General features: G+C 65.2%; 142 protein-coding genes, 1 tRNA gene, 7 pseudogenes and 1 riboswitch. Of the genes and pseudogenes, 78 read left to right on the top strand and 72 right to left on the bottom strand.

The annotated features are described in order from the left end of the window. Window positions 1–54: 54 nt before the first annotated feature. The 11 genes from ABLI39_RS08470 to ABLI39_RS08420 form a co-directional block, all read right to left on the bottom strand. Window positions 55–285: a Flp family type IVb pilin gene (locus tag ABLI39_RS08470; RefSeq protein WP_349412999.1), complete on the bottom strand. Its 231-nt coding sequence runs from the start codon at window positions 283–285 to the stop codon at window positions 55–57. 59 nt (window positions 286–344) lie between these two features. Then, window positions 345–584 (bottom strand): Flp family type IVb pilin, encoded by a 240-nt coding sequence (locus tag ABLI39_RS08465; protein WP_349412998.1) that lies wholly within the window; start codon window positions 582–584, stop codon window positions 345–347. 243 nt (window positions 585–827) lie between these two features. Beyond that, the gene (locus tag ABLI39_RS08460) at window positions 828–1712 is read right to left on the bottom strand and encodes a type II secretion system F family protein (RefSeq protein ID WP_349412997.1); all 885 of its coding nucleotides are present in this window, start codon (window positions 1710–1712) and stop codon (window positions 828–830) included. A 17-nt stretch (window positions 1713–1729) separates the two neighbouring features. Next, window positions 1730–2677 (bottom strand): type II secretion system F family protein, encoded by a 948-nt coding sequence (locus ABLI39_RS08455; protein ID WP_349412996.1) that lies wholly within the window; start codon window positions 2675–2677, stop codon window positions 1730–1732. Between the two features lie 2 nt (window positions 2678–2679). Beyond that, window positions 2680–4152: a TadA family conjugal transfer-associated ATPase gene (locus tag ABLI39_RS08450; RefSeq protein ID WP_349412995.1), complete on the bottom strand. Its 1473-nt coding sequence runs from the start codon at window positions 4150–4152 to the stop codon at window positions 2680–2682. After that, window positions 4149–5351 (bottom strand): CpaE/TadZ family protein, encoded by a 1203-nt coding sequence (locus ABLI39_RS08445; protein WP_349412994.1) that lies wholly within the window; start codon window positions 5349–5351, stop codon window positions 4149–4151. The genes ABLI39_RS08450 and ABLI39_RS08445 overlap by 4 nt, the downstream gene beginning before the upstream one ends. Beyond that, window positions 5348–6145, bottom strand: coding sequence for a Flp pilus assembly protein CpaB (gene cpaB / locus ABLI39_RS08440; protein ID WP_349412993.1), 798 nt, complete (start codon window positions 6143–6145; stop codon window positions 5348–5350). Before cpaB ends, ABLI39_RS08445 begins: the two co-directional genes overlap by 4 nt. Before the next feature lie 17 nt (window positions 6146–6162). After that, window positions 6163–7179, bottom strand: coding sequence for a pilus assembly protein TadG-related protein (locus ABLI39_RS08435; RefSeq protein WP_349412992.1), 1017 nt, complete (start codon window positions 7177–7179; stop codon window positions 6163–6165). Next, the gene (locus ABLI39_RS08430; RefSeq protein WP_349412991.1) at window positions 7167–7571 is read right to left on the bottom strand and encodes a TadE/TadG family type IV pilus assembly protein; all 405 of its coding nucleotides are present in this window, start codon (window positions 7569–7571) and stop codon (window positions 7167–7169) included. The genes ABLI39_RS08435 and ABLI39_RS08430 overlap by 13 nt, the downstream gene beginning before the upstream one ends. Window positions 7572–7673: 102 nt before the next feature. Further along, the gene (locus tag ABLI39_RS08425; protein WP_349412990.1) at window positions 7674–7886 is read right to left on the bottom strand and encodes a Flp family type IVb pilin; all 213 of its coding nucleotides are present in this window, start codon (window positions 7884–7886) and stop codon (window positions 7674–7676) included. Between the two features lie 270 nt (window positions 7887–8156). Beyond that, the gene (locus ABLI39_RS08420) at window positions 8157–8822 is read right to left on the bottom strand and encodes a prepilin peptidase (RefSeq protein ID WP_349412989.1); all 666 of its coding nucleotides are present in this window, start codon (window positions 8820–8822) and stop codon (window positions 8157–8159) included. Between the two features lie 307 nt (window positions 8823–9129). Between ABLI39_RS08420 and rplM the strand changes: the two genes are divergently transcribed. The 3 genes from rplM to glmM all read left to right on the top strand — a co-directional run bounded on the left by rplM (window position 9130) and on the right by glmM (window position 11619). Beyond that, on the top strand, window positions 9130–9573 hold the full coding sequence (rplM, locus tag ABLI39_RS08415) for a 50S ribosomal protein L13 (RefSeq protein WP_015937805.1): 444 nt from the start codon (window positions 9130–9132) through the stop codon (window positions 9571–9573). Window positions 9574–9611: 38 nt separating this feature from the next. Continuing rightward, window positions 9612–10118, top strand: coding sequence for a 30S ribosomal protein S9 (gene rpsI / locus ABLI39_RS08410; protein ID WP_056737844.1), 507 nt, complete (start codon window positions 9612–9614; stop codon window positions 10116–10118). A gap of 139 nt (window positions 10119–10257) precedes the next feature. Beyond that, on the top strand, window positions 10258–11619 hold the full coding sequence (glmM, locus tag ABLI39_RS08405) for a phosphoglucosamine mutase (RefSeq protein ID WP_349412988.1): 1362 nt from the start codon (window positions 10258–10260) through the stop codon (window positions 11617–11619). 69 nt (window positions 11620–11688) lie between these two features. Here glmM and mscL read toward each other — a convergent pair whose 3' ends face one another. From mscL to coaA, 3 genes are all read right to left on the bottom strand, one after another. Next, the gene (gene mscL, locus ABLI39_RS08400; protein ID WP_349412987.1) at window positions 11689–12090 is read right to left on the bottom strand and encodes a large conductance mechanosensitive channel protein MscL; all 402 of its coding nucleotides are present in this window, start codon (window positions 12088–12090) and stop codon (window positions 11689–11691) included. Window positions 12091–12159: 69 nt separating this feature from the next. Further along, window positions 12160–13074, bottom strand: coding sequence for a M15 family metallopeptidase (locus ABLI39_RS08395; protein ID WP_349412986.1), 915 nt, complete (start codon window positions 13072–13074; stop codon window positions 12160–12162). Window positions 13075–13079: 5 nt separating this feature from the next. After that, window positions 13080–14045, bottom strand: a complete 966-nt coding sequence (gene coaA, locus ABLI39_RS08390) for a type I pantothenate kinase (protein WP_138768608.1) — start codon at window positions 14043–14045, stop codon at window positions 13080–13082. A gap of 132 nt (window positions 14046–14177) precedes the next feature. Between coaA and glmS the strand changes: the two genes are divergently transcribed. From glmS to ABLI39_RS08350, 8 genes are all read left to right on the top strand, one after another. Further along, window positions 14178–16070 (top strand): glutamine--fructose-6-phosphate transaminase (isomerizing), encoded by a 1893-nt coding sequence (glmS, locus tag ABLI39_RS08385; RefSeq protein ID WP_349412985.1) that lies wholly within the window; start codon window positions 14178–14180, stop codon window positions 16068–16070. A gap of 4 nt (window positions 16071–16074) precedes the next feature. After that, window positions 16075–16422, top strand: a complete 348-nt coding sequence (locus tag ABLI39_RS08380) for a holo-ACP synthase (protein WP_146336899.1) — start codon at window positions 16075–16077, stop codon at window positions 16420–16422. Between the two features lie 8 nt (window positions 16423–16430). Next, entirely contained in the window at window positions 16431–17954 is a 1524-nt protein-coding gene (locus ABLI39_RS08375; RefSeq protein ID WP_349412984.1) for an NAD(P)H-hydrate epimerase, read from the top strand. Between the two features lie 91 nt (window positions 17955–18045). After that, on the top strand, window positions 18046–20286 hold the full coding sequence (glgX, locus tag ABLI39_RS08370; RefSeq protein WP_349412983.1) for a glycogen debranching protein GlgX: 2241 nt from the start codon (window positions 18046–18048) through the stop codon (window positions 20284–20286). Then, window positions 20283–22607: a malto-oligosyltrehalose synthase gene (gene treY, locus ABLI39_RS08365; protein ID WP_349412982.1), complete on the top strand. Its 2325-nt coding sequence runs from the start codon at window positions 20283–20285 to the stop codon at window positions 22605–22607. Before glgX ends, treY begins: the two co-directional genes overlap by 4 nt. Before the next feature lie 37 nt (window positions 22608–22644). Beyond that, window positions 22645–24414, top strand: a complete 1770-nt coding sequence (gene treZ, locus ABLI39_RS08360) for a malto-oligosyltrehalose trehalohydrolase (RefSeq protein ID WP_349412981.1) — start codon at window positions 22645–22647, stop codon at window positions 24412–24414. Between the two features lie 15 nt (window positions 24415–24429). Continuing rightward, a complete protein-coding gene (mgrA, locus tag ABLI39_RS08355; protein ID WP_349412980.1) occupies window positions 24430–25467 on the top strand; it encodes an L-glyceraldehyde 3-phosphate reductase in 1038 nt (345 codons plus the stop codon). 217 nt (window positions 25468–25684) lie between these two features. Then, window positions 25685–26770: an inositol-3-phosphate synthase gene (locus ABLI39_RS08350; RefSeq protein WP_349412979.1), complete on the top strand. Its 1086-nt coding sequence runs from the start codon at window positions 25685–25687 to the stop codon at window positions 26768–26770. Between the two features lie 240 nt (window positions 26771–27010). On the opposite strand, the gene ABLI39_RS08345 is transcribed toward ABLI39_RS08350, so the two are convergent. The 3 genes from ABLI39_RS08345 to mshA all read right to left on the bottom strand — a co-directional run bounded on the left by ABLI39_RS08345 (window position 27011) and on the right by mshA (window position 31527). Continuing rightward, window positions 27011–27691, bottom strand: coding sequence for a putative endonuclease domain-containing protein (locus ABLI39_RS08345; RefSeq protein ID WP_349412978.1), 681 nt, complete (start codon window positions 27689–27691; stop codon window positions 27011–27013). 778 nt (window positions 27692–28469) lie between these two features. Next, entirely contained in the window at window positions 28470–30188 is a 1719-nt protein-coding gene (locus tag ABLI39_RS08340) for a formate--tetrahydrofolate ligase (RefSeq protein ID WP_349412977.1), read from the bottom strand. Window positions 30189–30261: 73 nt separating this feature from the next. After that, complete coding sequence (mshA, locus tag ABLI39_RS08335) at window positions 30262–31527, bottom strand: D-inositol-3-phosphate glycosyltransferase (protein ID WP_349412976.1); 1266 nt, start codon at window positions 31525–31527, stop codon at window positions 30262–30264. Between the two features lie 98 nt (window positions 31528–31625). On the opposite strand from mshA, the gene ABLI39_RS08330 reads away from it, so the two are divergent. Then, entirely contained in the window at window positions 31626–32162 is a 537-nt protein-coding gene (locus ABLI39_RS08330) for a GNAT family N-acetyltransferase (RefSeq protein WP_349412975.1), read from the top strand. Between the two features lie 17 nt (window positions 32163–32179). Here the strand turns inward: ABLI39_RS08330 and ABLI39_RS08325 are convergent, their stop codons facing one another. Beyond that, a complete protein-coding gene (locus tag ABLI39_RS08325; protein WP_349412974.1) occupies window positions 32180–33622 on the bottom strand; it encodes a family 4 glycosyl hydrolase in 1443 nt (480 codons plus the stop codon). An 82-nt stretch (window positions 33623–33704) separates the two neighbouring features. Here ABLI39_RS08325 and ABLI39_RS08320 point away from each other — a divergent pair, with 82 nt between their 5' ends. From ABLI39_RS08320 to tsaD, 6 genes are all read left to right on the top strand, one after another. Further along, window positions 33705–34796, top strand: coding sequence for a carbohydrate kinase family protein (locus tag ABLI39_RS08320; protein ID WP_349412973.1), 1092 nt, complete (start codon window positions 33705–33707; stop codon window positions 34794–34796). A 676-nt stretch (window positions 34797–35472) separates the two neighbouring features. Beyond that, window positions 35473–36696: an alanine racemase gene (gene alr / locus ABLI39_RS08315; RefSeq protein WP_502935208.1), complete on the top strand. Its 1224-nt coding sequence runs from the start codon at window positions 35473–35475 to the stop codon at window positions 36694–36696. Next, a complete protein-coding gene (gene tsaE, locus ABLI39_RS08310) occupies window positions 36693–37310 on the top strand; it encodes a tRNA (adenosine(37)-N6)-threonylcarbamoyltransferase complex ATPase subunit type 1 TsaE (RefSeq protein ID WP_349412972.1) in 618 nt (205 codons plus the stop codon). The genes alr and tsaE overlap by 4 nt, the downstream gene beginning before the upstream one ends. Before the next feature lie 2 nt (window positions 37311–37312). Next, window positions 37313–37984: a tRNA (adenosine(37)-N6)-threonylcarbamoyltransferase complex dimerization subunit type 1 TsaB gene (gene tsaB / locus ABLI39_RS08305; RefSeq protein WP_349412971.1), complete on the top strand. Its 672-nt coding sequence runs from the start codon at window positions 37313–37315 to the stop codon at window positions 37982–37984. A 71-nt stretch (window positions 37985–38055) separates the two neighbouring features. Then, on the top strand, window positions 38056–38508 hold the full coding sequence (gene rimI, locus ABLI39_RS08300; RefSeq protein ID WP_349412970.1) for a ribosomal protein S18-alanine N-acetyltransferase: 453 nt from the start codon (window positions 38056–38058) through the stop codon (window positions 38506–38508). Beyond that, the gene (gene tsaD, locus ABLI39_RS08295) at window positions 38505–39617 is read left to right on the top strand and encodes a tRNA (adenosine(37)-N6)-threonylcarbamoyltransferase complex transferase subunit TsaD (RefSeq protein WP_349412969.1); all 1113 of its coding nucleotides are present in this window, start codon (window positions 38505–38507) and stop codon (window positions 39615–39617) included. The genes rimI and tsaD overlap by 4 nt, the downstream gene beginning before the upstream one ends. 38 nt (window positions 39618–39655) lie before the next feature. Here the strand turns inward: tsaD and ABLI39_RS08290 are convergent, their stop codons facing one another. After that, window positions 39656–40807 (bottom strand): glutamate--cysteine ligase, encoded by a 1152-nt coding sequence (locus ABLI39_RS08290; RefSeq protein WP_349412968.1) that lies wholly within the window; start codon window positions 40805–40807, stop codon window positions 39656–39658. A 377-nt stretch (window positions 40808–41184) separates the two neighbouring features. On the opposite strand from ABLI39_RS08290, the gene ABLI39_RS08285 reads away from it, so the two are divergent. Next, window positions 41185–42618 (top strand): glycoside hydrolase family 3 protein, encoded by a 1434-nt coding sequence (locus tag ABLI39_RS08285; protein WP_349412967.1) that lies wholly within the window; start codon window positions 41185–41187, stop codon window positions 42616–42618. A 48-nt stretch (window positions 42619–42666) separates the two neighbouring features. After that, a complete protein-coding gene (locus ABLI39_RS08280) occupies window positions 42667–43467 on the top strand; it encodes a shikimate 5-dehydrogenase (RefSeq protein WP_349413025.1) in 801 nt (266 codons plus the stop codon). On the opposite strand, the gene ABLI39_RS08275 is transcribed toward ABLI39_RS08280, so the two are convergent. Further along, complete coding sequence (locus tag ABLI39_RS08275) at window positions 43451–44710, bottom strand: class I SAM-dependent methyltransferase (protein WP_349412966.1); 1260 nt, start codon at window positions 44708–44710, stop codon at window positions 43451–43453. The genes ABLI39_RS08280 and ABLI39_RS08275 overlap by 17 nt on opposite strands. Window positions 44711–44766: 56 nt before the next feature. On the opposite strand from ABLI39_RS08275, the gene ABLI39_RS08270 reads away from it, so the two are divergent. From ABLI39_RS08270 to groL, 3 genes are all read left to right on the top strand, one after another. Further along, window positions 44767–45180, top strand: coding sequence for a hypothetical protein (locus ABLI39_RS08270; RefSeq protein ID WP_349412965.1), 414 nt, complete (start codon window positions 44767–44769; stop codon window positions 45178–45180). Between the two features lie 593 nt (window positions 45181–45773). Then, window positions 45774–46070: a co-chaperone GroES gene (gene groES / locus ABLI39_RS08265; RefSeq protein ID WP_056737866.1), complete on the top strand. Its 297-nt coding sequence runs from the start codon at window positions 45774–45776 to the stop codon at window positions 46068–46070. Window positions 46071–46151: 81 nt separating this feature from the next. Continuing rightward, window positions 46152–47762: a chaperonin GroEL gene (groL, locus tag ABLI39_RS08260; RefSeq protein ID WP_349412964.1), complete on the top strand. Its 1611-nt coding sequence runs from the start codon at window positions 46152–46154 to the stop codon at window positions 47760–47762. Between the two features lie 115 nt (window positions 47763–47877). On the opposite strand, the gene ABLI39_RS08255 is transcribed toward groL, so the two are convergent. Next, window positions 47878–48846 carry a DUF389 domain-containing protein gene (locus ABLI39_RS08255; RefSeq protein WP_349412963.1) on the bottom strand — a complete coding sequence of 323 codons (969 nt, stop codon included), beginning with the start codon at window positions 48844–48846 and terminating at the stop codon, window positions 47878–47880. Between the two features lie 144 nt (window positions 48847–48990). Here ABLI39_RS08255 and ABLI39_RS08250 point away from each other — a divergent pair, with 144 nt between their 5' ends. The 3 genes from ABLI39_RS08250 to ABLI39_RS08240 all read left to right on the top strand — a co-directional run bounded on the left by ABLI39_RS08250 (window position 48991) and on the right by ABLI39_RS08240 (window position 54758). After that, complete coding sequence (locus ABLI39_RS08250) at window positions 48991–51066, top strand: acyltransferase family protein (RefSeq protein WP_502935210.1); 2076 nt, start codon at window positions 48991–48993, stop codon at window positions 51064–51066. A gap of 178 nt (window positions 51067–51244) precedes the next feature. After that, window positions 51245–52756, top strand: coding sequence for an IMP dehydrogenase (gene guaB, locus ABLI39_RS08245; protein ID WP_349412962.1), 1512 nt, complete (start codon window positions 51245–51247; stop codon window positions 52754–52756). 169 nt (window positions 52757–52925) lie between these two features. After that, on the top strand, window positions 52926–54758 hold the full coding sequence (locus tag ABLI39_RS08240) for an ABC transporter ATP-binding protein (protein ID WP_349412961.1): 1833 nt from the start codon (window positions 52926–52928) through the stop codon (window positions 54756–54758). Here the strand turns inward: ABLI39_RS08240 and ABLI39_RS08235 are convergent. Continuing rightward, entirely contained in the window at window positions 54755–55360 is a 606-nt protein-coding gene (locus tag ABLI39_RS08235; RefSeq protein ID WP_349412960.1) for a hypothetical protein, read from the bottom strand. The two genes, ABLI39_RS08240 and ABLI39_RS08235, sit on opposite strands and share 4 nt — an antisense overlap. A gap of 209 nt (window positions 55361–55569) precedes the next feature. Next, window positions 55570–57471, bottom strand: coding sequence for a S8 family peptidase (locus ABLI39_RS08230; protein ID WP_349412959.1), 1902 nt, complete (start codon window positions 57469–57471; stop codon window positions 55570–55572). A 284-nt stretch (window positions 57472–57755) separates the two neighbouring features. On the opposite strand from ABLI39_RS08230, the gene ABLI39_RS08225 reads away from it, so the two are divergent. The 7 genes from ABLI39_RS08225 to ABLI39_RS08195 all read left to right on the top strand — a co-directional run bounded on the left by ABLI39_RS08225 (window position 57756) and on the right by ABLI39_RS08195 (window position 68826). Continuing rightward, entirely contained in the window at window positions 57756–58892 is a 1137-nt protein-coding gene (locus ABLI39_RS08225; RefSeq protein ID WP_349412958.1) for a GuaB3 family IMP dehydrogenase-related protein, read from the top strand. Window positions 58893–58984: 92 nt separating this feature from the next. After that, window positions 58985–60736 (top strand): glycerol-3-phosphate dehydrogenase/oxidase, encoded by a 1752-nt coding sequence (locus tag ABLI39_RS08220; RefSeq protein WP_349412957.1) that lies wholly within the window; start codon window positions 58985–58987, stop codon window positions 60734–60736. Window positions 60737–60797: 61 nt separating this feature from the next. Further along, a complete protein-coding gene (locus ABLI39_RS08215) occupies window positions 60798–61286 on the top strand; it encodes a PTS sugar transporter subunit IIA (protein ID WP_349412956.1) in 489 nt (162 codons plus the stop codon). A gap of 120 nt (window positions 61287–61406) precedes the next feature. Then, window positions 61407–62273, top strand: a complete 867-nt coding sequence (locus tag ABLI39_RS08210; protein WP_349412955.1) for an SURF1 family protein — start codon at window positions 61407–61409, stop codon at window positions 62271–62273. Continuing rightward, window positions 62270–62782 (top strand): DUF3817 domain-containing protein, encoded by a 513-nt coding sequence (locus ABLI39_RS08205; protein WP_349412954.1) that lies wholly within the window; start codon window positions 62270–62272, stop codon window positions 62780–62782. Before ABLI39_RS08210 ends, ABLI39_RS08205 begins: the two co-directional genes overlap by 4 nt. Before the next feature lie 98 nt (window positions 62783–62880). After that, complete coding sequence (gene guaA, locus ABLI39_RS08200) at window positions 62881–64470, top strand: glutamine-hydrolyzing GMP synthase (RefSeq protein ID WP_349412953.1); 1590 nt, start codon at window positions 62881–62883, stop codon at window positions 64468–64470. Between the two features lie 207 nt (window positions 64471–64677). After that, window positions 64678–68826, top strand: a complete 4149-nt coding sequence (locus ABLI39_RS08195; RefSeq protein WP_349412952.1) for a DUF4011 domain-containing protein — start codon at window positions 64678–64680, stop codon at window positions 68824–68826. 63 nt (window positions 68827–68889) lie between these two features. On the opposite strand, the gene ABLI39_RS08190 is transcribed toward ABLI39_RS08195, so the two are convergent. The 3 genes from ABLI39_RS08190 to ABLI39_RS08180 form a co-directional block, all read right to left on the bottom strand. Continuing rightward, window positions 68890–69645 carry an RcpC/CpaB family pilus assembly protein gene (locus ABLI39_RS08190; protein WP_349412951.1) on the bottom strand — a complete coding sequence of 252 codons (756 nt, stop codon included), beginning with the start codon at window positions 69643–69645 and terminating at the stop codon, window positions 68890–68892. A gap of 155 nt (window positions 69646–69800) precedes the next feature. Further along, entirely contained in the window at window positions 69801–70049 is a 249-nt protein-coding gene (locus ABLI39_RS08185; protein ID WP_349412950.1) for an FmdB family zinc ribbon protein, read from the bottom strand. Between the two features lie 108 nt (window positions 70050–70157). Beyond that, window positions 70158–70787, bottom strand: a complete 630-nt coding sequence (locus ABLI39_RS08180; RefSeq protein WP_349412949.1) for a 5-formyltetrahydrofolate cyclo-ligase — start codon at window positions 70785–70787, stop codon at window positions 70158–70160. A gap of 109 nt (window positions 70788–70896) precedes the next feature. Between ABLI39_RS08180 and galU the strand changes: the two genes are divergently transcribed. The 5 genes from galU (at window position 70897) to ABLI39_RS08155 (ending at window position 74518) form a co-directional block, all read left to right on the top strand. Beyond that, window positions 70897–71802 (top strand): UTP--glucose-1-phosphate uridylyltransferase GalU, encoded by a 906-nt coding sequence (galU, locus tag ABLI39_RS08175; protein ID WP_349412948.1) that lies wholly within the window; start codon window positions 70897–70899, stop codon window positions 71800–71802. Between the two features lie 4 nt (window positions 71803–71806). Continuing rightward, the gene (locus tag ABLI39_RS08170; RefSeq protein ID WP_349412947.1) at window positions 71807–72427 is read left to right on the top strand and encodes a GNAT family N-acetyltransferase; all 621 of its coding nucleotides are present in this window, start codon (window positions 71807–71809) and stop codon (window positions 72425–72427) included. Window positions 72428–72571: 144 nt separating this feature from the next. Then, a complete protein-coding gene (locus ABLI39_RS08165) occupies window positions 72572–73516 on the top strand; it encodes a hypothetical protein (RefSeq protein ID WP_349412946.1) in 945 nt (314 codons plus the stop codon). Window positions 73517–73596: 80 nt separating this feature from the next. Continuing rightward, complete coding sequence (locus tag ABLI39_RS08160) at window positions 73597–74397, top strand: SDR family oxidoreductase (protein WP_349412945.1); 801 nt, start codon at window positions 73597–73599, stop codon at window positions 74395–74397. A 48-nt stretch (window positions 74398–74445) separates the two neighbouring features. Next, window positions 74446–74518 (top strand) — tRNA-Ala (locus ABLI39_RS08155). 108 nt (window positions 74519–74626) lie between these two features. On the opposite strand, the gene ABLI39_RS08150 is transcribed toward ABLI39_RS08155, so the two are convergent. From ABLI39_RS08150 to ABLI39_RS17435, 3 genes are read right to left on the bottom strand one after another with little or no spacing between them, the layout of a single operon-like run. Beyond that, entirely contained in the window at window positions 74627–75823 is a 1197-nt protein-coding gene (locus ABLI39_RS08150; protein WP_349412944.1) for a tyrosine-type recombinase/integrase, read from the bottom strand. Continuing rightward, window positions 75823–76038, bottom strand: coding sequence for a helix-turn-helix transcriptional regulator (locus ABLI39_RS08145; RefSeq protein ID WP_349412943.1), 216 nt, complete (start codon window positions 76036–76038; stop codon window positions 75823–75825). The genes ABLI39_RS08150 and ABLI39_RS08145 overlap by 1 nt, the downstream gene beginning before the upstream one ends. Continuing rightward, entirely contained in the window at window positions 76035–76343 is a 309-nt protein-coding gene (locus ABLI39_RS17435; RefSeq protein ID WP_502935209.1) for a helix-turn-helix domain-containing protein, read from the bottom strand. Before ABLI39_RS17435 ends, ABLI39_RS08145 begins: the two co-directional genes overlap by 4 nt. A gap of 110 nt (window positions 76344–76453) precedes the next feature. Here ABLI39_RS17435 and ABLI39_RS08140 point away from each other — a divergent pair, with 110 nt between their 5' ends. Next, window positions 76454–76831 carry a hypothetical protein gene (locus ABLI39_RS08140; RefSeq protein ID WP_349412942.1) on the top strand — a complete coding sequence of 126 codons (378 nt, stop codon included), beginning with the start codon at window positions 76454–76456 and terminating at the stop codon, window positions 76829–76831. Between the two features lie 42 nt (window positions 76832–76873). Next, window positions 76874–77377, top strand: coding sequence for a hypothetical protein (locus tag ABLI39_RS08135; RefSeq protein WP_349412941.1), 504 nt, complete (start codon window positions 76874–76876; stop codon window positions 77375–77377). Here the strand turns inward: ABLI39_RS08135 and ABLI39_RS17430 are convergent. Further along, the gene (locus ABLI39_RS17430) at window positions 77331–77654 is read right to left on the bottom strand and encodes an ArsR/SmtB family transcription factor (protein ID WP_502935207.1); all 324 of its coding nucleotides are present in this window, start codon (window positions 77652–77654) and stop codon (window positions 77331–77333) included. The genes ABLI39_RS08135 and ABLI39_RS17430 overlap by 47 nt on opposite strands. A gap of 138 nt (window positions 77655–77792) precedes the next feature. Between ABLI39_RS17430 and ABLI39_RS08130 the strand changes: the two genes are divergently transcribed. From ABLI39_RS08130 to ABLI39_RS08110, 5 genes are all read left to right on the top strand, one after another. Beyond that, entirely contained in the window at window positions 77793–78743 is a 951-nt protein-coding gene (locus tag ABLI39_RS08130) for an RNA polymerase sigma factor (protein WP_349412940.1), read from the top strand. Between the two features lie 422 nt (window positions 78744–79165). Next, window positions 79166–79519 carry a hypothetical protein gene (locus tag ABLI39_RS08125; RefSeq protein ID WP_349412939.1) on the top strand — a complete coding sequence of 118 codons (354 nt, stop codon included), beginning with the start codon at window positions 79166–79168 and terminating at the stop codon, window positions 79517–79519. After that, a complete protein-coding gene (locus ABLI39_RS08120; RefSeq protein WP_349412938.1) occupies window positions 79519–80235 on the top strand; it encodes a hypothetical protein in 717 nt (238 codons plus the stop codon). The genes ABLI39_RS08125 and ABLI39_RS08120 overlap by 1 nt, the downstream gene beginning before the upstream one ends. Before the next feature lie 17 nt (window positions 80236–80252). Beyond that, on the top strand, window positions 80253–80630 hold the full coding sequence (locus ABLI39_RS08115) for a C40 family peptidase (RefSeq protein ID WP_349412937.1): 378 nt from the start codon (window positions 80253–80255) through the stop codon (window positions 80628–80630). Window positions 80631–80848: 218 nt separating this feature from the next. Beyond that, window positions 80849–82963, top strand: a complete 2115-nt coding sequence (locus ABLI39_RS08110) for an AAA family ATPase (RefSeq protein WP_349412936.1) — start codon at window positions 80849–80851, stop codon at window positions 82961–82963. A gap of 453 nt (window positions 82964–83416) precedes the next feature. On the opposite strand, the gene ABLI39_RS08105 is transcribed toward ABLI39_RS08110, so the two are convergent. After that, a complete protein-coding gene (locus ABLI39_RS08105; RefSeq protein WP_349412935.1) occupies window positions 83417–83851 on the bottom strand; it encodes a hypothetical protein in 435 nt (144 codons plus the stop codon). 635 nt (window positions 83852–84486) lie between these two features. Here ABLI39_RS08105 and ABLI39_RS08100 point away from each other — a divergent pair. From ABLI39_RS08100 to ABLI39_RS08055, 10 genes are all read left to right on the top strand, one after another. Continuing rightward, window positions 84487–84774: a hypothetical protein gene (locus tag ABLI39_RS08100; protein ID WP_349412934.1), complete on the top strand. Its 288-nt coding sequence runs from the start codon at window positions 84487–84489 to the stop codon at window positions 84772–84774. A 63-nt stretch (window positions 84775–84837) separates the two neighbouring features. Beyond that, window positions 84838–86184, top strand: a complete 1347-nt coding sequence (locus tag ABLI39_RS08095; RefSeq protein WP_349412933.1) for a type IV secretion system protein — start codon at window positions 84838–84840, stop codon at window positions 86182–86184. After that, window positions 86177–87646: an SCO6880 family protein gene (locus tag ABLI39_RS08090; protein ID WP_349412932.1), complete on the top strand. Its 1470-nt coding sequence runs from the start codon at window positions 86177–86179 to the stop codon at window positions 87644–87646. The genes ABLI39_RS08095 and ABLI39_RS08090 overlap by 8 nt, the downstream gene beginning before the upstream one ends. 239 nt (window positions 87647–87885) lie before the next feature. Further along, entirely contained in the window at window positions 87886–89100 is a 1215-nt protein-coding gene (locus tag ABLI39_RS08085) for a putative type IV secretion/conjugal transfer ATPase (RefSeq protein ID WP_349412931.1), read from the top strand. An 8-nt stretch (window positions 89101–89108) separates the two neighbouring features. After that, window positions 89109–90917, top strand: coding sequence for a type IV secretory system conjugative DNA transfer family protein (locus tag ABLI39_RS08080; protein ID WP_349412930.1), 1809 nt, complete (start codon window positions 89109–89111; stop codon window positions 90915–90917). Beyond that, a complete protein-coding gene (locus ABLI39_RS08075) occupies window positions 90904–91410 on the top strand; it encodes a hypothetical protein (RefSeq protein WP_349412929.1) in 507 nt (168 codons plus the stop codon). Before ABLI39_RS08080 ends, ABLI39_RS08075 begins: the two co-directional genes overlap by 14 nt. A gap of 89 nt (window positions 91411–91499) precedes the next feature. Further along, complete coding sequence (locus ABLI39_RS08070) at window positions 91500–91988, top strand: ArdC family protein (RefSeq protein WP_349412928.1); 489 nt, start codon at window positions 91500–91502, stop codon at window positions 91986–91988. Between the two features lie 97 nt (window positions 91989–92085). Then, window positions 92086–92664 (top strand): ImmA/IrrE family metallo-endopeptidase, encoded by a 579-nt coding sequence (locus ABLI39_RS08065; protein WP_349412927.1) that lies wholly within the window; start codon window positions 92086–92088, stop codon window positions 92662–92664. 57 nt (window positions 92665–92721) lie between these two features. Further along, window positions 92722–93234, top strand: coding sequence for a single-stranded DNA-binding protein (locus tag ABLI39_RS08060; protein ID WP_349412926.1), 513 nt, complete (start codon window positions 92722–92724; stop codon window positions 93232–93234). A gap of 365 nt (window positions 93235–93599) precedes the next feature. Then, window positions 93600–93851: a helix-turn-helix domain-containing protein gene (locus ABLI39_RS08055; protein WP_349412925.1), complete on the top strand. Its 252-nt coding sequence runs from the start codon at window positions 93600–93602 to the stop codon at window positions 93849–93851. A gap of 578 nt (window positions 93852–94429) precedes the next feature. On the opposite strand, the gene ABLI39_RS08050 is transcribed toward ABLI39_RS08055, so the two are convergent. Together ABLI39_RS08050 and ABLI39_RS08045 are read right to left on the bottom strand one after the other, a co-directional pair. Next, window positions 94430–95101 carry a helicase associated domain-containing protein gene (locus ABLI39_RS08050; RefSeq protein WP_349412924.1) on the bottom strand — a complete coding sequence of 224 codons (672 nt, stop codon included), beginning with the start codon at window positions 95099–95101 and terminating at the stop codon, window positions 94430–94432. A gap of 745 nt (window positions 95102–95846) precedes the next feature. Continuing rightward, window positions 95847–99512 (bottom strand): YobI family P-loop NTPase, encoded by a 3666-nt coding sequence (locus ABLI39_RS08045; RefSeq protein ID WP_349412923.1) that lies wholly within the window; start codon window positions 99510–99512, stop codon window positions 95847–95849. Between the two features lie 343 nt (window positions 99513–99855). On the opposite strand from ABLI39_RS08045, the gene ABLI39_RS17425 reads away from it, so the two are divergent. Continuing rightward, window positions 99856–100038: a DUF8548 family protein gene (locus ABLI39_RS17425; RefSeq protein WP_502935206.1), complete on the top strand. Its 183-nt coding sequence runs from the start codon at window positions 99856–99858 to the stop codon at window positions 100036–100038. Window positions 100039–100303: 265 nt separating this feature from the next. Here the strand turns inward: ABLI39_RS17425 and ABLI39_RS08040 are convergent, their stop codons facing one another. Beyond that, on the bottom strand, window positions 100304–100561 hold the full coding sequence (locus tag ABLI39_RS08040; RefSeq protein WP_349412922.1) for a hypothetical protein: 258 nt from the start codon (window positions 100559–100561) through the stop codon (window positions 100304–100306). Window positions 100562–101207: 646 nt separating this feature from the next. Here ABLI39_RS08040 and ABLI39_RS08035 point away from each other — a divergent pair. The 5 genes from ABLI39_RS08035 (at window position 101208) to ABLI39_RS08015 (ending at window position 109398) form a co-directional block, all read left to right on the top strand. Further along, the gene (locus ABLI39_RS08035; protein WP_349412921.1) at window positions 101208–102317 is read left to right on the top strand and encodes a hypothetical protein; all 1110 of its coding nucleotides are present in this window, start codon (window positions 101208–101210) and stop codon (window positions 102315–102317) included. 95 nt (window positions 102318–102412) lie between these two features. Beyond that, window positions 102413–102859, top strand: coding sequence for a hypothetical protein (locus tag ABLI39_RS08030; protein ID WP_349412920.1), 447 nt, complete (start codon window positions 102413–102415; stop codon window positions 102857–102859). Between the two features lie 313 nt (window positions 102860–103172). Continuing rightward, window positions 103173–105110 (top strand): type I restriction-modification system subunit M, encoded by a 1938-nt coding sequence (locus ABLI39_RS08025; RefSeq protein ID WP_349412919.1) that lies wholly within the window; start codon window positions 103173–103175, stop codon window positions 105108–105110. Then, on the top strand, window positions 105110–106462 hold the full coding sequence (locus tag ABLI39_RS08020; protein ID WP_349412918.1) for a restriction endonuclease subunit S: 1353 nt from the start codon (window positions 105110–105112) through the stop codon (window positions 106460–106462). The genes ABLI39_RS08025 and ABLI39_RS08020 overlap by 1 nt, the downstream gene beginning before the upstream one ends. A gap of 2 nt (window positions 106463–106464) precedes the next feature. Next, entirely contained in the window at window positions 106465–109398 is a 2934-nt protein-coding gene (locus ABLI39_RS08015) for a type I restriction endonuclease subunit R (protein WP_349412917.1), read from the top strand. Between the two features lie 278 nt (window positions 109399–109676). Here the strand turns inward: ABLI39_RS08015 and ABLI39_RS08010 are convergent, their stop codons facing one another. Continuing rightward, entirely contained in the window at window positions 109677–110417 is a 741-nt protein-coding gene (locus ABLI39_RS08010) for a hypothetical protein (protein ID WP_349412916.1), read from the bottom strand. Between the two features lie 423 nt (window positions 110418–110840). Here ABLI39_RS08010 and ABLI39_RS08005 point away from each other — a divergent pair, with 423 nt between their 5' ends. Further along, window positions 110841–111143, top strand: a complete 303-nt coding sequence (locus ABLI39_RS08005) for a class I SAM-dependent methyltransferase (RefSeq protein ID WP_349412915.1) — start codon at window positions 110841–110843, stop codon at window positions 111141–111143. Between the two features lie 1334 nt (window positions 111144–112477). Here ABLI39_RS08005 and mobF read toward each other — a convergent pair. After that, window positions 112478–116053 carry a MobF family relaxase gene (gene mobF, locus ABLI39_RS08000; protein WP_349412914.1) on the bottom strand — a complete coding sequence of 1192 codons (3576 nt, stop codon included), beginning with the start codon at window positions 116051–116053 and terminating at the stop codon, window positions 112478–112480. 1 nt (window position 116054) lies between these two features. Then, window positions 116055–116408 (bottom strand): hypothetical protein, encoded by a 354-nt coding sequence (locus ABLI39_RS07995; RefSeq protein ID WP_349412913.1) that lies wholly within the window; start codon window positions 116406–116408, stop codon window positions 116055–116057. Between the two features lie 387 nt (window positions 116409–116795). Here ABLI39_RS07995 and ABLI39_RS07990 point away from each other — a divergent pair, with 387 nt between their 5' ends. Genes ABLI39_RS07990 through ABLI39_RS07975 form a run of 4 tightly spaced genes read left to right on the top strand, consistent with a single transcriptional unit; the run spans window position 116796 to window position 120010 of the window. Continuing rightward, window positions 116796–117362 (top strand): hypothetical protein, encoded by a 567-nt coding sequence (locus ABLI39_RS07990; RefSeq protein ID WP_349412912.1) that lies wholly within the window; start codon window positions 116796–116798, stop codon window positions 117360–117362. Next, window positions 117359–118387, top strand: coding sequence for a hypothetical protein (locus ABLI39_RS07985; RefSeq protein WP_349412911.1), 1029 nt, complete (start codon window positions 117359–117361; stop codon window positions 118385–118387). Before ABLI39_RS07990 ends, ABLI39_RS07985 begins: the two co-directional genes overlap by 4 nt. Then, complete coding sequence (locus tag ABLI39_RS07980; RefSeq protein ID WP_349412910.1) at window positions 118384–118833, top strand: hypothetical protein; 450 nt, start codon at window positions 118384–118386, stop codon at window positions 118831–118833. The genes ABLI39_RS07985 and ABLI39_RS07980 overlap by 4 nt, the downstream gene beginning before the upstream one ends. After that, entirely contained in the window at window positions 118826–120010 is a 1185-nt protein-coding gene (locus tag ABLI39_RS07975; RefSeq protein ID WP_349412909.1) for an alpha/beta hydrolase, read from the top strand. Before ABLI39_RS07980 ends, ABLI39_RS07975 begins: the two co-directional genes overlap by 8 nt. Window positions 120011–120018: 8 nt before the next feature. Here ABLI39_RS07975 and ABLI39_RS07970 read toward each other — a convergent pair whose 3' ends face one another. From ABLI39_RS07970 to ABLI39_RS17420, 3 genes and pseudogenes are all read right to left on the bottom strand, one after another. Then, window positions 120019–121047 (bottom strand): DUF4192 domain-containing protein, encoded by a 1029-nt coding sequence (locus tag ABLI39_RS07970; RefSeq protein ID WP_349412908.1) that lies wholly within the window; start codon window positions 121045–121047, stop codon window positions 120019–120021. Window positions 121048–121898: 851 nt separating this feature from the next. Next, window positions 121899–122381 (bottom strand): substrate-binding domain-containing protein, encoded by a 483-nt coding sequence (locus ABLI39_RS07965; RefSeq protein ID WP_349412907.1) that lies wholly within the window; start codon window positions 122379–122381, stop codon window positions 121899–121901. Then, window positions 122335–122520: pseudogene (locus tag ABLI39_RS17420) on the bottom strand (carbonic anhydrase); the annotation flags it as partial. The pseudogene ABLI39_RS17420 and the gene ABLI39_RS07965, both read right to left, overlap by 47 nt. Before the next feature lie 201 nt (window positions 122521–122721). Here ABLI39_RS17420 and cynS point away from each other — a divergent pair. From cynS to ABLI39_RS07950, 3 genes and pseudogenes are all read left to right on the top strand, one after another. Further along, entirely contained in the window at window positions 122722–123174 is a 453-nt protein-coding gene (gene cynS / locus ABLI39_RS07960; protein ID WP_349412906.1) for a cyanase, read from the top strand. A gap of 517 nt (window positions 123175–123691) precedes the next feature. Beyond that, the gene (locus tag ABLI39_RS07955) at window positions 123692–124222 is read left to right on the top strand and encodes a YbhB/YbcL family Raf kinase inhibitor-like protein (RefSeq protein WP_349412905.1); all 531 of its coding nucleotides are present in this window, start codon (window positions 123692–123694) and stop codon (window positions 124220–124222) included. A gap of 39 nt (window positions 124223–124261) precedes the next feature. After that, window positions 124262–124507: pseudogene (locus ABLI39_RS07950) on the top strand (hypothetical protein); the annotation flags it as partial. Window positions 124508–124727: 220 nt separating this feature from the next. On the opposite strand, the gene ABLI39_RS07945 reads toward ABLI39_RS07950, so the two are convergent. The 6 genes from ABLI39_RS07945 to ABLI39_RS07920 all read right to left on the bottom strand — a co-directional run bounded on the left by ABLI39_RS07945 (window position 124728) and on the right by ABLI39_RS07920 (window position 130456). Further along, window positions 124728–125738 (bottom strand): isopenicillin N synthase family dioxygenase, encoded by a 1011-nt coding sequence (locus tag ABLI39_RS07945; RefSeq protein ID WP_349412904.1) that lies wholly within the window; start codon window positions 125736–125738, stop codon window positions 124728–124730. A gap of 434 nt (window positions 125739–126172) precedes the next feature. Next, on the bottom strand, window positions 126173–126901 hold the full coding sequence (locus tag ABLI39_RS07940) for an alpha/beta fold hydrolase (protein ID WP_349413023.1): 729 nt from the start codon (window positions 126899–126901) through the stop codon (window positions 126173–126175). Window positions 126902–127117: 216 nt separating this feature from the next. Beyond that, window positions 127118–127642, bottom strand: a complete 525-nt coding sequence (locus ABLI39_RS07935; protein WP_349412903.1) for a peroxiredoxin-like family protein — start codon at window positions 127640–127642, stop codon at window positions 127118–127120. A 90-nt stretch (window positions 127643–127732) separates the two neighbouring features. Continuing rightward, window positions 127733–128836 carry an oxidoreductase gene (locus ABLI39_RS07930; RefSeq protein ID WP_349412902.1) on the bottom strand — a complete coding sequence of 368 codons (1104 nt, stop codon included), beginning with the start codon at window positions 128834–128836 and terminating at the stop codon, window positions 127733–127735. 454 nt (window positions 128837–129290) lie between these two features. Beyond that, on the bottom strand, window positions 129291–129971 hold the full coding sequence (locus ABLI39_RS07925) for a haloacid dehalogenase type II (protein WP_349412901.1): 681 nt from the start codon (window positions 129969–129971) through the stop codon (window positions 129291–129293). A 95-nt stretch (window positions 129972–130066) separates the two neighbouring features. Further along, window positions 130067–130456, bottom strand: coding sequence for a heavy metal-responsive transcriptional regulator (locus tag ABLI39_RS07920; RefSeq protein ID WP_349413022.1), 390 nt, complete (start codon window positions 130454–130456; stop codon window positions 130067–130069). A gap of 276 nt (window positions 130457–130732) precedes the next feature. Here ABLI39_RS07920 and merA point away from each other — a divergent pair, with 276 nt between their 5' ends. Together merA and merB are read left to right on the top strand one after the other, a co-directional pair. Further along, window positions 130733–132175, top strand: a complete 1443-nt coding sequence (gene merA / locus ABLI39_RS07915; protein WP_349412900.1) for a mercury(II) reductase — start codon at window positions 130733–130735, stop codon at window positions 132173–132175. A gap of 34 nt (window positions 132176–132209) precedes the next feature. After that, window positions 132210–132875 (top strand): organomercurial lyase MerB, encoded by a 666-nt coding sequence (gene merB / locus ABLI39_RS07910; protein ID WP_349412899.1) that lies wholly within the window; start codon window positions 132210–132212, stop codon window positions 132873–132875. 106 nt (window positions 132876–132981) lie between these two features. Here merB and ABLI39_RS07905 read toward each other — a convergent pair whose 3' ends face one another. The 5 genes from ABLI39_RS07905 to sigK all read right to left on the bottom strand — a co-directional run bounded on the left by ABLI39_RS07905 (window position 132982) and on the right by sigK (window position 136981). After that, window positions 132982–133422 carry a sortase domain-containing protein gene (locus ABLI39_RS07905; RefSeq protein ID WP_349412898.1) on the bottom strand — a complete coding sequence of 147 codons (441 nt, stop codon included), beginning with the start codon at window positions 133420–133422 and terminating at the stop codon, window positions 132982–132984. A 472-nt stretch (window positions 133423–133894) separates the two neighbouring features. Next, window positions 133895–134173 (bottom strand): hypothetical protein, encoded by a 279-nt coding sequence (locus tag ABLI39_RS07900; protein ID WP_349412897.1) that lies wholly within the window; start codon window positions 134171–134173, stop codon window positions 133895–133897. A 379-nt stretch (window positions 134174–134552) separates the two neighbouring features. Beyond that, window positions 134553–135332 carry an isocitrate lyase/PEP mutase family protein gene (locus tag ABLI39_RS07895; protein ID WP_349412896.1) on the bottom strand — a complete coding sequence of 260 codons (780 nt, stop codon included), beginning with the start codon at window positions 135330–135332 and terminating at the stop codon, window positions 134553–134555. A 22-nt stretch (window positions 135333–135354) separates the two neighbouring features. Beyond that, the gene (locus tag ABLI39_RS07890) at window positions 135355–136188 is read right to left on the bottom strand and encodes an alpha/beta fold hydrolase (RefSeq protein WP_349412895.1); all 834 of its coding nucleotides are present in this window, start codon (window positions 136186–136188) and stop codon (window positions 135355–135357) included. Window positions 136189–136396: 208 nt separating this feature from the next. After that, window positions 136397–136981: an ECF RNA polymerase sigma factor SigK gene (gene sigK, locus ABLI39_RS07885; protein WP_349412894.1), complete on the bottom strand. Its 585-nt coding sequence runs from the start codon at window positions 136979–136981 to the stop codon at window positions 136397–136399. Window positions 136982–137315: 334 nt separating this feature from the next. On the opposite strand from sigK, the gene ABLI39_RS07880 reads away from it, so the two are divergent. Continuing rightward, window positions 137316–137873, top strand: coding sequence for a TetR/AcrR family transcriptional regulator (locus ABLI39_RS07880; RefSeq protein ID WP_349412893.1), 558 nt, complete (start codon window positions 137316–137318; stop codon window positions 137871–137873). 445 nt (window positions 137874–138318) lie between these two features. On the opposite strand, the gene ABLI39_RS07875 is transcribed toward ABLI39_RS07880, so the two are convergent. The 3 genes from ABLI39_RS07875 to ABLI39_RS07865 all read right to left on the bottom strand — a co-directional run bounded on the left by ABLI39_RS07875 (window position 138319) and on the right by ABLI39_RS07865 (window position 140418). Further along, window positions 138319–138798 (bottom strand): hypothetical protein, encoded by a 480-nt coding sequence (locus tag ABLI39_RS07875; RefSeq protein WP_349412892.1) that lies wholly within the window; start codon window positions 138796–138798, stop codon window positions 138319–138321. Next, a complete protein-coding gene (locus tag ABLI39_RS07870) occupies window positions 138795–139382 on the bottom strand; it encodes a cupredoxin domain-containing protein (RefSeq protein ID WP_349412891.1) in 588 nt (195 codons plus the stop codon). The genes ABLI39_RS07875 and ABLI39_RS07870 overlap by 4 nt, the downstream gene beginning before the upstream one ends. Window positions 139383–139656: 274 nt before the next feature. Beyond that, window positions 139657–140418: a hypothetical protein gene (locus ABLI39_RS07865; RefSeq protein ID WP_349412890.1), complete on the bottom strand. Its 762-nt coding sequence runs from the start codon at window positions 140416–140418 to the stop codon at window positions 139657–139659. A gap of 613 nt (window positions 140419–141031) precedes the next feature. On the opposite strand from ABLI39_RS07865, the gene ABLI39_RS07860 reads away from it, so the two are divergent. The 3 genes and pseudogenes from ABLI39_RS07860 (at window position 141032) to thiC (ending at window position 146312) form a co-directional block, all read left to right on the top strand. After that, window positions 141032–141331 carry a DUF4193 domain-containing protein gene (locus tag ABLI39_RS07860; RefSeq protein WP_349412889.1) on the top strand — a complete coding sequence of 100 codons (300 nt, stop codon included), beginning with the start codon at window positions 141032–141034 and terminating at the stop codon, window positions 141329–141331. Between the two features lie 1538 nt (window positions 141332–142869). Further along, entirely contained in the window at window positions 142870–144249 is a 1380-nt protein-coding gene (locus tag ABLI39_RS07855; RefSeq protein ID WP_349412888.1) for a hypothetical protein, read from the top strand. Between the two features lie 395 nt (window positions 144250–144644). Next, window positions 144645–144754: riboswitch (TPP riboswitch) on the top strand. Next, window positions 144752–146312: pseudogene (thiC, locus tag ABLI39_RS07850) on the top strand (phosphomethylpyrimidine synthase ThiC). Its footprint overlaps the riboswitch before it by 3 nt. Before the next feature lie 235 nt (window positions 146313–146547). Here the strand turns inward: thiC and ABLI39_RS07845 are convergent. From ABLI39_RS07845 to ABLI39_RS07770, 16 genes and pseudogenes are all read right to left on the bottom strand, one after another. Further along, window positions 146548–146832: pseudogene (locus ABLI39_RS07845) on the bottom strand (helix-turn-helix domain-containing protein); the annotation flags it as partial. A gap of 68 nt (window positions 146833–146900) precedes the next feature. Then, window positions 146901–148136 carry a benzoate/H(+) symporter BenE family transporter gene (locus tag ABLI39_RS07840; RefSeq protein ID WP_349412887.1) on the bottom strand — a complete coding sequence of 412 codons (1236 nt, stop codon included), beginning with the start codon at window positions 148134–148136 and terminating at the stop codon, window positions 146901–146903. 147 nt (window positions 148137–148283) lie between these two features. Continuing rightward, on the bottom strand, window positions 148284–149459 hold the full coding sequence (locus ABLI39_RS07835) for an LLM class flavin-dependent oxidoreductase (RefSeq protein WP_349412886.1): 1176 nt from the start codon (window positions 149457–149459) through the stop codon (window positions 148284–148286). Window positions 149460–149486: 27 nt separating this feature from the next. Then, on the bottom strand, window positions 149487–150287 hold the full coding sequence (locus ABLI39_RS07830) for an alpha/beta fold hydrolase (protein WP_349412885.1): 801 nt from the start codon (window positions 150285–150287) through the stop codon (window positions 149487–149489). 80 nt (window positions 150288–150367) lie between these two features. Further along, entirely contained in the window at window positions 150368–151702 is a 1335-nt protein-coding gene (locus ABLI39_RS07825) for an MFS transporter (RefSeq protein WP_349412884.1), read from the bottom strand. A gap of 244 nt (window positions 151703–151946) precedes the next feature. Then, a complete protein-coding gene (locus ABLI39_RS07820) occupies window positions 151947–152639 on the bottom strand; it encodes a Crp/Fnr family transcriptional regulator (protein WP_349412883.1) in 693 nt (230 codons plus the stop codon). Window positions 152640–152657: 18 nt separating this feature from the next. Beyond that, window positions 152658–153563, bottom strand: coding sequence for an alpha/beta fold hydrolase (locus ABLI39_RS07815; RefSeq protein WP_349412882.1), 906 nt, complete (start codon window positions 153561–153563; stop codon window positions 152658–152660). Further along, window positions 153535–153897: a hypothetical protein gene (locus tag ABLI39_RS07810; protein WP_349412881.1), complete on the bottom strand. Its 363-nt coding sequence runs from the start codon at window positions 153895–153897 to the stop codon at window positions 153535–153537. Before ABLI39_RS07810 ends, ABLI39_RS07815 begins: the two co-directional genes overlap by 29 nt. Beyond that, window positions 153894–154403, bottom strand: a complete 510-nt coding sequence (locus ABLI39_RS07805) for a flavin reductase family protein (protein WP_349412880.1) — start codon at window positions 154401–154403, stop codon at window positions 153894–153896. The genes ABLI39_RS07810 and ABLI39_RS07805 overlap by 4 nt, the downstream gene beginning before the upstream one ends. Before the next feature lie 161 nt (window positions 154404–154564). Continuing rightward, window positions 154565–155317: a maleylpyruvate isomerase family mycothiol-dependent enzyme gene (locus ABLI39_RS07800; RefSeq protein WP_349412879.1), complete on the bottom strand. Its 753-nt coding sequence runs from the start codon at window positions 155315–155317 to the stop codon at window positions 154565–154567. Continuing rightward, window positions 155317–156156: a fumarylacetoacetate hydrolase family protein gene (locus tag ABLI39_RS07795; RefSeq protein WP_349412878.1), complete on the bottom strand. Its 840-nt coding sequence runs from the start codon at window positions 156154–156156 to the stop codon at window positions 155317–155319. The genes ABLI39_RS07800 and ABLI39_RS07795 overlap by 1 nt, the downstream gene beginning before the upstream one ends. Continuing rightward, entirely contained in the window at window positions 156156–157277 is a 1122-nt protein-coding gene (locus ABLI39_RS07790; protein ID WP_349412877.1) for a cupin domain-containing protein, read from the bottom strand. The genes ABLI39_RS07795 and ABLI39_RS07790 overlap by 1 nt, the downstream gene beginning before the upstream one ends. A gap of 10 nt (window positions 157278–157287) precedes the next feature. After that, window positions 157288–158958 (bottom strand): (2,3-dihydroxybenzoyl)adenylate synthase, encoded by a 1671-nt coding sequence (locus ABLI39_RS07785; RefSeq protein WP_349412876.1) that lies wholly within the window; start codon window positions 158956–158958, stop codon window positions 157288–157290. Next, the gene (locus tag ABLI39_RS07780; RefSeq protein WP_349413021.1) at window positions 158955–160991 is read right to left on the bottom strand and encodes an acetate--CoA ligase family protein; all 2037 of its coding nucleotides are present in this window, start codon (window positions 160989–160991) and stop codon (window positions 158955–158957) included. Before ABLI39_RS07780 ends, ABLI39_RS07785 begins: the two co-directional genes overlap by 4 nt. Beyond that, a complete protein-coding gene (locus ABLI39_RS07775; RefSeq protein WP_349412875.1) occupies window positions 160984–162558 on the bottom strand; it encodes an FAD-dependent monooxygenase in 1575 nt (524 codons plus the stop codon). Before ABLI39_RS07775 ends, ABLI39_RS07780 begins: the two co-directional genes overlap by 8 nt. Before the next feature lie 94 nt (window positions 162559–162652). Beyond that, a complete protein-coding gene (locus ABLI39_RS07770; protein WP_349412874.1) occupies window positions 162653–163501 on the bottom strand; it encodes a PaaX family transcriptional regulator in 849 nt (282 codons plus the stop codon). Window positions 163502–163550: 49 nt separating this feature from the next. On the opposite strand from ABLI39_RS07770, the pseudogene ABLI39_RS17415 reads away from it, so the two are divergent. From ABLI39_RS17415 to ABLI39_RS07755, 3 pseudogenes are all read left to right on the top strand, one after another. Next, a pseudogene (locus ABLI39_RS17415) lies at window positions 163551–164117 on the top strand (MFS transporter); the annotation flags it as partial. A 154-nt stretch (window positions 164118–164271) separates the two neighbouring features. Next, window positions 164272–164661, top strand: a pseudogene (locus ABLI39_RS07760) (MFS transporter); the annotation flags it as partial. A 77-nt stretch (window positions 164662–164738) separates the two neighbouring features. Continuing rightward, window positions 164739–164858 (top strand): annotated as a pseudogene (locus tag ABLI39_RS07755) (ABC transporter ATP-binding protein); the annotation flags it as partial. A gap of 131 nt (window positions 164859–164989) precedes the next feature. Here the strand turns inward: ABLI39_RS07755 and ABLI39_RS07750 are convergent. Continuing rightward, window positions 164990–165283 carry a type II toxin-antitoxin system RelE family toxin gene (locus tag ABLI39_RS07750; RefSeq protein WP_349412872.1) on the bottom strand — a complete coding sequence of 98 codons (294 nt, stop codon included), beginning with the start codon at window positions 165281–165283 and terminating at the stop codon, window positions 164990–164992. Further along, window positions 165280–165555, bottom strand: coding sequence for a type II toxin-antitoxin system Phd/YefM family antitoxin (locus tag ABLI39_RS07745; protein ID WP_349412871.1), 276 nt, complete (start codon window positions 165553–165555; stop codon window positions 165280–165282). Before ABLI39_RS07745 ends, ABLI39_RS07750 begins: the two co-directional genes overlap by 4 nt. Between the last annotated feature and the right edge of the window lie 360 nt (window positions 165556–165915).

The following is a 165915-nucleotide window of genomic DNA, read 5'->3' as shown; positions in this document are numbered from 1 at the left end:
TCCCCCCCCCCCCCCCCCCCACGTTCCTGGGCGCCGTGCGCCTTGGTCTGGCCGCTATTTGGGTGTGCAGGTGGCCTTGCCCGCGTCGGCGCCGGCAGCGTAGGTACCGCTACTGACCGAGCACTGGACCTGGGTGAACGTATCCTTCAGGGTGCCGCCGAGCATCGTGACGGCGACGATGATCACAACGGCGATCAGGGAGACCATGATGCCGTACTCGACGGCGGTGGCGCCGCGCTGGTCGCGGCGCAGACGGGCAGCAAGGCTGCTAAAGAACGAACGCACGGATGCCTCCTGGGCGGTGGGTGCGGCCCGGGGTGGGCCAGAGACGAACGGGCGGAAGATTACTTGGAGCAGCTGCCCGCAGTGCCGGCCGGCGCGGTCGATGCGGCTGCCGTGTAGGTTCCGCCCTTGACGCTGCACTGGACCGAGTTGAAGGTCTCCTTCAGGGTGCCGCCGAGCAGCGTGACGGCGACGATGATGACGACGGCGATGAGGGAGACCATGATGCCGTATTCGACGGCGGTGGCGCCGCGCTGGTCGCGGCGAAGGCGGGTTGCGATGGTGGAGAAGAAGGAACGCATTGGTGACTCCTGAGCGAGTTGGGCGGCTGGCCCTGCACCAGCACTGAGAGGAACTTAGCAACCACCGACACGCCGTCAATCCGAATTGGGAACATCCTGTGCCAAGTCTTCCCAAACTGCCCATTTCCTGTACGTTCCCTGCGCGGATCCTGCGCCAGCCGCTGCAGGAACCCCGCGGGCACAAGGGAGGACCCCCCTCAGCTCTGGGTTCCAAGGGGGGTCCGGTCTTTGGGGGCCGCGCGGCTACTTGGTCTTGGCGAAAACTTCGATCATGCTCATGACCGTGGGTCCCAGCAAAACGATGAACAACGTGGGCAGGATCGTGAAGATCAGCGGAAAGAGCATCTTGACCGGCATCTTCATGGCGTGCTCTTCGGCCCGCTGGCGCCTCTTGACCCGCATGTCCTTCGCCTGCGAGTTGAGCACGTTTGCGATGGCGATGCCGTAGGCGTCTGCCTGTACGACAGCCCGGACAAAGGACCGCAGGTCCGGCACGTCCACACGCTGGGCCATGGCCAGATACGCCTCTTTGCGGGAGCGGCCCACCTGGATATCCTGCAGCGTTCGAATCAATTCCTCGGCGAGCGGACCCTTGCCGTTCTGGCCCGCCCGGGCCATGGCAGTTTCGAAGCCGAGGCCGGCCTGGACCGAGATGAGCATCTGGTCCAGGGTGTCCGGCAGCTCGAGTTTAATCTTCTCGCGCCGCTTTTGGGCGTGGTTGCGGATCAGGATATCGGGGACGAAATAGGCGAGCGCTGACGCGGCCACCGTCAGGAGGACGCTCGCCGCCGTGGGGTTTCCGGCAATCATGAGGGCCCCAAGGATGACCCCCGCGAGGGCCAGCAACGGCTTGACCATGACGACTCGTCCCAGCGGCCAGTCCTTGGGCCGGCCGGCGCCTGCCAGTTGCTTGTCCAGCCACGCCGTGTAGCCCTTAGGGGTGACCCTACGGCTCAAGGCGGCGAACTGGCCTGTGGCTGAAAACGCCGACCCGGCGGCCTCCCGGCGTTGCCCGAGGTTGGCCTGGATATTTCGCAAGCCGGCCCGGTCGCCGGTCAGGGCAAGCCAGGTCATGATCGAGAGCGGGGCGACGACCGCCAGGATTGCTGCGTAGGCAATGGTTTGCACAGTTCTCTCCCTCCTTCTCAGAACTTCGGTTTGATGAGCCGGCTGAGCCAGAAGCCGCCCACCGCCAACAGGACGACGGCGGTGAGGATCATCAGGAGGCCGGGAAACGTCGTCAAGAAGACCCGCGAGTACAGCGGGTTGAAACTCGTCAGCCCAATAAACATCAGGATCGGAAGCGCCATCAGCACCATGGCGGACATCCGGCCTTCAGCGCTGAGCGCTTTAACCTGGCCGCGGAGCTGGTTGCGGTCCCGGATGGTCTCGCCCACGTTGTCCAGTACCTGGGCGAGGTCCCCGCCGACTTCCCGGTGGATCTCGATGGCCCGGGTGATGGAGGCGAAATCCTCATTGTTGGTGCGCCGGGCGACTTCCGCGAGCGATTCGCCTAAGTCCCTTCCGATCCGGGTTTCGTTCACGACCCGGTTGAGTTCCTCTTTCATCGGCGCCTCGTTTTCTTCGGCGGCCGCGTCCACGGAACGGAGCAGGCTGTGCCCGGCGCGTAGGCCACCGGCGAGCATCTGCAACGAATCGGGGACCTGCTCGTCGAACTTCCTGCGTCGCCGCGCGACCAAGACATTCAGGAGGAGAAGGAGGCCTACCGGTGCCAGCAACAGCATCAGCACCGCGAATAGGATGCCGCCCAAAAGGAATCCAAGGACGACCGCCACGAAGGTGAAGGCCCCGCCCATCAGCAGGTAGTCTCCCGGCTGCTTCTTCAGCCCGGCGCTGTCAAGTTTCTCGCGGTTGAGTAGCCCGGAACCGCGGCTGCGGAGCCCCTGGTTGAGCGTGTGCACGGCTTGGTCGGTGAGTTTGGTCAGGTTGGAGGAATGGACGGCCGCCTCGTCCGGCCGGCGCCGGGACAGCGGAACGGCGTTGGACTTGAAGGCGACGGCGACCAAGATCGCCAGGGCCGCGTAGGTCAGGAGGAGTCCGCCGACGAAGACAAGCGGCGACTGGTCCAGCATGGTTACCGCCCCCTGACGGGTGCTGCGCCAAAGACCGCCGGGGAGATCGGGATCCCGAGTTCGGCAAAGCGGTCAGTGAAGCGCGGCCGGACCCCGGTGGGGACGGGCTTGCCCAGGAACCTGCCACTGGCGTCGATGCCGGCGGCATAGTCGAACACAAAGGCATCCTGGAGGGTAACGACGTCGCCCTCCATGCCCTGGACCTCGGTTATGTGCGTGACTCGCCGCGAGCCGTCGCGGAGCCGGGAGATGTGCACGATCAGGTTCACCGCAGAAGCGACCTGTTCGCGGATGGCCCGCAGCGGCAGGTCCATGCCGGCCATCAGCACAAGGGTTTCCAACCGCGCAATGGCATCCCGGGGCGAGTTTGCGTGCACCGTGGAGATGGAACCGTCGTGGCCCGTGTTCATGGCCTGCAGCATGTCCAGGCACTCCCCGCCGCGGACCTCGCCGACCACAATCCGGTCCGGCCGCATACGCAGCGAGTTTCGTACCAGGTCTCGGATGGAGATTTCACCCTTGCCCTCGATGTTCTGGGGCCTGCTCTCCAACCGGACCACGTGGTCCTGCTGCAACTGCAGTTCGACAGCGTCCTCGATCGTGACGATCCGGTCGTCGCTCGGAATGAATGAGGAGAGTACATTCAGCAGTGTCGTCTTGCCGGTACCGGTACCGCCCGAGACGATGATGTTCAGCCGGGCGAGCACGCAGGCCTGGAGCAGTTCGGCCATTTCCGGCGAGAGGCTGCCCATCGAAATCAGGTCGTGGACGGTCAGCGGATCCCGGCCAAACTTCCGGATGGTCAGCGCAGGTCCGTTGACGGCCAGCGGCGGGATGATGGCGTTGACGCGGGAGCCGTCAGACAGCCGGGCATCCACCAAGGGGGACGACTCGTCGATCCGGCGTCCCACGTTGGAGACGATCCGCTCGATGACACGCCGCAGGGCGTCGTCGGAAGTGAACTTCGAGTCGGTGAGCTGAAGGTGCCCCGCCCGTTCCACGTAGATCTGGTCGAAGCGGTTGACCATAACCTCCGTGACGGTGGGGTCGTCCAGGTATCGCTGGATGGGGCCGTGGCCGAGCACATCGTCGATGATTTCGCGGATCAGACGCTGCCGTTCAAGCGCGGTGAGGGGGATCTGCTCCTCGTCCACGACGGCTTTCAGTTCGTCCTTGACTGACTGGTGCAGCTCCGCCTCATCGATCGAGGAATCGGTGATCCGGGAACCGAGGCGTTCGAACAGCGCCTGGCTGGCGCGTTCCTTCAGCGCGTTCAGTGCTTCGCTGGCGACAGAAGCCGTCTGCTGGAGTTCGGCGACCCCGGGCTGCGCCTCCGCCGCAGTCCTTGCTTCGAGGATCCGGCCAAGAGTTGCAGGCTGGGCCTGCGAGGCGAAGACGTCGACGGCGGACTTTTCCTCGGGTACGTCGGGCCGAGTCCCTCCGCGCAGTTGCTGGAATCGGTCCGTGAGGCTCACTGGACTACCGCCCTTCTGTGGAGTTGCTTGTGCGGTCTGGCTTCCCACTCCGGCTTGAAGCGGTCGACCAGTTGGCGGAGGCCCTTCAGGGTGGAATCCCTGCTTCCCTCCTGGAGAACCGGCACGCCCTTGTTGGTGGAAAACGGAAGCGTCCGGGACCGTGGCAGCACCACGTCCACGGGGGCGCCGATGGTGGCTTCGACGTCTTTGAGCGAGAGCCCGGCCCGCCGGTCGGCCATGTTGAGCACAATGTGGCGGTTGGCCGGCACCAGGTTCAGTTCATCGAGGATCTGGAACCCGGTCCGCATGCCCCGAATGCTGGGGACATCCATGCCGCAGATCCACACGACGTCCGTGGCCTGCTCCAGTGTGGCCAGGACGTGTTCGCCGAGGCCCGGAGCGGTGTCCACCACGATGTAGCGGAACTCCTGCCGCAACTGCTCCAGCAGGTGGGACACGTGGGCCGCGCTGATGCGGTCCATCTCCACGGGCGTCCTCGGGGCGCACAGTGCGTAGATGCCCGCCGGGTGGACCGTGAGGTAGGTCTTCAGCACCATGGAGTCCTGACTGGCTGCCCCTATCACGGCATCGGTGATGGTGAATTCGGGTTCGAGTAGCAAGCCACTCGCCACGTCGCCGAACTGGAGGTCGAGGTCCACGATCACCACGCTCATCGGCGCAGTCTTTCCGAGCCCGACGGCGAGGTTGGTGGCCACCGTCGTCTTGCCGACACCGCCCTTGGGCGACATCACCGCGATGACGCGGCCGGAACCGTGGTCGGCGTGTTCGGTGGCCTGCGGGCCGAGCCCGCGGCGCCGGCCGGCGGCGGCGAGGCTGGCCCGCTCCAGCATGACCCGGATGGTGTCCGGATCGGCCCCGGGATCCAGCAGGTCCCGGACGCCGGCCCGCATCGCCTGGACTACCGTGTCCGGGCCGGCTGCGACCGCCAGGACTACGCTGATCTCCGGGTACTGCAGGTCCATGACGGCCGCCAGTTTCAGCGAGTCAGCTACCGGTACGCCGGGGCCCAGAATCAGGACCTCGGGCGGGTCGCCGACCATCTGCCGCATGATGTCGGCGGGGCCCTCGGGCAGGTAGTCGGCCTTGAAGACGTGCAACTCGCCGTGCATGCCGGCGATGGCCAGGCGGACCAGCCGCTCGAAGTCGGCGTTGGGCGTGATCAGGACGAAGCGGCTCATCGGAACAGCCCTGCCGCGTCTACGGTGCCCGTGCTCGAATCGGGAGAATCGCCCGGTTCCTTCGACAGGTAGATCTTGCCGAATTCAGCAGCGAAGACAATGCGTTCCGTATCGGCAGAGTTCCTGGCCAGAGTGATGAGGAAGCTGCCGTCACTCTGGGCTTTGGCGGGTGTGGTGGATGAGACCTGGCTAGCTCCTGCCGCTGCAGCGTCCGGGGTCCCAGTCTGCGTGGCCGCGCCGTCGCTGTACTGCGCCGCGGTGACCAAGACTTTATGGAAAGTCTGCTGCGTCTTGCTCAATTTGGCACCAGCGGCTCCGTCCGCTCCGGTGGCCGACTGATCCAGGGACAGGAAGATGCCGACGGTGTCGCCGGCCTTCAGGATGCCGCCGGCGACCCGCTCGATAGGAAGCTTGAGCGTGATTTCCTGCAGACCTGTCGGCACCTGGACCCGGGAGGGGCCGAGGAATGCCGTTTGGTCCACCATGCGGCTGGAAAGCAGCTGCTCACCCGGTTCGAGGGTAACTGCGGTGACTTTGGAGCCAAGGGACGCGAGGTCCGTAACGCTTTTCTCGGCCAATGCCAGCTTCGGTACTTCCTTCTTCGTGACCGAGGCAGCGATTTTATCCGCGGTGCTACCGGCCGGAATGACCTTTTGTACGACGTAAATTGACTCTGTTTCAGTACCGGACAATGCCCGCCGATCTGCATTCTGAACATACGAGACCAACAATACTGTTCCGATAATTGCCACAAGTAATGCGGCGATGCCTCCCAGTAGGCGTGTTTTCATCATAACTCCTTAGAAGTGTCTTACTTAATGAGCTGGATAATAACGCTTCCGAGATCCGGGCCGGTGCCCGGAGGTCCTCCTGCGGAATCGATGGATTCAAATCTCACGAATTGTCCGATGATGCCTCGGCAAGGGTTGTTGCAGACATTGGCTACGTTGACCACATCCGGCATTCCTGACCTAAATACTTGCGGGTCCCCGCTACCGGAGAACCGCCAGCCGATCATCTTGAAGGTCGCGTAGCCCCGCACGTGTAGCCAGCCGCTGTGGCCGGTGCCGCCAGCATCGTCGTAGACCGGAAAGGTCCCCTCCACGCTCTCGCCGGCCAGGATCTTGTTTTTCCACGTCGTGAGGACGGCGTTGCACTCTGCGGCGTAGTCGGCGCCCGGATCGCTGCCGGCGATGCCGCCGGAAGTCGTGCCGGCCTCGCACGGTGCGCTCTGGTTCAGCCAGCCAAAGCCGCCCGGGATGACGTGGCCCGAAGTGGACGTGCAGCTTCCCCGTCCAGGCTTGTACTTGATCAGTTGGACGGCGCCTGTCGCGGCAGCCGCCGAGAGGTCGTAGCTGCAGTCGGAGAATGCCAGCGGAAAGGCGGTGGCGCCGGGCGGGGTCCCCACGGACGCCGTGGCATGGGCGCCGACCGTAACCGGTGGAGCGTTGAGGGCGCTGGCGAACAATTTTGTGAGGAAGCCAGCCCCGCTGGTGCCGTCACGGGTGGACGTGACCACTGTGACCTGGTGCGGAACAGAGAGATCCACCGAATCGATAGTGGTTGCGCCGTCATTGGAGTTCGGACCACTCAGTTCAGCGGCCCAGGCGGTTGCCTGCGCCACCGTGCATCCGCCGGCCTTGTGGCAGCGCTGCGCGGCGGCCATGGCGCCGGCGTCTGCGACGTTCTGCAGTTGAGCACGCTCCGCGTAGATCTGACCGACATCGACCGCCATAGCCCCAGCGCCGATGAGCACCAGCATCAGCAGTGCCACCATGACGCCGGCCGCCCCGCGCTCCTTATTGGTGTGGTTCTTCAGCCGCCGCATCGCATGGCTCCTACTCCTGTCACGGTCAACGTACGGCCGAACATGCCTGTCAGGGCATTGCCGGTATAAGTGACGGTGACGTTCGCTGTGAGGTCCTTCGCGCAGGCGCCGGGGGTGAATGCGAAGGCGAAGCCGGCGGCGTCCAAGCCCGGAGCGCCCGCCTGCCCGGCGGCACGGGCCAGGCCCTGATCGTTCTTGACCGCCATGGTCCGGGCGGCCTCGCGGGCCGCCTGCGTGACGGAAATCTGCAGGTTATAGGCGTGGGAAAACTCCACGATCCCGCCAACCAGCGCGAGGAGGATGGGTGCCACGAGGGCGAATTCGACGGCGGCGGCCCCCCGCTGCCGCCGGTCGGCGCCGGTTCCGGACGCCCGTGAAGTGCTGCGCTTCATTTGATCCCCCCAGGGATAGATGCAGCCGAAAGATTAAGTACTGTGCCGCGTCCGCGAGACACGGACGCGGCACAGTGGGTGTTGCTGAGACCGAAGGGTTGCCTACGGGCCGACGCGCCAGCCGCCGACAGCTGCGCCCAGCCGGCCGAACCAGTCGCTGAGAGCCCCGCCGAAGATCATTGCGCCGCCGATGATGGCGAAAGCAACGAACGCGATCAGGAGCGAGTATTCCGTCGCGGTTGCGCCCTTTTCGGATTCGAATCGGTTCTTGACGCCGGCGACAAACGCCAGCATTGAGACCATGAGACCAGTCATTTTAAAAGTCCTTTTCCAGAGTTATGAATAGTGTTACGGAATTCCAGCAAATCCCCTTTTGCTACCTGGTGGAGCTCCGATGGGACAAGAATTGCACGCCGATTAACGGCCCGGCAATGAGTCCGGCTACTCGACTTCTAGGGGCGAAATGGGGGTTTTACTTGCCCGCTTTGGAAAGGTGTACTCAGTTCTTCTGGGCACGCCAAGGGCAACTACTTGGTTTACTCAGTGGGCTTACTGGTTCGCCTACGTGGGAGGCGGGAAGGGGTGCTATGCGACGAGCAGGATGGCCGCCAGGGCGGCGGCAAGCATGGACGGCCCGTAGGCCACTTCCTTCGGCTTGTTTGCGCGGTTTTTTAGCACGAGGGCGAAGGACACGAGACCGCCGGCGACGAAGCCCAGGGCGCCGCCATAGAACAGCGGCGCCCAGCCCAAGTAGCCTAAGTACAGGCCGAGTGGTGCGGCGAGCTTAACATCGCCCATTCCGAGGCTCTTGGGGCTGATGAGGGCCAGGATGAAGTAGAAAAAGAAGAGGATGACGGCCCCGGCGAGGCCGCCGACCAGCTTTTCCCAACCTCCCAGTGCTAGCGAGGCCCCTGCGAGGAGCAGGATGCCGGCACCCAGCAGGGGTACGACCAGCCGGTTGGGCAACAAATGATGAAGGATATCGATCCGCGCCAGCTGGATGCCGGTAATTGCAAGAAACAAAAACGCCGGCAGTGCCGGGGAAGCGCCAAAACGCCAGGCCAACAGTGCGCAAAGAGCCGCGGCGGCCACCGCCGCCGTCGAACGCTGGAGGAGGGTGGGGCGGCCAGCAAGCTCCGGCAGGGCCCGCCTCACAACGGCGTCGGCCAGCCAGCCAAGGCCCAGCCCGGCGGCGGCGATTGCCGCCAGGAACAACAGCGGTGAGGCCCCTGCGACGGCGGGATCGGGCACGGTACCTCCAGGGGTGCGGCGGGCCGGAACTGCGCGGCACGCTGGGCAGCGTGCCACCGGACACCCCATTTTGACCCATGACCCCGGCTTCCGCTATTCTTGGTAGTCGTTGTGCGTGTCCTATCTCGATGATGCGTGCCCGCTTGAGAATCCGGTTGCAGGATAGCTACTCAACGTGCACATTCGAGTCCACAGGATGACTGGTTACATGGAGCCCTCACCTCTGTTCCGGTAGCGCATAGATAGTAGGTGCACCTTTGCGTGACGCCTAAAACAAGAACGCCAGAACAAGAACGAGGCAAACACCGTGCGTACGTACACCCCGAAGCCCGGCGATATCAACCGCCAGTGGCACGTCATTGACGCCACCGACGTTGTCCTTGGTCGTCTCGCCAGCCAGACCGCAATCCTGCTGCGCGGCAAGCACAAGGCCACCTTCGCGTCCCACATGGACATGGGCGACTTCGTCATCATCATCAACGCTGAAAAGGTTGCCCTCACCGGCGCCAAGCTGGAGCAGAAGCGCGCATACCGCCACTCCGGCTACCCGGGCGGCCTGACCTCCGTCAACTACGCGGAACTGCTGGAATCCAACCCGGTCCGCGCCGTTGAGAAGGCCATCAAGGGCATGCTCCCGAAGAACTCCCTCGCTGCCCAGCAGCTGGGCAAGCTGAAGGTTTACCGCGGTGCCGAGCACCCGCACGCCGCCCAGCAGCCCAAGACTTTCGAAATCACCCAGGTCGCCCAGTAGTCCTGGCCACCAACTAACTTATTAATACAAGGAGAACCGTGGCTCAGAACGAAGAGACCACCGAAGCCGTTGAGGCTGAGGAAAACCTGACCAGCTACACCTCGGAAAGCGGAGCTGCTGACGCAGCCGCGCCGAAGAAGGAACGTCCGGCCCTGACCGTCGCCGGCGCAGCTGTTGGCCGCCGCAAGGAAGCCGTTGCACGCGTTCGCGTTGTGCCGGGCTCCGGCAAGTGGACCATCAACGGCCGCGAGCTGTCGAACTACTTCCCGAACAAGCTGCACCAGCAGGACGTCAACGAGCCCTTCAAGATCCTTGATCTCGAAGGCGCCTACGACGTTATCGCCCGCATCCACGGCGGTGGCCCCTCCGGCCAGGCCGGTGCACTGCGCCTCGGCATCGCCCGTTCGCTGAACGAGATCGACGTCGAGAACAACCGCGCCACCCTGAAGAAGGCTGGCTACCTTACCCGTGACGCACGCGTCATCGAGCGTAAGAAGGCTGGTCTCAAGAAGGCACGCAAGGCCCAGCAGTACTCCAAGCGCTAAAAAGCGCCTTCCCGACCGGCCTCGGCTGGTTGGAACCGGAAGCCCGTCCCGCACTCATGCGGGGCGGGCTTCCGTCGTTTAACGCCCGTCCAGCCGCCCGGGGCGGGAGCCGGGCGTGCCATCGACTAAACTTGACCCGATGTCTAGATTATTTGGAACAGATGGTGTCCGCGGCCTGGCTAACGGTCTGCTGACCGCCGAGCTGGCATTGCAGCTGGCGCAGGCTGCCGCCGTCGTGCTTGGCCACGACCGCAGCATTAACGGCAACCGGCCGCGCGCCGTCGTCGCCCGCGACCCGCGCGCCAGCGGCGAGTTCCTCGCCGCCGCCGTGGAGGCCGGGCTTTCCAGCTCCGGCATCGACGTCTACGACGCCGGAGTGCTCCCCACCCCGGCCGCGGCGTACCTCGTGGCGGACCTCGACGCCGACTTCGGTGTGATGATCTCCGCCTCCCACAACCCGGCGCCTGACAACGGGATCAAGTTCTTCGCCCGCGGCGGCCAGAAACTCCCCGACGACGTCGAGGACGCCATCGAAGAGCAGCTGGCCAAGGAGCCCTTCCGCCCCGTTGGCGGCGAAGTGGGCCGCATCCAGCGCTTCTCCGACGCCGAGGACCGCTACATCGTGCACCTGCTGGGCACCCTCCCGCACCGGCTCGACGGGCTCAAGGTGGTCCTGGACTGCGCGCACGGCGCCGCCAGCGGCTGCTCGCCGCAGGTCTTCAAGGACGCCGGCGCCCAGGTGCTGGTCATCGGCGCCGAACCGGACGGCCTCAACATCAACGACGGGGTGGGCTCGACGCACCTCGGCCCGCTCAAGCAAGCAGTCCTGGAATACGGCGCTGACCTCGGCATCGCGCACGACGGCGACGCCGACCGCTGCCTCGCCGTTGACCACGAGGGCAACGAGGTGGACGGCGACGAGATCATGGCCATCCTTGCCGTGGCCCTCAAAGATGCCGGCAAGCTCAAGGACGACGTCCTGGTGGCCACCGTGATGAGCAACCTAGGACTCAAGATCGCCCTGCGGGACGCTGGCATCAGCCTCCGCGAGACCGGCGTGGGCGACCGCTACGTGCTCGAAGGCATGCGCGAAGGCGGCTTCAATCTTGGTGGGGAACAGTCCGGCCACGTGATCTTCGCCGACCACGCGACTACCGGGGACGGGGTGTTGACGGGCCTGCAGATCGCCGCGCAGGTGGCCCTGACCGGCCGTCCGCTGAAGGAACTGGCCAAGGTCATGACCAAGCTCCCGCAGGTGCTGATCAACGTCAAGGGCGTCGACCGCACCCGCGTCGACGGCGACGAAGCCGTGGCAGAGGCCGTCGCCCAGGCCGAAGCGCAGCTCGGTGATACCGGCCGCGTCCTGCTGCGCCCCTCCGGTACAGAGCCGGTGGTCCGGGTGATGGTGGAAGCCGCCGATCACGACACCGCGCAGGAAGTCGCCGAAGGCCTTGCCCAGGTGGTCAGGACCGAACTGGCCCTGGCCCTCGTGTCAGACTGACGCCCCGTCCGCAAACAACAGTGGCCCGCTTCCGGAAGGAAGCGGGCCGCCTTTTCGTTGGTGCGGAAGCTAGTTGGTACGGGTCAGTGCGTCGCGGATCTCGGTCAGCAGGGCGATCTGCGGGTCTTCGGCCGCTTCTTCCTTGACGTCCGGGTGGATGCCGAGGCGGCGGTTGCGGCGCTCGATCATGTGGTTCATCGGCACCACAACGACGAAGTAAATGGCGGCCGCGACGAGCAGGAAGTTGACGATTGCCGTCAGCAACACGCCGAACTTGATGTCGTTGCCGTTCAAGGTGACGACGGCGAAGCTGTCAAAGTTAGGGGATCCAACCAGGCCCGCGATGAACGGCATGAGAACGCTCTGGACAAGTGCCGTTACCACGGCGCCAAATGCGGCGCCGATGACGACTGCGACGGCAAGGTCTACGACGTTGCCCTTAAGAATAAAGTTCTTGAATCCTGTCAGCATGCCCTCAACATAACCCCGCCGCGTGAACGGGCCGTGACGGGTACGTGTGTTTCCGCTTCCGTGTCTTCCCTAGAGGTAGCCCGGTGCCGCTTCCAGCCCAAAGTACTCCTCGAGGGTCGCAATACCCCGGGCGTTCATCTCGCCGGCCGCTTCCGCACCGACGTAGCGCAGGTGCCACGGCTCGTAGTAGTAGCCCGTGATCTCATGGAACATCCAGGGGTAGCGGACCACAAAGCCGAAGCGGTGCGCGTTTGCCTTGGCCCACACGGCGGCCGGCTGTTCGGCGAAGCATGGCTGGAAGCTGCAGGCGCCGCCGCCGTCGCCGATGTCGAAAGCCCAGCCGGTCTGGTGCTCCGAGTGGCCCGGGCGGGCCGACGCGGTGTCCGCCTCGGCGAGCCCGCGGGAGTTCACGTAGCTGTTGTAGGTGGCGGTCTGGGTGGCGAAGGAACGGTAGCCGCTCGCCAGTACCAGGACGACGCCGGCGGCTGCCGCGTCGTCGAACATCCGCTGGGCCGCTGCCGCCGTCGTGCTGTTCAGCAGGGCAGCCTCCCCGGACGCCGCGAGCCGCACGGCCGGCTGCACCAGGTCGGCCGGGACGAAAGCCGCGGGGGAGAGCGGGCGGTGCTTGTTCACCACCACCCATGGACTTGCCGGATCCGTCAAGGAATACTGCCTGCCGGGTGCGGCGGCCGCCGGGGAGCTGGGCGGCGCGGAAGCGGCCGGGCCCGGACCGGCGGGGTCCGCGGGGTCCGTCGTCGTCGTGGCGGCCGTGGCGGTCGGTGCGCCCGAGGAAGCCGGCGCGGTGGAAGGGGTGCCAGTTGGCACGCCTGTGCCGGAAGCAGGACGCGGCGCCGTGCCCTCCGGGCTGCAGGCGGCCAGGGCGGCCAGGGCCGCGAACCCGGCGCCCGTGGCCACAACACGTCCGAACGCGCGCCGGCTGGGGGACTCCGGGGTCTCGGTGGCGTCGGACGCGTTCTGGCACACCCGCGCTAGACCTTGCGCAGCAGCATGCGGCGGATGGAGTGGTCGGCGTCCTTGGTCAGCACGAGCTGGGCCCGGCCGCGGGTGGGGAGGACGTTCTCCTCCAGGTTCGGCTCGTTGATGCGCTTCCAGATGTCGCGGGCGGTCTGCTCGGCCTCGGAATCGGAGAGCGTCGCGTACCGGTGGAAGTAGGATTCCGGCTGGGCGAAGGCTGTGGTCCGCAGCTTGCGGAAACGGTCCACGTACCATTCCTCGATATAGGAGGTCTTGGCGTCCACGTAGATGGAAAAGTCGAAGAAGTCGCTCAGGGCCAGGCCCTGCCGGCCGTCGTGCCGCGGACGGGCCGGCGCCAGGACGTTGAGCCCCTCGACAATGAGGACGTCCGGCCGGCGGACCACAACCTCCTTGCCCGGAACGATGTCGTAGGTGACGTGCGAGTACCAGGGGGCGCGCACTTCCTCTGCGCCGCCCTTAACCTCGCTCACAAAGCGAAGAAGGGCTCGGCGGTCGTAGGACTCCGGAAAGCCCTTGCGGTCCAGGAGTTGCCGGCGCTTGAGCTCGGCCAGGGGGTACAGGAAACCGTCGGTGGTGATGAGCTCCACGTTCGGGGTGCCCGGCCAGCGCCGTAGCATTTCGCGGAGCACACGCGCGATGGTCGACTTCCCCACGGCTACCGAACCGGCCACGCCGATCACGAACGGGGTGCGTTGGGTCTTCTCGCCGAGGAACGTGGTGGTGGCTGCGTGGAGCTGGTTGGCGGCCTCAACGTAGAGGTGCAACAGGCGGGAGAGCGGCAGGTAGACCTCCCGGACCTCCTTCATGTCGAGGGGGTCGCCCAGGCCGCGGAGGCGGAGCACGTCCTCTTCGTTGAGAGGCTGCTCCATTTGGGCAGCGAGCCGGGACCAGGTCTGCCGGTCCAGCTCAACGAACGGGGAGACGCCCTCGCCGTTCGCGTCGTTGCGTTGCAAAGTCACCCTAGAGATTCTGCCCTTGAGAACGCCCAGAGCGAAATGAAGGCCCCCGCGGGCCGCGGCAGCGCCCGGCGGCGGGGTGGCGGGCGGCACATCCTACGTCGGACGGTCCGGAAACCAGCTAGGCTTATGGCCATGTGTGGAATCGTTGGATATGTAGGCCGCTCGGCTGGCCGGGTAAATACCGAACACAAAGCCTTGGACGTTGTCCTGGAAGGATTGCGGCGCCTGGAGTACCGCGGCTATGACTCCGCGGGCATCGCGGTCGTCGCGGACGGTGCCATTTCGTCCCGCAAGAAGTCCGGCAAACTGAGCAACCTGATTGCCGAGCTCGAGGCCAACCCGCTGCCCGAGGCCATGACCGGGATCGGCCACACCCGCTGGGCGACCCACGGCGGCCCCACGGACCAGAACGCGCACCCGCACCTGTCCGACGAGGGCAAGCTGGCGCTCATCCACAACGGCATCATCGAAAACTTCGCGGAGCTCAAGCAGGAACTCCTCCGCAAGGGCGTCACGTTCCACTCTGAGACCGACACCGAGGTGGCCGCCGCGCTGCTCGGCGACATCTACCGGAACCAGCTCGGCGGCGACCCGGCCAAGGGCGGCCTGACCAAGGCCATGCAGCTTGCCTGCCAGCGCCTAGAAGGCGCCTTCACGTTGCTCGCCGTGCACGCGGACCAGCCCGACGTCGTTGTGGCCGCCCGCCGTAACTCCCCGCTCGTGGTGGGCCTTGGCGAGGGCGAGAACTTCCTCGGCTCCGACGTCTCCGGCTTCATCGACTACACTCGCCGCGCCGTGGAACTGGGCCAGGACCAGATCGTCACCATCACCGCGGACACCGTGGAGATCACCGACTTCTTCGGCGGCCCGGCCGAGGGCAAGGAATACCACGTCAACTGGGATCCGGCCTCCGCGGAGAAGGGCGGCTTCCCGTCCTTTATGGAGAAGGAAATCCACGACCAGCCGGATGCCGTGCTGCAGACCCTGCTGGGCCGCTCCGACGTCCACGGCAAGCTGACGCTCGATGAGCTCCGGATCGATCCGGAACTGCTCAAGGGCGTCGACAAGATCATCGTCCTGGCCTGCGGCACCTCCGCGTACGCCGGGCAGGTCGCCAAATACGCCATTGAGCACTGGTGCCGGATCCCCACCGAGGTGGAGCTCTCGCACGAGTTCCGCTACCGGGACCCGATCGTGGACGCCAACACCCTGATCGTCTCCATCTCCCAGTCCGGCGAGACCATGGACACGCTGATGGCCGTCCGCTACGCCAAGGAACAGGGCGCCAAGACGGTGTCCATCTGCAACACCAACGGTTCGACCATTCCGCGCGAATCCGACGCCGTGCTCTACACCCACGCGGGTCCGGAAATCGCCGTCGCCTCGACTAAGGCCTTCCTGGCCCAGATCACCGCCGCGTATCTGCTGGGCCTGTACCTGGCACAGCTGCGCGGCAACAAGTTCCAGGGCGAAATCAAGGACATCCTTGCCGACCTGGGCAAGATCCCGGCCAAGATCCAGCAGATTCTGGACAACGAGGGCCAGATGAAGGAACTCGGCGAGGCCATGGCGGACGCCAAGTCCGTGCTGTTCCTCGGCCGGCACGTCGGCTTCCCGGTGGCCATGGAAGGCGCGCTCAAGCTCAAGGAACTCGCGTACATTCACGCCGAGGGCTTTGCCGCCGGCGAGCTCAAGCACGGCCCGATCGCCCTGATCGAGGAGGGCCAGCCGGTCTTCGTGGTGGTCCCCTCGCCCCGCGGCCGCGACTCGCTGCACTCCAAGGTCGTCTCCAACATCCAGGAAGTCCGAGCCCGCGGCGCCAAGACGATCGTGATCGCCGAGGAGGGTGACGAAGCGGTCAAGGCCTTCGCCGAGCACGTCATCTACATCCCGGAGACGCCGACGCTGCTGGCCCCGCTGCTGTCCACCGTGCCGCTGCAGATCTTCGCGCTCGCCCTCGCCAGCGCCAAGGGCTACGACGTGGACCAGCCGCGGAACCTGGCCAAGAGTGTGACCGTAGAATAGCCGCATGATTGTTGGCATTGGCGTAGACGTCGTAGACATTGAGCGGTTCGGACGGCAGCTTGAGCGTACCCCCGGGTTGCGCGACCGGCTTTTCGTCCCGGCCGAGCGGGAACTGAACACCAGGTCCCTGGCGGCGCGGTTCGCCGCCAAGGAGGCCGTGGCCAAGGTCCTCGGCGCACCGGCCGGCATGAACTGGCAGGACTGCTGGATCGGCCTGGACCAGCACGGCCCCACGGTCCAGGTCAAGGACACGGTGCTGGCCGTCGCGGAGTCGAAGGGCGTCAAACGCTGGCACCTCTCGATCAGCCATGACGGCGGCATCGCTACCGCCACGGTGATCGCCGAAGGCTAAGCAACCCCATGATCAGCGCCTATACCGGGACCCACATCCGAGAAGTCGAAAAGCGGCTTCTCGAGGCAAGTGCGGACACCGGTATGGGCGCTGTTCTGATGCAGCGGGCCGCCTACGGCCTCGCCAACACGGTGGTCGGCGAATTGCGGGACCGCGGGCTGCGGGCCTACGGCTCCAGCGTCACCGTGCTCGCCGGCAAGGGCAACAACGGCGGCGACGGTCTCTTCGCGGCGGCGTTGCTGGCCCGCCGGGGCCTGCGGACGACGGCGGTGCTCACTGCCGGGGAGGCGCACCCGGCCGCACTGGCGGCGTTCCGCGCCGCCGGCGGCCAGGACACCGTGCTCGGCGAGTCCAACGCGGCAGAGCTCGCGGCGGCGGCGGCCCGGACCGACGTCGTGCTGGACGCTGTCCTCGGAACCGGCGCCCAAGGTGGGCTGCGCGGTCCGGCGGCGGCCCTGATCGAAGCGCTTGGCTGTTCCCGCCCAAAGCTTGTTGTGGCCTGCGACATCCCCAGCGGCGTGGACGCCGACACCGGCGAGGCGCACGCCCCCGTCCTGGCGGCCGACATGACCGTGACTTTCGGGGCGCCCAAGGCCGGGCTCCTCGCCGACCCCGGCGCCGACTTCACCGGCCGGCTGCGGACCATCCCCATCGGCATCGAGCACGCTCTCGGGGCCCCGGCGCTGCGCCGCCTCGAGAACGCCGACCTGGCCGCGCTGCTGCCGCACCCCGGCCGTCGCGCCCACAAGTACTCCCGGGGCGTGCTTGGTGTTGTGGCCGGGTCCACCCGTTACCCGGGGGCCGCCGTGCTCGCCTGCCGCGGTGCGCTGGCCGCCGGTGCCGGCATGGTCCGCTACCTGGGTCCCCCCGAGGTCGCCGACCTGGTCCGCCGGGCCTGCCCCGAGGTGGTGTGCGGCACGAGCGTCGCCGACGCCCACGTCCAGGCCTGGCTCCTCGGCCCGGGCCTGGACGACGGCGCCCACGAGCAGCTGGAGCGGGTCCGCGAGGCGGCCGCCGCCGGGCTCCCCACCGTGGCCGACGCCGGCGCGCTCCCGGCCCTGCCCCGCCAGCTTTCCCCGCACACCGTGCTGACCCCGCACGCGGGGGAGCTGGCCACCCTGCTGGGCCGGTACGGCGCGGCCCCGGCTCGCTCCGGCGTCGAGGAGGCAACGCTCGCCGCCGTCGGGCAAGCCGCCGGACTGACCGGGGCGACCGTGCTGCTCAAGGGCGCCACCACGCTCGTGGCAGCGCCGTCGGGCGCCGTCTTCAGCCAGGCCGAGGCCAGCCCCTGGATGGCCACCGCCGGCAGCGGCGACGTCCTGGCCGGGGTGCTGGGGGCCCTGCTGGCCCAGCTCGGTGGCGACGCCGGGGCCTTCGGGTCACGCGGCATCAACGAACCCGACCGGTGGGCCGCCGTCGCTGCGATGGCGGCCAGCCTGCACGGCCGCGCCGGCACCGTCGCCTCCAACGGCGGCCCGCTGACGGCGTCGGCCATCGCGGACGCGCTGCCGGAGGTGATCGGGCGACTGTAACAATGGCGCACGCATAATGCGCCCGGTCAATTAGTAACCCTGCTTACAAGTAGTCTGTCTAGAGATAGTTCGCAACGCACGAGGAGTACACATGGAAGTCTGGCCCGGAACGGCTTACCCGCTGGGAGCCACCTTTGACGGCACCGGCACCAATTTCGCCCTGTTCAGCGAACAGGCGGAGCGGGTCGAACTTTGCCTCCTGGCTGATGACCTGAGCGAGACCCGGATCGAACTGACCGAGGTGGACGGCTACGTCTGGCACTGCTACCTGCCGCAGATCCAGCCCGGGCAGAAGTACGGCTACCGCGTCCACGGCCCGTACGAACCCGAAAAAGGCAACCGCTTCAACGCCAACAAGCTGCTGCTGGACCCCTACGCCAAGGCAGTCCAAGGCCAGATCGACTGGGACCCGGCGCTCTTCACCTACGAGTTCGGCGATCCCGACTCCCGCAACGACGCCGACTCCGCGCCGCACACCATGCACGGCGTGGTCATCAACCCGTTCTTCGAGTGGGACGGCGACCGCCAGCTGCGGATCCCATACCACCAGTCGGTCATCTACGAGGCCCACGTCAAGGGCCTGACCGAGCTGCACCCGGATATTCCGGAGGAACAGCGCGGCACCTATGCTGCCGTCGCCCACCCGGCGGTCATCGAACACCTGAAGAAGCTCGGCATCACGGCGATCGAGCTGATGCCCGTCCACCAGTTCGTCAACGACGGGACCCTCGTGGAGAAAGGCCTCAACAACTACTGGGGCTACAACACCATCGGCTTCTTCGCCCCGCAAAACACCTACAGCTCCTCCGGCGACGTCGGACACCAGGTCCAGGAATTCAAGGCCATGGTCCGCGACCTGCACCGCGCCGGCATCGAGGTCATCCTCGACGTCGTCTACAACCACACGGCGGAAGGCAACCACCTCGGCCCCACGCTCTCCTTCAAGGGCATCGACAACCAGGCCTACTACCGCCTGGTCGACGGCGACCTGAAGCACTACATGGACTACACCGGCACGGGCAACTCGCTCAACGTCCGCCACCCGCACTCCCTGCAGCTGCTGATGGACTCCCTGCGCTACTGGGTGACGGAGATGCACGTCGACGGCTTCCGCTTCGACCTCGCCTCCACGCTGGCCCGCGAATTCTACGACGTCGACAAGCTCTCCACCTTCTTCGAACTGATCCAGCAGGACCCGATCGTGTCCCAGGTCAAACTGATCGCCGAGCCGTGGGACGTCGGGCCCGGCGGCTACCAGGTAGGCAACTTCCCGCCGCAGTGGACCGAATGGAACGGCAAGTACCGCGACACCGTCCGCGACTTCTGGCGCGGCGAACCCTCCACGCTGGGCGAATTCGCCTCCCGCCTGACCGGCTCGGCGGACCTGTACGAAAGCTCCGCCCGCCGCCCGGTGGCCTCGATCAACTTCGTCACCGCCCACGACGGCTTCACCATGCGGGACCTGGTCTCCTACAACGAGAAGCACAACGAGGCCAACGGCGAAGGCAACAACGACGGCGAATCGCATAACCGCTCCTGGAACTGCGGCGAGGAAGGCGACACGGACAATGACACCGTGCTGACCCTCCGCGCCCGCCAGCAGCGGAACTTCATCGCCACGCTGCTGCTCTCGCAGGGCGTGCCGATGCTGCTGCACGGCGACGAACTGGGCCGCACCCAGCAGGGCAACAACAACACCTACTGCCAGGATTCCGAACTGAGCTGGGTGCACTGGGAGGCCATGGACCAGCCGCTCGTGGAGTTCACCGCCTTCGTCAACAAGATCCGCCACGACCACCCGACGTTCCGGCGCAGCCGCTTCTTCGACGGCCGGCCGGTCGTCCGCGGCGAGGGCGAGAAACTGCCCGACATCGTCTGGCTCAAGACCGACGGCAGCGAAATGCTGCCCGAGGACTGGGGCAGCGGCTTCGGCCGGACCATCGGCGTCTTCTACAACGGCCACGGCATCCAGGAGCAGGACTCGCGCGGCCGCCGGATCACCGACGACAGCTTCCTGATGGCCTTCAACGCCCACGACGACAACGTGGACTTCGTGCTGCCCAACGAGGAGTACTCGCCGTTCTGGGAGCTGCTGGTGGACACAGCGGACAAGGCCGACAAGGACGAACCGCTCAAGGCCGGTGCCGCGCTCACGCTGGCGGCTAAGTCCATGGTGGTGCTGCGCGCCTATTCAGGCCCGGAGGTGGAGGTGGACTACTCCGCCGCCGCGTCGCTGGCCTCGATGGCCGAGCACGAGGACGCCCAGGACGAGATGGTGGAGGCGCAGACCAAGGCTGCGGAAACCAGCGCCGCCAAGGCTTCCGCTTCATGAGGACCCCCGCCTCGACCTACCGGCTGCAGATCCGGTCCGGCTTCACCCTGCAGGATGCCGCCGCGACCGTGCCCTACCTGAAATCCCTGGGGGTCGACTGGGTCTACCTGTCGCCGATCCTGACCGCGGAGCGGGGCTCGGACCACGGTTACGACGTCACCGACCCCGCCGCGATCGACCCGGACCGCGGCGGCCCGGAGGGGCTCGAGGCGGTGTCCCGTGCCGCGCGGGAGGCCGGCATGGGCGTGCTGGTGGACATCGTGCCCAACCACGTCGGCGTCGCCACCCCGGTGCAGAACCCATGGTGGTGGTCGCTGCTCAAGGAGGGCCGGCAGTCCCGCTACGCCCAGGCGTTCGACGTCGACTGGGACTTCGGCGGCGGCCGGATCCGGATCCCGGTCCTCGGCGACGACTCGGACGTGGACGCGCTGGAAGTCCGCGACGGCGAGCTGCGCTACTACGACCACCGGTTCCCGCTGGCCGAGGGCAGCTATACGGAAGGGGACGACCCGCGCGAGGTCCACAACCGGCAGCATTACGAACTCGTAGGATGGCGCCGCGCCGACAACGACCTGAACTACCGCCGGTTCTTCGCCGTCAACACCCTGGCCGGGATCAAGGTGGAGGTCCCGGAGGTCTTCGACGAGGCGCACGAGGAGGCGGTCCGCTGGTTCCGTGAGGGCCTGGTGGACGGCCTGCGCATCGACCACCCGGACGGCCTCGCGGACCCGGCCGGCTACCTCCGGCGCCTGCGCGAGGTGACCGGCGGGGCCTACCTGCTGATCGAGAAAATCCTGGAGCCCGGCGAGGAGCTTCCCGCCGGCTTCGAGTGCGAGGGGACCACCGGGTACGACGCCCTTGCGGACGTGGACCGGGTCCTTGTGGACCCGGCCGGGCAGGCTGGCCTCGATGCGCTGGACGCGTCGCTGCGCGGCGGAACGCCCGCGGACTACGAGGAGATGATCCGCGGCACCAAGCGCCGGATCACGGACGGGATCCTGCATTCGGAGATGCTGCGGCTCGCCCGGCTGGTCCCGGCTTCCGCCGGGCTGGGCCCGGAGGCCACCGTCGATGCGCTCTCCGAGATCACCGCGGCCTTCCCGGTGTACCGCAGCTACCTTCCCGAGGGGGAGGACGTGCTGCGCGAGGCGTGTGAGCTCGCGGCCCGCCGCCGCCCGGAACTGGAACCGGCCGTGCAGGCGCTGCTGCCGCTGCTGTTGCGCGCCGGCCCCGGCGCCGATGAGGAACTGGGCCGGCGCTTCCAGCAGACCTCCGGCATGGTGATGGCCAAGGGCGTCGAGGACACCGCCTTCTTCCGGTATACCCGGCTGGGCACCCTTACCGAAGTCGGCGCGGACCCCACCGAGTTCGCGGTGTCCACCGACGAGTTCCACGCCCGGATGGCCCGGCGCCAGGCCGCGCAGCCGCTGTCCATGACCACGCTCAGCACCCACGACACCAAGCGCAGCGAGGACACCCGCGCGCGGATCTCGGTCCTTGCGGAGCTGGCCCCGGAGTGGACCGCGTCGCTGGGCCGGCTGCAGAAGCTCGCGCCACTGCCGGACGGGCCGCTGGCCAACCTGCTGTGGCAGGCGGTTGCCGGGGTCTGGCCGGCGGACCGGGACCGGCTGCAGTCCTACGCCCAGAAGGCCGCCCGCGAGGCCGGCAACTCGACCAACTGGCTCGATCCCGACGCGGAGTTCGAGGCGAAGCTGGCGGCAGCGGTCGACGCGGCCTTCGACAACCCCGAGGTGCGCGCCGAACTCGATGCCCTGGTGACCCTGCTGGACCCGTACGGCTCCGCCAACGCGCTCTCCGCCAAACTCGTCCAGCTCACCATGCCCGGCGTGCCGGACGTGTACCAGGGCACCGAGTTCTGGGACCGTTCGCTGACCGACCCGGACAACCGCCGCCCGTTCGACTTCGCCGCCCGCCGCGCCGCCCTGGCAGCGCTCGACGCCGGCGAGCTCCCGGCGTCGTACCGGGACGACGCGGCAAAACTGCTGGTCACCTCCCGGGCCCTGCGGCTGCGGCGGGACCGGCCGGAGCTGTTCACCGGCTACAGGGCCGTGCCGGCCACCGGCCCTGCGGCCGGCCACCTGATCGCCTTCGACCGCGGAACCGGCGCACCCGGGGCCATCACCCTGGCCACCAGGCTGCCCCGCGGCCTGGAACAGCGGGGAGGCTGGCAGGACACCGCCATTGACCTCGCCTCCGCCATGACGGACCAGCTCAGCGGCAGGTCCTTCGGCCCGGGAACGGTGCAGGTGGGGGAGATCCTGCGCGACTACCCGGTGGCGCTGCTGGTCCCGGCCGCCTGACACGCACGACCTGACGAACAGACAGATGGGAGCGGCAATGACTCTGCCCGCACACGGAACCGAACGCTTCGACCTCTGGGCGCCCAAAGCCCGGGAGGTCACGCTGCTCGCCGGCGGACAGCGGCACGCGATGCGCCCGGCGTCGGCGTCCGGGGACGGCCGGGACGGCTGGTGGACCGCCCCGGAGGCACCTTCGGGCGAGGTGGACTACGGCTACCTGCTGGACGGGGACACCACACCACTGCCGGACCCGCGCTCGCGCCGCCAGCCCGAGGGTGTGCACTCGCTCTCGCGGACCTTCGACGCCGGGGCCCACACGTGGGGCGACGGCGACTGGACGGGCCGCGGACTGCAGGGCGGGGTCATCTACGAACTGCACCTGGGCACCTTCACGCCCGAGGGGACCCTCGACGCAGCGGCCGGAAAGCTCGGCTATTTGACGGACCTCGGCGTCGACTTTGTGGAACTGCTGCCGGTCAACGGGTTCAACGGCACCCACAACTGGGGCTACGACGGTGTCCTCTGGTACACCGTGCACGAGGGCTACGGCGGCCCCGCCGCCTACCAGCGCTTCGTCGACGCGGCCCACGCCGCGGGCCTGGGCGTGATCCAGGACGTGGTCTACAACCACCTCGGCCCCAGCGGCAACTACCTGCCCCGGTTCGGGCCGTACCTCAAGGCCGGGGAGGGCAACACCTGGGGCGACTCGGTCAACCTGGACGGACCGGGCTCCGACGTCGTCCGGGACTACATCCTGGACAACGCCGCCATGTGGCTGCGCGACTACCACGTGGACGGCCTGCGGCTCGATGCCGTGCATGCCTTCAAGGACGAGCGCGCGGTGCACCTGCTCGAGGACTTCGGTGCCCTCGCCGACGCGGTGGCGGCGGAAACCGGACGCCCGGCGACCATGATCGCGGAGTCGGACCTGAACAACCCGCGCCTGCTCTACCCGCGTGCCGTCAACGGCTGCGGCCTGGCCGGGCAGTGGAGCGATGACTTCCACCACGCCGTCCACGTCAACGTCAGCGGCGAAACCACCGGCTACTACGGCGACTTCGATTCGCTCGCGGCGCTGGCCAAGGTCCTGGTGGACGGGTTCTTCCATGACGGCAGCTACTCAAGCTTCCGGGAGCGGCACCACGGCCGTCCCATCAACACCTCCCTGGTCCGCCCCGCCGCCCTGGTGGTGTGCAGCCAGAACCACGACCAGATCGGCAACCGGGCCACGGGCGACCGGCTCTCCCAGAGTCTCGGCTACGGGCAGCTGGCGCTCGCCGCCGTCGCGACACTGACCTCCCCGTTCACCCCGATGCTGTTTATGGGGGAGGAATACGGCGCCACCACGCCCTGGCAGTTCTTCACGTCCCATCCGGAGCCCGAGCTCGGAAAGGCCACCGCGGAGGGCCGGATCAAGGAGTTCGAGCGGATGGGCTGGGACCCCGCCGTCGTGCCCGACCCGCAGGACCCGGCCACGTTCACCCGCTCCAAGCTGGACTGGTCCGAGGCGGGGACCGGCGACCACGCGCGGCTGCTCGAGCTGTACCGGAACCTGATCGCGCTGCGCCGCGCGACCCCGGAGCTCGCCGGGCTGGGGTTCGAGGACACGGCGGTGGCTTTCAGCGAGGCCGACCGCTGGCTGCGCCTGCGCCGCGGCGGCGTGGAGGTGGCGATGAACTTCTCCGCCGAACCCCGCCGGGTTGCCGTCGGCGGCGGTTCGCTGCTGCTGGCCACCGAGGACGGCGTCGCGTTGGCCGCCGGCCAGGTTGAGCTGCCGGGGCACAGCGCCGCCGTCGTTTCGAAATAGGACAGGATAGTAGTTATGACTTACCATGCAGCAGAGAACCGCTATGACTCCATGCCGTACCGCCGGGTGGGCCGCAGCGGCCTGAAACTGCCGGCCATTTCGCTTGGCCTGTGGCACAACTTCGGGGACGACAAACCGTTCGAGGTGCAGCGCGCCATCCTGCGCCGCGCCTTCGACCTGGGCGTCACCCACTTCGACCTCGCCAACAACTACGGCCCGCCCTACGGCAGCGCGGAGACCAACTTCGGCCGCCACTTCAAGGACGACTTCGCCCCGTACCGCGACGAACTGGTCATCTCAAGCAAGGCCGGCTACGACATGTGGCCGGGGCCCTATGGCAACTGGGGCTCGCGCAAATACCTGCTGGCCAGCCTGGACCAGTCACTGGGCCGGATGGGCCTGGACTACGTCGACATCTTCTACAGCCACCGGCCCGACCCGGAAACCCCGCTGGAAGAGACCATGGGCGCCCTGGACCAGGCCGTCCGCTCCGGCAAGGCGCTGTACGCGGGCATCTCCTCCTACACCCCGGAGCAGACCCTCGAGGCGGCCCGGATCCTCAAGGAGCTTGGCACCCCGCTGCTGATCCACCAGCCCAGCTACTCCATGCTGAACCGCTGGACCGAGAACGGCAGCCCCAGCCTCTACGAGGCGCTGGAGCAGGTGGGCGCCGGAGCCATCGCCTTCTCGCCGCTGGCGCAGGGCATGCTCACCGACCGCTACCTCGACGGCGTACCGGCGGATTCCCGTGCGGCGCAGGACAAATCCCTGGACCAGGGCATGATCACCGCGGAAAACCTGGACCGGATCCGGGGCCTCAACCGGATCGCCCAGGGACGGGGCCAGACCCTGGCGCAGATGGCGATCGCCTGGATCCTCCGCGAGCAGGGCAAGGGCGCCTCGGTGACCTCCGCGCTGGTCGGGGCGTCCAGTGTCCGCCAGCTCGAGGACACCCTGGCCGCGGTCGAGAACCTGGACTTCACGGCCGATGAGCTGGACGCGATCGACGAGTTCGCCGTCGAGTCCGACATCAATCTCTGGGCGCAGAAGTAAGCGAACGCCTGGGCGCCCGTCAGGGCGCCACTCCGGGGCGCCCGGCGGGGTGCCCGCACGGCGTAACAGATTGGGCGCCGCGGCCGGGAACAACTTGAGTCCCGGCGCCGTTGACTAGAATGCAAGAGTGCCGCATGGCGTTGTGCCCGTTTGCCGCCGCCGTACATCAGAGTATGGCCGCGCCGGGCACGTGAAGTTTGTTCTCAAAGGGAGTTTCGTGTCTGCAAATCCGATTCGTGTTGCAATCGTCGGCGTGGGTAACTGTGCCACTTCGCTGGTCCAGGGCGTCGAGTACTACCGGGACGCCGATCCCCAGGCCACGATCCCGGGTCTGATGCACGTGCAATTCGGCAAGTACCACGTCAACGACGTCCAGTTCGTGGCGGCCTTCGACGTCGACGGCAAGAAGGTTGGCCAGGACCTGTCCGCCGCGATCCTCGCCAGCGAGAACAACACCATCAAGATCGCCGACGTCCCGCCCGCCGGCGTCACGGTCCAGCGCGGCCCGACCCTGGACGGTCTCGGCAAGTACTACCTCGAGACTATCGAGCAGTCCCCGGAGGAGCCGGTCGACGTCGTCCAGGCCCTTAAGGACGCCCAGGTCGACGTGATGGTCTGCTACCTGCCGGTCGGTTCCCAGGAAGCCGCCGAGTACTACGCCCAGTGCGCGATCGACGCCGGCGTGGCGTTCGTCAACGCGCTGCCGGTGTTCATCGCCGGGACCAAGGAGTGGGCGGACAAGTTCACCGCCGCCGGTGTGCCGATTGTGGGTGACGACATCAAGAGCCAGATCGGAGCGACCATTACGCACCGCGTTATGGCCAAGCTGTTCGAGGACCGCGGCGTCACCCTGGACCGCACGTACCAGCTGAACGTCGGCGGCAACATGGACTTCAAGAACATGCTCGAGCGCGACCGCCTCGAGTCCAAGAAGATCTCCAAGACCCAGGCCGTGACCTCCAACGTCGAGGCCGAACTCGCCGCCAAGGACGTGCACATCGGCCCGTCGGACTACGTGCAGTGGCTCGATGACCGCAAGTGGGCCTTCGTCCGCCTCGAGGGCCGCAACTTCGGCGACGCCCCGGTCTCGCTGGAATACAAGCTGGAGGTCTGGGACTCTCCCAACTCCGCCGGCGTGATCATCGACGCCGTCCGCGCCGCCAAGATCGGCCTGGACCGCGGCATCGGCGGCCCGCTGCTCTCGGCGTCGAGCTACTTCATGAAGTCCCCGCCGGAGCAGTTCAACGACGACCTCGCCCGCGAAAAGGTCGAGGCCTTCATCCGCGGCGACCTGGAGCGCTAAGCCCCACCTGTCCCTCCGGACGCTCCCTCACGTCCGGCGGGTTCCAACACGACGCTCCCGTACTTATGGTGCGTTTAACCGCAACGCTCCCGCACTTATGGTGCGGGAGCGTTGTGTTTTCAGGGTGTGGGCAGCGACGATCCCTCACTTCCGGTCGGCACCGACGCGATCCTCCCTCACTTCCGGTCGGCACAGACGCAATCCTTCCTCACTTTGTGCAGGAACGGCAGAGACGCTCCCTCAGACGGCGTCTGAAAAGCCGGCAGCGGTTGACGGGCTGATGTATGCGCTGCGGAGGGATCGCTTTATCCTGGCGGTGGCCCCAGCGAAGCCATCAGCGTGATCAGCTCTTGTTAGAAGGAGAACCGTCCACCCCGCTGCTTCGAAGGCCTTGTCCCGCCGGCGATCGCTGATGATCTGGGCAGGGAGTAGGTGGTGCTCGCCGTCGTACTGGACCGCAAGGCGCCGTCGCCGATACCCAAGGTCCGCCGTCGGCGTCCCCGCAATGCCAGCGCGCAACTCGATTTGCAGCTCCGGTTCAGGCAGCCCGGCGTCGCACATCGCGAGGCGGAGGAGAGTCTCAGGCCCTGAATCGGCTCCCACCCGCATCAGATCAAGGGCCTCCCGTGCGCGGACGATCCCCTGGAGATTCGGATGACGGCGCAGCATAACTCGCAGCCCGTCGATGGTCGCGAAAGGCTCGCTCCGCCCCTCCAGATTGAACCGGGGGATCCGAACGAGCTCATCGCCCATGCAGACAAGCTCGGGCAGGCTCAACTGCCGGGCTAGGTCGAGCCACGTCCGGGGACGGGTACTGATCCGGATGCCGTCCGCTGACTCGATCTCGTCGTCGAACGCAACAACCGTGTGTCCCACGATCCCCTTACGGCGAACTTCCGGGAGCGCGCGCGGCTTGCTCAAGTGCAGTTCCTCAGAGTCCGAGAGCCACGGAGGCAAGAGCTGGCAGCGGAGCCTGGCAGCCGTGACGTGCGAGATCCAAGCCTCCGGCGACGCGGCGGACAGCGCTCGAGCCGCCGCCTCAAGCTCAAAGCTCCAACCCGCAGGCCGGTAAAGGCCCCGGCTGATGTGCCTGAAGTCGGGCTGTCGGAGTCTCGCTCTGGGCACTCCCAACGACGTTGCAGCTGCAAGGGTGAAGGGTCCGGCCGCTAGCACGCCAGGAAGATCTCTCCGCGTTCTCATGCTGGCATTGTGAGCGACTTCGAAAATCCGTGCAGAAGTTATCCACAGCTTTTTCTGTCGCCGCCCACGATCCGAGGGAGGGTTGGGTTTGGGGGCGCCGGATGTGCGGGAGCGTTGGGTTTGGGGGCGCCGGATGTGCGGGAGCGTTGGGTTTGGGGGCGCCTGATGTGCGGGAGCGTTGGGTTTGGGGGCGCCGGATGTGCGGGAGCGTCGGGATTGGTGGCGCCGGATGTGCGGGAGCGTTGGGTTTGGTGGCGCCGGATGTGCGGGAGCGTTGGGTTTGGGGGCGCCGGATGTGCGGGAGCGTTGGGTGTGGGGGCGCCGGATGTGCGGGAGCGTTGGGTTTGGGGGCGCCGGATGTGCGGGAGCGTTGGGTGTGGGGGCGCCGGATGTGCGGGAGCGTTGGGTTTGGGGGCGCCGGATGTGCGGGAGCGTTGGGTGTGGGGGCGCCGGATGTGCGGGAGCGTTGGGTTTGGTGGCGCCGGAAGTGAGGGAGCGTTTAGAAGAGGCCGACGGGGTTGCCGTGGGCGTCGACGTCCATCCGCATCGCCGCGGGGACCTTGGGCAGGCCCGGCATCGTCATGACCGCGCCCGTGAGCGCCACGATGAACCCGGCCCCGGTCTTCGGAATCAGGTCGCGCACGTGGACGGTGAAGCCCTTCGGCGCGCCGAGTTTGGTGGCGTCGTCGCTGAAGGAATACTGCGTCTTCGCCATGCAGACCGGCATCCCGGACCAGCCGTTCTTCTCGATCTCCGCGAGCCGCTTGAGCGCCGGGACGGAGAAGTCGACGCCGTCGGCCCCGTAGATCTCCTGCACGATGGTGCGGATCTTGTCCTCCACGGACATCTCCAGCGGGTACAGGTGCCGGAAGCCGTGCGGGGCGTCGATGGCGGCGGCGACCTTCGCGGCGAGCTCATCGCCGCCGTCGCCGCCTCCGCCGCGGCCCCAGACGTCGGCCACGGCGGCCTGCACACCTTCCGCGGCGCACCAGTCCAGCAGCCAGTCGAGTTCCTCCTGGGTGTCCGTGCCGAACTTGTTGATCGCGACCACCGGGGTGATGCCGAACTTCTCCACGTTGCGCACGTGCCGCTGCAGGTTCGCGACGCCGGCGGCCAGTGCCTCGACGCTGGGCTCCTTGAGCTGGTCCTTGGCGACTCCGCCGTGCATCTTGAGGGCGCGGATGGTGGCCACCACCACGACGGCGGACGGCGCGACGTCGGCCATTCTCGCCTTGATGTCCATGAACTTCTCGGCGCCCAGGTCGGCGCCGAAGCCGGCCTCGGTGATGACGACGTCGGCCAGGGCCCGCGCTGTCTGGGTGGCGATGAGGGAGTTGCAGCCGTGCGCGATGTTGGCGAACGGCCCGCCGTGCACCAGCGCCGGGGTGCCGGCGATGGTCTGCACCAGGTTGGGTTTGATGGCGTCCTTGAGCAACACGGTCAGGGCGCCCTGGACGCCGAGGTCGGCCACGGTGACCGGTTCGCGGTCGTAGGTGTAGCCGAAGGTGATCCGGCCCAGCCGGGTGCGCAGGTCGTCCAGGCCGGTGGCGAGGCAGAACACCGCCATGATCTCCGAGGCGACCGTGATGTCGAAACCGTCCTGCCGCGGCACACCCTGCGTCGGGCCGCCCAGGCCGATCACGACTTCGCGGAGGGCGCGGTCGTTCATGTCCAGCACGCGCTTGAACGTCATCCGGCGCGGGTCGATGTTGAGCGCGTTGCCCTGGTAAATGTGGTTGTCCACCAACGCCATCAGGGCGTTGTTGGCGGAGGTGATGGCGTGGAAGTCGCCGGTGAAATGCAGGTTGATTTCGTCCATCGGCAGGACCTGGGAGTAGCCGCCGCCGGTCGCGCCGCCCTTCATACCCAGGATTGGCCCAAGCGAGGGCTCACGCAACGCGATCATCACCCGGTGCCCGGCGCGGGCCAGGGAGTCCGCCAGCCCGACCGTGGTGGTGGATTTGCCCTCGCCAGCCGGCGTCGGGGACATGGCCGAGACGAGCACCACCTTGCCGGGGGCATGCGCGGCGTCGAGCGTCAGCTTGGCGGGGTCGATTTTCGCCTTGTAACGGCCGTAGAATTCCAGCGCCTCGGGGTTGATCCCGGCGGCGGCGGCGATGTCCTCGATCGGCCGCATGGTGGCCCGCTGGGCGATCTCCAGATCGCTCAGGATAGGGGCGGTCCCGGAGTCGGTGGTTTCCGTGGTGTTCTCAGACATCGTTGTCCTTCGGCTCGTGGCGTCATGGCGTTCCGGCCGGTGGTTCCGGCGGTTGGCCCGGTCTGGCTCCCGGTCACGGCGTGTGGCCCACCGGGATGCTTCGTGTTCCAAAATACTGGACCAGGGCGGCCTGGTAGCTTTCCAGCGTGATCGCGGCGGTGCGCTGCCAGCCGAAACCCTGGGCATGCACGGACGCCGCGCGGCCCATGTCCTCCCGGGTGGCAGGGTCGTCGTGCAGGGCCTCGAGCGCGTCGGCCCAGTCGGCGGCCTTGTGGCCCTCCACCAGCAGCCCGGTCCGGCCGTCGAAGATCGCGCGCGAGAGCCCGCCGACCTTCGTGGCCACCACGGGGGTGCCGCAGGCCTGGGCTTCCAGGGCGACGAGTCCGAAGGACTCGCTGTAGGAGGGCATCACCACGACGTCGGCCGAGCGGTACCAGCCGGCCAGCGTGGGCGCGCTGACCGGCGGGTGGTGCGTGACGACGTCGTCCATGCCCGCGGCGGTGATCAGCGCCTTGAGGTCGAAATCCTTCGACCCGCTCACCGCGCCCAGGATGGTGACCTGCAGGTCGATGTCCGGGCGGCGGCCGCGCAGCAGGGCGGCGGCCTTGATCAGGACCTGCGGGCCCTTGAGCCGCTGGATCCGACCGGCGAACAGCAGGTGGAAGCGCCCCGGCAGGACGCCGTGCTGGCTGCGGGCGCGGCTCCGGAAGGCGGGCGTGAACACGGAGAGGTCCACGCCCGGCGGCGCCACGTCGATGCGGTCGGGGTCGGCGTCGTAGTGCGAGACCAGCTCGGCGGCCTCGGTGCCGGTGTTCGCGATCAGCCGCGCGGCGCCGTCGACGATCCGGTGTTCGCCCTCCTCGCGCCGGCGCGGCTCGGGCTGTTCGCCGGACTCCAGCAGCAGGTTCTTGACCTTGGCCATGGTGTGCATGGTGTGCACCAGCGGCACCCCCCACAGCTCCGACAGCTCCAGCCCCGCGACCCCGGAGACCCAGTAATGGGAGTGGATGACGTCGTAGCGGCCATGCGGTTGAAGCTGCTTGATCCGGTCGATTTCGGCGACCATGCTGTGCAGCAGCGCCGGTAGTTCCTCTTTGGGCAGCTTCCTCGGCGGACCGGCGAGCACGTTGTGGACGCAGACGCCCGGGGACGGGTGCTCGACGGCGGCCTGGCCGGCCGCGGTGGACCGGGTGAAGATCTCCACCTCGACGCCGGTCTCCGCCAGGGCCGCGGCCAGGGCGCGGACGTAGACGTTCATGCCCCCGGCGTCACCGGAGCCGGGCTGTTCCATCGGCGAGGTGTGCAGGGAGAGGAAGGCGACGCGGCGGACCAGCGGCATCCTGCTTCCTTCCCTTCGCGCGACGTGGATTCGGTAAAACACTACTCCTGAACCGCTGACCGGTCCGCCGCGGCCGGCGTGCTGCTAACGTGGCGGCTGTGAGCGCAACCGCAGAAACCGTGCCGGCCTCGGCCCCGTGGGAGATCCGTGAGGCCACCGCGGAGGACTGGCCCGCCATCTGGGAGATCCTGGAGCCGGTCATCAGGGCGGGGGAGACCTTCACCTGGGACCCCGACACCACCGAGGTCCAGGCCCGCGACAAGTGGTTTAAGACGGCCCCCGGCCAGACTTTCGTGGCTGTCGGAACGGGCGGGTCCGACGGCATGGTGCTCGGCACCGGCGAGCTGCACCCGAACCAGGGCGGCGGCGGCAGCCACGTCGCCAACGCCGGCTACATGGTCCGCGCCGGGTACGGCGGGCGGGGCGTGGCCCGCGCCCTGTGCGCCTACTCGCTCCAGGCGGCCCGCGACGCCGGGTTCCGCGCCATGCAGTTCAACGCCGTGGTGGAAAGCAACGTCCGGGCCGTCGCCGCCTGGCAGGGCATGGGCTTCGAAATCCTCGGTACCATCCCGGAGGCCTTTAACCACCCGCGGCTGGGCTACGTGGGCCTGCACGTGATGTACCGCAGGCTCTAGGACCCCGTGGCCCAGAGCTAAGACCCCGCAGCCCAGAGCGCCGCGAGGTCAGGAAACGCCGCCTCGTAGCCGGCCAGCAGCCGAGCCGCGAGCTCCTCCGAATCGACCAGCGGGTGCCGGGCGAACGCGGCCAGGGCAGCCTCCCGGCGGCCCCCGGCGTCGGATGCGGACTGCGGGCCGGTGGCCCGGGCCACGCCGCCCGCCGGGGCGGTGGCCCGGACCACGAGCCGTTCGACGTCTTTGACCCGCCGCATCAGCGCCAGTTGCGCCTCCGCGGGCCGGTCCTGCGGGATCGGGACCACACCGTCCGTGCCCACCCGGCAGGGGACCTCGACGACGGCGTCCACCGGCAGTCCCGGGACCGCCGCGGCCGGCGCCCCGCCCGGAATCGGCACCGCGTTGCGGGTGTTGAGTACCAGCTGGGCCTCGCCGCCCCCGGAAAGGGCCCGCATCGCCGCCAGCGCAACGCGCTCGTAGCCGCCGCCGGCCAGGTCCTCCTCGTCGCGGTGCTCCCCGGCCGCCCGGGCCTCGGCCAAGTAACCCTCCTCGCGGGAGCGGCGCGCGGCATCCCAGAGCCGGTACGCGTCCGGGCCGGCGGACGCGAGCCGCGGATAGAGCTCGGCCTGCTGGACGTGGATGGACTCGCCGCGGGTCTGCGCGGCGGCCCGCATGGCGGCGACGGCCCGGGCGGTCTCGTAGTAGTAGAACAGGTACTCGTTCGGCAGGCAGCCCAACTGTGCCAGGAAGGGCTGCGGAAAGAGCCGGCCCTCCTCGAAACCGGCCAGCACCCCGGCGTCGGCAAGCAGGCCGGGCAGGAGGTCCGCGCCGCCGGCCTCCAGCCGGTAGAGCCAGCCCAAATGGTTGAGCCCGTAATACCCCGCGCCGTCGAGCCGGCCTGCCGGGAGCGCGACGCCGGCGGCCCGGGCGGCGCGGTGCACCAGCCCGCCGGCCGAATCGCAGATCCCCACCACCCGCTCGCCGAGCACCGGTACCAGCGCCTCGGTCACCATGCCCGCCGGGTTTGTGAAGTTGACCAGCCACGCCGCGGGGCAGAGGCGCCGCATCGCCTGGGCCAGCTGAAGCATCGGCGGGATGGTGCGCAGGGCGTAGGAGATGCCGCCGGCCCCGGTTGTTTCCTGCCCAAGTAGCCCCAGGTCCTGCGCCACCCGCTCGTCGACGGTGCGTCCGGCCGTGCCGCCGGGCCGGATCGCGGCAAACACCATGTCCGCGCCGGGCAACGCATCGGTCAGGGACGTGGTGGTGCGGACGCGTGGACCGCCACCTGCCCCGCCCGGCTGCTGCGGCATGGCGGCCAGCACGGCCCCGACGGCGGCGAGCCGGCCGGCGTCGACGTCGTACAGCACCAGCTCCCGGACCAGGCCCGCGAACGGCCCGGCGGAGAGCGCCCGGTAAAGCAGCGGCACCCGGAATCCGCCGCCGCCGGCAATCATGAGCCGCATGACTGCAGTCTATTCTGCGGGGCGCCCGGGGGCCCGGAGCGCCGTCTACCGCAGGCCACAGGGACGGCGTAGTGTGCCGTGTATGGACGCGATTCCAGCGCCGCGCTTCGACCCGCTCGCCGCCGTCCGGACCCCGGCGGCGGGTGGCTTCGACCTGCTCCTGACAGGCACCGTGTTCCAGGACATCATCTTCACCGGCCTCCCGCACGCACCCCTGCCCGGCACCGAAATCTGGAGCGAGGGGATGGGCAGCTGCCCAGGCGGGGTGGCGAACCAGGCCATCGCCGCGGCCCGGCTGGGGCTGCGGACCGGGCTTGCCGCCGCGTTTGGCGACGACGGCTACGGCGACTACAACTGGAAGATCCTGGACCGGCAGGAACACGTGGACCTCTCGCTCTCCCGGCGCGTGCCCGGCTGGCACTCGCCCGTCACCGTGTCGCTGAGCGTCGAGAAGGACCGCTCCATGGTCACCCACGGCCACCCGGCGCCCATCACCTCCACCGAACTGATCGGCTGCGCGCCGCCCGCCCTCGCCGCCGTTGCCGAGCTGGGCGAGGAACTGGAACCGTGGGCCGTCGACGCGCACCGGGCCGGCGTGCGGCTTTTCGGCGACGTCGGCTGGGACCCTACCGGCACCTGGGCGCCAGCGCGGCTGGACAACCTGCGGTACTTCCACGCCTTTATGCCCAACCAGCAGGAGGCCATGGCCTTCACCGGCAAGGACAACCCGTGGGCCGCGCTCTACGCGCTCGCGGACAAGGTCCCGGTGGCCGTGGTGACCCTGGGCCCGCAGGGGTCCATGGCGGTGGATTCCGAAACCGGCGAAGAGGAGTGGGTACCGTCGCTGCCGGTCCCGGCCTTTGACCCCACCGGAGCTGGGGACTGCTTCGGGGCGGCCTTTATTGTCGGCTGCCTGGCGGGCTGGCCGCTGGGGGACCGGCTCCGCTTCGCCAACCTGTGCGCGGCCCTGGCCGTGCAGCACGTTGGCGGCTCGCTCGCAGCCCCCGGCTGGGGTGACCTCGCCGACTGGTGGCAGCGCGCCAACGCCCGCAAGGAACGCCAGGGCAGCCAGTGGCTGCGCCGCTACCGTTTCCTCGAAGAGATTGTCCGCAACGTGCCCCCCGAGGCGCAGCGGCGGGCGACGGCGACCATCGCGCACCTCTCCGACGCGTAGCCAGGGTTTGTGGGGTGTGGGGTGGGTTGGGACTGCGCTTGCGGGCGTCCCGGTCGGATGGACATGCCCGTTGCTTGGTTCGAGGAGTGGACATATTCCTAATTTGTCCACTGCTGGCTGTCGGGAATGGGCATGTCCGTTGGTGGGGTGTGGGGCGGGTTTCCTGCAGGGATGGACATGCCCGTTGCCTGGGTCGGGGAGTGGGCATAGTCCTGATCTGTCCACTGGTGGCCGCCGGGGATGGGCATGTCCGTTGGGGGGGCGTGGGCCGGGTTTCCTGGTGAGATGGACATGCCCGTTGCCTGGGGCGGGGAGTGGGCATAGTCCTGATCTGGCCACTGGTGGCCGCCGGGGATGGGCATGTCCGTTGGTGGGGCGTGGGCCGGGTTTCCTGGTGGGATGGACATGCCCGTTGCCTGGTTCGGGGAGTGAGCATATTCCTGATGTGTCCACTGCTGGCCGCCGGGGATGGGCATGTCCGTTGGGGGGGCGTGGGCCGGGTTTCCTGGTGAGATGGACATGCCCGTTGCCTGGGTCGGGGAGTGGGCATATTCCTGATGTGTCCACTACTGGCCGCCGGGGATGGGCATGTCCGTCGGGGAGGGATGGGCATGTCCGGAGGTGCCGGCCGGGTGCGGAATTCAGCAGCAACTGCCGCCACCCGTAGAATCGTAAAGTGATATACCCAGCAGCAACAGGTGATTTCCGGCCCCTGGCGGACGCCGGTCCGGGCCATGGCGAGGAACGGTCGGCCGTGATCGACCTCGAAGCCATCCGGTACAACGTCCGGCGGCTGGCGGCCGTGGCCTCGCCGGCCAAGGTGATGGCTGTCGTCAAGGCCGACGCCTACGGCCACGGTGCCATCCCCGTCGCCCGTGCCGCGCTCAGCGCCGGGGCCAGCTGGCTCGGCGCCGCCCACATTTCCGAGGCGCTGGCCCTTCGCGCCGCCGGCATCGAGGCCCCCCTGCTGGCCTGGCTGCACACCCCCGAAAGCAACTTCGCCGCCGCCGTGGCCGCCGGCATCGACATCGGCTGCTCCGGCTGGGAGCTCGGCCGGATCGTCGCCGCCGCCCGCGAGCAGGAACGCCCCGCCCGGATCCACCTGAAGGTCGACACCGGGCTCGGCCGCAACGGCGCCACCCTGGAGTCCTGGGACACGCTGCTGGGCGAGGCGATGGAATACCAGGACCAGGGGCTGCTGCGCGTTGTGGGGATCTTCTCCCACCTCGCCGTCGCCGACGAACCCGACCGCCCCGAAACCGACGAGCAGCTGGCCGCCTTCCGCGAGGTGCTGGCGATGGCCCAGGACGCCGGCGTCGACCCGGAGGTCCGCCACCTCGCCAACACCCCGGCGACGCTGTCCCGGCCGGACACACACTTTGACCTGGTCCGCGTGGGCCTGGGCGTCTATGGGCTCTCGCCGTTCGAGGGGCAAAGTTCAGCGGAAGTCGGCCTGCGCCCGGCGATGTCCGTCCGCACCGTCGTCGCGCACTGCAAGGACGTGCCCGCCGGCCAGGGCGTCTCCTACGGGCTGAACTACCGCACCGCCGGCAACAGCACCCTCGGCCTGGTCCCGCTGGGCTACGCCGACGGCGTCCCGCGGGTCGCCACCGGCGGCCCCGTCCGGGTGGCGGGTCGGACCTACCCCGTGGTGGGCCGGATCGCCATGGACCAGATGGTGATCGACCTCGGTCCGCTGCACGTCTCCGCCGGTGGGGCCACGCTGCTCGGCGCCGAGGCCGTGCTGTTCGGCGACGGCGCCGACGGCGGCCCCACGGCCGAGGACTGGGCCCGGGCGGCCGGCACCAACAACTACGAGATCGTCACCCGGATCAGCCCGCGGGTGCCGCGCCGGTACATCAACGAAGAGCCCGCGCCCGACGCCGGGGCAGGACAGTGAGCGAAGCGGCCTGGGAGCGGACCCTCACGGTCGGGACCGCCGGGCAGACGCACGCCCTTGCGGCCGCCCTCGGCGCCGGGCTGCAGGCGGGGGACCTGCTGGTCCTCACCGGCGAACTCGGCGCCGGCAAAACCACCTTCACGCAGGGCCTCGGCGAAGGACTCGGCGTCCGCGCCGGGATCATCTCGCCCACCTTCGTGCTGGTCCGGATCCATCCCAACCGGCCGGACGGGCCGCGCCCCGGCGGTCCGGACCTGGTGCACGTCGACGCGTACCGGCTGGAATCGGCCTCCGAAATCGACGACATCGACCTGGAAAACACCATGGACAGCTCCGTGACCGTGGTGGAATGGGGCCGCGGCCGGGTGGAGCACCTGAGCGAGAGCCGGCTCGAGGTGGACCTGCACCGCCAGCTCGGCGGCACTCAGGCCGGCACTCAGGCCGACGCCCAGAACGTCGGATCCCAGCCCGCCGGCGTCGTGCTGGACTTTGACACCGACGACGCCGACGAGCCCCGGACCGTGGTCTTCCGCGGCTTCGGCCCGCGCTGGGCCGAACCGCCCGCCGCCCTGGCGGCTCTCCCGTCCCCGCCCGCGACCCCGGAAACGGACTGACCATGCTGATCCTCGCCATCGATACCTCGGCCGTTGCCAGCGCCGCGCTCGTCTCCGACGATTCGCTGGAATCCGTCGTCGGCAGCTTCGCCACCGCGGACACCCGCAGCCACGCCGAGGTGCTGGCCCCCGGCATCGAGCAGCTGCTCGCCGGCGCGGGCCTTCGCGGCGCCGACGTCGACGCGATTGTCACCGGGGTGGGGCCGGGCCCGTTCACGGGCCTGCGCTCCGGCATCGTCACGGCGCGCAGCCTGGCGTTCGTCTGGGACAAGCCGCTGTACGGGCTGATGAGCCTCGACGCCGTTGCGCTGGAAGTGGCCGAGTCGACGGAGGCCCCGGCCGAGTTCATCGTGGCCACCGACGCGCGGCGCAAGGAGGTTTACTGGGCCCGCTACGCCCAGACCGCCGGCCAGCTCCCGCGGCTGCTGGACGGGCCCCATGTGGGGTTCGCCGCCGAGCTGCCGGACCTTCCCGTTTACGGCGCCGGCGCCGGCCTGTACCCGGACGTCCTGAACGTGGTCCCGGAGTTCTCCGGGCGTCAGCCCGAGGCGCTTTCGCTGGGCCAGTTTGCCCTGGCCCGCCTCGCGGCGGGGGAGCAGCTGTTGGACAGCACCCCGCTGTACCTGCGCGAATCGGACGCGCAGGTCCCCGGGCCGCGGAAGCGCGCGCTGTGACCGCCCCGGACGCCCCGCAGGGCCCGCGACACGGCCCGCCGCAGGGCCCGCCCGGCGTGGAGCTCCGTCCCATGGTTCCCGCGGACATTCCCGCCGTCCACGCCCTGGAGCTCCGGCTGTTCCCGGTGGACGCCTGGCCCCTGCAGATGTTTGCCGACGAACTGACGCAGACCGACACCCGGCGCTACCTCGTTGCGGAAGCCAACGGCGAGATCGTCGGCTACGCCGGGCTGATGTGCATCGAACCCATCGCGGACGTCCAGACCATCGCCGTCGTGCCCGAACGCGAGGGCAAAGGGATCGGGTCGGCGCTGCTGACCGAGCTGATCCGCGAAAGCCGGCGCCGGCATGCCGCCGACGTGCTGCTGGAGGTGCGCGCCGACAACCCCCGCGCCCAGCAGCTCTACCGGCGCTTCGGCTTCGAGCAGATCCACGTCCGGCCGCGCTACTACCGCGACGGCGTCGACGCGCTGATCATGCGCCTGCAACTGCACACCCCTCCGAGCGAAACGGACCGAGCATGAACCATATCGCGCACAGTTCCCAGCCACTGGTGCTGGGAATTGAATCCTCCTGTGACGAGACCGGCGTCGGCATTGTCCGCGGAACCCGGCTGCTGGCCAACACGGTTTCATCCTCCATGGACGAACACGTCCGCTTCGGCGGGGTCATCCCGGAGATCGCCTCGCGCGCGCACCTTGACGCGTTTGTCCCCACCCTCCGGGAGGCCCTCGCCGCGGCGGACGTGACCCTGGCCGACGTCGACGCCATCGCCGTGACGTCCGGCCCGGGCCTCGCCGGGGCGCTCATGGTGGGTGTGTGCGCGGCCAAGGCGCTCGCCGTTGCCACCGGTAAGCCGCTGTATGCGATCAACCACCTGGTGGCGCACGTCGGCGTCGGCCTGCTCGAGCCGGGCGACGGCGTCCCGAGCGTCTTTGCCGGTGGGAATGCGCTGCCTGAGAACCTCGGCGCGCTCCTGGTCTCCGGCGGGCACACCGAGATCCTCCGGATCCGCAGCATCACGGACGACGTCGAGCTCCTCGGTTCCACGATCGACGACGCCGCCGGCGAGGCCTACGACAAGGTGGCGCGGCTGCTGGGGCTGGGCTACCCGGGCGGGCCGGCGATCGACAGGCTGGCGCGCACCGGTAGCGCCAAGGCGATCCGGTTCCCGCGCGGCCTGACCCAGCCCAAGTACATGGGCACCGCGGAGGAACCGGGCCCGCACCGGTACGACTGGTCCTTCAGCGGCCTGAAAACCGCCGTCGCCCGCTGCGTGGAGCAGTTCGAGGCACGCGGTGAGGAGGTGCCGGTCGCGGACATCGCCGCCGCCTTCCAGGAGGCCGTGGTGGACGTGATCACCTCCAAGGCGGTGCTCGCCTGCCGCGAAAACGGCATCACCGAGCTGCTGCTAGGCGGGGGAGTGGCCGCGAACTCGCGGCTGCGCCAGCTCACGGAGCAGCGCTGCATGGCGGCCGGAATTCGGTTGACCGTCCCGCCGCTGGCGCTGTGCACGGACAACGGGGCCATGGTCGCCGCGCTCGGTGCGCAGCTGGTGATGGCCGGAACGGCGCCGAGCGGGATCGGCTTCGCGCCGGACTCCTCGATGCCGGTGACCTCCGTGTCCGCCTAGGCGCAACGCCCGGGAACAGGGACGCGGCGTCCGGGGACCTAGGCTTCGGGGCCCTTGCGCATCTGCTTGACCAGGTCCAGTACGACGGCGCGCAGGTCGCCGCCGTGCTCGGCGGCGACGCGGCGCTGCCGCTGGTAACCGGCGCCCCGCCGGATGATCTTTTCCACGTCGGCCAGTTCGGTGCTGCAGCCGAGCTTCGCGGCCACGGGCTCCAGCCGCGTGAGCGTCTCGCGCAGGTGGTCGGTGACGAGCTGTTCGTTGCCGTCGGCGTCCAGGATGATGATCGCGTCGAGGCCGTACCGGGCCGCACGCCACTTGTTCTCCTGGACGTGCCACGGCGGCATGGTCGGGATGGTGCCGCCGTTGTCCAGGATGGTGGAGAACTCGTCCACGAGGCACTGCGTCAGGGCGGCGATCGCGCCGACCTCCTCCAGCGTGGCCAGCCCGTCGCAAATCCGCATCTCGATGGTGCCGAGGTTGGGCACCGGGCGGATGTCCCAGCGGATCTCCGAGAGGGTGTCGATGACCCCGGTGGTGAACATGTCCTGGACGTAGGACTCGTATTCCTCCCAGCTGGCGAACTGGAACGGCAGGCCCGCCGTCGGAAGCTGCTGGAACATGAGGGCGCGCTGGGAGGCGTAGCCGGTGTCCTCGCCGCCCCAGAAAGGGCTGGAGGCGGACAGCGCCTGGAAGTGCGGGAAGTAGTTGACCAGGCCGTCGAGCACCGGCAGAACCTTGTCGCGGCTGTCCAGGCCCACGTGGACGTGCACCCCGTAGATGACCATCTGCCGGCCCCACCACTGGGTGCGGTCGATCAGCTTGGCGTACCGCTCCTTGTCCGTGACCGGCTGCAGCTGCGGCGGGCTGAAGGGGTGGCTGCCGGCGCAGAAGACCTCCACGCCCATCGGGTCGGTGACCTCGCGCAGCGCGGCGAGGGAGCTGTCCAGGTCCGCCTTGGCTTCGGCCACGGTGGTGCAGATGCCGGTGACGAGTTCCACCGTGTTCAGCAGCAGTTCCTGCTTGATATGGGGATGTTCGTCATCCTCGTTCAGCTCGGGATGGCGGTCGGCCACCCCCCGGAGCACCTCGCCGGCCACCGAGGCCAGCTCGCCGGTTTCGGCGTCGACCAGCGCGAGTTCCCATTCCACACCAAGAGTTGATTGCCTGGATGAAGCGAAATCAATCTTCATGTGGTCCCTTCGCTGTTTTGTTTCGCGCTGTTTTGTCGCCGGCTGTGCTGCTGCCCGCGGCGGCATGCGGTGGCAAGGCAACGGTGCTCCAAGTCTAGTGCAGGGGTAGCATCGAGCTGGTGGCCAAGTTACAGCTGATACGTGAGAGTTTTCACAGAAGAAGCCAGTTGCCGGCGGCCCTGGCGCTCCTGACGGGGCTTGCCGTAGCGGTGGCAGGCTGCGCCGGACCGGAAGCTGCGGGCCCCGGACCGACCCCGGACCGGGGCTCCGCCGCCGGGGCGCCGCCGGCGGCCGACGCCGGGCCCGGGGCCCCGCGACCGCTCGGCTGGGGTCCGGACCAACGCGACGCCGATGCCGCGGCCGGTGCCGTTTCGGGCATGAGCCTTGAGCAGAAGGCCGGGCAGGTGCTGCTGCCGTTCTTCCCCGGGCTCGACTCCGAGGCCCATGCCCGGACCATTGAGCGGCTGCACCTCGCCGGTTCGATCGTGATGGGCGACAACGTCCCTGCCGCCCCTGACGGGCAGGTGGACACTGCCGCCATGCGGGCCGCCGCCGAACGCCTGCAGCGGGCGGCCCGGGCCGACGGCCGCAGCTGGCCCGGGCTGATCGGCGTGGACCAGGAGGGCGGAGCTGTCGCGCGGCTGCGCGCACCCCTGACCGAGTGGCCGGCCCCGATGAGCTACGGCGCCGCGGACAGTGAGCCGCTGGCGTCCGACGCCGGCCGTGCCCTCTCCGCGGAGCTGGCCGGGCTCGGCTTCAACGTCGATTTTGCCCCCACGGCGGATGTCACCGTGGGCCCGGCAGATCCCGCCATCGGCGCCCGCTCGATCTCCGGCAGCGCGGACACCGCGGCGCACGTCGGCATCGCCTTCTCGCGCGGCATGCTGGCGGCCGGGATCCTGCCGGCCGCCAAGCACTTTCCCGGCCACGGCTCCGTGACCGTCGACTCGCACGAGGGCCTGCCGGTCCAGGGCGCCGGCCTGGAGCAGCTGCGCGCCAGGGACCTGAAGCCGTTCCAGGCCGCCATCGACGCCGGGCTGCCCATGGTCATGACCGGGCACATCGCCGTGCCTGCGCTGCAGCCCGGGGTGCCCGCCTCGGTCTCGCCGGCGGCCTACGCGGAGCTGCGCCGGATGGGCTTCAAGGGCGTCGCCGTGACCGATGCCCTCAACATGGGTGCGATCGGGAAGCAGTTCCCCAACGACGCCGCCGCCCCGCTGGCGCTCGCCGCCGGCGCGGACTTGGTGCTGATGCCGGCGTCGGTGGAAACCGCCCACGCCGCCATCGTGGCCGCGGTCCGCAGCGGCTCCCTGCCGGCCGCCCGGCTGGACGAGGCGGCCACCCGGGTGGCCACGATGCAGCTCTGGCGCGCGCGCAGCCTGGCGCCGCAGGGCAGGCCGCCGGGCAGCGGCTCGGCGCTGTCACAAAAAGTCTCCCAGCAGGCCATCACCGTGCTGGCCGGGCCCTGCCGCGGGCCGATGGTCCCGGCCAGCGTTCGGGTGAACGGCGGCTCCGAACAGGACCGGGCCAGGTTCGCGGCGGCGGCCGGCCAGGCCGGCATCCGGATCGGCGACGGGCCGCTCGTGACGCTGATCGGCTATGGCGGAGCTCCGGCGACCGCGGATGTGGCGGTTGCCCTCGACGCCCCCTGGCCGCTGGAGAAGTCCGCCGCGCCCGCGAAAATCGCGCTCTACGGCCGGACCCAGGAGGCCTTCGACGCGCTGCTGGCGGTGCTGGCCGGGAAAGCGACCGCGCCGGGGAAGCTGCCGGTCGCCGTCGGGCCGCAGGGAGCGGGTGCCGGCTGCCGCTGAACCGGGGCCATGGCGTTTAATGGTGCTGTGCCCATCCTGAACAAAGACATGACCCTGTGCATCTCGCTCTCGGCCCGGCCGAGCAACAACGGGACCCGCTTCCACAACCACCTGTATGAACAGCTGGGCCTGAACTGGATCTACAAGGCCTTCGCCCCCACCGACCTCGCCCAGGCCATCGCCGGGGTGCGAGGCCTCGGCATCCGCGGCTGCGCGGTCTCAATGCCTTACAAGGAAGACGTCATAGCCCTGGTGGACGCCATGGACCCGTCGGCGAAAGCCATCGATTCGGTCAACACGATCGTCAACGACGGCGGCACGCTCACGGCCTATAACACCGACTACACGGCAATCGAGCAGCTGCTGGCGCGCAACGCCGTCCCCACGGATTACTCCGTGTGGCTGCTGGGCGCCGGCGGGATGGCGAAAGCCACCGCTGCGGCGCTGCGCGACGCCGGCTTCCGCAACGTCACCGTGGTCGCACGCAACGAGGAGGCCGGCCGGGCGCTGGCCGGGCTCTACGGGTTCGACTGGCGGGCCGACCTCGAGCCGTCCGGCACTGCCGAGCTGCTGATCAACGTGACGCCGATCGGCATGGCGGGCGGCCCCGATGCGGAGGCGCTGCCCTTCCCGCAGGAGGCGATCGGCGCCGCGAAGGTGGTGTTCGACGTCGTCGCGCTGCCGGCCGAGACCCCGCTGGTGAAGGCCGCCCGCGCCGCGGGCAAGCAGGTGATCACCGGCGCCGAGGTCGCCACGATCCAGGCCCTGGAACAGTTTGTGCTCTACACCGGCATCCGGCCCAGCGACGAACAGGTCCGGGCCGCCGAGGAGTTTATGCGGGCCCAGTAGCCCCGGCCGCCGGGACCTGGACCGGCTCCACCGAAATGGCCACCCGCTCCTCGCCGATCCTGGTGAGGACCAGGGTGGCCGTTTTGGTGGCGGAATTCCTGGCGCTCCTGCCGCCCGGGAGCAGCTGTTTGCGCAGTTCCTCCGGGGTCACCGAGGTACCGCGTTTCTTGATGTCCAGGACACCGACGCCGTTGGCCTTGACCCAGGCCTTGAGCGCCTTGACGTTGAACGGCATCACCTCGAGGACTTTGTACGCGCGGGCGAAGGGCGTCTCGCGCAGTTCCGGCGCGCAGATGTAGGCGATGTGTTCATCTACCAGATGCCCGCCGAGCTGCAGCGCGACGTCGGCAACCAGGCCGGCACGGATCACGGCGCCGTCCGGCTCGTAGAGGTAGCCCTCCACGGCCCCCACCGGGGCGGCCGGCCCGGCGTCGAACTCCTCCGAGCTGGTGAGCTCCGCGGCTCCCTGCGGCCCCAGGACCAGGGCGGCGCGGCGGATCCCGGGCCGGCGGACCGCGTTGAACCAGAGGGCCACCTCGGTAACGTCGCCGCCCATCGAGACCCACTGCGCCTCGCAGCCCGCGGGCACGGAGGCGTGCGGCATGCCCGGGCCCATCTTCACGCCGACGGCCCGGCCGGACGCGGCCAGGGACTCCACAAAGGACAGCGGCGGGGAGAAGTCCTCCGGGTCCCAGAGGCGCTTCGTTCCCGAGCTCGACGTAGTGCGGCGGGCCGGGTCGAGCCAGACGCCGTCGATCCCGTCGAGCGGAACGGCGGCGGCATCGGCGTGGACCACGGTGGCGTTCCGGAACGGGATCAGGTTCATGGTGGCGCAGGCCGCGGTGGTTTCATCCAGTTCGACGGCGGTGACCGTGATGTCGAGGGAGGCCAGCGCCATCGCATCCGCCCCCAGCCCGCAGCCCAGGTCCGCCACGTGGGAAATCCCGGCGGCGGCGAACCGCTGCGCATGCCGTGCCGCGACGGCCAGCCGGGTGGCCTGCTCCAGGCCGGCCCGGGTGAAGATCATCTGCCGGGCGAATTCGCCGAACTTGGCCTCCGCCTTGGTCCGCAGCCGGGACTGCGTGAGTGCCGCCGAGACCAGCTCGGGGGAATGGCCGGCTTTCCGCAGCGAGGCGTTGAGCCGGAAGGCCTCCTCCTCGCGGTACGGGCCAAGAGACGCCAGCAGTTCCCAGCCCTCCGGATTCAGGAGCGGGGCGATCTGGTCCTGCGTAGTCTCAGCCATGCCATCAAGCGTAGTTCAGGCGCGGAACGCCCGGCACGACCGATAGGCTGGACGGCATGGACGACAGGGACACAGAGGACTTCGGCGCGGCGGGCACCCGGGAGCCGGGCGACGGGGAAAATCCGGGCCGGAGCGGCCTGGTCCGCTTCGCCCGGCCCGCGCTGATTGCGGGCAGTGTGGTGGCGGTCGTCTGCGTGGCGCTGCTGGTGATCATCTTCGCCCTCGACTCCTTCAACGCCACCGTGTATTCCGTTGGCGGCAAGGACGTCACGGACGCCACCGACGAGGCGCGGGCCATCCGCGAAACCTATGCCCCAGCCCGGGTGGGCGGCATGATCTTCCTGGTCCTCGGGGCGCTGGCCGCCCTCGCTGGCGGCTTCGTCATGTACCGCGAACGGAACACCTCCGCGCAGGTCGACGAGGACGACGACGGCCAGGACTGGGACTACGAGGACCTCGCGGGGCAGTAGGCCGCTTTGGCCTTGGCCCGCTTGGCCCGGCGCAGGGTCGGCGCCGGCATGGACTGGGACGGACATACCCATCCTTCGCCGCCAGCACTGGACATATTGCGTATATGCCCATCCGTGGCGGCCAGCACTGGGCATGTCCATCGCCCCCGGACAGCATGTCCATTGCAGCGGGCCGGCGATGAGCACGCTCATCGCCCAGCACCAACAACGGACAAGCTCAGCGCCCGAGGCAACATGTCCGTCCTCCAAGCCGCCGGGCGGGCATGTCCATCGCCGAGCGCCAGCACTGGGCATGTCCATTCCTGGCCGGGCGGGCATGTCCAACGCCGAGCGCCAACGCTGGGCATGTCCGTCCTCCAAGCCACCCGATGAGCATGTCCATAACCGCGTTCACCGACGACGAACTTTCTGGCACTCACCTTGACCGAGTGCTAACTCCTTACATAGAGTCGTCATTGGCACTCTCCCTAGGCGGGTGCTAACACCTGAAGCTTTACCGGCCTGGCTGCTGCCGGCACCGCGACGACGGTCTGTACGCCATGGCACCACAGCTTTAAAGTCCACGAATTTGCTGACGAAAAGGAGAGGTCCGAGTGTCGGTCTCTATTAAGCCTCTTGAGGATCGTATTGTTGTCCGCCCGCTCGAAGCCGAGCAGACCACGGCTTCCGGCCTGGTTATCCCGGACTCCGCACAGGAGAAGCCGCAGGAAGGCGAAGTTGTTGCAGTAGGCCCCGGCCGCTTTGACGACAACGGCAACCGCGTTCCCGTCGACGTCGCCGTCGGCGACGTTGTCATCTACTCCAAGTACGGCGGAACCGAAGTTAAGACCGGCGGCGTCGAGTACCTCGTGCTGTCCGCCCGCGACGTTCTGGCGATCGTCGTAAAGTAACTCTCTTGGACCCCCGCGCCGCCGATTCCTTCGCTTTGAACGGAACGGCTGCGCGGGGTTCCGTCTTGAAAGGACAAAACCATGGCAAAGCAGCTCGCGTTTAACGACGCTGCCCGCCGGTCGCTTGAAGCCGGCATCGATAAGCTCGCCAACACGGTCAAGGTGACGCTCGGCCCGCGCGGCCGCAACGTCGTGCTGGACAAGAAGTGGGGCGCCCCCACGATCACCAACGACGGCGTCACCATCGCCCGTGAAGTCGAACTGGACGACCCGTACGAAAACCTTGGCGCGCAGCTTGCCAAGGAGGTCGCCACCAAGACCAACGACGTCGCCGGCGACGGCACCACCACCGCCACCGTGCTCGCCCAGGCCCTGGTCAAGGAAGGCTTGCGCAACGTTGCCGCCGGCGCCGCCCCGGGACAGATCAAGCGCGGCATCGAGGTCTCGGTCGAGGCCGTCGCCGCCCGCCTGCTGGAGAACGCCCGCCCCGTCGAGGGCACCCAGGTGGCCAACGTGGCCGCCATCTCCGCGCAAAGTGACGAGGTCGGCGAGCTGCTGGCCGAGGCGTTCGGCAAGGTCGGCAAGGATGGTGTGATCACCATCGAGGAGTCCTCCACCACGCAGACCGAGCTGGTCCTCACCGAGGGCATGCAGTTCGACAAGGGCTACCTGTCCCCGTACTTCGTCACCGACGCCGAACGCCAGGAAGCCGTCCTCGAGGACGCCCTCATCCTGATCAACCAGGGCAAGATCTCCTCGGTCCAGGAATTCCTGCCGCTGCTGGAGAAGGCGCTGCAGAGCTCCAAGCCGCTGTTCATCATCGCCGAGGACGTCGACGGCGAGGCCCTCTCCACGCTGATCGTCAACCGCATCCGCGGCACCCTGAACGTCGTCGCCGTCAAGGCTCCCGGCTTCGGTGACCGCCGCAAGGCCATGCTGCAGGACATCGCGACCCTCACCGGCGCGCAGGTCGTCTCCCCGGAGCTGGGCCTGAGCCTGGACACCGTGGGCCTCGAGGTCCTCGGCACCGCCCGCCGCATCACCGTGACGAAGGACAACACCACCATCGTCGACGGCGCCGGTTCCGCCGAGGACGTCGCAGCCCGGGTCGCCCAGCTGCGCGCCGAGCTGACCCGCACCGATTCGGACTGGGACAAGGAAAAGCTGCAGGAGCGCCTGGCCAAGCTGGCCGGCGGCATCGGCGTGATCAAGGTCGGCGCAGCCACCGAGGTCGAGCTGAAGGAAAAGAAGCACCGCATCGAGGATGCCGTGTCCTCCACCCGCGCCGCCCTCGAAGAAGGCATCGTGGCCGGCGGCGGCTCCGCCCTCATCCACGCGCTCAAGGCGCTCGATGAGGACCCGGCCGTCCAGGCGCTCGACGGCGACGCGGCAGCTGCCGTGGGCATCGTCCGCCGCGCCCTGACCCAGCCGCTGCGCTGGATCGCCCAGAACGCCGGCTTCGACGGCTACGTCGTCGTCGCCAAGGTGTCCGAGTCCGCGGTCAACCAGGGCTTCAACGCCAAGACCGGCGAATACGAGGACCTGATCGCGGCCGGCGTCATCGACCCGGTCAAGGTCACCCGCGCGGCACTGCGCAACGCGGCCTCGATCGCCGCGCTGGTCCTCACCACCGAAACCCTTGTGGTGGAGAAGCCGGCCGAGGAAGACGAACACGCCGGGCACCAGCACTAAGGTTCCCGCGCACTAGTTCCCGTGCAACAAAAGGGACCGGACCAGCTCCAGCTGGTCCGGTCCTTCTTGTTATGGCGGGCCCCGGCCGGCGCCTGTCAGCGCCCGTCACGTCACGTCAGCGCCCCTGCGCCTGCGCTTTCCGCTGCAGCCGCGCCGCGGCGTCGCGCGGCAGGCGTTTGGTGACCACCCGGTAGAACAGCAGCACCGCCACCGCCGACACGACGATCCCGACCAGGTTCACCAGCAGCTGCAGCGCCGAGCCCGCCGCCTTCTGGTACTCACCGAGCACCAGCGCCACCGCCACAAAACCGGCCGCCGGGACCGTGGTCACCGAAATGAAAACGCCGATTAGGGCCGCCGACCGCCGGCCGATCACGGACAGCATGCCGGCGGTGCCGGCCAGTAGGGCCACAATCAATGAATACGGCCCCGGATGGTAAATGAACTCCACCGCCGAGCCGCGGTCCAGGGCATCGGCGGGAAAAAGACCAAGCGGGACGGAGAGCCAGGCCGTGAACGCCGCCGCCAGCATGGCGACGGGGAACCCCACGCCGAGCGCCAGCGCCGCGCGGCGCCCCAGCCGCCACTGGCGCCGCACCAAGGCCACGGCCAGCGCGGCGAGCGGCCCGAACTCGGGACCGACAGCCATGGCGCCCACAATCGCGATGGTCGAGTCGGTGACGATCCCGATCGCAGCGAGCTGGGTGGCCAGGACCAGGAACGCCAGGTAGCTCCACGTCAGCCGGGAGTCCTCCCCGGTCTGCCGGGACACCTCATCCCAGATCACGGCGTCCGCGCCCTCGCCGGGGGCAGCCGCCGCGGCCTCGTCCGCGCGGTCGGAGAGCAGCAACTCGGGCGTGGTCACCGAGATCGAGCCGACCTCCTGGACGTTGAGGGCGTGGAGCTTCTCGATCAGCGCCTCGACGGCTTCCCGCGCGACGAAAACCAGGATCACATCTCCCGGCGGGAGCACCGAGGCGCCCGGGTGCAGCGCCACCTCCGCCACTCCAGGCCCGTCCGAACAGCTGTCCACCACAGCACCGGTGAGCTGCTCCGGGACACAAATCCGTAACTGCACGATCACTCGCGGCCTCCTTCGACTCGTTACAGACTAGGGCCTGCTGCGTGGCCGGCGCCCGCAGGCAGACCTCCCAGCGATTGGCGCAGAAAATTACGGTTCAGTAACATTGATGTTTTTGGAAGTGTGCCTGAGGGGTCCCCAGTGTCGATCGAGCGAACCGTAGCCAGCCCGCCGCCCGCATCCGCGGGTTCGCCGGCGCGCCGCAAATCGGGTTACCGGCCCGAGGTGCAGGGCCTGCGTGCGCTTGCCGTCCTGATGGTAGTGACCTACCACGTGTGGCTGGGCCGGGTCTCCGGCGGCGTGGACATCTTCCTGCTCATCTCGGCCTTCCTGATGACCCTGAGCTTCGCCCGGAAGGTGGAGAGCGGGAAGCCGCTGCGCCTGCTGAGCCACTGGCTGCACCTGCTCAAGCGGCTGCTGCCGGCCGTCGTGGTGGTGGTCCTCGCCGTGCTGATCGGCACCTGGGCCATCCTGCCGGCAAGCCGGTGGCCGGACATCCTCGACCAGGCCTGGGCGTCGCTGCTGTACCGGCAGAACTGGCTGCTTGCCGACACCGCCGTCGACTACTACGCCCAGGACCACTCCGGTGCCAGCCCGCTGCAGCACTTCTGGTCCCTATCCATCCAGGGGCAGGTCTTCCTGCTCTGGCCGCTGGTCTTCGCCGGCGCCGCCCTGCTTCACCGTGTGCTGCGCCGGACGAAGCTGGATGACCGGCTGACGGACTACCGGCTGATCCTGGCCCTGGCCTTCGGGACCATCTTTGCCGCGTCGCTGGCTTACTCGATTGACCAGACCGCCAGCAACCAGGCCTACGCGTACTTCGACACCCGGACCCGGCTGTGGGAGTTCGCCCTCGGCTCGCTGCTGGCCCTGGCGCTGCCGCACCTGAAACCGGGCAAGGCGCTGCGCGTGGTGCTGGGCTGGGCCGGCCTGGCCGCGATGCTTTCCTGCGGGCTGCTGCTGACCGTGGACCGGTCCTTCCCCGGTTTCATCGCGCTGTGGCCCACGCTGGCTGCCGCCGCCATCATCGTTGCCGGGCAGAGCGGCAGCCGCTTCGGCGTCGACCGTCTGTTGACGTGGCGCCCGCTGGTGGCCCTGGGCGACAACTCCTACGCCCTCTACCTCTGGCACTGGCCGCTGCTGGTGCTGGCGCTGGCCGGCCTGGGAATCACTGCGCCGGACCTGGTGCAGGGGCTCGCCATCGTGGCCGCCTCCGTGGCGCTGGCCGTGCTCACCACCCGCTACGTCGAGAAACCGCTGCGCGACTGGCACTGGCCGCAGCGCCGCGCGTGGCGCACCGCCGTCGTCATCGCCGCCTGCGGTGCCCTGCTGGCCGGACCCGTCACCGTATGGCAGAGCCAGCTGATGGCCGATGAGGCCGCCGCCGCGGCCCAGCCCCGGGAGCTGACCCCCGGCGCCGCCGCGCTGGCGCCGGAGAACGCCGGCAAGCCGACTCCGGACGCCAAGATCATTCCCGGCCCGGCGGCCCTGAAGAACGAGTGGGCCGACATCGACGGGCTCTGCACGGACTCCAACGTGCCCGCGGACCCGCTGCTGGCAGGCTGCCTGCAAAACAGCCGGCCGGACCCCGTGACGAAGAAGATTGTGGTGCTCGGCGACTCCCACGCCCAGCAGTACATGGCCGCCCTGGGCCCCATCGCCAAGAGCCACGGCTGGGAAGTCGTGACCCTGCTCAAGGGCAACTGCCGTTTCGGCGGGGAATCGCCTGAGCGCGATGCGGACTGCAACGCCTTCAACAAGGCGAGCGCCCAGTACGTGCTGGATCACAAGCCGGACGCCGTGTTTACGGTCGCCTCGCTCACGCTCAAGGACGCCCCGTACGAAACCGAGGTGCCGCAGTACCTCGAGGGCATCAAGCCGTTCACCGACGCCGGGATGGAGGTGGTGGGCATCCGCGACAACCCGCGCTTCACCATGAACATGCCCGAATGCGTGCAGAAGAAGGGCGCCGACGCCGCAGCCTGCAACGTTCCGCTGCAGGAATCGCTGGCCGCCTCCTCGCCGCTGGACGCCTACCGGGGCAAGGTCGCCGGACTCCACCTCATGGACCTGAGCGACTTCATCTGCGCCAACGGCACCTGCCCCGCCGTCGTGGGGAACGTCTATGTCTACAAGGACGACAACCACCTCACCAAGACCTACGTCCAAAGCATGATCCCGATGTTCGAGCAGCGGCTGCTCGCCGCCACCGGCTGGACGTGACGCGCGCGGCGCGGCCAGGCATGCCGTTGCTCACATTCGCGGCCCGGAATATGGGGATCGGGCCCGAGGTTCTACTATTTACACAACACTTCTGCACAGGCCACGCCCGTAATGACGGGCTGGTCATCTGCTGCAACCCCTACCCGTGAACCCAGAAACCAAGGTAAGAGGCGCACTCATGACCCAGCCCGAACACGACCCTTTCGGCTTCGTTGGCCTGACCTACGACGACGTCCTGCTGCTGCCGGGACACACCAACGTCATCCCGTCCGAGGCTGACACCTCCTCGCGGATATCCAAGCGCATCACCGTGAACACCCCGCTGCTCTCCGCTGCGATGGACACCGTGACCGAGTCCCGGATGGCCATCGCCATGGCCCGCCAGGGCGGCCTCGGCGTGGTGCACCGTAACCTGTCGATCGCCGACCAGGCCGACCAGGTGGACCGGGTCAAGCGCAGCGAGTCCGGCATGATCACCAACCCGCTGACCATCGGCCCCGAAGCCACGCTCGCCGAGCTGGACGAGATCTGCTCGCACTACCGCGTCTCCGGCCTGCCGGTCGTGGACGAGGGGATGCGGCTGCTCGGCATCGTCACCAACCGCGACACCCGTTTTGTGCCGGAATCCGACTTCCCCATCCGGCTGGTCAGCGACGTCATGACCAAGATGCCGCTCGTCACCGGGCACGTGGGCATCAGCCGTGAGGAAGCCTCGCACAAGCTCGCCACCAACAAGATCGAGAAGCTCCCGCTGGTGGACGAGCAGGGCCGGCTCAAGGGCCTCATCACCACCAAGGACTTCACCAAGGCCGAGCAGTACCCGCTGGCCACGAAGGACGAGGAGGGCCGGCTGCGAGTCGGCGCCGCCATCGGCTTCTTCGGTGACGGCTGGGAGCGGGCCATGGCCCTGATCGACGCCGGCGTCGACGCCCTGTTCGTCGACACCGCCAACGGCCACTCGCAGGGTGTTCTGGACATGATCCGCCGGCTGAAGTCCGATCCGGTTGCTGCGCACGTGGACATCATCGGCGGCCAGGCCGCCACCCGCGAGGGTGCCCAGGCCCTGATCGACGCCGGTGCCGACGGCATCAAGGTGGGCGTGGGTCCGGGCTCCATCTGCACCACCCGCGTGGTGGCCGGCGTCGGCGTCCCGCAGATCACCGCCATCTACGAGTCCGCGAAGGCGGCCATCCCGGCCGGCGTGCCGCTGATCGCCGACGGCGGCCTGCAGTACTCCGGCGACATCGGCAAAGCCCTGGTGGCCGGCGCCGACACCGTGATGCTCGGTTCCCTGCTGGCCGGCTGCGACGAGTCACCGGGGGACCTGATCTTCGTCAACGGCAAGCAGTTCAAGAGCTACCGGGGGATGGGCTCGCTCGGGGCCATGCAGACCCGCGGCAAAAACACCTCCTACTCCAAGGACCGCTACTTCCAGGCCGACGTCTCCGGCGATGACAAGCTCATCCCGGAAGGCATCGAGGGCCGGGTGGCCTACCGCGGCCCGCTGTCCTCGGTGGCGTACCAGCTGGTCGGCGGCCTCCGCCAGACCATGTTTTACACCGGCGCCCCGACCGTCGCCGAGCTCAAGGCCCGCGGCAAGTTCGTCCGGATCACCGCGGCCGGGCTCAAGGAATCCCACCCGCACGACATCCAGATGACCGTGGAGGCACCGAACTACGGTTCGCGCTAATCCCCACCCGCCCCCTAACCTCGCAAGCTCGGTCAGGGAACCCTGCGGGCGTGGGCCCACCCGCCGCTCTCTGAGCCACCCAACCAACTCGCAGCACGGGCCGTTTTGGCGGCCCATAACGGCCCCTGCTGCGAGCTAGTTGGGCAGGGGCGTGTCCTAGGCTGGAGGCATGTCCGAACTCCTGCCCGCGCGCGAGCCCAGGCGCAAACTGGCGCTCCGGCCCTATGCCCGGGCGGTGGCGCAGGTGCTGCGGGTCAGCTTCCGGGCCTCGCCGGCCGCCGTCGTGATGAAAATCGTGGGCTCGCTGATCTCGGCGCTGCTGCCGCTGGTCACCACCTACTTCGCCGCGCTGACCACGACGGCGCTCGCGGCCGCCTACGCGGGCAACGCCGAGGCCGGGCGGCAGGCGATCGTCTACGTCATTATCACGGCCGCGCTCGGCCTGTTCTGGGGAGCGTTCAGCAGCGTGGACCGTTACATCCAGCAGCTCATGAGCTTCCGGGTCGGCGCGATCGTCGGGGACCTGATGTACGAGCGCTTCCTCGCCCTCGACTTCTGGCGTTACGACGACAAGGAGACGGTGGACCTCTACGACCGGGCCAAGCGCTTCTCCGATTCCTACGCCCGCGTCCTGGACCGGATCGCCGCCATCTTTACGCAGCTGGTCTCGGTGATCCTGGCGATCGGCGCGCTGCTGCTGGTCAGCTGGTGGATCGCCGTGATCGTGCTGGTCGCGATCGTGCCCAGCGTCTACCTGCAGTTCAAGCTCTCCCGCGAACAGATCGCGCACTGGAACACCCAGATCGATTCGCGCCGGCAGCGCAGGATGATCGAAACCAACCTGCTGCGGCCGCAGCACATCGCCGAAATGCGGCTGTACGGGATCGTCGGCTACCTGATGGGGCTGCGCTCCCGGCTCCGGGACGCGGACGAAAAGCGCCGGCTGGACTTCCAGAAGCGCTACATTCCCAAACAGCTCGCGGCCGACGCGCTGCAGTACGGCGCCGAGGTGGTCTCGCTGATCTGGGTGGTGGGCCAGATCATCGCCCGGGCGCAGCCGGTGGGGCAGTTCCTCTACGTCCAGCAGATCGTCAGCCGCGCCCTCTCCACCGCCAACAGCCTGGTCTCCTCGCTCAGCTCCATCGACGAGGACCTGGCGAACCTCAAGGACTACGAGCTGTTTATGGCGCTGCCGGTGCACTCCGACCAAGCCCCGCCCCTGCTCCAGGCGCCCACGGCCGTGGAACTGCGCGACATCCGTTTCACTTACACCGGCAGCGAGCTGGAGGTCATCAAGGGCATCTCGCTGACCATCCGGCAGGGCCAGCACATCGCGATCGTGGGAGAGAACGGCGCCGGCAAGTCCACCCTGATCCGGATCCTCGCCGGGCTGTACCGCCCGGATTCCGGGCAGGTTCTGCTCGACGGCGTCGACCTCGCCGCCGTCGACGTGAAGTCCTGGCACCGTCAGCTGGCGGTGCTCAGCCAGGAGTTCCTGAAATACGAGTTCGCCACCGCAGCGGAGAACATTTTCTTTGGCGACGTCGATGCGCCGCGGGACGACGCGCGGATCCGCCGCGCCGCCGCCGACGCCGAGGCCCTCGAGTTCATCAACAAACTGCCCAACGGGCTGGACAACCACGTGAGCAACTGGATGGAGGATCCGCGCGGCCGGAAGGGCAGCGGCCTCTCCGGCGGCCAATGGCAGCGCCTGGCCATGGCCCGGAACTTCTACCGCGACGCGTCCTTTATGGTGATGGACGAGCCGACGTCGGCGATTGACGCGCTGGCCGAGCACCGGATCTTTTCCCGGCTCTTCGCCGACCGCAGCAGCACGATCATCGCCATCAGCCACCGGCTCGCCACCATCGAGAAGGCGGACATCGTCTACATGCTGGAGGACGGCCGGATCGTGGAGCAGGGCACGCACCGGGAACTCGTGGCGCTGCGCGGCCGCTACTTCCGGATGTTCGAATCCCAGCTGGCCGTGGACGAGGCCTAGGAACCCGTCACGGTGGTGCGCACCCGGGCCAGGCTGGGGGCGGCGGGAACGCTGCTGAAACCGAAGGAGACCGCGGGCCGCACGGCGGCAAGCGCCCCGGCGTCGGTGCCGTCCCAGCTCACGCGGGCCGCCGTGATGTGGTGCAGGTCCGTCACGCCGTAGTACTCCCTTCGTCCGCCCCGGGCCGTGCCCGCGGTGCGGGCGCCCGGGCTGATTCGGGAAGCGAGCGGGCTGACGGCCCGTAGCCACCGCGGGTGCACCGCCAGCGGACGCGGAACCAGACGCACGACGCTGCCAAGCCGGGTGCGCGCGCCGACGTCGGCCCGGACGCTGAGCGGACCGGCGTCGATGCCGAGCCGGGGTCCATAATGCGACACCGCGAGATCCACCACGCGGGTCTCGTCAAAGTTGTAGACCGAGGCGATGAACGCGCCGATCTCGGCGGTCGGGGCCAGCAGAATCCGTCGGCCGGAGGGCAGTTCCACCATGGCATCGGCGAAAGGGCCGAAGGGGGAACGCTGCCAGAGCCCCAGCACGGCGCGCAGCCCGGATTCCGTTCCCAGCCCGGCGATGTGGCCGTCGAAGCTCCACCCGTTACCCATGCCGCCAGCGTACCTGCCGCCGGACGCCTGTACCGTCCGCGGGCTGCCCGTGACCGTTCCCGGAAGCAACGGATGGGCATGCCCTTCCGTGGCCGCGGCCAATGGACATAACCCCACTATGTCCGTTCCCGGGCGCAAAGAATGGGCATGTCCTTCCGGGGAGGGAGGACATGCCCATTCTTGGCGGTGCTCAGCGGTGCTCAGCGGTGTTAGGAGGTGGTCACCGAGGTGTCGTCCACGAAGAAGTAGGTCTTCAGCGAGGAGTCCTCGACGCCGAGGAAGCGCAGCGTGACGCTCTTGCCCTTGAACGCTGACAGGTCCAGCGTCTTCAGGACATAGCCGGCGGACTTGTTCAGGTTCGAGTAGGTCGCCAGGGTCGTGGTGACGCCGCCGCTGATGGCCTGGATCTTCAAGGTGTCGTAGGCCGTCGCCGTGGTGGTCTCATCGGTCAGGGTCTTGAGGTAGAAGGACAGGGTGGAACCGGTCACGGAGGACGGGATGGAGATGGTCTGGTCCAGCGTGTACGACGTGGCCTGGCCCCAGCCGTTCAGGCCCGCGAAGCCGGTGCCGGTCCGGGCGTTGGTTCCGGTCTCAAAGGTGTCCGCGTGGTCGGAGGTCCACGAGGCCGCGCCGCTTTCGAAGCCGGGGTTCAGCAGCAGGTTCCCCGACGGCGGCGGGGTGGTGCCGCCGAGCAGGGCCATCGTGGCGGTGGCGTCGGAGAGGCCGGCGCCGCAGCCCTTGGTGCAGCCGCCGGGCATTGCCCGGGTGCCCTGGCGCAGCGTGGACTCGACCTGTGCCGGGGTGAGGGCGGGGGACTTGGCCTTCATCAGGGCTACGAGGCCGGCCACGTGCGGGGTCGCCATCGAGGTGCCCTGGTAGCTGGCGTAGCCGGCGGCGCCCGGCGTCGTGGTTCCGGTGTTGAGGGTGGAGAGGATCCCGCCGCCGCTGACGCTGGTGTCGCCGCCGGGAGCCGTGAGATCCACCGTGGCGCCAAAGTTGGAGTAGTAGGAGAGGGTCCCGCTCGGGTTGCTCGCGGCCACGGTGACCACCGAGTTGCAGTTGGCGGGCCGGAAGCCGGAGGCGTCCTGGTTGCTGTTGCCGGCCGCCACCACCACGGTGGTGCCGCGCGAGACGGCGGCGTCGATGGCGGCCTGGTACGTGGTGCCGCAGGCGCCGGAGCCGCCCAGGCTCATGTTGATGACCTTGGCGGGGTTCGCGTTGGCGGGGACGCCGGAGACGGTGCCGCCGGAGGCCCAGATGATGGCGTCGGCAATGTCGGAGAGCGAACCGCCGCACTTGGCCAGCACACGGACCGGGAGGACCTTGGCGTTGGGCGCCACGCCGGCCACGCCGGTGGCGTTGCCGGTCACGGCGGCGATGGTGCCGGCCACGTGGGTGCCGTGCCAGGAGGAGTTGGAGGCCGCGGTCTGGCCGCATTCGCCGGCGGCGTACCAGTCGCCCTCGTCCTGGGGGTTGGCGTCCCGGCCGTTGCCGTCGCGGGCCGCCGTGGCGTCCGAGACGAAGTCGTAACCCGGCAGCACATTGGCGTCCAGGTCGGGGTGTGCCGTGATGCCGGTATCGATCACGGCGACCGTGGAGCCGGAGCCGGTGGAGACGTCCCAGGCGCCGGGGATGCGCATGCCGTTCGCCGCGGTGAAGTCCCACTGCTCGCTGTAGCGCGGGTCGTTCGGCGAGAGCACAGCGGTCATGCGGGCGTCGGGCTCGACGGCGTCGACCGCGCCGGAGGCGACGATCTCGTTCATAAAGTCCTTGGCGGCCTGGTCCGAGAGTGCCTTGTCGGAGGCGATCAGGGTGCCCCCGGTGGCGAGGGCGCGCAGTTCCTTCACCGTGACGCCCTGCTGCTTGGCTGCCTTGCCCCAGGCGTTCGCGCGGCCGCCCGGCGTGGCGTTCCCGGGGGTCTTCTTAAAGCTCACAATGAACTGCGTGTAGGCCTCGCCGGCGTTGACATCCGGCGCCGGGACATTCTCCGAGGCGACCGGTCCGGTGCCGGGGGCGGCGAGTACCGGGCTGACGGCCAGCGTCATGGTGCCGACAAGGGCGGCCAGCGACAGGGCCAGCACGCGGGACTTCCTGAGTGATGCACTTCCCATGGGTTCTGCTTTCTATCACCGGGCAGTGCGGACTGCCCGGAACGGGGTGGGGAGGCCGCCGGGGACAACCCCCGGCGGCCGAAGGCAAACGTAAAGGCATTTTCATGATTTGTAAACCGTTGACAAAACATGTCAAGTAGGTGTGGACTATCGATTATTTGGGACCCGGCCGGGCGTCTCCTGGCGGCCCCGGAGCGGCCTGCGGACGCGGTCCGGACGGTCCGTCCCGGGTCAATGGCCGGGTCAAAGGCCGGTCCAACGGCCGGGTCAAGTAAAGTGGGGACGTGACTTACGAGATTGAGATTGGCCGTGGCAAGCGTGGGCGTCGTGCCTACTCCCTGGACGACATTGCGATCGTCCCCAACCGGCGCACCCGCGACCCCAAGGACGTGTCCGTCTCCTGGCAGATCGATGCCTACAAGTTCGACATGCCCGTCATCGCCGCGCCGATGGACTCCGCGATGTCCCCGGAGACGGTCATCGCGCTGGGACGGCTCGGCGGCCTCGGTGTCCTCGACCTGGAAGGCCTGTGGACCCGCTACGAGGATCCCCAGCCGGTGCTGGATCAGATTGCCGCCCTCGAGAACGAGACCAACAGCCCCGCCGTCACGCGCCGGATGCAGGAGCTGTACCAGGCCCCGATCCAGCCCGAACTGATCACCTCGAGGCTGGCCGAGATCCGTGCCGCGGGCGTCACCGTCGCCGGCTCGCTGACCCCGCAGCGCACCCAGGAGCATTACAAGACCGTGGTGGCTGCCGGCGTCGACATCTTCGTCATCCGCGGCACCACCGTCTCGGCCGAACATGTCTCCAAGGATCACGAGCCGCTGAACCTCAAGCAGTTCATCTACGAACTCGACGTCCCGGTGATCGTCGGCGGAGCGGCCGGTTACACCCCGGCCCTGCACTTGATGCGCACCGGCGCCGCGGGCGTCCTGGTCGGTTTCGGCGGGGGAGCCACCACCACCACCCGCCGCGCCCTGGGCATCCACTCGCCGATGGCGTCCGCCATCTCCGACGTCGCGGCCGCCCGCCGGGACTACATGGACGAATCCGGCGGGCGCTACGTGCACGTGATCGCCGACGGCGGCATGGGAACCTCGGGCGACATCGTCAAGGCCATCGCCATGGGCGCCGACGCCGTCATGCTCGGCAGCGCCCTGGCCCGCGCCGAGGAAGCCCCCGGCAAGGGCTGGCACTGGGGCCAGGAGGCCCACCACCTCGAACTGCCCCGCGGCGACAGGGTCAATGTCGGCACCGTCGGGCCGCTGGAGGAGGTCCTGTTCGGCCCGGGCCACCACACCAACGGCACCTCGAACCTGATCGGCGCGCTGCGCCGCTCGATGGCGACCACCGGCTACTCGGACCTGAAGGAATTCCAGCGCGTCGACGTCGTCGTCTCGCCCTACGCCGGGAACTGAGCCCGGCGCGGGGCCCGGCAAAGCCCTGCCCATCCGGAGAACTTGGAAGTAGTGTGGTGCACTACGAGGTTTGATCCGGACGGAGGCGTGAGATGAACAGTTTTCCCGGTGGTGCTCCCTTGGCCGGCGGTGCTCTTGGACCCGCGGAACGCGAAGCGTCCCTGGCGGCGCTCAGGGGCAGCACCGAGCCCGGCAAGGAACTCGACATCCTGATCGTCGGCGGCGGCATTGTCGGCGCCGGAGCCGCGCTGGACGCCGTGACCCGCGGCCTGAGCGTTGGCATCGTCGAGGCCAACGACTGGGCGGCCGGCACTTCGTCGCGGTCCTCGAAGCTCATCCACGGCGGCCTGCGCTACCTGGAGATGCTCGACTTCGCCCTCGTCAAGGAGGCCCTGCACGAGCGCGGACTGATCCTCTCCGTCCTCGCCCCGCACCTGGCCCGGCCGGTGCCGTTCCTTTACCCGCTCACCAAGCGCTTTGTGGAACGGCCCTACGTCGGATCCGGGATCGCCCTCTACGACGCCATGTCCATCACCGGCGGCCACAGCCGCGGCGTCCCGTTCCACAAGCACCTGAGCCGGCGCGGCACGCTGCGCGCCGCGCCGAGCCTCAAGGATGACGCCTTTGTCGGGTCCATCCGCTACTACGACGGCCAGGTCGACGACGCCAAGTACGTCGCCAACCTCGTCCGGACGGCGGCCTACTACGGCGCCCACGCGGTGAACCAGATGGCCGTGGTGGACTTCCTGCGCGAGGGCGAACGGGTGGTCGGGGCCAAGGTCGTCAACCACGAGGACGGCTCAAGCTTCAACATCCGGGCCAAGCAGGTCATCAACGCCACCGGGGTCTGGACCGACGAGACCCAGGCCATGGTCACGGACCGCGGCCAGCTCAAGGTGCGGGCTTCGAAGGGCATCCACCTGGTGGTGCCGCGGGACCGCTTCCAGTCCACGGTGGGCCTGATCCTGCGGACCGAGAAGTCGGTGCTGTTCGTCATCCCGTGGGGGCGGCACTGGATCATCGGCACCACCGACACCGACTGGCACCTGGACAAGGCACACCCCGCGGCGTCCAGCAAGGACATCGACTACATCCTCGAACACGTCAACAAGGTCCTCAAACGGCCGCTGACCCGCGAGGATGTCGAGGGTGTCTACGCCGGCCTGCGCCCGCTGCTGGCCGGTGAGAACGACTCCACGGCAAAACTGTCCCGCGAGCACGTGGTGGCCCACCCGGTTCCGGGCCTCGTCGTCGTGGCCGGCGGCAAATGGACCACCTACCGGGTCATGGCCAAGGACGCCGTCGACGAGGCGACCCGCAGCATGGACGAACGGGTCCCGCCGTCGTGCACGGAATCCATCCCGCTGCTCGGCGCCAGCGGGTTCAAGGCCGCCTGGAACAAACGCAACCGGATGGCGGAGGAAACCGGCGTCCACGTCGCGCGGATCGAGCACCTGCTGAACCGCTACGGGTCGATGGCCCCGGAGGTGCTGGCCCTGATCGGGGAAAACCACGAACTGGCCGAGCCGCTGCCGGGCGCCGACGACTACCTGGCGGCCGAGGCCGTGTACGCGGCCAAGTTCGAGGGCGCCCGCCACGTCCAGGACGTGCTGACCCGCCGGACCCGGATTTCGATCGAGGCCTGGGACCGCGGTGTGTCCGCCGCCCCGGTAGTCGCTAAACTGATCGGTGAGGTTCTCGGCTGGAGCGACGCGCAGCGCGAGAGCGAAATCAAGCATTACCTGGCCCGGGTCGACGCCGAACGACTCAGCCAGGAGCAGCCGGACGACGAATCCGCCGACGCCGCACGGATGGGCGTGGAGGACATCGTCCCGCTGCGCTGACCGGGGCGCCCCGGCGCACCACCCGTCGGCGTGCACCGACGCCACATCGAAGGGACACCTCTTGGCGGAACAACTGGACCGGTACGACGCCGACCTCACCACGCCGCAGATGGTGATCCTGGAGCTGGACGCGAAGGACAAGTTCGACGCCGCGGCCCAGCTCGCGCAGCGGATGTACGACGCCGGACGGATCTCGGACCTCGAGGGATTCCTCGGCCACGTCAACGCCCGCGAGCACCAGCTGGCCACCGGGCTGCCCGGCGGTGTTGGCCTGCCCCACGCCCGCAGCGAATTCGTCTCGCGCATCTCGATTGCCGTCGGCATCACCAAGTACGGCAAGGCGCTGGACTTCGGCGCGGCGGACGGCCCGGCCACCGTGGTCCTGCTGATCGCGACGCCGGCCAGTTCCTTCTCGGACCACCTGGAAGTCCTCGCCACCATGGCACGGTCGCTCTCGAAGGAGTCCTTCCGGGAGTCCCTCCGCCGCGCCTACGACCCCGAGGTGATCTCCGAACTGATCAACTCGTCCCTGGTGTTCTTCGACCACTGAGATTGGGGCAGGCCCTTTCGTGTCGACTCCGTCGCCACGCAGGGACCCTGCTGCCCCACTCTAGGCCCAGCCCTAGCGCCCGTTTCGTTGTTCTACACGGGGACGAAGTACGGTTAAGGGGTGCTGAAAACCGCCCTCAAACCCCGCTGGATCGCAGGCCTGGTGTTTGCGATCGTCATTTCGGGGGTCTTTGTGCTGCTGAGCCAGTGGCAGTTCGGCCGCTCCACGCGGCCCGAGGCACCGGTTTCCACCGGGACCGAGGAGGCCCGCCCGCTGACCGCGGTCCTGAAACCCGGGCAGTTCTTCCCCGGCTCGGTGGCCGACCAGGTGGTCACCGCCACCGGCAGCTACGATCCGCAGAAACAGGTCCTGGTCCCGGGCCGGATCCACGACGGCGCCAAGGGATTCTGGATCGTTTCGGCCTTCGCCGTGCAGGACGCCCCGGCCCTCTCCGGCGCCGGCGCCTCGCCGCAGACCTGGATCCCGGTGGCGCGCGGCTGGGTCGCCGACCCCGCGGACGCCGCCGCACCGCCGTCGGGCCCCATTGAACTCACCGGCCGGCTGATCCCGTCCGAAGCGCCGGTTCCCAACACCGACGCCGGACCCGGCCGCGCCAGCGCCGTCTCCGTCGCCGAACTCATCAACCTTTGGGACGTCACCAGTTACCCCGGCTTCGTTGCCGCCAGCGCCGAACGCTCCGCCGGCGCCGATGTGGCAGCCTCCGGCGCCGTCAAGCCGCTGGCTATCGGCCCGCAGCCGCCCGCCCAGACGGTCAACTGGCTCAATCTCTTCTACGCCGCCGAATGGGTGGTCTTCGCCGGCTTTGCGCTCTTCATCTGGTGGCGCCTGGTCAAGGACGACTACCGCCGCGGCCTCGAGGACGCCCAGGATGAAGAAGCCGCCCGGCTCGCCGCCGCGGGCGGGCCCCGGGACCCCGATTCCTCCGACACCAACCCGCATCCCACCAAACCGAGAGTGCAACCATGATCGAGCCCAAGCCGGCCATCGCGCCGCAGCAGCCCAACGGAACGGGAACCCCCGGCGGCAAGAAGCGCCGCTTCGGCGGGACCGAGGCGCAGATCCGCTCAGCCCTGAAGTTCTACAAGGTCCTCGCCTACCTGACGGGCTCCATGCTGCTGCTGCTCTGCGCGGAATTGATCGCCCGCTACGCCTTCGGCCAGTACCTGTTCGCCGGCGGCACCAACGCCGTCACCGGCCAGCCGTTCGGCTTCGGATTCGCCGACGCCGAGCCGGCCGGCGTCATCGGCGGAGTGAACCTGTCCGTCGCGGTGCTGATCGTGCACGGCTGGATGTACGTCGTGTACCTGATGTCCAACTTCCGGCTCTGGTCGCTCATGCGCTGGCCCTTCGCCAAGCTCATCATCCTGGCCCTCGGTGGCGTCGTGCCGTTCCTGTCCTTCTTTGTGGAGAAGAAGTTCCACGCCGAGGTGGAGGCCGAACTTGCCGCTAACCCGCAGGCGCCGCAGCGCTACTGAGCCGGCCCGGATAAAGCCCCGCCCCGCGGTGCTGTGAGTTCGCTTACCCGCAGCTTCTCAAGGTGCGGGGGACCGGGGGCGCAACGTAGGCTAGGACGGTGACCACTCCCACTGCATCCCAGACGTCCCACAGGCCGGTGCTGGTTGTTGACTACGGTGCCCAGTACGCGCAGCTGATTGCCCGCCGCGTCCGGGAAGCGAATGTGTATTCGGAAGTCGTTCCGCATACCTACAGCACCGAGCAGCTGCTGGCCAAGAACCCCGCCGCCATCATCCTCTCCGGCGGCCCCGCCAGCGTCTACGCCGAAGGCGCCCCGAGCGTCGGCGCCGACCTGTTCGAGGCCGGCGTCCCGGTGTTCGGCATCTGCTACGGCTTCCAGGCCATGGCCAATGCCCTGGGCGGCAAAGTGGCCCGGACCGGCCTGCGGGAATACGGCTCCACGGAGACCACTGTGCTCGGCGAGGGCCGCTCCATCCTGGCGGGCATGCCCCAGCACCAGAGCACCTGGATGAGCCACGGCGACTCCGTCCACGAGGCCCCGGAGGGCTTTGAGGTGCTCGCGACGACGGCCGGCGCCGACGTGGCCGCCTTCGCCAACGAGGAGAAGTGCCTCTACGGCGTGCAGTGGCATCCCGAGGTGAAGCACTCGGCCTACGGCCAGCAGGTGCTGGAGAACTTCCTCTTCAAGGGCGCCAAGCTGGAACCGAACTGGACCACGGGCAACATCCTCGACGAACAGGTCGAGCGGATCCGCGAGCAGATCGGTGACGCCCGGGTGATCTGCGGGCTCTCCGGCGGCGTCGACTCCGCCGTGGCCGCGGCCCTCGTCCAGCGCGCCGTCGGCGACCAGCTGACCTGTGTCTTCGTGGACCACGGGCTGCTGCGCGAGGGCGAAGCCGAGCAGGTCGAGCGGGACTTCGTGGCGGCCACCGGCGTCAAGCTCTACGTCGCCAACGAGCAGGAGCGCTTCCAGGCGGCCCTCGCCGGCGTCAGCGACCCCGAGACCAAGCGCAAGATCATCGGCCGCGAGTTCATCCGCGCGTTCGAGGAAGCCGAGCTGGCCATCATCGCCGAGGCCGCCGCGCACGGCGAGAAGATCAAGTTCCTCGTCCAGGGCACCCTGTACCCGGACGTCGTCGAATCCGGCGGCGGCGAGGGCGCGGCGAACATCAAGAGCCACCACAATGTGGGCGGCCTCCCGGAAGACCTGCAGTTCGAACTCGTCGAGCCGCTGCGCGCGCTGTTCAAGGACGAGGTCCGCGCCGTCGGCGCGCAGCTTGGCCTGCCGCAGGAAATCGTCGGACGCCAGCCCTTCCCGGGTCCGGGCCTCGGCATCCGGATCGTCGGCGAAGTGACCAAGGAACGGCTGGACCTGCTCCGCAAGGCCGACGCGATCGCGCGCGCCGAGCTGACCGCCGCCGGCCTCGACAACGAGGTCTGGCAGATGCCGGTCGTGCTGCTCGCGGACGTCCGCAGCGTCGGCGTGATGGGCGACGGCCGCACCTACGGCCACCCGATCGTGCTGCGCCCGGTGTCCTCCGAGGACGCCATGACGGCCGACTGGTCGCGGCTGCCCTACGACCTCCTGGCCCGGATCTCCAACCGGATCACCAACGAGGTGGAGGGCGTCAACCGCGTGGTGCTGGACGTGACCAGCAAGCCGCCGGGAACCATCGAGTGGGAATAGCAGTGTGAATGGCCGGCCCCGTGCGGGGCCGGCCATTGTGCTTTTGCGGCCCGTCGCGCCGAAGCGACTTGCCCCACGAATTTGACCCGCGCCAGTGTTGCGCCCCGGCACTGACGCCTGATTCGGGCTACCCTCGAAAGCATGCCGGTATGGTCCAGGGCGTCCCGCGCGAACTCAGAAACCGTGAGCACAGAAAAGAAGGCAGCAGTGTCAGTAGGTCAAGGCCACCCCGAGGGCTCCGAGGAGTTCAGGAAATGGCTGTCGGGTCTCAAACCCGTCACCGGAGCAGACACCATGCTGCGTTTCACGAAAACGCCCGAAGGCTCCATTGACCTGACACACGCCCACCCCTCCGGACTGGCCCAGCTGATGGCCGGACGCCGCACCCGCCTGTCCACCCTGATCCGGGACCGCCAGCAGTACGTCGTCGCGGCCCGGGCCTCGCGCAACCTCCGCTCCAAGATCTTCGAGCTCGCCAACGACCGCGGCATCGACGCCGGCTACCTCTCCGCCGGAACCGTCGTCTGGACCTCCGCCGTCGGCGGCAAGCCGCAGCGCGTGTCCGCGCCGGTCATGCTCACCGCGGTGTCCCTGACCGTCCGCCCCGGCGAGGACGACTACGAACTGCAGCTCACCGAACAGGCCCGGATCAACCCGGCCCTGATCCGGCACCTGAAGACCATCCACGGGATCGTCTTCGACGTCAACGCCGTGACCCGGATGGCCTACAGCACCGCCCGTTACGACCCGCAGCCGGTCCTGGACCGCCTTGGCACCCTGATCCAGCCGATCCACGGCGCCGAGATCGAGCACAACCTCCTGGTCTCGACCTATGCAGACCTCTCCGGGAACCTGGACGACCCCTGGATCAACCAGCACAACCCGCTGGTGGCGGCGCTCGGTCGGGCCGCTGCCGGCAGCCCGGTGGACGTCCCCGTGCTCAAGGACGGGCGCTTCCCGAGCACAGATGAGCGCAGCCCCGCGGACGAGCTCCTGCTGCTCGACGCCGACACGGACCAGCAGTACGTTGTGGACGCCGTCCGCGCCGGCGACTCCCTGGTGGTCAGCAGCCCGCCGGGCACCGGCCAGACCCAGACCGCCATCAACACCATCGGTGCCTTGGTCGACGAAGGCAAAAGTGTCCTCGTGGTCGGCGACCGGCGCGCCAGCCTCGGCGAGATCTCCGCCCAGCTGGAGGCCCTCGGCCTCGAATCGCTGCTCGTCCAGCTCGCGGGCAACTCCACGCCGCTGCAGCTCAAGGGCCAGCTGGTCCGGGCGATTGTCCGGAACGAGAAGTCGCTGGAACCGCAGCTGAAGAACCTGCACTCCACGCTGACCGAGCACCGGCATGCCCTGAGGGACCACGTCGCGTCGCTGCACAACGTGCGGGCGCGCTGGGGGTGCTCACCGTACGAGGCCATGCAGTCGCTCGCGGCGCTGACCGCCATCCACCCGGCGCCGGCCACCACGGTCCGGCTCAAGCGCAGCGTCCTGGACAGCATCCGCGACCGTGCGGAACTGGCGGGACGGCTCAAGCGCGCCGCCGAGCTGGGCAGCTTCAGCCGCGCCTCGACCATGAGCCCGTGGCACGGCGCCCGGCTGCTGACGCGCAAGGAGACCCAGGAGGCCCAGCAGGTGGCCCGCTCGGTAGCGGAAAAGCTCCCGCAACTGCGCGAACGGATGAACGGCGTCGCCGAGCACGCGGAGATCCGGCTCGGCGGGACCTTTGCCGAGTGGGGTGACCAGATCGACCTGCTGGTCGCGGTCCGCGAGAGCCTGGACAAGTTCACGCCGGACATTTTCGACCGGCCGGTCCACGACCTCATTTCCGCCACCGCCCCCTCGGCGTGGCGGCGCGAGCGGAACATCGACATGCCCTCGATGCAGCGCTCCCGCCTGCGGCGCGTCGCCAAGGAGTACGTCCGGCCCGGTGTGCACATCGCGGACCTGCACAGCTCGCTGGTGCTGGTCCAGGACCAGCGGGCCACCTGGGCCGACTACGCCACCAGCCAGCGGCACCCGGCCGTGCCGTCCGGACTCGCCGAGATCACGGCCCTTTACCGCGAGCTGGAAGCCGAACTGGCGGAGCTCGGGGAGGCCGTCCGTCACACCCGTGCCGGGGGAGCCGTCCACGACACCCCGTACGAGGAACTTCTCGAGCGCCTGGACCGGCTCGTCGCTGACACAGGGACGCTGGAAACGCTGCCGGAGCGGACGCTGCTGGTGGAGAACATGCGCGAACACGGCCTGGGCGAACTGCTCGCCGACCTCGCCAAGCGCGAGGTGCCCGCCGGATCCGTCGCTGCGGAGCTGGAACTGGCCTGGTGGCAGTCCGCGCTGGAGGCCATGATCAGCGGCGACGACTACCTCGCCATGTCCGACGGCGACGCGCTGCGCCAGCTTGAGGCGGAGTACCGCCTCGCGGACAACGCCCACATAGCCAGCGGCGCCGCCCGGCTGCGCTGGAAACTGGCCGAACGCTGGCGTGCCGCCCTCACCGAACACCCCCGGCAGGCGGAGCTGCTGCGCAGCCTGCTCAAGGACGGGCGGGTCACTCCGGCGGCGCTGACCGCACAGTCGCCCGAGCTCGTCCCGAGGCTGGTACCGGTCTGGTCGGTCAGCCCCTACCTCCTCACCAGCCTGCTGCCGGCCGAGCAGCATTTCGACGCGGTGGTGATACTTGACGCCGAGGCGACGTCGCTGCAGGCGGTGCTGCCCGCCGTCGCGCGGTCCCGGCAGGTCATTGCGTTCGGTGACGACAAGATCGCCAGCCCGCGCAGCTTCTCCGTGGGGGTCGAGCGGCTCGCCGCCGGCGAGAACCCGCACCAGCGGGTGGACAGCGCCTATCAGGCACTGTCCGCCGTGTTGCCGGTCTGGAAACTCAGGACCGTCTACCGCGCCGTCGACGAGGACCTGGTCCGGCAGCTCAGCAAGGGTTTCTACGCCGGCGAGCTCCGCCGTCTTCCCGAGGGCCAGTCGGCAACCGGCCTCGACCGGGCCCTGACCGTGGAATACCTGCCGGACGGGACCGGCCTGCCCAGCGCCGACCACGACGGCGTCGAGTCTGTTGTGGCCGAAGTGAACCGTGTGGTGGAACTGGTCTTCGAGCACGCCCGGCTGCGGCCGCGCACCTCCCTGGCGGTCGTCACGGGCAGCCTGCGGCACGCGGCCCGGATCGGCGAGGCCATCCGGCTGCAGCTGCCCAACTACCCGCTGCTGGGCAGCTTCTTCACCGCCGGCGAAGAGTCCTTCCGGGTGGTGGACCTGGAGCGGGCGCAGGGCCTGGTCCGGGACCGCGTCATCTTCTCGCCCGGTTACGGACGCACCCCGCACGGCCGCGCCCTGCACAGCCTCGGCCCGCTCTCCGCCGACGGCGGCCGCGCCCGGTTTGCCCTGGCCATGACCCGGGCACGGCGATCCTTGCATGTGCTGAGCTGCTTCCGGCCCGAAGACCTGGACGTCACCCGCCTCAGCCACGGCGCGGTGGACTTCTACGAGCTCCTGGACCGGGAAATCGCGGGCAACTCCGATCTGGGCAGCCCGGCTTCCCGGGCCGCGGCCAGCGAACAGGCCCTCGGCGCCGACCCCCTGGTGGCCGACCTCGGCGACCGGCTCCGGGCCCGCGGGGCGCGGGTCTGGCATCAGTACGACGGTGTCCTGGACATGGTGGCGGCGGCGGACCCGATGCACACGATCGGCCAGGACGACGCCGAGATCCCCAGTCCCGTCGCCATCGAGTCCGACGGCACCGAGCGGTACCGGCGGATGAGCGTACGTGAGCGCAGCCGCCTCCGGCCGCAGCTGCTGGAGCGCATGGGCTGGCGCTACATGCCACTATGGACCATAGAGGTATTCACTGATCCTTCGGCCTGCGCGGACCGGATCGGCGGCTACCTCGGCCTGGAGAAGCCGGTGGCGTCCAGCCGGTTGCGCAGCTCGCCCGGCTTCTCCGACGACATAGAGAACCTGAGCGTCGAGGACGGGCGGCATACCTACGCCCCGTCCGCCCCGGCGCCGCACGGGTGGTCCGCGGACGGTGATCGCGGGCAGGAAACAGCGATTCGCACCAAGGAAGCCGGCGGCATGCACGCAGACGGCGACAACCAGTACAACAACTCCATCCCCGGCGGGGACCGGGATCACGACTCGGCGCCGGACGCCCCGGCCCGGGAGGCAGCTTCCGCGCGCCTGCAGCAGCCGGAGCCGCAGTCCCGGAGCGGGGCACGCGCCGCGGTTCCCGGGGGAGTGCTGCCCAACAAGGCCGCCGAGGACGATCCCAGGCGCTGGGGCGACCAGCCCGGCAGCTACGACCACGACGCCTGGCTGCAGGAGCAGAAGCCCCCGCACTGGGGCTGAGCGGCCAGCACGCTCCGGCTGCACGCGCGCCCTGGAATAAACAGACGGGGGGCCAGTCATTCTCTAGCCGGGCGCGGAGCCGACCAGGACAAAAAACAACTTGCCCTGCGTCGATGCGCCGGCGAGTCGTCGGGCCTGGTCCGGATCTGCCGCCACGACCATCAGCCCGTCGGTCTCTGCGGTGTCGAGCCACTGGCCGGTCCTGCCGCCCCGGGCCGAGGTCCACAGCACCGGCACCGCCGAGGCCAGCAGCTGCGCCGGCGCCCCCTGCTCGGGGCCGCCCCCGCCGGTCATCACCACATTGATGAGCTGGCCGGGGGACACCAGTTGGATGGAGGCGGGGTCAGCCATGCGCAACGGCACAGCGGCGGCCCCCGGTGGGCTGCCGGCCAGCATCCCGGGTCCCACCAGAAGGGAGTCCGCGACGAGCTGGCCTTTCCGCAGCGCCACGGCGAGCTGTTTGCCCTCCAGTGCTAAGGGCTCCAGGGTGCCGCCGGGGAGCAGTCCGGGAGGCACCTGGACGACGGCGAGGTCGACGGCCGCCAGCACCCGGCCGGCCGGGAGATCCCTCGCGGCCGCCCAGGCGGAAACAGTCGCTGCCGGTGCGGGCGTCAGTTGCTGCACGGCCAGGCCGGCAGCGAGGCACAACAGGAGGGCGACAATCAGCCGGCGGTTGCGCAGGAGCCAGCGGCGGGCGCGCCGCCTTGGCGGGCCTTTACGGGAGGCGCCGTGCAAGAACGGGCGCGGCGGCCGTGACCGCGCCGGGAACCAGGGCGGTGCGGGTCCCCGCGGAGGGGGCGGACGGAAGCTGCGGGCCATGCCCCCACGCTAGGGCGGAGCCGTGGCCCGCGGCAGTTCCGGCTGCGGCTATGTGGACAACGTTGTGCGGGAACGCCGGCCGGTGCCGGCTCTAACCGGGCGCCGGCCGGGCGCCGGACCTGACGGGACAGTGCCGGGTACCGGCGTCGACGTCCCTAGCTTGCTGCGGCGGAAGCCGAAGCGGGGGCGGCAGGAGCTGCCGCCGGGGCCACGGTGCTGCCCTTGGAATCGCGGGAGTCGGTCCGGTAAAAGCCGGAGCCCTTGAAGACGACCCCGACGCTGTTGAACTTCTTGCGCAGGGTCCCCTCGCACTCGGGGCAGGACGTCAGCGAGTTGTCCGTGAAGGACTGCACAACCTCGAAGGCGTGACTGCAGTCCTTGCAAGCGTATGCATACGTGGGCACTGGGTTCCTCCTCTGGGACAAACGAGCAGGTCCCGGGCTGTCGTACCAAAAAGCTGGCATTAGCAGTCGCAGGGCCTGAGTGCCAATTCTATCACCCGGCGGGCGCGGCTAGGGCTGGGCGGAGAACCGGACGAGACCTCCGGGTGTCAGTGCCGCGGCAACCTTTCGGTCGAAGGACTCCGCGGTAATAGTGCCGGCGGCCAGCACCTCAGCGTCGTAGACAAGGGCCGCCGTCGGCAACGGCCCGGTCTCGGACCCCGAGACGCCCCACGGCAGGTCCTCGAGGGCCGCCAGGAACTTGTCGTAGTAACCGCCGCCCTGGCCGATCCTGTTGCCGGTGCGGTCCAGGGCCGTGGCGGGCAGGAAGAGTCCGGCGACCCCCAGCATCACGGAGGTGTCGAGCCGGTCGCCCACAGGCTCCTGGATGGGGGCGTAGCGGCTGCGGACAAATTCCGACGACGGGGTCCAGTACACCCAGCTCAAAGCGAGTCCCGGCTCGCAGACCGGGAGCAGCACCCGGTGGCCGGCTCCGTGCAGCGCAGCCAGCAGGGGCAGGGTGGGGGGCTCCGCGCCGACGCCGAGGTAGGCCGCGAAAGTGCGCCGCCCGCCGTTGGCCAGGGCCGTTGCCCAGGCCAGGCCGTGCCTGGCCAGGGCTGCGCCGGCGGCCTCCAGATCCGGCTGCGAGAGTGCGGCCCGGCCGCGCCGATGACGTGATCGGATCTCGTCCTTGCTGCTCATGTGCGGGCTGTCCTTTCGGCCGGGCGGCGCCGTGCTGCCGGGCCGCCGCGGCAGCCCGGCCGGCGGGGGAGAATTACCTGATGGTTGCCCCCTCCGCTAGATTAGTCGAGTGATTACACCCAACGCCTCCGTTCGTAAGGCCGTCATCCCCGTAGCGGGCCTCGGCACCCGCTTCCTTCCTGCCACCAAGGCGATGCCGAAGGAGATGCTGCCGGTCGTGGACAAGCCGGCCATCCAGTACGTGGTCGAGGAAGCCGTGAACGTGGGGCTCCAAGACGTCCTGATGATCACGGGGCGCAACAAGCGGGCCCTCGAGGACCACTTTGACAGGGTGCCCACGCTGGAGGCGACGCTGGAGGCCAAGGGCGACACCGACAAGCTGGAGTCCATCCAGGCCGCCAGCAACCTGGGCGACATCCACTACGTCCGCCAGGGCGACCCGATGGGCCTGGGCCACGCCGTACTGCGCGCCAAGCAGCACGTCGGCTACGAACCGTTCGCCGTGCTGCTCGGTGACGACCTGATCGATGCCCGCGACGAACTGCTCAGCACCATGATCGAGGTCCAGGCCAAGACCGGCGGCTCCGTCGTCGCCCTGATCGAGGTCGACCCCTCCCAGATCAGCGCCTACGGCTGCGCCGACGTCGAGGCCGTTGAAGGCGAGGACTACGTCCGGATCAAGCAGCTCGTGGAGAAGCCCGACGTCGACGAGGCTCCCTCCAACCTGGCCATCATCGGCCGGTACGTCCTGCACCCCGCCGTGTTCGAGGTCCTGGAGCGGACCAAGCCGGGACGCGGCGGCGAAATCCAGCTCACCGACGCCCTGCAGGAACTTTCCGCCGGCGAGGGGGAGGGCTACGGCGTGTACGGCGTGGTCTTCCGCGGCCGCCGCTACGACACCGGGGACAAGCTCAGCTACCTCAAGGCCTGCGTCCAGCTCGCCTGCGACAGCGAGGACTTGGGCCCGGGCCTGCGCGAATGGCTGCCCGGGTTCGCCTCCAGCCTGACCAAATAATCCCGTGGGGGGCAGCTTCGCCTGGCCGGTGACTCTGGAGTGCGGCGACGTTGTGCTGCGCCCGATCCGGTACCGGGACCGCCGGGAGTGGACTGAACTGCGGGCCAGGAACGAAAAGTGGCTGGCCCCCTGGGAAGCCTCCAATCCGGTTCCCGGCGGCGGGCTGCCCGACTACCGGCAGATGGTGCGCTCGCTCAAGGCCCAGGCCGCCCAGGCCACGGCGCTGCCGTTCGTTATTGCGGCGTGGACCCCCGGGTTCAAGGAACCCGTGATCGTGGGACAGCTGACGGTCTCATCGATTGTCTGGGGTTCGGCCATGATGGCCACGCTCGGGTACTGGGTGGATCAGGACCGCGCAGGGCAGGGGATCGCACCGACCGCCGTCGCGATGGCCACGGACTACTGTTTCCGCACCCTGGGGCTGCACCGGATGGAGATCAACATCCGGCCCGAAAACGGTCCCAGCCTGCGGGTCGTGGAGAAACTGGGGTTCCGGGACGAGGGGTACCGGCCGCGTTTCCTGCACATCAACGGGCAGTGGGCCGATCACCGCAGCTTCGCTTTGACCGCGGAGGAAGTACCCGAAGGACTCCTGGCCCGGTGGTTGGAAAACCGCCCCGCCTAGGCGCAGAAAACCCCGGTCTGACCAGCACTTTCGCCATATTTCCAGTGATTTGGCAGTTGCCTCGCGACACACCGCCGGCAATGCCGCCCGCGCCGTCGTCTTGCTCATACGGTTTTGACTGTGGACTTCCCTCTTAGCAGCTCAGTGATCCTTGTCATTGCTGTTGCACTCTGGATCGTATGGGTGGCTCCCTACATGCTCCGGAACGGCCGCTCCCAACTCCAGCCGGCGGGCGAGTTTCTGATGGACGCCGCGGACGTAGGAAAAGCAGACCCCCAAGCCGGGTTCGTCATGAAGATGGCTGCCCCGCAGGAGAAATCGATGTCGAGTACGCAGCGCCCCGAGCCCGCCCCGGGTTCCATTGACCGCGACGGCACCCGGAAGCCTGCGGCCCCGGCCTTCCGGATCCGCTACGGCCGGCTGGTGCTTGCCCTGGCGGGCCTGCTCTCTCTGCTAACCGGCGTGGTGTCCGCCGCGCTCCGGCTCTTCGGCGTTGGCTCCGGTTGGCTTCCCGTCTCCACCCTGCTCGGCGCGGTCCTGGCCGTTGTGGTGCTCCGCCGGCTTGCCGTGCGCGACCGCCGACGGAAGCTCAACGCCGCGTTCCGTTCCGCCATGGGGTCCCCGGCGCACGGAGGCGCCGCAGCCCCGGCCGCCGAGCGGGCCGCTTCGGTCCGCTCGGCTCTCCCGGCGAAGGAAAGCCCGTTGTTCGACGCCGAAGCCGGCGCCGCGGCACCCAAGCCCGCCCCCAAACCCCTGACCGCTGACCAACTGCGCCAGGCCGCCCTGGCCGAGGCTGCCGCGTCCGGCGACCCGTCCGTCCGCCGCGTCGCAGATCCGGCCGCCGCGGAGGGCTCCAGCTGGGAGCCCGTTGAAGTGCCGAAGCCGACCTACGTCGAGGCTCCCAAAGCCGAACGCGCCGCTCCGCAGCCGCTGGACCTGCCGGAGGCCCCGAAAGCGGTCGGCAAACCCCCGCTCAAGCAGGCCACCGTCCGGCAGGCCGAGCCGGCCGGCCCCGACGCGAAGCCGCTGGGTAAGGGCCAAAGCGCACTCAGCAACCTCGACGACGTACTCCAGCGCCGCCGGGCCTGACACCGACCTTCCCGCCCCGGACAGCCGACACTTCGGCTGTCCGGGGCGTTTTGTTGCCCGAGGCAGGTAGCCTGAGGCGCATGACGAGAATCTGCGTTGCCGGGGGAACCGGACAGGTGGGCCGCGAACTGGTGCGGCACGGGGTTGCCGGCGGACACCGGGTGGCCGTGCTCAGCCGCAATCCGCCCGCGCCGGGAACTGCCGGGCACACCGACGGCGCGGAGTACTTCCGCGGCGACGTCACCACGGGCGAGGGGCTGGCCGCGGCGCTGGCCGGCGCCGACGTCGTTGTCGATTGCCTTGAAGGGTTTTCAGGCAAGGCGCTGAAGAACTTCGCCGACGGCGGGGCGCGGCTGCTGGCCGCCGCGCAGGACGCGGGCGTGCGGAGGGCGGTGATGCTTTCGATCGTCAACTGCGACCGTAGCAGCGCCGGCTACTACCGGTCCAAGGCGGCCAAGGAAACGGTCTACGAACACTCCGGTCTCGAGACCCTGGTACTCCGCGCCACCCAGTTCCACTCCCTGCTTGCACGCATCTTTGCCGCCGGCGCCAGGGTGCGGCTGGTGCCCGTGGTGAAAGGCGCCAAGTTCCAGCCGATCGCCCACGTCGAGGTGGCCGCCGCCCTGCTGGACGCGGCGCTGGAAGCCCCTTCGGGCGTCCGGCACCGGGTCCGGACCATCGGGGGCCCGGAGGTCGTGGACATGGGCGAGCTGGCACGTTCCTGGCAGCGGGCCACGGGTGCGCGCGGCCGCCTGGTGGAGTTTCCCCTGCCCGGGGCGATGGGCAGATACCTGCGGGCCGGCCTGAACCTGGTGCCCGAAGAACGACACGGCACGCAGACATTCGAGGGCTGGCTGGCAATGCACGCGGATAGTTTGTAGCCTAGGAACGTTGATGACGCCGTTCCCCTGAGGGAGCGGCGTTGTTGCGGGGCTATAGCTCAGTTGGTAGAGCGCTTCGTTCGCATCGAAGAGGTCAGGAGTTCGAATCTCCTTAGCTCCACGTTGAAGGCCCTCTGACCTGCGGAAACGTTGGGTTGGAGGGCTTTTCTCTTGCCCGGTTTCAGGCCGACCACACGGAAACCACACGCTTTGGGAAAAGTTCCGGCGTTCATCCTGACGTTCGTCCAGGATGTGGCGGTGGCTCCTTGCCAAATTTTTGGAGGGCCTCCGTGAGATCCGGCGATTCACTTGCCTTGGCAATGTAGTGCTTTTCCGTGATGGCCGTTCCGGAGTGACCCAGTTGGGCTGCCGCATGTTTGGAACTGTATTCCTGGTCGATGAGGGTGGCAACGGATTTCCGGAACACGTGCGGAGTGACCCATTCATAGGAGGACCCCGCGCGGGCGTCCCGCCATTGCCTGCGGAAGTTGTGTGGGCTGCGCACAGTTCCTGTCGAAGACGGGAACAACATGTCTTCGGGCCTGGGCTGCTCGGCTGCTTGCTTGCGTCGGAGTGTTTGCACGGCAAAAGGAGGCACCTTCATCGTGCGGAAGCCGGCTTTTGTCTTCGGGTGGTCTTGCCGGTAGGCCCCGCGACCTTTCTCCATGACGACAGTTCCCGAGATGGTGATGGTGGGCAGTTCCGCTTTAAGGTCGACGTCCAGCCAGCGGATGGCCAGGACCTCACCAATTCGGGCGCCCGTGGCAAGGAAGATGTCGAGAATGTCGAGTAGATCTGTAGCCCGCGGGCGTCCGTGGTGCGTGGGGTCCTCTTGCCACCTTCCAATGACAGTCCGGAGCTTCTGAACGTCGTTGACTGAAAGCGCCTTGATGTCCTTTGTGGCGACCTTGATGGGTCCGACATCGCGGACTGGATTGCTATGCAGGGCATCGTGCCGGACAGCGAGACCGATCATTCCGGTCAGCACGATTTTGGAATGTCGTGCGGTGGCAGGGTGCTCTGACGCGACGTTTTTAAGGAACCGGTCGATACGGCCGGTGCTCAGCTCGTGCAGTCGGAGTCCGGCCAGTGCGGGCTTGATGACTCGCCTGTAGGTGTCACGGTAGCCATCGATGGTCCTTCGGCCTGCACGACCGTTGTTCTCGATTTCGTCGAACCACAGATCGCTGAGCTCGGATAGCCGAGTATTTCTGGAAATTTCACTCGAGGTAGGGGCTTGACGCTCTTGGAACGAAGTTACGAGGTTTCGCTCGGCGGCGGCTCCGGTGGTTCCCCATGCTTCCGCGGTGCGGGTGATGCCGTCGGTGTCACGATATCTCGTCGCGGCACGCCAGCGGCCATTTGAGTGTTTCTTCCGGCTGATTTTTCCCCATGTGCCGAGCGGCAAAGGAGGTCTTGGTGACATCAAGCCTCCAGGCGCGAGGACAACCAGGAATCGTAGTCGGTCCGGCTGATCCGCAAATGCCTACCAATTCGGTAGGCGCGGGGGCCGAGGTGTTTGACCCGCCACTGGTAGAACGTCTGCTCTGGAATCTGAAGCTGGGTGCAGATGTCTTTCGGGGTCAGCCATTGCTCGTCGGCAGGTTCCGCGGTGCGGCCGCCTTCGGGGGTGGTGGTCATGGGGTTCTCCGTCCTAGTTGCCTTCCCAAGGGCAAGATCTGTTCCTGGTTCATGGGAGCAGGGTATTGGGACGGCATGACGGACACTCGGAAGCTTGCCGCCAGTGCACGGGCGTGGCGCTGCACGTGTTCCGGGGAAGCGCTGAACTTAGCCGATGAGTGTTGCACCAGGCCGGCGTCCCGAAGCGCGTGAAGATGCCGGCGGACATTCGACTGCGACGCGTCGAGATGGATGCCGATCTGGCCGCAGGTCGAGGGGCCGTTCCTCAGCAGGAAGCGGACAATTCGGCTTCGCGTTTTGTTCATCAAGATGCTCGACATGGAGACCACAACCTGAGGAATGATAAGGAGTGATTGTAGACGGGTCTACACATGCAGGGTACTCCCGTTGGGCGTCATGTTGGAAGAGGTCGCCAATGGAAATGAACGTCAAAGGACGTGAGGAGTTTTCCATGCAAGATCACCCGCAGATCAGGGCCTTCAGGGAGGCGGCTCTGTCCCTCCGAGCCGAACGGTACTGGCACTACGGCTCGACGGACGAGCGCGTCGAATTTCTGCGGGCGCTTGGCGACGTGCTGACCGAGGTCTCGTACCACTTGGACGCCAACGCGGTGCTGTCGCCGGAGCTCCTGGAGGTGTGTCAGGATATGGCCGTTCCAGCGGTCCGGAAGCTATCGCTGCCGCCGTCGGCCGGGGCTGTATTAATGTCCTACCTCGACCGTCGAATTGAGCGGCTGATTGCCGCGCAGGGCGACTCAGGGAATACTGGGGCTGAGGGAGGCCGCAGCGCCTGACAGAGCCGACGGCCCCGGAGCTGCTGATCAAGGGGGTGGGCGATGCGGACTGACGAGACAGAGCATGGCGACATACTGTCTCCCCAGGCCCAGCTAGCCCGCCGCCTGAATTTGCTGCTCGACGTCGTGGTTGCTGAACGTGGCAAGCCCGTGACTTTCCGGGAGGTGCAGGCCGATCTCGAGGCTAAGGGCATCAAGTTGTCACGCGCGCGGTGGTTCTACATGAAAGAGGGGACTGGACGTCTAGTCAGCGATCCGGTGCTATTGGGTGGGCTGTGCAATATCTTCAACGTCGACCCCTCCTACTTGACCGGTGCCGACGCCGAATTGCCCGAGCGGATCGATTCGCAGCTCGAGTTCGTGAAGTCCCTCCGTGCGGCCCGGGTGAAGTCTTTCGCCGCGCGTACATTGGGTGACGTATCGCCTGAGACGTTGAAAGCCATTTCTGAATACCTCAACAAGGACATTGGACGCCATCCGGGAGCGGAAGCGGCTGCAGTCAGTCCTCCAGAAGATACTGAAGATGAGCCGCCAACAGCTCCTTGATCCGTGCGGAGTTGGCTGAATACCGCGGAGAGCGGCCATGCCGCCTGCCCGGTTCCACGTCGACAACGATGGCGCCAGATTCCTCCAGCGCAAGAAGGTGCTTCGCCACGCTGGGCTCACCGGCACTCACTGCGTCCACGATGTCCCCGCGGGTTGCCGGACCGTGCGCTGAAAGATATCGCAGGATCTCATTGCGGGACCTGTTGCCGAAGGTCGCGACAGCGGCTTCGACGTCGGCCGACCATGCGGCGTCGTGAGGCTGCGTAATCCTGGGCATGCAACCATTCTTACCGAACGCCAGTAGAAAAGTAAGACCCGGAACCTTGACGATACTTTAACTATCTTTGACAATAGTTTGTATAGCCTTCTTGTAATCGCCGATGGCGCCCTTGGGCGGCCACTTTAGCGGTCAGCAGTGCTGACCGCGGACATATTGGAATCGCGAGTTGAAGCGGTGAAGACCATGCGAGTCGAAGCCCGGGCGAATCAAGCCCAACAAGAACAAGTCCACCAAGGGACCATCGATGTATCCTTGCGCGGTGCCCCCGAGCCCGCCGCGCGTGCAGTCCCGGTCGATCAGATCATGGTGGCCGTGGACGGGGTGCAGCGCTACGTCGTCTCGCACCTGTCGCGCATCGGGCGTGCGTGCGATGTGGACGACGTCATGCAGGACATCCGCGTGGCCGTCTGGGATGGAGTAACGCGAGGTCAATACAGGCAGCTTCCCGGGGTACCATTCGGCGCGTGGGTCCAGGGCGTGTGCGCGAACGTATGCGCGGCACACATCCGCCGGGAGATGACCCACCAGACGCTACCGCTGCTCCTGGACCCAGAGGCCGATGGTTGTCCGTCACTCGACGCAGTCACGCTGCTCGGTATGTACCGTGGGGCTGATCGAAGCGCTGAGAAGTTCATCGACCAGCAGTGGGCGCGGACGATTATTGAACTGACCCGGGAGAGCGTTCCTGGGGGAGTGTGGGAACTTGCCGTGGACGGTCTCACCGGGCCGCGGCGGTACGGTCCGCCGTCGCCGCAGGACCGCCGGCGGTGGCACGCAGCGACGGTGGTCCGCCAGACGGCGAGGACTGTTCAAAGCGCGCTGGAGGTTGACCACGCCAGCATCCGGAACATCCGGGACGTCTGCGAGCAGGCAGCAGAGTGCTTGCCTACACAGGTGCTCCGCCGCACGGCGGCAACGATTGTTCGTCCAGACGTCCGGGGCCCGGAACGAACCAGGGCCGTGGTGACACTGGCCGCCGAGCTCGGCGTCACGGAGCGCTATGTCGCTGTCCAGATCGGCTTCGCCCGGCGGCTGTATCAAACCTCATGGAGGATTCTCCGGGCAGGAATGCGTTCCGCTCGCTGAGTCATGTCCTAACCGGCGGTTCAGGATATGAACGGGACGTGGAGGGTGGAAAGTTGTTTTCTTTGAGAAATGCAATGCCGAGTCTGGGCCGACGCCGGCGATGGTGGTTTCTGGCAATCGTCATGTTCGGCGTGGCAGCAGTCTTGATGGGTCTCCCTCGGCCACAGTCCGGGCCCGCCGCGGAGCCGGTTGCGCCGCCGTCGTCCGCTCTGGCTGCTGAGAATCCGGTTGCGCCGACCCCGAGGCCGCAAAGGGAAACCCCGACGGCGGCTCCGGCCTTTGCGGGGCCCGTTCCGGATGGTGCCCCGCGCACCACCGACTTCCGGCAGCTCGCATCCGCGGCAGCAACGGCGATCTATTCGTGGGACACCCGATCGGCGTCGTACTCGGAGGTTTACTCGCGGGTCCGGGCCTGGTGGAACGTGCTGCCGGACGGCTCCAATCCGCTGGCGGTGCTGGTGCAGGAGTTCGAAGCGACAGGCGTCAACGCCGGATCATTTGCGTTCTTGGCCAGCCAGCAGGCCTACCGCTCCGCCAGCGTCGAGTCGTTGATGTGCGACGCCGAGCTGGCCAAGGTGCGCGAGCAGCCGGCTCCCTGGGCGGGGCTTCATGTGTGCACCGTCTCCCTTCAGGTTCTGGAACAGTCGACGGCAACCCGAAACTCGTACAGAGCCCCTGTCAGCGTGATGGTGAACTGCCCGCCAGCCTCCACGGCACCGAGGGATCGCTGTGCCATGGTCGCCTTCTACGCTTCGCCTAGCAGGATCGTGTACTGATGCCTGCCGCTGTCGTGCTCGCGGGGCTTGCTGGGCGACCGGCTATTTGGCGGGCAATGGTGGCGGCGCTCTCAGCGCTGTTTCTGGCGGGTGCTCTTGCCTTCTGCGCCGCGGTGGCGGTGCTCGGGGCCAATTCAGCAAAAGCCGCGTCTTTCTGCTCACCGACGTCCTTGGGTGGTTCGCCAGCCGCCAGGGCGCCCGCTGCGATTGTCCACGCAGGGAGCCAGCCAAACCTGAATTTGACGGCCCGACAAGCGGCTGTGGCGGAGGACTATATTTCAATCGGCAAGCAGCTGGGAGTACCTCGGGATGGCCAGGTCATCGCGATCATGATGGCTCTCCAAGAATCCAGTTTGAGGGTCCTGGCCAACGCGAACGTGCCTTCTTCGCTCAGTTACCCGAATGACGGTGTGGGCAGCGACCACGATTCTCTGGGCAGTGCCCAACAGCGCCCGGCCGCCGGATGGGGGACCATTGAGCAATTAATGGAATCCACCTACAACGTGCGGGCCTTCTACGGCGGTCCCAATGGCCCCAACCACGGGAGTCCAAGGGGGCTGCTGGATATCCGTGGCTGGCAGTCGATGACCAAAGGCCGAGCTGCCCAGGCGGTCCAAGTGTCCGCCTTCCCGGAACTGTATGCGCGCTGGGAGGCGGAGTGGCGGCCATCGTTGATGCTCTCGATGACGGGACGGCACCGATTCTGTGCAGCGTAGCGCCGAACCTCGCGCCGATGATCCCGGAACCCGCGAATCTGAGCGGGATCCGCAAAGACATCTTGCGAAATACGTTGGAAGGCGTCGGCGGCGCGTATATATGGGGCGGGACCGCATTCAAAGCATGGGACTGCTCCGGCTACGTTCAATGGATCTATCGGCAGGCCGGCATCAATCTCCCGCGTGTGGAGCAATGGCGCGTCGGTGTGAGAACTGACAATCCCCGGCCAGGTGACTTGGTTGTCCAGAACGCCCAAGGGCCGGACAACTGGGGGCACGTGGGCATTTTTGCCGGGAACGGCATGATGTGGAGTGCGCTCAATCCTTCGGTGGGGACGCTGCTGCATCCCATAGCTTGGAATTCGGACGCGGCGTACTTTGATCTCTTGGGCTAAAAACTGGGCTTTCGAGAGTTGACACGATGGCGATGGCTTCGGCGGTTCTCAGCTCGTCATGCTGCGACCTTGGCTTGCTAAGAACGGTGGTTGCGAAGGAAAGACCCAGTGTGGTCCGCGACGCGTCTCTCGGAGCGAGGACTCAGCTAGGATAGTTCCGTTCGCGCTGGGATCAAACGAGGATGTCCTGATCCATTGCCTTGATTTGGGGAGTAGCTATGCCTCTTGATGCCAGTGGTTACCAAATTCTCGGCGCTTCAATTTTCGGGCCTGAACCGCTGTCCGGCATCCATCTTGATGTACGACCGGGGTCAACCATGTTGTACGGAAAGAACGGCACGGGCAAGACTCGACTTCTAGACGCGCTCACCCAAGCTTTCCAGGGTGCCGGTCAGCCAAAGATGGGGTCTCGGACCCGGACTTTGATTCACACGTCGGTTGAAGTCCCGACATCAAGCGGCGACAGCAACTTTGTGTCGGCTCTCTACGGCATGCTCGATATTTCCAGGGACCTTCAGGTGACGGACGAGTATCGTGAAGAGTTCCAATCAGGCGTATTGGGAAGAGTCAATGCTTGGGAAGAGCTCGATCTCGACGATCCCTTAGACTTGATCGAGTACCCCGAGCTCAAAACGAGTCAAGGATTCCACCTTTCTCTGATGCCGTCAGGCACTCCCGAATCGAGCCGATGGACGGTTTACCTGTCGGCCATCCTTGGCGAAGAAGACATTCAGCAGCTCGCGAAATACGGCAACTTTCTCAGCCAGATCCGACGTGCAATGATTGAGGGCACCTCACTGGACGACGAATCCTTGTCGACGACGGCGCCATTTGCGTTGGCTAAAGCAGACGAGTGGTACGCCGAGCCCTTCACCGCAGTTCGTCGCGACGCTGCGCCCGAGTACGTCTCAGCTGGTTCCTCGCCGCTGGATGGATGGCCACCCCACATCCCAGTGCCCTTGGCCGCAATCGGGTACGTCTCAAGGGGCCCCGCTCAAGTATTCGTCAACTCGCTGCCATTGGATGTGATCCAGGAGAAGACGCTGTCACTCGTGTCCAAAAGCCAGTGGAAAGCCCCGATCGTGGAGGCCACGGCGGGATCCGAAATGGTCCTGGCAGAAAGTGTTCAGCAATCCGTTGCCCTGGCAGAGACCGAAACAAACCGGATCCTGAATGTTTTGGCTGACTTTCCATTCTGGCTGAAATTCGACACTCGGAGTCCATCGGACTGGTTCGCTGGCAAACCGCCCCGATGGGTCGCCGTCGCTCGTCATGACGAGGCAACAAAGATGCGGTTGGACGATCTCTCGTTCAGCCAACAGAAGTGGGTCCGGTTCGCGTTGAGCCTGTACCTCAGCAAATCTGATCTCAACGAACCTCGTTTGATCGTCGTGGACGAACCGGAGCAGGGCCTGCACAGGCAGCTCGAGTCTCGAATCTCCAAGGGGCTTCACAGACTCGTTGCAGAATTCGATGACGTTGCTGTCGTGGGCGCGACTCACTCGCCTTCATTTTTGGATCCGCGTCTCGGGTCTCACCTACTTCATCTGACCCTGACTGGACTCGGTGGAACTGTGGTGTCCGATCTGGAAGTCGGTCATCTCAGCCTCGATGAAGAATCCAAGCGCCTTGGTGTCGCCCCCAGTGATATTCTCGCGATGACCCGGGTCGCTCTCGTTGTGGAGGGCACCCACGACCAAATTGTGTTGGAGCAATGTCTATCGGAGCACCTGCGCGCGTCGGGAGCCAGAGTCTTTGTGATGCGCGGGACGGATCACGCAGCCGCGCTACCCGATATGCAGTTTCTGTTTGACGCTCTGGAGGCCCCTATTGTGGTGGTCTTCGACAATGTCGTCCAGAAGCGTGTAATGGCGATCTGGCAGCGAGCTGTTAGTGCATTCCAAGCTAAAAATTCCCGGCTAGCGGAGCGGACCATATCGGAACTCGAATCGAATTCTTCAACTAAGGAAGAGCGCGCGTTGGCTGAGCTTGGCAGACGTGCAATTCGAGTAGGCAGGCTCAGTAGAATCACTCCCTTTGGGCTTGGGCAGCCTGACATCCTCGATTACTTAGCACCGACTCATTTCGGCCTGGAAGACGGCGATTGGCAGACGTACAAGGCCGGATTCAGGGCTCGAAGGAAGCCAAGCGAGTCGTTCAAAGACTTCCTCCGACGTGAATATGGGGCCAAGATTAGTATTGACGCCGTTAGGCACGCAGCGAAGGCTATGGGCGCACTGCCCGACGACTTGGCGGACCTCGGCGTCTTGGTTCGGAAGCTCGGTTTTCTTGGAGCGATCGACGACCTGGAAGCTGCTGTAGCTGACGACTGACTCTGATCGCACAGCTACTGGTCATGTTGGCGTCAGGCACCGATAACTGATCGTCCTTGGGCGCTTCTGGGCACTTCGTCATGCTTGGCCTACGATCGGGGAATGACGATCAGACTGGACGAAGTCGGCAACCTTTACTCAATGAATGACTGCTACAGCTGTGACAATGAGGGACCTCACTACTCGTCCTTCGTCGTCAACGGCAGACCTGCTTTTCAGTGTGCCCGGTGCATGGGCCCGGTCAGCGACAATTCGCCGGTTCCGTCCATATGGCTGCCCGGAAGTCCAGGGTAGGGGCGTAGTCCGGATAGCCGCTTAGACCTGTAGCCAGTAGATGGACTGAGGACAGCGCAGCCGATGAACGCCAATTCCTCGGCTAAGGGAACAAAGACGCCACTCGGTGTGATTCCCGGCGCTATTTGTCACACTGCAGACCGTCGGCTCTGCCCGGCTTCAGTGACGCGGGTAGGTGTTCGCAATGCTCGGCCCCTGCGGTGGCGATATCACGTTGACCTTGGGGCACTTGGTTTGGGTCGTCAGGTCGGTGAAATTCGAGACGGTGTACTTGGGGTCCGAGTACCAGGCGATGGTCTTGGTCAGGATCGTTGAGCTGACGCCCTTCTGGGTGAACGTGTAGCTAATCGTCTGCCCGGGCTGGAGTGCCAGTGTCGACGGTCGCGGGACGCCGGGCGGCGGGCTGAAATCGAATTCGCCCCTGAATCCGTTCATGGTCGTGCGCCCGTCAACGTCCAGGCCTTCGATGTAAGGCACATAGAGCGGGATGTCTACCGCAGCGGTCGTTTTGTTGGAGATGCTCCCATGCCCGAGGATATCCACATACCAAATGTCAGTGACCAACTCGTGTTCGTTGGGAAAGGCGACGTCCATAATGCCGGAAACCACCATCCCGGCCGGGCAAGACGGCGTCACCTGGGCGGGTGGCGCCGGTGCTGCAGGCCGCTGTGGAGGAATTGGGGCGGGCTGGGCTACGGCAGGAGATGCGGGAAGGCGTGGAGCCGGAGATGTGACCGTGGCCGTGGGAGTAGCCACCGCGGAGGGAAGGGCGGGCGGAGCCGGCCTGAGCGTGTGGGTGGAGGTCGGCGCTGCTGTCGCCTCGATCTTTTGAGTCCCTTCCGGGGACGATTTGGCGGCCGCAGCACCCGCAGAGTTGCGCCGGGATTCAACCACGCCTGCGATGACCGCTGCGGCCGCCACTGTTAAGCCGAGAACGGATAGTGAAACGATCAATACTATCCGCGCCGTTCTACTCATTCCGTTGGCCCCATATCGCGAGTGTACTTCTGTCCCATTCGTCCCGATAGCCCTACGCTGCTTGCGGGACGGACGCGCGGCCGTCGATCCTATTCTTCATAGCCCAGGCCAGCAACGGCACGGACCGGATTGAATCGTTACCCTGCATAGGGCAAGAAATCGCGGCAGGTCATGTCGCCCCATCCCGCCGCCTCCATGAAGTCGTGAACCCAAACCCCTCACGCCCTTCGAAACAACAGATGGAGCTCCCGATGTTCTTGGCAGCTGTAGACCCCGGAATCACCCCCAACGCCAGCTTTCCCTTTCTTGAATCACTGAAGCAGATCGGCGGCGGCATCCTGGTCGGCGCGTTCATAGTGATCGCCATTGTCGCAATCGTCGGGGCGGCGATGCTTCTGGCAGGGAAGCTGAGCCAATCCTCGCGACTGGCGTCGGGCGGCGGCATGATCCTGCTCTGGACTGGCCCCGTGGCCGCGATCTTGGGCGGCATCAACGGCTACATCCTCTGGTCCCAGACAGCGTTCAACCTCGGATTTTAGGCCCCGACCGTCATGCCGGTTCAGTGTGATCTGAATGGATGGTGGCCGCCCGGGTGCGGTCTCGTGTCCCAGGCCAACGATGGTGTTGAAAGTTCCATCACGTCGTTCTTCGCGAACATTTTGCAGAACGTCGCCGCCTGGATCTGGTCGTTCATCACGGGCGCTTTCAGCGTCTCGGATGTAGATGATTCGCAGTGGAACGCTATCGAAGGGCTGACGAACTGGTGGGTGGTCATCATGCTCACGCCGCTCGTCGTCGTCATGATCCTCCAACTGCTCTCTGCCCTCATCAGCCAGCAGCCCCGACGTCTGGCGCGGGCGCTCGCGGGCGGCGCCGCCGCTATCCCCATGGTCGCGGGCGCCGTCTACCTGGTACGCCAGCTCACCAAGGACAGCGATGAGGCGTCGTCGGCGCTGCTCGGCTCTCTGGGAACGGACCCGTACGTGCTATTCATGCGGCTCTTCGGCTTCGAGAAGGCTCCCGCCGGCTCTGGCCGGGAGTGGAACGTTGTGGCACTGGCGCCCGGGTCTACTGGGGGCGCTGCCGGGGCGGTCGTCGTCACCGCCTTGGCCGTCATCGTGGTCTGGGCTCTGGCCTTCATTCTGATGTGCTCGATGATCTTCCGGTCGTTCGCCCTCATCGTGCTGGCCGCCGTCGCCCCGGTGGCGCTGATGCTCATGCCTTGGGAGAAGACGAAATCAATGACGCGTCGGTGGTTAGAGATCGTGGTCGCTCTACTCTTAGCCAAGCCGCTGGCCGCGACGGTGCTCGCGGTGGCCATCAAACTCTTTGCCGAGTCGAAGTCGTTCGCCGGTCTGGCCGCTGGGACGGTCGGCATGGCTCTGGCCTGCGCCGCACCCATGATGGCGCTGCGCCTTGTGAGCTTTGCCGGTGGTGAGTTGGCGGCGGCCGCGCAGACCGCGGGCGGCGGCCACGTTCTGTCCCGGAGTTCTGGCTTCGCGGCCCGGCAGATCAGCCGGCAGACGGGCGGCCGCTTCACGCTCGCTGCCTTGGCCAGCCGGTCGTCGATGAACCGCCCCATCCAGTCCAGCAGGTCGGTCTTCCCCACCAGGACGCTGCCGCCCCGAGTACCGCTGCCCGGGATCGGGACAGGCCCGACGCCGTCGCAGGCGTCCGGCGGTGGAGGCACCGCAGTGATGCTCGACGCCGGGCCGTCGCCTTCCGACCCCGTGTCGCCGCATGCGCAGAAAGAGCATGAGACAACACGACCGAAGGCGCGCACGTCGCCAAGCGGACCGATGACCGGAGCGGACGTTGAGCCCGCACAGCCGCCGCCCCAGTCCGCACCTGATCGCAAAGCCGTTCCTGCAGCGTCGCCGCCAGTGCGACCGCTGAAGCCGCGGCAACCAATCGTCCAGCCACCCAAGGATGGTGATACCCGTGTCTGAGAACTCCCGGGCCCTCGAGGCAGTCAAATTTCCCAGGTATGAGCGCCGCGGCTTGTTCATGGGTCTGAAGTGGTACCAGTTGCTCTTCCTCGCTGGAGGTGTCCTGGTGGCCAGCACGGCGTCGGCGGTCAGCGGCCCTGCAGGCCTTTTCGCCTCGGGACCGATGTGGCTGGCGCTGATACTCCTCGGGTTGCTGCAGTACTCGCGGATTCCCTACCCCGTGTGGGCCAGCCACGCCGCGCTGTTTTTCGTCAGGATGGCCACGAAACAGACCCGCTTTCTGGTGAGGCCTGAACGGGCTGCCCTGGCCGGGCGGCTGACGCTGCCCGGTGGATTGGGGAACCTGGACGTGCGCCGGACGTCCCGCGGCGAATCGTTCATCGTGGACGCCCGCGGCAGGGAAGCCATCGCCGTTTTGCGGTGCAGCACCAGATCATTCGCACTGTTGGACTCTGATGACAAGGCGTGGGCTGTGCAGTCATGGTCCCGGGTGCAGGCGGGTTTGGCACAGCGCAACAGCGTCGCGAGAATCGCCGTGCAGGATTACACGGTTCCGTATCCCTCGTCGGCGCTGCGCGACTTCTATGACCGGACCGTCACGAACGCGAACCGCGATGGCGAACTCACCTGGGGACAGCGCGCGTACGAGGATCTGATCTCCGCAGCCGGTTCGGCGATGAGCCATGACCTCCTGCTCGCGATCGTCATGGACACAGGAAAGGCTCGACGCCGGATCAGAGAGGCCGGCAGGGGACTGGTCGGCGTCGAACGGGTGCTGCGCCTGGAGGTCGAGGCCATGACCACCGCACTGGGCACCCACAATGTCAGGGTGGAGGAGTGGCTGTCGGAGGCGGGCATCCTCGACGTCGTCCGTGGTGCCTTCGATCCGGCCGCAGTTTCAGCGCCTGACCACCAGAACGACGGCGAGCCCAACGCGCCAAGTCTCCCGGCCGGTCCCATGGCTGTGGAGGAGCACTGGAGATACCTCCGCACGGACACGGGCTTTCATCAAACCTTCTGGATCGCCGAGTGGCCCCGGCAGAAAGTCTTCCCTGGCTTCTTGCATCCGCTGATCTATGTCGGCGATTTTCGCCATACGGTGACCGAGGTGATCCGGGCGGTACCCACAACTGAGGCATTGCGGGACATCCGATCCGCCCAGGAAGCCCACGAAACCAGGCGACGGATCAACACGCGTTTCGACAGGCCGCTCACCCGTGAGCAACGGGCCGAGGAGGAAGAAGTTGCCCAACGGGAGGAAGAGATCGTCGCAGGCCACGGCGACGTCCGTCCGGCGGCCTACGTGACCATCACGGCCCCCACCCTTGAAGATTTGGCCCGGCACCGACAGGAACTGGAATCTGCCGCGGCAGGCGCGTTCGTCGAACTGCGCCTGTTGGCCGGGCAGCAGTGGGCCGCGTTCGTCGCCGGTGCGCTCCCATTTGGGCGAGGGCTGCGATGACGCGGGCCAGTCAGTCGGTTCAGTTTGTACCGGCCGGTGGGACCCGCGAGGAGCGGAAGGAACGACGTCGACGCTCGGCCGCCGCGGACATCCCGCCATGGGAGGCGGCGCTGCACGCCCTGGGAGAGAGGGCAGATTCTGCGCTCAACAGGAACGAGCTCGGCGATTGGGGAAGCAGCGAAGTCAACTCCCTGCGAGGCCCGCATCGACTCCGCCCTGCACCACACCGTGCATCCACAATGACCTTCGCCGCGGCCTATCCGTTCATCACCGAATCAGGCTTGGGCCACGAAGGAACCTACATTGGCACTGACGTGTTCGGGTCCGGGGCCTTTGCCTATGATCCGTGGATTCTCTATGACAAGGGCGTCATCAGCGGTCCTTCGATCGTCGTTATCGGCACCGTTGGGACCGGTAAGTCGATGTGCGGAAAATCGTTGGTGGCTCGGTCGATCACGCTGGGGCGGAAGGCCGCCGTCGCATCCGATCCCAAGGGTGAGTGGGTCGCCGTCGCCAATGCCGTGGGCGGAAAGGTCATTTCCGTTGGTCCGGGCCGTACCGCCCGCGTCAACCCTCTCGACGCGGGACCACGCTCCAGCGCCCTTGGCGAGGCGCAATGGCAGGCGGTGGTCCGGCAACGCCGTCGCTACCTGCTGGTAGCACTGGTCTCCCTCATGAGGCAAGGGATGCCGCTCAGCCCTGTCGAGCACACAGCACTGGACATGGCTCTGATGGAGACCGTTGCCGAGAACTCGAGTCCCACACTGCCCATGGTGCTGGACCACCTGCTGAACCCGTCCAACGAAACCATCGGGTTGATCGGCAAGGACGGGGGACAGGCTGTCAGCCACTCCCTGCGCCGCACAGTTTCCGGTGACCTGGAGGGGATGTTTGATGCTCCGTCCACCGTCTCCTTCGATGCCGAGGCGCCCATGATGGTGATGGACACGTCGGCGCTGATCGGTGCCTCGGAGCAGGCGCTATCGCTTGCGGCGGCGTGCGGTGCCACCTGGCTGGAAGCAGCGGTCACCAATCCCGACGGCGGCAAACGGCTGGTGGTGTACGACGAAGGCTGGCGAATGTTGGCCGACCCATACATGCTCGCCAAGATGAGCGAGCAATGGCGCCTTGCCCGTACCTACGGCATCGCCAACCTGCTGATCATGCACAAAGTCGCCGACCTCAACGAAATCGGCGACAGCACCAGCGGCCACCGCCAAAAGGCCCTCGGCCTGCTTACCGAAGCAGACACCAGAATCATTTACCGGCAAAAGCACGACGCCATGCGCCTGACCAAAGAGGCACTCGGGCTGACGGAGGCCGAATGCGAGCATGTAGAGAACCTTCCCAAAGGCGTCGGACTCTGGAAGGTGGGGAACCGGTCCTTCATTGTCGCCAACCGGGTTACCACCGATGAGCTGGCAGTCTTCGGCACCGACGACCGGATGATCTGAGGCCGGGCATGAACCGGCGAAGTACTGAAACCCCTTTGGTTACGGCAGGGCTGATGGCCGCGGCCGGCTATGTCTGTCTGTGCGTATTCGTCCAAGCAGCCGCCCAAACTCTGACGCTCTGGCGGTGCGGCGGCAGTCCGCCGTCGCCCTTTAACCCAGCTGCCGCCGTCGGGCTCCTTGTCGACCGCATCGATTGGATTGTCCGCCAACCACAGGGATGCGACGTCGGCACCGGCTCCGTCTGGTGGGTGATCGGGCCACTGCTCCTCCTCATGGCGGCGCTCGCCGTCGGCTGTTTCCTGGCCTGGCAAAGGTGGAGACAATCCGGCGCGTGGCTGCGCCAGGACATCCTGAACCGCGAAGGGATCGCCCAGCGTGCCGAAATACTCCACGACTTCGGAGCCAGAGCCGTCCGGAGGCGGGGCAAATTCACCAGGCCAGGCTTGGCCAAGCCACGGATCCAGGACGTCGCGTGGACTTTGGGCCGATCCCGCGGTGTCACGGTCCACGTCTCCACCGAGGAATCGATGGTCATCCAGGGCGCACCGCGCTCAGGCAAGGGTCTCTACGTGGTCATCAACGCCATCCTCGACGCTCCCGGCGCCGTCGTCACCACGTCGACCCGCGCCGACAACCTGGTGGTCACCATGACAGCCCGGGCACGCGGCGGCAAGCCTGTCACCGTATTCGACCCGCAAGGAATGTCCGGACTGCCCTCAACACTTCGCTGGTCTCCCGTCCGCGGCTGCCAGGACCCGGACATCGCCACACGCCGCGCCCTCGTCATCACAGCGGACACAGAGATGAAAGGCGAAAACGCCGCGTGGCAAAAGCGCTCGCTGATTATCCTGCAATGCCTCCTCCATGCTGCTGCATTATCCGGAGAGGGCGTCCGCGCGTTTCGCCGTTGGTCGTCGAGTCCGGTCTTGGCGCGTGAGGCGCTGGAGGTCCTCGGCCGGCCCGAGGCTGCGTTGGGATGGCAGGCCGATCTGATGGGAATCCTTGAGGACGACCCCAGAAACACGTCCAACTCCTGGATTGGAGTCTCGGCCGCTGTCGCGCCGCTGTCATCGCCCAAAGTGCTCGCCGCCCTGGATCCCCGGGATGAGTCCGAGGAATTCGACCCAAAGTCGTTCATCCGGGACTGCGGCACGCTCTATCTGATCGGCACCCGAGCCGGAGCAGCCGCTGCAGGGTCGTACCTTTCAGCACTGATTGACGACATCGACAGTGCTGCCCGCGAGATGGCATTCGTCTCGCCCGGTGGCAGGCTGGATCCACCCTTGTCCCTGATCCTGGACGAGATTGCCAATCTGGCACCGTGGCCGGGCCTGCCCATCGCACTCTCTGACGGCGGCGGCATCGGAATCTCCACACTGGTGGTCCTCCAGTCGCTGTCCCAGGCGCGCACCGGCTGGTCCATCGATGAGGCCGCAACCATTTGGGACTCGTCCATCATCAAGGTGATCTTCGGTGGCGGCTCCGACGAACGTGACCTCCGCTCGCTGGCCGGACTGCTGGGGGAGCGGAGCCTGACCCTGAACACCCGTTCCTGGTCCGCGCAAGGCCGGCAGGACGGCGAACAGATCAGGGAGAGCCCAGTCCTGCCGCTCCATGAGATCAGGCGCCTACCGGTCGGCACAGCCCTGATGCTCGGGCGCCGGACCCGCCCCATCCTGTTGGACCTGCGCGAATGGCATAAACGCAAAGACGCTGCCGAGCTCGGGCGGTCAAAGCTCGAGCTCGAACGGGCCTTGGCCGATGGTCACCGCTTACGGCAGCAAACAACCGAGGAGGTCACCGATGGCCGGCCATGACGACGTCGAACGTTTTGAGATTCCGTCAGCCGGAGCCGACGACGACCTGACCGCTGAGCTCTTCCGCTCCGCATTCCGGCCACCGGCCCGAACGCCGGGCGTGACGTATCGTTGGCGGCAGATGACTGCCGCGCAGGCCGGAAGCGTTTGGCGAGCCCTGGCCATCTGGGTCAGATGGCTTGTTGGCACGTATCAGCTGACGACCTCGGTGGTCCCGGATTGCTGGTGGCGTCATTCCGAGATTGTGGCCGAGCTCTATGCCCTGCAGCGGGCGGAACTGGCTTCCTACGCCGGCGACGATCCCGGGTTCGGACCGCTGGCCTTTCACGAGCGCCTGCCACACGCCGTCGAACGGCTCCGGATACATACCCGGACGGCCGGTTGTGTGGGATTGCAGGCGCACAAGGAACCGACGCCGAGAATCCTTCGGCCGGACGCGCCGGACTTCGTTGAGTGGCAGGCAGCTACCCACCAGATCGGGGACGAATTCTGAAGTCATGCTGTTCGCGCCTCGCAGGACATGAATAGGTAATCCGCTGGGCAGTCCCGGCGGGATCCCGAGAAGCATGGAGGGCGGCTGTCGTGGCCCCTGAAGTTGAAGACGTATCCAGCGATGTGGTGGCAGAGGCCGCGCCAAGGCCGAGCGAATCTGACAGTGCGCGGATGTCACCGGAAGAGCGCATCACTTCCTTGACAGAGGGTCTCCACAAAATCCTGGAAGAGGCCGTCGACTCTCCATCGCATTGGCAGGTGCTGCTGGACGCCTCAGCCACGTTATGGCGCTACTCGGGCGGCAACGTAGCTTTGCTCATGATGCAGATGGCCCAGCGCGGCACCGAGGGGCCCACCCTGGTTGCCGGGTACAAGGAGTGGGAACGCCACGGCCGCACCGTCGTACGGGGCGAGCACGCTCTGTGGGTGATCGCTCCCCGCACGTCACGAGTCCAGCAGGTGACCCTTCCTGACGGTACCCGGCGGCACGTTCCTCTTGGCGAGAAGCTGCCGCAAGGGCGCTGTCGACGATGGGAAGAAGACAATCATCGTAGGTTGGCGCGGCCAGGCAGTCTTTGACGTCTCCCAGACGCAGGGGACTCCATTGCTGGTACCTCGCGCTATCGACGGACCAGGGGCGGACGCCGGCGAGCTTTGGCAATCCCTTGTAGAAGTCGTGAGCCGGCATGGCTTCAGGGTCGACGTCACGGATGCCCAGTACGGGCTGACGAGTGGCTTTACGGATTTCACCCAGCATAGGGTCCAGGTTGGTGCCTGGCTGGGCTCCGAGGAGCGCGCGGCGGTCCTTGCCCACGAGCTTGGGCATGTGCTGCTCCACGGGCCAAACGACGAGGTCGGCCGGTTGTACGGCAGTAGCGCGGACCATCGCGGGCTGGCCGAAATCGAGGCCGAATCCGTTGCCTACACGGTACTGAGGGCCCACGGGATCGACCGCGGCGAGCAATCAGCGCTTTACCTGTTGGGATGGGCAGACGCCGTAATCCGCACTCAGCGTTCCGCATTCGAACAGGACATGTACAGTGCACACCCAACCTCCCGGGTGGATGTAGCCAAGTCGGTCCTTGGCCGTGTCACGGCAGCTACCAAAGGCATCCTCGAAATCACCAATCCACCTGGATTCGGAGGGAAGATCGCGGCCGTTGATGCCGACCCCCGGGTCAACCAGCCGACGACGTATGCAGGAGTGGAAGGGCCAGTCAGGTCGGCCGATGGACCGGTGATGGCCGGACCGTGAGGACCGCACTATCTGTCCGGTGGGAGAGCCCTACCGGCTTTGGAAGGGACAAGAACAATGAGCACCAAGATCCCGGTCAGCATCGCCGGCAACCTCGTGGCCGATCCCGAGCTCAGCTTCGGCGAAAGCGGAGTGGCCCACGCCAAGATGCGTGTGGCCGTCAACCAGCGAATCCAAGGGGCGGACGGCGCTTGGCATGACGGGGAACCCGTCTTCCACAATGTCTCAGCGTTCCGTGCATTGGCGGAGAACTCGGCGAACTCTCTAAAGAAGGGAGACCCGGTCACCGTCGCAGGCGAGCTGGAATTCCGCTCGTACGAGAAGGACGGCGAACGCCGTGAAGCACGCCGAATCGTGGCTGACACCATAGGGCCGGACCTTCGCTTCGGCACTGCGGTCTATCAGCGGGCGACGCACACGGTGGCTGCGGGGTCCGATGCCAAAATTCAGGCTGGCCTCGAGATGCCCAGCGTGGAAGAGACTGCTTCCCCGGCCTACAACATCGCGTCTAAAGGCCCGGTGGTGGTGCCCCCTTTTGGGGTCGCGGCGGGGAATGAGATGAGCTATTGAACCTGGAAAGGCCCGACTGAATGACAGGGGTGGAAGGTTGACGCAGCGAGACAGCTTAGGGAGCGGGAGCGGCTTCTGATCACGCTGCTGAGTTGGCCCAGTTCAAAGTTCAGACCCCGAGGGTCCCCTGCTGTTGAGAACGCGCTCAGTAGGGGACCCTCGGGGGTGAAAATCACAGACATGCGCCCAGCAAGACATGGCTTGGGTGAAAGGGGCTAGTGATAATCCCCGGAGGTTCGTCGCCTGCTGGCCTGCTTGGCTACAAGCAGTAGGTGAGATTCCAAGCTGAATGCCAAGTTGGCGGCCTGGCGTCCACGATGAGAAGGACAAGGCCGTGGTGACGTGTCTCACCATAGGATGCAGGTATGTCTGAAACTCCGAAGATCCGCCGCTTCCTGACCATCGACCAAATCGCTGAGGAGCTGAACGTCAGCGATGTCCAGGTTCGCGCGCTGCTCAAGAGTGGGGAGCTTCGCGGCATCCAGGTGGGTGGCCGGGGCGTCTGGCGGATCGGGGTCAACGACGTAGAAGACTACATTGCTGAAGCGTACCGAAAGACGGGGGAACGGATTGCTGCCGGAGACTTGAAGGCTGGAGATCCGAACGAGGTAGCCTGAACTGGCTTAGCTTTGGGCGGATGCTCGCCGGACCTGACGGCCGAAGTTCTGCAGCTGGAAGGCTTTATACCGCTTGTCCACCGAGCCGTGTCGCCTTAGTCGCTGTTCATTTGTGGTGCCCAGAGATGGTCTGCGACCAGTCATGGTCGAATTGGCCTTCGTCTAGAACGTCAAGTTCGTTGCGCGGGCCTGCGACCGGAAGCGGGCCGGCCGAAGACTATCTCGGACCATAACCCGCCTCTGGTGCGAATTTCTGCTGGACTGACCTGCATCTTCAATCCGATGCCAGGCATTGCTCCCGGAATTGATCGCCCCGAATACTCCTCTGTGTGGGGAGTCCAGCAAACAAAATGACAATGCGCCGACTGTTGACGGGTACGGTCAAACGAACGAAGGAGCTCTCGGCGGCTCGTCCGAAGACCCGTACCCCGATCCTGATTCACCCCTCGACGCGGTCCGCGCACCCGGCAAGGACGGCAAGCAGTGGGTCCGGTCGTATCCCTGCCAGGAATGTTCCCGCTGGGATCTGACCGAAAAGAAGCTCACCGGCAAGGGTTCCACGGTGGGAGCGTCAGGCATCACTGATCCTGTGATGAACCGCGCCGACGGCCGCCGCTTCGTGCCCTGCCGTCCCGCCAGCCCGGCAGTGAAGCATTCAGCTGGGCTTCCCGTTCCGGGATAAGCGTTCCCTGGCGGCGGCTGATCCGCTGCACGTGCACCCACACACCCAGGACCCGTTCCTGCTCTGTCGCGAAGTCCTTGTGCCGCGGCCAGTCATTGCCGGCCGTCAGGTACTCGACCAGTTCGGCCCGCCGGCGGTCCCAGCGGGCGGCGTTGTCTGCACTTCGGGTCGTTACCGAGTCCCACCCGGGGATGACGGCCAGGCCTTCCCGGTAGACGGGGGAGAGGGTGCCTGCGGCAGCGTTCTGCCGACGTGTGTGAAGCCAGGATCCCAAGGCCCGCTCCCGGGCAGTCTTCCCGCCGGTCGTCGGCAGCCGGCCCTCCGCCTGGTAGAACGCGATGGTGGCGTTCAGGTTCCGCAGCCCAGCCGAGGTGATCCGGGTGACTGCGCCCAAGGCTTTCTTGTGCGCCTCCCGCAGGCCCGGCTCGGCCTGTCCGGCGAGATGGAGGTGGTACCGGACGGAGCTCTCGGCCGCGCCCGCGCCGGCGGCGATCTTCGGGGACGGGATGCCCATCCGGTACATCTGAACCCACTCGGGGTCCGGCGCGCGGCGCTTAGCCTTTGTCATGGGCGCCTTCACGACGGACACGCGTGGCCATGATGATCCGGACTCTATGGTGGCCGCAGTAGGTGATCAGCAGGGCTGGGAGTAGGCCGGTTTCCACAGATTCCTTCCACACCCGGCAGTGGGCCGGATTCGCAGTAGCTGGTCCCTTGCACGGGAGCGTAGTCAACGCAGTGAGCCATCTGGGAAGTCGGCAGCGGCCCGGGGACACCCACAACCAGGACGGCCCCGGCAGCCCCAGACATACCTCGAGCCAGGCCCAGGTAAGCCTCGTCGGAAGGCGGGGAATACTGCATGTCAGAAGCCTAGCCACAACATCGGGACTGGGCGGTGTCTCAGTCGGCAATCGCGTGCAGGCTGCTCGCTGTGACCCGGACCGCTCAGTCGTAGTCGCTGTCGAGGTCCTCGTCTATGAGGCGGCGGGTCTCGGGAGAGGTATAGGGCCATGGCCGCTGAGTTGGTGTCGTCCACGGTGGGTCACCGTGGCGTGGTCCAGCGCATGTAGGACGTGCAGGGCGTCGGAGAAGTTCTTCGGCCAGGCCTTGGCGGCGGTGGTCAGGGTGTGTGAAAAGTTCTGTGATGACCGCCCCGCAGTCGAGTTCGGTGACGATGATGGCTGCTGTGATTCGCAGCGATAAGTGGCGGCGTTTTTGCAGCGGTAAATGTCACCCCTGGTGCCCGTTAGCCGATCCCCTACCGGGCGCTTGGTGACGATGACATTAGAATCTCGCTGCGAGACGGCGCGCCGCTATCTCTCTGTCCGAAACAAATTCACCCTCAGTTGAGTTCCCGCCTTCTTAGACGATGAAACGGTGACGCCTTCAAGACGCTCAAGGAGTGCACTGTGCACATCGTCGTCCGGTACCACTGCGGGGCGATGACCCGGGTCAGCGAGCCTCGCATAAGGGTCCCCCATCTCTCGTAGTAGTTCACGCAATTTATCGAGTGTCAGGTCCGGCGTGCGGAGGATTAATTGAATCATTTGGGGTGCGGCGACCCCGCGGTCCATGAGTGCTTGGATCCGCGGTAGGCCGATCTTCCATTGCCGTGCGTTGAGCGCCCGTGCTATGTCTTCGGCTTGTTGCCGCGTGCCGTGGGCGAGATATTCTGCCAGGTTGCCGACCACGGTCTTTTTGATGTCCATATTGATTTTTTCGCTTTGAAGCAGCTCTGGGATTTGCGATACCGGCAACGTCTCGGGTGATACGAAGGACTCGAAGTCCTCTGAAGCCGCAATCGCCGCTTCACGGGTGTTCCAGTCGACCATCAGAGCGCTGGCGAACGTTTCAGCATCATCGGGGATGAGGTTTTTCTCGATTAGTCGGCTAGCGAACTTCCCAGCCTCGGACTTGATGCTGTCGATGGGAAGTTCGCCAGGCTCCAGCTGCGCGACCAATCCGATCCTGTCTTCTGCATCGGGAAGAGTGTCCACCGCGTTCAGGATCGCCTGGGCGACGTCCCGCCTGTCCTCCAGCGATGAGGTGTCCTCGTCCCATTCGATCATGTTGTGTCTGCTCAGGAACGCAGTCAAGACGTCATCGACCTGGGCGTATTCGTCAATGTATGAGTGGATGTTTGTGAAGCTTGCAGGTGCACGATCTTCCGCAAGAATCGTCAGCCATGCGGATGGCGGAACTTCGGCGAGTGCGCTGACCCTACAGTTTCCGCTCGATTGCGAGACCAATCGGCGGATGTCTTCTGGATTGCCTTTCTCGCCGGCCTTCGTCACGATATTCGAGAACTGGTGAGGATCTTCAATCGTGTGCTCGGTATCCGGCGTGTCTGCAAAGGCCATGAGGTAGTCGCTGAGGTGGTCGATGGCGTTCTTGTACACGCGTTCATCTGCTTGGCGTAGCGCGTCCAGGGCGAGGGATTTACCCTGGGTGAGCTCGAAGAGATTGCCTTTCGTGACTGGATAAAGCCTCCGCGCGATGACCTGTTCGCGAGCGTCGTGGTTCAGCGGGTTAACGTCCCGAATTGTGGCCTTGCAGGCCGCGAAAACGCCTAGTGTGATTGCTGCCCGCTCCGATGACGTTGGTGCCGTGACGGATGTGAACTCAGCGTAGTGCGCCTCGAGAAGATCACGGACCTTGTCGTCGACATCGTAGCCCTCAGAATGAGGGAGGGCGCCAAGGACAGCGTCGACACTCGTCACGCGCTTTCCAGGCGGAAGAGGTGCATCGGCCGCCGTGTATTTCAGGGCGGCAGCCCACAGGGGAGCCATGGCGGCGAGGAGGCGTTCCGGCTCGGCCCCCCGAGCGCAGTAGCTTGCGACGAAATCAGCTTCTTGTTCGCCCCAGGCGGTGAGTCCTTTCGCGATTCTGCCCGCGGCCTTGGGGCGGTTTTGCAACAGATAGTCGACGATTGAGACGTTGCGCATGCTTGCGTCATCGAAGATCTCCGCAGTGTCGTCCGTCTCGGCCCCTTGCTCGATAAGGAGTTGTTGGACCGATTGCACATCGAGCTGAAACAGATGGTCAGGCTCGCCGGGTTCGATGCAGCGCCTCACGTATTCAAGGGCGTCCGGGCCGAGGTGTGTTCCGTAGTACGTGGATGTGTAGAGCGCAAAGTGCGAAGTGATGAAGCCGCGACGTACCAGTTCTTCGATCAATGGTGATCCAAGCTTCTCGTGGACGAGCTGATCGAAGGTCAGGGAACCTTCCGGATTCTGGAGAACAAACTCGGGACGGAGACGGAGCTGTGCCCAGGTGTGGTGTCGGAGGAACCGGATGGTCTCCTCGCAATCCGCTATCTGTGCCTCAATTTCACTCCGTACAGGCTCGTCCCACTCAGACAGATCGATGGTAATCCCGAGCATAGCTCCGAGTTGTTCCGCCGAGAATGCCAAAGTCATGTTGTATCCGTTAGGGACCCGTGCGTGCAGCTGCAGGAGTTTTCCGGACGCGATGGCGCGCCAGGTGGCGCGCTGCTGAAGCTTCGATTCATCGAATTCACCGACGAAGTTGATGGTCGATTGGCTGCCGTTCACGGACTGCAGACTGGCCCGGAGCGTCTCAACATGTTCCAAGAGACGTTGGCCCCAAAGGCGTGCTCGCTTATCGGCAGTGGCGTCGAGTTCTGATGCAATGCGAAGCTTTGCGAGCCGAATGACCTCGACTTTCAGATTGGAGCGCACCAGCTCGCGCCACGACTTGTAGAGGTGATCGAGCGTGCTGTCCTTGTGGCGAATTTTTTCAAAGTCTGCCAAGTGGGCGTTCTTGTAGACGACCATCGCGAAAACAAGATCGTCGTTGATGCCGTATACACGCGTGCGGGGAACGCTGAGACGGCTGCGGTAGACCTCGAACTCGTTCCTAATATTGTGGATGAGGCGCATGTCGGCTGCGTGGCGCGCTGAGATACGTATGAGTGACTGGTCTAGCGAAAAATTCTTACTTTTCATTGCGCGGCTCATCAGGTCTCGGGCGTTGTCGGCGTTGACAAATGGCACGACTGGAACGATCACGTCGAAGAACTTGGCCCTGTTAGCGACGTCGACCGCTCGTCGCGTAACGTCCTCGTCCCTGGGACTCTTCACATCCTCGATCTTCTCGAAAATGCTGTCTCGGATTGCGTATACGAATACGATGCGTTCAAGGGCGCTGGAGCTGTTCAGGAGCACGTTCAGGGCGCGCAGTGCGTCGAAGACCTTGATGTCTTCGAACCGATCGATGTCCTCAATCACTACGACCTTGGTTTTGCTGGCCTGGAAAAAGTAGACGATCTCGTCCAGGTACTCATCAAAGTATGTATTGGTCGCGCTGGTTAGGGTCACGCTCGTGAGGCCGGCGGCACCGACGGAGGCGCTCATGGCTGGGCCCCCGGCAATGAGCCTCCGGATAAACCATGTCGCGCAGATCACCCCTCCGGTAAGTACTCCGTAAGCCAGGATGCGTCGACCCCACGGTTCGGGTACGACAGACTCAACTAGTGGCTGGAGCAGCCCAAGGAGAAGAGCGACAGTGACGGTCAGTACGCCGCTTATGGAAGATATTAACCAATCCCGTTTCGTTTGTGGTGCGCTGGTGCGGCGAAACCTGGACTTGGGCGTTTTGTGCGCAGGGAGCCGGTAGAGGAGCTGCTTGACAATCTCTTTCTGAATGAGATTGGTCTGGACTTTTTCGTCCTCCGGTGCGTCATCGCCGTCCGCCTTGCGCTGTGGTGGAGCGATGGTGGACAGCGATATCTCTATGACCTGACCGTCACGTTGTCGGCCGAGTTGCTCAAGGACGCTGCTCTTGCCTGTGCCATAAGCCCCTGTCAGCGCAACGTTGTGCACCCCCTCGTGGTCGATGGCCCTTGTAAGCAGGTCGTAGTAGACACGGTGGCTTCCCTCGTCGAATTTTGGGGTGAGGCTGGCGAGCATTATGTCCTTGCCAGCGGACTCATTCTTAGCCGCCCCGATCCAGTTCATTGGAATTCCTGGATCGAGATCCTCGACACTTTGACCCACGCGTACACACCCTCGTTTTTCAGTGGGTTCAGAACCCGATTGGACGTATCCGCATGCTATCGGTCAACAGCGATATTCCACTTACATCCACCGGACCTCCCACGGCTCCAAGTTGGTCCCCGACGTTCTAACGGCAGAAATGAGCGCCCGTTAGACGGTGCTCAACCGGACGGCACGGCGCAGCCTGGCACGCACCTAGAAAAGCCCGCCGTCATGGCCTTACGGTTTCTCGTAAGACCCGCCCGCAAAACTGCCCGGTGTAGGCGCCCTATATGGCACATCCAAAAACGACCGAAACGGTGGAGTGAGCACGGAAACAAAACCAGACGTGATGGTGCAGCGATACCTTGCACGAGTTCTCGGCTCCGATAGCAAACTCAGTCCTGCACGAACACGGCAGCTCCTCCAGCTCGCGGCTGAGAAACTCACAGTTGAACCCCGGGACTTGGACCGAGCAGTATGGCTCCATGAGAGTCCATCGAAGTAGTCGCCCGGCCAGCCTGGGACGGTGACGTTCAGGAGTTTTGATCTTCTCCCTGCAGTTCGTCCGCGAAAGTTCACGGGCTGTAGGATCCTCCTGCTCGTACCCCCGATGAATGGAGCCCAAATGGCATCCACCAAGTACTGCTGTGGTCAAAATCTACGAAGAAGGCGAGAAAGTATGCGCCAGCTGCGGCGAAAAGCTCTGATGGCACACCGGCAGTAAGGAAGCCCACCTCTGTTTGCACAGCGGGTGGGCTCTCTTTTTCGCTTTAGCCCTGTTGGGCTTTACGCGTCGGACCATCAAGATCGTCTTTGTCGGCGGCCTCTATGTTGTCGTTCTGCGCGGAAGCAAGCATGCGCTTCTCCATCCTGGAAGCCTGCATCTGCTTGAGTTTGTCGTAACTGACCAGGCTGACTTTAACGAGCGCCGCCGTGGCCACCACGACACCAGCGATGAGCAGATCCTGCTGCCGAGCGTCCGTCGAACCGTCGTGATAGCCCTTGCCGTACACCGAATTTCCCGCCATGGTTCTCCCTGCTTACGAGTAGTGACAGTTCGAGCCTAATGGGAAATGCAGACAGAGTTTCCTGTGGCTCCAAGCCGCTGTAGGGTTTCGGCATGGCTTGTGGTAAATGCGGATTTGAAGGTCACAACAGTCGTTCATGTGAAGGGCCCCATTGGCCGTGTCCTAGTTGCGGCAAGCCTACGGCCAACATGAACGATTACTCCGAACGCCATGACCGGTCGTATTGTTCTCCGTTCACCAGCTCCGAATGTTGGCGTTGATTGGAATTCGGCTCCTGAGAGGCCTGAAGTTTCGCCCTGCTATGCCGGTGGGACAAAGAACCCCCGAGGGTACATCTGACCCAGACCCCATTGGGCTGGTAGGTGCCACGCCTAGCCCAGTGAAAGCTTTCAAACTTGACGTAGTAACCGGAGTCACGCTGGCGCCAGCCCCGGCGAAGTGCAGGGGCTGAGCCATACACCTGTGCGCGATTTCGCGCTGCTGGCAACAGCCTTGACATGGCTGCGGGACGTTCTGACCAGCGGGAATGCAGTTGCGCGGTTGGGAGGGTGCGAACACCCCCGTCGACGACGTCTAGGCTTCTAACGTCCGCGGCCCGAACGCCGATCGGGGCTGGACGACTCTAGTTATTCGCTACAGTATGACAATGCCCCGTGCCTATGGTTTCCGTGTCTTCACCGTTGAAGCCTTCATGAACCGCAAGAAGGACCAGTCGCCTCTGGACAGCTCGTCGACTTCTAACGTCCGCAACGAGATCCTCGCGTTGTTGGAAAGAATCCACGCTCAGGGGACGTGGCGATTTCCGCCGAAGCCCTCGCCTGACGGCGAACCTGAGCGCCCGACGGAGACTGCTACTTTGTCAGCGGTAACGGTGGTCAACCAGGAAGTGATCCACTTGGAGATGGCCATCGGGGAGACCGGCAGCCATGCTTTCGCCACCCATCCGGTCGAACCCGCTGTGGACATTGCGAACCGTTCGGCTGAGCGGCCGCACATGATTACGCTCGTTTTCTCGCCCCAGGTCGCTACTCGGTTCATCATCGTAGCCCAGACCGCATACCGACGCGACGCTGTCAGTAGATTCCTCTCCATGCTTACCCAGGAGGGCAACATTTGGAAGAAGGAACGCCTCGCCGCGCAGGAGTCGTCCCGCGCGATGGCGCGGGAGACTGGCGCCCCTGTGCCGCAGAAGCGGCCTGAGGTGCGGCTTCTCTTTGAAGCGAAGCAGGCGGCCGACAATGCGTTCCTTGATGAGATCCTTCAGGGGGCTAAGTCCGCAGCGGCTACGTTTACGAGCCGCGTCGGTTCAAACCGGGGTGGGAACCCGGACCGAGTGGACAGGACCCTCAAGATCAGCCTCATCGACGATCAACAGAAGGAGATCGCGCCGCGGGTCGGTCGCACATGGATGAGCCGGCGCCGTCAAGGTACGACGACCACACAGCGCGATGGAGTGTCGGAGGTCTCTGCTTTTCTTGAGGCAGAGCATCTGTTGGACGAGAGTGAAGGAGATCGGTATGACCAAGTTTCGCTCAGCATCCGCAGTGCCAACAACGAGACCACCACAATCGCGGTCGATACGCTTCGTGACGTGTTCACTTACCCCGTCTCCGACGGCTCACCCGATGTCTACTTCTACTACGACCGCGTCTCGTCGAGACTGCACACGATTGCGATGCAGGACGGGCTCCATCTCAACAGGATCGATCCCTCTGAGGTCCAGGAATGTCTGAGCGCTTTGACGTCCGACCACTGATTCGGGGTTTGCGCCTCGGGCTGCGGAAGCGCAGAGCGGATGCTGACAACGAAACCGCCGACGTATGGTCCCGGACCGTCCTCTTCGGAATCCCGGTGCTTATCCTCATCCTGATGGTTGTCTTCCGTGTCGAGCTGACAAAAGCGGACCAACTCCTGGCCGGCGCCGCGCTGCTCTCGGCTGCGCTAATCGGGGCGTTCGCTCAGATCGTGTCCTGGCGGGAGCGCATCCTCCGGAGAAATCGCGACGTCGAACGGTTGAAGGTTCGGGCACTCAACGAAGCGGGAGCGCACGTACTCGTCTCACTGGTCATGTCAGTGGTGGTAACCGTGGCAGTCTTCGTGCTCGCCAACCTGACTCTGACCTGTGTCCCGCTGTTCGTACACATCATTGCTTGGGTTCTTAGTGGGATCAGCGCTGCCTCGTTTGCCTACGTTGCCCTATCGCTGATCATTGTCGCCAATCTTCTTTGGGACGCCTTTGAACGTGAAGAGCAGGACATGGCCGAACAGAATGCACCCCGTTACCCTACGCACGACTGAACATGGTATGGCCAGTAGGTGGGTCCGACATATACGCCCGGCGAGCCGACTAGGGATGGGACCAACGATCACCCCAGGCGCAGGGCGACTTGCGGAGGGGAGAGATGCAGGCCCTAAGACGTGGTCGCGTTCGGACGGGACGGCCCGATCCCGGAGACCGTTGAGAAGTTGAACTGCACGGCAGTGAGAGAATGTCCGGGTGCCGTCCACCTTCGTGTGGGTTGGGTGGCTTCTACAGCAGACCGTCGCCCGGCAGTCTGGTCAAGAGTGAAGGATCCCTGTGCCGCATAGCTCTATCAACCACGCTCGAATCGTGGCGCTCATCTGGAACATCGCTGACGAGGTGCTCCGCGACCTCTACGTCCGCGGCAAGTACCGCGATGTGATCCTCCCTTTCACGGTCCTGCGCCGGCTCGACAGCGTCCTTGGCCCGACGCGCGACGCGGTGAAGACCATGAAGAAGATGCTCGACGATGCAGGCATCGCCGATCAAGATGCGCCGCTCAGAGACGCGGCGAAGCAGGACTTCTACAACACCTCAGGATTCTCGCTGCAGGATCTGCGCCACGTCTCGAACTCGACCCGTCTGCGACAAAACTTCGAGGCGTACTTGGACGGGTTCTCTCCCAACGTGCAGGAGATCATCGACAACTTCGAACTCCGCAACCAGCTTCCCCGGCTCACGAAGGCTGATTCGCTGGGCTCGTTGATCGAGAAGTTCCTGGCGCCTGGCCTCGACCTCTCGCCGGCAGGCCTCGACAACCACGGCATGGGCACTGTCTTCGAGGAACTCGTGCGCCGTTTCAACGAGGAGAACAACGAAGAGGCCGGTGAGCACTGGACTCCGCGCGACGCCGTGCGACTGATGACCCGGCTGATGTTCGAACCCATCGCAGACGCGATCCCTTCGGGCACGTACCGTCTCTATGACGGCGCGATGGGCACCGGCGGCATGCTGACTGTGGCCGAGGAGACGCTGCACCATCTTACGGAGCCCTCCGGTAAGAAGGTATCCACCCACCTGTATGGGCAGGAGATCAACGCCGAAACGTATGCGATCGCTAAGGCCGACCTAATCCTCAAGGGCGACGGCAAGGCCGCCGACAACATAGTCGGAGGCCCGGAGTACTCAACGCTCTCGAATGATGCCTTTGCTGGCCAGGAGTTCGACTTCATGCTCTCGAATCCGCCCTATGGCAAGAGTTGGAAGACTGACCAGGACCGCCTCGGAGGCGCGAAGAAGATCATCGACCCGCGCTTCGTGGTGACCCACGACGGTGACAGTGAATACTCGCTCGTGACGCGCAGCAGCGACGGGCAATTGATGTTCCTGGCGAACCTCATCTCGAAGATGAAGCAGGGTACCGAGCTTGGCTCCCGGATCGCGTCGGTCCACAACGGGTCTTCGCTGTTCACTGGAGATGCGGGCCAGGGCGAGAGCAACATCCGCCGCTGGATTATCGAGAACGACTGGCTCGAGGCGATCGTAGCGCTGCCGCTCAAGATGTTCTACAACACCGGTATTGCGACCTACGTCTGGGTGCTCTCCAACCGCAAGGAGGAGCGCCGCAAGGGCAAGGTGCAGCTCATTGACGCCACCGGATGGTCAACGCCGCTCCGCAAGAACCTCGGTGAAAAGGGCGTCGAGGTCTCCAAGGCTGACGCCGACAGGGTGCTCGAAGCGTTCACCGCGTTCGACCAGTACGAAGACCGCGATTGCTCCAAGGTGTTCGACGGAGTCGACTTTGGCTACCACAAGATTACCGTTGAGCGACCTCTGCGCATCGCCGGAGTAGATCCGAACCGCGTGTACACGGCCAAGGAGATCAAACAGCTCAAAGAGGAGGGTGTACGCGACGAGGCAGCGCCGCCTGTCATCAAGAAGGCTCTCCCGTACGCGACCGTGCCCGATCCACTGCACGGTCTCTACGAAGCGATCGTCGATGACCGCATTCGCGTAGTAGAGTACGAGCCCGACGCCGAACTTCGCGACACCGAGCAAGTCCCGCTGACCGAACCGGCACGTGAATACGGCCATGGCGTTGAGGCGTTCTTCCGCCGCGAAGTCGCTCCCTACGCTCCGGACGCCTGGATCGATGAGTCGAAGACGAAGATCGGCTACGAGATCTCCTTCACGCGCCACTTCTACAAGCCCACACCGATGCGCACCCTGGCCGAAATCCAAGCTGATATCCGCGCTCTCGAAGCAGAGACGGATGACCTGATTGCCGAGATCGCGGGTGAGGACTGATGTTTCACGATCTGCCGCGATATTCGGATACCACGTCGAACTTCTTCTGGTCGTCTCGCATTCCGAGTCACTGGCGAGTTCAGCCGGGGCTTGCTGTCCTGCAGGAGAATCGGCGCAAGAACCACGGACTGATTGAGTCGCAAGTACTTTCGCTGAGTTACGGGCGAGTAGTCGTCAAACCTGTCGAAAAGCAACGGGGTCTTGTTCCTGAGTCCTACGAGGGCTACCAGGTGCTTGATCCAGGCGACATTGTCGTACGTCCAACTGATCTACAGAACGATCAGACGAGCATCCGAGTGGGTCACGTAAAGCACCTCGGGATCATCACCTCGGCATACATCGGTCTTCGTCCGACCGGCGACTGGAGCGACGCATATGCGTTTCAGTACCTGACCGTGGTCGACTCATCGAAGCGAATCTATGGGATGGGAAGCGGTCTGCGTCAGCAGCTGAGCTGGTCGGATCTTAAACGGATGCCCTGCCTGGTACCGCCACCAGAGGATCAGGCTGCGATCGTGAAGTACCTCGCCCACGCGAATGCCCGAATTGACAAAGCTATCGCCGCCAAGCGTCGCCTTGTATCGCTTCTCGATGAGCAGAAGACCGCGCAGATCGCTGCTGTTTTTGCAGGTGGGGGAGGCAAAGATGCCCCCTTCATTCCGCTTAAGCGGCTCGTAAGGGTCATGGGTGGGATGACGCCCAGTAAGGAAAACGCGGCCTTCTGGGGCGGTGACATTCCTTGGGTTAGCCCTAAGGATGTCAAGACGGACGTTCTTGATGGCTCGCTCGATTGCATCACGCAGACCGCGCTGGACGGGACGAACATCTCCTTCGTTCCGCGTGGTTCGGTAGTGATCGTAGTGCGGGGGATGATTCTGGCCCGCACGGTTCCGGTTGCCACTCTGAACGTGGACTCGACGATTAACCAGGACATTAAGGCTATGGTGCCGTGTGAAGGAGTCATCACGTCGGAGTATCTTCGGGACTGGTTGAGCGCGCATGAGGCTGAATTGATTCAGCTTGTAGAGACTGCTGGACATGGCACGAAGAAGCTTGACACCGAACGGCTGATGAATGTTCGCGTGTCACTTCCGCCTGTCGCAGTGCAGGAGGAGTTGTCAAGACGTGCAGGTGCAGAAAGCTCGGCAACAAGCGCGGCCGTACAACGTGTCCGAGACGAGGTCGCCCTCCTTCAAGAATTTCGTATGCGCCTCGTTGCAGACGTTGTGACAGGGCAGGTCGATGTTAGGGCGATCGCAGCGACGCTGCCTGACGGACCCGAATCGATCGACGTCGCGTTCGTTGGACTCGATGACGATCTCGAGGAAGCATTGGTCGGGAGCGAGGAGTGAGCATGCAGCGACTGAATGAGGAGAGCCTGGAGGCTCTCCTTGTCGCCCAGATGAGAGACGGCGGCTGGACCGAGGGTGCGCCGGGCGACTATAGCGCCTCTTACGCTCTCGACCTCGGTCACTTCGAAGGGTTCATTGAGGCGACTCAGCCCGATCTCGTCGAACCGCTCGGTCTCGCCACGGAGTCTCCCGCCCGCCATAAGTTTCTCGCTCGGTTGCAGGGAGAAGTCACCCGACGAGGCGTCGTCCATGCCCTGCGCAATGGCATTGACCACCACGGCCTCCATATTGATTTGTACTATCCGACGCCTGCGGCCGGGAACGCGAAGGCCGCCGTCCTGTTCGATGCGAACAGGTTCGTCGTCACCCGACAGGTGCATGACAGTGTCAGCAACACAGGTGATGCCGTCGATCTCGTGGCGTTCGTTAACGGTCTGCCGGTGTTCACGTTCGAACTCAAGAACAACATCACGAACCAGACGGTCGAAGACGCGGTGCAGCAGTACCAGCGCGACCGCGACCCTCGTGAGCCGCTGTTCGCGTTCGGACGGACGATCGCGCACTTCGCGCTGGACGACCAGCGCGCACGGTTCTGTACCGAGCTAAAGGGGGCCTCGTCATGGTTCCTGCCCTTTGACCAAGGGTTCAACGACGGCGCGGGGAACCCACCGAATCCTGAGGGGGTCATGACGGACTACCTGTGGCGGCGAGTGCTCGCGCCGCAGAGTCTCGCAGGGATCATCGAGAACTACGCCCAGATCGTCGTCGAGAAGAACCCGAGGACCGGCAAGAAGGTATCGAAGGCGATCTTCCCCCGGTACCACCAGCTCGACGTGGTGCGCCGGCTGCTCGCCGACGTCGAAGCACGTGGTGCGGGCCGCCGCTATCTCATCCAGCATTCTGCAGGCAGCGGCAAGTCTAACTCGATCGCCTGGCTGACTCACCAGCTCACCGAGGCCTCCCATGCTGGTCGCATCGCGTTCGACTCAATTGTCGTGGTGACTGATCGCATCATCCTCGACAACCAACTCACTCAGACCATCAAGTCGTTCCTGCAAGTCGGGTCAACTGTGGTGCACGCCGACCGGTCCGGCGATCTTCGGCGGGCGATCACGGCGGGCAGGAAGATCATTGTCACCACCGTGCAGAAGTTCCCGTACATCTTGGATGACATCGGCGCCGACCACAGCAACCGGACCTTCGCGATCATCATCGATGAGGCGCACTCTTCCCAAGGATCGAAGACCTCGGCGGCCGTCTCGCATGCGCTCGGCGGCATCGAAGCCGACGAGGAGGACACGGTCGAGGACCGGATCAACCGGATCATCGAAGGCAAGAAGCTCCTGACGAACGCGAGCTACTTCGCGTTCACCGCGACGCCGAAGAACAAGACCCTCGAGATGTTCGGCGAGCCCGTTCCCAACGCGGACGGGGCCACCGGCTTCCGGCCGTTCCACTCTTACACGATGAAACAGGCGATCCAAGAGGGCTTCATCGTCGACGTCCTCGCCAATTACACGCCGGTCGGCAGCTACTACAAGCTTATGAAGACCGTCGAGGATGATCCCGAGTTCGACGCCAAGCGCGCCTCGAAGAAGCTCCGCGCTTACGTCGAGGGCAACGAGCACGCAATCGGACAGAAGGCTAGCATCATGGTTGATCACTTCCTCGCTCAAGTGGTTGCGAAGCGCAAGATAGGCGGCCAAGCCCGTGCGATGGTCGTGACCTCGTCGATCGCGCGGTGTATCGAGTACTTCCATGCCATCCGCGACGTACTCACCGCCCGCAACAGCCCCTACAAGGTGGTCGTCGCGTTCTCCGGCGAGCACGAGTACAAGGGCATGAAGGTGACGGAGGCTAGTCTGAACGGCTTTCCGTCCAACGCGATCGCCGAGCAAGTGAAGACCGATCCACATAGGGTTCTTGTCGTCGCGAACAAGTTTCAGACCGGCTATGACGAGCCGCTTCTCCACACGATGTACGTCGACAAGACTCTCGCGGGTGTGCTGGCTGTGCAGACGCTGTCGCGGCTCAACCGTGCGCACCCGGCCAAGCACGACACCTTCGTGCTCGACTTCGCCAATGACGCCGACGACATCCAACGGGCGTTCGAGCCGTACTACCGCACGACGGTTCTGGCAGAAGCGACCGATGCCAACAAGCTGCATGATCTCGTCAACGACCTCGATGCGTTCGGTATCTACACGTCGGAGCAGATCGATGAGTTCGTCAGCCGATATTTGGCGGGGGAGAGCCGTGACCGTCTCGACCCGCTCCTCGACGTCTGTGTCGCGGAGTATATTCAGCTCCACGACGAGGACGACCAGGTGACGTTCAAGGGCAACGCGAAGGCGTTCCTGCGCACCTACAACTTCCTGTCCACGGTGCTGCCATACGGCAGCGCCGAGTGGGAGAAACGTTCTATCTTCCTCGATCATCTCGTCCCCAAGCTGCCTGCCCCCAAGGAAGAAGACCTCGCTAGCGGGATCCTCGAGAACATCGACCTGGAGTCGTACCGCGCCGAGAAGCTAAACGCGATGAAGATCGTGCTTGACGACGAAGATGGCACTCTTGACCCTGTCCCGGCCCGCGGGGGCGGACACCTCGCTGACCCGGAGCTTGAGAGGCTCTCCGCGATCGTGAAGAGCTTTAACGATTACTTCGGCAACATCGAGTGGAATGATGCTGACCGCGTAGAACGCTTCATCACCGAGGAGATCCCGCGGCTCGTGTCTGAGGACGAGGCGTACCGAAACGCGCAGACCAACAACGACCCAGTGAACGCCCGCGTCGAGAGTGACCGGGCGCTGAGCCAAGTGATGCTTCGACTCATTGCCGATGACACCCAGCTCTTCAAGGAGTTCCAGGACAACAGCAGCTTCAAGCGCTGGCTCGCAGAGGCTGTTTTCAATGCGACTTATCGGAAGGGCGCATAATCACCGCCGCAGAGGGCATCTGGTCGAGCTACAGCGAGTGATCGACTACTCGGGCTCAGGCTGAGCCCACATTCCTCATGGCCATCAGGGAGTGGTGGAATCTAGGCATAAGCAATAATGCCGGAAAAGGCCCGTCGCGAAGAAGATCGCATTCCAGGCCCTGGAGTTTTGCTCGGCGAAAATGCGCCAATGATCCCTGCAATCCGAACGCATGGCGGACAGTCCGTTCAGAGCGACCGTTTTCTGAGCGGAATCGGCTCTTCTCAACGTCTACCCGGCTATTGAAATTCTCGACCGTCCCGGATTTGCATTGCATGATCAGTTCCGCCCGGACCGCGTGTGACTTTCCAGACTCGGGGCGTGCTGTCATCACCCGGAGGCGCGAGGACCAGATACCACGGGTGATTGCCCTTGCCCTCAGCGCGAAAAGCGCCTCGCAGCGCGCCTACAGTCCAGCGACCGGTAAGGCCTTGCCCGTCCCAGGTCTTCACGAGGGCACCGATGACTGCGAGAGGGATTGCGCGCGGAACGTAAACGCGCCGCCTCCTTCCGGAAGGACTGCTGAGATAAACAGCGGAGTCCTCGGTCTCGGGCGTGAAGGCTTCCCAGAGATCCTCGGCCGCGGCCCCTTGCTCCGCTTCAGCGTCCGGCACACTATCACTCGCTTGCTGCACCGCCAGATCGCTGACCTTCTGATCGACCCCGACCAGCAAGAGTTGGAGTTCGGCCAGAACCCTTTTCTGGTAATGGTTAGCGCTCGCCCCTTCGCGGGCCTGCCGCCGGAAGATGAGATAGGCCAGGAGCACCCCAACGATCGAAACGGCTACGCCGACATATCCGATCACATTCAAGAGTGGTTGCTCGAACCAGGTACCACCCTTCTGCCACCACAACAGTAGGCAAACCGCGACGACCAAAAGAACCCCGAGAATGCACACGGTCACGTCGACCACTGTGCCCTTGCCGTGATTCGGGTCTTCGTTGTCAGCGATCAAGTCGCCGGTCTGCTTCTTCCGCATGAGAACGAGCGTATAGCAGGCGAACGACATGGGTGGCGGAAATGAAGGCTAGCGGGGGCACCCCGGGCTGTCACCGAAGTTGCGCATGGAAACCCTGACTTGCTTGGAGCGCCGCAAGACGCTATAGCACCTCCGCCCTGGAAATGTCCGATCTGACGTCCAGCGAGTGATGGCGAAAGACCGTGTTGTTGCGCGAGGATTCAAGATCGGCGCTGACATACTAACACCGTCATGGTGATGTTATTCCCTTTAGTGGATAGCCTGCGTGCAAACCTCTTAACCAGCGGTTGCAGAGGTGACCGATTCGACAGGCCGGCCAGAAGGGCTGAAATCCAGACCAGCCCGCGCGGATCGCCAGTGTGCGTTGAATGCTGCGGTCGGGCCGTAAAAGCTTGACGTTGCTGGGAGAGATCGGAGTTGGGGATGGCAACTGGAACCGATGCCGGACTGCTGGCGAGACCTAAGCCGCAGTCGGTCTACAAGCACGGGATCCTTGAGCAGTACGTAATCAGGTTCGCAACGATGACGGCCAGCAAGCTGACGCCTAGGAGGGCGGTGCTTTTCGACGGCTTTGCTGGCAGGGGACGCTTTCACACCGGCGAGGCGGGATCCGCCGAGCGCATGATGATCGCTGCCCAGAAGGCCAAGAACTCCACGACGATCGACCTCTTTCTGGTGGAGAGGAACCGCGAGGACTTTGTGTCTCTCGACAAGGTGGTTCGATGAGTACCGTAACCATGGCATCCATGTTGACAGCCGGAACGGGGATTGCGGGCAGCACCTCGACGAGGTCAGGCGGCTCGCTGCCGGCGCAAGCCTTTTCGTCTTCCTTGACCCTTGCGGCGCAGGGCTTCCCATGAATTCGATCAAAAACGTCCTCCACAAGCGAGGTTCATGGCCTCGGACGGAGGTTCTGCTGAACTTCAACGCTGACCTCATTCGCCGTGCTGGTGGACAGCTGAAGAAGGGGCAGCTCGGCCTTGGAGGCGTCGCCAAGGCGGACTCAGTCTGCGGGGGCGAGTGGTGGCGTGACCTGGCATTGCAAGCGCACACGGCCTCTGGCGGGACCTCCTGGGAGGCGGTCCCTTGTAAACAAAGGGAAGCAGGGGCCTCGCTATCTGGCGGTGACGGTGGGATTTGAACCCATCGTTTGTCGAGCTTGACCGCAACTCGAATGGCAAAACAGCGAGTCCGCCACCGTCGCATAGAGAATCACTGGCGGTACAGCACTAGTCAAGGCCATTTTTAGTCAGAATTTTGAATGGGTGTTCATTCGAAATCTTCCACCGCGGCGCTCGACGGCCACGACGGAATTTCGACCGAGCGATGTGCCGGATCGCCGTAGGCCTTGTACTGCCAGTCAAAGTCGTTGCCTCATGCCCTTGTCCGTCCTCCACGATGGGTCCGGCATCGAAAGCTGAAGCAGAGCCTTGAGCTTACCGAATTCCATACCACAGAGCTCGAAGAAAATTTTAGGACCCAAGCGGTCGGCTAGCCCTGAGGCCTTGGCGTTGAGCTGTCTACCGTGTCTGGTGCCCACGCGAGGCAGTCTGAGGCGCGGATAAGGTACACCGGCGGCCAGGGCATGCCGGGCATAACTTGCGCAGCGTCAGGCGAAATCAGAAGCACCGCGCCGGGCCAGATCGGCTCCGGCAGCGCTTCTAGCCAAGCGCGCTGAATGTGGTTGAAACGGTTCCACCTTATTGTGATCCAGGATCCGGTTGGCTCGAGGGAATCGACGCTCAGAACGGTGATCTCTGCCGTCGTCCCGCGCGCTCGCTTCACGCTGTCGAAGTGATTCCACTTGTCGTTGGCGGCTTCTGCCCACGCACGGAGCCGACGTATCCGGGCTACCCAGAGGACGCCGACAACGGCTGCCGCGACGACAGAGACGATCACCGCTAGTAACAGGAACCAGGGAGGCGGCCAGTTCGTAGCCAAAGTGCCGAGGACGTACGTGGCGCAGATGGAGACCGCCCCGCTGCTGAGAATTAATGCGGGTGTCGCGAGCTTCGGTTTCAGGACTGGGTTCGCATCCATGAGTTACCTTCTGGACCAGTTTAGAGTTGCCAGCCGACATTGATAAGGCGTTGTTCTGGAGCAGTCGAACCGACAGCCCACGTCTCAGCGTGCAGCGGGCTTGCATGCGAGGGAGAAGCGGCCCGATCGACCAGACGGTCGATACTTGCACGCTGCTCCTGCTGTACCCAATCGTAGGGGGCCGGAGCTGGGCCAAGGGGAAGGGACGAATCATCGATACCCCACCTGTCCCTGTAGACGGCGGCCCGGCGAATGACATTTATTGCATCCCTTGGAATGACGTCCGGACCGAAGGCGTCCAAGAGGTTCCGTTTCCATTCGGTGTCCTGCATCAGGGCCGCACGGCTGACCTCGTCAGTCCGCTGCTGAATCCTTTTCTGCACTTGGCCGATCATCTTGGTCAGATCGGGACGGGCAGTTCGGATCGGTTCAGCCAGGGGATCCAATTGGGCCCCAGGCATCCCGGACTGGAACTGTCGCAGCCGGGAGTGCACGACAGCCGCCATATCCTTCACAGACGCGTTTGAGTCCAAAGCCGTCGCCACAGCACGTTGCGTGCTGGGACGGCTAACTGCAACGGATCGGCGCCACGCTGCAATAGCCGCGCCCCACGAGGGGGATTGCTGAAGTTCGGAGGCCTTGCCGGGCACGTGAGCATCAAGGAACTCCGTCAGATCCTCTGCCGCTGCGATTTGTGCGAGGTAGTCGTATTCAGCAGTGAGGCGTTCCAGGCTGTCCGCTTTCGACTGCTCGGCGTCTCGGACTTCGTGGGCTGTGCGTTCGGCACCCTCGGCGGCAAGGACCTCACCAAGGATCTGCCGCCAGGAGGCCTGCAAGGCAGGATCCAGCGGTTCGTCGTCCAATGGATCGTTTTCGCTGACGTACGCGTGGTTTCCCGCGCGTCCCCGGGTCATGCTTACGTACAGCAATTCGCGTGTGAGCCGGCCCTGCGTGACCACGGTGTGTCCGGTGTCCACGGTGATGCCCTGGGAACGGTGGGCCGTCGTCGCATATCCCAGCTCGACGGATGCCTCAACATAGTCTCGGCCCAGAGTCACTGTGGCACCGGTATCACGGCGAACCGCGGTAAGCGATCCGTCTCGTCTGCCAGTACGGACGACGTCGAGCATGGTTCCGTTACGGATGAAGTCACCCGTGCTGTCCGTGATGTGGCGGTCGTTGCAGCGGGCAATGACGGTGTCGCCAGTGCCGGCCCTCATTCCGTCGCTGAGCGGGACCGCTCGTTCCGCGTCCACGGAACCTTGGATGACGCGATCGGCCTGGGCACGCGCGTTGAGCATGCTCACCGTGTCGTTGTCAGCAGCGATGAGAATGGAAGACTTGCCAGCCTGGATGTCTGCCTGCCAGCTCAGATAGGCCTGGTCGACCATGTCGAGATACGAGCCATGTTGAATGCGTCGGTGCCGTTCGTAGTCAGCGATGGCTGCGAAGTCCCCGGCACGGAGCTTCAGGGACCCGTCTTGCTCCCAAACCTGTTCGAACCGCGAAATCGTACTCAGCCGCACCGTCCGGCCTTGCCGGTTCAGCCAACCGAGGATACCACCTGCGTCGATAGCGTCCAGCTGTCCTGGATCGCCGACCAGGAGCACCTTTGCGCCGGCGTCCCGGGCTTGCTGTACCAGCGCCGACAGTTGAAGGGTGGACACCATGGAGGCCTCGTCGACGACGACCAGCTGGTTGGGATGAAACCGCCACCTGTTCTGCTCGGCCGCGAGACGGGCGGCCTTCTGTGCCAGCCGGATGGATTGCGGGCCATTGTTGGCCAGCTGGGTGGTGAGCCCCTGCTCGGCATCGAAGAACTGTGAGGCCCGGTAACAGGCTCCTTGGCCGACCGATTCGTAGAGCCATTTGGCGACGTTCTCCGTGGCCATCGCCAGCTCCCGGCCGAGGACCTCGGCGCTCGCCGCGGCAGGCGCCAGCCCGACCACGGTACCGGCTCCGAACTCAGCTTCCCAGGCCGCTTTGACCGCCCCGAGCGCCGTGGTTTTGCCCGTACCGGCGGGACCCACGACGGCGTCGAGCCGGCTGCCGCTCAGCAGAACCTGAGCCGCAGCCGCACGCTGGTCACTGTGGAGCTCGAGCCGACCATGGTGTTTGTAGTCAGCGAGCGAATCCATGGCGACGGCCGCGCTCACGACCGGGCCGCCGTCGTCGTTCCTTGCCGCCATGACGACGTCCTCATTGGCGAGCGTCGCTGCGTCCGTGTAGAGGCGGGAGCCATGGAAGTCGAAGACGCTGCGGTTCGCGAAGCGGAGATCCGGCTGCGCGTTGACAGACACGGTGTACCGGTACTCATTGAGGGGGACGGACTGGCTTTCGGCGGCGGTGGCTACGGCGCCGATCATGGCGTCACGGTCAGCCGGAGTGTGGCAGCGGATGTCGGCGCAGACCCGTTCGGCTTCCGCGAGGAGGTTCCACCGGTTCCAGGTGGCGCGCTTGGCTGCGACGCGCTCGCGGGTCAGTGACCCGACGGCGTCGATCCAGTTGGCAGTGAAGTCACCGGTGCGGAATGGGGCTGCGCGGGAGCGCCGGATGGTGTTGGCGAGTACGTCCCGGGGTTCGAAGCCCTTGGTGGCCGCGCGCGTGCGCCATTGTGCGGAGAGCTGATGGAGGGGCACTGCTGTTTCCGGTTTCGCGGTCCGGGTGGAGAGAGTTGCCTGTTGACGGAGCTTGATGGTGGTTGTGGCGGTTGGGGGAGAGCCGTGGATTGCGGTCCATTCGGCGACGAGCCGGTCGGTTTCCAGATCGATGAGGCGGGCGCGGTTGGAGAATTCGCGGATCAGCGCATTGTCGACGCCGGTGAGCTGCTGGGTGGGGTTATGCGTGTTCGCGGCGGGTTCGCGGATGTCCGTGTCGGTGCCGAGATTCCGGTGGAGGGCGTCGAAGAGGAGGCCGTTGTAGTGTTCGCTGGCGGCGACCGCGGCCTTGTAGAGGGTCCGCGAATCCAGGGTGACCCAGGCGCCGTCGGTGATGCGCTGGACGCGGTTGGCGATGACCATGTGGGTGTGCAGCTGCGGGTCCCCGGCACGCGATTCCCAGTGGTCGAAGGCGGCGGCGATGGCGCCGCGGGTGCCGAGGTGGGCGACGCCGTTTCGGCCTCCCCGGGTGTGAATGACGTTTGCTTCGAGCCATTCGAGGGTGGCGTTGACTGCGTCGTGGTGGGTCTGGAGGATCTGGTCTTGGATGCTCCTTGGGCTTAGGGCCCAGAGGACGGACACGGATTTGGGGACACTGAACGTGAGGTCGAAGCCGACGACGGCGTGGCGCGTGTTTGCTTGTCCGTGGCTGTTTTGGACGACGGTGGGTTGACCGTGGGGGCGGCCCAGGGGAGCGCCGGTGTCCGGGTGGGTGGCGTGGTCGAAGATGGCTTTCGCATCGGCTTCGGTGACCTTGTCCCCGCTGGTCCGGTTGATGCCTGGCAGGCCTTGGCCCAGCCAGCGGCCCTGAGGCGTTCCTGTTTTCATGTAGTAAGTGGTCGCGTCCGCGGGCGCGACTGTCAGGTCGTCCATCATGGTGGTCTTGAAGAGGTACTTCAGGCCCGACTGGGCGGAGAGCCGGGCGATGGACATGGTCATTTCATTTGCCTGTCATGGTTGCGGATGGGGCCGTCCAGCCGCGGCGGCGGAAGATCGCTTTAGTGTTGTAGTCAAGTTCGACGCCGGCTGCGTTGGAGAGGGCCAGCAGCTTGCCGGCGAGATGGACCAGATCTTGGGCATCGGTTGTTTGGTTGGTTTGAAGACGGGCGACCTCCAATCGGAGGTCCTTGACGACGGCTCGCTGCTCGGTGTTCTTGGCTTCAAGCTGGTCGATGTCTGCGGACTGGGACCGCAGCTGCGCGCGGAGGGACTCTTGGGCTCGCTTGGAGCTGGCAAGAGAGGCAGTGAGTCTGGCCGCTGCCCTGCTGTCGTTTGCCGTTTTTGCTGCCGCCATGGCGGCAGCCTCGTTCGGGACCGTAGCGCCGGGTGCGGGGCTTGCTCCCGTGGCCCGGAGACGCCGTCGACGGTCCCGCTGTCTGTTGCCGCAACGAGCGGTGCAGAACCGCTGCGATGTCCGCGACGGTTCGAAGCCCCCTCCACATTCCCCGCATATCTTTCCGCCCACGGTCGTTCATCAGCGAGGCTTCACTTCACGACATGACCTGCCGTGGGTCTGCGCTCACGGCGATTACCTTGGATGCCAGAGGTGTGAGGTTCCTGGGCGCTTGGTGGCGTTCCGCGGCTTGAGACGTCGGGATCGGCATGCCTAGGGGAGCTGGTGGGATGTTTGGTCTGGACATGTCCAGACCCGAGGCGTTCAATGGAACTGAGGCGCCTCTTGATGTTCTGGGAGGAGCGGACGGATGAATCAGATGGCGAGCGTACGACACAAGTCGGCGGCCGCAGGATGGGGGTTCCGATGGACGGCACAACATCCGCTAAATATTCGCCGGCGCGATCCGCTGCAGAAGGCTTCCTGGCCCTGAATCTGCCGAGCCGTCTTACGTTGGAGCGGCTGATCTCGATTGTTGAGAACCTCAGGCACCGGCGGATTGAGATCGACGTTTCCGAGTCTTTGACCGGGGGATCGGTCTGCGGGTTGTGGCTGTCCACGGACAGCACGGAGATCATCCTGCACGCACCGACGCCGTCGCCACTCCACCGGCAGCAGTTCATCCTTCACGAACTGGGCCATATGGTGCTCCGACACGATGAGCTGGTGGTGTCTTCAAACTATGCGGAGACGTTGTTTCCGAATCTGTCCGGCGAGAAGGTGTCGCGGATCCTGGGGCGGAGTGACTTCCTGGACCACATCGAGGCCGCTGCCGAAACCTTGGCAGATTTCTTCGCCGCTGCCATCCGGGACAGCAGCCCCGAGCCGCGGTCGTTTGAACGGATCTTCGGATGATTCAGGACATCGCTGCAGCCGTGATCTGGTGTCTGGCGATATGCCTCCTGCCGGATCTGAAGCGGCGCAAAGACAAGAGCATCCTAGTGGCGGCACTAACGATCGCTACTGCACTCACGCTAAACATTGACCGGATCTACGTCGCGGGAGACCGCGTACTCGGTAGCCGTAATTTCTTGGACCTCCTAGCCAATATCTTCATGGTTGTCGGTATCTACTTCCTGTCCCGTGCGATCCTGCGCGCCGCCGATGTCAGTGAAACGGCGGACGCACACAATAGGGCAGGGCTTTCGGCGCTCGGGGTTGTGGTTGGGGCCCTCATTGTTAGCTTCAGCCTGGTTGATGCACCGCGGACTTCCACGTCCTTCATGAGGGATTTTGGAAGCCAGTGGCCAGCGGCCGCATACTCGGGTGTTCAGTTCCTCTACATCGGGGTGGTGGTGGCCACCACCGGCATTACCTGTTTCAGGTTCCGCAGCGTGATGGCGAGGCCGTACTTCCGCGTCGCTTTTGTGTTCATCGGCCTGGGCTGCGCTTTGGCTGTGGTGATGGTCCTTGCCGTGTTGGGGATGGATGTACTTCATCTTGTTGGGGGCATTGAGGCCATGACGAGTCTCTCCTACGTTTACGACGCCGCGGTGGTGGGCGCTATGGTCTTCCTTTGCGTGGGTCTGGGCTTGCCGCCAGTCGCACGACGCCTGGAGCGGCGAGCTGATGCCCGGTCCGCAGCCATCCTTGTCGAACGAATGGCTGGGCTCTGGGAACGAAGCACGTCGCGGCGATCCGAGATTCGGCTGGATTTGACTCAAACTTCAATCGACCGCCGCGATGCCCCCAGACGCCGGCTGCACAGGATGTTGGTGGAGATCCAGGACGCGCTCTTGGTGGACCCGCACCTTGCTCAATCGCTGAGTCAGAATGATCTGGATGTTCTCCGAGAAGCGGAGCAGCATCTCGGTGCGCGGTTGGCAGCGCCTGGACATCGAGGACCGTGGTTGTCGCGGAAAGGGGACACACATCCGTGACCGATAGCGACGCTGGGATTCCCGAACAGCCGCAGGCGAAACTCGCGCGGAAGCTAAATCTTCTCCTGGATCTTTTTGAGGCCCAGGGTTCAACGCCCCTAACATATCCGCAGATCAGCAAGCACATGTCGGACCGCGGAACGCCGTTGTCCCGCTCCCGCTGGGCCTACATGCGTGCCGGCGACAGTTCCATGGCGACGGACCCGCAGCTGTTGAAGAACCTCGCCGAATTCTTCGGCGTTGATCCCAAATACTTATTGGACGACGACGGCGACGTGCCCGACTTGGTGGACGCGCAGCTGCAGCTACTGCGGACACTGCGGGAAAACCGAGTGAGAAACTTCGCTGCACGACAACTGGAGGGGATTTCTCCGGACACGCTACTGCGCCTACGCAAAGCCATCGACGAACATCTGAAGACTCCAGAGGACGACGCCGATGCGTAGGGCCGCTGCCGCTGTGGCCACAGGTTGTGGCATTGCTGGGGCTACCGCCTTCATCGCAGCGGCCTACTTCGCCCGGCAAGTTGTGGTGCCCAAGACGCTGCGGAAGGAGGATCTGCAAATCCGCCATGTGTTCCGCGCCGCCGATGAAACGCTGATGGTGGAGTTGCCGGCATCAGCACGAACGACGGCTCCAGGCCGCTACAGCATTTGGTTTGCCAACGGCAAAGGGCATGCCTGCATCGGAGAGGTCGTCTCGACTTACGCTGGCACCGGAACGGTAACCCGCCGGGTTGAACGGGTTGACTCCGGGGATTTCGAGACTGCGAAGGCCGGCATTTGGAGCGGATACGTCTATCCGACGCCCGAGCCGCTAGGGCTGCCCTACTCGGACGTTGAGATTCCCGTCGAGAACGGCATGGCGCCAGCCTGGAAGTTCCCACCCTCGCAGGCGTCCGGAGATTCTTCCACTTGGGCCATCCACATCCATGGCCTGGGTGGTTCGAAAGCCGGCGCTCTCCGCGGCGTGCCCGTAGCGGACCGACTGGGATACACATCCCTGGTTGTTTCACTCCGGAACGACCAGGATGCGCCTGCATCGTCGGACGGCAGGTATCACCTGGGGCAGACCGAATGGCATGACGTTGAAGCTGCCGTGTCGTACGCCGTGGGGCAAGGTGCACGCCAGATTATGCTTTTCGGCTGGTCCCTCGGCGCCTCAATCGCACTTCAGCTAGCTGCATCTTCGGAGTCCCGGGACCTAATCTCCCGGCTCGTCCTCAATGCACCCGTTGTTGACTGGAGCAGCACCCTGGTGGCAAATGCGCGGTCCAGCATGCTTCCTGGTTGGGTTGCCCGGCTTGGACTGCAGATGCTTGGGTCTTCCGGAGCGCGCTGGATCACAGGCTTGGATGCTCCCTTGAACTTTCCTGCCCTGGACTTTTTGGCCCGGGCGGACGAACTCAGTGTTCCCATCCTTGTCATCCACAACGAAGGGGATCGGTCGACGCCCTTTGCCATATCGCGCGAATTCGTCGCCCGGAACCCCGAGCTGGCGACGCTGCTCACTTTCCGGTCCGCAGAGCACACGCAGGAGTGGAATTCCGACCCGGACGGATGGGATGCGGCGGTGGAGAACTGGCTCCGGAACGTCCCGCCGTCGTCGTCCGTATCCCTATAACTGCGGGCTTATGACGCTTCGAGTCCCCGATCCCGGTAGGCAGTGCCTTTGTCCATGCTCCAGCCAGCGACCATGCCGGTTCCGATCATTTGGTCGCTGAGCCTGGCGAGGCGATAGTTTGGGTCGGCTTCGAGGGCGAGTTCCAGGAACTGGTGGGCCTTGCTGCCTCTGCCTTCCCACCAGTTGATGAAGGCGATGGCAGTCAGGGACGGAGCAGAGTGAACTGTGGCACTGTGCGTGTACGCGTGGACCAGTAATTGCTCGGCCCACTCGACGCGGGACCATTGCGGCTTGCCGTGTGTTTGGGCCAGGAGGATCCGGTCCATAGGTTCGTCGATTCCGGGGATGTCGGCCATGAGTTGGTCGCGGATGGCAGGGAACTGAAGGTTCGCGATCAGCCCGATGGTCTGCTCGTCGTCCGGGTATGTCTTCGCTCCGAGCATTTCTGTCCACAGCGTCCTGGCCTGCGCCATCGCCTCCCAATGGCTCATGCCTTGAATTGCGGCTACACGGTTCTCAACGGCATCCAGGGTCTGAGATTCTTTGGTCGATGCCGGCAGCGTGATGCGGTTGGTGGGTTCGATGGTGCTGCCGCGGTAGACGAATTCGGCGTTGATCTGGCTGGATTGGGTGGCACTCAAGGGGAGCCGGACGCCATTCTCAGGATCGCCGTCGTACTGTGACACTGACCGGTCTCCGACGAGGAGGCCTTCCCTGATGGTGAGTCCTCGCTCGGCGAGGGCGCCCGTGAGCGCAGCGATGGTTGCCGCGTGTGGCTTGTGGTCGCCGTTCACGGGTTCCGAGGTGTAGACGGCGAAGAGCACACCTTCGGCGCTGGTGTCGTGGCTGAGGTAGCCTGCCACCATCTTTGCGTAGCTGATTTCGGTGCTTGGTTTCGGAAGGTCGACGCGGAGAGTGGCTCCGACGTGGTTGTCGGCGAGGGTTATACAGACCAAGCTTTCTTGCGGCCAAAATCCCAGGGTGTGGCCAATGAAACTGAGGGCGTCTGCGGGGGTTTTGATGGTGAGCGGTTCCATGTTCCTTCTCCTTCAGCGACTGGCCGGCACAGGGCGCGTTAGTCAGATTTGTGCGTCGTTCTGATAGCGGAGTCACCGCTGGGTACGAGGGGCCGGAGTGCAACTTGGGGAACCGGGAGCGGGCCAAAATTTCGCGAGGAAGTAAGCGACGGAGGAGCGCCGAACGAAAATTTGGCCCGATCCCGGCGCATCGCGCCCTGGTTGCGCGGAGGACCCGCCCAGCGATGATGGGGATCAGAATGACAAACAGCGAAGATGCTTCTGATGGTTCATGGGGGCGTGGGAGCGGGGCGGCATGACCCCGCCGAATCTTGGGGGCTTCGTCTGGTATTTAGTAAGTAACGCGTGCGCAGGATTGGCTTGCGGGGCGACTTCGGCATACTCGGCGACGGACTTCGCTGTGAATACAGGACCGCGCCGCCGCTCCCTCATCTCTCCTGCATTGATCCTCGGCGAAATAGGAGTGCCCTTATCATCCTGCGCGGGTGGGCCTGCCAAACTGTGAGGTCGAGAAGCGGAACAGCTCCGTCGAACACCTGACCAGAAATTTATTGGAGACGCCCATATCCTGCCAGGTGTCGTGCTCCCGGCGGGACGAGTCAGGTGTCAGGTTGCGGTCTAAAAGTTGGTATACCTCTCGTCAGAAAAGGGGAATCCAACCCTATTCGGATAACCCTTGGCCACCTGCCTGACGTCAGGTTGGGGTGTAGCCAAACTGGGCGAATACTCCGCCGGAGCAGTCGCTCTTCGGTGAAGCGGAGCCGGCACTGGCGAGCGTTTGCGCCACCGCCGGCTGATGGCCCAGGTCAATACCTGTCGGTCGTGAATGCACCTTGTGAGAGGCATAGAACTCATATCGATTGGCGGACGACCAGTTCGGTGGGGATGGTGATGGCGGCGGGGCGCTTGCCGGCGATGACGTCTAGGAGGAGGCGGACCATTTCTTCGCTGATGCGTTCGAAGGGTTGGCGCACTGTGGTTAGTGCGGGTGTTGCGTTGGAGGATGCGCTGATGTCATCGAAGCCAACGACGGCGACGTCTTCGTGTACGCGGCGTCCGGGGTCGTGCAGCACTTCCAGGGCACCGAGCGCCATGAGGTCGTTCGCGGCGAACACAGCGTCGATATCGGGGATCCGGTTGAGTCGTTCCCGCATTCCTTTGGCGCCGCTTTCCTTGCTGTAGTCACCATGGACGATGAGGGCTTCGTCAAGGTCGGGGCCTTGGTCGTCGCGGTAAGCCTCGAGCCGGCGGATGCCACCGGAGGTGTCCTGGGGGCCGCTGATGGTCCTGGGAGCTTTCCAGCAGCCGGTCCACGGTCTGCCTGGCGTGCTCAACGACCATGTCGTTGACCTCGGTCTTGTCCTCGTGCAGGGAGGTCAAGACCGAGGGGGTGATGCGTTCGACCAGGTCCCGAATGAAGGCGGTCGGCATTGCTCCGGTTTGAACCGCGTCCTTGGTGGCGGTGACGGCACCCCCGCCACCTGATGTGGAGGGTCGGTGTAGGATGCACGGACTGGGGTGACGACGGTCCATTTTCTGGCGCCGCCCGATTAGACTCTGGCTGCAGAGCCCGGACTGTTATTCGGCGGTCCGGAGAAGTGCGGTGGACAAACGCGGTTCAGAGCCTGCGGGGCTTGTTGCCGACTAATTTAGTGCGTTATGCGAGGAGCGGTCATGGAGCCGATTGTCAGTAAAAGGGATGCCGGTCAGATCGTGCGGGCAGCACGGTTCCGGACAGGAGTGTCCTGGGCCGAGATCGCGCTGGCGATCGGCAGGGATCCGGTGTGGGTTGTTGCCGCGCTGCTGGGCCAGCACGCGCTGACAGCGGCGGACGCCGGGATTGTCGGGGAATTGCTGGGTTTGGATCCTGAAGTTCGGGAGGCCTTGCAGATGCAGCCCTACCGTGGTTCCTTCGATTCCCCTGTGCCATCCGACCCGACCATTTACAGGCTGTATGAAGCGATCAACGTGTACGGGCCTGCGATCAAGGAGCTAATTCATGAAGAATTCGGGGACGGGATCATGAGCGCGATTAATTTCAAAGTCGACATTCAGCGCCGTGAGGACCCGGCGGGGGACCGGGTCGTCATTACTCTGGACGGCAAATTTCTGGACTACAACTGGTAGGTTGTCTCCGGCTGCCGGGATTGCGTCCCAAGGCTCGAAAGCTGCGCAGCCGACCCAGTGCGGTGTCCGACACTTAATGAATGAACGGTGTGGCAAGGACCCTCGGGGCAGCCGACTCCGTCGCCAAGCGTCCTTATCGGAGCAAGCTGTGACCTTTCGACGAAGGCGAACCAACAGCCACTATCGTGCGTTTTGCTCCGCTTCAGCCGGGGCGGACCGGGTCAGCGTACCCAAAGGGGGCAAGGCTTCGCTGATCCAGCTAACGAATGAACCAGCGCGCCAAGTGAGAGCGCCGGGATCGAAAGTATGCGTGGGTGGGAGATCCGGGAGCGGCAATCTGGCATACACACTGGTGCCGAACCGACGGAAGGGCATTGTCCGGCGTAGGAAGAGATCTTTCCCGGACCTTGGCCCCGGCGCCTGAGTGAACTTAGCAGTTGCTACGGGGCCGGCTTGGCCTCTTGCGACGGAGAAAATTTCTGATCATTCATCTCGATCAAGAGGAGAAATAGAGACCATGGCATCAACTCGTGACCCTTACGAAGAACTTCCGCCGCTACCCGAGTTCAAGGTAGTCAGCACCGACATTCAGGACGGTCAGACGCTGCCCCCGGCGCAGCGTAGCGGCAAGATGGGAATCGAGCGCGGGCAGGACCTGTCCCCGCAGCTCTCATGGTCCGGGTTTCCGGCCGAGACCAGGAGCTTCGCGGTCACCGTTCTGGATCCGGATGCCCCAACCGGAAGCGGATTCTGGCACTGGGCTGTTTTCAACCTGCCGGTGTCGACCACATCCCTTCCTTCCGGGGCAGCGGACCAGGGTCTTCCTGAAGGTGCACAGCAATTGGCGAACGACGCGGGTTTCCGTGGTTTCGTCGGCGCCGCGCCCCCCTCGGGCCACGGCGTGCACCACTATCACGTGGTGATCCATGCGCTGGACGTGGAAAAGCTGGACATACCGGTCGCATCCAGCCCGGCCTACCTGGGATTCAATCTTTTTTCACACGCCATCGGCCGCGCACGCCTCGTCGGCTTGTTCGGACAGCCCTGACCCGGCCCGGCAGGAGCGCCTGAGCGTTCTTTCCGGACGATGGCTGCGTTGGCGTGGCCCGTCCTTGGGGAATTAGTACGCGCCGGGCGTTGTTGCGCAGGTCATGACTCTTCTTCCCACACAGACAGCAGCTGGCCTCTCCTCACGCTAGTAGGCGGGGGAACAACCGATGATCTGCAACTTGGTAGTGGTACCGGCGGCCGGTTCAGCCTGGTCGTTTTCTACCGCGGCCTGCACTGCCCGATCTGCCGCAAACAGCTCGCCGAGATCGACAAGCGGATCGAGGACCTGAAGGCAGCCGGTATCGTCCAGGTAGTAGCGGTGAGCATGGAAACACAGGACCGAAACGGAGCTCGAAGCCGTCGCACCTGTTCCTCTGTCTCTCTCGCGCACACCCTCCGGTCCATCTTCGAAAAGGCCGGCTCAAACGCGTGGGCGGAGCACCGCTGCGAAGAGGTCACGAAGGCCGCGCTCTGGATGGCCCTCACCGGCGGCTACGCGACGATCATCCTGGACGGTCGGCGTGGTGGAGCGCGGCGACGTTCGGGTGGGCTCGCAGCCGGTACCGGAGGGCGTTGTCGCCATACGTTTCCAGGATGGGGCTGTTCGTCGGGTCAACCGACAAGCCGCGGGCTTTGGTCTGGAACTCGGAGCTCATTTTGAGTCGCGGCATGGTCGCGTCCAAGGCGGGATTGTAGAAGAAGGGCAGCGAGATTCTGTCGGTGCCACGGGCCGGTGAGCCGACCCGGTGCAGGGTCGCCTTGAGATAGCCGTTCGTCGCCAGCTCCAGCATTTCCCCGATGTTGACGACGAACGTTCCGGGCACCTGGGGTGCGTCGATCCACTTACCCTGGTAGTCGACCTGAAGGCCGCCCTTGCCTGGTTCGACGAGGAGCAGCGTCAGCACCCCGCCGTCGCGGTGGGAACCGACACCCTGCTTGGGCTCCTCGCCGGATTCCCCCGGGTAGCGAACGATTTTCAGCATCGGGAAGGCATCCGCGCCGAAGGCCGCGCCGAAACTATCCTCCGGCGCGCCGAGGGACAGGGCAAGCGCCCGCAAGAGGTCAAGGGAGATGGCACTCAGCCGCTCGGTCCACTCGAAGACGATGTCCCGCATCTCCGGCAGCGCGGCCGGCCAAAGGTTGGGCCCTTCGAGGCGCCAGTAGTCAGCAACACTCGAGCCGGTCCCCACGGCGTCGCGTTCGACGCCGATGTCAATCTGCTCGCGCCAGTCCACCGCCTGGTCGGTGAGCTCGGCGCCCATCCTGGTGTAGCCGCGGAACTGCGGGCTGTGAACGTTTTCCACTGCGAGTTTCTGTTCCTCCGGCAATTCGAAGAAGCGCCGGGAGGCGTCGAGTATGGAGTCGATCAGGCCCTGCGGGATGCCGTGCCCGCCCAGGTATAGGAATCCGACGTCGTGCATGGCGTTGCGGAGGTCGTCCCGGAACTGGGAAGCTTCCTCCGGGCCTGCGCCCAGCCGGGAGTAGTCCAAGACGGGCAATGATTCGAGTGACAAGGTCTCATAGTCCTTTGTGGCGAATTTGGGAAACCGAAGCCCTAATTTCCTCCAACGTTACGGCGTCCTGTGCTGTGGGGATGGGTCGCAAGTCGTATTGCGTCATGTGGGGACGCCCGTGATGTAACCGCTCCGCGGGGCGGCCACGTGGGAGTCCGCTGGCTGCACGCGCTCAGGCAGCAGGCCGCCAAACCCAATTGCTCAACGCCGAAATCGATCGGGCGGCGTTGTCGGTGTCGTCGGGGAAAGAACCAATCCAACACCGCAAACAATGGAGTCGTCGCTGTGAAAGTGCGGTTGTTCAGGGACCCGGTTATGCTCCGGTTGGGGCAAGAACTGAAGTGCGAAGCCAGATTCTTTTCAGTTCCAACTTTCGGGCTGCAGTTCATAAAACTCAGGTACGGGCCACGGCTCTGGGAGGCAGTGCACGCTGCTCATGTGCTGAGGTGGTCCAGGATGGCCTCGGCGACGGCCGCGGGTGAGTCTTCGGTGGGGATGTGTTTGCCGTTGACTTCAACGAGATCCGATCCCGGGATTTCGGTGACGTAGCGGTGCGCGAAGCTGATTTTTTGGAAGTCGTCGTCGCGGCCCCAAACAAGCCGGGTCGGTATCCGGGCCTCCTGCAGCAACGGGACTAAATCCAGGGTGTATCGGGCGTCGGCGGCCGCGGCCATGGCCATCCACGACCGGTGGCGGGCAGGGTCGGTCCAGGGCGATAAGTAATCGGTGAGTTCCTCGGGGGTGAGGGTGCGTTTGACCGCCCGCTGCGTGGATACTGCACGGGCGTTCAGGAGATCCGCGGATGTTGTGGCCGCCCGTACTTCGGTGTCCCGGAACCGTTCCACGGCCGGCACCGGCCATGAATCGAACATGACGGAGTTCATCAGTACGAGTTTGTTCACCCGCCCGCTGGTTGCCGCAAGGTGCTGGGCTACCCCTCCGCCGATGTCATGCCCGGCCAGGTCGAAACTGTCCAGGCCAAGGGTATCGGCGGCCGCCAGAACTGTCTCGGCCAGGGACGGGACAGTGGCATCGCTGACCTCCAGTTCGCCGCCGCTGCGCCCGAAACCGGGCAGATCCAGGGCGATGCACCGCCGTGTCGTCGCCAGGGCGGGCAGGACCGGCAGCCACACGCGGCTCCAGAACGTCCCATGCAGCAACACCAGTGGCAATGCGTGATCATCGCCGCTGCTCAGATACGACAGGAGCGTCCCGGCTACCTCAACGTGTTCACGCCGTACCGGGGACCGGGGTGTGTTCACGGTCTTGATTACCTCTCCGTTTAGCACGAGCGTTTAGCACGAGCCGTTGTGGAGACCCGGCGGGACGGACGATTCCGGGTGGCCCGCCGGGTCCTGTGCTCGTGTCGTTTCGTAGTCTCAGGCGGCGCCGCGGGCCGGGTAGTCGTGGTCCTGGGCGTAGCGGACCCCGGCAATCACATCATCCAGGGACGGCCGGCCGAAGGGCATGGTCGCGGTGCTGGACCAGAACAGCGTCCCGTCCTCATCCAGGATGAAGATACCCGGCTCGTTGAACAGGTCCGGCTCGCCGTCCTTGATCGCGTGGGAAAGGTTCAGACCCCAGGACCGGGCCGGTTCCTCGTCCAGGCCATAGGCCACGGGAAGGTTCTCCAGATGCCACTGATCCACGATCCGGGTGCTTCGGTCAAGCGTTTCCATGCTGACCGCGACGACCCGGCCGATGCCGGCTGCCTTCAGGTCCTCGACGCGTTTGTCGATCTCGGCCAACTGTTTGCGGCAGATCGGGCAATGCAGGCCCCGGTAGAAAACGACCAGGCTGAAACGGCCGCCGGCGCCGGTCCCCAGATTCAGGTCGTCGGTGGTTCCGCCGCCAACCAGGGCGAGGGCAAGCTCAGGAGCTGTCTGTGTGGGAAGAAGTGTCATGGCCTCGGCAACAAGGTCCGGCGCCGACTAATTCCCACCGCCGGGATCGCGCCCACGCTGTCACCGTCCAGTTATGACAGCGTGGACGGTTCAGACGGAGGGCTCGAGTTCCCAGTCCTTGAGATCGGCGATGGGTGAGAACACGCTGCCATCGAGTTCGTCAAGACTGTCGTTGCTCCGCGCCCGGCGGGGCCAGTCCCGGGTGGCCAGCGCTGCTTTGCCCAGGGCGATAACGTCTGCCTGCCCGTCCGCGATGAGCGCGGCGGCTGCTTCGGGTTCGTCAAGGTTGCCGTTGGCAATGACTGTCAGGCCGGTGTGCCGCTTGGCCAGGAAAGCAAGGGAGTCGCCGTCCTCACCGAACGCGGGGGCATCGGCACGGTATTCGGTGGTGTGGACGTAGTCGATCCCGGTCGCAGCCAGAGCGGTGAAGATTGTTTTTGCTTCCTCGGCTCCACCGGCCCATTTATGGGTGTAGTCGCTGACCTTGCCCTGGGAAATACGGATTCCGACGCTCATCTCAGCACCGACCGCGTCGCGGACGGCTCGGCAAATCTCGACAGCGAGCCGTACCCGGTTCTGGGCCGTGCCACCGTACTGATCGGTGCGCTGATTCAGGTAATCGGTGAGGAACTGGTCCAGCAGATAACCGTTCGCACCGTGGATCTCGACACCGTCGAAGCCTGCGGCTTTCGCGTTCAGCGCCGCGTTCACAAACCCTTCGCGGACCTGCTCGATCTGCTCCGGCGTGATCTCCCCGGGTACGGGGTACGGGCCTTCACCGCGGTAGAAGCCCAGCTGATCCCCCTTGGGGGCCACCGCGGAAGGACCGATCGTGGACTCCACGAACCGGCTACCCTGCCCCTGGGCACCGGCGTGCATCAGTTGGGCGAAGATCCGCGAACCGCGGGCATGCACCGCGTCAACAACCTTCACCCAGGAGTCGGCCTGCTCAGCTGTGGCGATGCCGGGTTGAAAAAGGTACCCCTGGCTGTGGGCGGTGTCGGTGTAGATGCCTTCGGTGATCAGCAACCCGAAGCCGCCCCGGGCGAACCGGGAGTAATAGGAGGCCATCCGGTCAGTGGCATGGCCGTCCTCGGTAGCGCTGACACGGGTCATCGGCGCCAAAGCCACCCGGTTGGGCAGCTCGGTGGACCCGATACGGGTCGAAGTCCAGAGGGGATCAAAATGAGGCATAAGGATGTCCTTGACAGTCTCGAGGGAGGTTCATGGGCTGGGCCCGTTACCGAAGCCCGCATCAGTTCCAAGACCCAGGGCAGGTCGTTAAATTCCCGCCCGACCCCCGGCGGGTCTCGTCGGGGGCCACCTTGCTCAGTAGATCCCGGGCGGGACCGGCGCCCAATTCATTGCATTTGCGGAGAGCCCCGGCACGAATCACAGCCAGGCCCTGTGCTTGGAGTGGCGGCTCGATGATTTGATGACCGCTGGGATACAAATCATGTGTTCGAAAGCGACCAATCTCTGTCACAGTCACCGTCGAGGAACTGACCGAATGAGACCGCAGGAAAGTGGAGGGGACATCGGCGCTTCTACCCGGGCCGCCGATTCACCTTCCAGACCAGCCGGCGGCGGCAGGGCGCGGCGGTCGCCCGCAGCCGGGCCCCGTCCGGATTACCGGCTACGGTTCTCGTCAGTGCGCTGCTGCCAGGGCCGCGGGAAGTTCGGTCAGGGCTGTGATCCTGAATTCAGGAGCCTCAAAGTGGCCCGGGTAGCTACCCCCGGTCCTGTTCAGCCACACTGTGCGCAGCCCGGCGCGGGCGGCGCCGTGGATGTCCCACGGATGCACGGCGACCAGCAGCATGCCGGCCGGGTCGGCCCCGGAAGCGGCAGCGGCATAGTCATAGGAGGCCCGGGCAGGTTTCCAGGCGGGCGCGTCTTCGACCGAAAGCAGTGACTCAAAGGCTTCCCGGATCCCGGCCTCGCTGAACAGCTTCCCGGCGATCTGGGCCGTGCCGTTGCTGAGCGTGATCAGCCGGAACCCTGCAGCGGCGAGGGCCCTGACCCCGTCGGGGACATCCGGATGCACTCCGAGGCCGGTCAGGCCGCTCATGACGTGGTCGACCGCCGCGTCGAGAGGGCGGTTAAGCTCCACCCCGGTCAGCAGTCCCCGGAGTACGTCGGACCCGATGGCGGCGAACGATCCGTTGTCTCCGCTGGCCGTCAGCGCGAAGCCGTCACGCAGCAGTGTGGCGAACCAGAGTTTGGCCAGTTCAGCCGGCGCCCCGACCTCGCTGAAGCGTTCCCCCATGGGCGACATATCCGACAGGGTTTCGTTGACATCAAAGACAATGACTGAGATGGCGCTGGTCATGGATTCTCCTTATAATCGCGGGTACGTCTTCAGTGCAAGTCTGCCGGGCACTGGGGAATTCCGTAGCGGCGACCCGCCCTTGGCCTAGGCTCTCGTTAGAGGTAGCTGCAGATGCGTTCGGGGTCGCAGGCTGCGGGGTCACCTGCGGCCGCGGCGTCATGGAACTCAGCGACGGTTGCCCGCAGCGCTGTGAGTTCTGCGATTTGGGCATCGAGGTCGCGGAGCTGGTTGGCCAGCAGGTCCTTCACGTGTACGCAGGGGGCCTGGCCGGTGTCGCGGACGGAGAGGATGTCCCCGATCTGGGCCAGGGTCAGTCCGGCGGTGCGGCCGCGGCGGATGAATTCCAACCGGCTGACTGTCTCGTGGGGGTAGTCCCGGTATCCGTTCGGTGCCCTGTCGGCGGCCGGCAGCAGGCCCCGGTCCTCGTAGAACCGCAGTGTCTTGGCTGTCAGGCCGGCGGCTGCGGCGGTTTCGCCAATACGGATCATGCACCTCTCGTCCCGGGAGATTCCCTCTTGACCTTCCAGTTTACTGGAAGGTCAGAAATAGATACAGGAAACCTGTGTGTGCCGTCCCGGGCCCGGGACGGCCCCACTTTTCGGGGGCGTTGAGCCGGGTGATGGTTCCGCGGTTCGGGGCGGAGACGGGTTCACCTCTTGACCTTCCCCCATGGTGGAAGGTGCAGAGTGGGGGCAGATCATTACACGAGGCGCCGTTGCGGATATTGCCGGCGGCGCTGCTATACGACTTTGGAGGACTTCATGACTGAACCAACACCTGATTTTGACCTGGCCATCATCGGCTCCGGCGGCGGAGCGTTCGCGGCCGCGATCCGGGCCACCAACCTGGGCAAACGCGTCCTGATGATCGAGCGTTCCACCGTCGGCGGCACCTGCGTCAACACCGGCTGCGTTCCCTCCAAAGCGCTCTTGGCCGCGGCAGAGGCCAGGCATGTTGCCCTGGACGCCTCCGGCCGGTTCCCCGGCATCAGCACCTCGGCCGAGCCGGTGGACATGGGTGCGCTCGTCGGCGGGAAACATTCCCTGGTGGAGACGATGCGCGCGGATAAGTACGTGGACCTCGCGGCGGATTACGGCTGGGAGCTGCGGCAGGGCAACGCCGTGTTCGCCGGCACCCCGGAGGAACCGGTCCTGGAAGTCACCAGTGAGATTGGCACACGCGAATCCGTCACAGCAGCGCACTATCTGGTGGCTACAGGCTCGAGCCCGTGGGCGCCGCCGATCGAGGGACTGCAGGACAGGGGCTACCTGACCTCCACCACTGCGATGGAACTGGACGAGGTGCCCGAGTCCCTGCTGGTGATCGGTGGCGGGTACGTGGCGCTGGAACAGGCCCAGCTCTTCGCCCGCCTTGGATCCAAGGTCACCATGCTGGTCCGCTCCCGGCTGGCCTCGGCCGAGGAACCTGAGGCCTCGCGGGCCCTGATGGGCGTCTTTGCCGACGAAGGGATCCGCGTCGTCCGCCGTGCGGCCGTGTCCTCGGTGCGCACGGACCCGGCGACCGGCGGGATCGTCGCGACCGCGGCCGTCTCCGGCGGACAGGAGGAATTTAGGGCCGCCAGGGTGCTAGTCGCCACCGGACGCCGGCCGGTCACGGACGGCCTGAACCTCGCCGCGGTCGGCGTCAAGACCGGGGACCGGGGCGAAATCCTCGTGCAGGACACCCTGGCGAGCACCAACCCCAGGATCTGGGCTGCCGGGGACGTGACAGGACACCGCGAATTCGTCTACGTCGCAGCCTCCCACGGCTCCCTGGCCGTCGAAAACGCCTTCCACAACGCCGGCCGCGAGGTCGACTACCGGCACCTGCCCCGCGTCACCTTCACCAGCCCCGCCCTGGCCGCCGTCGGCATGACCGACAAGGAAGCCAACGCGGCAGGCATTCGCTGCGAATGCCGTGTCCTGCCCCTGGAATACGTGCCCCGGGCCCTGGTGAACAGGGACACCCGCGGCTTCATCAAGATCGTCGCCGACGCCGACACCGGGCGGATCGTGGGAATCACCGCCGTCGCCAAGGACGCCGGGGACCTCGCCGCAGCTGGGGTCTACATCCTCGAAGCAGGCATGACCGTGGACCAGGTCGCGAACCTCTGGAGCCCATACCTGACCATGGCCGAAGGAATCAAGATCGCCGCCCAATCCTACAAAACGGATGTCTCCAAACTCTCCTGCTGCGCCTCCTGACCCCACCCCCTCCACACCGGAAGAAACACCCACCATGAACACTGACTTCCTCGACCTCACCGACCGTCTGACCTCACCGGACACCGGCATCGAGCCCTCTCTCTGGCTGCCCCTGCTGCACCTGCTGGCACAGGGCGAACCCGTTGCCATCGGGGACCTGGCCGCCGTCACCGGCCGCACCGAGCCGGAGATTCGCGCTGCGCTGGCCGCGGTGCCGGACACCGAGTACGACGGGGACGGACGCATCATCGGGCAGGGTCTAACCCAGCGCCCCACCCCGCACCGCATCGAACTCACCGGCGAACAGCTCTACACCTGGTGCGCCCTGGACACCCTGATCTTCCCGGCCCTGCTCGGCACCACCGCCCGGATCGAATCAACTTGCCACGCCACCGGAGTCCCCGTCCGGCTCAGCGTCGGCGCCTCCGGGGTGACCGGCGTGGAGCCGGCCACAGCCGTGGTGTCCCTGGTCAACCCCGAGGACATGAGCTCGGTGCGTTCGGCGTTCTGTAACCAGGTCCACTTCTTCGCCTCGGCCGAGGCTGCCCAGCCCTGGCTCGACGCCCACCCGGGGGGCTCCGTCGTTCCGGTCGCCGAAGCCCACAGGATCGGCACGGCCATGGCCGGATCCCTGCTCGATAAAATCCTGCCCACACAGCCTGCCGCCCCCGGAAAGGACGCACACCGCTGGGCCTGCTGAAGACCAGCCCGTCTACAACAAGTGAGCAGCCAGCTATCCCGGCCCCGTCCACTGCTTTCATGGTTGGCCGGGTTCGTGGCTGATGGTGATCAAGGCCTGGCCGGGGCTATCCGGAGGTCAGGTGCGCGTAGACGACGGTGTTATCGAGGTATTGGTTGGAGGCTTTGTCGTATCCGCCGCAGGTGATGAGGCGGACTTCTGGGCGGTCTGCGTTGCGGTAGACCTCGACTGTGGGGAAGCTGGATTTGTGGTAAATATCTACCTTGTCTACGGTGAACGTCTTGGTGGTCCCGTCTGCCATGCCGGTCGCGAACTGCTGCCCGGGCTGCATTTCGTGGAGCCGGTAGAAGAGTCCGACCGGGCCTGTAGTGGAGTTGACGTGTCCCAGAATGATGGATGAGCCCGGTTGGCCGGGGGCGGGGGAGTCCCGGTACCAGCCGGCGGGGCTGCCGGGCTCACCGGTCGGGACCTGCAGTTCGCCGTTGGCTTCTTTACCCAGATCAGTGATCTGGGCCGACAGTCCGATGGTCGGGGCGCTGATGCTCACCGGCATTGAAGCGGACTGCATCGCCTGCTGCGGCTTTGCCGCGGTGGTGGGACCGCCCTGGGCCGGCTGGCCGGCAAGGGGCCCGTCGCTTGTTCCGGGCTGCGCCGGTGCTGAGAGTTGCGTGGTTGCTGGCTGGGCGCTTTGAGTATCGCTTGCCGGGGCGCAGGAGCTGAGGCCGATGCTGAGCACTGTTAACAGCCCGGCAGCGGCCACGGACCCGAAACGGTGTCCGCGGGGGCCCCGGGCATTCTTCGTCATCAATGTTCTGAACTCAGGGCGTTGGTGCTTTTGCGTCGCCCGAGGGCGCCCCGGGCCGGGGCCGGGGTGATTGGGAAAGCGGAATTTTTCATGGGTGGTATCTTCCTCTTGATACGGGGCAAACCCAAAAGCGGGGACGCCCTCGTGTCGCGGCTGCCGTCACCGTGGCGATTCGCAGTGACACGGGCCAGGGACGGGGTGGTCGTGGTGAGTTTCAGGATTTCCAGCACGCCAGGATGACTGTTGCTACCTGGTAGGCGAGGGCGCTGCGGGTCACCTGGTGGGGGCCCACGGCTTCCTTGAGGGCGGAGGCGTCGACTTTGAGGGTCATGTTGTCTTTGACGAATCCCACGATCCCGGACTCGCTCTGGAACGCCGGGAACCCCAGATTCGCCAGGCCTTCGATAGGTGCGGCTCCGCTGGTACTGCTCTGGAGGCTGTCGAATTCCTTTCGCGCGGCACCGTCATCTGCTGCTTCCTGGACTGAAAGCACGAAAGAGCCTTCGGGCAGCGCGTACGTGCACGTGTATACCGGCGGTGCCCAGTGATCTTCGGGCTGCGGAGTTTCCGCGAGGCCAAGGATGGACCCGATGTCTAACCGCACACCGGCCGAACAAGGCATCTTCGCCGCTTCCGACGGTCCGGATACCGGGGCGCCGGCAGGATCCGACGCCGACGCAGCCGACGACGGCGGACCCGCCGCTTCCGGGGCGGTTCCGGCACCGCCCGCGCAGCCCGAAAGCAGGAGCACCCCGGCCAACATTAACGGGACGAGCTTCGGTGATCCGGACATTGTTAGGCCTTACTCTGCTGAATACATCGCGAATGCTGTCTCTGTCATTCGTAGCGGCGGCCGCGCGGGCTTGCTGTTACTAATTCAGGGGTGGGGTGTCGGCGGGGAGGACGCCGGTCCCGTAGAGGTCGGTGGCGAGGTCGCGGAGTGCGCGCAGGGCGACACGCTGGGTGAAGGGGCCGTAGGAGACCCTGGCTACTCCGAGTTCCTGCAGTTCGGCTGCGGGGAGGGCACCCGGTGCGCCGATGACGGAGAGCTTCCCGCGCCCGAGTCCTTCGACGAGAGGTTCGATGACCTGGCGGGTGAGTGCTCCCGGGACGAAGACCAGCGCGGCACCGGCGTCGAGGAATGCGCGGCCCCGGTTGATGGCGTCATCGATGCTGTCCTTGATGGGACGGTCACCGCCGCGTGCAATCGCGTCCGTGCGGGCGTTTAGCTGAAATGCGATGCCTTCGTCGTTGGCGGCAGCCATGATGGCGCGCACGCGGGCGACGGCTTCATCGAAGGGCCGGAGCCGGTCTTCAACGTTGGCGCCGACGACGCCGAGCCCGATGGCCTTGCGGATCGTCTCTGCCGGGTTGTCGTAGCCGTCATCGAGGTCAGCCGTGACGGGAAGGTCAACGGCGTCCACGATTGTTTTGGCCCCGGCCAGCGCTATTTCCAGGGGCATCGTGCCGTCGGCGTAGCCGTAGGCGGCGGCGATGGAGTGACCTGCGGTAGCAATCGCTTTGGTCTGGGGCAGCGCCGCGACTGTTGCCGCGCTGATGGCATCCCACACGTTAACAACCCGCAGGATCTCCGGGGACTCGTGCAGTGCTTTCAACTGTTGCGCGCGCCCTGACATGTTCGTTTCGGTCATTGTTCGTCTCCGTTTCTGTTGGTCACTTGGCAAGGAAGCTGAGGAGGATGTCGTTTACCTCCGTGGCGTGGGTCCAGAGCATGCCGTGTGGGGCGCCCTCGATCTCCACATATTCGGCTGCGGGCAGGGCTTTGTGGAACTCGCGTCCGGTCGAGTCGATCGGCAGGATGTTATCGGCGGTGCCGTGCACGATCAGCGCCGGCACGGTGATCCTGGCGATGTCCGGGCGGAAGTCTGTGAGCCAGGTCGGCATGGCCCACACGGATGAGTACGACGACGCCGCATAGGCAAGATTTTTGTTAGCAGCGAGTGCTTCCTCGCTGAGCCGGGTCCCGAGGTTTTCCTTGGTGTTAAAGAAGTCGTCGAAAAAGTTGGTGAAGAAGGCGTAGCGGTCCGCTTGCACCGCCTCAAGCAGCCCGTCGAAAACCTCCTGCGGGACCCCTGCAGGGTTGTCACCGGTCTTGAGCAGGAACGGCTGGAGCGAACCGAGAAAGACTGCCTTCGACACCCGGTCCGGACCATACGTGCTGAGGTAGCGGCCCACCTCACCGGTTCCCATCGAAAACCCCGCCAGGACTGCATCGCGGAGATCGAGGGCTTCGAGCACCGCGTTCAGGTCAGCGGCGTAGGTGTCGTAATCGTGGCCTGTATTGGGTTTGGATGACTTGCCAAAACCACGCCGGTCGTAGGTGATGACCCGGTAGCCGGCGCCCAGGAGAGCTGCGCTCTGCTTCTCCCACGACGACCCGTCAAGCGGGTACCCGTGGATCAGCACAACCGGCTGGCCCAGCCCGTGGTCTTCGAAGTAGAGCTCCACGGGGACTGAGTTTTCGGTCCCGACAGTAATGAACGACATCCGGTAGTTCCTCCCAACGAAAATCAGAAAACGATCGTTCTCCAGACCGTACGGGAAAGTCGGTTCTCCAGCAAACACTGCTGCGAAAATGCGTTAGAGATGGCGGCGCCGGGGGACGGCGTGGCGGTCTGTGCTCTCCGCGGCAATGCCCAGGTGTCATGATCGAGGGCGGTCCTCGGGGTGCGGGCCGCGGCGGCGGCTCGCACCCTCAGGCGGGTTCGAGTTCTCCGCGGAGTTGTTTCAGACCATCCCGGATCCTTGATTTGATGGTGGGCAGCGGTTTTGCGAGTCTCTCGGCGACCTCACGATAGGTGAGGGGACCGAAGTATGCGAGCACAATCGCTTCGCGTTGCAGCGGCGTTAGAACTGCCAGTGAGTCCATGAGTTGCAGGGCTTCCATCCGGTCGATGAAGGAAGTGGCGACCTCGTCGTAGGGGCTGGTCCAGGAGGCGGCGGCCCATCGTGCGTCACGGTTGGTGCTGCTTTGGTGCGATCGGACCTTGTCCACGGCCCTGCGGTGGGCGATCGTCAATAGCCACGCGGTCGGGCTTCCCTGCGAGGGATCGTATTTTGACGCGTCCTGCCAAACCACGATGAAGACTTCCTGGGTCACTTCCTCGCTGAGGCCGGGATCGACCACCACACGGCGCACCACTCCAAACACCCGCCGGGAGGTGCGCCGGTAGAAATCCGTGAAAGCCTCATGGCAGCCCTCACCAGTCTCCTGCAGCAACCCAGCCAGATATGCCGCAGTGTCTTCAGCGGCGGGGGTGTAGCGGTCCTGCGTGTCCATGGTGCCTTCACCGTCAAGTGCGCCAGCCCCCAACGGGCCGCCGATGAATCAACCGCCGGATCCGGCGGTCCCGGACACGCGCTCAGTGCGGAATCCGTGGTCAGCCGAGGACCACTGCGAATACGTTTGTAACACCCGGTCCGGAGGCTTTTCTGCACCACCGGAGAACGTACGCTTGTAGACTAGAGAACCACAGGAGAACGTACGTTTGTAGACTAGAGAACGATCGTTATTCACGCAAGCGGAATCGGAAGAAGCGAAGGCTGTGACTGAAGTAGAGGTGAGGCCGGACCCGGCCGACGGCGTCCCTGCCGAGGATGCGGTGGCGCGGGCGATGATCATCGAAACCGTGAGTCCGTTGTTTTATGCCCGGGGATTCACTGCCGTGGGAATGGATGAACTGCGCGCGGTTACCGGGGTCTCGCTTAAGCGCCTGTACCGTCTCTTCCCGTCCAAGGAAGACATCATTGAAGAGGTTCTGCACAGCTGGCGCGATACCTGGGAGGCAAATCTCAGGGCCCAGGTGGAATCAACGCAGGTGCCCCGTGAGCGTTTGCTGGCCGTCTTTGATTTCCTCGCCGCCTGGTTCATCTCCGAGGGGTTCCGCGGGTGCGCCTTCATCAACTCTTTTGGAGAACTTGGCGGAATCTCCGGGCGCATTCCAGCCATCGTCCGCGCCCAGAAGAAGGAGTTCCAGGACTACCTTTCGCGCGTCGCAACCCGCGTCGGGGCACCGGACACGCTTGCCCCGCAACTGGCGATTCTCGCCGAGGGTGCATTGACAACGGCTGCGATAGCCGGGAGCGCGGAACCGGCCCGCCAGGCACGTGCCGCGGCAGAAATCCTCATCGACGCCGCCCTTACACGTCCGGCCCCGGTGACGATGCCGTAGACCGAGTGCGGGAGGCCGTTACTGACTAGAGTACGAGGGACACAGACGAGGACCACTGTTAGCGGTCCGAGTCCGACGAGACCTTTTGCGCACCCGTCTGTGCTGCACGGGGTCCTGAGCCCGGTGACGGCGATCGGTTTTCCATGGTGTTCTCGGGGGTGCTGCTGGCCGGACGGGGCCGCCAGATCATGTCCAGGTAGGTGACGGCGGTCAGCGCGGTGGTCCCGGCGCCAGTGCACTGAGGAGTCTCAGGGCTGGGGCACCAGAGGGGCGGCGTAATTGTGGTCGCCGCGATCCGGTGGTGAGGAATTCTTCCCCGTGAGCTGGCCGACCGGTGTTCTCAGCGGCGCGGGTGCGCTCCCGATCATGGATGGTGGCTTTGCGTGCTCATGATTCCGCCAGGGATGGTGGCGGTTCTGGTGGGCGGTGGGTTCTTGTTTAGCTGTCACCGGGCCCGGCGCCGGAGGCTGTGGCCGCGGCGAGGAGGGCGTGGGATCTGTCGGTGGAGTGTCAGGGCGGCGGCGGCGAGGACGCCTGCGGCTTCGGCCCAGGCGGTGAGTGTCTTTTCGGGGTACCAGACGGGTTCGTACATGGCCGGGAAAGGTCCGAAGGCGGGGAGGTCCACGTAACGGTAGAGCAGCAGGGCCGCCAGGCCCCCGGCGGCGACCGCGAGGGCGAGAAGCCATGCGGGACGGCTGCCGCGCAGGAGGACGTACAGGGCGGCGATGACCGCTGCCACCGCTTCGGTGATGAACAGGTTCCCTTCCCCGATACCGTCGGGGGCTGCGGCCTGGTAGCCGGGGGCCAGCTGGAAGTGTATGACGGCGTCCACACCAAGGGCCGCCATCGTCAGAATCCGTAGGACCCAGTCCGCCGCGGCGGTCTGGCGGGCCGAACCGTGGCGGCGTTGGGGCAGCCGCGTCATTTGACGGTCAGCTGTCCTTTCATATTGGCGTGATAGGTGCAGTGGTAGGAGTAGGTGCCTGCCTTTGCGGGGGCTGTGAAGGTTACTGATTCACCGCCTTTGACCACCGCGTCGAAGGAACCGTCATCGGCGGTCACCGTGTGCGCTTCCTTGTCCATGTTCATGACCGTTACTTTGCTCCCGGCAGCCACGGGGTCCACTTTCCCGTACGCGAACGACTGGATATGGATGGTCACCGCCGCGCCACTGGACGTCGGGGACCCGGACATCGCCGGACTGGAGGCACCCGCAGAGGAGGCACCCGCGGCGGGCTGCGACGATGCGGGCTGCGAGGATGCCGGGGGCGCTGATGTTGCCGGGGGCGTGCCGGAGCTGGAACCGCAGGCGGAAACCCCGAGCAGGAGGACCGCCGCGAGAGCACCGCCTGCAACATAGGACCGGGCGGTAGTGGTGATATTCACGATGGTGTCCTTCCAAGAAACACGCTGGTGCCGGTGGTGGTTAGCCGGACGTGAGGTGTGGTGGATGACCGTGTTGTCCAGGTACTGGTTCGAGGCGTTGTCGAAGCCGCCGCACGTTTTCATGCGGACTTCACGCCGGTCCTCGCTGCGGTAGACCTTATTTGCGGCCTGACCGGGGTGTTCGGGTCCGGGAGGACCGGCGCGAAGAGTTGCGAGGCTGCCCTCTGGCTGCGCTGGGCATCATGTGTCGGTGCGCAGGAGTTGAGGCCGGCGCCGATCAGTGCCAGGCCGGCGGCCAAAAGCACGGCAGCCGCCGCGGACGCGATGAGGCGTGCGCGGCGGCTGCTTGTTTCAGATCGCATCAGGTTGGTGCGTCTGCTCGGTTCGTGCGTCCTTGTTAGGCGTTGGTGCTCATCTTGCGGCGGGCGGCGTACGCTCCGCCGGCTGCCAGGACGAGCCCGCCGCCGGCTGCCAACAGACCCAGATCAGGGCCGGCCGGTGCGGGGGTGGTGATGCCCGTGCCCGGCGCTCCGGCGGGCATGGCCTTGACCGGACCGCACAGGGCCGGTGAGGTAGCTGCCAGCGGCAGGGACGGAACGAGGTCGCTCGGGGCCTTCTGCGCTGCGTCGGACAGGGTTGCCGGGTCCAGTCCGTGGACGACGACCACGCCGGTGCCGGCCTTGAGCGCCTCAGAGGTCTTTGCGTCCACGGTGAACGTGCGGGTGTAGGTGTAGGAGGCGCCCGAAGGAGCAACTTTCAAGTCGGTCCCTGCCGCGGGGCTGGTATCCCCGGTGGTGGACAGGGTCGTGCCGATCCCGCCGTAGAACGGGGCGCCCTCGGTGGTGCTGATCACCCCGTCCTTGTTCGTGTCAGCAGAAACATCGGGGCAGGTGCCCTTCGCGCCGATGTGGATGTGCTGCACGTGCGGGTAGGGGTTGCCGTTGAATGTGGCAGCCAGGCCAGAAACCTTCTCGGTGACCGTGGCCTGGTCCCCGTGCAGGGTGAGCATAAACGTACCCGAGGCGTTGCTGCCATTGATTGAGGCAAGGTTCGCCTGGTATGTGGTGCTGTCGGCGTCGTGGGCGAACGCGGGGCTGGTGGAGAGTGCGAGGGCGCCCAGGGCCAGGGCCGGGGCGATCAGGAAAGCGGATTTCTTCATGACTGGTTTCCTCCGGTGAGAACGAGCGTTCCCGCTGTGGGCACGCAATGCTACGTGACACATGATACACATGTGATTCGGGGCAATAGCCGTTACGGATGGGGACGGGCTCGGAAAGACCTGGGAATTCCCATGGCAGCCCGCCGGAATCAGCTCCGGTACCTGATTGCACACGCACGTTGAGTCCCGGCCGGAGCCCGGAGGAATCTTTCTTCGGCGACGCCGACGCGGTAGACCTTGACGTTGGCGGCGGACCAGATTTTCTGTATATGTTCCCCCTCGCCCCGCAGATCAACCCCAAAGCCAATGCTGGCATTATGCGGGCAAAAGGCTGGCATGAATGGGGAATTCCGCCGTATGCTGGCGGGCTCTCGGGAGTGAGCTCTACCCGCAGAGGCGACTACCGGGTACTCCTCACCCTGGCCGATGAGACACATACGGTGCACGTTCAACGCGTCCATCACAGCGCAGACTGGTACCAGGCCCAGGCAGCCCTGATAACGAAGAGTCTGCTACGACGTGCTGGCCCCCTGCGCGGTGACTGTCAAATTCGTTCGACGTCCTGTACGTTGCAAGGCGACTCAATGAGCACGACAGAAAGGCCAGGCACCTGGTGGCAACCGATTACGACGAGGTCCGTTCCGACGTCAAAGAATCCCAAGCGAATTCTCTCGAGGAACTGCAGTCGGCGAACACACCCGATGCGCGCCTCGTCGTGTTGGAACTCGACGAGGCAGACGGACTGGACCGGGACGCTCCCGGGGGCGAGTTCATCGCCGAAGAGCTGATCGTCCACGTCATCCCGCAGGCCGATGACGAATTCACCTGTTGGTCCTGCTTCCTCGTCCGGCACAAGTCTCAGATCGCACTGGAAAGGGACGGCCACGCCTACTGCGCCGACTGTCAAGGCTGACCCGGCCCGGACTCCGATGAAGGGAAGCCTCATCGTCGATTCGACCGTGGAGGCTATCGACACCGAAGTTGTGCCGGTTTCCGTCCTCATGTCTCGCGCTTCCCTTCAACTGCAAGGCACTCCTCGCGCCTACGCTCGGAGGTAGAGCCATCGGTCACCCGGGCGTGCATTTGCTTGGGAGCTTCGGAACCGGACCGCAGGCCGGCTGCCGCCGTAATGGTCTCGTTCTTTTCTCGGCGCCGGACCCATCCGGGCACCGCGCTGCGTCGAAGCACTCTCAAAGCACTACGCAAGGACGTGCTATTCCCCCCGGGGTTCCGGGGTGTTTCTGCCGGTCGTTGACATTGGCGGAGACGAAAAAGTCTCTAACCGTGGACACCGGAAGTTGATCGGAGGTGGGATGGACCGCACAACCCTGAACATCGTCCCTGCCCTCCGATTGCTCCTAGTCGGCGGCCTGTTCGCCATGCTCTGGATCATTCTCGGCGCGGGCAGCGCCCACGCCGCCGCCCCGCCGCCACCCGGTGAAAGCTCTAACACCGGACTCGTCCCTTCCTTGACGGCCGCTGTGAAACCGCTCGTCACCGCGGTTCAGCCCCGGACAGAACCGGCACCACAGAGCACAACAGCGCCCGTACCGGGCCCCGCGTCGATGGCCCCGCCCTTGGGCGGCACTGCCCCGGCCGCCACTCCCGTAAGGCAGCCCACAGCACCCGTCGCCCAACTTGTCGCTGGCACTGTCCAGCCCCTCCCGGCCACGGACCTGGCCAGCGCGATCGTGGCCCCGGCCACAGCTCCCGTCGCCCAACTGGTCGCTGGCGCTGTCCAGCCGCTCCTGGCCCCGGCCACGCAACTTGTCGCTGGCACTGTTCAGCCGCTCCTGGCTCCCGTCACGAACACGTTGGACTCATCCACTCACGCGGTGACGGGGCTGATCACCGGCCCCACGCTGGTCCCGGTCAGCATCGGACCTGTCAGCGGCATCCCAGGCGGGTCGCCGGCCGTCACGGCTGCGTCCCCCGTTGCACCCGTGACGGCTAGCACTTCCCTGGGCGGCGCTGTCCGATCCACCACCGTGGAGTTCCGGCCAGCCGCGGTGAGCAGCGCGAAACCGGGCGCCTCCACCACCGTGCTTCCCCACCTGCCCACGGCTATTGCGGACGGTATCGCCCCGCGTGGTGCGGCGTCCATGGATGACGGCGGCGCGTCCCCTCAGAGCCCTGCCCGGCTTCCTGGCGGACACGTGCCCGCAACGGCGCCGGTGCCCTCACCGGTGTCGGGCAGTGCCGGCGCATCGGGGCCGACTGGCGTCGGAGCGCAGGCTGCAGCGGATCTTTCCTACCGTTTCGTCCTGCCCCTGACCGGGGGCGGGGACGGATCCCTTTTCAGCTTCGTCCTTCCCGGGTCCACAACCCAGGACCCTGGATTCTCACCGGATTGATGATGCCCGCGCCGCGCACCTAAATGCCGCGGCATATGCAGGCATACCGGCCCGTTTGGCCGGAACAAACATTCATTCCATGTGAGGAAAAACAGTCATGCATTCATTTGTCCGCAACACCCTTTGCGCCGCAGTTTTCGCCGGCGGCGTCCTCGTCCTCGGCGCCGGAGCGGCCTCAGCCGACACCGGCACCACCACCGGCGCCGGTCTCGGTATCGGCACGCAGAACCAGACCAGCACCACCTCCACGTCCTCGACGGCCAACCGCGAGAGCATCGCCTCGAACCTTGGCCTGAACCTGGGTGCGAACGCCGGTGTGGCGAGCACGATCCAGAACAACGCTACCGCCGGGAACACCGGAAGTACCGGGACCGAGCGTGGATCCGTGGCTTCCAACTTGAACCTGGGCGCTAACGCCGGTGTGGCGAGCACGATCCAGAACAACACCACGACCCGGAACACCGGAACTAGCGGGACCGAGCGTGGATCCGTGGCCTCCAACTTGAACCTGGGTGCTAACGCCGGTGTGGCGAGCACGATCCAGAACAACACCACGACCCGGAACACCGGAACTAGCGGGACCGAGCGTGGATCCGTGGCCTCCAACTTGAACCTGGGTGCTAACGCCGGTGTGGCGAGCACGATCCAGAACAACACCACGACCCGGAACACCGGAACTAGCGGGACCGAGCGTGGATCCGTGGCCTCCAACTTGAACCTGGGTGCGAACGCCGGTGTGGCGAGCACGATCCAGGACAACGCCACCACCCGGAACACCGGAACTACCGGAACCGACCGTGGTTCGTTCGCTTCGGCGTCGAACCTTGGCCGGAACCTGGGCGCCAACGCCGGTGTGGCCAGCACAATCCAGGACAACACAAACACCCGGAACACCAAAAATACCGACACCGACCGTGGTTCGTTCGCTTCGGCGTCGAACCTGAGCCTGAACCTGGGCGCTAACGCCGGTGTGGCGAGCACGATCCAGGACAACGCTACCACCCGGAACACCGGAACTACCGGAACCGACCGTGGTGCGTTCGCTTCGGCGTCGAACCTTGGCCTGACCCTGGGCGCTAACGCCGGTGTGGCCAGCACCATCCAGAACACCACGGATGAGAACAGCACCACCGGAACTGACCGTGGTTCCTTCGCCTCGGCGACGGACCTGGGCCTGAACCTGGGCGCTAACGCCGGTGTGGCCAGCACCAGCAAGAACACTACGGATGAGAACAGCACCACCGGAACCGACCGTGGTTCCTTCGCTTCGGCGGCGGACCTGGGCCTGAACCTGGGCGCTAACGCCGGTGTGGCCAGCACCAGCAAGAACACTACGGATGAGAACAGCACCACCGGAACCGACCGTGGTTCCTTCGCTTCGGCGGCGGACCTGGGCCTGAACCTGGGCGCTAACGCCGGTGTGGCCAGCACCATCCAGAACACCACGGATCAGAACGCCGGAATCATCGGCGGCTAATCCAGCCAGTCGGAGGGCCGGATGCCGTACACGGCACCCGGCCCTTTCCGTCCGACCATGGTGCCGACCCCGCCCTGGCACACGGTGAGGTGTGTCAAGGATGGGAGACAGTCGCGTTGTTTCTTTTGGGTCAGGCAGCCGCGGGAAGCGGTTGCTCGGTGGGTTGAGAGCGAGGCGAACGACGCGCCGATGGGGGCCAGACCGGCGTAGTTGCCAACGAAAAACCCACGGGACGTGGGCGCTGTCATCATGTCGGACAGCCGTCGGGAACAGCTGCTTACGCCGGCGTCCGGACCGGCGCGCCCTCGGCAGCCCTGCAGTCATCGGTCCATGGCTTGCGCATGAACTCGGGCATCCAGCAGATTTTCCCGTGGTTGCGGTCTCTGTAAGCTTGGTCATATCCACACGGGTGCCCTGATGCAGGGGCTGAGATCGGGCTGGCGCAGTCCGTGACCGTTGAACCTGTCCGGGTCATGCCGGCGAAGGAAGTAGGAAATCACCGATGAACGCTATGAATTCGCATTCGCTCGCGTATGCCCATGACACAGAACACGGCATTAGGGTCCCTGTCACGGAGATCGCTTTGGAGGATTCGCCGAACGGGGTGAAGAATCCACCTTTCACTGTCTACCGGACAGCTGGGCCTGGGAGTGATTCGGTGATCGGCCTGGAGCCTTTCCGGTCCGAATGGATTGAATCCCGGGGCGATACCGAGCCTTACGGTGGCCGGGAACGGAACCTGCTCGATGACGGCAAGTCCGCCGTTCGTAGCGGCCGGGCGTGCAATCATTCCGAACAACATTAACCACCCGGAATCCGAGCCCATGATCATCGGCAAGGCATTCCTGGTGAAGATCAACGCCAACATCGGCAACTCCGCGGTCACCAGTTCCATTGCCGAGGAGGTGGACAAACTGCAGTGGGCGGCACAGTGGGGCGCCGACACGGTGATGGACCTCTCCACTGGCGATGACATCCACACCACCCGCGAGTGGATCATCCGCAACTCACCCGTCCCGATCGGCACGGTGCCGATCTACCAGGCGCTGGAGAAAGTCAACGGCGAGGCCAACGAGCTGACGTGGGAGATCTACCGGGACACCGTGATCGAGCAGTGCGAGCAGGGCGTGGATTACATGACCGTCCACGCCGGCGTGCTGCTGCGCTACGTTCCCCTCACCGCCAACCGGGTCACCGGCATCGTCTCACGCGGCGGGTCCATCATGGCCGGCTGGTGCCTGGCACATCACCAGGAGAACTTCCTGTACACCCACTTCGACGAACTCTGCGAAATCTTCGCCAAATACGACGTCGCCTTCTCCCTCGGTGACGGCCTGCGCCCAGGCGCCACGGCCGATGCCAATGACGCCGCCCAGTTCGCCGAACTGGACACCCTCGCCGAACTGACCAAGCGGGCCTGGAAGTACGACGTCCAAGTTATGGTCGAAGGCCCCGGACACATCCCGTTCCACCTCGTACGGGAAAACGTCGAACGCCAGCAGGAGCTTTGCGACGGGGCCCCTTTCTACACCCTTGGCCCGCTGGTCACGGACATTGCACCTGGCTATGATCACATCACCTCGGCCATCGGTGCCACCGAGATCGCCCGCTACGGCACCGCCATGCTCTGCTACGTCACCCCCAAGGAACATCTAGGGCTGCCGAACAAAGACGACGTCAAGACCGGTGTGATCACCTATAAGATCGCAGCGCACGCCGCCGACCTCGCCAAGGGCCACCCCGGAGCTCACGAACGCGACGACGCCCTCTCGAAGGCCCGGTTCGAGTTCCGCTGGCGTGATCAGTTCGCGCTGTCCCTTGACCCGGACACGGCGGAGGCATTCCATGACGAGACCCTGCCAGCCGAGCCTGCGAAGACGGCGCACTTCTGTTCCATGTGCGGGCCGAAGTTCTGTTCCATGCAGATCAGCCAGGATATCCGCGACCAGTTCGGTGGCGCATCCGAGCAGGAAGTAATAGCGGGTATGAATGCCAAGAGCGCAGAGTTCCGCGAATCGGGCGGCAAGGTTTACCTGCCCGAACCCGTCCGCCTCAACCCTTAGAAATGCGAGGGTCTGCGGCTGCCGCCGCGGGCCCTCGCGTCCTGGACATGGCCGCCGAACTGGGCGCTGACTGAACAGTTGTGAGTCCGGGTGTCAGGAAAGACTCCGCATCGAGGCCAGGAAACAGCTTCTTTGCAGGCACTCCCTGGCGATTCTAAAGCGCCGATAATGGACCTTCCGTCAACCTAACGGCTCGCGTCGGCCAGGGCCAACGACGGTATGGCAGGGGCGCGGTTCACTCTAGCTTGGCGTCGCGCAGGTACTGGTAGACAGTCTCCCTGCTGATCCCGAAATCACGGGCAAGGAGGGCTTTCGGAATGCCGCTGCCGGCGCGTTCGGCCAGCTCGGCTGCCCGTTCCGGGGTGAGGGTCTTCTTCCGTCCTTTGTAGGCGCCGCGCTGCTTGGCCAGGGCGATGCCTTCCCGCTGGCGTTCCCTGATGAGGGAACGTTCGAATTCGGCGAAGGCACCCATCACGGAGAGCATGAGGTTGGCCATGGGGGAGTCCTCCCCGGTAAAGAGGCGGAGGGCCGCTTTCGTTGGTATGAAGCGATCGAGGTGAGCCGGATACCCCGCCGCCAGACTTGGCGTCACTGCTCTGACGGCGGCTTCCTGACGTAAGTGCGCAGAACAAGGTATGAGACACTTCCAGCCAAGAGTCCCCAAAAGGGAGAAACGATACCCCACGGAGAAATACCCGAAGACGTAACCACCAGCGTGATCAGTCCGGCTTCAACGGCCTCGGGAGCGCAATTGAAGCCGGACAGGGAATCGGAAAGAGAACTCTGAAGGGCTCCCACAATAGCGACCCCAGCCAAGGCAGCCATCATTTCAGTCGGAAGCGAGGAAAACAGGGCGACAGCCATCGTGCTGAACAGTCCGAAAAGGATAAAGAAAAGGCCCGCGAACACAGCTGCAACATATCGGCGCCGTATGTCGCTGTGAGCTTCTCGACCAGCACAAATTCCTGCGGCAATGGCCGCTAAGTTGATCCCATGGGCCCCTATCGGGGCCGTCAGTAACCAGGCAAGCGACGCCCCGCCTAGAACAATCCTGTCATTCACTTTATAGCCGTAGGAGTGCATGACAGCTAGCCCCGGGCCGTTTTGTCCCGCCATAGTGACGACCGTGATAGGCACTGCGATACCGAGAAAAGCCTGGAAGCTGAATGTGGGAACTGTCCATACAGGGCCCCCCAGATCAAATTCAAGAGAGGGTAAAGAGACCTGACCTGCGGATACACTCAGCCCTGCACCTACCACCAACGCCAGAAGCACAGCGTATCGCGGTAGAATCCGTCTCCCTAGGACGAACGCAGCCACCAGACCGCCGGCGACCAATGGTGACTGGACAACTGCTAATGCCACATTAAGAACAAATGGCAGTAGCACTCCGGCCAGCACTGCAGCCATAATCTGGCTTGGCACCATGGCAAGGAGCTTTCCAAAAATCCCTGTGAGGCTAAGGAATAATGACATCAACGCGGCCATGACGTACGCGCCTACGGCATCGCTGTATCCATAGTTTCCCAAGGCTGTGATCAGCAGGGCAGCGCCGGGAACAGACCAGGCAACAACTACAGGTTGACGGCTTACCAGGCTCAGCACCACGCATGTTATTCCGCTAACTATGGAAATTGCCCAGACCCAAGATTGCGTTAGGTCGGAACTGAGTCCGGCGCTTTCGGCGGCTTGGAGTACTACGAGCATCGGCCCCGAATAGGCGACAGCCACAGTCACAAACCCCGCAATCACCGCTGAAAGGGACATATCGGCGCGAATGCCGAAGTGAACGGACTCAGCGCTGCTTTCAGTCATCTTTGCCATGCTTTCCTCCTCTGGATCGCTTCGTCGCCTCTTTGATGGTCACGGTTAGTTGGCATACTGAAGGTCAGCGACAAGAGGGAAAGGAAGCACCGGCGGACTCCCAGGCAATACACTGATGCCCGAGGTCCGCCGGCGGGATTTGGCAATTCAGACACCGGCGGCGACTGCTGCTCCGACTGGGGTTGAAGAGGTAAATAGCGAATCGAGGCGAGGCTTCACGAGTTCCACAAAGTTACGTATGCCCCGAGAAGTCGTGTCGTGGTCCATGAAACCCGCCTGCCCATGGAGGATTAGATGACCGAAACCTCCTACGCGGTCATGGAATTCCTCGATTTGTGCCGTGACCGTGCTCGGGCTTCCTGCGAACATGATGCCTGACTCCAACAGCTGATCCATGGTCATGGTAGCCAGGTCAAAGGCTGATTTGCCGCCCTGCAGTGCCGCTGCGCGGACGAAATACGGCGTGTAGCCCGGGGGCAGAATGAACTGCGGAGGAACTTTGTTGGACCGGAGGTACCACATCAGCTGTTCTGCACCCTCCATCCCTTCGTCGTCCGTACGCCCGACGTATGTCATGGCGCAATAGGCGAGCCGGTCCACTGGGACTTCGCCTTTCCCACTTTCTGCCCACCGCGTCCGGTAGGCGTCAAAAACCTTTTTGGTGCCTTCGTGCCCGGTCAGGAAGGTTGCCAGGACGTAGTCGTTGTCCGCGATCCGGGGAACGGAAGTTGGCGACATGCCGGTGACCCAGATGGGAGGGCGCGGCTGAGTGTAGGGGCGTGGCCAGATGTTGACCTGGCGGTGCTGGAAGTGCTCGCCTTCCCAGTTGAACGGCCCGTCGTGGGTTTCCCACGCGGCCTTGATCAAATCAATTGCTTCCCACATACGTTCGTTCATGCGCACAGGGGAAGAATTGGTGGCTGACACTTCGTAGGGAACGCCGCGGACAAAGCCTACTTCCAGGCGTCCCCGGCTCAGCAGGTCGACCAAAGCCATTTCCTCGGCGACACGAATTGGGTCTTTTCTGTTGGACACCGGATTTCCGAGAACCAATATTTTTGCATTTTTGGTGACCTGAGAAAGTGCCGCCGCTACGACTGGGGCGGCAGCGTCCATACACGTTGCCGTGCCATGGTGCTCATTGACCATGATGTTGAGGCCGGCTTCGTCCGCGACCTTCCAGTCCTCAATGTAGCGCGCCCAGAGGTCGGCCGCTTTGGCCGGGTCGATGACCGAGTTTGGCATGGTGACCCGGATTGAGTCGTACGAGTCTTCCGGTGGAAGGTCAGGGTAGGGCGTCTCGCTGAAGTGCCAATATTCCATGTTGTCTGTCCTTTGTCGGGAGTCGTCTTAGCCGCGGATGAGTTCGGCGATGTCTATGGGCCGGTCGATCTGTGCGCAGTGTCCGGCGTCAGCAACCAGCTCAAAGGATGATCTGGGGATGTAGTCTGCGAAGGCCTGAGCGTAGTCCGGGCCGACGATTCCGTCCTGCTCACCTCGGACGACCGTGCAGGGAATTGAGATTCGGCTGAGCCAGTGCTTAAGTCGAGGATTATGCATGTATGGCTCCCACGCATATGTGGCCAGTGCTTCCTCGTTCCGCGCGAGAAGGAGCACGTCTTCTGGATCGGCAGACTTCAGATCCCTGAATGGGTTCTTGTCGGAAGCAGCAAATCGGGCGGCATCCACCAGATCGCGGGCTGTGGCAAACACATCCAGAATTTCCCGTTCTGTGGGGGCACCGACCTTGATTCCTACGGGATTGACAAGCGTCAACCGCCCCAGACGTGAACTGTCCCTGATGGCGAGTTCAGCGCCAACCCATGCCCCGAACTGCAAGCCCACGAGGTGGACGTCCCGCAGGTCGAACTGATCAAGCAGATTGAGATAGGTGTAGGCCAAGTCCTCCACACTGCGGAACCATGTGGGCATGGGCGACAGGCCGAAGCCGGGGTGCGTTGGGACGTAGACAGTGTGGTCGAGCGCCAGAACGTCTACCAGCTCATGGTTTGCCTCTGATCCTTCGGCCCCATGAAGGAGCAGGACTGGCGGGCCGGACCCGACCACCTTTAGATCCATGATGATGTCGGGGGAGAGGAGGGTACCGGTGAGATGGTTCACCAGTGTGAGAGGCTTGAGCGCGTGAGACATGGGGTTCCTTTGCAGGCTTGAAACTGATGGATGCTGACGTGGCGGGTCACGTGCTCTGGTGGGCACGGCACGTCAAAATGTCAGGAGACGTGTGTCCTGACATTTGCCGGAAGTTCTTCCCGGCCCGTTTCCCGAAGGCGTAGAACAAACAGGAGGCTGATAGCGCCGGCAGCTGCCACATACCAGCCCGGCGCCAGAGTGTTGCCCGTGCGTTCGATGAGCAAGGTTGCAACGAACGGTGCAGTGCCGCTGAAAAGGGCCGTACTCACTGCGTATGCGATGCCAAACCCGGACACACGGACCTCTGTTGGGAACAGCTCGGCAAATGCTGCCGGGGTCACGCCGCAGAATATTGCCACCGGAATCCACATCACCATCTGCCCCACATATACCGCCGCCATCGAACCCGTCAGGACGATCATCAAACCAAGAAGCGGGAGAACTATGCAGGACACACACGCAATAATGAGCAGGGGCTTGCGCCCGACGCGGTCCGAGAGCCATCCGAAAACAGGGATCAGCAGGGCCCCGAACAATGTCGCCACCACAACGGACAGGGTGGCCGGCACCGTCTCGATACGAATCACCGTCCGCAGGTAGGACAGCATGAAAGACACAACGGTGTACGTACTGATGGCGAAGGCTATGACGATGCCCATGACAATCAGCATGTTCCTTCCGTGTGATCGTACAACGGTCCTGAGCGGAGATCGTTCTATGGCAGTTTCGTCCCTGAGGTTGTTGAATTCCGGCGTCTCGTCGATCTTCAAACGCATGTACGTACCAACCAGGAGGAGCGGGAAGCTCAGCAGGAACGGGACTCTCCAACCCCACGCAGCCATGTCGGCCGAGGAAAGAATGACGGAGAAGACCAGCACGACGCTGCCTCCGATCGCCATCCCCAAGATGGAGGAGAAGTACGCGAGAGAACCGAAGAGCCCGCGTCGGCCAGCCGGGGCATGCTCCACCAGGAAGGAGGTCGAGGCACCGTATTCGCCCCCGACTGAAAATCCTTGGAAAAGCCTGGCCACAGTCAGCAGAACGGCGGCGAGCATCCCCACTTGGGCGTGCGTCGGAATGAGCCCGAGCAGGACCGTGGCAACCCCCATCACCGTTACGGAAACGATGAGTGCTTTCTTTCGGCCGGTCCTGTCGGCCAGCCAGCCGAAGAAGACAGCTCCAACGGGACGCATGATGAACCCGACGGCGAGCACAGCAAACGTGGAAAGTATGGAGGTGAGCGGGTCGCGGCTCGGGAAGAACAATTGTGAGATGACGGGTGTCAAATAGGCGTAGACGGCGAAGTCGTACCATTCGAGAGTATTGCCCAGGGTGGCCGCGAGAATGGCTCGCCTGGATCCGCTGGCTGAGTGGGAGGGCTTTGGGATCACACCCATAGTGGATTCCGTGGTCATGGAGTCACCTTTTCTTCCTTGAAAACGTGCTGGGGCTGAGTTGGGGATGGGGAGTCTAACCGTGGGGGGAGGCTGCGCCGCCCTCAACATTAGGTACGCGGCTGGCCGCTGACTGTGATTAGAGTCACGCACCGTGGTGAGAATTGTTGAAAAGTGGATTCGGGCAGGGGGAGAACAAAGGCCGTGCCGATGACGGCACTCGCGCAGATTTCTTGCGTGATTCGGACGCCTTGCTCGCGGGACCTCAGACCCCGCGGCCCAAATCGGTCAGTTGTTCCCGGTCCGTGATCAGAATGCCCGAGGCACGGCGCTCAACGATTCCGTCCTCGCGAAGCGTCCTAAGGGCGCGTGCCACCACTTCGCGGACTGATCCGATTGCTTCTGCAATGCTGTGCTGGTCCGCCTGAACGACCAGGCCCTCAGGAGTGTCCACGGCCAAATCGAGCATGTGCCGGCTGACGCGCTGGAGTACGGATCCAAAGACATTCTCCGTCAGCAACTCGATCACCTCGAAAAGGACCGCCGTAACTTCTTTCAGAAGCAATCCCGCCAGCTCCGGGCTGGTCTTCAATTGCCTTTGTATCATCGCAACGTTGAGCAGGATTACCTCGCACTCAGTGACTGCTTCAGCACCCACTGGCGAGATGCTTGCCAGCATGGAGGGCAGTCCGATGACCTGTCCCGGCCCGGCATAACGGAGCGTGACCTGCCGTCCGTCCTGGGATGATGCCTGGACCCGTGCTCGGCCCTTGTGGATTAAAGCGAATCGAGCCGCTCGGAATGCAGCGTAGATTGTATTTCCCGCCGGGACGGTGACCACGAACGCGTCCGCGAGTAAGGTGTCGCGTAAGTCGTCCGGAAGTTGGCTCAGATAGCTGAGATTCCAGGCGGAGAGGGCCGCGGGATCTATTCCCCCTTCAAGCGGCGTCTTTGCCACGTGCTGTGCTCCTTGCGGTTAGGGTTGCGACCGGTTTGCGTAGGCGATCTCAGGTCCGTCGAAGGAGGACGGATCACGATTGATATTCCTCCGGGAGAAATTCACTACGTCTTTCACAAACCGGTCCGGAAATTCGATGTTGGGCATGTGCCCGCAATTCTCGTAGGTTAGCAGTTCACCTGACGGTATGCGCCGCGAGATTTCCGTGGCGTAGTCCGGCAGCCGGAGTGGATCCTCGGCACCGGCCACGACCAGGGTAGGGCAGCGGACGTCCTCATACCGCGTCCGATCTTCCTTGCCGAACTCTCCGCCACGATGCGGAGGTCCCGGCGGATTGAGGCGGGCAGCCGCCGCGCACTGCCAAGCACCGGGGACCAGGCTCAGTTCATGCCTCCAAACCACAAAATCCTCGTCTTCAGTCCATTTTCGGTCATGAAGCAGGACCCCGAGAATCCGGCGCATGCCTTCTTTCGTCAGGTCATATTCCTGGATCACTCGGCGAGCTTCGTTGTCAGGGACAAAGCCACCCCCGCTTACTACAACGGCTGCGGCAGCCTCAAATGCTGTGTTCCCGTTCGCCAGCTCCTGAACGAGGTAGGTTCCGCCCATGGAGTTTCCAACGATGACGGGCGGTTCGGAGAGACGAAGATTATGAATGAACTGACCCATGTGCTGAAGACGGCGTCCTCTGGGATTTACAAAATCGACAATCTTGTCGCTTTGTCCAAAGCCCAGCCAATCCGGGGCATAGACATGGAATCCCGCCGAGGCGAGCAAGGAAATTGTCGTGCTCCAAGAGGATTCGGCGCATCCGCCGTATTCGCCAGAGTGAAGCAGGACCATGGGGTACCCACCTTCGCCGGCTTCCAGATAATGCGTCTTCAGTCCAATGGTTTCACTGAACCGCGAGTGGAATTGCGTCACTTTCACTCCTTGGTCTGCTCAGGTCCTGATGCTCCACGTGCCCCTGCAAAGAGGTCTGGTCGCTGGAAAGCCAACCATGGCTCTTGGCGTATGAGACCATGCCGTCGAAGCCGATCCAGAATGTGGCCCCTTGACCTGCAAGCTGGCTCTTTAGCCATGGAATTGAAACCCAGGCATTGCCGCCAAGCAATACACCGACACCGGCCGTTGCCATGGCGTCTCTCGCGGCCTCAGGCGATAGCCTGGGGTCCACAACGACTTTGAAGTCACTAAACCTGTCGACATCGGTCAGGACGCAGCTGGTCTCGCCAACACTTCCGATTTCAACCTTCACGCGCACAGGCCTTCCACAGAACCGAGCGTAGTGCCACGGTGGAAGACCAGCGGGCGACGATCACCGCGTTCGAGGGCTTCCACCCGGCCGATTGCTATTTCGTGGTCCCCTCCGTCAAAGACATCAACGAGCCTGCATGCCAAATGGCCCACCGATCCGTTGAGAATAGGCAAGCCGTCTTCCGTGCGGTAGTCCACGCCGGCAAACTTGTCTGCTCCAGACCTTGCGAAGGCACCCGAGAGTTCGCTCTGATCTGCCGAAAGGATGTTGACGACGAAGCGGCCAGTTTCGCGTAGATGGGCCCAGGTCGACGACTTCTTCGCAGGGCAGAAAAGGATCAAGGGCGGCTCGAGGGACAAGGAGCTGAAAGAGTTCACGGCCATGCCCACGGGGTTCCCGAAACTATCTGTTCCCGTCACAATCGACACACCCGTAACCCAATCGCCACAGGCGTTGCGAAGTTGTCTCGGATCAACGGTGGTGCGTACTGAGGGTGCGATAGTCATTTGAAGTCTCCTAAGAACGATTGACAGCGACTGGTGCTCTTCATTCTGGGCGACCGCCTAGGCCGGGTCTGTGACTTTCGCTACATGCCAGTGGAAGCCGGATCACTTGGATCACAGGGACCTTGAAGCTGCACAGCGGCGGCCGTGTGGGACTCCAGGATTTAGATCCATTTGGGTGCTGTCGGCACATGGTCGAGTGCTGCGCCGTCCTGCTTGGCGGTGACTCCGCCGTTGCCCCGCCCTGCTGCCCATTCGACGACGGCAGGCAACGGTCCGGAGACCACCGTGGGGGTGGCCGCCGCGATGTCCCCGAGCGTTAGGTCGCGGCCCGTCACTTTGACCACGAGCCCCTCATCCGTGCCGCGGGTCTGCCAGGCGCCGGTGATGTCTGTCAGTAGCCGTGCCAGGACGGGTACCGGGATGTCGGCGAAGGTGGCGCCGTTGTCCAGGTCGAGGGCGTGGATCCAGACTTCGCGGGTGCGCATCCAGACCGTTTCGGCGGCCGTGACCACCCGGCCCTGCGCGGTTTTGACCTCGTTGTGCCACGCCTGGGTGGGCAGGTCGCGCCATTCGACGGACAGATGTACCGCTGAGTGATCGAAAAGGTGCCGCAGCGCGATGGGGGAGAGCGTCGCCCCGAAGTTGATTTCCTGGTTGCGAGCCTCGGGCGAGGCATACATCGGCGTTTCCACGCCACTGGCTGCCCATTCAACAAGCCGTGCGATGGCGCGGGCGTTGTAGCCGATATGTGCCACCAGGTGCCGGCGGGTCCAGCCGGGAAGCAGTGAGGGCCCGTCGAGGTCGTCGACGGAGAGCTCGTTGAGTTTCCTGGCGAAGAACGCGGTCCCGCGGCGGGCCTGGAGCAGCGCTTCGAGCAGGCCCGGGTCGGTGGCCTGGTCGTGGCGGGCTACCATCAGGCTTCCTTGACCACGCGGTTTGTCAGCTGGCCGAGGCCTTCGATGGTGGTGACCAGGACCTGGCCTTCCTGCAGGTAGCGCTTGGGGTCCTGGGCGTGGCCCACTCCGCCGGGGGTGCCGGTGGCGATGACGTCTCCCGGGTTCAGGGTGATGATGGTGGAGATGTAGGAGACCAGGAATTCCGGGGTGAACACCAGATCCCCGGTGGCGGTGCTCTGCTGCACCTCGCCGTCCACGGCGGAGGTCAAGAGCGGCCCGGCGGTGAATTCGTCCTTGGTGACCAGGGCGGGGCCGAACGGGGTGGACTTTTCCCAGGTTTTGCCCTGCAGCCACTGGATGGTGCGGAACTGGTAGTCACGCATGGACACGTCGTTCAGGACGGCGTAGCCGGCGATGTGCTCGGCGGCGTCGGCTTCGCTGATCCGGCGGCCCTGCTTGCCGATGACCACGGCGAGTTCGGCTTCCCAGTCCACCGCATCGGATTCCTGCGGCAGGGCCAAGTCGTCGTTGGGCCCGATCAGGGACTCGGCGTACTTGGCGAACAGGGTGGGGTGCTCGGGGACTTCCCGGCCCATTTCCTTGATGTGGTTGCGGTAGTTGTGGCCCACGCAGATGATCTTCTCGGGGGAGGGTACGACGGCGGCGAGGTCGGCGCCGTCGAGCGCGTGCGTTGCGCCGCTGGCCGCCGCAGCCGTGGTTTCCCAGGCGGGGTCCTGCAGGAGGGCGCCGACGTCGGCGAACCCGGGGATCTCGGTGAGGGTGTCGCCGTCCTGGCGCACCGCCACGGTGCCCTTGGTTCCAGTGCCGTTTTCGGTGCGGAGGGTGAGGAGTCTCATTACTTGGTGCGTCCTTCGATGTAGGTGCGGTTGAAGTTCAGGCGTTCGAAGATGGGGGCGTCGCTGAAGCGGAAGAGGTCGAACTCCGTGCCGGCTTCCAGGGACCATTCCTGCCACGACGGGACGACGAACAGGTCGCCCTTTGCCAGATGTTTGGTTTCGCCGTTGAGCACCACGGTGCCGGTGCCTTCGAAGACCTGCCAGACGCTGGAGCCCACCTCGCGGACAGCTTCGGTGGCGGTGCCGGCGCGGAGTCGGTGGAACTCGGCGCGGATGGTGGGCATCACGTCCCCGCCGGTGGTGGGGTTGGTGTAGCGGACCGCGGCGTGGCCCTGGGCGACGGTCGCTGGGTGGCCTTCGTCCTCCAGCAGGAGCTGTTCGCGGAGCGCGGCGTCGGTGTACTTCCAGCGGTAGGCGGCGATGGGGGAGTTGGTGGTGTTCTCCAGGCTGGAGAGGGGGCGCAGGCCGGGGTGGGCCCAGAGCCGTTCGGAGCGGGAGATGTCCGGGGTGGCTTCGTCGGTGACGCGTTCGGTGCCGAACTCGAAGAACCCGGCGTCCGCGTAATGCACAAACGGGATATCCAGGCCATCAATCCACGCCATCGGCTCATCGGTGTCGTTGTGATGGCCGTGGAAGTTCCAGCCCGGCGTCAGCAGGAAATCCCCGCGGGACATCCGCACCGGATCCCCGTTCACCACGGTCCACACGCCCTCGCCCTCCACCACGAAGCGGAACGCGTTCTGCGAGTGGCGGTGCTCCGGAGCCGTCTCCCGGCCGCCCAAATACTGGATCGCCGCCCACAGCGTAGGTGTGGCGTATGGGGTGCCGGCCAGGCCGGGGTTCGCCAGGGCAATGGCCCGCCGTTCTCCGCCGCGGCCCACCGGCACCAAGTCACCGGCACGGGCAGCCAGCGGATACAAATCATCCCAGCGCCACACATGCGGCACCGCCTTCGGCGACGGGACCATTGGCATCAGATCCCCAATCTCCGTCCACAACGGAACCAGGTTTTCCTTGTCGAAGTCGCGGTACAGCTGCTCAAGCTGGGCCGCTTCCTCCGGTGTCGGCTCCGGAACGACCACCCCGGCCGCAACAGACTCATGCGTAATGTTTTCCATCATCGTCTTCCTTTCACTTCGCCGGGGAGGTGGGAGCCAGACGCTCGGCGATGTCGGCGCGAAGGTCCTTTTTGTTGATCTTTCCGACTTTTGTAGTGGGCAGCTCATCAACCACCACCAGGTGCTCGGGGATCTTGAATGCGGCCACTCCGGTCCGGCGCAGCAGGTCCTGGATCTGTTCCAGAGTTACTTCTGTTCCTGGTTTGACGGTGATGTAGAGGCAAAGCTTTTCGCCCAGCACCGGATCAGGCATTGCGATGGCGGCCGCCATGGTGACGTCCTCAATCCGGTAAACCAGGCTTTCAATTTCCTCCGCGGAGATTTTTTCTCCGCCGCGGTTGATCATGTCCTTGTCGCGTCCCTGGACTATCAGATTTCCGTCCGGGCGGCGCTCCACGATGTCCCCGCTGGCATACCAGCCATCGGGGGTGAACGCCCGGGCGTTGGCCTCCGGCGCGCGGTAGTAGCCGCGAGGGGTGTAGGGGCCGCGCGTGAGGATGGATCCAGCAGTCCCCTCGGGCAAGTCATTGCCTGCCTCATCCACAATACGAATTTCGTCAGCCTCGGATACAGGACGGCCCTGCGTGGTGCAGATAACGTCCTCGGGGTCGTCCAGGCGGGTGGTGTTGATGAGCCCCTCTGCCATGCCAAAGACCTGCTGCAAGGTTGCACCCAGCACGGGCTTAACCTTGTATGCGATCTCGTCCGGGAGTCTGGAACCGCCAACTTGGATGACCTGCAGGCTCGCCAGCTCGTTGCCGCCCATTTCCTCTTGGTGTTCAATCCAGCGCTGCGCCACTGCGGGGACTGTGGTGGACAGTGTGACGCCTTCCCGTTCAATGGCGGCAAAGGCTTTGCGTGGCTCGGGGCTGGGCAGCATGATCACTCGGCCACCGGCGAACAGGATGCCCAGAATCCCCGGGCAGGCGAGGGGAAAGTTATGGCTCGCCGGCAGAGTACCGAGGTATACGGTGTCCTCAGTAACGGCCGTTGGCAGGGACGTCGCCTTGATGTTGTACGCGTAATCGTTATGGGTGCGGGTAATGAGCTTGGGAAGCCCGGTGGTGCCCCCTGAGAGCAGGAACAGAGCCGGTGAATCCGGAGATGGCGCCGATGCATCCAGACGGGCCCGGGCTCCGGAAGCGTCCGTCCCGGGGGCAAGGATCTCTTCCAGGCGAATGTTGAGGGGGTTCGCGGCGCCGGATACGAGGATCAGCTCAAGCGACGGAATTGAAGAAGCGAGTTCCTCGGCCAGGGCCTGGTGGTCGAAATCCTTGATCACGTCGGGTACTGCGATGGCGCGGGACTCGGAGAGTTCTGTCAGGAAGGACAGTTCGTATTTCCGGTGCGCAGGCAACGCCATGACAGGGATGATGCCTGCACGGAAACAAGCCAGCGTGAGTATGGTGAACTGCCATCCGTTAGGCAGCTGGAGCATGATTCGGTCATCTGCCTTGAGTCCGAGCTGGAGGAGGCGCTCGGCTGCGGCGTCCATCCGGTTGGCAAGCGCGGAATAAGTGATGCGGACATCGCCCTCTACCAACGCCACCTTGTCGGGCAAACGGTCGGCGGTGTCCAGGACGTAGCTGCCCAGGGCCCGGTCCTCCCAGTAGCCCTTCCGGCGGAATTCTGCAGCGAGTTCTGCTGGCCAGGGGACAGTGCCTTCACTGGTGTGGCTGGTCATTGGATGTCCTCCTCGACATTGATAACTACTGCGTCCAACGCAAAGAGCCCGTTGTGGGTCAGGCGGAGGGGATTGATTTCGATTTCAGCGACAGCCTCGTTGGAGACGAGTGCATCGCCGAGTCTGACCAAGAGGCCGGCCAGTTCAGACGTATCCAGCATCGGGCCGGAACGGAAGCCATACAAGAGTTCGCGTGCCTGCAGCTCGGCGGGCATGCTTTCGGCTGCCCGCAGTGCAAGCGGCGCGGTTCGTATGGAGATGTCCGCGAAGACCTCGGCCGCGGTGCCGCCCAGCCCCAGAACCACGATCGGTCCGAAGGCGGGATCGCGTCGGACGCCCACGACAAGGTCGACGCCGGACGGCGCCATCGCCTCTACCAGGAACTCCCGGGCGCCGGCGGCCTCGAGACGTGCCAGGGCCCGGTCCATGTCTTCCGCGGTCTTGACGCCAAGGTGTACGCCACCGATTTCCGTTTTGTGCAGGACGGTTGCGTCGAGCAGCTTCACTGCTACGGGACCGCCGAGCTCCGCCAGCGCCGCTTGGGCAGCGCCACGGGTGCTGCATACGCGCCGTTCGGGCGTGGAAATGCCAAGTGCACCGAGAAGTTCCTTGGAGCGGTTCTCATCCCACGGGCCTTCCACATCCGGCCAGGCTGTGGTGCCCCTAGCAGCTTGGGCCCTCTGGAATTGACCCCGGGCATCGTTCACCAAGGCGGCGATACCGTGGGCCAACGAGGTCGGCCCTGAAATCAGTGGAAGGTCGTGCTGTCGCGCAGACTTGCGGGCTCGCTCCAGGTCACCGTCGGGGCCGTCCACGCCGATCAGGAACGGCATCGTCTCCGCTGCGCCCGAATTAGCTACGGCCAGCGGGAGGTCGGTCACCGGTTCTGTCAGGCCGTAAAGCGCCACGAGGTCGATTGCCGGGTCCTGTGACACGGCGGCCACGATTTGCTCATAGCCGGGCCCGGGACGGCCGGTGTCTACCGGATTTGCCTGGAAAGTCAGCGGCGGGAGCAACGTGCCGATGGTGTCTTGGCTGCTCTGCGTGAGTCGCGGAAGCGCCACACCAGCGTTGTGCAGGGCATCGGCGATCAACAGGCCCGGTCCGGCCTGGCCGGTGATGAGGCCTACTCCGGGGTCCGCGGCAGGTTTCAGCCGGCGGCCGGCCAGGGCGGTCACTGCGGCAACCAGTTGGTTCTCGTCATCGACGATTACCGCACCCGCCTGCTGGAGTACCGATCGTGTGGTGCGCCAGGAGGTAGCCAAGGCGCCGGTGTGTGATTGGGCGAATTCGGACACATCGTTTCGGCCGACGACCAATGCAACGACGGGCTTGACCGCGCTCAGGCGTGAGACGGCGTCCACGAGGGCAGGTCCGTCCGAAACAGTTTCCAGATGCAGGGCAACTGCCTTGGTCTGATCATCGCTGATGAGGTAGTCCAGCACATCCGGTGCCGTGATGTCAGTTCCTGCTCCGATGCCGGCGGCAAGGCTGACCCCTGCTCCGGAGCGCTGCAGATGAAATGCCAGTACGTGATTAACTCCGCCGCTGGCTGCGACAACCGCTACCGAACCCGGCTCCAGTTCAGCGACACCCGGGACGAAGCTGGCGCGGAGGTTGCGGTGGGGAACGAAGAACCCGGAAGTGTTGGGGCCCAGCAGCCTGATGCCGGTTTCCCGCACAGCGGACTCTACCTGGGACGCGAATTCGATGCCGGGACCGCCGGCTTCTGCGAAACCGCCTGCGCAGACCAACGCTGCTTTGGCGCCGTTCGCGGCGCTGTCCCGCAGAGCCTGTGCCGTGGCAGCGGCGGGAACACAGAGCACGGCGAGATCGGGGCCCCCGGGAATTGCTGCAGCAGCCTCGGCGATGCTGGTGTGCATGCCGTTCTCGCCGCGGCTGTTGACCAGTTCCACTGGCGCCGGGTAGCTGGACAGTGACTGCGCCATGACGGCGCCGAGCTTTTCGGGGCTGGATGATGCCCCGACCACGATGATGCCGCGAGGGGCAAAAAGAGAGGACAGGCTATGCATGGGGAGCCTCCACGGTGGCTGCAGCAACGGCGTCCGCACGGCCGGAAAGTACCAGGGTCAGGTTCGACGCCGGACCCCGGTCATCGACAATGACGCTGGTGAGGCCGCGGTCCAGGCGGACTTGTTCCGAAAGCAGGATCCGGGTAAAGGGGTTTCCGCCCTGGATCACCACAGCGGCTGCTTCGGCGGGGATTTGCTGGAAGGCATCTTTCAGGCCTTCTTCGTGGTCCGGTGCCGTGAGCAGCAGGCCGGTGCTTGCATCGGCCTGTGCCGGGTCGGTCACCAGGGTGAGGCTAGCGCCGTCGTTCTGCAACTCGACCTTGCCGCTTTGGTGAGTCAGGGAGAGCACACGGCCGCTGAACCGGGCAGGACCGGCAGAGAACGGAGTTTCCAGGGGGGCTTTTCCGTGGCGAGTGAGCCAGTCCCGTTCTGCGGATTCAACCAGTTCGGGATCCCGCAGGCGGATCTTGTCGATGTTGATGCTGCGGGAGAAGAAGTGGAAAGTGAACTGGGTGGGCTCGAAGGAGTCGTAATACCTGCCGAAGTGTTCCCACCAGCTCAGTCCGCCGCGGGCCTGGTTCTGGATTTTGGCGACCTGGTGCTGGCGTTCGGCTTCGTAATTCGTGAACGCAGTCTCGAGGTCGTCCTGGTGCGCAGTTACTTCACGGACCAGCGTGATGGCGTCTTCCATGGCCATCTTGGTGCCGGAGCCAACGGAGAAGTGTGCCGTGTGGACGGCATCGCCCAGCAGAACGACGTTGCCCTTGTGCCAGGAACGGGAGCGACGGGTCCGGAAGTTCGCCCAGCGCGAGCTGTTTGCCACGAGTGGCTGGCCGGCGATGTCCTCAGCGAACAGCTTTTCCAGGAACCGCTGCGTCTTCAGGTCAGAAGGTCCGGGGGGCTGGCTGACATCGAACTCGTCGAGTCCGGCTTTGCGCCAGGTCTCCTCGTCGGTTTCAACGATGAAGGTGCTCAGGTTCTCGCTGATCGGGTAACCATGGACCGCGAAGTTGCCGAATTCGCTCTTGCGGTGGAGAAAGGTCATACCCTTGAAAATGTGCGTGGTGCCAAACCAGATGAACTTGGCGGTGGCGGTTTCCTCCGTGTGGCCAAGGCTCTCGCCCAGCTGTTCGCGGGTAGATGAGTTGGCGCCGTCGGCCCCGACGATCAGGTCGAAGCCGTCAAGCTGGGACAGGTCCGGCACGTACTGTCCGAACCGCATGTCGACGCCGGCTTCCGCGGCGCGTTCCTGCATCAGCTGCAGGAGCGTCTTCCGATAAATGGCTGCCATGCCGTTTCCGGAGAACGACTTTTTTTCACCTTTGAGCCAGACCTCAATGTCGTCCCAATGCGTCCCGTGGTCGCGGAGTCCGTCCCGGACCACAGGGTCCGCGTCATTGATCCGGGTCAGGGTCGCATCCGAGAAGACCACACCGAAGCCAAAGGCATCGGTGGCCTGGTTGCGTTCGAACAGCACAACCTCGGCGTTCGGAACGGTCTGCTTGAACAAGGTTGAGAAGAACAGTCCGCCAGGACCGCCGCCAATGCAGGCTACGCGAAGTGCCATCGATGCCACCTTCTAGGGATTGGGAATCATTGAGAGAGGTCTCGGAATCCATTATGAAACCAATCCATGTAAGGCGTCAAGATTGTGTTACATATCAGGCGGTTCTAAGTTCCTTCGCAACCGCTGCACCGGGCCCGACCGGCTCCCCGAGGATGCTGGATGCGTAGTCAGTGGCCGCCGGACCCAGCTGGCGGTGAGCGGCGCCGAAAAGACCGTACGCCGCACCGCTTGGCCAGTCCTGGGGCTGTAAATCCTTGGGCAGGTACGGGTCGCGGAAGAGGAATCGGCGGAAGTCGCCGATGATGCGCATGCGTTCAATGAGAGCGGTCCGGCCATCCTTGGCGGCGTTGGCGGACTCATTGTCCAGAGCGGCGTAGGTCCGGATGAAGTACGCATAATCCTTTCCGAGCTGTTCCAAATCCCAGCATCGCGCGGCGAGGTCCCTGTCCTCCCGCAGGTCTCCGGTTCCGCACCAGAGGGCGTCGACTTTTGCCTGGGGGTTCTCATCGGCAATCTGACGCACCTCTGCCATGAGGTTGTGGGGACTGAGCCAGGTGGAGGGCGAGAGTTGCCCAAAGCCATGCCATGCGAGCTGCTTGCGCAATTGCTCACGGACGGCCCGTTCGGATTCGGGGACCTGGTAAATGGCCATCGTCCATTTGCCATCCCATTCCTCATCGCGACGTTGAAAAATTCGCTCGCGTCCCTCATCAAGTATTTCCAACATGTGCGGGGTGAGGGAGTAGACCGTCTCCCTGCCGACGCGCCGGGTCGTGAACCACCCTTCCTTGCGCAGCCTTGACAGGTTGACGCGCACGGTAGCGGCCTCGATGTCAAAGACAGCGAGCAGTGCGGTGATGTCCGCAAGTTTTACCTCGCTGCCCGCGTACCGGAGATAGTCACCGAAAAGGTCAAGGATGAGCGCTCTGGGTTTCCACTGCACGGGACCCCTCCAAATCTGTAGGCCGCCCCCATTGGGGCCAGCTTGAGCGATGTGCAACAAGTATAAGTACGAGCAACACGCTTCCGTTACGTCCGGCGACCCGGGCATCCAAGTACATGCAACACACCTATTGACGGACAACGACTTAATGTTACATTTGGGTCTGGGTCAGCCCACAACAGCTCTCCAGAACTTCTGGATCGGCAGCTACGCCCTCGCCGGGATGTTCATTGGGGCCATCCTCATCGGTTACCTCACGGACATCGTCGGGCGCCGGAAGATCATGATGGTATCCATCGCCTCCTTCTCCCTCCTGATGCTGCTGACCGCGTGGGCGCCGACTCCGGAACTGTTCGGACTTTTCCGTTTCCTGGCAGGCCTGGGCCTGGGCGGCGTAATTCCCACGGCCATCGCTTTGACAGTCGAATTCTCGAAATCGAACCGCCGCAACTTCAACAACGCCCTCATGTTCTCCGGATACGCCGTGGGCGGCATCCTCGCCGCCCTGCTCTCGCTGGCTTTCCTGTCCTCCCTGGGATTCCAGGGAATGCTTGCCCTCGGAGGCATCCCCCTGGTTGCAGTCGTCCCGCTGCTCTTCAAGTTTCTTCCGGAGTCCCCGGCGTACCTCGCAGCGAAAGGCGACCGGGAGGGCGCACAGCGGATCATCTCCAATTACGGCCTTGACCAACTCCCGCCCGCCCGGGTTGAAGGAGACGCCCCGGAAAAGGGCAGGTTCCGCACACTTCTGACCGGACGGCTGCTTGGGGCCCATGATCCTCTTCTGCCTCGCCGGCATCTGCGGCCAGACGCTGGTCTACGGCCTGAACACCTGGCTTCCCCAGCTGATGGTCATCGCCAAATACTCCCTGGCCTCGTCCCTGACCTTCCTTCTGACGGTGAACATCGGAGCCGCCGTGGGCGTCCTTGTCTCCTCCCGCCTGGCCGACAAATTCGGCCCCCGCAAGGTCACGGCCACCGCGTTCGCATGTTCAGGTGTAGCACTCGTGCTCATGGGAACCGGGATAATGCCCCTACCCGCCATGTACTTCCTGGTCGGCGTAGTTGGCTTCGGCTCCGTGGGAGCCCAGATCCTCGTCAACGGGTTCGTAGCGACATACTTCTCCGGAGCTACACGGGCAACAGCCTTGGGAATCACACTGGGAATCGGGCGCGTCGGCGCTGTTCTCGCCATCTCAGGCGGCGGAGTGCTGGTCGCGGCGAACTTGGGTAACTTCATCAACGCGACCAACTCAACACCCGCTCACTGCCGCGCTTCACCGAGTTACGGCACCACGTCTACGAACAAATTCAGCTCGCCAAACGAGGACACCGACCGGCCGTAGCCGAAAGCGTCTAAGCCGCGACCACCGGTGACATGACCCTTTTTGCTGGCACCCACCGCCAATTTTCGAAAGCCGATGTTGGATCTTTCGTCAGTCTGAGCCGGGGGAGAGGCTCCCAGATGGCACATCTTTCCTGGAAGTTCGGCTAACGCGGCTTGTATACGTCGGATCGGTGTTCGATGCGGTGGACGTACAGGATGTGCTCTCCGACGTGGAAGGTGAACAACACCCTGTAGTCACCGCGGCGTGCGGTGCGCAAGCCGAAGAGCTCGTTCGTCAACGGTTTACTCAGTCGGTAAGGGTTATCGGCGAGGACGCCAGTGACGAATTCGACGATCGCTGCCGCTGCCTTCTCCGGCAACCGCCGAAAACCCTTCAACGCAGGGCTGGTAACTTCGACCTTCCACGGCCCATGACTGGCGGTATCTGCCTCAGTCACCGCGGCGGCAGCCCGAACTCACGCCGGAGATCATCACCGCTGGTCGTATTGCCGTCCGCAATGTCGCGCCGGGCCTGGTCCAGATCTTCGCGAATGCCAGGCCGCGAAAGCCAATGAATTGTTTCCTGCAGCGACTCAAGGTCGTCCGCGGACATCAGCACGGCCGACGGGTGCCCGTGGCGGGTGATCTGGATGATCTCGTGGGTCTTGTCAGCTTCCTCCACCAAGGCGGAAAGCTTGTCCTTGGCTTCGCTGAGCGGTACCGTTCTCATGGCATGACACTAGCCGAAAATCAGGCTACTTACTAGCCCGACTTTTAGCCGATAATGGATATTCTGTCGAGCTTTATACTATGCTCGGGCAGGCTCGCTTGGTGACCCACTGTCATCTGGGAGGAAGTCCGGGACACGGTACTCTCCTGAGCTACTCGGGCGTCCTCAACCGGGGCAGCGTCTGCCACACGTTTACCCCACGGAAATGATGAAATACGGTGACATGTCACGGACTTTTAACGTGGCGAAAAACGGCTAGATTCCGCGGATTATCAACACAACGCAAGCCTTTGGCAAGCAATGAAATACACTGTCCTCTGAGAAGAGGTCAGGAGTTCGAATCTCCTTAGCTCCACAAAG

It is taken from the genome of Pseudarthrobacter sp. B907 (assembly GCF_040137805.1).
In the GTDB taxonomy this organism is placed as follows: Bacteria; Actinomycetota; Actinomycetes; order Actinomycetales; family Micrococcaceae; genus Arthrobacter.
Note: the sequence above shows the minus strand (reverse complement) of the source record. Positions and strands in the feature narration are given on the sequence as shown.

Excerpts from the sequence above, each read along its gene's own strand:
- ABLI39_RS08465 (WP_349412998.1), bottom strand. The coding sequence starts at position 584 with ATGCGTTCCTTCTTCTCCACCATCGCAACCCGCCTTCGCCGCGACCAG.
- ABLI39_RS08455 (WP_349412996.1), bottom strand. The coding sequence starts at position 2,677 with ATGCTGGACCAGTCGCCGCTTGTCTTCGTCGGCGGACTCCTCCTGACC.
- ABLI39_RS08445 (WP_349412994.1), bottom strand. The coding sequence starts at position 5,351 with ATGAGCCGCTTCGTCCTGATCACGCCCAACGCCGACTTCGAGCGGCTG.
- cpaB (WP_349412993.1), bottom strand. The coding sequence starts at position 6,145 with ATGATGAAAACACGCCTACTGGGAGGCATCGCCGCATTACTTGTGGCA.
- ABLI39_RS08435 (WP_349412992.1), bottom strand. The coding sequence starts at position 7,179 with ATGCGGCGGCTGAAGAACCACACCAATAAGGAGCGCGGGGCGGCCGGC.
- ABLI39_RS08430 (WP_349412991.1), bottom strand. The coding sequence starts at position 7,571 with ATGAAGCGCAGCACTTCACGGGCGTCCGGAACCGGCGCCGACCGGCGG.
- ABLI39_RS08425 (WP_349412990.1), bottom strand. The coding sequence starts at position 7,886 with ATGACTGGTCTCATGGTCTCAATGCTGGCGTTTGTCGCCGGCGTCAAG.
- glmM (WP_349412988.1), top strand. The coding sequence starts at position 10,258 with ATGTCTAGATTATTTGGAACAGATGGTGTCCGCGGCCTGGCTAACGGT.
- mscL (WP_349412987.1), bottom strand. The coding sequence starts at position 12,090 with ATGCTGACAGGATTCAAGAACTTTATTCTTAAGGGCAACGTCGTAGAC.
- glmS (WP_349412985.1), top strand. The coding sequence starts at position 14,178 with ATGTGTGGAATCGTTGGATATGTAGGCCGCTCGGCTGGCCGGGTAAAT.
- ABLI39_RS08380 (WP_146336899.1), top strand. The coding sequence starts at position 16,075 with ATGATTGTTGGCATTGGCGTAGACGTCGTAGACATTGAGCGGTTCGGA.
- ABLI39_RS08375 (WP_349412984.1), top strand. The coding sequence starts at position 16,431 with ATGATCAGCGCCTATACCGGGACCCACATCCGAGAAGTCGAAAAGCGG.
- glgX (WP_349412983.1), top strand. The coding sequence starts at position 18,046 with ATGGAAGTCTGGCCCGGAACGGCTTACCCGCTGGGAGCCACCTTTGAC.
- treY (WP_349412982.1), top strand. The coding sequence starts at position 20,283 with ATGAGGACCCCCGCCTCGACCTACCGGCTGCAGATCCGGTCCGGCTTC.
- treZ (WP_349412981.1), top strand. The coding sequence starts at position 22,645 with ATGACTCTGCCCGCACACGGAACCGAACGCTTCGACCTCTGGGCGCCC.
- mgrA (WP_349412980.1), top strand. The coding sequence starts at position 24,430 with ATGACTTACCATGCAGCAGAGAACCGCTATGACTCCATGCCGTACCGC.
- ABLI39_RS08340 (WP_349412977.1), bottom strand. The coding sequence starts at position 30,188 with ATGTCTGAGAACACCACGGAAACCACCGACTCCGGGACCGCCCCTATC.
- mshA (WP_349412976.1), bottom strand. The coding sequence starts at position 31,527 with ATGCCGCTGGTCCGCCGCGTCGCCTTCCTCTCCCTGCACACCTCGCCG.
- ABLI39_RS08325 (WP_349412974.1), bottom strand. The coding sequence starts at position 33,622 with ATGCGGCTCATGATTGCCGGCGGCGGCGGATTCCGGGTGCCGCTGCTT.
- ABLI39_RS08320 (WP_349412973.1), top strand. The coding sequence starts at position 33,705 with ATGGACGCGATTCCAGCGCCGCGCTTCGACCCGCTCGCCGCCGTCCGG.
- tsaB (WP_349412971.1), top strand. The coding sequence starts at position 37,313 with ATGCTGATCCTCGCCATCGATACCTCGGCCGTTGCCAGCGCCGCGCTC.
- rimI (WP_349412970.1), top strand. The coding sequence starts at position 38,056 with ATGGTTCCCGCGGACATTCCCGCCGTCCACGCCCTGGAGCTCCGGCTG.
- tsaD (WP_349412969.1), top strand. The coding sequence starts at position 38,505 with ATGAACCATATCGCGCACAGTTCCCAGCCACTGGTGCTGGGAATTGAA.
- ABLI39_RS08290 (WP_349412968.1), bottom strand. The coding sequence starts at position 40,807 with ATGAAGATTGATTTCGCTTCATCCAGGCAATCAACTCTTGGTGTGGAA.
- ABLI39_RS08285 (WP_349412967.1), top strand. The coding sequence starts at position 41,185 with ATGAGCCTTGAGCAGAAGGCCGGGCAGGTGCTGCTGCCGTTCTTCCCC.
- ABLI39_RS08280 (WP_349413025.1), top strand. The coding sequence starts at position 42,667 with ATGACCCTGTGCATCTCGCTCTCGGCCCGGCCGAGCAACAACGGGACC.
- ABLI39_RS08275 (WP_349412966.1), bottom strand. The coding sequence starts at position 44,710 with ATGGCTGAGACTACGCAGGACCAGATCGCCCCGCTCCTGAATCCGGAG.
- ABLI39_RS08270 (WP_349412965.1), top strand. The coding sequence starts at position 44,767 with ATGGACGACAGGGACACAGAGGACTTCGGCGCGGCGGGCACCCGGGAG.
- groL (WP_349412964.1), top strand. The coding sequence starts at position 46,152 with ATGGCAAAGCAGCTCGCGTTTAACGACGCTGCCCGCCGGTCGCTTGAA.
- guaB (WP_349412962.1), top strand. The coding sequence starts at position 51,245 with ATGACCCAGCCCGAACACGACCCTTTCGGCTTCGTTGGCCTGACCTAC.
- ABLI39_RS08240 (WP_349412961.1), top strand. The coding sequence starts at position 52,926 with ATGTCCGAACTCCTGCCCGCGCGCGAGCCCAGGCGCAAACTGGCGCTC.
- ABLI39_RS08235 (WP_349412960.1), bottom strand. The coding sequence starts at position 55,360 with ATGGGTAACGGGTGGAGCTTCGACGGCCACATCGCCGGGCTGGGAACG.
- ABLI39_RS08230 (WP_349412959.1), bottom strand. The coding sequence starts at position 57,471 with ATGGGAAGTGCATCACTCAGGAAGTCCCGCGTGCTGGCCCTGTCGCTG.
- ABLI39_RS08220 (WP_349412957.1), top strand. The coding sequence starts at position 58,985 with ATGAACAGTTTTCCCGGTGGTGCTCCCTTGGCCGGCGGTGCTCTTGGA.
- ABLI39_RS08205 (WP_349412954.1), top strand. The coding sequence starts at position 62,270 with ATGATCGAGCCCAAGCCGGCCATCGCGCCGCAGCAGCCCAACGGAACG.
- ABLI39_RS08190 (WP_349412951.1), bottom strand. The coding sequence starts at position 69,645 with ATGGCCCGCAGCTTCCGTCCGCCCCCTCCGCGGGGACCCGCACCGCCC.
- ABLI39_RS08180 (WP_349412949.1), bottom strand. The coding sequence starts at position 70,787 with ATGAGCAGCAAGGACGAGATCCGATCACGTCATCGGCGCGGCCGGGCC.
- ABLI39_RS08160 (WP_349412945.1), top strand. The coding sequence starts at position 73,597 with ATGACGAGAATCTGCGTTGCCGGGGGAACCGGACAGGTGGGCCGCGAA.
- ABLI39_RS08150 (WP_349412944.1), bottom strand. The coding sequence starts at position 75,823 with ATGTCACCAAGACCTCCTTTGCCGCTCGGCACATGGGGAAAAATCAGC.
- ABLI39_RS08145 (WP_349412943.1), bottom strand. The coding sequence starts at position 76,038 with ATGACCACCACCCCCGAAGGCGGCCGCACCGCGGAACCTGCCGACGAG.
- ABLI39_RS17435 (WP_502935209.1), bottom strand. The coding sequence starts at position 76,343 with ATGAACAAAACGCGAAGCCGAATTGTCCGCTTCCTGCTGAGGAACGGC.
- ABLI39_RS08140 (WP_349412942.1), top strand. The coding sequence starts at position 76,454 with ATGGAAATGAACGTCAAAGGACGTGAGGAGTTTTCCATGCAAGATCAC.
- ABLI39_RS08135 (WP_349412941.1), top strand. The coding sequence starts at position 76,874 with ATGCGGACTGACGAGACAGAGCATGGCGACATACTGTCTCCCCAGGCC.
- ABLI39_RS17430 (WP_502935207.1), bottom strand. The coding sequence starts at position 77,654 with ATGCCCAGGATTACGCAGCCTCACGACGCCGCATGGTCGGCCGACGTC.
- ABLI39_RS08120 (WP_349412938.1), top strand. The coding sequence starts at position 79,519 with ATGCCTGCCGCTGTCGTGCTCGCGGGGCTTGCTGGGCGACCGGCTATT.
- ABLI39_RS08115 (WP_349412937.1), top strand. The coding sequence starts at position 80,253 with ATGATCCCGGAACCCGCGAATCTGAGCGGGATCCGCAAAGACATCTTG.
- ABLI39_RS08110 (WP_349412936.1), top strand. The coding sequence starts at position 80,849 with ATGCCTCTTGATGCCAGTGGTTACCAAATTCTCGGCGCTTCAATTTTC.
- ABLI39_RS08105 (WP_349412935.1), bottom strand. The coding sequence starts at position 83,851 with ATGGACGTCGCCTTTCCCAACGAACACGAGTTGGTCACTGACATTTGG.
- ABLI39_RS08100 (WP_349412934.1), top strand. The coding sequence starts at position 84,487 with ATGTTCTTGGCAGCTGTAGACCCCGGAATCACCCCCAACGCCAGCTTT.
- ABLI39_RS08085 (WP_349412931.1), top strand. The coding sequence starts at position 87,886 with ATGACCTTCGCCGCGGCCTATCCGTTCATCACCGAATCAGGCTTGGGC.
- ABLI39_RS08080 (WP_349412930.1), top strand. The coding sequence starts at position 89,109 with ATGAACCGGCGAAGTACTGAAACCCCTTTGGTTACGGCAGGGCTGATG.
- ABLI39_RS08075 (WP_349412929.1), top strand. The coding sequence starts at position 90,904 with ATGGCCGGCCATGACGACGTCGAACGTTTTGAGATTCCGTCAGCCGGA.
- ABLI39_RS08060 (WP_349412926.1), top strand. The coding sequence starts at position 92,722 with ATGAGCACCAAGATCCCGGTCAGCATCGCCGGCAACCTCGTGGCCGAT.
- ABLI39_RS08055 (WP_349412925.1), top strand. The coding sequence starts at position 93,600 with ATGTCTGAAACTCCGAAGATCCGCCGCTTCCTGACCATCGACCAAATC.
- ABLI39_RS08050 (WP_349412924.1), bottom strand. The coding sequence starts at position 95,101 with ATGACAAAGGCTAAGCGCCGCGCGCCGGACCCCGAGTGGGTTCAGATG.
- ABLI39_RS08045 (WP_349412923.1), bottom strand. The coding sequence starts at position 99,512 with ATGAACTGGATCGGGGCGGCTAAGAATGAGTCCGCTGGCAAGGACATA.
- ABLI39_RS08040 (WP_349412922.1), bottom strand. The coding sequence starts at position 100,561 with ATGGCGGGAAATTCGGTGTACGGCAAGGGCTATCACGACGGTTCGACG.
- ABLI39_RS08035 (WP_349412921.1), top strand. The coding sequence starts at position 101,208 with ATGCCCCGTGCCTATGGTTTCCGTGTCTTCACCGTTGAAGCCTTCATG.
- ABLI39_RS08020 (WP_349412918.1), top strand. The coding sequence starts at position 105,110 with ATGTTTCACGATCTGCCGCGATATTCGGATACCACGTCGAACTTCTTC.
- ABLI39_RS08015 (WP_349412917.1), top strand. The coding sequence starts at position 106,465 with ATGCAGCGACTGAATGAGGAGAGCCTGGAGGCTCTCCTTGTCGCCCAG.
- ABLI39_RS08010 (WP_349412916.1), bottom strand. The coding sequence starts at position 110,417 with ATGCGGAAGAAGCAGACCGGCGACTTGATCGCTGACAACGAAGACCCG.
- ABLI39_RS08005 (WP_349412915.1), top strand. The coding sequence starts at position 110,841 with ATGGCAACTGGAACCGATGCCGGACTGCTGGCGAGACCTAAGCCGCAG.
- mobF (WP_349412914.1), bottom strand. The coding sequence starts at position 116,053 with ATGACCATGTCCATCGCCCGGCTCTCCGCCCAGTCGGGCCTGAAGTAC.
- ABLI39_RS07995 (WP_349412913.1), bottom strand. The coding sequence starts at position 116,408 with ATGGCGGCAGCAAAAACGGCAAACGACAGCAGGGCAGCGGCCAGACTC.
- ABLI39_RS07990 (WP_349412912.1), top strand. The coding sequence starts at position 116,796 with ATGTTCTGGGAGGAGCGGACGGATGAATCAGATGGCGAGCGTACGACA.
- ABLI39_RS07985 (WP_349412911.1), top strand. The coding sequence starts at position 117,359 with ATGATTCAGGACATCGCTGCAGCCGTGATCTGGTGTCTGGCGATATGC.
- ABLI39_RS07975 (WP_349412909.1), top strand. The coding sequence starts at position 118,826 with ATGCGTAGGGCCGCTGCCGCTGTGGCCACAGGTTGTGGCATTGCTGGG.
- ABLI39_RS07970 (WP_349412908.1), bottom strand. The coding sequence starts at position 121,047 with ATGGAACCGCTCACCATCAAAACCCCCGCAGACGCCCTCAGTTTCATT.
- cynS (WP_349412906.1), top strand. The coding sequence starts at position 122,722 with ATGGAGCCGATTGTCAGTAAAAGGGATGCCGGTCAGATCGTGCGGGCA.
- ABLI39_RS07955 (WP_349412905.1), top strand. The coding sequence starts at position 123,692 with ATGGCATCAACTCGTGACCCTTACGAAGAACTTCCGCCGCTACCCGAG.
- ABLI39_RS07935 (WP_349412903.1), bottom strand. The coding sequence starts at position 127,642 with ATGACACTTCTTCCCACACAGACAGCTCCTGAGCTTGCCCTCGCCCTG.
- ABLI39_RS07930 (WP_349412902.1), bottom strand. The coding sequence starts at position 128,836 with ATGCCTCATTTTGATCCCCTCTGGACTTCGACCCGTATCGGGTCCACC.
- ABLI39_RS07925 (WP_349412901.1), bottom strand. The coding sequence starts at position 129,971 with ATGACCAGCGCCATCTCAGTCATTGTCTTTGATGTCAACGAAACCCTG.
- merA (WP_349412900.1), top strand. The coding sequence starts at position 130,733 with ATGACTGAACCAACACCTGATTTTGACCTGGCCATCATCGGCTCCGGC.
- merB (WP_349412899.1), top strand. The coding sequence starts at position 132,210 with ATGAACACTGACTTCCTCGACCTCACCGACCGTCTGACCTCACCGGAC.
- ABLI39_RS07895 (WP_349412896.1), bottom strand. The coding sequence starts at position 135,332 with ATGACCGAAACGAACATGTCAGGGCGCGCGCAACAGTTGAAAGCACTG.
- ABLI39_RS07890 (WP_349412895.1), bottom strand. The coding sequence starts at position 136,188 with ATGTCGTTCATTACTGTCGGGACCGAAAACTCAGTCCCCGTGGAGCTC.
- sigK (WP_349412894.1), bottom strand. The coding sequence starts at position 136,981 with ATGGACACGCAGGACCGCTACACCCCCGCCGCTGAAGACACTGCGGCA.
- ABLI39_RS07880 (WP_349412893.1), top strand. The coding sequence starts at position 137,316 with ATGATCATCGAAACCGTGAGTCCGTTGTTTTATGCCCGGGGATTCACT.
- ABLI39_RS07875 (WP_349412892.1), bottom strand. The coding sequence starts at position 138,798 with ATGACGCGGCTGCCCCAACGCCGCCACGGTTCGGCCCGCCAGACCGCC.
- ABLI39_RS07870 (WP_349412891.1), bottom strand. The coding sequence starts at position 139,382 with ATGAAAACGTGCGGCGGCTTCGACAACGCCTCGAACCAGTACCTGGAC.
- ABLI39_RS07865 (WP_349412890.1), bottom strand. The coding sequence starts at position 140,418 with ATGAAGAAATCCGCTTTCCTGATCGCCCCGGCCCTGGCCCTGGGCGCC.
- ABLI39_RS07855 (WP_349412888.1), top strand. The coding sequence starts at position 142,870 with ATGCATTCATTTGTCCGCAACACCCTTTGCGCCGCAGTTTTCGCCGGC.
- ABLI39_RS07840 (WP_349412887.1), bottom strand. The coding sequence starts at position 148,136 with ATGGCAAAGATGACTGAAAGCAGCGCTGAGTCCGTTCACTTCGGCATT.
- ABLI39_RS07835 (WP_349412886.1), bottom strand. The coding sequence starts at position 149,459 with ATGGAATATTGGCACTTCAGCGAGACGCCCTACCCTGACCTTCCACCG.
- ABLI39_RS07830 (WP_349412885.1), bottom strand. The coding sequence starts at position 150,287 with ATGTCTCACGCGCTCAAGCCTCTCACACTGGTGAACCATCTCACCGGT.
- ABLI39_RS07825 (WP_349412884.1), bottom strand. The coding sequence starts at position 151,702 with ATGACCACGGAATCCACTATGGGTGTGATCCCAAAGCCCTCCCACTCA.
- ABLI39_RS07805 (WP_349412880.1), bottom strand. The coding sequence starts at position 154,403 with ATGACTATCGCACCCTCAGTACGCACCACCGTTGATCCGAGACAACTT.
- ABLI39_RS07800 (WP_349412879.1), bottom strand. The coding sequence starts at position 155,317 with ATGGTAGCCCGCCACGACCAGGCCACCGACCCGGGCCTGCTCGAAGCG.
- ABLI39_RS07795 (WP_349412878.1), bottom strand. The coding sequence starts at position 156,156 with ATGAGACTCCTCACCCTCCGCACCGAAAACGGCACTGGAACCAAGGGC.
- ABLI39_RS07790 (WP_349412877.1), bottom strand. The coding sequence starts at position 157,277 with ATGATGGAAAACATTACGCATGAGTCTGTTGCGGCCGGGGTGGTCGTT.
- ABLI39_RS07785 (WP_349412876.1), bottom strand. The coding sequence starts at position 158,958 with ATGACCAGCCACACCAGTGAAGGCACTGTCCCCTGGCCAGCAGAACTC.
- ABLI39_RS07780 (WP_349413021.1), bottom strand. The coding sequence starts at position 160,991 with ATGCATAGCCTGTCCTCTCTTTTTGCCCCTCGCGGCATCATCGTGGTC.
- ABLI39_RS07775 (WP_349412875.1), bottom strand. The coding sequence starts at position 162,558 with ATGGCACTTCGCGTAGCCTGCATTGGCGGCGGTCCTGGCGGACTGTTC.
- ABLI39_RS07745 (WP_349412871.1), bottom strand. The coding sequence starts at position 165,555 with ATGAGAACGGTACCGCTCAGCGAAGCCAAGGACAAGCTTTCCGCCTTG.